Origin of the sequence: Vibrio galatheae (genome assembly GCF_000967545.1) — a bacterium.
In the GTDB taxonomy this organism is placed as follows: domain Bacteria; phylum Pseudomonadota; class Gammaproteobacteria; order Enterobacterales; family Vibrionaceae; genus Vibrio; species Vibrio galatheae.
Map to the genome: position 1 here is coordinate 57,672 of NZ_JXXV01000014.1, position 170,810 is coordinate 228,481.

A 170,810-nucleotide genomic window follows, 5' to 3' on the forward strand; every position below is an offset into this window, starting at 1 on the left:
TGAGCTTGCATGACTTCAAATAAACCATACAACTCTTTACCTTTGTGGAAAATCGGCGTTTCAGGAGAGTTGAGATATTTTGGTGTCCCGTCACCAAGCACTCGGCCACCAAAACCAATTACGCGGCCACGACGATCGCGGATTGGGAACATGACGCGACCACGGAAACGATCGTAGCGATTGCCATTGTCGTTTTCGATCAGCATGCCACCGGAGACGAGCATATCTTGAGTTTGCTTGGTTTGACCGAAGTTCTTGCGCACTAGGTCCCATTCATCGGCAACGTAGCCAATACCAAACTTTTGGACGATTTGCCCAGAAAGACCGCGATCCTTAAGGTAATCGATCGCGACTTTGCTTTTCGGTTGTTTAAGTTGATCGCGATAGAATTGGCCGATACTGGCCATTAAGTCATAGAGGTTACGTTTTTGCTCGGAGTTAGCTTTAGGTTGATTGGGTTGGAATCCACCGCCTTGACGCTGCTCTCGCGGAACATCTAAGCCAAGAAAAGACGCAAGTTCTTCTATCGCTTCGACAAACTCAAGTCGTTCATATTCCATCATAAAATCGATGGCATTGCCGTGTACACCACAGCCAAAGCAATGATAAAACTGCTTCTCTTGTGAAACACTAAAAGAGGGGGTCTTTTCGTTGTGGAAAGGACAGCACGCGCCGTAGTTTTTGCCTTTTTTCTTAAGTTTTACGCGAGCGTCAATAATGTCGACAATATCAAGTCGAGCTAGGAGATCATCAATGAAACTTCGAGGGATGTGTCCTGACATAAAACCTTAGAAAAACGCACTAACAAAATAGAGAGAGTAGATACAAACAAGCCGCGCATTCCGAAGGATAGCACGGCTTGTTGCAATTGGGTTGGGAGATTAAGCCAGTTTTGAACGAACTAAACCGCTTACTTTACCCATATCTGCACGCCCTTGAATTTGAGGCTTAAGAACGCCCATTACTTTACCCATGTCTTGCATGCCCTCAGCACCAGACTCAGCGATTGCACTTTCAATCAGCGCAGCTACTTCATCTTCAGTGAGTGGTTGAGGCATGAAATCCTCAAGTACGGTAATTTCGGCTTTCTCAGCATCCGCAAGATCTTGACGACCTGCTGATTCAAATTGAGCGACAGAATCGCGACGTTGTTTAACCATCTTAGTCAGCACAGCAAGGATGTCGTCATCGCCCAGAGTAATCTGTTCGTCAACTTCACGTTGCTTAATCGCTGCTAGAGCTAAACGAATAGTGCCAAGGCGCATTTTGTCCTTGGCTTTCATCGCTAATTTTTGCTCTTCTTTGAGTTGGTCAATAAGAGCCATAACTAGAATCCTTTTGGACTTAGTTATTAGTACAGGCGAACGCGACGAGCGTTTTCGCGAGCAAGCTTTTTAGCGTGACGCTTTTGAGCTGCTGCTTTAGCGCGTTTGCGAACTGTAGTTGGTTTTTCGTAGTGCTCACGACGACGCACTTCAGAAAGGATACCTGCTTTTTCGCAAGAGCGTTTGAAACGACGTAGTGCAACGTCGAACGGTTCGTTTTCACGTACTTTAACTACTGGCATATGCCTTTCACCTCAGGGGTTAATTCGTTAATGCTGACTTCACAGTACTTAGCGTGTTCGCTAGGTCTACAATCAGCTTGATCAAAAATGGTGCGGAATTTTAATCCGATCACACTAGCTTTGTAAAGTATTTTGTTGGGTAGAGTTTGCACAAAATTTGTTTGAGAAGCAAAGGCGCGGTAAGATTGCGCCAATTTTGAATACTAGACACAGACCTCCAAGGTAAACCATGCGCATTATTGGTATAGAAACCTCTTGTGATGAAACAGGCATTGCCATTTACGACGATGAGAAGGGATTGCTTTCTCATCAGCTCTATAGTCAGGTGAAACTGCATGCTGATTATGGCGGCGTGGTACCAGAGCTTGCGTCACGAGATCACGTTAAAAAAACCATTCCACTGATCAAAGCCGCCATGGCTGAGGCGAATTTGACGCCGAAAGACATTGATGGCGTTGCCTATACAGCAGGCCCTGGCTTAGTGGGCGCACTGCTTGTTGGCGCGACAATTGGCAGAAGTATGGCTTATGCATGGGGGGTTCCAGCGGTACCTGTTCATCATATGGAAGGCCACTTGCTTGCACCTATGCTGGAAGATAACCCGCCACCGTTTCCATTTGTTGCGGTCTTGGTCTCTGGTGGTCATTCCATGATGGTGGAAGTCAAAGGTATTGGCGAGTACAAAATTCTCGGTGAGTCAATTGATGATGCGGCGGGTGAAGCGTTTGATAAAACCGCCAAGTTAATGGGCTTGGATTATCCTGGTGGCCCTCTGTTATCTAAGTTGGCGGAAAAAGGCACCCCTGGTCGTTTTAAATTTCCACGCCCAATGACAGACCGTCCAGGTTTAGATATGAGTTTTTCGGGTCTCAAGACCTTTACTGCCAATACGATTGCGGCCAATGGCGATGATAAACAAACGCGCGCCGATATTGCGTTAGCCTTTGAGGAAGCCGTTTGTGCCACGCTGACGATTAAGTGTAAGCGCGCACTCGAACAAACTGGCTTTAAGCGTATTGTGATTGCTGGTGGTGTTAGTGCAAACCGCCGTTTACGCTCCGATCTAGAGCAACTGGCGAAGAAAATTGGTGGTGAAGTTTATTATCCACGTACTGAATTCTGTACCGATAATGGGGCGATGATCGCTTATGCTGGCATGCAACGCCTGAAAAATGGTGAAGTCGCTGATCTTTCCGTTCAAGCAACGCCGCGCTGGCCGATTGATCAACTAGAGTCGATCAAATAATCATGTCATCCAAGAAAAGGTCGTGTTGTAGCGGCCTTTTCATATCACACCGCTAACAATAATCCTGAATAGACTTATGAAAAAATTTGCTTTAGATGGCCGAGATATGGCCTATCAAGATGTGGGTACAGGACCTGTGATTGTCTTCGGTCATAGCTATCTTTGGGATAGCGCGATGTGGGCTCCGCAAGTAGAGGCACTAAGCCAGCATTATCGCTGTATTGTTCCTGAGCTTTGGGCACATGGTCAGTCTGATTTTGCGCCTAACTCAACTCGCTCGCTAACCGATTACGCAGAGCAAATCGTCGCGTTGATGGAGCATCTTGAAATTGAAACATTCTCGATTGTTGGCCTTTCAGTTGGTGGTATGTGGGGAACAGAGGTAGTGAGCCTGATTCCACAACGTGTGCAATCGTTGGTTTTGATGGATACCTTCGTAGGCCTAGAGCCGGAAGTCGCTCACGCGAAATACTTCACCATGCTCGATACGATTAGCCAATTGCAAGCCGTTCCCGAGACATTGGTTGATGCTGTGACGCCACTGTTTTTTGCCCACAATGCGGCGCAGGATAACCCAGAGTTAGTCGCTAAGTTTCGTCAGTCGCTACTAGATTTGCAAGGTGAACAAGCGGTTGAGGTTGCTCGGATTGGGCGTATGGTCTTTGGCCGCCGAGACCAGTTTGAAGCCATCGAAAAATTTGCTTTGCCAGTACTTATCGCAGCAGGACAGGAGGACAAACCACGCCCTATGCTCGAATCTTATCTAATGCACGATACGATTACAGGTTCGCAGTTGATTCAGATCCCTAACGCTGGTCATATTTCGAATTTAGAGCAAGCTGAGTTTGTGACAGAGATGCTCACGACATTCTTTGCACGAGTTTATCCATCCGCAATTTGATCTCTAGATAAAGCCTCAAGGTTATGAGGCTTTATTCAAGCCATTTTTCTTCTCGCCAATCTTAGGCTCTTTACGCTCAAACAAACGCTTAATATTTTGATGATGACGAAAAATGATCAAGCAGCACAACATGGCAACGGGGAGCGTGTATTGAGGTTTGATCAGCCAAGTATAAAAGGGCGCCAGCAGCACAGTGACAATGGCGGCCAAAGATGAATAACGAAATACCAATGCGATGCTAAGCCAAGTGGCGAGTAGCATTCCTGTCAGATCCCAACCTATTGGCGCGAATGCCCCGAGTGCAGTCGCCACGCCTTTTCCTCCCTTGAAATGAAAGAACAGCGGGTACATGTGGCCAAGGCATGCTGCTATCGCAATGACGCCAAGCAGAATTGGGTCAATACCTAAAAAATACCCTCCCCAGACTGGAATGGTTCCTTTGAGCATGTCACACAGCAGTACTGCAAAGGCGGCTTTTTTCCCACCGATGCGCATCACATTGGTGGCGCCGGGATTGTTCGAGCCGACTGCGCGAGGGTCTGGCAAACGCAGTACGCGACAAATTAATACCGCACTAGAGATCGAGCCCAACAGATAGGCAAATATGATCATAATGAGTGCTAGTGGGGTCATAGTAGGGTAACTCGTTTGAAACAGGTGTTAGCCAAGCAAGTAACTGATATTATATCGCGCTTGGTGCTATCAAACGACAAAATCAGTTCTGTATGAGCTGTAAATAGTACGACTTTTTAAGCAATTTGGGTATCCGACCTCTAAAGGAAGTAATCGATGGACACAGTATTTATTGAGCAATTGGAAGTAATCACCACTATCGGCGTGTACGATTGGGAACAAGAGATTAAGCAAAAGTTGGTGCTTGATATCGAAATGGCCCATGACAATCGTCCGGCGGGGAAAAGTGATGATGTCGTCGATGCACTCGATTATGCTCAAGTTAGTCAGGCGGTTATTTCTCATATTGAGGGCGGCCAATTTCTACTAGTAGAGCGCGTGGCAGAAGAAGTCGCTGAGCTGATCATGTCTCGTTTCAATGTCCCTTGGATTCGCATCCGTCTGACCAAACCTGGTGCCGTGCCTCAGGCTAAAGGTGTCGGTGTTGTGATTGAACGAGGCAATGCATGATTACTGCCTACATAGGTATCGGTTCCAATATCGAAAGGCGCAAACACATTGCGGCTGCAATTGATGAACTTACCAACATCGGTGCTGACATTCGTCTTTCGACGATTTATGAATGTGAATCAATAGGTTTTGACAGCAGTGCTTTCTACAACCTTGTCGTAGAGATGAAAACTTCGTTTAATTTGACAGAGTTCTCCAGCCAATTACGTAACATTGAGCGTAAACTAGGCCGCGCCGAAAATGCGAGCAAGTTTGAACCAAGAACAATTGACCTTGATATTATTTTGTTCGGTGAGCACACGTCAGAGACTAAGCCTGAGTTACCTCGACGTGATATTTTTGAGTATGCCTTTGTCCTTAAGCCTCTACTGGAACTTTGTCCTCAGCTAGTGGTGCCTCAAGATGGACGAACCATCGAAGAGATCTGGCAGCAGTCTCAATTTGATTCGTCACTAGCGCCGATTCCGGTCTGGTTTGAATAAGGTCAATAGACCCTAATAAGTAATGAGATTTTCATGAGTTATTTTGAAGCCCTTATCCTTGCCTTGGTACAAGGATTAACTGAATTTCTGCCGATTTCTAGTTCTGCGCACCTAATTCTGCCATCGGCCATTTTAGGTTGGGAAGATCAAGGATTAGCCTTTGATGTTGCTGTCCATGTCGGAACACTTGCTGCGGTCGTGATCTATTTCCGTAAAGAAGTTATTAGCTTGCTAGTGGCCTTTCTCGGATCGATTTTTAAAGGTGAACGCAGTAAGGAAGCCAAACTGGCATGGATGATAGTGTTAGCAACTATCCCAGCTTGCCTGTTTGGCTTACTGATGAAAGATATTATTGAGCTATATTTGCGTAGTGCTTGGGTGATTGCCACCACAACAATCGTGTTTGGCCTCTTGCTGTGGTATGTGGATAAAAACGCTCAGCTCACCGATGATGAGTATCAAGCGGACTGGAAAAAGTCATTGTTTATCGGTGTTTCTCAGGCGTTGGCTATGATTCCAGGTACCTCTCGCTCAGGAGCCACCATTACTGCGGCACTTTATCTCGGCTTTAGCCGTGAAGCGGCGGCACGTTTTTCATTTTTAATGTCAATTCCCATCATATTGCTTGCTGGCAGTTATTTGGGTCTCAAGCTAGTCACCAGTGGAGAGCCTATCCATTTTGGTTTCCTAATTACCGGGATTGTCACCTCGTTTGTTAGTGCTTATATCTGTATTCATTTCTTCTTGAAACTGATTACCCGTATGGGAATGACACCGTTTGTTATCTATCGTTTGCTACTTGGTGCGGGCTTATTCGCCTTCCTGATGATGAACTAACTCTTTCTATATAGAGCACAATCTTCACTAGGCCACATTGCCCAATCTCGCGCCAACAGCGACATTGTGATATATATGTGGTCTTTCTTTATCTCTCTTCTTTGATTGACGATATGCGGATTTTTGCACTGACCTTAACTTTGGTTCTTGGCTGGCTACAATTTGAGCTGTGGTTCGGCAAGAACGGCATTTCAGATTTTCAAGCGGTCACGGCAGAAACTCAAGTGCAGCACCAAGTGAATGGCAATCTCAAAGCGCGCAATGATGAAATGTTTGCTGAGATCGATGACTTGCGCCAAGGTCTCGATGCTATTGAAGAACGCGCGCGACATGAACTTGGCATGATCAAAGAGGGAGAAACCTTTTATCGTATTGTTGGAGAAGAGAACTAGATGTCTTCAGCCTCGCCACTGTCTGTTGTTGCCGTTGTTCCTGCTGCTGGGGTTGGCAGTCGAATGCAAGCGGATCGTCCTAAACAGTACCTTACCATCCAAGGCCATACGGTCTTAGAGCACACGGTTGAAAAACTTCTGCTTCATCCTGTTGTCAATAAAGTCGTGGTTGCGATTACTGACGGCGACCCATATTTCCCTGAACTTGCGATAGCTAATCACCCAGATGTCATTCGCGTATCAGGTGGTAGGGAGCGTGCTGACTCTGTGTTATCTGCCTTACAATATATCGCTCACAATCAACTTGCGGAGTGGGTTTTGGTTCATGATGCAGCGCGGCCGTGTCTTGACTTGCAAGATGTTGATCGTTTGATTGCCACGGCTGAGTTAAATCAGTTAGGCGGTATTTTGGCAACGCCAGTCAGAGACACGATGAAAAGAGCAGACAGTGCTCAAAAGATAGATCACACAGTGGAAAGGGAAGCGTTGTGGCACGCACTTACACCACAAATGTTTAAGACTCAGGCGTTAACCCATGCCTTGACGCAGGCGCTTGAAAACCATATAGCAATCACAGATGAAGCGTCGGCAATGGAATGGTTGGGACTAAAGCCAGCCTTAGTTCAAGGTCGAGCCGACAATATTAAAATTACCCAGCCAGAAGATTTAGCGTTAGCTGAGTTTTACCTCAGCAGAAACAAAGGATAACTCATGATTCGAATTGGTCACGGCTTTGATGTGCATAAATTTGGTGGCGAAGGCCCTGTCATCATAGGCGGGGTTGAAGTCCCGTACGAGCAAGGTTTGATTGCACATTCTGATGGTGACGTCGCGCTGCACGCCTTATGTGATGCGCTGTTAGGTGCGATTGCTGCAGGTGATATCGGTCGACACTTTCCAGATACTGATGATAAATGGAAAGGTGCCAATAGCCGTGATTTATTGCGTGACGTTTACCGTCGAGTGCGTGAACAAGGCTATATTCTTGGTAATGCCGATATCACCATCATGGCTCAGGCGCCTAAGATGGCGCCACATATAGATGCCATGTGTCAGGTGATAGCGCAAGATTTAGATACTGAACTTGGCAACGTCAACGTGAAAGCGACGACCACCGAGCGCTTAGGTTTTACTGGGCGCAAAGAAGGCATCGCAACCGAAGCGGTTGTATTGCTGATTAAAAAATAAATAGCTTTTGGCTGCTGCTAACAATGTCAGCGGCCAAGCGGCGGAAATTACTATGTCTGATATTTTATCTTCATTTGCTTACTTGAATGGTAAGCCAGTTGCGAAAGGCAAACTTAAAGTTAAACCTGAGCACTTTCAAGTTAATGAAAATCTGGGTTTTGACTTTACGGGAAACGGGGAGCACTTGATGGTGCGCATCCGAAAAACCGGTGAAAATACCAGCTTTGTTGCCAACGAATTAGCCAAAGCGTGCGGGGTTAAATCAAAAGACGTCAGCTGGGCTGGTTTGAAAGACCGTCATGCCGTGACAGAGCAATGGCTGAGCGTTCATCTACCCAAAGGTGATGCTCCAGACTTTAGTGCTTTTCTCGCCGAGTATCCAAGTATCGAAATTATCGCTACAGACAGACACAATAAAAAACTTCGCCCTGGTGACTTGGTTGGTAACCAATTTGTGGTGACACTGTCGGAAGTGACCGATGTCGCTGATGTTGTTGCACGTTTAGAGTCTGTGGTTAAAGCAGGGGTACCGAACTATTTTGGTAGTCAGCGTTTTGGTAATCAAGGCAACAATCTAGAAGAGGCGAGACGCTGGGGACGCGAGAATGTCCGTACACGCAATCAAAACAAACGCAGTCTTTACCTGTCTGCGGCTCGTTCTTGGATCTTCAATACTATTTTGTCGGATCGCATTGAAAAGGGTCTTTTTACTCAGCCGATCCTTGGTGATCTGATTCATCAAGCTGAGCAAAGAATTACGGTTGAGGCTGATAACTTAGCCAATGTCTCGCAGCACGTTGCTTCAGGTCAGGCGAACATTACCGCTGCTCTTGCCGGTGATAACGCCCTGCCAACGTTAGAAGACGCACTTTCACTTGAACAGCCACATTTGGATGCAGAGCCTGATTTGATGGCATTAATTCGTGGGAATCGTATGCGTCATGAGCGAAGAGACATTTGTTTGATGCCTCAGGATCTCACTTGGCATGTTGAAGATGATCAAGTGACGTTGACCTTCTCATTAGACGCGGGCTGCTTCGCCACCGCAATTATCCGCGAATTAATAGAAGAAGTTGAGGTGGAGCGCCACTATCAATGAATGAAAAAAAGTTAAAAATCCTCATCAGTAATGATGATGGTGTTCATGCGAAAGGAATCCATGCACTGGCTGACGCGCTACGAGATATGGCTGAAGTGACCATCGTCGCCCCTGATCGAAATCGTTCCGGCGCATCTAACTCTCTAACGTTAGAACAGCCATTAAGGGTAACCGAAATTGCGCCGAAGATTTTCTCAGTTCAGGGAACACCAACCGATTGTGTGCATTTTGCGTTGAACGAGTTGATGAAAGATGATTTGCCAGACTTAGTACTGGCTGGAATTAATCACGGTGCGAATTTAGGCGATGATGTTCTTTATTCCGGTACAGTGGCAGCCGCAATGGAAGGGCATTTTCTTGGAGTTCAAGCGATTGCTTTTTCGTTAGTGGGTAAGCATCATTTTGATACTGCAGCGGCAATTGCTCGACAATTAGTTTCTCAGCATGCAGGCAGTCCAATTCCTACCAATCGCCTTCTGAATGTTAACGTGCCTGACGTCGAATTTGATCAGTTAAAAGGTACGCAAGTGACTAGGCTAGGTGCGCGCCATCACGCTGAAGCCATGATCAAGCAGAAAGATCCCCGCGGTCATGATATCTATTGGTTGGGCCCTCCTGGTAAAGAGCAAGATGCGGGAGAGGGAACGGATTTTTACGCTCTTGAGCATGGCTACGTTTCAGTCACTCCACTGCAAGTGGACCTAACGGCCCATGAATCACTGGTAAGTATGGATAACTGGTTAAAGGAACAATAAGAATGGCAAACCCACATGCTGACAGATTAATCGACTTTCTTGTCGCGAGTGGCATTCAAGATCAGAACGTGCTGGATGCAATTCATCGATTACCGAGAGAGCAGTTTGTTTCTCAGGCAATGATGCATCAGGCGTATGACAATAATGCGTTGCCAATTGGACAAGGGCAGACAATTTCACAGCCCTACATCGTCGCTAAAATGACAGAAATGTTAGCGTTAACAAGACAAAGCCGTGTACTTGAAGTTGGTACGGGGTCTGGGTATCAAACCGCAGTCTTGGCTCAGTTAGTCGATCATGTTTTTTCTATTGAACGAATTAAAGCCTTGCAGTGGGAAGCTAAACGCCGTCTGAAGCAGCTCGACATTTATAATGTTTCGACTAAGCATGGTGATGGTTGGCAAGGCTGGACAGCGAAAGGACCGTTTGATGCGATTATTGTTACCGCAGCTGCCGAATCTGTCCCCTCGGCATTGTTGAACCAGTTGGATGACGGTGGGGTGATGGTCATTCCAGTCGGGCTTGAAGAGCAGCAACTGCTGAAGATCACTCGTCGTGGTGACGACTATTTTACCCAAGTGGTTGAGATGGTGCGCTTTGTGCCTTTGGTTGCTGGTGACCTCGCATAACCATGAAACGACAATCTTGTTTTCTTCAGGTGTTAATTCTGTGCAGTACGTTACTCGGGTGTACTGCATATTCACCTGCGCCAGTGACAGGATTGAAAAAAGATTATAGCTCTGTTTCTAGGGGAAGTTATCGTGGTAGCTTCTATCAAGTGGAAAAGGGCGATACGCTGTATTTTATAGCCTATGTCACAGACAAAGATGTAAAAGATATAATCAGTTACAATGGCTTAAAAGCACCTTACACCATCTTTCCCGGCCAAAAACTCAAACTGTGGCAACCTGCCTATTCTGCTCCTGCTTATGGTGGTACAGGGGCTGGAGCTGTTGTCGCGGCAGCAAGTACACCATCTACCCCAAGTATCAAGTCAAGTTCGAGCATAAACTCGAATCAAAAGGTTAGCTCAAACTCCCCACGATCTGATCAAAAAATAGCCCCAAAAGATCCTCCAAAGAAGGTTGATCAATCAAAATCAAAGGAGTATGTTGGTTCTAATGGTAAACAGGATGTTAACAAAGTTGTAAACAAACCGAATACCAATAACAATAAAATTTCCAAATGGTTATGGCCAACGAAAGGGAGAGTAATCAAAAACTTCTCTGCTGGAGATCAAGGGAATAAAGGTATTGATATCGCAGGACAGCGAGGTCAATCCATCGTATCAACAGCGGAAGGCAGCGTCGTTTATTCGGGCAATGCGCTACGTGGTTACGGTAATCTCGTGATTATAAAACATAACGACAATTACCTCAGTGCATATGCACACAACGATCGGTTGCTAGTACACGAAGGGCAAAGTGTTAAAGCAGGCCAAAAGATTGCAACAATGGGCAGCTCCGGAACAAGCAGTGTTCGTTTGCACTTTGAAATTCGCTATCAAGGTAAGTCAGTGAATCCAAATCGCTACTTACCATAATAATTTACTGTTAGGTAAAATAGCGACATTAGACGTAGTAATGTCTTGCTAGCTCGCCAGGGGGAGGCGCCATGAGTATCAGCAATGCAGCAACGAAAGTCGAAGAATTCGAAATTAGCCAAGAAGCGATGGAAACGCTTCGAGCTGAAGAATCCACAAAATCCACACAAGCCGAAGAGACTAAAGAAGAGTTTGACGCATCAACAAAAAGCCTTGATGCAACACAGCTTTATTTAGGCGAAATTGGTTTTTCTCCACTACTTACTGCTGAAGAAGAAGTATTATACGCACGCCGTGCATTGCGAGGTGACGAAGCCGCACGCAAACGTATGATCGAAAGTAACCTTCGTTTAGTGGTTAAAATCTCTCGTCGTTATAGCAACCGTGGCCTAGCCTTGCTTGACCTGATCGAAGAAGGCAACTTAGGTTTAATTCGTGCTGTTGAGAAGTTCGATCCAGAGCGTGGTTTCCGTTTTTCAACATATGCTACATGGTGGATTCGTCAAACCATCGAACGTGCATTGATGAATCAAACACGCACGATTCGATTACCTATTCACGTGGTCAAAGAGCTGAATATTTACCTGCGTACCGCGCGTGAATTGTCGCAAAAACTCGATCATGAACCAACGGCCGAAGAGATTGCCACTCAACTCGATAAGCCAGTTGATGATGTCAGTAAAATGCTTCGTTTAAATGAGCGCATTAGCTCGGTAGATACACCAATTGGTGGTGATGGCGAAAAAGCACTGCTGGATATTATTCCTGATATCAACAATTCTGATCCTGAAGTCTCAACTCAAGATGACGATATCAAAGACTCTTTGATTCATTGGTTAGATGAACTTAACCCGAAACAGAAAGAAGTGTTAGCGCGTCGTTTTGGTTTGCTAGGCTATGAACCATCAACCCTTGAAGAAGTGGGACGAGAAATTAATCTGACTCGCGAGAGAGTACGTCAGATTCAGGTTGAAGGCTTACGTCGCTTAAGAGAAATACTGATTAAACAAGGGCTAAATATGGAAAACCTATTTAGTGTGACGGAAGACTAAACTGAACGTGAGTAAAAAAGCCTTGGAATATCCAAGGCTTTTTTGATCGTGTTGCACAAGTAGCAACTATTTGGTTTTTAACCGTGGGAATACTTTAACCAGTTTGATGCGGTTTTCTTCTAGCTCAACAATTTCCATTGGATGGCCAGAGACTTGGACGCTCAAGTGACTTTCTGGAATATCTTCTAAATGCTCTAGAATCAATCCATTTAGCGTCCTTGGTCCATCTGTGGGGAGTGTCCATTTGAGCCCTTTGTTGATGTCGCGAATATTGGCACTTCCTTCTATTAGGAAACTACCATCTCCTTGGGGCGAAATTTCATCAGATAAACTTGGCGCGATCGAGGTCGTAAATTCACCGACGATCTCTTCGAGAATATCCTCAAGTGTAATCAGACCAATGATATCGCCATATTCATCAACAATAAGCCCGATACGCTCTTTATTACGTTGAAACTTAAGCAGTTGAACGTTTAGCGGCGTGCTCTCGGGAATGAAGTAAACTTCATCTGCGGCACGCAGTAAGGTTTCTTTTGTGGATTCGTTCTTTTCTAGCATCAATCGGTAAGACTCACGCAAACGCAGCATGCCGACAACTTCATCGATCTGATCGCGATACAACACAACTCGGCCATGAGGAGAGTGAGTCAACTGTCGAACAATCGACTTCCAATCATCATTAATATCAATACCTGTAATTTCATTGCGTGGCACCATGATGTCGTTGACGGTGACATGCTCTAGATCGAGGATGGAAATCAGCATATCTTGGTGGCGACGAGGGATCAGGCTGCCCGCTTCATTTACCACGGTACGCAGTTCTTCAGAACTCAGGTGATCCTCACCGTTATGATCAGCTTTGATCCCTAAAAGGCGAATGAAACCATTGGTGATAAAGTTCACTAACAGAACGAGTGGTGACAGTACCTTCATTAATATGCTTAGTAGGATACTGCTGGTGTAAGATACCTTCTCTGGATAAAGCGCTGCGAGTGTCTTGGGTGTCACTTCGGCAAAGACGAGAATGACTAAGGTGAGCACACCAGTTGCAATTGCGACACCTAAATCGCCGAACAAACGCATACCAAGAATGGTGGCGATAGCCGAGGCCAGAATGTTAACGAGGTTGTTGCCAATTAAGATCAGACCAATTAGGCGATCCGGGCGGTCAAGTAGTTTCTCGACACGTTTTGCACCCTTGTGACCTGTGTTGGCTAAGTGCTTTAGGCGGTAGCGGTTCAGAGCCATCATCCCTGTCTCGGAACCTGAGAAATATCCTGAAATAACAATAAGACACGCGAGTAGCGCAAATAAGATACCCGTTGATATGTCGTCCAAAGCTTATCTTTTCCTTGTTATGTTTGATTAATTTATGACCTAAATTTACAGCTAAGTCAATTTTCAAAAAAGAGAACTGAGTATTGTAAAAGAAAGGCGTCTACTATGCACTTAACTCAAACGTTCGTGACTAACGGAGAATTATTTCTCGTACAAATCGACTGCCGAAATAAGCTAAAGTGAGCAATGAAGCTCCTGCTACCGCAAACCAAGTAACTTTTCGGCCACGCCATCCTTTCTGATAGTGGCCCCACAGCAGAACCGAGTAGGCAATCCACGCGATAAATGACAAAATAGCTTTATGTGCTTTGCCCTGAGCAAACATATCTTGCACGAAGACAAAACCAGTCAATAGTGTACCGGTTAGCAATAAATTACCGATCAAAATGATATTGAACAGCTGTCGTTCAACCATTAATAGCGGAGGCAAATTCGGGTTAATCGCCAACGCCTTTTTCGCTTTCAATTTGTGGTCGAGCCATGCCAATTGCAGAGCGTATAAAGCGCCAATAGTCAGTGTTGAGTATGAGAACAGCGCCAGGGAAATATGGATTAATAGCTTAGGATCTTGCTCAAGGTGGGTGATAAAAGTACTGGGTAAGAAAGCAGCAGCGACGAGATTCAAAGCAGAAAAACTGTAGACCACAGGCAATAAGAACCATAGGCGAGTTTTCAGCATCGCAGCACTCATCACCAGCGATATAATAAAACCAATTAATGAAGCGACATTAAGAATACTGAGGTTTTGCCCTGAGCTACCTAAGATTAGATCGCTAAGTAGCCACGCATGGAAAGCCAACGCAAGAAGCGCACTAATAAAGACAGTTTTTACGCGGATCCCTGTCTGATGCACAAGTCCCGGAACTATGGTGGCAATCGCTAATAGATACAGGATTGCGGCAACAACGGCGATTAGGTTATCCATTATTTTCTATGAGCTGGTGAATTTTTAGCAAATTATACCTTGCATCAACGGCTTGAGCTATGACTTATCACTTTCATTTACATGACTTGAGAGATCAAAAGTAATCTAGACAGTGTCAAGCTTGGGTTGGCTAAGGTATACTCACAGTAATTTTTCGCCAATATTGACGGGCGAGCCTTCTTGCAAACCGTCTGGGTAAAGAGACTAAGATGTTTGAGAATTTAACGGATCGTTTATCCAAAACGCTGAAAAACATCAGCGGTAAAGGTCGACTGACTGAAGAGAATATTAAAGAGACGTTACGTGAAGTGCGTATGGCACTTCTTGAAGCGGACGTAGCCCTGCCTGTTGTACGCGAGTTTATCAAGCGTATTAAAGAGAGCGCTGTAGGAGTCGAGGTATCCAAATCACTGACTCCAGGACAGGAGTTCATCAAGATCGTTCAAGCAGAACTTGAAGCGGTCATGGGGGAATCCAACGAAGCGCTTAACCTAGCGGCTCAGCCACCTGCGGTTGTTTTAATGGCAGGTTTGCAGGGGGCAGGTAAAACTACCTCGGTAGGTAAACTCTCTAAGCTGTTAAAAGAGCGTGAGAAGAAGAAAGTTCTGGTTGTCTCTGCCGACGTATACCGACCAGCAGCGATTAAACAGTTAGAAACGCTGGCCTCTGATGTTGGGGTTGATTTCTTCCCGTCGTCTGCAGACCAGAAGCCTCTCGACATTGCTAACGCTGCCATCGATCATGCGAAGAAGAAGTTCTACGACGTGTTACTTGTCGATACCGCGGGACGTTTAGCGGTTGATGAGCAGATGATGGCAGAGATTCAAGAGCTACATACCGCAATTAATCCTGTCGAGACTCTGTTTGTTGTTGATGCCATGACAGGTCAGGATGCGGCAAATACAGCCAAAGCGTTTGGCGATGCTCTACCTCTTACTGGTGTGGTACTAACTAAAGTCGATGGTGATGCGCGTGGCGGTGCGGCCTTGTCGGTTCGTCATATTACGGGTAAGCCAATTAAATTCTTGGGTGTTGGTGAGAAAACAGATGCTCTAGAACCTTTCCACCCTGACCGTGTTGCTTCACGCATTCTGGGTATGGGTGATGTTCTGTCGCTTATCGAAGACCTGCAACGTAATGTTGATACCGAGAAAGCAGAGAAACTAGCGAAAAAATTCAAGGAGAAGAAAGGTTTCGACCTTGAAGATTTCCGTGAACAGCTAGGTCAGATGCAAAACATGGGTGGCATGATGGGTATGATGGATAAGCTACCTGGCATGAGCAATCTACCTGATAACGTCAAAGATAAAGTTGACGATAAAATGTTTAAACAGATGGAAGCGATCATTAACTCAATGACGATGAAAGAGCGTCAACGCCCTGAGTTGATTAAAGGATCACGCAAAAAGCGTATTGCTGCAGGTTCGGGGACTCAGGTTCAAGATGTAAACCGCTTGCTTAAACAGTTCACTCAGATGCAGAAAATGATGAAGAAGATGCAGAAAGGTGGCATGAAAGGCATGATGCGCAACATGCAAGGCATGATGGGTGGTATGGGCGGAATGGGTGGAATGGGTGGAATGGGTGGCGGTGGCTTCAATCCGTTTGGCCGTTAAGCGTTTCTAGATGAGAGTTCCTAGTCTCTAGAGTGTTCGATAGAACTATGAAATATCTAGGAGCTAGGGACTAGGTTCTATTCTACTCCAATATTTCAAGGTGTTAGCTAGGTCACAAACTTAACTTGCGTTTTATGTTGGTGAAAAAGTAGCTAAATCCCTTGCATTGCTTCGGAATAAGAGTAAAATTCCGGAGCTTTATTTTGGCACGAGCCCCAAACTATTTAGTGATAAATGGTTCTTGGGGTTAATTTTATTTTTGAGAAAGCAAAAGAGGACGACATGGTAACCATTCGTTTGGCACGTCACGGCGCTAAAAAGCGTCCATTTTATCAAATCGTAGTAGCGGACAGCCGCAATGCAGCAACTGGCCGTTTCATCGAGAAAGTTGGTTTCTTTAACCCAACTGCTCAAGGTCAAGAAGAAGGTCTACGTCTAGACCTAGATCGCGTTAACCACTGGGTTGGTCAAGGCGCATCTGTATCTGACCGCGTAGCTAAGCTAGTTAAAGACGCTCAAAAAGCGGCTTAATTCTTTTTAAGAAGTAGAAATTAGCTTATGTCGATGAAAGGTAGAGAAACAATGAGCAACGAAATGATTGTTGTAGGTAAGTTTGGTGCTACTTACGGCATTCGTGGTTGGCTTAAGGTTTTTTCCTACACAGACAATACTGAAAGCATATTTGATTACAGCCCTTGGTTTGTTAACCAAAATGGCTCGTGGGTAGAATACAAAGTAGAAAGCTGGAAGCGCCATAACAAAGGTATGGTGGTGAAACTTGAAGGTCTTGATGTGCGCGAAGAAGCGCAGTTGATGACTAACTTTGAAATTTCAATTGACCCTGCGGTATTACCGGAATTGCCAGAAGATGAGTTCTACTGGCGTGATTTGATTGGTATGAACGTTGTAACTTCTAACGGTTACGATCTAGGTGTCGTTTCTGACATGCTAGAAACGGGCTCCAACGATGTTCTTGTAATTAAAGCAAATCTAAAAGACGCTTTCGGACAAAAGGAACGATTAATTCCGTTCCTTGAAGAGCAGGTGATCAAGAATATTGATCGCGAAGCTCAACGGATCGAAGTTGACTGGGATCCTGGATTCTAAACTCCAAATTACCAGAGCGAGATAAACATGTGGGTTGGCGTAATAAGCCTATTTCCAGAAATGTTCCGTTCTGTTACTGATTATGGAGTAACAGGTCAAGCGGTAAAAAAAGGTCTCTTGTCGATTGAGACATGGAATCCTCGCGATTTCACGCACGACAAGCATCGCACTGTTGATGACAGACCTTACGGTGGTGGCCCAGGTATGCTAATGATGGTTCAGCCTTTGCGCGATGCCATTCATGCTGCTAAACAAGCCTCACCAGGTAAGACGAAAGTCATTTATCTCTCTCCTCAAGGTCGAAAACTCGATCAGCAAGGAGTAGAAGAGCTGGCAACCAATGAGAACTTGCTTCTGATTTGTGGCCGCTACGAAGGGGTAGATGAGCGTATCATCCAATCTGAAGTTGATGAAGAATGGTCAATTGGAGATTTTGTGATGACGGGTGGTGAAATACCAGCCATGACGTTGATAGATTCTGTTGCTCGGTTTGTACCGGGAGTATTAGGAGATTTCGCGTCAGCAGAAGAAGACTCTTTTGCTAATGGCTTGTTAGATTGCCCTCACTATACGCGCCCTGAGGTGTTAGGTGGTAAAGAAGTACCTGCGGTACTCAAGTCTGGCAACCATAAGGACATTCGTCGCTGGCGACTAAAACAGTCGTTAGGCCGTACTTGGCTAAGAAGACCAGAACTCCTGGAAAACCTAGCTCTGACTGACGAACAGGAACAATTACTAGCCGAATTCATCAAAGAGAGTCGAGCTAAGTAACCTATTAAATTTAGTATCAGTTTATTCTAGGAATTTATTAAAATGAGTAACATCATCAAGGCTCTTGAAGAAGAGCAACTAAAATCAGACCTACCTAAATTTGCACCAGGTGACACTGTTGTAGTTCAAGTTAAGGTAAAAGAAGGTGACCGTGAGCGTCTACAGGCTTTCGAAGGCGTTGTAATCGCAATCCGTAACCGTGGTCTACACTCTGCATTCACTGTACGTAAGATTTCTAACGGTGAAGGTGTTGAGCGTACGTTCCAAACTCATTCTCCAATGGTTGATAGCATCGAAGTTAAACGCCGTGGTGCAGTACGTCGTGCCAAGTTGTACTACCTACGTGAGCGTTCTGGTAAGTCTGCTCGTATTAAAGAGAAACTTGCTAAGAAGTAATGCTATAACTAGCGTTCTCATAGTATTAGCGGAGGCCAATTGGCCTCCGCTTTTTTATTTTAGGTGTTATGCTGGTGAGATTTCACGATAGCGGCGTCGTCGGTACTTAATTACTGGCGTAAACCCCGTTCTTCCTTCTTCCTTCTTCCTTCTTCCTTTCGCAAAATACTCCTGCGCATATCGCTCTAAAATGTCGCTGGTTAGTGAATAAAAAAGCCGATGTTTTCACATCAGCTTTCTCTTTCTCGCATCTCAAAGTGTAGTGTTCTTGTTTCTCGATTCTATCAGTACTGATCTTCTGACCAACCGTCTGCATCTGACATATCAGGCGCGCCGGGAATCGAATTTTCTTCATCGGCCCATTCACCAAAATCGATCATCTGGCATTGCTTGCTGCAAAAAGGGCGGTAAGGGCTTTGTTCACCCCAAACAACGTCTTCGCCACATTGAGGGCAAGGAACTACGGTAACTTTGGACATGGTGTTTCTCTGAACTAAAAGAATGGTATGAGGGTTAGTATAGCGTGATTTGCACGTGCAATTCTAATTGCACACCGCAAGCTTAAATTCGATATTGGCGACAGAGGCCTGACCGGATTCGAACTCAATAAACTTGATAGCAAAACGGTTCTTGTGCCCAGAGATCATCGGATAGACGCCATACTTCATGGGAATTTCGAGACGCAGGATATTCGCGTCGTCAGCATCACTTTGATAGAAACCTGAGCTAGCCTGGATAGTACGAAAATGACCCGTCTCGCGGGTGAGCTTTAGCCACAGTTTGAGTGCCTGAGAAAGCGGTTGAAGAGTAGATTGCCATTTTTTTGCATCGGCTTGCTTGTTTTCAAGTGGCAAGTGCAGCCAATGATGAAGGGCGGGAAGGTCAAAACAGCAAGAACCACCAGGGAGGTTGAAGCGTTGGCGAATAGCACTCAAGAAACGATCTTCTTTCAGGCTTTGACCAAAACGCTCAGCTCCCATTAGATCACTGTGCACCGCATCTATTTCGTACAGCACATGCTGTAACATGTCTTGGTTGACCCCTTCAAAGTTAAGCCAAGAACGATAGGCCAGTCGCTGCTTTTCGATATCTTTTGCCAACTCACTCTTGAGCTGAATTTGCTCGAAGATCTCAAGCAGATCAAACAGGGAACGGTAAAAGAGTAAATGCTGCATATCATCACTAAACTTCGCCGCTACATCCAGTTGATTAAGCAGAGCTTCAACGCGGAGGTAGATGCGGGTTTTCTCATTTAGTGGATGTTCAAAATAATGCGTGGTCATTAATATGCAGCTCTATAGTCTTCAACCTTTATTCTCACCGATTTTCCCTACTGATTTCTAGGAACTTTTTATGTAATTCTGTGATTTGAGGCAAAAGTTTTTGGTTTTCCGTATCATTTTTAATCACATAATCGGCGATCGCTAATCTTTGTTCACGCGTTGCCTGAGACGAAAGAATCGCTTTGACTTGCGTCGCATCGACTGCGTCACGTTCAACCGTTCGCTGAATCTGAGTTTGTTCATCGACATCAACAACAAGGACTTTGTCTGCTAGTGATTGTAAGTTGTTTTCGACCATCAATGGGATGACCAACAAAGCATATTCAGACTTAACTTCGCCAAGTTCATCCAGCATTCGTTGGCGAATCATAGGGTGAAGCAAATTATTCAGCCAAGCTTTATGTTCAGGTTGGCTAAAAATGATCTCTCTTAGCTTAGCACGATCGAGTGTGCCATCTGGTTGAATCACGCTGTGGCCAAAATAGCCTTCAATTGATTTCAGTCCGACACTATTTGGTTCAACCACTTGGCGTGCAACAACATCGGCATCAACAATCTCAATGCCAAACTCTTGCTGAAACAGGTTAGCGACCGTCGTTTTACCGCTGGCAATACCACCAGTCACTCCCACAACAAATGTCATATTAAATTCCTAAATAGTGGCTTAAGTACCAAGTGAGAATGTCTTCTCCCCATAGCATGCTTACCCAGCCAGCAATCGCCAAATAAGGACCAAATGGAAACGCTTTGTCTATTCCCTGACGTTTAAGTTTGAGTTGCACTAAACCAAACACTAGGCCAACGAGTGATGAGAGTAAAATGATAATCGGCAAGTGTTGCCAACCGAGCCATGCGCCCAAAGCGGCAAGCAGTTTAAAATCACCATAGCCCATTCCTTCTTTACCTGTCACGATTTTGAATAGCCAGTAGACCGACCACAGTGAAAGGTAACCAGCCATCGCGCCGATGATAGAGTCTTGCAGAGATACCGGGCTAATGTGCAGCAGAGCTAGGGCAATACCAGCCCATGTGAGTGGAAGTGTGAGTTGATCAGGGAGCAGCATGGTATCGAGGTCGATAAAGGTGACTGCGATAAGAGTAAAAGTGTAAAACAAGAGCGCAACTGCGAAATAGCTAAACCCCATTTGCTCGGCGACCAAAAAGCATAGCCCTGCGCTCAGAAGCTCAATGAGCGGGTAGCGAGCGCTTATCTTACTACCACATTGGCGGCATTTCCCCTTGAGCATCAACCAACTGAGCACAGGAATATTGTCGATCATTTTGATTGGCATAGCACACTTCGGGCAGGAAGACCTGGGCACACTGAGATTATATGTTCCTTGGGGGGGCGCTATTTTGTATTCAGGGAAGCTCTCGGCGCATTCTGTCCGCCATTCGCGCTCCATGATCGCAGGCAAGCGGTGAATAACCACATTCAAAAAGCTGCCCACGATAAGGCCAAATAGCGTCGCCAAGGCAGGAAAAAGCCAAGGGTAATAGTAAAAAGCATCCATAAAATAGGTAAATTCAACCAGATAAGTTGTGTATCTTATCCTAAGACACTCATTAAATTAAAGATAGGTAAATACATCGCCACGACTAATCCACCAACCATTAGACCCAAAAAAATGATAATCGCGGGTTCAAGAATTTTGCCTAAGTTGTCTACAGTAGTGTCCACTTCTACTTCATAGAGGTCAGCGATCTTATTCAGCATCTCGTCCAAGTGCCCTGATTCTTCACCAACCATCACCATTTGCACAACCATGTCGGGAAAGGCTTGACCATTGCGCATTGCGATGTAAAACGGAGTGCCTGCGCTAATCCCGACAAGAACGCTCTCGATAGCAGTTTGATAATACAAGTTGTGAGCTGTTTTGGCGGATGCTTTAAGGCCTGCGAGGATCGGTACGCCTGCATTGACACTGGTAGCTAGAGTTCGCGAGAACCTAGCTATTGACGCTTTAGCGATAATTTCGCCGACAACGGGTAACTTGATCGCTAAGCGACTTAACAGTAGCGCCGCTGGGTGAGACTTGCGGCGAATCAATCCTAGCGTAATGACAACAATTGCGATGGCCGCAATCGATTGACCAGCATAAGTTTGAGTGTAAGCAGATAGCGTTAATACTTGCTGGGTGAACCAAGGCAGTTGCGCACCAAAACCGTGGAACATGGTTTCAAACTGCGGGATAACGAAATTTAACATCAGATAACTTACCAGCGCGGCGGCCATAACAACGATGCTTGGATAGATCAGTGCCTTAATCACTTTCGCATTGAGCAGTTGAGATTTTTCGCGGTAGTCAGCGATACGTGTGAATACTTGGGCAAGATTGCCTGATTGTTCGCCCGTTGCAATTAAGTCAACATAGAGAGAGTCGAAAAGGGGACTCGCATTGGCCAAGGTCTTAGCGATAGGACTGCCTGCTTCTACACCTTTAATGATATGGCGAAGGATAGATTTCATCTCGGCTTTCGGATGGTTGTTCTGAATAAGCTTCAGCGCATGGCAGATAGGGAGCCCCGTTGCGAGCATGGTACTCATTTGCCTAGTGAATAGGGTGATGTCTTTTTTCGTCACGCTTTGGGTCAGTTGAGTGAATAGCGAAACCGGGCGCTTTTTTAGCTTGATAATCTGAATGGATTGCTCAGTCAATCGCTCATTGACTTCCTGTTCGTTTAGAGCGAGCAACCTCCCTGATAGTCTCTGTCCGCTGCGGTTAACGCCTTTCCAGTAGTAACGTCTAAGTGGGTGACGTGTGTAAATTATCATGACATCGTTAACTTATAGGTAGAGTACACGTTGTAACTCCTGGTAACTGGTGAGTCCGTCCAGCAGTTTTTCAATGCCTGAATCTCTGAGGGTTTGCATGCCTTGTTTTATCGCCACTTGTTCTATGTCCCTCACATCGTTGCTGTGATTAATGACTTGTACTAGGGTTGGATCTAAGCTCATCACTTCGTAGAGGCCAATTCGGCCGAAATAGCCTTGGTTACAATCTGGGCAGCCAGTTGGATTGGCTCGATAAATTGATTGAAGCTCCGTTATGCCAAGTTGTTGTTCTAACTCGGCAGAGATTGGCTCTTCCACCTTACACTGTTCACATAGCTTGCGGGCGAGCCGCTGAGCAATGACTAAGCTCAATGAAGACGAGATATCGGCTGGAGAAATACCGAGGTGTTGCAGACGTAAGATACTTTCTGCCGCCGAATTGGTGTGCAGCGTAGATAAGACTAAATGCCCGGTTTGCGCGGCCTTCACTGCGATCTCTGCGGTTTCGAGGTCGCGTATTTCGCCCACCATCACAATATCCGGATCTTGACGTAGAAATGCTCTGAGCGCTTGAGCAAAGTCTAAGCCGATTTGAGGGTTAATTTGTACTTGATTAATGCCAGGCAGGTTAATTTCAACCGGATCTTCAGCACTGGCAATGTTGACTTGTGGCGTATTGAGGAAATTCAAACCTGCGTAGAGCGAGACGGTTTTGCCACTACCTGTTGGCCCTGTCATCAGGATCATCCCTTGTGGCTGAGCGAGAGCTTTTTGATATATAGCTTGCTGTAAATCGTTGTAGCCTAACGCTTGGATATTGAGTTCGGTATTATTGCTATCCAACAGCCTTAAGACGATTTTTTCTCCCCATAAGGTCGGCAGTGTCGAAATACGCATGTCGATCGCGGTGTCGGGAGTGAGCTGCAGTTTTATTCGTCCATCTTGAGGAAGACGGCGCTGGGCGATGTCGAGCTTAGCGATAATTTTTAATCTTGCTGACAAACGTCGGCTGAGTGTGTGGCTTGGCTGCTGGGTTTCAATTAACAATCCATCACAGCGGAAACGCACTCGATAAGAGGATTCATACGGTTCGAAGTGAATGTCTGACGCCCGCTTGCGAATCGCATCAAGCAGGATTTGGTTTATGTAACGACTTACTGGAGCATTGTCTGCGCTCAAGTCTTCAAGATCGTCGAGTTCATCATCGGAGATGTGTACTAAGTTAGCAAGATCTTGTCCGCTCAACTCTTTGTTATGCGTCCATGTCTCGCTATCAAGGGCAGTGCCATACATTTGGCGAATCACCCCTTTAATTTGCTTACTATCAGCCAGTACGAGTTCAATTTGCTTGCCTGTCGCAAAGCGAAACTCTTCTTCAATGTTTAAGTCGCTTGGGTCTGCGATCGCAATCAATAATTGATGGTCACTTTGCCGGATTGGAATAGCCTCATATTGGCGAATGAGATCAACTAAGCCGAGTGAGCGACACACACTTTGATAATCGTAGTTTGAAAAATCAATCACAGGCAGCGCGAATATTCGTGAAAGATGTGAGAGAAGCTCTGCTGGGGAAAACCAATCGAGTTTAAGTAGCGCTTCTACGACGGAGAGATTGGCGGCCTTGCTAGACTCAAGCAATTGCGCTTCTTGTTTACTATCCAGCAGCTTAGCTTGGCGCAAGATGGTTGGCAGATTCGTCATATCAACTAGCAGCCTTTGGGTTTAAGAGCCGTATCGATATCAGAATCACATCTCCACGTTCCGTTACTGTCTCTTTGTAACGCAACTTTCTTACTGACAATATTTGGACTAACGCCAGAGCTGCTGAACGTAAATAGGATGTCACCTGATGCAGATGAGACATTGTCGTAGCTGATGGTGCCTAACGGAGAGGTAGGAATTGCTAGTGCAGATGACGTTGCGGGGAAACTACCTTGGGTTAATACGTAAGTTTCAACACTGGTGCGGTGTCCAGTTATCGATGCTAAAGCTGCGGAGGCTTCACTCTTAGCGATATAAGTTTGATATTGAGGCACTGAGATTGCTGCTAATATTCCAATGACCGCAACCACGATCATTAATTCAATTAGGGTAAAGCCTTGAGGTTTGTTGCTTAGACTGGCTCGCATAGTGGCTCCCCGAAAATGAAAAACAGCACCCTAGGAGAGGGTAGTGAGGAGGCGCCAAAGCGGAAATATTGATTCGACCTGTTTCCGAGTCGTATAGAGGAAAATAATCCTTAGTTTCATATCAAATACAAAATGGCATGAACTGACACAAAAGCGTAGATAAAAAAATAGAGGCATGACGCCTCTATTGAACGGTAACTTAATGAGATATGCCGCTATTTAAAGCGCATCGATAAATCCATAGCTTTTAGATGCTTAGTCAATGCACCAACTGAGATATAGTCCACGCCTGTTTCTGCATATTCACGAATCGTTTCAAGAGTGATATTGCCTGAGTTTTCTAATGCCGCGCGCCCTGCGTTAATTTTTACCGCTTCACGCATCATCTCGGTAGTAAAGTTATCGAGCATGATAATATCGGCTCCTGCATCGATCGCTTCTTGAAGCTCAGCAAGGCTTTCTGTTTCTACTTCAACAGGTTTACCAGGGTTGAGTTGTTTCGCTGTTTTGATCGTTTGGCTAATACCACCATTGGCAATAATATGGTTTTCTTTGATTAGATAAGCGTCGAATACACCGATACGATGGTTATACCCGCCGCCACAAGCAACGGCATATTTAAGGGCACTACGTAAACCAGGAATGGTTTTACGTGTGTCGAGCAGTCGGCAACCCGTCCCTTCAATTTTTTCAGCATACTCGGCCACTACCGTTGCACAGCCAGATAAGGTTTGGATAAAGTTCATCGCATTGCGCTCACCAGTAAGCAGTGCGCGTGCTGGGCCAGAAAGTGTACAAAGCACTTGGTTTGGCTCAACTTTATCGCCATCTTCTACGTTCCACACTATGGTAACTTCACCACCTAGCTGTTTAAATACCTCGTCGGCCCATGCTTTGCCACAAAAAACACCATGTTCGCGAGTGATAATGGTCGCTTCGTTGCGAGCATCGGCGGGAATTAGACTTGCCGTAATATCCGCAGCAGGATCGAGCGTGCCGCCGAGATCCTCTTTAATCGTATCCGCGACTGCGCGCGAAATCTCTAAAGGAAGTTGCTGTTTCAAATATTCGAGACGTTCTTGGCTATTGTGTGTGTTTTTCATCGCAAATCTAATACGCAGTTGGACAAGAGGTGGGCATGATACGCTGACTGACAGTGAAATTCAGCCATTAATCTCGCATTTCATCGCCAAAGGGATAAAATCATCAGGATAAGTTTACCTCACGAGCGATATTATGATTGATGACCAAGGTTGGTATGGCAAAGCAAGGCGGGTCGAATCGCCATTTTTTGATCAAAGAATGGATAACAGTGATATCTCTTTGCTGGTGGTACACAACATCAGTTTGCCCCCAGGGCAATTTGGTGGGCCTTATATCGAGCAGTTTTTTACCGGTCAATTGAACCCAGATGAGCACCCGTTTTTTAAAGTGATTCATAACATGGGGGTCTCTGCTCACTGCTTGATTCGTCGTGATGGTGAGGTGGTTCAGTTTGTTCCGTTTAGTGCTAGAGCTTGGCATGCCGGTGCATCAAGTTTTGCTGGGCGAGAAAAGTGCAATGACTACTCTATCGGTATTGAGTTAGAAGGCAGCGATTACGTTGCTTACACTGATAGGCAGTATCAGGCGTTAATTGAGCTAACCAAGCAGATCCAAGCGCGTTATCCGCAGATCACGCTACCGCGCATTACTGGTCATCAATATATTGCCCCGCTGCGTAAAACCGATCCGGGGCTGGTGTTTGACTGGGCTAGATATCGTCTTGCGCTGTGCTCGTAATGAGCGACAAGATTAAAGCGTCTCTTGGTATTCCAGTAAAATCTGTTCAACCCAAGTGGCGATACGTTCATCACTGAGTTCATATTGAGAGTCTTCATCTAGCGCTAGACCGACAAACTGGCTGCCATCTTCGGTGAGGGCTTTTGATGCTTCAAATTGGTAGTTGTCATCGTTTGGCCAATAGCCAACAAAATTAGCGCCCGTTTTCTTCAGCTCGTCGTGGAGCAGGCCCATCGCATCCAGGTACCATTCGCCATAGCCTTCTTGATCGCCTAAGCCGAATAGTGCGACGGTTTTGCCACTTAGCGGTACGCCATCGATTTGATCCCATAGCTCATTCCAGTCCTCTTGGATTTCACCAAAGTCCCAGGTCGAAATGCCAATAATCAGAAAATCATAATCTGTCATCAAAGAGAGCGGAGACCCTTTAACATTGTGAATATCAACAAGGTCTTCACCAATGATAGCGCGGATCTTCTCTGCTGCCATCTCGGTATAACAAGTTGTTGAGCCGTAAAATAGACCGATTTTCATAGCATTCATTTTAGTTTTGCGAATTGATGGTGAATTCTAACCATAAATTGGCGTGCTTTGCAGCGAATATCCGCTTTCAATGGTATTTTTGATGGCTTTATTGTTGTGAGACACTTACATTTGAGCGCATAAACAACATAAGAGGTGAGCGGTGTCAGAATATATGTCTGCGGATCAAGGGCTTGTTGAACAGTTTTTAGATGCGATGTGGATGGAGCGAGGCTTATCTGAAAATACGCTTGCATCTTATCGCAATGATTTACTGAAACTATTGCAATGGATGGCAGAAAATAACTACCGGCTCGATTTTATTAGCTTGTCTGGACTACATGACTATCAGAGTTGGTTAATGGATCAAGGCTATAAACAGACTTCTCGGGCTCGGATGTTGTCCGCGATTCGTCGCCTGTTTCAGTACCTACATCGTGAAAAGGTGCGTAGCGATGATCCCAGTGCACTCTTGGTCAGTCCTAAACTGCCAAAGCGCCTACCTAAAGATCTTAGTGAAGAACAAGTTGACGCTTTGCTTAATGCGCCAGATCCAAACGATCCGATAGAGTTGCGTGATAAGGCCATGTTAGAGTTGCTTTACGCAACAGGATTACGTGTCACTGAATTGGTGAGTTTAACCATGGAAAACGTTAGCCTGAGACAAGGTGTGGTCAGGGTCACAGGTAAAGGCGGAAAAGAGCGCTTGGTTCCAATGGGAGAAAATGCTGTCGATTGGATTGAAACTTTTCTCCATCAAGGTAGGTCTGAGTTACTTGGAGAGACAACCTCTGATGTCGTGTTTCCGAGCAAGCGCGCAAGACAAATGACCCGTCAGACATTTTGGCATCGTATAAAGCATTATGCGGTGCTGGCGGGAATTGATACCGAGTTGCTTTCTCCTCACGTGCTAAGGCATGCGTTTGCCACTCATCTTCTCAACTACGGCGCAGATTTACGAGTTGTGCAGATGTTGTTGGGGCACAGTGACTTGTCTACCACACAAATTTATACTCATGTAGCGACCGAACGTTTGAAACAGTTACATAGTGAGCATCATCCAAGGGCTTAACTGCTCATGGCCATAACACAATCGATTTAAGGTGAATTGAATGAGCGTATTACGCCGACTCCCTCTTATTGCACTCCCCGTGCTACTTGCTGCTTGTGGCGCAGAGAATGCCGCTTCTACAGAAACTGCGAGACAAGATCAACAAGATGACCAAGTTGTCGTAAGCGAGGCTGGTGCTCTGACTGGTGAGGCTAAGATGTATGCTGAGAAATTTAGCAAACTAGGGGTAAAAGTCATCAGCGTTAAGCCTTCTGATATTGATGGTTTAATGGAAGTGCAGACATCGGGCGGTGTATTATTCGTCTCTCCTAAAGGTGACTACTTTTTAGCGGGCACCTTGTATCACCTCAAAGACGATGGCAGCTATGAAGATGTGTTGGCTAAGCGCCAGGCTCCGTTGAATGCGGCGAAAATTGAAGCGTTTAGCGACAGTATGATCGAGTTTAAAGCCCCTGAAGAGAAGTATGTCGTGACAGTATTTACTGACATTACTTGCAGCTACTGTGTCAAGCTCCATGGCCAAATGCAGGAGTATAACGACTTAGGTATTACAGTGCGCTATATGGCTTACCCTCGCCAAGGTGCTACTGGTATGATTGCCGATCAAATGGCCGCGATTTGGGCATCAGACGATCCTCAGACGGCGATGCACAATAGCAAACTTAAACGTGAATTACCGGAAATAGGTGACGATTTCACCAAGTTCCAAGAGATTATTAAACAACACTATATACTTGGTCGTGAGCTCGGTATTAATGGCACTCCTGCTATCTTCTTACCAAGTGGTGAGATGGTCGGCGGTTACGTGCCGCCGGAGCAATTGGCGCAACGCTTAGCTCAAGCTCAATAATCTACTTTGGGCCGCTGCTTGTAGTGAGTAGCGGCCTCATTCCTTTGCTTAATTACTCTTTGACACATGATTGAAATTCAACGCCGACCCGAACCCGATTTATCCTTACTGCCTGACAGCATTGCGCCTTTGCTAAAGCGTATTTACATCAGTCGTGGCATTTCATCACAACAACAGCTCGACACAGCAGCGCGAGCGCTGCACTCCTATCAACAATTGCATGGTATCGAAGCGGCAGTTGAACTGTTGTTCGAATCGATTCAACACAACAAACGCATTATTGTGGTTGGGGATTTCGATGCAGATGGTGCAACGAGCTCGGCACTGTCGGTACTTGCTCTGCGAATGTTAGGTTCACACAATGTTGACTATTTAGTTCCCAACCGTTTTGAAGATGGTTATGGCCTGAGTCCTGAAGTAGTGGACCAAGCGATTGAAATTGGCGCTGAAGTGATTATGACGGTGGATAATGGGGTTTCTTCGATTGAAGGGGTACGTTATGCCAAACAGCAGGGACTGAAGGTGTTAGTGACCGATCACCACTTACCTGGTCATGAGCTGCCCAATGTCGATGCCATGGTCAACCCGAATCTTGAGGAGTGTGCTTTCCCATCTAAGGCGTTAGCTGGTGTGGGCGTCGCATTCTATTTGATGATGGCGCTGTGTGTTCATATGCGTAAAAACGGTTGGTTTGCTGAGCAAGGTATGGCAGAACCAAAATTGATGGAGTTAATTGACTTAGTTGCGCTTGGCACTGTCGCTGACGTGGTACCTCTCGATGAAAACAACCGGATTTTAGTGCATCAGGGCTTGCAACGCATTCGGGCAGGAAAAGCGCGCCCCGGAATTCAAGCTCTGATTGAAGTCGCTAAACGAGATGCACGCCGTTTGGTTGCGTCTGATTTTGGTTTTGCGCTCGGGCCACGCATCAATGCGGCAGGTCGTTTGGACGACATGTCATTTGGTGTCGAACTGCTGATGGCTAACAACATCCATGCTGCGCGCCGAATGGCAAGTGAACTGGATGGGTTGAACCAAACTCGTAAAGAGATCGAAGAAGGCATGAAGCAAGAAGCGATGGCATTTTGTGAACGTTTGCAGTTTGGTGATCAAGTGATGCCACATGGTTTAGTTTTGTTCCAACGCGACTGGCACCAAGGTGTGATTGGTATTTTGGCTTCGCGCATCAAAGAGAAATTTCACCGTCCAGTGATTGCTTTTGCCGATGGTGGCGAAGGCTCGGTTAAAGGCTCCTGTCGTTCGATTCCTGGTTTGCATATGCGCGATGTGTTGGATCGTATCGACACGCAAAATCCGGGGTTAATCATTAAGTTTGGTGGTCACGCGATGGCGGCAGGTCTGACCATCCTCGAAAAGAATTTTGAGCGCTTTGCTCAGTTGTTTGACGCGGCAGTCAAACAAGAACTGGATGAAGCAGCACTCAAAGGTGTGATTTTGTCTGATGGTGAGCTTAAACCTGAAGAGTTCTCAATGCACACCGCAGAGATGTTGCGCGCAGGAGGCCCGTGGGGACAAGCCTTTCCCGAACCTCTGTTTGATGGGGAATTTAAGGTTCTACACCAAAAGCTGGTGGGGGAGAAACACCTTAAATTGATGCTTGAACCTTTACATAAAGGTCATCCAACCAACATTATGATCGACGGCATTGCATTCAATGTTGATTTGCGTCGTTGGCCTGACGCGTCGGTAAAAACGGTGCGCTTGGCCTACAAACTTGATATCAACGAATTTCGCGGCAATCAATCGTTGCAGTTGATGATAGATCACATTGAAGCCAAGTAGAGCACTCGTGACGTAAGCCAGAGATAGCTCTGGCTTTTTGAGTTTATTGCCTAGAGATAGGGTGATTCTTTTGCCCCTCAAATTTCGCGTCTGTCAATGGTGCGAAATATTCTGTTCATATTCCCTTAAAACTAACCGGCTAAACTGTGAAGCCTAGCACGGTCTATTCCCATCTGTTGACGGCTTGTAATTGGTCTGACCAATTTGATTGCTGTTTTAATCATCTATTGTTATCAAACTGTTGGCCCAAGGCTCATTCTATGATTTGGGTCAATTTTTGTCTGGAACTTGCGTTTTAATTATGTTAATTTTCTCGCCATCTTAAAATTGGTAATACCAATTGCCTGCAAAGAGTAGAAGAAAAAACAACTATGGCTTATCAAAGGATTCGTCAGCCAAAGCTTTCTGATGTGATTGAACAAGAATTAGAAAGGCTGATAGTGGAAGGAACATTGTCTCCGGGGCAGCAATTGCCACCAGAGCGCGAGCTGGCAAAACAGTTTGATGTTTCCCGTCCATCAATCCGCGAAGCAATACAGCGTTTAGAAGCTAAACGTCTTCTTACTCGTCGTCAGGGTGGTGGCACATTCGTTAGTGAGAACATTTGGACCAGCTTTTCAGATCCTCTGCTAAATTTATTGTCTAGTCACTCTGAAACTCAGCTGGATTTACTGGAAACGCGTCATGCGATGGAAGGTATTGCCGCTTACTTTGCAGCAGTTCGTGGTACTGAGGAAGACTTCGCTCGTATTCAGGCTTGTCTGAAAAATATCAGTGAAGAGCAAACGAAGAAGAACGTCGAAGCGGAAGCCGCTGCGGTTATGCAGTTTCTGATCGCTTTAACTGAAGCCGCTCATAATGTCGTGCTTTTGCATGTGATTCGTAGTCTTGCTCCTTTACTCGAGCAGAATGTCTTACAGAATTTAAAGCTCTTACATCGCCGCGATGAAGTGGTCGAAAAAGTAAGTATACATCGAGCTAACATTGTGGATGCGATTGTTTCTGGTCAGCCGGAAAAGGCGCGTGAAATGTCTCACTCACACTTAGCTTATATTGAAGAAACATTGTTGGATTTGACTCGTGAAGAGTCGCGCAGAGAACGCTCTTTGCGTCGAATTCAGCAAGGTAACGACTCGTAAGAGCGTTGCTTAAATAACTAGATCCAACCAACAGAAGGATAGATCGCCATGTCTGACATGAAGCATGACGTAGATGCACTGGAAACTCAAGATTGGCTACAAGCCCTTGAATCAGTTGTTCGTGAAGAAGGTGTAGAACGTGCACAATTTCTACTAGAGACCGTTCTAGAAAAAGCACGTCTAGACGGCGTTGATATGCCAACTGGTATCAACACAAACTACATCAACACTATTCCAGCTGCACAAGAGCCTGCTTACCCAGGTGACGTAACTCTTGAGCGTCGTATTCGTTCGATTATTCGCTGGAACGCAATCATGATCGTATTGCGTGCTTCTAAGAAAGACCTAGACCTAGGTGGTCACATGGCTTCTTACCAGTCAGCGGCCGCGTTCTACGAGGTTTGTTTCAACCACTTCTTCCGTGCTCCAAACGAGACAGACGGTGGCGATCTAGTTTACTACCAAGGTCACATCTCACCAGGCATTTATTCACGTGCGTTCGTTGAAGGTCGTCTAACTGAAGAGCAGCTAGACAACTTCCGTCAAGAAGTTGATGGTAAAGGTGTTCCTTCATACCCACACCCTAAACTGATGCCTGAGTTCTGGCAGTTCCCAACCGTATCTATGGGTCTTGGTCCTATCTCTGCTATTTACCAAGCACGTTTCCTTAAGTACCTAAATGGTCGTGGCCTGAAAGATACTTCTGCTCAACGTGTCTACGCTTTCCTTGGCGATGGTGAGATGGATGAGCCAGAATCACGTGGTGCTATTTCTTTCGCTGCGCGTGAGAAACTAGACAACCTATGTTTCCTAATCAACTGTAACCTACAGCGCCTAGACGGCCCTGTTATGGGTAACGGTAAGATCATTCAAGAGCTTGAAGGTCTGTTCAAGGGTGCTGGTTGGAACGTAGTGAAGGTTATCTGGGGTAACAACTGGGATGCACTACTCGCTAAAGATACCACTGGTAAGCTACTACAGCTTATGAACGAAACGATCGATGGCGACTACCAAACATTCAAATCTAAAGATGGCGCATACGTACGTGAGCACTTCTTTGGTAAGTATCCAGAAACAGCGGCACTTGTTGCTGATATGACTGACGACCAAATCTTCGAATTGAAGCGTGGTGGTCACGATTCTTCTAAGCTGTTTGCTGCGTTTAACAATGCAAAAGAAACCGGCGGCAAGCCAACGGTAATCCTAGCTAAGACTGTAAAAGGTTATGGCATGGGTGAAGCGGCTGAAGGTAAGAACATCGCGCACGGCGTTAAGAAGATGGACATGACTCACGTACAATACCTACGTGATCGTCTAGGTCTACAAGATCTTCTTTCTGATGATAAAGTGGCTGAGCTTCCATACCTAAAACTGGAAGAAGGTTCTGCTGAATACGAATACCTACATGCTCGTCGTAAAGCACTGAAAGGTTACACACCACAGCGTTTACCTAAGTTCACTCAAGAATTCAAAGTACCTGAACTAGAAGAGTTTGCTCCTCTACTTGGTGCTCAGAAGCGTGAAATTTCAACGACTATGGCTTACGTTCGTACGTTGAACATTCTGCTTAAAGACAAAAATATCGGTAAGAACATCGTTCCTATCATCTGTGATGAAGCGCGTACTTTCGGTATGGAAGGTCTATTCCGTCAAGTGGGTATCTACAACCCAGATGGTCAAGAATACACACCTGAAGATAAAGGCATCGTTTCTTACTACAAAGAAGCGACCTCAGGCCAAGTTCTTCAAGAAGGTATCAATGAGCTAGGTTCAATGGCATCTTGGGTTGCTGCTGCGACTTCTTACAGCACCAACGATCTGCCAATGATCCCGTTCTACATCTACTACTCGATGTTTGGTTTCCAACGTATCGGTGACATGGCATGGCTAGCTGGTGACCAACAAGCTCGTGGTTTCCTACTAGGTGCTACCGCTGGTCGTACAACACTGAACGGTGAAGGTCTACAGCACGAAGATGGTCACTCGCACATTCAAGCGAACACTATCCCGAACTGTATCTCTTACGACCCAACATTCGCTTACGAGCTAGCAGTAATCATGCAAGATGGTATCCGTCGTATGTACGGTCCTGAGCAAGAAAACATTTACTACTACCTAACAGTAATGAATGAAAACTACGCAATGCCAGCAATGCCAGAAGGCGCTGAAGAAGGCATCCGTAAAGGGATCTACAAGCTTGAGTCTCACGAAGGTGCTAAGGGTAAAGTTCAGCTAATGAGCTCTGGTACTATCATGAACGAAGTACGTAAAGCAGCGACTATCCTAAGTGAAGAGTACGGCGTAGCATCTGACGTGTTCTCTGTAACTTCATTCAACGAGCTAACTCGTGATGGTCAAAATGCAGAGCGTTACAACATGCTTCACCCAGAAGCTGAAGCGAAAGTACCTTACATCACAACTGTTCTAGGTAAAGAGCCAGCAATCGCAGCGACGGACTACATGAAGAACTACGCAGAGCAAGTACGTGCATTCATGCCGACCGAGTCTTACAAAGTTCTTGGTACTGATGGTTTCGGTCGTTCGGACAGCCGTGAAAACCTACGTCGTCACTTCGAAGTGAACGCGGGCTACGTAGTGGTTGCAGCACTAACTGAACTAGCGAAACGTGGTGATGTTGAGAAGTCTGTTGTGGTTGAAGCAATTGCTAAGTTCAACATCGATACTGAAAAAACAAACCCACTTTACGCTTAATACAGCGCTTAACTAGAAGGTAAATAAGCAATGGCAATCGAAATTAATGTACCTGACATCGGTGCGGATGAGGTTGAAGTTACTGAGATTCTTGTAAGCGTTGGCGACAAGGTTGAAGAAGAGCAGTCTCTGATCACGGTTGAAGGCGACAAAGCTTCTATGGAAGTTCCAGCGTCTCAAGCAGGTATCGTAAAAGAAATCAAAGTTGCGGAAGGCGATTCTGTTACAACGGGTTCTCTTATCATGATTTTCGAAGCTGAAGGTGCCGCTGCAGAAGCGGCTCCTACGGCAGCTCCAGCAGTTGAAGCAGCACCAGTTGCAGCTCCTGCAGCGGCAGAGCTTAAAGAAGTTCATGTGCCTGATATCGGTGGCGACGAAGTCGAAGTGACTGAAATCATGGTTAAAGTTGGCGATGCAGTAGAAGACGAGCAATCTCTTCTTACTGTAGAAGGCGACAAGGCTTCTATGGAAGTACCAGCACCATTCGCGGGTACGGTTAAAGAGATCAAGATTGCTGAAGGCGATTCAGTAACAACGGGTTCTCTTGTGATGGTATTCGAAGTGGCAGGCTCAGGTGCATCGGCTCCAGCTCCTGCAGCGGTTGAAGCGCCAGCAGCACCTGCGACGGCTCCTGCAGTAGCAGCGGACAAAGAAGTTAACGTTCCAGATATCGGTGGTGACGAAGTAGAAGTTACTGAGATCATGGTTAAAGTTGGCGATACAGTAGAAGAAGAGCAATCTCTAATTACTGTAGAAGGCGACAAAGCATCGATGGAAGTTCCTGCACCATTCGCAGGCACTGTGAAAGAGATCAAGATTGCTGAAGGCGATTCAGTAACAACGGGCTCTCTAATCATGGTATTTGAGGTGGTTGGAGCAGCTCCTGCACCAGTAGCAGCAGCTCCTGCGGCAGCACCAGTAGCAACTCCAGCACCTGCGGCGGCATCTGCTCCAGCAGCAAAAGCTGAAGCTCCTGCAGCTAACGATTTCCAAGAAAACAACGAATACGCACACGCGTCTCCAGTTGTTCGTCGTCTAGCACGTGAGTTTGGCGTAAACCTATCTAAGGTTAAAGGCAGCGGTCGTAAGAGCCGTATCCTAAAAGAAGACGTCCAAAACTATGTGAAAGAGGCACTTAAGCGTCTTGAGTCTGGCGCAGCAGCATCTGGTAAAGGCGGTGACGGTTCAGCGCTTGGTCTACTACCTTGGCCAAAAGTCGACTTCAGCAAGTTCGGTGAAACTGAAGTTCAGAAGCTTTCTAAAATCAAGAAGATTTCTGGTGCAAACCTACACCGTAACTGGGTAATGATCCCGCACGTTACACAATGGGACAACGCTGACATCACTGAGCTAGAAGCATTCCGTAAAGAGCAGAATGCAATCGAAGCGAAGAAAGACACAGGCATGAAGATCACACCTCTTGTGTTCATCATGAAAGCCGTCGCGAAAGCACTAGAAGCGTTCCCAGCGTTTAACTCTTCACTTTCTGAGGATGGCGAAAGCATCATTCTTAAGAAGTACGTCAACGTAGGTATTGCAGTAGATACACCTAACGGTCTTGTTGTTCCTGTATTCAAAGACGTGAACAAGAAAGGCATCTACGAGCTCTCTGAAGAGCTAATGGCTGTGTCTAAGAAAGCACGTGCTGGTAAGCTAACGGCTGCTGACATGCAGGGCGGTTGTTTCACAATCTCTAGCCTTGGCGGCATCGGCGGTACGGCGTTTACGCCAATCGTAAATGCGCCAGAAGTTGGTATTCTGGGTGTGTCTAAGTCAGAAATGAAGCCTGTGTGGAACGGCAAAGAGTTCGAACCACGCCTACAGCTTCCGCTATCTCTATCATACGACCACCGTGTGATTGATGGTGCTGAAGGTGCGCGTTTCATTACATTCTTGAACGCAGCACTATCAGACATTCGTCGTCTGGTTCTTTAATTAAAGATTGGATGATTTAGAGGCGGCACTACAGCCGCCTCTACTACGAATTATTACTGACAATTGGCTTGCAAACCTTAGAGTCGTTAAGGTTTTCTCAAGCGAATTGTTGTCTAGCTCACAGGCTAAATTGATTTACTTTTCACACCATTAACATCTCTGTAAACTGATGGCGGTCTGAAAATAATGTTTAAAATAAACTGACTTGAACATAGTGAATCAATACCCACTCAGCCTGTTAGGGATTATGACTACAAGAGGTCAAAATGAGCAAAGAAATTAAAGCCCAAGTAGTAGTACTTGGTGCGGGTCCTGCTGGTTACTCTGCCGCATTCCGTTGTGCAGACTTAGGTCTAGAAACTGTTCTTATCGAACGCTACAGCACTCTTGGTGGTGTGTGTCTAAACGTGGGTTGTATCCCATCAAAAGCACTACTACACGTATCTAAAGTTATCGAAGAAGCAAAAGCGCTTGCTGAGCATGGCATCGTTTTTGGTGAACCACAAACTGATATCGATAAGATCCGTAAGTGGAAAGAAAAAGTTATCAACCAGCTAACTGGCGGTCTTGGCGGAATGGCTAAGATGCGTAAAGTTAATGTGGTTAACGGTTTTGGTAAGTTCACTGGCCCTAACTCTATCGAAGTTGAAGGCGAAGAAGGCAAAACGGTTGTTAACTTTGATAACGCAATCGTAGCAGCGGGCTCTCGTCCAATCAAACTGCCATTTATCCCACATGAAGATCCGCGTATTTGGGATTCAACAGACGCTCTAGAGCTAAAAGAAGTTCCTGGAAAACTGCTTATCATGGGTGGTGGCATCATCGGTCTAGAAATGGGTACGGTATACCACTCACTAGGTTCTCAAATTGATGTTGTTGAAATGTTCGATCAAGTTATCCCAGCTGCGGATAAAGATATCGTCAAAGTTTACACTAAGCGTATCAAGAACAAGTTCAATCTAATGCTTGAAACCAAAGTAACAGCAGTTGAAGCGAAAGAAGACGGTATCTACGTTTCAATGGAAGGCAAAAAAGCACCAGCAGAAGCTGAGCGCTACGATGCTGTGCTTGTTGCTATCGGTCGTGTACCTAACGGTCAGCTAATTGATGGTGAAAAAGCGGGTCTAGAAATCGACGAGCGCGGCTTCATCAATGTTGATAAGCAAATGCGTACTAACGTGCCTCACATCTTTGCTATCGGCGACATCGTTGGTCAACCAATGCTGGCGCACAAAGGTGTGCATGAAGGCCACGTGGCTGCTGAAGTTATCTCTGGTAAGAAGCACTACTTCGACCCTAAAGTTATTCCTTCAATTGCTTACACTGAGCCAGAAGTGGCATGGGTTGGTAAGACTGAAAAAGAAGCGAAAGCGGAAGGCATTAACTACGAAACAGCAACATTCCCTTGGGCTGCTTCTGGTCGTGCAATCGCTTCTGACTGTGCAGATGGTATGACTAAGCTTATCTTTGATAAAGAGACTCACCGCGTCATTGGTGGTGCTATCGTTGGTACTAACGGTGGTGAGCTACTGGGTGAAATCGGCCTAGCTATCGAGATGGGTTGTGATGCAGAGGATATCGCACTGACTATCCACGCTCACCCGACACTACACGAATCTGTAGGTCTGGCAGCGGAAGTGTTTGAAGGCACTATCACTGACCTGCCAAATCCTAAAGCGAAGAAAAAATAATAGTCGCTGTTAGAGAAATTAAAAACCGCTGAATATTCAGCGGTTTTTTTATATTGGTACTAAAATTAAGGCTCGCTGGATGAGCGAGCCTTAATTTTTAATGCGCCAGATTTCTGCTATGCATTTTTTGCGTGTTTGTAGATGCAAAGCATATCAAGGTAGCTCTCGGTTAGCTTCTTCATGCCCGCTTCATCTTGGGTACGATTCGCTTGAATGAACAGCGAGTAGAAGATGCCGTGGAAAAGCGTCGCGAGCTGTGAAGGATCATGTTGATCACACACTTCACCACGTTCGATAGCTTTAGCAAACATGTTTTGCACCAGTAACTGATTGGTGCGGTTAGTCGTGACGAACAGAGGCCATACTTCATCACGTGTTGAAGCACTCCATTCAAACCACACTTTTAACCAATGACAATCGTTGATAACCAACTCAACCATGGCTGAAGTTAGGGTGTTTAAGTTTTCTTTCGCGTGAATATCTAAGTCGATATTGTCGGATAAGAAGTTTGAGAACTGACGAACCACATAGTTAAGTACGTCATCAACGAGATCTTCACGAGTTGGGAAGTAGTTGAATACTGTCGCAACAGAAACTTGAGCAATCTCAGCAATGTCTGCATGACCACCACGGCCAATGCCACGGCGTGCAAACACTTCTAAAGCAATCTCCATCAGTTGCTGTTTTCTTTTTTGCGGTGAAAGACGTGTACGAGGTCTTTTTGCAATCGAGTCCATAATTAATTTCCTTGCCAAATGAGTCGGTTATATTTGTTTAGGCTTTTTGCCCTATTTATTAATTTATAATTTGCTGACGCCTTATGAGTGTAATGGTGCATATAGTTGAGGTCAACGCTTTGCGGCTATTTTATAATCACTTTTATTAATATAGTGCTATAGCTCAATAAGAATTCCTCCGGTGTTTCATGAATAATTTAGGCAAACGTTTTTCCTTATCGCACGCTGATGGTAAACTACGCGCCTTAACCTTGAGTGACTATAATTACGCTCTATAGCTAACGTGATAAACGAGACGGGTATGAAACATACAGTAGAAGTAATGATTTCTGAGCAGGAAGTCAGTGAACGAGTGAAAGAGTTAGGCAAGCAAATCAGTGAGCACTACAAAGGTAGCGAAGATCTTGTCCTAGTCGGTCTGCTACGTGGCTCATTTGTATTTATGGCTGATTTAGCTCGCGCAATCGACCTCACTCACCAAGTGGATTTCATGACGGCGTCTAGCTACGGTAATACGATGGAAAGCTCTCGTGATGTGCGTATCTTGAAGGATCTGGATGATGACATCAAAGGCAAAGACGTTTTGTTGGTCGAAGATATTATCGACACTGGCAATACACTAAATAAAGTAAAAGAGATCCTTAGTTTACGTGAGCCTAAATCAATAGAAATCTGTACCTTATTGGATAAGCCATCTCGTCGTGAAGTTGCCGTAGATGTGAAATGGATTGGTTTTGAAATTCCTGATGAGTTTGTCGTTGGTGTTGGTATCGATTATGCTCAGAAATATCGTCATCTGCCTTATATTGGTAAAGTCGTTCCTCAGGAATAATCTTGCATCAGCTCGATTAAAAACGCCCGCTAATTTTAGCGGGCGTTTTTAATTAACGACACAGAAGTTTGTGCTGTGGATTGAGCACACTTTCCATTGCGGCTTTATAAGACTTTTCTACGCTATCGCGAGAGTTTGAACGCACGCCTAGATATTCCAATCTTCCATCACCAATTCCGTAAACAACACCATGTATTTCAATGTCTTGTCCACGTTCCCACGCATTTTGCATTATGGTTGAATTGGCCAGATTATACACCTGTTCAACGACATTGATTTCCCCCAGTTTGTCCGCTCGATCTTCTTCGGGCATGACTTCTAGGTAGTTGCGGTGCTTAAAGTAGAGATCGCGGATATGGAGCAGCCAGTTATTGATTAAACCAAGTTGCGGGTTATCTATCGCTGCTTTGACACCGCCACAGCCATAGTGGCCGCAAACAATTACATGCTTAACTTTTAGCACATCAACTGCGTATTGAACGACAGACAGACAGTTGAGGTCGGTATGAATAACTTGATTGGCGACGTTTCTATGCACAAATAATTCGCCAGAGTATAGACCTGTCAGGCGTTCTGCAGGGACGCGGCTATCTGAGCAGCCAATCCAAAGGAAGCCAGGATTTTGCCCTTGTTCTAACTTGGTGAAGTACTCTGGGCGTTCAGCCTTGATTGACGCAGACCATTTTGAGTTGTTCTCAAATAACTGTTTTATTTCCGGCATGTTATGCGCTTTCCATAATTAATTCTTGCTTCACTATACACAATGTTACAATTTGTTTCCTGCTAATAGTGCAGTTAAAAGCACTCATCTGACTTGTTTGAGAGGCAAAAATCATTAACTTAGCCTCTATTCTATTTTGTAGTTATAACGTTCGAGTGATGTGATGCAATAAACACCTATTTTGCTTAGGTAACATTTGCTAATGTGTCAATTTGGCTGCATTTCGCAGCAAATGCTCTATATTTCGCGCGTAATCTAACTATAAATACTAAGGCTATCGAGTTTCGATACCTACAATAACTCGAACTTAAGATTCTGTATTTGTATCCAAATAAAGCGCTTTACTCCTTCGGGAGTAAAGTAAGAGAAATTCATAGCGTATTTAACATGGAGTTAAAGTTGTGTTTGTTAGTCGTTTTGAAGATGTGAACCTCAAAGGGGATCTATTTGGTGGTGTTACCACTGCAATTATCTCGTTGCCTCTGGCATTGGCGTTTGGTGTCGCGTCGGGAGCTGGCGCGGAGGCTGGTCTCTGGGGGGCGATCATGGTTGGTTTATTCGCTGCCTTATTTGGCGGTTCGAATACGTTAATTTCTGAGCCGACCGGGCCGATGACTGTGATTATGACTGCGGTGCTAACCAGTATGATGGTTAAGTATCCAGAAACAGGGATGGCGATGACCTTCACCGTGGTCATGATGGCGGGGGCTTTTCAGATTCTGATCGGAACATTAAAGCTAGGAAAATACGTCACCTTGATGCCATATAGCGTGATTTCCGGTTTTATGTCTGGAATTGGCGTTATTTTGATTATTCTCCAAATATCACCATTACTTGGACAAGCTGCGCCGTCGGGTGGGGTAATGGGGACCTTATCGGCCATTCCTGACATTGTATCGAATATGAAGTTTAGCGAGCTGTTGTTAGGCTTGCTAACTTTAGCGATTCTGTTTTTCTTTCCCAAGAAGTATCGCCGTTATGTGCCAGCCCAGTTAGTCGCTCTGGTCGCGGTGACATTATTATCTGTAATTGTGTTCGATACAGAGTCCATTCGCCGCATTGGTGAGATTCCGGCAGGCTTACCTTCATTGGTGATTCCGCACCTCGATCCTGAGCTGTTTATGGAGATGTTCATTGACGCATTGGTGCTGGGTACATTGGGCTGTATCGATACACTGCTTACCGCCGTTATTGGTGACTCATTAACGCGTAAAGAGCATGATTCAGACAAGGAACTGCGCGGTCAGGGCATTGCCAACATGATTGCTGGTCTGTTTGGTGCGTTGCCGGGAGCCGGTGCGACCATGGGCACGGTAACCAATATTCAGGTCGGGGCGCGTTCACCACTTTCTGGGGTTATTCGTGCTTTGATGCTCGCGCTGGTTGTGCTGGTGGCTGGCGGTTTAACAGAACCTATTCCTATGGCTGTGCTGGCGGGGATTGCGGTATACGTCGGCTTCAATATTCTCGACTGGAGCTTTATTCAACGTGCCCACAAAGTGAGCTTCTCCGGCATGGCGATCATGTATGGTGTTATGCTGCTGACCGTATTTGTTGACCTTATCGTTGCGGTTGGTCTTGGCGTGTTTATCTCCAATATCATTATTATTGAACGATTAAGCCGCGAGCAAGCACGTCAGGTGAAAGCGATCAGTGATGCGGATGAAGATGATGTACCATTGACAGACAGTGAACGTGGCTTGCTGGATATGGCAAATGGCAAAGTGCTGTTTTTCTATTTGTCTGGGCCAATGATTTTTAGTGTGTCTAAAGCGATTTCGCGTCAACATACCAGCATCTCAGATTACGAAGTGATGATCTTGGATCTTACCGATGTGCCTATGATTGACGTGACGGTGGGTCTTGCCCTAGAGAACGCGATAAAAGATGCGCTCGATGCGAACTGTCAGGTGTACCTACTGTGCCCGAACGAGACAACTCGTCAGCAGCTAGAGAAATTCCACGTGTTGGATCTAGTACCGCAAGACAATACCTTTAAGTTCCGCTATGAAGCATTAAAAGCAGCAGTGAAACATGTTGATACAGATGAGCATCAATATGAAGTAGTTTAATTTCCCAGTGAGTTGTGGAGAGTAAAAACGCCATTGAAGGAGACTTCAATGGCGTTTTAGTTTGTAAGATAGATTGCCAATATATTGTGACGGTTTAATTGTAATCATCGTTATTCAACGATAAACTAATTTTCGAATATGATGTAGCAACGGCGATCGTAATAAAATGTATGCATTAGAAATAGAGCAGCTTCGCAAAACCTATGCAGGTGGGTTAGAGGCGCTAAAAGGCGTCAGCCTTAATGTCGCCAAAGGGGATTTTTATGCCTTACTTGGCCCCAATGGCGCAGGAAAATCGACCACTATTGGTGTTATCTCCTCTCTGGTGAACAAGACGTCTGGTCAAGTGAAAGTGTTTGGCTACGACATAGATAAAGATTTGGAGCTGGCAAAGCAGAATTTGGGTCTGGTTCCGCAAGAATTTAACTTTAACCAGTTCGAAACAGTCGAACAAATTGTTCTGCAACAAGCGGGTTACTATGGGGTTTCTAAATCTACAGCCAAGGAAAGAGCGAAAAAGTATCTATCTAAGCTAGATTTGTGGGAAAAACGTAGCGAACGTTCAAGAAATTTATCAGGTGGCATGAAGCGTCGTTTGATGATAGCAAGAGCGCTGATGCACGAACCTCAACTACTTATCCTTGATGAGCCGACGGCTGGCGTCGACATTGAGCTGCGTCGTTCAATGTGGGAATTTCTCAAGGAGATCAACTCCGAACTAGGGATTACCATTATTCTTACCACACATTACCTAGAAGAAGCTGAAATGCTGTGTCGTAACATCGGCATCATCAACAAAGGTGAGTTGATCGAAAATACCACCATGAAGAGCCTGCTTAGCAAACTACAAGTGGAAACCTTTATTCTCGATTTAGAAGATGGGGCGGATGAGCCGCAACTTGATGGCGTTATCAAACAGCATTTTGTCTCGGGATCGCTAGAAATCGAAATTGAAAAAACACAGGGTTTAAATGGTATTTTTGCTCAGCTTTCAGCACAGGGGATCAAAGTGTTGTCGATGCGTAATAAAGCCAACCGACTAGAAGAGTTGTTTGTCAGTATTGTTCGAGAAGGGGGCAGGTAGTATGTATCGATTGTATTGGGTTGCATTTTGTAGCCTATTGGGGAAAGAAGTCACCCGTTTTACCCGTATTTGGGTTCAGACTTTGGTGCCACCCGCGATTACCATGACGCTGTATTTCATCATCTTCGGTAACTTGATTGGCTCGAGAATCGGTCAGATGAACGGTTTTAGCTATATGGAGTACATCGTACCGGGTTTGATTATGATGTCGGTGATCACTAGCTCGTACTCGAATGTTGCGTCATCATTTTTCAGTGCTAAGTTGCAAAAAAATATCGAAGAACTCTTAGTTGCACCTGTGCCTAACTACGTGATTATCGCTGGGTATGTGATGGGGGGAGTGACACGTGGTCTGTTGGTTGGCACTATCGTTACTATTGTTTCTTTGTTGTTTGTTGATCTGCAAGTTGATCATTGGGGAATCATTATCGCCACTGTGTTTATGACTTCGGTGGTGTTTGCGCTTGGTGGATTGATCAACGCGGTTTACGCCAAAACGTTTGATGATATCTCTATTATTCCGACCTTTGTTCTCACTCCATTGACCTACTTAGGCGGTGTGTTTTATTCGATCAGCTTGTTACCTGAATTCTGGCAAGGCGTGTCAAAAATCAACCCGATTGTCTATATGGTGAATGCATTCCGTTATGGCTTCTTGGGGGTATCTGATGTCGGTATCGTTACTTCTTTTGGTGTCTTGAGTGTATTTGTTGTTGTGCTTTATGCGCTTGCACACTACTTGGTCACTAAAGGGATTGGCTTAAGGAGTTAGTTGTAGATTTCCTGGCAACAAACAAAAAGGCTTGGTGCGCAACACCAAGCCTTTGTTATTTATGCTTCTTTGTTAGTCAGCGCTTTCTGATGAGACTTCGCTGTTTACGTCATCTTTGGACTCTACTGCCATCTCAACCACCTGATTGTCGATAAGACGCGCTTTGCCTAAGAAAGCCGACATAAGTATCACTACCTGGCTGCTGTCTGCGGTAATCGCTTGTAGGGTGCGTGCATCGCGAATAAAAATCTCGTCTGGTTGCAAACCTGCGGCGCGAAGCTGATCACTGGCATCTTCTATTACAGAGGCATAGTCATCACGTCCACCACGAATGGCGCTGCTGATCCAACGCATAGTACGAGCGAGCACAGGCGCTCTTTGACGTTCATCTATGGTCAATAGTCCATTGCGTGAGCTCATGGCTAAACCGTCCATTTCACGCACGGTCGGTACGCCGATGATTTCGATATCCATCGCTAGGTCTTCGGTCATCTTGCGGATAACCGCGAGCTGCTGAAAGTCTTTCTCACCAAAGCAGGCAACATCAGGTTGAACGATGTTAAATAGTTTGCTGACGACAGTGGCTACGCCGCGAAAGTGCCCCGGGCGAGATGCGCCTTCTAAGATGGTCGACAGCACAGGGACTTCAACGGATGTTTGGCTCTCTAATCCATTTGGGTAGATGATGTCAGGCGTTGGGGTGAAGACCAACTCAACGCCTTCACCACTGAGCTTATTTAGATCATCATCAAGCGTGCGCGGGTAGTTGTTGAGATCGTCTGCGCGCTCAAATTGCATTGGGTTGACAAAAATACTAACAATGACGATGTCCGCGTGCTCGCGCGCTTTACGTACCAGAGTTAAGTGGCCTTCATGGAGATTGCCCATTGTTGGCACAAACGCTACCTTACGTCCCTCACGCTTATACTGCTTAATTTGCTCTCTGAGAGCGGCAATTTCCGCAAAAGTTTGCATGACAGTGCTCCTTACGCGATCGTGTGTGCATCGTCTGGGAATGCACCGCTTTCAACATCTTGCTTGTATTTCGCCACAGCGCTGCGCATATCACCAGCTTCAGCAAGGAAGTTTTTCGAGAACTTTGGCATGTAATTGGCAGAAATTCCGAACATATCGTGCATAACTAGGATTTGACCATCGGTGACATTTCCTGCCCCAATACCAATTACTGGCACATCGCACACTTCAGTAACGCGTGCGGCGAGTTCTTTCGGCACACATTCAAGTAGCACAACCTGTGCGCCAGCTTCTTGCAATGCAAGTGCATCGCGAACAATACGATCTGCTTTGTCTTGTTCACGGCCTTGAACTTTGAAGCCACCAAAGATATTGACCGACTGTGGTGTTAGGCCTAAATGGGCACAAACCGGCACCGCTCGTTCAGTCAGCATTTTAACGGTGTCAACTAACCAGTCACCACCTTCAATTTTGACCATATTAGCACCCGCACGCATTAGCGCCGCAGCGTTCTCGCATGCTTGCTCTGGGGTGGCGTAACTCATGAATGGCATGTCGGCCATCAACAAACAGTTTGGGCTACCTGCACGAACACAACGCGTGTGGTAGGCAACTTCGTCTACCGTCACTGGTAGTGTCGACGATTCACCTTGCAGAACCATTCCCAACGAGTCACCAACAAGTAACACAGGCATCTCTTGGCTTTCGAAAAGCTGAGCGAAGCTTGCATCGTAAGCGGTAGAAGTCGCAAATTTACGGCCTTCTTGCTTCCATTTCATTAGGTCGTTGATAGAAATTTTTTTCATGATTTTTCCTTACAGGAGTTGGCTATGATTGCCAAATACGCAGACCGTTTTTCTCAACGTCTTTGGTTAAGTCTTCCAGTCTGGTCCCACATGGGAGGGTTAAACTTGGTGCGATTTCTGCGAGCGGGTAGAGCACAAACTCACGCTGCTTCATTCCATAGTGAGGAATGACAAGGCGCTCGGAATCCATCACCTCATTGCCATAAAGAAGAATATCGAGATCGAGCGTTCTCGGCCCCCAGCGCTCTTCTTTACGGACGCGCCCTTGCTCTAGCTCAATCGCTTGCGTGCAATCGAGCAGTTCAAGTGGCGTTAATTCTGTAGTTATTTCCACGACAGCATTGATGTAATCTGGCTGGTCTTGCGGTCCCATAGGTGTACTACTGTACAAAGAAGACGCACGCACAAATTGTGATTTTGGTAGCTGCTTTAACGCATCAATAGCTGCATTAGCCTGAGTGACAGGATCGCTAAGATTACTGCCAACAGCGATAAATACCGTGATCATTATGATGCCTTCGGTTTTTTCTTACGCAAAGTTTTACGGCGTCGTGTTTTAGGTTGCCCTTCGCTTGCGTCGAGGTCAGCAACCATAGCTTGGCGCATATTGCGTCCAGCATTTTGGAAAACTTCCCACCACTTGGCGAGTTGCTGAGTGTCGCCTTGTTCAATTTCACCGCGCATTTCGAGGAAATCAAAGCCAGCACGGAACTTATTCAGTTCCATTAAGCGGAAGGCACGTTTGCCATTGCGGCGTGGCATACGTAATTGCAGTTGCCAGATTTCGCGGATGGTTGCGGTGTGGCGACGCGGAATCGCAATGGTACGAACCTGATCGTCAAGAATATAGTTACTCGCTTCCATAATGGCGTCATAGAAAGAGAGCTTGCGCGTCTCCATCAGTAACTTGGCTTTTTCTTGTAATGGATACCACAGCATGGCGGCAAACATGAAGGCAGGGTTGATTCGCTTGCCTTCTTCGATACGCTGATCGGTAGAATCAAGAACCAAATCAAGCATTTGCTCGGTTGGCGATGAATAATCTTCGGTGAAGAATTCAGCGATGGTCGGGAACAATTGCTGGAACAAGTTGTATTCGCGCATCAGGTGGTAGGTTTCAAGTCCATACCCTGACTGGAGCATCTTCAATGATTCTTCATACAGGCGTGCTGGTGGAATATCTTGCAATAAGGTCGCGAGCTCTTCTATCGGCTCAGCGGTGTCTTCTTCAATATCGAAGTCGAGCTTAATGGCAAAACGTATCGCACGCAGCATTCGTACCGGATCCTCACGATAGCGCGTATCTGGATCGCCGATCAGACGGATGAGCTTGTCTTCTAGGTCATCAATACCGCCAGCGTAGTCGTGGATCGAGTAGTCGCCGATGTTGTAGTACATTGCATTGACGGTAAAGTCTCGACGCTCTGCATCTTCATCTATTGTGCCGTATACGTTATCACGTAGCAGCATGCCTTCTTTCGATTGCTGAGAGACATTCTTACTCGGTTCTTGGTGGTGACCACGGAACGTGGCAACTTCGATGATATCGCGGCCAAACATAATGTGAGCGAGACGGAAGCGACGGCCAATCAGGCGACAGTTTTTAAATAGCTGTCTAATTTGCTCAGGTGTGGCATTGGTCGCGATGTCGAAGTCTTTTGGCGCTTGGCCAAGGAGTAAGTCTCGCACGCCACCGCCAACAAGGTAGGCGTCAAAGCCTGCACCATGAAGACGGTATAGCACCTTCAATGCATTATCACTGATTTTCTTGCGCGAGATGTTATGCTCTTGGCGAGTAATAATATTTAAAGCGAGCTCAGTAATGACTGGAGCTTCGCTTGGTGTACAGTCGTTTTTATTCATGTGCTTCTGGCAATAATTGGTTTTAACCAAGCTTGCTTGAGTTTAATTTTCTAGGCCCGCTAGGGGCGAATTTGCGGCTAATGATAGCTTACAGCGAGCGGTTTGAGAATATTGGTGTGATCTCAGTCGCTGCTGGCAACTGTTCAACATGCCAATTCTCCACGCCCCACGCAATGATTTCACTCACGCTTGCCTGATGAATTTCTTCCGTTATATCAAATCCTAAGAACTGCATCGCGTCGAGCAAGGCGGGCTTAGGATTGTCATTGTCTATCGCTTTGGCGTGGTTTTGTTTGGACAACTTGTGACCAGTTTTATCAAGCGCTAACGGCAGGTGCAAATATTTTACCTCTGTTTTCGCGAGCATATGATATAGGCTAATTTGTCTACCTGTTGGCTCGATTAAATCTGCACCGCGAACCACTTCAGTAACGCCTTGGTCTATGTCGTCCAATACTACCGCAAGGTTGTAAGCAAATAATCCATCACGACGTTTTATAATAAAATCTTCATCTGCCAGAGAGGTAGGGATAGTCAGTGTACCATGGCGTTGATCTTCAAACTGATAGATGGGGTGAGTCATACGCAAGCGAATCGCACATTGTGACTCATTGGTTAAGTGAAGATTGCGACAGGTTCCTCTATAGAAACCGCCCAATGCTTTGATCTGCTTGCGCGTACATTGGCAGTAATAAGCCTGCCCTGAAGCCAGCCAACGATCAATTTGATTCTGGTACAGCTCATGTCGCTCGCTCTGATAAACCACCTCACCATCCCAATGTAAGTGGTAGGCGTCCAGCGTTTTAAGGATCAAATCTGCAGCCCCCGGCATTTCACGTGGAGGATCTAAATCTTCAATTCGGACTAACCACTGTCCTTGATGAGCTTTAGCTTGAAAATAACTGCCTAATGCCGCCACCAAAGAACCAAAATGCAGCGGACCTGATGGAGATGGAGCGAAGCGACCAATATAACTCATGCGATATTTATGTTGTGTAACAAACCAAAAAGGGAGCGATAGCTCCCTTCAGTAGTCATTGCTAAGGTGTGTTTAACCTTGCATTTGCTTTTCTTTGATTTCTGCAAGTGTTTTACAGTCAATACAAAGATCAGCGGTTGGACGGGCTTCCAAACGACGAATGCCAATCTCCACACCACAAGACTCACAGAAGCCGAAGTCGTCTTCTTCAATCTTGTTGAGTGTCTTTTCAATTTTCTTAATCAGACGACGTTCACGGTCGCGATTACGTAGCTCTAAGCTGAATTCTTCCTCTTGCGAAGCACGGTCAACAGGATCTGGAAAGTTTGCTGCTTCGTCTTGCATGTGGTGAACAGTACGATCAACTTCTTCCCTGAGCTGGTTGCGCCATGCTGCTAGAATTTTTGTAAAATGAGCCATTTGCTCAGGTGACATGTATTCTTCACCTGGCTTCTCTTGATAAGGCTCAACCCCTGCAATGGCTAGGATGCCTAGCGCTTTTTTCTTTGAGTCTGGCATGCAGCATCTCCTACTAACACCTAGTCAACTGCGCTCGCAGTTTGTTTTAAGGCGGGTATCTATAGCAAAAAGAATCTTTGGAGGCAAATACTTGAGAGTAATCTTATTGTCATTGTGAAGGTGACATCATTTTTAGCGCTTAATGGCTAAATTCAATCGCCTTGACCAGTTTAATCTCTTCGCTTGAAAGCTCTGCTTTGTAGCACAGTACTTCCACTCCTCGTTCTTGAGCGTATTTCAGTAATTGTGAATAATTGGCGTCTATATGGAGTGCTGGAGAGACTTTTTCAATCCCTGAATGTAAAACAGTGAATAAAAGTACCGCTCTGCTTCCAGATTGCGCCATTTCTGTGAGCTCTCGCAAATGCTTCTGTCCCCTTGTGGTGACCGCATCAGGGAAATACCCTTGGCCTTCTCTTTCCTCATCTAATAAGGTAACGCTCTTTACCTCTATATAGCATTTTGGTCTATTTTCTGATTTGAGCAAGATATCAATCCGGCTGTTTTCTTTGCCATATTTTACTTCTGTCTGTAACTGTTCATACCCTTGCAACTCGCTAATAACGCCGGACTCAATTGCTTCTACGGCCAGTTGATTCGCTCGTGCCGTATTAATACAAATTTTATCACCTTGGCTGGTTTGGGTTAATTCCCAACTATTCGGGTACTTGCGCTTTGGGTTGTCAGAGGTTGAGTACCACACTTTATTTCCGGGCGTTGCGCAGCCAGTCATTGCGCCAGTGTTGGCGCAATGTATGGTTCGTTCACTGTCATCATCGAGGGTGATATCGGCAAGGAATCGCTTATAGCGTTTAATCAGAATAGCTGAGTCTAGTGGGGGAGTGAACTTCATTTGGGACTCATTACTGTTTTTATGTACAATGGTTGCCAACATTACACCACAAGGTTTCCCCATTGTCACAACTGCCTATTGAAGGCGTGATGCCAGCGCTACTTTCTGGTGTTCGCTCTTGTTCTCAATTGATCCTAAAAGCGGCACCCGGTGCGGGTAAGTCGACCTACTTCCCGCTACAGTTGCTCACTCAGCAAGTCGTTGAGGGCAAGATCATTATGCTCGAACCTAGGCGACTTGCAGCGCGTAATATAGCCCGTTATCTCGCCATGCAGTTGGGTGAAAGTGTTGGGCAAACCGTCGGCTATCGAGTCCGTGGTGAGAATAAAACCAGCGCAAAGACTCAATTGGAAATCGTCACCGAAGGGGTGCTGACCCGGATGATTCAAGCGGATCCAGAATTAACGGGTGTTGATTTGATCATCTTTGATGAGTTCCATGAGCGCAGTATTCATGCCGATACCGCGTTAGCGTTTTGCTTGGAAATTCAAGAAGCCTTGCGTGACGATCTTAAGTTGATCGTGATGTCAGCGACTCTTGAACAAGCGGCCTTATCTTGTCTGTTGCCCCAAGCAAAATTTGTCGAGTCGCGCGGGCGCAGTTTTCCGGTTGAATATCGTTATCTTGCGCCAAAGCCGAATGAAAGATTAGAAGACCAGATGGCAAAGCAAATTTGCTCGCTAATGCAACACGAGCCGGGTTCTCTGCTGGCGTTTCTTCCCGGTGTCGCGGCAATTAAGCGTGTTGCCGAGCGTTTGCAGCATCTCGCTGATGATATTCAAGTTTGTCCTTTGTATGGGCAGTTGGAGTTCTCTCAGCAGCAGAAGGCAATCCAACCAGCAACGGATGGCCAGCGCAAAGTTGTGCTGGCGACTAACATTGCCGAGACCTCGTTAACCATAGAAGGTATCCGTCTTGTCGTAGACTCCGGCTATGAAAGGGTGGCGAAATTTGATCTCAACAGTGGGGTGACTCGTCTCGAACAAACGCGCATTGCTCAATCTTCAGCAGAGCAGCGAGCAGGGCGCGCAGGTCGAATAGAGCCCGGCATCTGCGTTCGTTTGTACTCGCAAGCTCAGCTCTCTCAGCAGCCTTATACACCTCAGCCAGAAATATTGCATTGTGATTTATCGGGATTGGTACTAGAGCTTGCTCAGTGGGGAGCACATGATCCTGCGGATTTAAACTGGCTTGATGTTCCACCAAGCAGCGCGATTAATCAGGCGAAAGCATTGCTGGTGCAACTTGGTTTACTTGATAACAAAGGTCAACTTAGCGAAATAGGCCATTTAGCTGCGCGGCTAGGGTTAGGACCAAGAGCGAGTGCTATGTTGGCAAAAGCGCAAGGAGCGATAACGACAGCCGCCGTTCTCGTTTCAATGCTTGAGGAGCCAGAACGCAACACCCTAGACTTTATGCACAGTGTTCTAAGGCTAAAACAAGGCAAACATAGCCAGCAGAAAAGGGTGATAGAGCGCGCTAAGAGTATTGCCAAACGTTTGGAACGCTCATTTAATTTGTCACAACTAGATGAATCTAAAGTGTCAACCTTGATGGCGATAGCCTTCCCAGACCGAATTGCTAAGGCTCGCGTTAATCAGCATGGTCGCTTCTTACTGGCGAATGGCCACGGAGCTGAAGTGAACGACAGCGAAAGGCTCGCCACGAGCGACTATTTGGTGGTACTGGATCTAATGCGCACGCAATCTGACTCGTCACAAATATTTAGTGCATTGGAGTTAGATATCACCGATTTACAACGGCAATTTCCACACTTGTTTACTCAACAGGACAGTGTCGATTGGGATGAAAAAAAAGGACGATTGGTCGCAGAACAACAAACGCGCATCGGTCATTTGGTGATTGAAAGAAAAGCGCTCCCTGAGCCTCCTAGCGAAAAAATGACACAAGCTTTACTCAATTTCGTTCAGCGCAAAGGCCTTTCCGTATTAAATTGGACGCCAAACAGTGTTGAACTGTTACAGCGTATGCGTTGTGGTCGAGAATGGTTGCCAGAACAAGATTGGCCTAGCTTGGATGATGGTGAGTTGCTGAGCAACCTGAGTCTGTGGCTGGAGCCCTATTTGAACGGGATAAACTCAGTCAAAGGGTTAGCCAATGTCAACTTGGAAGCAGTGTTACAAGCTTATCTTGGTTGGCCTCTCAATCAAGAGATCGATAAGTGGCTACCCACGCATTACCAACTGCCGACTGGGAGTAAAAAGAAAATACGTTACGAGCAAGGGCGAGAGCCGATACTTTCTGTTCGTATGCAAGAAATGTTCGGTGAAAAGGTGTCTCCACAGATTGCATTAGGCAGGAAGTGTTTAGTGTTAGAGCTGCTTTCACCAGCGCAAAGACCACTTCAAGTGACGCGAGATCTGGCCAGCTTTTGGTCTGGCGCATACAAAGAAGTGCAAAAAGAGATGAAAGGGCGTTACCCAAAACACGTTTGGCCTGATGATCCTGCCAATCATGTAGCGACGACAAAAACTAAGCGACAATTTAACTCATGACAAAAAAATCGACCTCGACAGGCGCAAAAACAACAACGAAAAAGCCCGTCCGTAAACGCTCGACTAAACCGACAAAAAAACGCAGCCCAAACAAAAAGCCGCCACAACGTACTTGGCTCAAGAATATCTGGAGCGTTAGCTGGAAGCTCGCCTTAGCGGGATTGGCGTTATTACTAGTGGTGGGTATTTACTTAGACAGCCTAGTTAAGCAGAAGTTTGAAGGCCAGCTGTTTGACCTCCCCACTGTGGTCTATGCGCGCATTCTTAATTTGGCCCCCGGTGATTCGATAACGATTCAAGAGGTGCGCAATGAGCTGGATGTTCTCAACTACCGCAAAGTTCGCCAGCCGCAATATCCGGGTGAATATTCGTCTTCCGCGACTAAGATCGAGCTGATCCGTCGTCCATTTGAGTTTAGTGATGGCACGGAACCTGATCGCCATGTGATGCTGCATTTCTCGGCAAACAACTTAGATCGTATTCAATCGCTAGAGAAAAGCGGCGACTTAGGTTACCTGCGCATTGAGCCGAAAATGCTCGGTATGTTAGAGAAAAACCACGATGAGCAGCGACTGTTTGTTAAGCGTGAACAATTTCCAGAGGTGATGGTTGACGCACTGCTCGTTACAGAAGATCGTGATTTTTACCAACATGATGGGGTTTCTCCTTTGGCGATTGCCCGCGCTTTGGTCGCGAATGTCAAAGCCGGTCGAACAGTGCAAGGTGGCAGTACCTTAACCCAGCAGTTGGCGAAAAATATCTTCCTTTCTAGTGATCGAACTTTATGGCGTAAGGTGCGCGAAGCCTATATTGCGCTGATCCTCGATTATCGTTATAGCAAAGATCGTATTCTTGAGGCGTACCTCAATGAGGTTTATTTAGGCCAGAGTCGTGGTCAAGCGATCCACGGTTTTGGTCTCGCTTCACGTCTCTATTTTGGTCAACCAATTCAAGAGTTACGTATCGATCAACTTGCGTTACTTGTCGGTATGGTTAAAGGGCCTTCCTATTACAATCCGGTCCGTTTCCCTGAGCGAGCGAAGCAAAGACGTGACCTGGTATTACGTTTGATGATGCAGCACGATATCTTAACCGCGAGTCAATATGATACGGCAGCAAGTCGTCCGCTCGATATTCAAGATAATCCGAGCATCGCCAGCCGTCAGCCTGCCTATTTTCAGCAATTAGAGATTGAACTTAAACAAAAAGTTGGCGAGACATTTCAGGCGGATGTTGGCCTTAAAGTGTTCACTTCGCTAGATCCGGTTTCCCAGCAGCAACTTGAGTTAGCGATCGCGAAAAAGATCCCCCAGTTTGCTAGCGTCGCAGGTGATGCCCTGGAAGGAGCCGCTGTTGCCGTGGATCGTCATACTGGCGAGATTCGCGCCATGGTAGGAGGCAAGCGAACTGGGTACGATGGTTTTAACCGCGCCTTAAATGCCAGTCGGCAAATTGGTTCTCTAGCCAAACCCGCCGTATACCTCACGGCGTTAGAGCAACCTGATAAATACAATCTAGCAACGACGTTGCATGACAAGCCGATAAGCTTAAAGGGCAGCAAAGGCAATGTTTGGTCGCCACGTAATTACGATCGCACCTTCCGCGGGGATGTACCGTTATACATGGCGTTAGCCTTGTCTCTCAATGTGCCGACTGTTGCGCTTGGTATGGAGGTTGGCATACCTAACGTGGTTAAAACGCTGGAAAAGTTGGGCGTGGATAAGGGCGAAGTCCGGCCTGTTCCTTCGATGTTTCTTGGCTCTTTTAGCTTAACGCCATTTCAAGTCGCGCAGATGTATCAGACGCTAACCAACTCAGGTAAGAGAGCAACCTTGTCGGCATTACGCTCAGTTATCGATCTTGATGGTAATGTCTTGTATCAATCCCTGCCCAGTGTGACTCAAACCGTGGATCAGCAAGCGGCTTGGTTGACCACCTATGCCATGAAGCGTGGTGTCTTAGAAGGGACGGGGCGTTACCTCAATAGCCAGTTTGCTTGGGCGGCCCTAGCTGGAAAAACCGGAACCAGTAATGATACTCGCGATAGCTGGTTTGTGGGTGTCGATGGACGGGAAGTAACCACCATCTGGCTTGGACGAGATGACAATAAGCCGACTAAGCTAACGGGATCGAGTGGAGCGCTACGCGTTTATGCTGAGTACCTCAAACATCGTATTCCTGAAAAGCTTACGCTACCTTGGCCGCAAGGGGTGAACACCATAGGTTTTGCTGCTACGGCGAACGGAAGTTTAGATCTTGATTGTCGTAATGAATTTAAGTTGCCTGTTTGGGACATCAATGGCAACTTGAAAAAGCAGTGTGAAAATCGACCTGCACAGTGGATCAAAAAGCTATTTGACTGGTAGCGATCATTTTTAATAATTTTAGTACTTTACGCTGATTTAGTCTGCCAGTATAAACATTGATGGATGTTAAAAGGGAACTCAGGTCGTGAAAAAAATCATCAGCTTCCTCATATGTATTATGGGAAGTGTCTCATTCCATGCAGTGGCTCAACAGCAAGACGAGCAAGTCGTAAGGCCTAAAGTTGGTGTGGTATTGGCGGGTGGCGGTGCCAAGGGGGCGGCACACATTGGTGTTCTCAAAGCGCTTGAAGAGCTAAAAGTTCCCGTTGATATCATAGCTGGCACTAGTATGGGGTCGTATGTCGGTGGTTTATATGCCATGGGGTTGAGTGCGGATGAGATTGAGTCTTTCATTGGTACCGTAGACTGGAACAGCGGTTATCGCGATCGTGTCGATCGAAGTCAACGCCGAGTGCAAGATAAAGAGTACGAAGATAGATACCAGTTAACCACAGACCTTGGATTGCGTTGGGGAGAAATACGCGCCGCGCGTGGTATCGTTCAAGGTCAGGGAATGCTTAAAATCCTTCGCGAAACCACAGGTAATTTGCCACCGTTCACCTCTTTTGATGATTTAGCTATCCCTTATCGTTCGGTGGCTACCGATATTATTGAGCTCGAGCCTGTGGTCATCAGTGACGGTTATTTGGTCGACGCTATGATGGCCAGTATGTCAGTACCTGGCGCGCTTCCTCCCTATGAATTAGAAGGACGTTTGTTAGTTGATGGCGGCGTCACCAATAATATGCCCGTTGATGTAGCGAAAGAGCTTGGTGCTGAAGTGATTATTGCCGTCGATATTAGTACCGACTATAAAAACGAAGAAGAATTTACCACCTTCTTAACGGTTGCTGATCAGTTGTCGAATTACCTTGTTCGCAGTACCACTAGTCGACAGGCAGAAACACTCACCAATGATGATGTTTTGCTGAATCCGGATGTTGGCTCAATGGAAACGACTGAGTTCGATAAGATGCCAGTTGCGTATAACAAAGGCTATCAAATTGCGATGGAGAACCGAGAAGCGCTGTCGAGGTACAGTGTTTCTTCCGCAGAGTACCAGAGATATATTGATCGTAAGCAAGATGCGCGACGCGATCTGCGTTATGGCGATGAGATCGAAATAGAACAGATCGTTATCAATAATCGTACTCACTACAATGATCAGTTGTTAGAAAATCGCTTGGCTCTCAAGCAAGGCAATGTGTATAAAACGTCGCAGATCGAGCAAAGCGTACAAGATCTCTATGCGCTGGATCGCTTCGAATTGATCACTTATCGCTATGACACTATCGATGAACAAGATGCGTTAGTGGTGGATGTTAAAGAAAAATCTTGGGGCCCGAACTACGTAAATTTTCGATTTTTTATTGAAGATGACTTTACAACCGATAGTCAATATTCAATCGGTGTCTCCGCTAACTTTACTGATCTGAGTGATTATGGGGCTGAACTGAGAACGAATTTTGATATTGGTACGGATAAGCTGTTTGAAGTCGAGTTATATTCGCCGTTCTTTTCTAGCCAGAAAACCTATACCACGTTAAATATCAACTACAGCAATGAACAACGTAATTTGCCTGATTCGGGCTTTGACGATACCACGCTTGAGGCAACCCGAAACTATTTTCCATTGACGTACAGCCAGTGGGAAGCGGAATGGGCGATCGGTTATCAAGACACCTTGTGGCGGCGCTTTAAAATGGGGGTAAGATATGTTGATGGTGAAGGTGAATTGTCGACCCTGCCTTCATATTTGGATCTCGACTTCACCCGTTTGGGAGTATTCGCTAACTACCGTATCGACACCTTAGATAACTACAGTCTACCGCGTAATGGGTGGTATCTTGACTTAGATTATTTGGTATCCCACGATGAAAGTGTCGGAGGTACATTAGATACAGAAACGACTCAAGAAGAAGATACTGTGTATGAATTTGGCGCAAAATTGATCGCCGCACACACTTTTTCTCGCCATACTTTGGTCGCAAATGCTGACCTTGGTTTTGTCAGCAATAAAAACTCGTCAGTGCCGCTTAACCCGAAAGAGATCGGTGGATTCCTCAATCTGTCTGGTATTCCGCGCAACAGTTTAATTGGGCAAAACAAAGTCTTTGGCAGTTTGGTTTATCGCTACCGCTGGTTTGATAATGACTTTGGACTATTTACTTCGCCGTTCTATATCGGAGGGTCGCTAGAGTACGGTGGGGTATGGTCTGACCCTGATATTAGTATTGATCAAGCACCGCTTTACACCGCAGGGTCTGTGTTTGCAGGGGTCGATTCTCCGATTGGGCCAATCATGTTTGGCTATGGCCGTACCGAGAAAAACTTTGATTCCGTCTATCTAATTGTTGGCACTACCTTCAATTAACACCGACAATGCCATCTTGTCCTGTCTCATTCTCACCGGGTGGGACAGGGCGAATATAACGCGAAAAATCATAGAACTTTAGTCTTAAGTTGCTATGTTGGTCAAAATGATGAGATTTTAATTTAAGGTTAATTTTGCTATCCTACCGCCCACAGTTTGGCCTCTCTGGCACTGTTTCTCAGTCAGTATTGAATGAAAAATATGGCAAGGAGAGCCAAGTTTCCAAGGATGTTCACTCCCTTATTCTTTGAATAAATAGCATAAGAGGGAGGAACCGCAATGAGAGGAAAAAGTCGTGCTTGAAGCCTATCGTAAACACGTCGAAGAGCGTGCTGCTGAAGGAGTTGTTCCTAAACCACTAGACGCAGAGCAAGTTGCTGGTCTAGTTGAACTTCTTAAAAATCCCCCACAAGGTGAAGAAGCATTTATTCTTGACCTGCTTGAAAATCGTATCCCGCCGGGTGTAGATGAAGCTGCGTATGTAAAAGCAGGTTTCCTCACAGCAGTGACTAAAGGTGAAGTGGAATCACCACTAGTTAGCCGTGAAAAAGCGGCGCAACTGCTAGGTACGATGCAAGGTGGTTACAACATTGCTCCGTTGGTTGAACTACTTGATGACGAAGCACTAGCCCCTATCGCTGTTACAGCGCTATCTCATACGCTACTGATGTTTGATGCTTTCTACGACGTTGAAGAGAAAGCGAAAGCAGGTAATACCTACGCACAGCAGGTTCTTCAGTCTTGGGCTGATGCTGAATGGTTTACTGCGAAAGAAAAAGTAGCGGAAAAAATCACGGTTAAAGTATTTAAAGTGACCGGTGAAACCAACACCGATGACTTGTCGCCAGCACCTGATGCATGGTCTCGTCCCGATATTCCAGTTCACGCGAAAGCGATGCTGAAGATGGAACGTGAAGGTATCAACCCAGATCAACCAGGTAATGTTGGCCCTATCAAACAAATTGAAGAACTACAAAAAGACGGCATTCCATTGGCTTATGTGGGTGATGTTGTTGGTACAGGTTCTTCACGTAAGTCGGCAACTAACTCTGTGCTTTGGTTTATGGGTGAAGATATCCCATACGTACCAAACAAGCGCACAGGTGGTATCTGTCTCGGCGGTAAAATTGCGCCAATCTTCTACAACACAATGGAAGACTCAGGTGCCTTGCCGATTGAACTTAACGTTCAAGAGATGAACATGGGTGATGTGATTGATATCTACCCATATGAAGGTGTTGTGCGCAAAGGTGATGAGGTTATCTCTAACTTTGAACTAAGCAAAGTGCTGCTTGATGAAGTGCGTGCTGGTGGTCGTATTCCTCTGATCATCGGTCGTGGTCTAACAAGCCGTGCACGTACAGCGCTTGGTCTTGGTGAAACGGATTTGTTTGCTAAGCCAGTTGACCCTTCAGAATCAACTAAGGGTTACACCCTTGCGCAGAAGATGGTTGGTAAAGCATGTGGCGTTGAAGGTGTGCGTGCTGGTCAGTACTGCGAACCTAAAATGACCACTGTGGGTTCTCAGGATACAACGGGTCCTATGACGCGTGATGAGCTGAAAGACCTTGCTTGTCTTGGCTTCTCGGCAGACCTAGTGATGCAGTCTTTCTGTCACACATCTGCGTATCCAAAACCTGTCGATGTGAACACGCACCACACATTACCTGATTTCATCATGAACCGTGGCGGTGTTTCACTACGTCCGGGTGACGGTGTTATCCACTCATGGTTAAATCGTATGCTTCTACCTGATACTGTCGGTACGGGTGGTGACTCACATACTCGTTTCCCGTTAGGTATCTCATTCCCAGCAGGTTCTGGTCTGGTAGCATTCGCAGCCGCAACAGGTGTTATGCCACTGGATATGCCAGAGTCAATCTTAGTACGCTTTAAAGGTGAAATGCAGCCGGGTATCACACTGCGTGACTTAGTACATGCCATCCCTTACTACGCAATTCAACAAGGTCTACTGACGGTTGAGAAAGCAGGTAAGATCAACGAATTCTCAGGCCGCGTACTTGAAATTGAAGGTGTAGAACACCTAACCGTTGAGCAAGCGTTTGAACTGTCTGACGCGTCAGCGGAGCGCTCTGCGGCAGGTTGTACGGTTAAGTTGTCTCAAGAGTCTATCGAAGAGTACTTAAATTCGAACATCACTATGCTTAAGTGGATGATCTCCGAAGGTTACGGTGATCGCCGTACTATCGAGCGTCGTATCACGGCGATGCAAGAGTGGCTAGCTAACCCTGAATTGATGGAAGCAGATGCAGACGCAGAATATGCGCACGTTATCGAAATCGATCTTGCTGAAATTGATCAGCCAATCTTATGTGCACCAAACGATCCTGATGATGCGCGCCTACTATCTGAAGTACAAGGCACGCAAATCGATGAAGTCTTCATTGGTTCATGTATGACTAACATTGGTCACTTCCGTGCAGCAGGTAAATTACTGGAGCAGTGGGGTGGTTCACTGGATACACGTCTATGGGTGGCACCGCCAACTAAGATGGACCGCGATCAGCTAACTGAAGAAGGCTACTACGGTATTTACGGCCGTGCAGGGGTTCGTATTGAAACTCCTGGATGTTCACTATGTATGGGTAACCAGGCGCGTGTTGCGGATAAAGCAACCGTAATGTCGACATCAACACGTAACTTCCCTAACCGTCTCGGTACAGGTGCAAATGTTTATCTGGCGTCTGCAGAGTTATCAGCGGTGGGGGCTATTCTAGGTAAGATTCCAACTAAGGAAGAGTACTTAGAGTACGCGAAGCAGATTGATGCAACAGCTGCGGACACATACCGTTACTTGAACTTCCATAAAATGGATCAGTACACCAAGAAAGCGGCGGAAGTTATCTTCCAAGAGCCTGCATAAGCTTCAATCGCTACACTGGTTGTCTAACAAGCGCCCACCTATTGGTGGGCGCTTTTTTATGGCTAGTAAAACATCGCTTAGTTAGTGCAGCTAACTTGATATCCAGATTTGATGATCACAGATAATGCGTAACCCTAGTTCGCTATGGTGCTTGTGGTGACTTGGGGATAAGGTTGTTCCTAATCTCGCCTGATACTTCACCGCGATGTATACTCTCGCCCGTTAAGTTGGTTATAAGCACAGAGGCGTCCTATGGAGTTTGAATTTATTAGAAATACCTTAATGGGCGAATACTATGTTAAGTCCAGCATGGGGCACGAAATTATCGCCCGCTGGCTGCAAGAAGAAATAGGCAAAGATTGGCAAAAAATAGCTCACGTCGAGTGCCTAATTGACAACGCGCGGGCCAATCCTCAGCAAGATAACGTTTTAGAAGGCACAGAAATTTCATTGTCAATTCAAGGTGATGAAGTCACAGTTCAAGAAAATGTGCTGACTCACGGACATGAGATGGATAGTGACAGTGAGTTCGATTTTTATGACAGTGAAAGTCACGCGGTTTGTGGTATTGAAGATTTTGAAGAGCTCATCGAGCAGTGGAAAACATTTCTAACCACCAAGTAATGCACTTGATTGGTGAATAATCTTTAGCTTGCTTTAATTTTGTGAATAGGGCGCACCGCTTTGGTGCGCCTTTTTCGTCATCTTACCAATGGATTCGTCTTGTTTCTTTTAAAATCAACAGGTTAAAAAGTTGGCACGCACCTTGGATTATTAAATAACAAAAGGATGACAGCTTCAGAGAGGATGCGATGAAACTTATTAATGCGATTATTAAACCGTTTAAATTAGATGATGTTCGAGAGGCACTCGCCGATGTGGGCATTGAAGGGATGACTGTATCAGAGGTGAAAGGCTTTGGTCGCCAAAAAGGCCACACCGAGCTATATCGCGGTGCGGAATACCAAGTCGACTTTCTACCTAAAGTGAAACTTGAGATTGCGACTCAGGCAGAAAATGTTGATCGCGTCATCGAGGCGATTTCGAAAGCGGCGCACACAGGAAAAATCGGTGATGGCAAAATTTTCGTTTACGACCTAAGCCAAGCTGTACGTATTCGTACTGGTGAAATGGACGCTGAAGCGCTTTAAGAATTCAAGGACTGAGGACAACACGATGGAATTAACAACTACGGTAACAGAGCTACGTTACGCACTAGACACCTTTTTCTTTCTCATTTCAGGTGCGTTGGTTATGTGGATGGCAGCAGGTTTTGCCATGCTAGAAGCGGGTTTAGTTCGCTCGAAAAACACCACTGAAATTTTGACTAAAAACTTCTGCCTATACGCGATTGCGTGCACCATGTACCTCGTCGTTGGCTACAACATCATGTACGTAGACAACGGAGAAGGTGGCTGGCTACCTTCATTTGGTGCCTTGATTGGTACGCAGGGTGAAGGTGCGGATCACTCACTAGAGTCAGACTTCTTCTTCCAAGTTGTGTTTGTCGCAACAGCGATGTCAGTCGTCTCTGGTGCGGTTGCAGAGCGCATGAAGCTTTGGTCTTTCCTCATCTTCTCTGTGGTACTAACTGCATTTATCTACCCAATCGAGGGTTACTGGACTTGGGGTGGTGGTTTCCTATCAGAAGCAGGTTTCAGTGACTTCGCGGGTTCAGGCATTGTACACATGGCAGGTGCAGCAGCGGCACTAGCGGGTGTATTACTACTGGGTGCTCGTAAAGGTAAATATGGTAAGAATGGCGAAATCTACCCGATTCCAGGCTCAAACATGCCACTTGCGACACTGGGTACCTTCATTCTTTGGTTCGGTTGGTTCGGCTTTAACGGCGGCTCTCAGCTAATGGTGTCTGATTTTGAAAACGCGTCTGCGGTTGGTCAAATCTTCCTTAACACCAATGCAGCAGCAGCAGCGGGTTCAATCGCAGCGCTATTTGTTTGTAAAACAACATGGGGCAAAGCTGACCTAACTATGATTCTTAACGGTGCGTTGGCGGGTCTAGTCGCTATCACCGCAGATCCTCTATCACCATCACCTCTTTACGCGGTTGCTATCGGTGCGGTCTCTGGTGCGCTAGTGGTATTTAGCATCATCGGTCTAGACAAACTTAAGATTGACGATCCAGTGGGCGCAATTTCAGTACACGGTGTATGTGGCCTCTTCGGCCTAATGGTTGTGCCACTAAGCAATGGTGATGCTACGTTTGGCGCTCAGCTTCTAGGTGCTGCGGTAATCTTTGGTTGGGTATTTGGTGCAAGCTTAGTTGTCTGGGCAGTGCTAAAAGCGACAGTGGGTATCCGAGTTTCTGAGGATGAAGAGATGGAAGGTATGGACATGCATGATTGCGGTGTTGGTGCCTACCCTGAGTTTGTCACTGTAAAGTAATATGACGTAACAGCTAGTTACAAATAACAGTACCAAAAACCTGCTCTGATGAGCAGGTTTTTTGTTTTGTGTCATTGTCTTCCAAATCATGATGAATATAATAACGCAACTGATAAACGTTATCATTACCAAGTTAAGGATTAAACCCATGAAAAAACTGCTGACTCTTTCTGCATTAGTTTGCGCGACAGTCGCACCGGCTGCAGCGATCGCCGCAGAAGAAGTAAACGTATATTCTTACCGCCAACCTTTCTTAGTTGAGCCAATGTTCAACGAATTTACTAAAGAAACTGGTATTAAAGTTAACGTTAAGTTTGCTAAACAAGGTATTGCAGAGCAGTTAGTTCGTGAAGGTGAATACAGCCCAGCTGACGTTTTGCTCACGACGGATATCAGTCGTCTGGCTGAGCTGGTTAACCGTGGCTTGGTTCAAGCAGTGAATAGCGATGTTATTGAAGCGAACGTGCCTGCGCAGTACCAAGACAAAGAAAATGAGTGGTTTGCTCTAACGCTTCGTACGCGTAACGTTTATTCATCTCGTGACCGTGTTGGCAAGCTCGGCGACGATTTCGATTATGCTGATCTAGCAAAACCAGAATACAAAGGACGTATCTGTACTCGTAGTGGTAAGCACCCTTACAACATCTCTCTTGTTTCTTCGATGATTGCTCATCAAGGTGAAGCAGCAACGAAAACATGGCTAGAAGGCGTCAAAGCGAATCTAGCGCGTAAGCCTCAAGGTAACGACCGTGGTCAGGTGAAAGCGATCAAAGAAGGTCTGTGTGACGTCTCTCTGGGTAACAGCTACTACCTAGGTAAAATGGTTAACGACGCTGAACAAAAAGCGTGGGCAGATGCGGTTTACATCAACTTCCCGAACCAAAACTCTACTGGAACACATGTTAACGTATCTGGTATGGCAATGGCTAAGTACTCGCCAAACAAAGACAATGCACTTAAGTTGATGGAGTTCCTGACTGACGATAAAGCACAGCAGCTTTATGCAGAAGTCAACTTTGAATACCCAGTGAAAGAAGGTGTTAAACGTTCTGAGCTAGTTGCCTCTTGGGGTGATTTCAAAGCGGATACGATTTCTCTAGGCGAGATTGCCGATCACCACGAAGCGGCGATCAAACTACTAGACGAAGTTAAGTTCGACCTATAATAGTTTTAAGTGAGCCATTGATAGGCTCAATAAACACAACCTCAAGTCGCTCTTTTTGTTGGGTAACTTGAGGTTGTTTGTTTATAAGGGTATAAATACCCTAAACTATTAAAGGGATATGATAGGTATTTGCAAACGCATTTATGTTTTCATAATTCCTGATTGTAAGTAGGCGATGAAAGAAAAAAATTATTTATGGAAAACCAGTAGTGGGGCACTTGCTTTGCTGCTGGTTTTGCCGATCTTAGCGATATTTATGACCGCGGTTGGCGAAACCAATGAGCTGTTTACGCATTTGATGTCGACGGTGATGCCGACTTACGCATTTAATACCGTTGTGTTAGTGACGGGCACAATGGCGTTGTCTCTCTTAATCGGTATTCCTTCGGCGTGGATTATGGCGATGTGCCGAGTCCCTGGTGAGCGAGTTTTGCAATGGGCGCTTGTTCTTCCTCTTGCAATGCCTGCTTATATCGTGGGTTATATTTTTACCGATTGGTTCGATTTTGCTGGTCCAGTTCAAGTGTTCCTGCGTAGCCTCACAGGTTGGGAACCCGGGGAATACTGGTTCCCTGATATTCGTACTTTAGGTGGTGCTATCATCGTTTTGTCTTTGGTTCTCTACCCTTACGTTTATCTGCTTTGCCGAGCAGCATTTATGGAGCAGAACATCTCTTTGCTGCAATCAGCTCGTCTACTTAAATGCTCTCCTTGGGAGAGTTTTCGCCGTATCTCTCTGCCATTAGTAAGGCCTTCAATCGCGGTGGGATTGTCATTAGTCGCAATGGAAACCATCGGCGACTTTGGGACAGTGAGTTATTTTGCGGTTAGCACCTTAACCACGGCGGTCTACGATACCTGGCTAGGCTATTCAAGCTTAACCGCAGCTGCAAAAATTTCAGCGATTATGCTGGTGGTGGTCATTTTGCTGCTCAGTGCTGAGCGCTATAGTCGCCGCAAACAAAAGTTGTTCCAAAATCAGTTCAGTAGCCGAGAAGATTTTCGCTATGAACTGACAGGGTGGAAAAAATGGCTAGCCAGCTTCTGGTGCTGGGGGTTAGTGTGCATCGCTTTTGTTTTGCCTTTAGGCCAACTGATTATTTACGCCTATAAGTATTTTGCGCAAAGCTGGACGGCTGAGTTTCGTGAGTACGCAGTCAACAGCCTTTATGTCTCGCTGATGGCGGCTTTTTTTGGGGTTATGGTCGCCTTAATCGTTAACTTCTGCCAACGAGTAAGCCCAAGTCGCAATAGTTTAGTCTTTATGCGTTTATCTTCGATGGGGTATGCCGTTCCCGGTACTGTGTTGGCAATTGGTATTATGGTGCCAGTCTTGTTTATGGATCATCTGGTCAATGATATTGCCAAAGTGATGGAGTGGGGCAGGCCGGGTCTGATTTTCTCCGGCTCAATGTTTGCACTTGTATTCGCTATGGTGGTACGTTTCTCAGCTGTCGCAATTGGTAGTATTGAAAGTAGCTTAAGTAAAGTCTCTCCCTCTCTGGATATGGCATCAAGAACCATGGGTTGCAGTGCCAATAGCATGTTGTGGCGAGTTCATTTCCCACTGGTTCGTCGCGGATCTTTAATCGCCGGTTTGTTAGTCTTTATTGAGTCAATGAAAGAGCTTAATGCGGCGCTGCTGCTGCGCCCATTCAACTTTGAAACCTTAGCGACCTACGTATATAACTTTGCCTCTGACGAGAACTTGGAACTGGCTGCCCTCCCAGCAGTGCTTTTAGTCTTAGTTGGGCTGGTGCCCTTGGTCATCGTTAACCGTTCACTGGAGCATTCCCACTAATGAGCTGTGCATTATCTATCAGAGACTTAACCTGTAAGTACGACCAACAAACGACAGTATTAGAAGCGTTGTCGTTAGAAGTTGAGCAAGGTGAAATCGTTTGTCTTTTAGGCGCGAGTGGCTGCGGAAAAACCACCTTGCTGAAAGCGATCGCCGGATTGCTCCCTTTGAGCTCTGGGACGATGAGCCTTAATTGCATGACGATCGACGATGGTGACAATTGGCTTCCGCCAGAGCAGCGTAATATTGGTATGATTTTTCAGGACTATGCGTTATTTCCACACTTAACCGTGGCTGAAAACATCGCGTTTGGTTTACGTCATTTGCCAAAAGCGGAGCAAGCGACCAAAGTCGAAGCCATGCTTACCTTAGTTCATCTCGGTGGCTATGGAGAGCGTTACCCGCACCAACTATCTGGCGGTCAACAACAACGTGTGGCGATCGCTCGCTCGTTAGCCTACAAACCAGATTTACTATTGCTTGATGAGCCGTTTTCTAACATTGATACTCAAGTCCGTCATGAACTGATTGCCCAGATCCGTAAGATTTTCAAGAGTCAGGGGGTAACGGCGATTTTTGTAACGCACAGCCGCGAAGAAGCTTTTGCTTTCGCTGATAAGATGGCTGTGATGAATCATGGCGTAATTGAGCAATATGGTACTGCCAGCGAGCTCTACTATCAGCCATCAAGTAAGTTTGTCGCAGATTTCTTAGGCGGTGGCAGTTATTTAGCTGCCAAGCGTGCATCTGAATCTGAATTTGACACTGAGCTTGGCCTCATTGAAGCGACAGCCCAGCAACAAATTGAAATCGGTGCCAACTGTGAATTGTTACTGCGCCCGCAACATGTGCAGATTAGCGCGGCACAAGAGAGCAGTGTTACTGTGCTTGAGCAGCAATTTATGGGTGACCATTGCCGTTATGTTATCGAAGCGAGTGGTAAGCGTTTGCTGGCGAGTTCTGTAGAGCCGTTAAGCATTGGTCAGCAAGTATCGGTCAAGGTTGATACCCAAGGTGTGCTCGCGTTTTAGAGTGGCTATGTGTCTTATTTTGGTTAATCATTGATAAATTAACGAAATATACCACAATCCATTGGTTAGATAACAACAAGGAAGTGAAATGAAGCTCTATGAAACTGCAATGACGCCAAGCTGTAAGCGAGTCAATATCTTTCTCAAGGAAATCGGTGGTGAGGTTGACCGAATGGCGCTCAATGTCCGTGAAGGAGATAACCTGTCGGATGTGTTTAAATCAAAAAGCGTCAATGGCAAAGTGCCGGTGTTGGAGCTAAAGGATGGCACGACGATTTGCGAGAGCGTGGCGATTTGCCGCTATTTCGATGAAGTGTTTGTCAACGACCTTGCGCTGTTTGGTGCTAACCCGCTCGAACGTGCTCAAGTGGAAATGTGGCACCGCGTGGTCGAGTTCCAAGGACTGTATACCGCATTTCAAGCGTTTCGCAACATCACCGCCATCTATCAAGACCGTGAAAACTGTGTTGCAGCCTGGGGAGATGAATCGAAATCTCGGGTGAGCGAATTTCTTCCGGTTCTGGATAAACGACTGGCAGAGAGTGACTATATTGCAGCGGATAGTTTCACCATAGTTGATATAACGGGGTATATTTTTATCGGATTTGCCGTCAACGGCTTGCAGATTGAAGTATTAGAACACTACCCAAATATTGCGCGTTGGTTTGAGAAAGTCTCTCAGCGACCAGCCTTCCAGAGCTAATTGCTACCAAGCTATCAAGGTTTAAATGGCAAAAAAACGCCCGGCGACTTAGCCGGGCAAATTGTATTCACCTATAGGGAAGTGAATTCAGAATTAAAGTTGTAAGAAAGCTTTTACTTGCTCGACAACCTGTTCTGCGGTCTCTTGATCTTTCATTTCAGCAAAGATACGCAGTAAAGGTTCGGTGCCCGAGAAGCGAGCGATTACCCAGCCACCATTGCTAAAGTAGACCTTAGCACCATCTTCATAGCTGACTTTATCGATTTCAAACTCGAAGTTAGGCAATTGCTTATCGACATAAATGCGGTTGTAGAGCAGTTCTTTTTGCGCTGGTTTAAAGGTGCAGTCCCCTTCCGCCGTATAGGCATAGCCATATTTTGCATAAATCTCATCCAGCAGTTCGGACAGCTTTTTGCCAGTGACTGAGATCATTTCCACTAATAGGCTTGAAGCAAACACACCATCTTTACCTTTGATGTGACCGCGAATCGTTAAGCCGCCTGAGCTTTCGCCACCGATTAATGAGTCGTCTGCTTCCATCTGCGAGCTGATATGTTTAAAGCCGACGGGGACTTCAAACGATTTCTCGCCGTGATCAGCTGCGATCTTATCAAGGATGTGCGTAGTGGCGATGTTACGCACCACAGATCCTTTCCAGCCTTTGTATTCGAGCATGTAGTAATAGAGTAGGATCAACACTTCATTTGGGTGAATAAAGTGGCCTTTCTCGTCGATGATCCCGAGGCGATCCGCATCGCCATCGGTACCAATACCAATATCGTAACCTTCCGCGGCCACTAGGTGTTTGAGACGATACAGGGTAGCCGCACTTGGTGACGGCATCAGACCACCAAAATCTGGGTTCTTGCCATCATTGATCACATCGACGTCACAGCGGCCGTTGATCAAAACAGTTTGCAGGGCGTTCTTAGCCACACCAAACATAGGATCGATCAGGACGCGTAGATTGGCTCTTTTAATTGCTTCGATGTCAATGAAGTTAATAATTGAGTCAACAAATTCGTTCATTGGATTGATAATTTCGATCAGTTTATCTTCGACCGCTTGGTCAAAATCAACCGACTTGACTTGCTCCGCAGTTAACTGGCTGATCTGAGTTTCAATTTTTTCAGTGATGATCTCATCAGCATCGCGACCACCTTGGATAAAGACTTTGATCCCGTTGTAGTCCGCAGGGTTATGCGATGCGGTGATACAAGCCGAGTATGCGCAGCCCATCTCTTTGGCTTTAAACATCACAATTGGTGTAGGGACAAATTTGTCAATAAAACTTACCGTAATGCCGTTTGCCGCCAGTACTTCAGTAAACCAACGGCCAGCTTTGTCTGATAGAAAACGTCGGTCATAACCAATGACAAAACCTTTGTCGGCAACTTGTTCTTTGTTGATGATGTTAGCAAGGGCCTGAGCCACTAAGCGTACGTTATCTTTAGTAAACTCTTCGCCAATAAATGCACGCCAGCCACCCGTTCCAAATTTAATCATAACGATAATCCTTTAGTGATTAGAGCCTCTTACCAGAGGCTCTTTGCTCGCGTTTAACCCAGAACAACCACGACGTCGTTGATGCTGCCTTCGGCTTGAACTGGCACAGATGCACCACTTATCGCTTGGCCGTTAACCGTTATCGATTTAACGCCTTTGCTGACTGAGCTTGGGTTTTCTACCTTGATGTTGTACGTTGCGCCTAGCCATTGGCGAGTTACTTCAAAACCAGGCCAGTTAGTTGGGATACATGGGTCGATAGTGAGCCCATCGAAGCCGGTACGCACACCAAGAATAAAGTTAGTCACCGCGAAGTATGCCCAGCCAGATGTACCCGTTAACCATGGGTGGTTGGCACGGCCATGGTCTTGGTGATCACGACCCATGATGAACTGCACGTATGAATACGGTTCAGCAATACGTTTTTCGATGATGTCGTTTTGGTTGTATGGGTTGAGTGCATCGTAGAACTTCATTGCACGGTCACCACGGCCCAGTTTTGCTTCTGCTACCCAAGCCCATGGGTTTGGATGTGAGAAGATAGCGCCGTTTTCTTTTACGCCTTGGTAAACGCGAGTGACGAAGCCAATGTCATCGTTTGGTGTTGCGAATGACGGAGAGTTGAGGTGTAACCCGTACTCGGAGAATAGGTTCTCATCGACAGCATCCATCGCTTTCTCACCGCGTTCTTGCGATACCGCGCCAGACAGAACCGCGAGTGTGTTTGACTCAAGGTGGACACGACCTTCTTTTTGCTGCGCGGTACCGATCTTGTCGCCATTTTTGGTCAGGCCACGGATGTACCAGCCGCCTTCATCGTCCCAAAGGTGTGTTTCACACGCTTCACGGACGTTGGCTGCCATCTCGGTGTATTTCTCAACATCAGAGTGCTTGCCTAGATATTTTGCCAAGTTGATAAACTCTTGCAGTGCCCAGAAGTGGAGGAAAGAGACCATTGAAGACTCGCCGCCACCTAAGTTTAGACAGTCGTTCCAGTCTGCGCGTAGACCTTTACAGATACCGGTTTGACCAACGTATTCAGCCGAGAAGTCGAGCGCCGCTTTCATGTGGTCATAAACGCTAGCATTACCGCCATCAGCATAAGGGATCACTTCGTCGAAGAAGCTGTGTTCTCCAGTTTCCATCACATACTTACAGATGGTTGGGACTAGCCATAGATGGTCATCTGAACAGGTGTCTTCAATGCCGTGGATCTTATCTTCGTCTGAAGGTGTTGGTACCACTGTTGGTGATTTTGATGGTTTAACGTCGGCTTTTTCTGGATCGAACCAATCTGGATCGAATAGATGCAGACCGTAACCAGCTTTCACCTGACCACGTAGTAGATCAACGATACGCTTACGCGTCATTGCCGGGTTGGCATGAGGAACAGAAATCGCATCTTGAGCGGTATCGCGGTATCCGAGGCCAGTACGACCACCGACCTCAATGAACGAAGCAAAACGAGACCAAACTACACACGTTTCTGCTTGGTATAGAGTCCAAGCATTGATCATGGTGTCGAGACCTTCGTTTGGTGATTTAACTTGGAACTTGCCACAGCGCTCATCCCAGTGAGCTTTGATGCCAGCAAATGCATTGTCGACTTCAGCAAGATCTTGGTATTTGGCACGTAGACGTTCACCATTGCCTTTACCAATACCGAGAATGTAGGCAAAGCGAACTTCTTCACCCGGTTGAATGGTAAATTGCTTGTGCAGAGAGCCACAGTGGTTGTAACAAGTTTGCGCTGTGTTTGAGCACTTACCTTGCTCTACCGCAATTGGATTGGCTTCGTCACGGTATAGGCCCAGGAAACTGTCACGTTGACCATCGTATGAATCTGGATCAAATGTAGATGCTAGGTAGTAGAAGCCTTCGAAATCATTGGTGTTGTAGTACAGGTCGTACTCAATTACGCCATCTTTGTATGCGGTACCCGCAGAGTAGAGGGACATCTGATGGTTTTGATTATCAGACTGAATGTGGCTGAATGAAAACTCAACAAACGAGAATGCACTGATAGTACGTGGCTTGTCAGAGGTGTTCTTTATCACAACGTCCCAAATCTCTGCGTCTTCGCCTTTTGGTACGAATAGCGTTTTAGTCGCTTCGATGCCGTTGTAATCACATTTGAATTTTGAGTATGACAAGCCGTGACGAACTTCATAGCTTGCTTCATCTAAGCTTTTGGCGACTGGCTGCCATGAAATTGACCAGTAATCTCCAGTTTGGTCATCACGTAAATAAACGTAATGTCCTGGGCGATCGAATGTCGCGTTGGGACGGAATTTAGTAACACGGTTATATTCAGGAGAGTTGTAGAATGAGTAGCCCCCTGCATTGTGCGAGATGACAGTACAGAACTTCTCGGTACCTAGATAGTTCGTCCATGGCGCAGGTACGTCTGGTCGAGTGATGACGTATTCACGATTGTCGTTATCGAAATAGCCGTATTTCATGTTGATTTCCTTTTTACCAAGCTGCCACTTTAGCAGCCAAAAAATTTAAGCTAGTGAAAACCGCGAATGTTCACCATTCGCTCCAGTATTATTTCCACGGTTGACGGTAGTTGATGCCTTGTTTATCGAGCAAAGCTAGGTGTCCCTTCAAACGTGTTAAATAGTCTTGCCAATTACGTTCAGATTTCTCCGTCCAGCACGCTTCTGCCATCGCAGTGAGCCTTGGGAATATCATGTAGTCCATGCGATTCTGGTTGGTGACGATCTCGCTCCACAATGCGCACTGAATACCCAAAATGCGTTTTCTGATTGGGTCATTGTCAGGCACTTGAGCTAAGGGCTCGTAGCAGTAAGCATTTTCGAGCGGGATAACCGCAGCCCAGTCGACTCCAGGTTCTTCAGGACTGTAGTCTTGGGTCATGTCCAAGTAGGTCGATTGACCGGGTTGTAGGATCACATCGAAGCCTTGTTTGGCGCAGTTGAGCGCTGCTTCTTCGCTCAGCCAAGAGTAAATAACGGTATCTTTACTCACTTTGTTGCCATGCTGTGCTTCTTCCCAGCCAACCATGCGCTTGCCGAGTGAGCGCAGTTTCTTCTCCGCATAACGCAGAAGATGGCCTTGTAACTCTTTTGGACTTTGGTAGTTGTTTTCTTCCATCAAGGTCTGGCATGCAGGGCTTGCGAGCCAGACCCCACTTGGAACTTCATCCGCGCCGATGTGCACCCAAGGAGAAGGAAACAGCTCTGCCACTTCAGTCAGTACTTGGTCGAGAAACTGGTAAGTTCCTTCTAACGCGGGAGAAAGTACGTTGTCGCTGTAGTGTTGAATGCTGCGATACTGAGAGCGATCGCTCGGGTCTTGCAATAAATCGGGCAACGATTTGATCGCGGCTCTGCAGTGCCCTGGAATATCAATTTCGGGAATGACGTTGATGCCACGTTGCTCGGCATAAGCAATCACTTCTTTCACTTCTTGCTGGGTGTAGTAGCCACCATAAACATCGGCTAAATGACTGAATTGTGGTTCCAGCTGTGTCCCTTTACCACGATAGGCGCCCACCTTTGTGAGTTGTGGCAACGCTTTGATTTCCAAGCGCCAGCCTTCGTCATCGGTTAGGTGCCAATGGAAAGTGTTGAACTTGTAATGTGCGAGCTGATTGATTAAGCGTTTAACCATATCAACAGAATGAAAGTGGCGCGCGCAATCGAGCATCATACCGCGATACTTAAAGCGCGGAGTGTCGGTAATTCTGACATACGGCACAGTTAAATTTTGCTTTTCATCGCGTTGAATTATTTGCAGTAGTGTCGCACTAGCATGCACAAAACCAGAATGCGAACCCGCTTCGAGTCGGATACCCGAGCCCGACACAGAAAGCAGATATTGTGCTTCGTCGAGCGTTGGATTATTGCGGAAAACAATATCGCTATGGCCGATGCTTTGCGCTGTAAAATCAAACAGGGTTTCAAGTTCTAATTGCAACCAGTTTGCAGCGTGCTGAGCAATATTGCTCTGCAGTGTAATTTGGCTAGATTGCGTGAGTCGAAACTCACCATCGAAGCACTCAATTTTATTTGCCTTAGGAATGACAGCGAGTGTCGCCTGATTGACCGATGGAATTTGAGTGCGTTCGCGATAAGGTGAAGCGAGGGCTATCGGCGTCAACACGACAGAATGTGTGGTCTCACCATTATTGGCAACGATCAGCGCGTCTTTTAAACCATCGGTATAAAAACGCAGTGGCGCAGTATTGATACTAAATTCGCAGTAGTAGTGTTGGTTCGCCTCCAAGACATGGGTGTCAGGTTTGACAACACAGAAGCTGCCGACTTGCTCAATCTCCCCATGGGTAAAACTGTCAGCTAAGATGAAACGATCAAGAATAAATTGCAGTTGCCAGTTGTTAACTGCTTGGTCGGTGAGGTTGTGTAAGGTCAGACCGAAGCGGCAAAATTGTTTTTGCTCAGAGAGTACGGCAAGTTCGACACGAAAGCTCATCATCTCATCCTTGATATAGGTTATGTTGAGGTTGGCCAGCAAACATGATGGCGCCTTCGATAGCGTCAAATTGTGGTTCAACTATCCAAGACTGAACGGGGGGAGAAAGCCAAGCTTTAATACGCTGAGCAATGCTACCCATTAAGCAGATACGACGTGCGCCTTTGTTATGTAGCGCGACAAGAAACATTTCAACATCTGCCGCCGTCTGTTTGAGCATTTCAATCGCTAACTGATCGCCTTGCTCTGCGTGGTGGAAAATTGCGGGTGAAAACTGGCCATAATCTCTCGGTAAGGCTGATTTCGACCATTCAACAATCTGGTCAACATCGTGGTTAAAATGCGCCAACACTTCAGCAGCAAGTGGTGTTTGTTCGCCAATGCCATCGACGGTCAGTAGCACTTTTTGAATCAAACGCAGCCCCATCACAGCGCCGCCCCCTTGATCTGAAATTGGAAACTCACGCCCGCCAACGACATACTGCTGCCCATGGCTTAGGTAGAGACCACATGAGCCTGTACCGGCTATCATGATTGCCCCTTCATCGCCATTATGTGCGCCGAGACAAGCACCGTAGGCATCGGTGTTGAGAACTATTGAGGCAAATGGATGTGGTAAGGCCATAAAGCGTTGCCATGCCGACTTTTGCTCCGCCCCTGCCAGTGCCAAGCCTAAATGCATACAAGAGAAATCATCACAGGATAACCCCCCTTGTTCGGCGGCTGAGCAGATCGCCTGCGTAATCGATGCCATAGCAACATCAACGCCGAGTAAGATATTGGCACTGCCACTTTTTGCTTCACCAATCAGGTCGCCTTGCTCGTTTCGGATCCGTACGCGACATGATGTGCCGCCGCCGTCAACACCCACGTAGAGTTTACTCATCAGCCGCTTCCTCCACGTTGAAGTAGACGGACTGACTTAAAATTGCTAGCAAATACCACGCGCCATGAGGAATCCACTGTTCACCCCAACGCCAGTTCTGCAACATATCGTCTTTGTATTGCTCTGGGTTGAAAGCAATGTCTTGTTCATCGTCAAAGCCAGCTGTAATGCCATTACAAATACCGCCTTTAGCATTGAAAAAGCCAAGTTGAGGTAAGTAATCTGGATTGTTAACGCCATGACCATCCAACATACACATGTGGTATGGGTTAAGGCCCACAATCCAGTTAAGGCTATTTTGCGCGAAAGTGAGCAATTGCTGTTTGAGCTTAGAATCTTGAATGTGAGGTAGGGCGATGAAAGCCATACTACTCAGGGAAGCTAAGCGAGCATTCTCGCCTTGCCACCAATAACCAGATTCGTTGTTTTGTGCGACGAAAAACGCGTCTCTCTTCTCACCATCAACGGATTTGACATATTGGCGTGGGTAACCAAATGGATTGGCTACTTTTTGGGTGATGGTGAGTTCAAATTGCACTGCTTGGTTAATGGTTTCACGTAAGCGCTGTTGCGCTGGCTGTTCTGGCTCGACAGCTAAATACTCACACAAAGCGATGACGGGTAACCCTGCTTCTGCCGCGTGAAAATATGGGCGGCTTCCGTCTTGGTTAGCAGCCCAATAGTGGTTGAATTGTTCGTCGCTGAGCTGGCGAGACATTAGGCGCTGCGCCCAAATACGACACTCGTTTAGATACTCGTCATTGTTCGTGGTGCGCAATAGCTCGGTCGCAGCGAGCAACGCACAGTACTCATCAATGATGTTTTCGACACCGTCGTTGATGTATTGGTGGTTAAACTCTTTGAGGTGCCAGTAGCCTTTTTCGGCCGACGTTAGATAGTCTTGACTACTGAATTGACCACTTTCTGGCAATCGTGCGGCGCTGGCTAGGGCCGCAATAGCCACACCGCCACCTTGGCGTAAGCCTGCTTGGTAATCTTCAGATTTATGTCCTTGCTGCGTGGCGTAGGCGCAAATTTCACGTTGAGTGATATCTTTTGACCATTTATCAAACACTGTCATGTAGAAGTAACCAGCGTCATTTTGCATCCGCATCAGGAAATCTGCGCCAAACAGAGCCTCTTCCGCCAAACGTGTTTTGGAAAACGATGCTAGGTTATCTGCTTTTTCAATCAGCTCTAACCCTTTGAGCATGTTCCACACCACCATAGGTGTTTGTTGCGGGTTGAGATAGTTCGCATAGGAGAGATGGCTCAGGTATTTGCTCACATCTCCGGATGCGTCATACCAGCCGCCGTGTACGTCGACTGTATGCTCGCTGCCAAGCAGGGCAACATTGTGGTCTTGTTTGTCAAAGCGTCCGCCACAGCGCTGTGATTTGAAGTAGTGCAATACGTCGGAAAAGGTTCGGTCAAGCAATACTCCTGCATCAATCGTGAACACTTCTGAACGGAGGTTCTCCACTTTTAAATAGAAACGTCCGTGTTGTTGAAAATCCGAGAATTCAATCCGAAAAAAACTCCCTTGGTGCCAATGCGCGACTTTGGTGCCTTTTTCAATTGAAAAAGACGCCACAGTTTGATGACTGTCAGCACAAACTAACAAGGCAGTGGTAGATGAAAGTCGCGTCTTGCGAGTCATCAAAACAGCCTGCTTTGGCCCAAGGGCTTCATAACCAATATGGTTAGTAAGTAGCAGCATTAAACTCTCCGGAAAAATCTAGCTTTGTAATTAGTGAGCCAAGAGTCTTCTTGGCTCATTTAGTTTTAGTTTTCGTATAGGTAACAGCGAACAAAGTGGTTATCAGATAGCTGAGTCACTTCAGGTAATTGCTCGCGACATTTGTCACTCGCGTGTTGGCAGCGACCCGCAAATGGGCAACCAACAGAGACAGGAGTCCAAAGTGGAATTTCCCCTTTATTACCTTTGAGTTTTTCATGGATCGATTTACTAGGATCCGGAACCGCTGAAACCAAAAGCTGAGTGTATGGGTGCTGAGGGTTGTGAATGATTTCCTCAGTGTCGCCCCATTCCACCATATGGCCGACGTACATGACGGCGAGATCTTCAGCGATGTAACGTGCCGTCGCGATATCGTGGGTGATATAAAGCAGAGACATTTGTTTCTCGAACTTCATTTCTTCCATCAGATTCAACACACCAGCACGAATCGAAACATCAAGCATGGATGTTGGCTCATCGGCGAGTACTACCTCAGCGCCCACAGCGATATTACGCGCAAGGTTAACCCTTTGGCGCTGGCCACCTGATAGCTGGTGAGGGAACTTCTGGGCGGTCTCTTTTGGTGGGATGAGGCCGACTTGCTCCAGCAGGTCATACACACGCTCTTCTAACTCTTTTTTGTTGCCTGGCTTGATCTTTTTGTGGATCAGCAACGGGCGAGCGATATGGTGGAAGATGTTATGGGTTGGGTTAAGAGAACCAAACGGGTCTTGCCATACCATCTGAACGCCTTCACGGTAGGCCATCAAATCGGAGCGTGAGTCAATTGTTTGAATATCACGACCCTTGTATTCGATGGTGCCATGCGTTGGGGCATACATTTTTGCGATCATTTTTGCTGTTGTTGATTTACCTGAACCAGACTCACCAACCACAGATAAACCGCGGCTTTTGTACATTTTGAATGACACGTCGTTAATTGCACGCATCATTGGCTGCTGTAAAGAGTTGCTATTGATCGGGAAGTCTTTGACTAAGTTTTTCCCTTCAATCAGTAGCTCGCCAAATTCTTTGCTCATAATTGTCTCCAGTAATCTTTGTTGTTCTTTCTCAATGGCTCGCTAGAGTTTATTTTGAGTAATCGGCTCACCATATAGGTGACAGTTTGAGAAACGATTTGGCTCGATTTGTCTTAGTTGAGTTGGAACGCGAGTGCATGCCTCATGTACGCGGTCGCATCGCGCTTGGAAACGGCACCCTTGTGGAATCTCAAGCAGGTTTAGCGGGTTGCCTGGTATGCCAGTCAACTTAGTTTTCGGCCCAGTTAATGGAGGGAAAGAACTACCTAACCCTTTGGTATAAGGATGGTAAGGGCTTTCTAGAATTTGTTTAGACGGTGCAACTTCAATCAATTCACCGGAATACATGATGCCGATACGATCAGAGAACTCGACCATCAACGAAATATCATGGGTGATAAAGAGTATTGAAAAGCCGAATTCTTCTTTCAATGCGTAGATCTTTTGCAGGATCTCACGTTGAACCACGACATCAAGAGCGGTTGTTGGCTCATCCATGATGATCATTTTCGGATTGAGTGCCAAAGCGATCGCGATGACGAGACGCTGACGCATACCACCAGAGAACTGGTGAGGGTAATCCGTTAAACGACTCGGGTGGATATCAACAATTTCCAACAGACCTTCAGCACGTTTGCGCGCTTGCTCTCGCGTCATGCTGGTATGACGCATAATGACATCGCAGAATTGATCTTCCATGGTCAGTACTGGGTTAAGCGCATTCATCGCACTTTGGAAAACCATCGACATTTCGCTCCAACGGAACGACTGCATGCGATGGTCGCTGTACTGGAGAATATCTTCGCCATTAAAGATAACCTCACCGCCAGTGATAAACGCAGGCGGCTTGTGCAGACGCATCAATGAGAAAGCGACGGTAGACTTACCACAGCCAGACTCACCAGCCAGACCAAAAACTTCACCAGGTGCGATATCGAAGCTGACATTGTTACAGGCACGAACATCGCCAGCATCGGTAATATAGTCAACGCAAAGGTTGCGGATAGAAATAAGTGGATTAGTCATGATTATTTATCTCCGCTCCATAGTGCATTTTGAGGCGGCACATCGGGTGTGCGTTCTTTTTTGTCTTGTGCTGCCAGTTTTTTCCAACGTTTCATTCCTTTGTGCGAACGAAGCTGCGGGTTGGCAATTTCATCAACAGCAAAGTTAAGTAGCGCAAGGCCAGTGACGAGGATGGTCAGTGCAATACATGGAGCAAGAACTTCCCACCAGGCACCGATTAGCATCGCTGACGAAGTTTGTACGTTGTACAGCATGATGCCCCAACTGATGGTGCTTGGGTCACCAAGACCTAGGAATGAGATGATAGATTCCATACCAATCGCATACATAACCGAACCGATAAAGCTGGCACCGACGATTGGAATTAGGTTAGGTAAAATCTCGACAAAAATGATGCGGAATGAAGACTCACCTAACACTTCGGCTGCTTTAACAAACTCTTTCTCACGCAGAGCCAGTGTTTGCGAACGAATCACCCTTGCACCCCATGCCCAAGAGGTACAGCCGATAATGATGGCGATAGTCAGTGGACCAGCTTCACCAATAAAGGCCGCGAGCACAAACAGCAATGGATATTGAGGTATGACCAACATGATGTTCATTGCGGCCGTCAATACATCATCGACTTTGCCACCAAAATAACCCGCCGAGATACCAATAACGGTTGCGAGGAAACACACGGTGATACCTGCACCAAAGCCGACACCGAGAGAAATACGTGCACCATGAACCAACTGAGACCAGATATCACGACCCATACGGCTGGTGCCTAGCACGTGATCTGCCTTTTTAGACATAATCATAGTTCGGCGGTCAGTGGCTAAGTTCTCGGCAATAAAGCCATCAGGATTCGCTTGGGCTGACGTAACTACAAACCCCGGATATTCATGTGGGTTACCGGTGCGTTTGTCAGGCGCATGTTTTGATAGCAATGGAGCGAAGATAGCCATCAATAAAAATATAGAGACAATGGCCAGACCTATACGGGCATAAGCATTGCCCAAAATGAGTTTGAGTAATTGTTTCATAGTTATTTACCTCCCTTGCGCAGGCGAGGGTCTAGAACGACATAGAGCATGTCGGCAATTAAGTTAAATGACAGCATGAACAGCGTCATAATGATTAATTGTCCTTGAAGAACTTGGTAGTCACGAGCGTGAATTGCATTGAGCAGCACGGTACCAAGGCCTGGGTAGTTAAAGATAATTTCTACAATTAGCTGACCACCAATCGCCATACCTAAAGACATAGAAAGTGCAGTGACACTTGGTAGCAGTGCATTTCGTGCGGCGTAGTTAAATACCACACGGTTTTCACTCAGACCCTTACCCTTCGCCATTGTGATGTAGTCTTCTGCAAGCAAGTTGATCATGTTGTTACGCATGTTGACGAGGAAGCCACCAATTTGAACTACAGAGGCACAGAAAAGAGGTAGAATTGCATGGTAAGCGACATCTTTAATGAAAGCCCAGCTTGTCCAATCAGGCACGGTACCTGCGGTGTAAGCGTAACCGGTTGGGAACCACTTTAAGCCGATGGCAAAAGTAAACAGCGCTAGCATAGCAATAACGACCTGTGGAACCGCTTGAATGATAAGCATACCTGGGGTGATAAACGCATCGTATTTGCTACCCCGTTTCCATGCGGCGAAAATGCCAAGGATGGAGCCCAGCGAGAAAGAGAGCATTACTGCACTACCCGCTAGGAAAAGTGACCAGCCAAATGCACCACCTAGTAGCTTGTTGACTGATAGAGGGTAGAACTGAATCGAAGTACCTAGTTCCCAGCTCAGCACGTTTTTCATGTACGCGAAGTACTGAACAAATAGGCCACCGTCGACGAAACCTAACAGTTCTTTCATTGCAGCGATACGTTCCGGTGTTACCTGTACTGACGCGTTAGCAAACATCATGGTTACAGGATCGCCCGGCATCGCGCGAGGAATAATAAAGTTTAATGTCGCAGCAACTAATAATGCGACCAAATAGAACGACAAACGTCTTAAAAAATAACCCATAACTTACACCTTACTTACCCAGATTTTCCCTGTTTCTGGTTTCAGGTCGCTCCTAGCGAAAACAAAATTTAGAGCGAACAATCCCCTGACGACTGGCGCCACTTGACAAACTAATCAAAGATTTGGGGATTTAGCGGCATACGGAATGTATGCCGCTTAGTTAGAACAACTACTTATTTAACTGGTTTAAGGTCCAGTACGTGCAGTAGACGCTCTGGGATACCAGCCCAAATGTTTGGACGGCCTTTTGGATTTTCTTCGTTCCACCAACCAGTGAATCGAGTTGTATTGTATTGGTACATGTAAGCACCAGACATTACAGGGATTGTTACTTGGTCAGAGGCAATGATTTGCTGGATGCCGTGAGCAATATCTAGCTGCTCTTTCTTATCAGCTGTTTTGTAGAAGCTGTTTAGAAGGCCATCTAGCTTGTCATTTTTGTAGAAGTGCATTGCGAAACGAGGCATACCATCACCTGATTGCAGTGCTGAGTTGTATGCACTGTTCCAGTAAGTGTATGGATCCGCACCGTGGAAGTAGTTGGTGTACGCTACGTCGTAGGTACCTTCCAGCATTGCTTGGTTGTACACAGAGAAGTCTGGGGTACGTGCTTTAGCTTGGATGCCAACTTCTGCAAGTTGCTCAACCGCTAGTTGAACCGTGTTGTTGAAGTCAGTCCAGCCATTTGGCGATTGAATCAGCAGCTCAAAAGACTTACCAGATGGAGTATCAACAAAACCGTCGTTGTTTACATCTTTGAAGCCAGCTTTCTTAAGCAGTGCTTTCGCGCCTTCAACATTGTACGTGTTGTAACCTTTGAACTTGTCGTGAGTCTTCTCGTCAGACCAAGCTTCGAATGCGTAGCCTAGACCTGATGCGAAATCGTTCACTGTACCACCGCCGTAGAACGCGATGTCGATGATAGTTTGACGATCAAGAGCCATAGAGAACGCGCGACGGAAGTCAACGTTAGTTAGTGCTTCGTTCTTCGCTGCATCTGGGTTTTTAAAGTTAACCACAAACGCTTGAGTACCTGCTGGTGGGTACCAGTAGTGGTGACTCGGGCTCGCTGCTGCGTAAGTACGATCGATGTCAGGAATGAACGATGAAGTCCAGTCCATTTCACCGTTAACAACTTTACCTAGGAACTGGTCGTTGTTCGCGATCTGAGGAACACGTAGACAATCTACGTCCAAGTTATCTGCATCCCAGTAGTTAGGGTTAGCACATTGGATGTAAAGTTGCGCTGTGAACGTATCGATCTCAGTGAACGGACCTGAGCCTACAGGATTCTCATTGGTAAACGTTGCTGGATCTTGAACATCTTTCCATACGTGCTCAGGTACGACAGGTACTTTCGCAATTTCATAAGGAACGTTTGAGTTCGCTTCTGCTAGACGGAACTTAACTTGGTAATCGTTAAGTTTTTCTACAGACGTTACCCAAGAGTTGATACCACTTTGGTCAAGCTCTGGCTTTTCTTTTACTAGATTGAAAGAGAATACAACGTCGTTTGCATCAAATGTTTGACCATCAGACCACTTAACACCTTTACGGATGTCAAATGTCACACTCATCAGATCGTCAGCCATTTTGAAGTTTTCTGCGAGACGGAATACAGGTGTATTACCGTGCATTTCGTTGAAAACAACCAACGGCTCGTAAATGAAGTCTGTTGTTGTGTGTAGGTTAGTTGCACCTAGGTATGGGTTAAAGTTACGAACAAAAGTTGTAAATTCTTTAGGGTGTACCGTTAATTCACTGCGTTCTGCTGCAGCCGCTACCGAAGTAAATCCAGTGGTTGCTGTTGCAATAATTGCTGTTGCTAGTGCAGTTTTTTTAATGTTGGCAAGCATAGCTGTTCCTTACTATTTGCTTTCATTTCACTAATGGATGGAATGTCATCAATTGATAAACACTCACTAAGGCCCACCTCTATGTCGTGATTTATTACCGAAGGAGGAAACAAATCTAGAGTGGCCTGTAGGCCTTAGGCACACTAAGAAAACACCTTAACGTCAATTTTCGCAATCGCTATTCCCGTTAAAATCGTTAAAACAGCATCTAATGACGTTAATAGTGTTAATTTTTAACTCGGGGAGTGATTTTTGAACGTCTTTTCCACTTTGATTTTAGTCGCAAAAACCTCTAGTTCTAATGGTTGGTGTGAGTGCTTACTACTCTTAATTTATCTTTTGTTTGGTGTGTTTGTTGATTTGTTTATATCGTGAGATCTTGGTCACTCAGCACATTTGGCGTTAATTTCTGTCGATAAATAAAAACTGCCGTCTTGTTGTGATTGGCTTCGCAATATGAGGTTATTTTGTTCATTATTGACTTGTTAGCGTACGTTTAGACAGAAAAAACCGTTTGTCTTAAGTAAAAACTAACTGCGTATTTAAGTTGTTTTACGTAGCGTATTAATGCTTTGGGAGCGTGTTTAGGTTATGGATTATCGGTATAAAAAAAGCCTGCATGGGCAGGCTTCGAAAAGACGTGAAGGATAGAGCTAGCTGGTTAATAAGTGCTGCAGTTTGTCTCGTAGTCCTTCTATATGGGCTCTCTCAGGACTCTGTTCATTACAGTGCTCTAAGATGTAATCAAGCGAACTGAGTACGGTTCTCCAGCGCGGTGTTTTCGGCAGAGTTTCTGGACGTAAGTACTTATCGAGTGTACGTGTTTGCAATGTACTGCGGTCGAGATAGACTCGCCATAAACCACTTTGTTCAGCAAAGGCAAACTTGGTTTGTCCGGTTACTGATTCCCAGTAATCAAGCGCACTGGTCATGGCATCGACCAGTACTTCGCGCATAACATCTTGTTTCGACTTGTTTTCACCCGAGGCTCTATCGGCAATGCGAGTAAATTCTCCGCCAAGCTCCTTGAGTTCTTGCAACTTGGCTTTATCGCCTTCGAAAGCAAAGCTTGAGAGCGCTTCTATTGCTGTCTCTAAGTTGTTAATCCGAGTTGCGTTTACCCCACCGCCAACGTTGAAGATATACATCGAACTCAGGCCAGCCCCTTCGGGAAGCTTTAATATATCGGCAGAAAGGTGCTGCCTAACATCTTCGACATAGACATCAATGGTTCCACAATAGTGCTCTTGTGTCACATTGAGGAACTTAGGTGCGATGATTTCATCGGCGCTTGAACGTTTGAGTTGCTCAGTTGAGCGTTTAAACAACCGAGATGCGGCTTCGTTGGCAAAGCGGATCCTGTTGTCATCACGCACGCATATTATCGCTTCAGGTGCGGTTTCAAGTTGTTCCAGCAGTCTTCCTTGTGTCTCGAGTAAACTCGCTTCAACCATAGCTCTGTGTTTTAGTTCTTGCTGCAGTTGCTGGTTTTCAATCCGACGTAACTCGGCTTTACTCGCGGTTAAGTGGGCTACGATACGCGCGGCAAGCTCTTGTTTGTTGAATGGTTTAGATAAGTAGTCATTGGCTCCTGCGCTGAAACCACGCACACGATCATCCGTTTGATTCAAGGCTGTCAGCATAATGATCGGCAGCTCGGCATGGTCATAGCTTTGGCGCAGAGTTTCACACACTTGGTAACCACTCATTCCTGGCATCATGATATCCAATAACAACAGCTCAGGCTTCTCTTTGTTGACAGCATCAAGTGCTTCGTGGCCATCTTTAGCGGTACGGACTCGATATCCTTCAAGGCGTAAAAAGCTGTCTAATACGCGAAGATTAACAGGTTCATCATCAACCACAAGTAGCAATGGCCCTTCAGAATTTTCCGGTAGGGTAATTGGGTCTTCCAACTCAACCTCAGCACTGCTCGGCGCTTGGAAGTGGGCGGACTCATAATGGGTTGCTTGCTCAATTTGTTCCGCAGTGGCGATTGGCAGCGTAAAGCTAAAGGTGGTGCCGACCATAGGCTGACTGCTGACATAGAGCGTTCCGTTCATCAATTCAATTAGCTGTCGGCTGATTGACAGACCTAAGCCAGCGCCTTGGCGATAACGGCTAGCGTCATTGCCCGCTTGGATTAAGGGTTCAAAGATATGGTCAAGTTGATCAGCAGGAATACCTTGACCGGTATCGACGACTTGAACTCGAATATTGTCATCCACCACACTGGCGGAGATAACGATTTTACCTTCGCTGGTATATTTGATCGCATTGCCGATCAAATTATAAAGAACCTGCTCTAGGCGCTGAGGGTCAGCGCTCACCCAAACCGGATCATCGGCCACTTGATTGATGATCCGCAGTGGCTTAGAACCAATAAGGTGGGATGACAATTCCAATACCAAACGTGTCGATCCTGCAAGGTCTACGGCACTGGTTTCAATATCGAGGTTTCCGTAGCGCATCTTATGATAATCAAGTAAATCATCGACTAAGGTCGCCAGTCGCTGGCCACTGTTAATGATGATATCGAGCTGATATCTATGCTCTGACGTGATTGGGCCATTAGCTCCAGATGCCAAGGCCTCGGCAATCCCTACCATGCCATGCAAAGGCGTACGCAGCTCGTGAGAAGTGGTGGCTAAGAACTCATCTTTTAGCTTGTTCGCCAACTGCAACTCGTCATTCTGTTTTTGGATCAGGGTTAGGTTACTTTCGAGCTCTTCATTTTGCTGTTTTATCAGCTGTATTTTTTCTCGGATCGAGCGCTGCATACGCTCAAAACTGATGGCGAGTCGGCCGATTTCATCTTTCCGTTGGGTATGATTCATATCGGCATCAAGATCGCCAGCCGAGACTTTTTCCGCAGCCCAAGTCAGTTGCAACAGTGGCGAAGTGATAAAGTTTGATAAGTAGTGCGAAGCCATGACCACCAACAGAATAGCGGTGAGCATTGCGACGATAAACAACGTCTCCAACTGATGGACACGGGCAAAAGCAACATCCTCTGGCACTTCGACCACAATCGCCCAGTCAATGCCTTTGAATGAAATAGGGCTGTATGCCGCGATGGTCGCTTCGTTTTCTGTATTGTTATAGGTGCCAACGTCTGTGAGTCCTGCTAGCGCAAGATCAATTACTTGGTGGCTTTTCTTTATTTCATCCTGTTGATATGCCAGTGTTCTCGATTGATGATCCGCCCCAACAAGCAGGGTTTTCATTGAGCTAAGGTTGTTACTATCGGCAACCAATTTGGTGATGCCGTTATTGGGTAACCTAAACATGGCATAACTGTGCAAGTAGCCTTGTTGAATAATAGGGGCGCCAAGCCATGCGACTGTTTTGTTTTGTTCGGCTGAAAAATCGGAAATAATAAGTGGCGTATAGTCTTCATTGGTTTTCCGTTTACTGGTTACCATTTCCTTCAACTTGGCAAAGGTTTGACCTAAGTTGGCGTCTTTATATTTTCCCGTTAATAGGTTGGTGCCGTAGTTGTCATGTTTGTAGATCGAATAGGTGACATTGCCTTCTCTGTCGACAAGCAGAATGTCATCAAAATCAGAGCGCTTTAGCAATTCTAAATAGGCCCAGTGGTAGCGTTTGTGCAGTAGGCGATAACGCTCAGTACCGCTGTAAATGCTCGACTGAGGGAGTATCGAGGTCTTAATTTGATTACCAGAACCCTGAATATAACGCCGCTGTGCGTATTCACGAGCTTGGTCGATGTCTAAGCCCAAGCTTCTGAACGCATTAACCAAGCCATAGAACCTACCGCCACTGGCATAAGCGAGTTCTGAGCGAACAAAACCCATCACCTCAGACTCTTTTGCATATAAGTAGTCAATCACTTGTTGGCGTTTGCTGTCGCGGACTGAAGTTAGGTGCGAAGTACTCTGTTCCTGAAGATCTTGAGTATGGGACTGTAAGAAAAAGATCGCGATGACCGTCAAAGGAGTAATACTCAGCACTAAAAATGCCAGCATTAGGGTACTCTGAAGGCGTTTAAACTTCTGTTTTCGATAAAATCTAAACATAGCTTGAGTAAAACTTCCGTGGGGATATGGCTTAGTGAGGTGGGGAGCCCCTCTAAGCGAGATAAAAGATGGTGTTCTTAAAATGACAAAATTAACGAGTTTTTTTACTTTGACAAGTAAGTTGCAGGGAAAGCGTGGAGAGTAGCGCAAATTTGTGGGTTTTAGTCAGCAATGACGCCCAACCTTAGGGATTTGTTGGGCGGTAAACTCAAGCTTTCGCGTGATAGATAGCGAATTTATTGGTCTTATTTAGCGTCTCACAATTACTGTAGGCTTGCTCAATAATTGGTGGGTATTTTAAGAAGCTATTGGCAACGATATAAAGCTGGCCATTTTTGGCACTCTGTTTAGGGCCTTGGGCAAGAAGTGTTTCCGTCGCGCTATAACTGGTATCGAGTCCAGAATGGAAGGGAGGATTGCTGACAATAAAGTCATAATCGTCGCGGGTATCTGAATAGATGTCGGACGCAAAGACTCGCCCGGTTAAACCGTTGGCGGCAAGCGTCGCCTTACTCGATTCTACGGCTAAAGCGCTGATATCACACATCTCTAGTTCAATCTCTGGATTTAACAGCGCCATCACGCTGCCGATCACCCCGGCACCACAGCCAAAATCGAGAACTTTGCCTTTCAGTTTCGGTAAGGTGTCGAGCAGCAATTTACTGCCAATATCAAATTCACCATGACTGAATACGCCGGGCAAGCTTTTGATAGTTAGTGAGGAGTGCTGGTATTCAACCTGATAGCTTTTAAACCAGTCCTGAATATCAAATGGAGCCGGAGCCTGCGTACATTGCCCCCAATAAAATGAGCAACGACGCGCTGAATCATACTTAGTAATTAAACCGTAAGCCTTAAACATCTTCTCAATGCTTTTTACGCCTGAACGGTTTTCGCCGACAACAACAATTTCTGTATTTGCGCCCAGCTTCGCCATCAGCATCGCCAGTAGATACTCTGCTTCGGCTTTTGCTTTTGGCCAGTAGAGCAACACCATGTCTGCTTGAGTCTGCTCGCTAAATTCAGCGCCAAATAGACTGGATATTTGTTGGTAGTCTCGCAACTGGCGGTGGTAGCCATAGTTAGTGGTAAACACTGTTACAGAAAGGCAGTGCTTGGCTAATTCGACAGGAAACAGGTCTTCTGCCTCACCGGCGACCAATACATGTTTACCTTCAAAATAGGCCAATTGTCTTTGAGCAATTTGACTGGGAGCAATATAAGCAGACATAGCAAACTCATTGGGAAAAATAAGGGAGGGATTTTCGCACAATCCTCCCTTGTCTTGAAGTAGTAATCAGGCGCTATTGGTAATACTAGCTGCGATTTTGCCGATCAAGGAATTCCTTAAACTCTTCATCATAAATATTAAACAGCACCATGGTGACGGCGAAAATGATTGGGCCATATATCAGACCAATCAAGCCAAATAACTGTAGACCACCTAGTAAAGAGAAGAAAATCATTAAGGTGTTCATTCCTGCGCTGCCTTGCATCAAAAGCGGACGAAGCAAGTTATCAATAGAGCCGACGACGACGATGCTCCAAACCGTAAGGAAAATGGCCCAGCTCGTGTCACCAATCAAGAACAGATAAATGGCGGCAGGGATCCAAATTAGCGCGGTTCCCACCACGGGGATAAATGACGCAAACCCCATCATGGTGCCCCAAAAAAGACCTGGGAATCCAGCCAACCACATGCCGATGCCCCCCGCGAAGCCTTGTGCAATAGCGGTAAGAAATGAGCCCATCACTGCCGATTTGGCTACTTGCTCAACTTCATCTAGCAGTTTGTCTTCTTGACTGCGAGAGAGCGGTAAAATATGGCGAATAGCGCTAATTAGTTTGTCGTGGTCACGGAGTAAAAAGAACAGCACGAACAGCATCAGAAAGAAATCCATTAAGAAACTTGTCGCGTCGCCAAGAATTTTGGCACTAATACCGACTAGATTGCTACCAAATGAGGTGGCGAATTGGGCGACTTTCTGCGCGATTTCTTGTGGACTAATCGTATCGAATGGCAGGTAGTTGTTGATTAGCGAGAGTCCATTGACCACCCAAGGGTGAGAGAAAATGGTTTGAATGCCGCCTTGTGTCACCCACTGGTAGACATTTTGCGAAAAGGTTGAGCCTTGTTGGACTATAGCAGCAAAGACAAACAGTAACGGAAACACAATAATGAAGGTCAGTACCACACAAGAGAGCAAGGAGGCTAAGTTGGCGTGCTTTGGCATCCGTTTCTCTATCCATTCATGGATCGGGAACATCAATAGTGAAATGATAAATGCCATCACAATTGAGTTGATATAAGGTTCGACCAAAAGAAAACAGGCCAACCCAGCAGCAAGTAGGGCAACAATCAATACTCGATGACTGGAAGTTAATTTGACTTTATCTGACACAATAGTTGTCCAAAAATTTTAGGTCGTATGAGTATAATGGCGCTAATTACTTGAGTGTTCAACGCAAAATCAAAATCTTATCAGTAGAGGAGATAAAATGGGCTGCTGTGAAAAAGATAAATGTACCCTTGATACAAATAAGCGCAGACACAACATACCTTGGTTTTACTTGATCTTGGCTGGATTGGTCATTTTGGTCGCGGCTAACTGGCAATAATAAAGAGAAAGGCTGCACTAGGCAGCCTTGATCACGAACGGCATTTTTCGTTAGTGTTATTTACGCTTCTTCGGCAAGAATCGCAAAGCAACGATCCGCTGCTTCTAGCGTCGCTTCAATCTCTTTACTGCCGTGAGCTAGTGATGTAAAGCTTGCTTCAAACGCAGACGGTGCAAGGTAAACTCCGTGCTGTAGCATCAGGTGGAAGAAGCGTTTGAATCGCTCGATATCACATTTAGTCACGTCTTCGTAGCGAGTAATGCTTTCTTGGTCGGTAAAGAAGAAACCAAACATACCGCCCACTTGGTTGACCACTAATGGAATACCGTGGCTGTCAGCCAGTGTTTTGAAACCGTCTGCTAGTTGCTTAGTTGTAGACGCTAGGCGTTTTTCATTGCCTTCTTCTTTTAACAGGTTCAAACAGGCATAACCGGCTGCCATTGCCACTGGGTTACCCGATAGCGTTCCCGCTTGGTAAACTGGTCCAGTTGGTGCAATGTGCTGCATCACTTCTTTGCGTCCACCAAATGCGCCTACTGGCATGCCGCCGCCAATCACTTTGCCCAGCGTAGTGAGATCGGGTTTGATGTTGTAGTAAGCCTGTGCGCCGCCAAGCGCGACACGGAAACCTGTCATCACTTCATCAAAGATCAGTAGCGCGCCTTCTTCATCACAGATTTGACGCAAACCTTCGTGGAACCCTTCAACCGGTGGAATGCAGTTCATGTTGCCCGCGACTGGCTCAACGATGATACACGCAATTTCGCCTTTGTTCGCTGCAAATAGCTCACGTACGGATTCTAAATCGTTAAACGTCGCGGTTAGTGTGTGCTTGGCGAAGTCCGCTGGAACGCCTGGCGAACTTGGTTGACCCAATGTTAGTGCACCGGATCCCGCTTTAACCAACAGGCTATCGGCATGGCCGTGGTAACAACCTTCAAATTTGATGATTTTATCGCGCCCTGTGTAACCGCGAGCGAGACGAATTGCACTCATGGTTGCTTCAGTCCCTGAGCTTACCATGCGAATCTGTTCCATCGATGGCACGAGTTCTGACACCAATTCTGCCATGGCGATTTCCATTTCTGTTGGCGCGCCGAAGCTTAAGCCACGTTGTGCAGCATCAATTACCGCTTCTCGAATCACAGCGTGGTTGTGGCCTAAGATCATTGGGCCCCATGAACCTACGTAATCAATGTAAGCTTTACCGTCAGCATCAAAAATCAATGGGCCGTCGGCACGTTCTACAAAGATCGGAGCGCCGCCAACTCCGTTAAAAGCACGTACTGGAGAGTTAACACCGCCAGGAATGGTCTGTTGTGCTTTTTGAAATAGATCTGCTGATTTGGTCATGGGATATCCTCTTTTGATTGCTCGGACCAATTTGGCAGGCATTGTACCTGTCGAGTCCATTTCAATAAAACGCTTTACGCCACATTCTGAATACTTTGCCAGCAGATAGACCACAAATTGTGTAAAAAATGGTTCCACATGTGGTGAATACTTGAACGCTTCACTCAGGTATTAGATAATCGCGCTAATATTAAAAGATAAAGTTCCAAATGGTGAAGACCGTGTGGATGAAGAAGACTGAGAGAGGTCATCGTGAGCGAAGTAAATATCCCTTTAACATTTTCAGATGCTGCGGCCCAGCGAGTTGGTGCTTTAATTGCTGAAGAAGAAAACCCAAATTTAAAGCTCCGTGTCTACATCACGGGGGGCGGCTGTAGTGGTTTCCAATACGGCTTTACTTTCGACGAAAGCGTCAATGATGGCGATACGACCATTGTCAACAGTGGTGTGACGCTTGTCGTTGACCCAATGAGTTTGCAGTACCTAGTCGGCGGTCAAGTGGATTACACGGAAGGCCTTGAAGGTTCGCGTTTCTTTGTTAACAACCCGAACGCAACGACGACCTGCGGTTGTGGCGCTTCATTCAGTGTTTAAGCGTTAACGATTTCTAATAAGGCTGCATTTTTGCAGCCTTTTTTTTATCTGAGCGATTCCAGAAACTGAGACCTACCCTAAAATACTGTCCAAGTGTATTTTATTTTTGACTGGTTAATTTATATCCTCAATGATACGTCTTACTGATTGACAGTTGGCGCTATATCTACAGTGAACTTATTGACCATCAAATAGGTTAAAAAGTAGGTCAACTGAGTGCGATATATAATTACTAAGGATAGTTATGGCTAGTTTCTCCCCGTTGCGCTTTATCGCGACTCGACCTTACCTTGTTTCTCTTTTTTTAGTCACTTTACTTACGTTTTGGCTTGGGATTGGCATGCTCAATGCTGAAGACACACCACCACCGCACAGTGAACAGGAAATCCCGCTAGCAAAGGTGGCTTTTACCTCGTTCGTCGCTCATTCAACCCATAAAACGATTGAGCTGTATGGGCGTACGGCACCCAATAAGCAAGCTAAATTAGGTGCTGAAATTGCAGGCAAAATTATTCAACTCAAGGTGGCGAAAGGTGACAAGGTCAAGCAAGGCCAAGTCATTGCACTGATTGATAAAGGTGACCTAGAAATTCAACTTGAGCGCGCGCAAGCCTTGCTAAAAGTGAAACAAAAAGAGTTTACCGCAGCCAAGGCACTTCAGAGCAAAGGCTTACAAGGCGAAGTGGCATTTACCAATGCACAAGCGGGATTGGTTGAAGCAAAAGCGATGGTCAGCAACGCTCGAATTGCGCTAAGAAATACCTCTGTCAGCGCACCTTTTGCTGGGATTGTCGATCACTTGTTCATTGAGCAGGGCGACTTTGTTGGGATCGGAGACCCTGTCGCGAGTTTACTTGATCTGAGCAAAGTCGTGATTGAAGCAGATGTCAGCGAGCGTCATATTCAAGATCTTGTTTTAGGACAGCAGGCCAGTGTGCGCTTCATCAACGGACAGCAAGCTGAAGGTATTGTTCGGTACATATCTCGTGTTTCCTCGACAGCAACCAATACTTTTCCTATCGAAATTGAATTGCCCAATCCTGAGCAAAAAATCTCGGCGGGGATCAGTACCGAAGTGTCATTGAACCTCAAAGATCAATTGGCCGTTAAAGTGACGCCGGCAATGTTAGCGCTCGACGAAGCTGGAAATTTGGGCGTTAAAACTCTAGTCAAAGATCGGATTAAGTTTGTACCGATCCATCTGGTCAAAGCAGAGCAAGACGGGGTATGGCTGACGGGATTGGGGGAACAGGTCGATATCGTGACGACAGGTCAGGGGTTTGTCCGTGATGGTGATCAAGTGATTGCTGTTGAGCAGCAAAACTAGGAGGCGGCATTATGTTTGCGTTGATTGATGCGGCACTCTCTCGTACTCGTACCATGATGGTATTGCTGGTATTTATCTTGGTTGCTGGGGTAGGCACTTACCTAACGATACCTAAAGAATCGAGTCCGGATATTACCATTCCGATTATCTATGTTTCGGTTGGGCATCAGGGGATTTCTCCGTCCGACGCTGAGCGATTGCTGGTGCGTCCGATAGAGCAAGAGCTGAGATCGATAGAAGGAGTCAAGGAGATGACTTCTACCGCTTCTGAAGGTCATGCCTCGGTGATGCTCGAGTTCAGTGTTGGTGTTGATCTGAACAAAGCGATGGCAGATGTACGTGAAGCCGTCGATCTCGCCAAACCTAAATTGCCGAGTGACAGCGACGAACCAACGGTTAATGAGGTGACGTTTGCTTCGGAAGAGCCAGCGCTGTCTATCGTTCTCTATGGTACGGTGCCAGAGCGTACGATTGTTCATATTGCGCGTCAGTTGAGAGATAAGCTTGAAAGCTATCGTCAGATATTGGAAGTGGACATTGCCGGGGATCGCGAAGACATTGTTGAGATCATCGTAGATCCGCTATTGATGGAGAGCTACGGCCTAGATCAAGGTGATATCTACAACTTGATCGCACTCAACAACAAAGTCGTGGCGGCAGGTTTTGTCGACACCGGCTATGGCCGATTTTCTGTTAAAGTGCCGTCAGTATTTGATTCGCTTAAAGATGTTCTTGAATTACCCGTAAAAGTAGACGGTAAACAAGTGATTACATTTGGTGATGTTGCCACGGTTAGACGTGCATTTCGTGACCCAGAAAGCTATGCCAGATTGGATGGTAAAGCCGCTGTCGTCCTCGATGTGAAAAAACGTGCAGGGGAAAATATCATTGAAACGGTCGCACTGATTAAAGCGGTGTTGGCTGAAGCGCAACAACGTCCGGATTGGCCAAACAACTTGCTTATCAAGTACACGTGGGATCAATCTAAAGACGTTAAAATTATGCTTAACGATCTGCAAAATAACATTTTGTCTGCGATCATTTTGGTGGTTATCGTTATTATCGCGATCTTAGGGGTACGCACTGCGTTTTTAGTCGGTGTGTCTATTCCCGGCTCTTTCCTGACAGGCCTTCTGGTCCTGTCTGTGTTTGGATTAACGGTCAACATCGTGGTGTTGTTCTCGCTAATTATGGCTGTGGGCATGTTGGTTGATGGCGCAATCGTTGTGACTGAGTTTGCTGATCGGCGCATGCAAGAGGGAACGCCGAGACGTGAGGCGTATCGTGATGCGGCAAAACGTATGGCGTGGCCAATTACTGCGTCAACGGCGACCACATTGGCCGCCTTTGCGCCATTACTGTTCTGGCCTGACGTTACTGGTGAGTTTATGAAGTACTTGCCACTGACGCTCATCGCCACTTTGTCCGCTTCGTTGGCGATGGCATTGTTGCTGGTTCCGGTACTGGGCAGTTTGGTTGGTAGACCTCAGAATGTGACCAAGGCGCAGCGTGCCAAGATGGTCGCGCTTCATGATGGCGATTTTGCAAAGGCGACGGGTATCACCAAGCTCTATTATCACACGCTTGATATCGCTATTCGCCATCCATTAAAAATACTGTTGAGTGCTATTTTACTGTCTGTTGGTGTTGGTTTTACTTATGCCAAAGCAGGGCTGGGGGCGGAATTTTTCCCTGAGGTTGATCCCCCTTTCTTTACGGTCAAAGTGCGTTCATATGGCGATCTGTCACTGGATGAAAAAGATGTCATCATGCGCGACATTGAAGCTGTGATGATCGGCCGCGATGAATTTGAAAGTGTGTACACTAAAACCGGTGGTGATGACGAGATCGGCCAGATTCAGATCACGCCCGTCGATTGGCAATATCGTCGCAGCGTCAAAGCGATTATCGAAGAGCTCAAACAACAAACGGATCATTATGCTGGAGTCGAGATAGAGTATAAATTTCCAGATGCAGGGCCGCCGGTTGAGCACGACTTAGTGATCGAATTGTCAGCGCGCATTCCGGATGAATTGGATGGTGCTGCCAAGTTAGTTAGGCAATGGGCTGATAACTATCCGGCATTTACCAACCTCAGCGATACCTCAAGTAAAGATGGCATAGATTGGCAAATCGATATTCGTCGTGATGACGCTTCGCGTTTTGCCGCCGATGCAACCTTGGTGGGCAATACCGTCCAGTTTGTTACTAACGGATTAAAAATCGGTGATTACTTACCTGATGATGCGACGGAAGAGGTCGACATTCTGGTGCGTTACCCAGCAGATAAGCGTGATATCGGCCGGTTTGATCAGTTGCGGGTTAAAACGCCTGCAGGACTGGTGCCTATTACCAACTTTGCCACCATTGTCCCGGAGCACAAGCAAGACACGATTCGTCGTATTGATGGTCATAGGGTGACCAATATTATGGCGGATATGAAAGAGGGGTATAACCTCGCGTTAGAGTTGCCCAACATTGAGCAAGCTGTCTCACAACTCAACCTGCCTTCGAGTGTTGAGTTTAAAATTCGTGGTCAGAATGAAGAGCAAGAAAACTCCTCTGCATTTCTAAAAAATGCATTCTTGGTTGCTCTGGTGGTTATGGCGTTAATTTTGATTACCCAGTTCAACAGCTTCTACCAAGCGTTTTTGATCTTAAGTGCTGTGCTGTTTTCCACGGTCGGAGTTTTTGTGGGCCTACTGGTGTTCCAAAAACCGTTTGGCATCATTATGTCTGGTATCGGCGTGATTGCGTTAGCGGGCATCGTGGTCAACAACAATATTGTCTTGATTGATACCTATAACCAGCTTCGTCAGCGAGGTCTGGATAAACGTGAGGCGATACTACGAACCGGTGTGCAACGTTTACGACCAGTTATGTTGACCACAGTGACGACGATTTTAGGCTTACTGCCGATGGTGTTAGAGATGAACGTTGACCTGATTAACCAAAAAATTGAGTTTGGTGCACCAAGTACTCAGTGGTGGTCGCAATTGGCAACGGCCGTTGCAGGCGGTTTAGCTTTCGCAACTGTGTTGACCTTGGTTCTGACACCTTGCTTATTGATGCTGGGTCGCGAACACAAGTTAGAGCAGCAAGCCAAGCAAGTGATGGCGGGTGACTAAATTTATTGGTGAGACGCTATAATTCAAGACCCGCATGATGCGGGTCTTTATGTTTATGGTGTCGCGAGCAATTCACCGTAGCGCTCTAGCTTGGCTAGCCTGAGTTTTGCGTTGGCGATATAGGTGGTTTTTGCGCCACCCGTTAATGATTTTGACTGGGGTAGCTTCACCGTTCTTGGGTTTTTATGCACACCATTGACTAGGAACTCATAATGGAGGTGAGGGCCAGTTACGCGACCAGTACCACCAAGGGTTCCGACAGTTTGGCCTTGTTTGACTCTCTGCCCAGTTTTAACTTTGCGGCGTTGTAAGTGAAGGTACTTGGTGATGTATGTGTTGCTGTGCTTGATAAACACGTAGTTACCATTGTACTGGTTATAGCTAGATTTAATCACGGTACCATCACCTGCAGCCCAAATCGGTGTTCCGACTGGTGCGGCGTAGTCTGTACCTCGGTGGGCACGAACTTTACCCGTCACTGGGTGGCGACGTGACGGGTTAAAATTAGAGCTTACGCGACGGAAATCCAGCGGGGAACGGAGGAAGGCTTTTTTCATCGCACGTCCATTCTCATCGTAATAGTTGCCTGTTTTGTCGTCGAGAATTGCTTTGAACGTATCGCCTTGGTTTTCAAAAATCGCGGCAATGATTTTGTCTCGACCAACCACTTCACCTTCAACCACTTTCTCTTGATAGAGGATTTTAAACTTGTCGCCACTACGAATATCTAACGCAAAGTCGATATCCCAACCAAAAATACCCGCCAATTCCATGATTTGATTTGGCGTTAAGCCTGCGTTTACGCCCGCATTCCAGAAGTTCGAGCTAATATCTGCTTCGGCATAGTTATATTGATAGTGAAGCTCTTTCTTATCAATGGATGAGGTATAGCCACTCTCTGATTTGGTAATTAGAAAGGTTTCGTACGGATTGATGACGCGCTGCAGCTGAATTAACTGGTTATTTTCGTCAAATCCCAGTTGGAATGAGTCTCCTGGACGTACGCGGGTTAACTGATTTTCAATGTCTTTGCTGGTGGACGTGAGTTGATAGAGCAAGCGTGAAGATAGGCCAGCGCGTTGAAAGAGCAGCGCCATACTGTCGCCAGAACCAATGGTGTGTTTCTCCCAACGTAGGAAATTTTGTACTGGGGTAGATTCTTGAGACAGCAGCGAATCGAGGTCAATGGATAGGGGGTAGGCTTTCCCTATTTGATAATTGCTCTCCTCTTGACGGAGATCTTTAGGCGCAGGCAGAAACAATACAACGACGATCAATGCGCTAAATAAGGCGATTAGAGCTCGGTGAACCCAAGGTAGTCGAGCGAAAAGAGACAACATCTTATGTCCGTTTTAAAAAATTCAGTAAAAAAGCTTAGCTGTTTAGTCTAACTGGTTTCAAAATGCATCGCTATTCAAGTAAGATGTTCAGCTATTATATTTTTGCCAAATCTGTGGGAGTGAACAAGAATGGCGAGTATTGAAGCGGCACTAGCTGAGATTAAGCGCGGTGTTGATGAATTAATTCCAGAAGAAGAACTGATTGCTAAATTGAAAGAGGGACGCCCTCTGCGCATCAAACTTGGTGCCGATCCAACAGCACCAGATATTCACTTAGGCCATACCGTTATTTTGAACAAGTTACGCGCGTTCCAAGAGCTTGGTCATGATGTCACTTTCCTCATTGGTGACTTCACTGGCATGGTTGGTGATCCTACTGGTAAGAATACAACTCGTCCACCTCTAACTCGTGAAGACGTACTGCGTAACGCAGAGACGTATAAAGAGCAAGTGTTTAAGATTCTTGATCCAGCAAAAACTAAGATTCAATTCAACTCAGAGTGGTTATCTGAGCTAGGTGCAGAGGGTATGATCCGTCTTGCTGCCAACCAAACAGTTGCTCGTATGCTCGAACGTGACGATTTCAAGAAGCGCTACACTGGAGGTCAACCTATTGCTATTCATGAGTTTATGTATCCACTCCTACAAGGTTATGACTCAGTAGCAATGGAAACGGACGTTGAGCTTGGCGGTACTGACCAGAAGTTTAACTTGCTGATGGGGCGTGAGCTGCAAAAGGCACACGGTCAAAAACCACAAGTTGTATTGACCATGCCTCTGCTTGTTGGCCTTGATGGCGAGAAGAAGATGTCTAAATCAGCTCACAACTACATAGGTATCAGCGAAGCGCCGAGCGAAATGTTCGGTAAAATCATGTCGATCTCTGATGACCTGATGTGGAGCTACTACGAGTTGTTGTCTTTCCGTCCACTTGATGAAGTTGCTGAGCTAAAAGCGGGTGTTGAGGCAGGTAAAAACCCACGTGATGTTAAAGTCGCTCTGGCTAAAGAGATCATTGCGCGCTTCCACTCTGAGGCCGATGCTGATGCTGCCGAGCAAGAGTTTGTTAACCGTTTTGCTAAGAATCAAATTCCAGATGAAATGCCAGAATTTCATTTCGATGCAGGCTTGCCTGTGAGCAACCTGCTAAAAGAAGCGGCCCTGTGTGCGTCTACCTCAGAAGCGATGCGTATGGTTAAGCAAGGCGCAGCTAAGATTGATGGTGAGAAAGTGGCTGACTCTAAATTCGCACCACAAGCAGGCACTTACGTATTCCAAGTCGGCAAACGTAAATTTGCTCGTATCACGATCAAGTAACCGCCCAATCGTTGATGAAAGCGCCTTCTGGGCGCTTTTTTGTTTCTAAATTACTTGCTAGGTATTGCCTGACTGAAATCGACAATATCTTTATAGAACAGAGTTTCGAAGCGAGTAATAGGGGCGGTGGTTGGTTGATCATCGCTCTTTACTTTTACTGGGTGATAATCGGCGACAAACTGTACAAACAAAGTACTTGGCTGGCCTGAGTTATCTAAGCCAAAACCTGCCATATTATAACTGCCGTACACTGAACCACTTTTCGCGATCAGTTTTCCTTTAACGGGATTGTTTCTCATGCTACGGCGATATTTTAATGTGCCATCAGTTCCTGCTGTTGGCATCAAGGCAATTAACCCCAGCTGTTGGTCGTGTCGCCAAATATAACGTAAGACTGCGGCCATATTTTGGCTACTAAAACGGTTGTTGCGTGATAAACCTGAGCCATCAGCCATTGGCATATGTTCGATATCGATACCTGTGTGGCTAAACAAGATTTGTTTGATTGCTTTAACCCCATTGGCAAAGCTTCCTGGTTGAATAAAGAATTTCGCACCAAGAGTTTTGGTTAGGTTGTCTGCAATGAGGTTGTCAGACTTGGTGAGCATGGTTTTAAGTAATTGGGGTAAATTTTCCGAATGGTGGGTCGCGACGACAACGCCAGATGTTGTAGGTGAACCAAGCTTAATCGTACCCGTTAAGGTAATATTTAATTGGCTTAGCAGGGTATGAATGATCCGCTGAGTGTATAACGCTGGATCTTGTACTGCGAACTTCAGGGGCAACGGCTGAGTGCGGTGTTGTAAGCAGCCTTGGAGTTGATAGTGGTTGTCTGGAGAAGAGAGTAGCTCCAAATCGCATTGAGTACTTTCTTGCTCAATGTCAGAGACTGAGTTTGCTGTAGTTGTCACATAAATGGGCTGATGCTCAGGCACATAAACTCGGGTCTTACCATTGTCTTGAGTGTAAATGGACGCCTGAACACAGTTACCGTCTAACGAAATGGCGCTTGCTGGGGCGCTATAACACACACCCAGTATATCCCATGGCCAGCCGACAGCTCGGTCATAACCGGTAAAAGCGCTGTTATCGAGCCAGATATCTCCGTTGATTTTTGTCGTGCCTGTTTTATGTAGTTCACTCAGGAGTTGTTTGAGATCTTGTGTGGTCAATGTCGGGTCGCCACTAAAACGCACGATAACATCGTCCCCTGATTTTTCTAATTTAGTTTCAAAGTTAAACTCGTCACCTAACTCTAGTTTGGCAGCGAGTGCGGTCACTAGCTTTAAGGTGCTGGCGGGTGGAAACAATTGGTTCTGATTGTTGGATTGCTCTAAATTCGATTGGCTTTTGAGGGCCTCAATCTTAATCGCAGCGCGGCTGCCGAGTGGTAATTCATCAATCGGGGTATAGGCCAATGCCAATGTTGGAAAGACGATGAGTAAAGAGAATAGTTTCAAATGGTTGAACATAGACAGTCCGATGCACGCGCTGAGAGAAAACGTTCACCAGTATAGATAGCTCGTTCAAGGAGGGCTAGCGTAAAACGCCAAGTGGCTTGATAATTGACATAAAAAGGTCTGGCAGGAGCCAGACCTTATCAAAGTTGCTTCTATTAGGAGTTGTTAACAACCAATTAGAAAGTGTATTTTACGCCGACACGTACAGTGTCTTCGTCACCGCTGAAGTCAGCTGCTGTTGCAAGGTTATTTGTATCAATATTGTTGATTAGGTACGCAACGTAGGCATTGATGTTTTTATTAAACGCGTAATCGCCTGAGATTTCGAAGAAGTCACTCTTGTCTTTAGATTGGCCGCTTTCGTCAATTTCAGTTTTTTGGTAAGCACCCATGACAGTGAAGCCGTTGCCAAAGCCGTAGGTTACTGCTAATTCAACACCGTTGAAGTCAGAATTAGTCTTGTCATCGATTTCGCCAGTTGTGTAAGTACCAGCAACATATAGCGAATCTAGAGTGTAGTTAATACCGGCGATAGCCGCGCTACCAGTACCTTCATTCACACCATCACCGTTGTCACCTGCAGAGTAACCTAGACCGAAGCCTAGACCCATAGGTAAGGTGTAGATCGCAGAAACGCCGTAGCCATCTGTATCTTTCTCTTCGCCTGCAAGGTAACTTGCTTTGAACGTTAGGCCGTCAACAAACTCACCTGTGTATAGGATCGTGTTGTTGATCTGCTCGTTACCCGCACTAATGAAGGTTTTTTGCGCACCAGTAAAGGTTGTAACGTCAGACATTTGTGAGATTTGTACAGCAGCCGTATCTTGGCGACCAAAAGAAATAGCGCCAAAGTTACCTTTAAAACCAGCAAATAGGTAACGTTGTTTAAAGTCAGTATTCTGATCACCAGCTTCTGTTGAAGAGTTAACACCTTGCTCTGCTTCGTAGAAGCCGAAGCCACTTAGGCTATCTGTGATCTCAGTACTACCGCCAACATTTAAACGGAAACGGCTCTTATTGCTCATCGTGCCGTCGATTTTTTCACCGCTGTCTGTACCATTGAAGTCGCCACGGAACTCAGCACGACCACCTACGTTTAGTTCAGTACCGTCTTGCTTGTATACGTTGGCGGCGTTTGCGCCAGAAGCCACTGCTGTAGCTGCCACTGCTAAAGCGATTAGAGTCTTATTCATTTTATTATTCCTAATTTACTGTCCATAAATAGTCAGGTTGTGAGGAGTGTCTCCTCACTGGAGAGAATCCTCAGAGCATTGGCATATTAGCCCTAATGCATAGTTAAGGATTATAGCAAATGCTTGAACTATAAGGGTTAGGCCGCTCTGAACAGGTCAAATAGGTTTTACCCTAAAGTTCCGTGATGAGTTAGTAAAATGATATAAATCAAATCTATGAACAGCGTTTTATTGTATGTGAAAAATATCAACTATTTGTTTTTTAAAGACTAACTATTGCTGTTGATAGAGTGGGTGATATAAGAATATTTACTTTTTTTTAGATTTGGTGTGTCTAAAATGGGAATGAAGTTAAAAATTAACGTATGTTTATCAGTTGCTTGAATGTTATTTTTGTGAAATGGATCACGCAATGTGAATTAGAGTGATTTAGACGCCAAGTTTGTTTACACTAGAAGAAATCGATTAGTAACGGTAACTACCTAATCCTCTGGATTGGGTAGTTTTGTTTTGTCCAAAGATTACTTTGGAATGAGGTATACAATGGAAAAAGTCCCAATGACACTGCGTGGCGAGAAAAAGCTACGTGAAGAACTCGAAAGACTATTAAAGCTTCGCCCACAGATCTCTGAAGCAATTGCAGAAGCTCGTGAGTTGGGTGATTTAAAAGAAAACGCGGAATACCATGCTGCTCGTGAAGAACAAGGTATTTGTGAAGCGCAAATTCGTGATATCGAATACAAGTTATCTGTCGCTCAAGTTATCGACGTGACAAAAATGGACAACACTGGAAAAGTGATTTTCGGTTCAACGGTAACCTTGATTGATTGCGACACTGAAGAAGAAAAAACGTATCAGATTGTAGGTGATGACGAAGCCGACATTAAAGCAGGGCGTATTTCTGTTAGTTCGCCAATTGCACGTGGTTTGATTGGTAAAATGGAAGGCGATGAAGTCGTTATTTCTACACCTGGCGGAGATCGTGACTTCGAAATTGACAGCGTAGAGTACATCTAAACGGTTGTTCAAAGTCGAGATATCAAAAAGGTCGCTTGCGCGACCTTTTTTCATGCTCTGGCAATATAACTACTTGCGCGGCAACTCGATTTTACGCTCTTCCGATTGGCGGAATAGGACTAAGGTCTTACCGATTACTTGTACTTTTTCTGCGCGAGTTTCACGTACAATAGCTTCAATAATCAGGTTCTTAGTCTCGCGATCTTCTGACGCGACTTTGATTTTAATTAGCTCATGGTGATCAAGAGCAATTTCAATTTCCGCTAGAACAGCTTCAGTAAGTCCATTTGCGCCCATAAGCACAACAGGTTTTAGACTGTGCGCTAGGCCTTTTAGATGCTGCTTTTGTTTGGTGCTTAGGTTCATTACGCGGCCAATTTTCTTTAGTATAAGGGTTGAAAAATACCATTTTAACGCCATCTAACCCTGAAGACTATAATTTATTGGGTTAGTTGTTCCCTCTATCTATTAGGTAACAAATGAGTAAACAAAAGCATTCTGCTAGCTCTGGTCGCTGGTTGAAAGAACATTTTGATGATAAATACGCCAATGAAGCACGTAAAAAGGGCTATCGTTCGCGAGCTTATTTCAAAATGGAAGAGATCCAAACCAAGGATAAGCTACTAAAACCTGGTATGACTGTAGTCGATTTGGGGGCAGCTCCCGGAGGTTGGTCTCAATATGCTGCTAAGATAGTAGGTGAGGATGGGCAAATTATTGCTTGTGATCTATTGCCTATGGATCCAATTGCTGGTGTAAGTTTCCTGCAAGGTGACTTTCGTGAAGATGCTGTACTAGACGCATTGCTTGAACGTATCCAACCTTCGATGGTGGATGTCGTAATGTCGGACATGGCGCCAAATATTGCCGGCAACAATTCAGTTGACCAACCTCGCGCTATGTATTTAGTTGAACTGGCTTTAGATATGTGTCGACAAGTTCTAGCCCCTAATGGTAGCTTTGTTGTGAAAGTTTTCCAGGGGGAAGGTTTTGACCAGTTTGTCAAAGATGTTCGAGACGCATTTAAAGTCGTCAAAGTAAGAAAACCTGACTCATCGCGAGCTCGCTCACGGGAAGTCTTTGTTGTAGCCACTGGTTACAAAGGTTAACCATTTGCCCCTGATGGGTAAGTTAACACTATAGCTACAGGTTATAAACTGTAGTACCCTACCTTTAATTACAATTAGTTATCGAGAGGCTGACACCTTGAGTGACATGGCAAAAAATTTAATTCTGTGGCTTGTTATCGCTGTCGTATTGATGTCGGTTTTCCAGAGCTTTGGCCCTGGGGAGAGCAATGGCAGAGCGGTGGATTACACCACGTTTGTACAGGAAGTTGGCCAAGGCCAGATTCAGGAAGCAACTTTTAAAGACGGTGAGATTACTTTCACACGTCGTGGCGGCGGCTCGCGTTATGTAACTTACATGCCAGTCTACGACCAGAAGCTACTTGATGACTTAATTAATCAAAATGTGAAAGTACAAGGCACACCTCCAGAAGAGCAAAGCCTGTTAGGTACAATCTTTATCTCTTGGTTCCCGATGATCTTACTGATTGGTGTATGGATTTTCTTCATGCGTCAAATGCAAGGCGGTGGTGGCAAAGGCGCTATGTCTTTTGGTAAGAGTAAAGCTCGTATGATGAGCGAGGAACAAATCAAAACCACTTTTGCTGACGTTGCTGGCTGTGACGAAGCAAAAGAGGATGTAAAAGAACTGGTTGATTACCTGCGTGATCCAAGCCGTTTCCAAAAACTAGGTGGTAAGATCCCAACCGGTGTTCTAATGGTTGGTCCTCCTGGTACAGGTAAAACGTTACTGGCTAAAGCGATTGCTGGTGAAGCTAAGGTACCATTCTTTACAATTTCGGGTTCTGACTTTGTAGAAATGTTTGTTGGTGTTGGTGCATCTCGTGTACGTGACATGTTTGAACAAGCGAAGAAAGCGGCGCCATGTATTATCTTTATCGACGAAATCGATGCGGTTGGTCGCCAACGTGGCGCGGGTGTTGGTGGTGGTCATGATGAACGTGAGCAAACCCTTAACCAAATGCTGGTAGAGATGGATGGTTTCGAAGGTAATGAAGGCATTATCGTTATCGCAGCAACTAACCGTCCAGACGTACTTGACCCAGCACTACTTCGTCCGGGACGTTTTGACCGTCAGGTTGTCGTTGGCTTGCCGGATGTCCGCGGTCGTGAGCAGATCCTTAAAGTACACATGCGCAAAGTTCCTCTGGCGGGTGATGTCGAACCGTCACTTATCGCTCGCGGTACGCCAGGTTTCTCTGGTGCCGATCTTGCCAACCTAGTTAACGAAGCGGCACTATTTGCTGCGCGTGGTAACAAGCGCAATGTTTCTATGGTGGAGTTTGAACTGGCTAAAGACAAAATTATGATGGGTGCAGAGCGCCGCTCTATGGTGATGTCAGAAGAAACAAAAGAGTCAACTGCCTACCACGAAGCAGGTCACGCAATCGTTGGGCGTTTGGTTCCTGAGCACGATCCTGTGTACAAGGTATCGATCATTCCACGTGGTCGTGCACTAGGTGTCACTATGTACTTGCCTGAGCAAGACCGTGTAAGCATGTCTCGCCAGCATCTAGAATCAATGATTTCGAGTCTCTATGGTGGCCGTTTGGCTGAAGAGCTTATTTACGGCTCTGATAAAGTTTCAACGGGCGCTTCGAATGATATCGAACGTGCAACCGATATCGCGCGTAAGATGGTGACTCAGTGGGGCTTCTCGGAAAAATTGGGTCCTCTGCTTTATGCTGAGGATGAAGGTGAAGTTTTCCTAGGCCGAAGTGTGACTCAGACTAAACATATGTCTGATGACACGGCAAAACTGATTGATGACGAAGTTCGTCACCTCATTGATACCAACTATGCGCGAGCTAAGCAGATCCTTGAAGATAACATGGATATCATGCACGCGATGAAAGATGCGCTAATGAAGTACGAAACCATCGATGCAGGTCAGATTGATGATCTGATGGAACGCAAAGATGAAATTCGTGAACCTGCAGGCTGGGGTGATAACCCGAGCAACAAATCACAAGCTAAGCCTGAAGATAAATCCGAAGCTAAAGTGGATGAGCAAGCAGCAGAGAGCGACGCTAAAGCGGATGAACCTGCTGAGACAAATGAAAGTGCGTCTGCTGAAACGGTTGAGAAAAAAGACTCAGAATAATTGATGTAGTTAAGAGAAACCCCGAGGAAACTCGGGGTTTTTGTATTTAGTATGATTATAAAAGCCAACAACAAATCTCTCGATTTATCAAAACCTCATGTAATGGGGATTCTTAACGTTACCCCAGACTCCTTCTCTGACGGAGGCAAATTTTGTGCTCTGGAAGATGCATTGTCGCAAGCACAGCGCATGATTGACTCTGGAGTCACTATTATCGACATAGGCGGAGAATCTACCCGTCCTGGCGCGCCTGAAGTCGAATTGGAGGAAGAATTACAACGTGTGATTCCAATCATCAAAGCGATTCGAGCGCGATCTGATGTGTGGATCTCAATTGATACCAGTAAAGCAGAAGTGATGAGGCAAGCGGCGATAGCAGGAGCCGATATCATCAACGATGTTCGAGCACTGCAAGAGCCTGGTGCGCTGGAAGTTGCGGCAGCGACTGGATTACCTATCTGTTTAATGCATATGCAAGGTCAGCCAAGAACCATGCAAGCCAATCCTCATTATGATGATTTGATTAAAGAGGTTGGTGAATTCCTTAGTGAGCGAATAGCGGCGTGTGAAGCCGTCGGCATTACTCGTGACCAACTGATCTTAGATCCAGGATTTGGTTTTGGTAAGACGATTGAGCACAACTACCACATGTTGTCTCGTCTAGAATATTTCCACCAATTTGGCTTGCCAATATTGGCGGGAATGTCGAGAAAATCGATGATCTTTAAGCTGCTAGACAAAGCACCGTCTGAATGTGTGGCAGCGAGCGTAAGTTGCGCTACAATCGCAGCTATGAAAGGGGCGCAAATTATTCGCGTTCATGATTTTGAACAAACGCTTGATGCTATGAAAGTTGTCACAATGGTTTGCGATAACCATTGAGCAAAGTAATAAATATAAAAAGGAACAACCATGTCTGATAAAAGACGTTATTTTGGTACTGACGGGGTGCGTGGCAAAGTAGGCCAATACCCGATTACTCCAGACTTTGTGCTTAAACTTGGTTGGGCGGCGGGACGTGTACTCGCTAAGCAAGGTACAAAGAAAGTAATTATCGGTAAAGACACACGTATTTCTGGCTACATGCTTGAATCGGCATTAGAAGCGGGCCTTGCAGCGGCAGGTTTGAAAGCGACTTTCACAGGACCAATGCCAACCCCTGCTGTTGCCTATTTAACACAAACTTTCCGCGCGGAAGCGGGCATTGTGATTTCGGCATCGCATAACCCGTATTATGATAACGGGATCAAGTTCTTCTCTTCTGAAGGCACGAAATTGCCGGATGATATTGAGCTGGCGATAGAAGCTGAGCTTGATAAAGAGATTGAATGTGTAGAATCGGCGATGCTAGGTAAAGCAAGCCGTCTTACTGATGCGGCTGGTCGTTATATCGAGTTTTGTAAAAGTACTTTCCCGTCAGAGTTAAGTCTCGCAAAACTTAAAATAGTTGTAGATTGTGCGCATGGTGCGACTTACCACATTGCCCCAAATGTATTCACAGAGCTAGGTGCTGAAGTGATTGCTATGGGCGTTGAACCAAACGGCACTAATATCAATGCAGAGGTCGGTGCGACCGATGTCCGCGCTTTACAAAAGCGAGTTGTTGAAGAAAAAGCGGATCTGGGGCTAGCCTTTGATGGCGACGGTGACAGAATTATCATGGTTGACCATTTGGGCAACAAAGTGGATGGTGACCAAATCGCGTATATTATCGCACGCGACGCATTGCGCCGTGGAGAGCTAAAAGGTGGTGTTGTTGGAACACTAATGACCAACCTTGGTATGGAAAATGGCTTAAAGCAGTTGGGCATTCCATTTGTGCGTGCAGCGGTAGGTGATCGTTACGTAATGGAGCAACTTCAGGCCAAAGGTTGGAAAATCGGCGCAGAGAACTCCGGCCACGTTATTTTACTTGATAAAGTGACGACAGGTGATGCCATCGTTGCAGCGCTTCAGGTATTGGCATCTGTCATCGGCAGCGATATGTCACTCAACGAATTGTCACAAGGTATGACGCTATACCCTCAGGTTTTGGAGAATGTCCGTTTTTCTGGTGATTCTAACCCACTGGAGGCTGAGGCAGTTAAAGCCTCTGTAGAAGCGGTGGAAGCTGAACTCGGCGATAAGGGACGAGTGCTGCTACGTAAGTCAGGTACAGAGCCTTTAATTCGTGTCATGGTTGAAGGCGAAGATGCAGACCTAGTCCAGTCATCAGCGCTCAAGATTGCCGAGGCAGTTAAGTCGAGTTTCTAAACTCGACGGGTAACAATAGAAGCGCTGCCGAACGGTGGCGCTTTTTGCTTTTTCGCTCAGAGCGTGATTTGAAATGAATGATTCTGTCGTGTTGATTTATGATACGATTAGCGCGATTGAAACGGTAGCGATATGATATGTCACATCAAGAACAACAATATTTACAAGAGATGGGTATTCAGTGCTATGAGCTTGCTCATCCTGAACGGTTACAAGGCTATGCGACACCGCGTCTTGAATTACCTGAAACTTGTCAATTGCTGTTAGTCTCGCCTCTAATTCCTCAAGGCGGTAACGCTGAGATGTTTGAAAGGGTGCTGAAAAGTATTAATTTATCCCTCAAGCAAGCATTACATATCTATCCACAGCAACTTAGTCAGCTAGGGAACCACCAACTTGAATGGGTTTGGTTTGCAGGCTGTGAACCTGCAGAAATAGACAAGGTCAAGGCGCTGAACTCACCACTGCTCACTCACGTAGATGGTAACAATCAGCAGCGCCGCGCGTTGTGGCAGCAAATTTGTGCTTACCAATAAGATACCCACCGTTATGACTCAAACTTCGATTTTACCCATGTCAGCGCAACATCTCGATCAAGTATGGATGATTGAGCGTAATGCACATTCACACCCATGGTCAGAAACTATGATTCGCGAACTCAATAGTCGTGGAGCATGCCACCGAGTTCTACTCATAGAAGATGAAGTCATCGGATACTTCTATGCGCAGAACATTGTTGGTGAAGTGACTTTACTCAATATTGCCGTCAAGCCAAATCATCAAAGTAAAGGCTTCGGCAAGGAGTTAATGGATGCGTTTTTGGTGATGTGTGAGCACGACAAAGCGGAGAGTGCTTGGCTTGAAGTAAGAGAAAGTAACGTCTCTGCCTTTGGTCTTTATGAATCGATTGGTTTTAATGAAGTTGATCGTCGCATCAACTATTATCCAACTGCATCAGGCAAAGAAGATGCGATTATCATGAGCTACATTTTTTTCTAATAACTTATTTTTGAGCGGCTTTCACAGCGCTTGGTTCTTCAATCGAATAAAAGTTCTGAGCAAAACGTTCATTGAGTTCCGACGTTCGCAGCGGTTTATCAAAAAGGTAGCCCTGGAACTGATCACAGCCTAGTTGTTTAAGTGCATTGAGCTCATGAACATCCTCAACCCCTTCAGCAATCACTTCTAAATTAAGTCGTTGAGCCGTCATGATAATGGTATCAACGATGGCTTGGTCACTTTCATCTAAATGAAGTTGAGTTACGAAAGAGCGGTCAATTTTTAATACATCAACAGATAGGTGTTTTAAATAGCGCAGTGAAGAGTAGCCAGTGCCAAAATCATCGATCGATGTTTTTAAGTTATGCTCCTTCAGTTCGGCCATTTTTTGAATTGCCGCTTCAACATTTTCAAGCAATAAGTTTTCGGTAATCTCCAGCTCAATAAATTCACCGTCGATACCAGCTTGGGCCAACGAATCGACGATATGCTCTACAAATGAGGCTTGGGAAAATTGTAATGGGCTGATGTTTATCGCTAAGCGGCGGAATGTTTTAGGTAATACGCCTTGCTTTTTCCAGCTAGAAAACTGATAGCATGCTTGTTCAATAATCCAGTTCCCTATCTGTAAAATCTGCCCAGTCTCTTCAGCGATGGGCATAAATACGCCCGGTGGAAGCACGCCTTTTTCTGGATGGTTCCAGCGGATCAGTGCTTCCACACCGATGATATTGTGACTGCCATCTACTTGCGGTTGATAGTAAAGCTCAAGCTGACCGTGATTCAACGCTTCATGCAATCCTTTTTCTATTTCCAGGAACGACTCCACCTGAGCTTGCATTTCTGGTTCGTAGAACATGTACTTGTTTCTACCTGCTACTTTGGCGCGGTATAACGCTGTGTCCGCTTGGCGCAGCACATCGATGTTGGTACTGCCTACGGAAGGGAAAACGGCGATACCTACGCTGACGGTACAATAGAGTTGGTGGTCATCAATCGAATACGGATTAGATATCAGTGCGAGAAGCTGTTGCGCTAATTCGTGGGCTTTGTCAGCACCAACGTTTGGAAGTAGAAGGGCAAATTCGTCGCCGCCGATGCGCGCAGCGGTATAGCCTTCTCGCAACCAAGCTTCAATACGTTTTGAAATGGCCTTGATCAAGTTGTCACCGATGGTGTGACCCAGAGAGTCGTTGATAGTCTTAAATCTATCTAAATCTAAGTAAAATAAGACACCGGCTTGACTGTTTTGATTGGATTCACTAATCGCTTCTTGCAACATCTGCAGTAATAAGCTTCGGTTTGCTAATCCAGTTAGAGAGTCATAGTAAGCGAGTTGATTGAGCTGCGCTGTTGCGGATTCTCTCTCTTGCCACAGAGTATGAAATGTTTTAGCGAGTTGGCCGATCTCGTCGTCGCGGTATTGGGCTGGTGGCGGTAGTTCACTGTTAGCATTTTGCAGCGAACGCACCCAGTCGATCAAAGTACTGAGAGGCTTTGACAGCTTCTGATAAAAGAACATCAACAAGATCGAGGTCAGGAGAATGTTACGAAACAGATCGAAAAGCAGAATACGACTGGTTTTATTGATAAAGGCTTTAGCGATATTGGCTCCATTGACCGAAAAGCTTAACGTTCCGACCACAACGTGTGAGTTTGGTTGGTGTAAGTCAGTGGTGAATACCGGCGTTGAGGGGGTCAGGTATTCAGACAGGGCTTCCGTAAAGTTACCCTGTTGAGAAATGCTGCGCTCTTTCTCTGTTAGCGTGTCACCAAAGTCGTCAACAATCTCAACTTTGTAGACTGCATTATCCATCATTAGACTCGATGCTACTTGCTCTGCTAATAGCTGATTGAGGTGGTATGCTGCTTGACTGGCATTGGAGTAATTTTGTAAAAGTTTGAACTGATAATGTTCTTCAATGCGCTTTTGCTCCTGATGAAGATCCACCAAAATATGATACAAGCTAAAGCAAATCCCTAATATTACAGATACTAGGAATACCGTTTTCGCTTGGCGAAACGCTAATGAGTTAATTTTCTTGCTTTTAGGCATAGTTCAGTTCGGTTCCCTCTACTCCTTTAGTTATAGTTCAATTTCATTGATATTTTAATAGGCAGAGAAATTGCCGCTGAATTTCAGCCAATTTAGTAGAGGAAGTTGCTCCACCGTTCAATATAAGCGAAAATACCGCGCAAAATTGAATCGACCATTTACGCTAGGGTACATCTTGTCTTCTCTAGCGCTTAGACAGAAGAAGAACCTTTCATGTCAAATACTCCATTTCTTGGTGAAGTGTCAAAACGCAGGACATTCGCCATTATCTCGCACCCGGATGCGGGTAAAACCACTATTACCGAAAAAGTACTCTTGTTCGGACGCGCCATTCAAACTGCAGGTACCGTAAAAGGCCGTGGTTCGGCACAGCACGCGAAGTCTGATTGGATGGAGATGGAGAAAGAACGTGGTATCTCTGTCACTACTTCTGTAATGCAGTTTCCATACAATGAATGTTTGGTCAACCTACTTGATACCCCAGGACACGAAGACTTCTCTGAAGATACGTATCGTACCCTAACTGCCGTTGACTCGTGTCTGATGGTAATCGACGCTGCTAAAGGTGTCGAGGACCGAACGCGAAAACTGATGGAAGTAACACGTTTACGTGATACGCCTATTGTGACTTTCATGAATAAATTGGATCGTGATGTACGTGATCCAATGGAAGTGCTTGATGAAGTTGAAAGCGAACTCGGTATGATGTGTGCGCCGATTTCTTGGCCTATTGGTTGTGGTAAAGAGTTTAAGGGCGTTTATCACATCCACCGTGATGAAACCATTCTGTACGAATCTGGTCATGGTCATGAGATTCAGGAAGTGCGTACAATCAAAGGTCTAGATAACCCAGATCTTGATCAAGCGGTTGGTGCTGATTTAGCAGAAAGTGTTCGTGAAGAGCTTGAATTGGTTATGGGGGCTTGCCCTGAGTTTGATTTAGAACTGTTTTTAAAAGGCGAGTTAACACCAGTTTATTTTGGTACGGCATTAGGTAATTTCGGTGTCGACCATATGCTAGATGGTTTAACCAAGTGGGCGCCAGCACCACAAACTCGTGAGGCTAATGAGCGTTCAGTCGAGGCGACAGAAGAAAACTTCTCAGGCTTTGTATTCAAGATTCAAGCGAATATGGATCCGAAACACCGTGACCGTATTGCTTTTATGCGGATTGTCTCCGGTACCTACAAGCAAGGTATGAAGATGAACCATGTGCGTATCGGCAAACAAATCAATATTTCTGATGCGGTAACCTTTATGGCTGGTGATCGTTCTCGCGCAGAGAACGCTTACGCAGGGGACATTATTGGTTTACATAACCACGGTACGATTCAGATTGGTGATACCTTCACCCAAGGTGAAGTGCTGAAGTTCTCTGGTATTCCTAACTTTGCGCCAGAATTGTTCCGTCGTATTCGCCTAAAAGATCCTTTGAAGCAAAAGCAGCTACTAAAAGGCTTGGTTCAGCTTTCTGAAGAGGGAGCGGTTCAGGTATTCCGTCCTTTGCAAAATAATGATCTTATCGTTGGTGCGGTAGGTGTGCTTCAGTTTGATGTCGTTGTGGCGCGCCTTAAAGCAGAGTACAACGTTGAAGCAATTTACGAAGGGGTTAACGTTGCAACCGCACGTTGGGTTGAATGTGGGGATGGTAAGAAACTGGACGAGTTCCAGCGTAAGAATCAGGCTAACCTAGCACTTGATGGTGGTGATAATCTCACTTACATCGCGCCAACTATGGTTAACTTAAATCTGGCTAAAGAGCGTTTTCCAGAAGTGGAGTTCCGCGCAACTCGCGAGCACTAATCTGTCGAACTTCGGGGGAGCACTCGCGTTCGAAATGAAAAGGGTTGATACCAATAAGGTCTCAACCCTTTATTTTTTGTAGTTTTTGAATGGTCTGTGTAGCTATTGCGCCAAGTATGCGCAGCGACCTATCGACTTCTGCTCAAGCGACTTGGCAAGCAATAACTATCTAGGTCATTCGTATCCGCTCGCTTACTTCTTTTTCTTCGCGACTTTCTTTTTGCTTTTGGCCGGAGACTTTTTGTCGTCTTTCTTTTTGTTTTTCTTCTTAAACACTGGTTTTTTGTGTTTCGGGCGAAGCTCTTTGATAAAGCGTTCTTTGATCTCTTCTTTTACGTAACGAGCGACGCGGTCCATCATAGGTTGGTCGTGTGCTTCGACAAGAGAGATTGCATTGCCTTTTTTACCTGCACGAGCGGTACGGCCAATACGGTGCAAATAAACGTCTGCGCTGCGTGGCATATCGTAGTTGATCACGTGACTGACGTCTGGCAGATCGATACCGCGCGCCGCTACGTCGGTAGCGAGCAGCACGTTAACTGTTCCATCACGGAAGCGGGCAATGGCGTTATTGCGACGATCTTGTGGCATCTCTCCTTGAATCCATGCACAAGGAATTTGCGCTTTTTCCAGTTCGACGCGCAGTTCAGAAAGACGTTCACGGGTCTTTAAGAAGATGATCGAGCGTTCAGCTTGTTCGTTGATGATCTTTTTCAGCAGTTCTAGCTTATGTGTCATATCGTCAGCGCGGTGATACCACTGAGCTATTTTCTTGCGTTCACGACGTGAAGGCTCTGCATCTATTTCTGCCGGCTCTTTAAGTAGATCAGCGGTGAAGCCCTCAACCCCTTTACCTTCTAACGTGGCAGAGAAGAGCAAGGTCTGTTTACGCCAGCGACACTCAGAAGAGAGGCGATCGACGGTTGGACCAAAACCCATATCAAGCATTCGGTCTGCTTCATCGAGAATAAGCCATTCGATCGCACGGCAATCAAAACGCTCTGACTCAATGTATTCCATCAATCGGCCTGGTGTGGCAACCACGATATCTTGAGTTGTGGCCAAAATATCGGCATGTTCTTGATATTGAACGCCACCTGTAATGGTGAAGATGTTCAACTTAGTGTATTTTGCTAGCGCACGAGCTTGATCCGCTACCTGCATCGCGAGCTCACGCGTTGGGGTCAAAATGAGTACGCGCGCTGGTCCTGGTTTACGGCGCGGAAAATCTTGTAAGTACTGCAGTGCCGGTAAGACAAATGCAGCGGTTTTCCCGGTTCCTGTTGGCGCGGACGCTAAGATATCACGCCCATCTAAAGCTTGTGGGATGGCTTCAGCTTGAATTTGTGTCGGGCGGTCATAACCCATTTCTTCGATTGCGAGGAGTAGGTTAGGGTCTAACTCTAATTCAGCAAAATTTCTGATCACTATGATGTCTCCACAAGCCAGTTGGTGTGACGATAAATTTAAGGGGACGTAGTATAGAGCGTTCGGTGATTAGGATCACACCTTATTTTCTACATCTTGAGATAAAAAACCTTGGTTAGGGCGGTAAAATCGTTACTGTAGCCACCATTAGCATGAATCGTAAGGGTTTCTAATTTGATTGGCTGTGACAACTTGGTGAGTTCTATCAATAGCCTAGATACCTCTTTGTTCGGTGTCGATTTGACATGGCAAAGTCGGCTGAGACTCCACCCTTGATGCTCCGCTGCTTGGATAAATTGCTCCCCTTCGACTTTGGGTAGCACAAAGCTTGCTTTCCCGTCATAACTAAGTAGTTGCTGGCAACGACGAAGAAGTGCTTGATGGCCTAAGCTATGTGTGTGTCTTGCTAATGCGCGTGAGGCATTGTCTGCCTGCTCTCCACTATTAAAATAGGGCGGGTTACAAATAATGCACTCAAATTGGTCGGTAAAATCATAGTTCAATATGTCACCGTGGTGCAGTGTTAATTTTGCTCGCCACTGTGAGCGGCTAAAATTATTTTTCGCAGCCATAGTAGCGTGTTGATCAATATCGATCGCTTGAATCGAGAGTCGTGGGCTTCGTTGAGCACACATTAAACTTAGTAATCCAGTTCCAGTCCCTATGTCGAGTAACGATTGGGCGTTCTCAAGATCTATCCATGCACCAAGTAAAACACCATCCGTACTGACAGGCATTCCCGTATAGCCACCATCAATACTAAATTGTTTAAAATGGAAGTCTTTTGTCTTTTTCATTCTGCTTATGTTTATCGGTATCTAGTTGGCTATCAAGTTAATTAGGCTGCTGTTAACTGTTTGTTTGGTGTTTTGTTCTATTTGTGTTGCTAGTTTGGTTGAAATTATGCAGTTAATTAATTTGGTTTTGTTATTTGTTGTAGTTATATGTTCTGGTTTTTTGCCTTGATTGCGAATTATTATGGTGTTTTTAGCCTCAAGCTTGCGAGCTGATTGGGATTTCGTCATCATGCGCACCTAATTTTAAGAGTGTGCGCTATGTCTCAACACTCATGTAACACAACATCAATTTAGTACAAATCAAGGGTCGACAGTGAATCAGACTTTAAAACTAACAGATATTATTGCGGTAGGCTTTATGCTTTTCGCTTTCTTTTTGGGGGCAGGCAATATCATTTTCCCTCCTCTCGCGGGCCAACTAGCCGGAGAAAATTTGCTTCCTGCTATGACGGGATTCCTTGTGACTGCGGTGGGTCTCCCTCTTGTAACTATTATTGCAATTGCCGTGGCTGGTGGTTCTTGGCAGCACTTGACCAAGGATATGCCTAAGCGCGCCGCGACTCTGATGGCGATACTGATCTTCATTATTATCGGCCCTGCCTTTGCGGCACCACGTACTGGTCTAGTGGCTTATGAGATGGCAGTTAAACCATTTTTTGTCGATGCTGTTCAATCGCACCTTACTATTTTCTCAATCATGTTTTTTATTGTGGCGATGTTTTTTGCTTGGTCGCAAGGTAAGTTAATTGATGTGATTGGTAAGTTTCTTACTCCGGTCTTGTTTGTTGGTCTGATGGTCTTGGCTGGAGCCGTATTCCTTGACCCACAAGGTGAGATGATCGCAGCGCAAGGGGAGTATTTAACGCACCCATTGCAAAAAGGGTTCCTTGAAGGGTATAACACCATGGATACCTTTGGCTCACTAATGTTTGGGGTGTTAATCGTTGATGCACTGCGCCAAAAAGGCATTACTGAACAAAAGCCAACGGCTAAGTACCTAATCAGTGCTGCGTGTATAGCAGCAGCAGGCTTGGCGTTTGTTTATGTGTCTCTATTTTATTTAGGCGCAACGAGCGCGGCAGTCGCGTCAGGTGCCGATAATGGTGGTGTGGTTCTTAGCCTGTACGTACAGTCGTTGTTTGGCCCTTACGGTCAAATCGTGTTGTCGATCATTGTCCTGCTGGCCTGTTTGACTACCGCGATTGGTCTTATCTCTGCCTGTTCTGACTACTTTAGCTCACTCACTCCACTTTCATATAAAACGTGGGTAGTGATCAACGGCGTAGCGTGCGCGACGGTGGCTAATGTTGGTTTATCTCAGCTTATTGCTCTTTCTGTTCCGGTGCTATTTGCGCTGTATCCAGTCGCGATTGCCTTGGTTGTGCTGACTTTCCTACGCAACAAGCTGCCAAATCCGCCAGCGGCTTATCGAGTGGTTATTTTGGTGTCACTGCTATTTGCTCTAATCGATGCCGCAAAAGTCGCGGGTGTTGATGTGTCTGCGCTATCAATGCTACCACTGTTTGATATTGGTATGGGCTGGTTGCTACCAACAGCCGTTGCTATGGTTTCTATGTTCTTTATTGGCAGAGCAGAACCTCAAGCTCTTAACCAAGAAGCAGCGTAATTAATCCAGTTTTTTCAGTTTAAAATCCCCGGTCACGTAAGGCGTGACCGGGGATTTTTTGTTGGTGAGGATTTTTCTCTTCGTGCAAAAAATTCCTGTATCTTCATCACACTTTTCAGTACAATTCTGCGGTTAAATTCTACTCATAAATGTTGAGCAAACATGTTTGAAATCAATCCTATTAAAAACCGCCTAAAGGATGTGTCTGAGCGCACAAATGTCCTGAGGGGGTACCTTTGACTATGACGCAAAACAAGAGCGTCTAGAAGAAGTCAACGCAGAACTTGAACAACCCGATGTATGGAACGAACCTGAGCGTGCGCAAGCGCTAGGTAAAGAGCGTTCTGCATTGGAAGCGGTTGTAGAAACGATTGATCTTCTGGATCAAGGCGTAGAAGATGTTGATGGTCTTCTAGAGCTTGCCGTTGAAGAACAAGATCAAGAAACCTTTGATGAAATTGAACCTGAGCTGGCTGAACTGGAAGCTAAACTAGAGAAGCTTGAATTCCGCCGCATGTTCTCTGGTGACCACGATGCCTCCGACTGCTACATTGATTTGCAGTCAGGTTCTGGTGGTACAGAGGCGCAAGACTGGACATCAATGATGTTGCGCATGTATTTGCGTTGGGCTGAAGCTAAAGGCTTTAAGACTGAGGTTATTGAAGTTTCTGAAGGTGAAGTGGCTGGCCTAAAAGGCGCTACGGTTAAAATTTCTGGCGAATACGCTTACGGCTGGTTGCGCACTGAGACAGGTGTTCACCGCTTAGTCCGCAAGTCGCCATTTGATTCAAGTGGCCGTCGTCATACATCGTTTGCTTCTGCGTTTATCTACCCAGAGATTGATGACAACATTGATATCGACATTAACCCTTCTGATCTGCGTATTGACGTATACCGCGCTTCAGGTGCGGGTGGTCAGCACGTCAACACCACGGAATCTGCGGTACGTATTACTCACGTCCCGACCAACACTGTGGTTCAATGTCAGAATGATCGTTCTCAGCACAAGAACAAAGATCAAGCGATGAAGCAACTTCGCGCCAAACTGTTTGAATTAGAGATTCAAAAGCAGAACGCAGAGAAGCAAGCCAACGAAGATGCCAAATCTGACATCGGTTGGGGCAGCCAGATCCGTTCTTACGTTCTGGATGATTCTCGCATCAAAGATTTACGAACAGGCGTTGAAAACCGCAACACTCAAGCGGTACTTGATGGCGACCTAGACAAATTTATCGAAGCTAGCCTGAAATCAGGTCTTTAAGCTTTTCACCGACACTCAAAATAGAAACAGGATACATCGAAAATGACTGATGCTGTTCAAAACGATATTCAACAAGAAGAAAATAAGCTGATTGCTGAGCGCCGCGCTAAATTGGACGAGATCCGTAAAAGCTGCAAAGCTAATGGCCACCCAAACGACTTCCGTCGTGACGCACTAGCGGGCGACCTTCAAAAAGAGTTCGGTGAGAAGACTAAGGAAGAGCTAGAAGCGCTTAACCACGTTGTTGCGATCGCAGGTCGAATCATGGCGAAACGTGGTCCTTTCCTAGTTATTCAAGAGACTTCAGGTCGTATTCAAGCTTACGCTGCCAAAGACGTTCAGAAAGAGCTGAAAGAGAAGTATCAAGGTCTTGATATCGGTGACATCGTTGGTGTGAAAGGCGCTCTACACAAGTCAGGTAAGGGCGATCTTTACGTAAACATGGAAGAGTATGAGTTGCTAACCAAGGCACTTCGCCCTCTGCCAGAGAAGTTCCACGGCTTAACGGACCAAGAGATGCGTTACCGTCAGCGTTACGTTGACCTTATCGTTAACCAAGATTCTCGTGAAGCCTTCATCATTCGTTCTAAGCTAGTATCAGCGATTCGTAACTTCATGAGCTCAAAAGGCTACCTAGAAGTTGAAACGCCAATGATGCACGTGATCCCTGGTGGTGCGACGGCGCGTCCATTCATCACTCACCACAACGCACTCGACATCGACATGTACCTACGTGTTGCACCTGAGCTTTACCTAAAGCGCCTAGTCGTGGGTGGTTTTGACCGCGTATTCGAAATCAACCGTAACTTCCGTAACGAAGGTCTTTCGCCACGTCACAACCCAGAATTCACCATGATGGAATTCTACCAAGCTTATGCAGACTACAAAGATCTGATGGATCTGACGGAAGAGATGCTAAGCACTGTAGCTATGGATGTTCTTGGTTCAACTTCAATGCCTTATGGCGAAGAAACGGTTGAGTTTGGTGGCAAGTACGCGCGCATGAGCATGTTTGAAGCGATCAAGCACTACAATCCAGATCACGCAGAGATTCAAGCCCTGACTGAAGCTGATCTTACCGATCGTGACAAGATGGTTGCGATTGCGAAATCAGTGCATGTAGAAGTTGAAACATTCTGGACATGTGGTCAGCTACTGGAAGAGATCTTTGGTGAAACGGCTGAACCTCAATTGATTCAACCAACGTTTATCACGGGCTACCCAGCAGATATTTCACCATTGGCACGTCGTAGCGACGACAATCCGTTCTTTACTGACCGCTTTGAATTCTTCATCGGGGGTCGTGAAGTGGCGAATGGTTTCTCTGAGCTTAACGATGCAGAAGATCAAGATGCGCGTTTTAAAGCGCAGGTTGATGCAAAAGACGCAGGTGATGATGAAGCAATGTATTACGATGCAGATTACATCACGGCACTAGAGCACGGCCTACCGCCAACAGCGGGCCAAGGTATTGGTATTGACCGTCTAGCGATGCTATTTACCAACACGCACACAATCCGCGATGTGATTTTGTTCCCGGCGATGCGCCCACAAGCCTAGTTGGTCGAAACCTTGCACGACAGAAAGTCACCTTCGGGTGACTTTTTTGTATGCAGCGCGGCAAGCCGAATGTCTGACAAGGAAAGTGCGGAGTTCATACACTGTGAAAGGAAATGGGCAGATGGCTATTTTCCGACAAGTCTCTCAATGAGTGTGGAAAAAGGGCAATATGACCTCTAGTCTTAACTGTGAGACAGATTATTGGAGTAAGTCTCTATAATGTAACCACACATATTTCTTAGTGTGTGTTCGAGCACTCAGTATTTACATTGTCAAAAAAAGGACCAGCTTCATGGGTAATCAATTCCGAATGGATTCCGTTCCAGGTTCATTGGTTGTAGTGGGAGGAACCTATGAGCCGTGGCTGTCAGTATTAGAACAAGTGGGTTGGAGATGTACTCAGTGTGGAGATTTGCGTAAGGCGGATGCATTGTTTACCGAAACTGGCCCATGTATCGGTATCGTTGACCTTAGCCATGACGAATTCAGTCTCAATGGTATTGCTAACTTGGTAAGTAAGCATAAGCAAGTACGCTGGCTCGCGTTTATTCGTGAGTCTCAACTAAGCTCAGATACTATTTGCCAGTTTATCGTTAACTTTTGTATCGACTTCTTCACCGCGCCAATTCCAGACGCTCAACTGTTAAGTACCATAGGCCACCAATTGGGAATGCTAAAACTCGAAAAAAAGGTGTGGCCACATTATGGTAACCAAAGTGATATGGGATTGATTGGCGACTCGATTCCAGTCAAACGCTTACGTGATCAAATCAAACGTATTGGTCCAACGGATGTTAGCATCTTAATTTACGGTGAAAACGGGACGGGCAAAGAGACGGTGGCTCGTGCGGTACACCGAACTTCTGCTCGCGCAAACAAAGAATTCATATCGGTCAATTGCCGCGCCATGTCAGAGCGTCGCATTGAAAGTGATCTGTTTGGTATCAATCGCGACGATCTTAGTGAACCTTCCATTTTAGAAAAAGCTCATGGCGGGACTATCTTACTCAACGATATCCTCACTTTACCGAAATCTCAGCAGTTCAACCTTTTGCGCTTTCTACAAGAGGGAATGGTCGATACACCATCCGGACGCAAAGAAGTCGATGTTCGTGTGTTAGCTGCAAATTCTGCGGATATTGAAAAGGCGCTCATTGATGGCGATTTCAATGAGGAACTTTATCACTACATTAATGTGCTACGTATTAACGTCCCAAGCCTGAAAGAACGCGCTGGAGATATCAACATTCTGGCTCGCCACTTTTTGCAGGAGTATTCGAAAGAGTACAACGCTCAAGCGCGCAGTTTTACCGAAGAAGCGGCTCGCTCGTTAACGCGCTACCATTGGCCGGGTAATGTACGTGAACTGATGAATCAAATTAAACGCATCGTATTGATGTCTGATACGGTAATGCTTGATGAAGTTCACCTTGACCTGCCAAAACGTAGCGATAGTCGACGTAGTTTGAAGAGTATTCGTGAACGAAGTGAGAGAGATGCATTGTTATTGGTGCTGGAATCTCACTCAGGCCAAGTCTCGATGGCTGCCAAAGAATTGGGTGTTTCACGTGCAACTATGTATCGTTTATTAAACAAACACAATCTCATTTCGGACATTCCGGTTTAGTTAATTGATTTGTAAATAAAAACCGCGCGGTAAATCGCGCGGTTTTTATTTATCGGCTAACAGGATGTGTGGTGCTTAATATATTCCCTAGTCGAATATCTTATATTTAAACGAAAGAGTGGGTTACATATAGGTTAATAAATTGTTTTCGATGTTTAGCCGATAAAGTGGTTGAAATATCACCTTCGATGCATAGAATTTAACCATGAGCTCAGGCTCATACCCATCAAACTATTTTTTGGATTTTTTACATTAGCTAGGAGGCGCACAATGAAACATTTTACTGTTCAATCATTTATCTGTGCGTCTGCCGATCGTTCCATTAACGCTATGGGCGCAATTAAACGCCGTACGTTTATCGCCGATCGAAAACTAGACACATCAATGTAATTAATCCGTATCCTTTTTTTAATTGGCTGCGGAAAAGCAGCGAATTAAAACACTCTAAATCCTTAGATTCGTTGATCTTTTCCCAGCACTAAACTCAACTGGAGAAAACTCATGAGTCATTCTGTTTATCTAAAACTTGCCACTCTTTTGGTTAAAGCGGACTTACGTCAAGAAGAACGTCAATGGAAACGTAAACTTCGCCGTAGTGCTTTCGATATTCCTTGGGACAATGCACATCTGCTACGCGATATTGGTCTAGAGCAAGATGGTCGTCCTATTGGCTTTAGCGAACCAGACAGTGTCAAAGCTGAGCGTCGTATTCGTCACCTTCGTCGTGTGTTAAGTGCGCGAATACCCACGTAATTTAAAGGGGCAGGTGCTTCTCCTGCCCCGATATATTATGGACAAGGATTGGAGTAGGTCGTGCCAATCTCTTGAATACCTTGAAGCAACTCATCAGTTAACATGACATCTAAACTATCAATATTTGACTTAAGCTGTTCTAGGTTTGTCGCGCCAATAATGTTGGAGGCGACAAACGGCCTTTGGTTGACGAATGCCAATGCCATTTGTGCTGGATCCAGTCCATGTTGTTTCGCGAGATCAACATAAGCTTGGGTCGCTTGTTCACCCTGTGGTGTAAAGTAACGTACAAAGCGTTCAAATAGAGAGCAGCGAGCGCCTTCAGGGCGAGCTCCTTGTAAATACTTACCGCTCAAACAGCCGAAAGCGAGTGGAGAGTACGCCAGCAACTGGACACCTTCATAGTGACTAATTTCAGACAGTCCGACTTCAAAACTGCGGTTGAGCAAGTTATATGGATTTTGGATTGAAACGATCCGCGGTAGCTCGTGTTTTTCTGCTAGGCGAAGTAGTGTCATGACGCCCCAAGGGGTTTCGTTGGACACGCCAATATAGCGCACCTTACCAGCTTTGATCAGTTCTGCGAGAGCTTCGAGTGTTTCAATCAACGTTACCTCTTCCTGGTCATCAGGATAGGGGTAATTTAGCTGACCAAAACAGTTGGTTTGCCTTTGCGGCCAATGTAATTGGTACAAGTCAACATAATCGGTTTGCAGACGCTGTAAGCTATCATCAATCGCGAGGTGAATGTTTTTTCTGTCTAAGCTCATGTTGTCGCGAATATAGGGCACGTTTCTCGGCCCTGCTACTTTGGTCGCTAAGACCACTTTCTCACGTTTGCCCGATTTAGCTAGCCAGTTGCCAATGTATTGCTCCGTTAAACCTTGCGATTTACCGTTCGGTGGCACGGGATACATTTCCGCGGTATCAATAAAGTTCACCCCACGTTCGAGGGCGTAATCAAGCTGACTAAATGCCTGTTGCTCGGTGTTTTGTTCACCAAAAGTCATGGTGCCAAGACAGATCTTACTTACTTCCAAAGTGGAATGAGGTAACTTGTTGTATTGCATCGATCTTCCTTGTCGTCACAGTGAAATGATCCCACTATAGGGGATTTAAGCATGAGTAGAAAAGGGGCGCTGGTAACAAATTCGCAAAATTTCCCAAGTTGGCTACTATTGTCTAATGGAGGTGAAGTATGCAAAAGAGTCAGCTAGATAAATGGATTCATAGTCCTCATAAGGAGAGCTATCAGCCACCAAGAGTATTTGTGATCAGCTGTTCGGACTTATCCCAGTATCTATTAGCCGTTGAGTATAAGCACAAGTTAGAGCCGATCCGAGTGAATGACGAGCCGGTGCAATTTGATTCGCTTGAACAAGTGAAAGAAGAGTTGCAAAGGTTGGGTGTTGAACGCGCTTACTTAAGAGTTCACAACGTTTATGATGAATGTGGCGCCGGTGATGGGCCGCTTTACCATGATGCAGAGTTGCCACTCGTCACTCACTAAACAAAGTGGCGGGCAAGGATACTTTCAGTAAATTGCGTTCGTAAATAAAAGCCTCTCGGCAGTGTCTTTATCGGTTTACCACTCGCCCCGTAAGCCTCTGTCAGCACGCGACCATTTGCTGCTTTGGGGCGCAGTTGCAACACTTGGCCGTGGCGTGCTGTAATCTGCTCAATTCGACCAAGGACAATGAATTCCATCAATTCTTCCCAATCTTCTTTGAGCTGAAGTTCCTCGCTTGCAGTTGGCGACCAGATCAAGGGGGAACCGACACAGCGTTCGCCAAGGGGGATCTCTCGCTCTCCCTCGACAGGAATCCATAATACTCGTGAGAGCTTATTCCGCACGTGGCTGGTTTCCCATGTCAGACCATGTACGCCCGTCAGAGGAGCGACACAAACGAACGTCGTTTCAAGCGGCTTACCTGAATAACTGATAGGGATAGTTTTAAGCTCAATCCCAAGCTTTTCAAAGTCTTGTGTTGGTTTACTCCCCGCGATCGCCCCTAAATGCCATTCTAATAGCTGACCTACCCAACCTTTATCGCGGCGTAGATCTGGGGGAACCGCTATCCCTGCTTCTTGGGCGAGATTGGCCAAGTTGACACCTGCAATATTTTTCGCTCGTTCTAGAAGTTCTTGCTCGGAAGTAGGTTCTGGTTTCATGACATGTACGGCAGAGTGGAAAGTACATATTGTAGCGAACTAGAGAAAAAATACGACTGTCGAGAGATTGATCATTGTGAGTAAAAGATCATCAATATAATGGTTATCCACAGTTTTTGGGTGATGAATCACTAAATTTTTCTGATATGTATGAATAAACAGGGGTTTTATCGAGACAAAATGCTTGAAATTTTCGCTTAGTCTAGCATGTATTGCGATCTGATGTGGATAAGCTAGCGCATGGTTGATCTTTGACCGATCTGTTGATGTCGTGTATTGCGCGGTGTTTTAAGCAATGTCAAAAAAATAAATTAAAATTAAGTTGATGTATTTTATGTATTTTATTTTTTGTTGGTAATTCTCTGATTAACTCTCAATTGGAATTTGTACGACGATTGATCACTTTCACATTGATTTTTCACATAGTTATACACAGAAAAGGTGAATAAATGTGGCCTATGTCTCACTGTTATGTGTGTAACCTTAGTTTTGGATGAAAGTTATACATAAAGAGTAAGGAAAGTAATATTTTTCGCTTTAGTCACACTAGTAAGTTTGCTCCTGCTGGGGATATGTGGAAAAATCACTGTAATTAAGAATTTATTAGAGGTTGGCCAGTGATAGATGGCGATGGTTACCGCTTAAATGTGGGAATTGTAATCTGTAACAGCCATGGTCAGGTCTTCTGGGCTAAACGATACGGACAACACTCTTGGCAATTCCCTCAAGGCGGAATTGATGAAGGTGAAACCCCTGAACAGGCAATGTATAGGGAGTTATATGAAGAGGTTGGTCTTACAAAAAAAGATGTAAAGATCGTCGCGACAAGTCGTCATTGGTTAAGGTACAAATTACCTAAGCGTCTTGTTCGTTGGGATTCCAAACCTGTTTGTATCGGTCAGAAACAGAAATGGTTTCTGCTGCGACTCGATTGTGATGAATCACGAATTGATATGTTGCGCGGCAATTCCCCTGAGTTCGATGGTTGGCGTTGGGTAAGCTATTGGTATCCAGTCAGACAAGTGGTTTCTTTTAAGCGCGACGTTTATCGTCGGGCAATGAAAGAGTTTGCATCAATGGCGATGCCATTTAAACAGCGTAAAGTGAAAGGCAAGCGTAAAAACCGAAGAGGATAGACATGCTTTCTCAGCTAAGGGAAATAGTTGAACAAGTATCTAAGGTCGAAGAAGTTCATCAAGCCTTAGATATCTTAGTAAAACAAACATGCAGTGCGATGAGTACTGAGTGTTGCACTGTCTATCTTGCGAATGAAGAAATGCAGCGCCTTGAGTTAATGGCGACCCAAGGGCTGCGTTTTAAAGGCGACAAAATACATATCCGTTTTAGCGAAGGCTTGGTTGGTCTCGTTAAACGCAGTGCTGAGCCTCTTAACTTGGCTGAAGCGTCAAAACACCCAAACTTCAAGTATTTCTCTGAGCTAGGTGAAGAAGTTTACCAGAGCTTTCTCGGTACCCCGATCATTTATCGCAAGCAAGTACTTGGTGTACTTGTTGTCCAACAGAAAACACCACGCCAGTTTGATGAAATGGAAGAGTCATTTCTGGTCACATTGGCCGCGCAGCTGGCTGTTATTATTGCCCATGCACAAACTCAAGGTCATTGGCGATTAGAGAAAAAACAGCAAGCGATTCGAGGTGTCCCAGCTTCGTCTGGTGTTGCAATTGGTGAGTTTTGGTGGGACGACACCCAGCCCGATTTGAGTAATGTTTATCCTGCGTCGACCTTGGATATCGATCGAGAGCAGGAGTGGCTGCTTTTATCTATCGAAGAAGCCTTGAATGACTTTCGCCGCATGCGGAAGAAGCTGGATAGTGAGATCAACAAAGACGCATTGGCGATTTTTGATCTGTTCACGCACTTGCTTAACGACCCCATGCTGCGCAAGGATCTCAAAGCTCAGATCCAGAAAGGTGATCGTGCGGATTGGGCGTTACGCCAAGTGGTGGAGTCCTATTCAAATCGCTTTGCTCGTATGTCGGATGTTTACCTGCGTGAAAGAGCGCAAGATATACGTGAATTAGGCCAGCGATTACTGTTCTTTTTGCACAATACCGATCAAGAAAAACCAAGTTTTGACAAGCCAGTTATCCTAGTTGTACGCGAGTTAACGGCGACCTTACTCGCCTCTGTGCCAAAGGAACAGCTCCTAGCGGTCGTTTCTCTCGAAGGCGCTGCCAACTCACATGCCGCGATTTTATCCAGAGCGCTAGGTATTCCTGCGGTGATGGGGGTAACACTCAATCTCAAAGCGCTCAATGGTAAGCAGGGGATTGTCGATGGGTACAGTGGTAAGATTCTGGTTGAGCCCAGCCGTCAGTTACTACGCGAATACCGTGAGCTGGCTAATGAAGAGCGTGAACTGGCCAATATGGTCAACCAACGCATCGAAGAGCCAGCTTTCACCAAAGATGGTCAACGTATTGAGGTGATGCTTAACGCCGGTCTTAGTGCTGATACCAATATTGCGGTTAACCAAGGGGTTGATGGCGTAGGACTATATCGAACAGAAATTTCTTTTTTGTTGCAACACAGATTCCCCTCGGAAGAAGAGCAAACGCAGCAGTATCAAGCGGTACTGGGTAGCTACCCAAATAAACGAGTGGTCATGCGCACATTGGACGTTGGCGGGGACAAAGCGTTGCCGTATTTGCCAATCGAAGAGGACAACCCCTTTCTAGGCTGGCGAGGCATTCGTTTTACGTTAGATCATCCCGATATTTTTCTAATGCAAATTCGTGCCATGATGCGCGCAAGCTCGACACACAAGAATCTGAGCATATTGCTGCCTATGGTTTCTGGGGCACAAGAGTTAGATGATGCGATTGAGCTGATTAAACGCGCGTATACGGAAGTCTCCTCTGTCGATGAGCAAATCGTGATGCCAGAGGTTGGAGTCATGATCGAAGTGCCATCGATGATCTATCTTCTTCCCCTGATAGCAAGCAAAGTGGATTTTGTTTCGATTGGTACTAACGACTTAACTCAGTACATGCTTGCTGTTGATCGCAACAACGCACGTGTTGCAGATGTTTATGAATCAATGCATCCTGCCGTCATTATGGCTCTCAATCATATTTATCGTACGTGCGAACAATTAAATCTGCCCGTGTGTATTTGTGGTGAATTGGCGGGGGATCCGATTGGTGCATTGTTAATGGTTGGGCTTGGTTACCGTAGTTTAAGTATGAACACTTCAAACGTGGCCAAAGTGAAGTACTTACTTCGTCACACTGAAACCGCCGAATTAACAGCACTTGCTGACAAAGCTTTGATGCAACCTTATGGGCGTGACATTTATACTATGATGCAGTCATTTTTCGAAGACAAAGGCTTCGCCGGCTTCATTCGAGCCGGTAATAAATAAGGTTGAATGTGTTAATAGAATTACTTCTCAGCTGCATGCTGCTCGGTGCTTTCGTTGGTGTGATGGCTGGGTTATTGGGTATTGGTGGTGGTTTGATTGTCGTTCCGGCGCTGCTGTTTCTACTGCCTATGACTGGTATCGATGCGACTATCAGCATGCAAATTGCACTCGCGACTTCTCTGGCGAGCATTATTGTTACGTCGGGATCATCTGCGCTGAATCATTTCAAACTGGGTAATGTCGACATGTTTGTCGTCAAATGGCTGATGCCAGGCGTCGTCGTGGGAGGCTTCTTAGGTGCTAATGTGGCCGAGTGGATTCCTGCTCAATATTTACCGAAAGTCTTTGGTATCATTGTCCTTGTGCTGGCAATTCAGATGCTATTTTCTATTCGCGGTAAAGCGCAAAAACCGATGCCAGGCAGTGCTGCGACTATGGCTTATGGTACAGGAATCGGGATCGTATCAAGCTTAGCTGGTATTGGAGGTGGATCGTTGTCTGTCCCTTTTCTCAATCGTCATGGCATCGAAATGCGTAAAGCCGTGGGCTCTTCATCGGTGTGTGGCAGTATGATAGCGCTTTCCGGGATGGCTGGGTTTGTGTTGCATGGCTATCAGGTTGAGGCGTTGCCTGCATATAGTATTGGCTATGTTTACTTACCCGCTTTGTTTGCGATTGCATCGACATCTATGTTAACCACCCGCTTTGGCGCTAAGCTGGCAACTTCGCTTCCCACGCCGACACTGAAAAAAATTTTTGCGGTTTTTTTAATGTTTGTCGCTGGAACTATGTTGCTATAGTGCACTCTCATCTATACAAATTCATCATTCTCACAATTTCAAAAGAGTAATCCTCGTATGTCTCAAGGATATTTAACGTTTCCAAATATTGATCCAGTTCTTATTTCCATCGGACCACTGTCTATTCGCTGGTATGGATTAATGTATCTTGTCGGATTTGCTTTCGCGATGTGGCTGGCTAATCGACGTGCTGATAAAGCAGGCAGTGGCTGGACGCGTGAACAGGTGTCAGATCTTCTTTTCGCAGGCTTTCTCGGCGTGGTGATCGGTGGGCGAGTGGGTTATGTGATTTTCTACAACTTTGACCTGTTTATTCAAGATCCTTTGTATCTATTTAAAGTCTGGACTGGCGGTATGTCCTTCCATGGTGGTTTACTGGGTGTCATTACAGCGATGTTCTGGTACGCAAAAAAGAACGGACGAACCTTTTTCGGTGTCGCCGACTTTATTGCGCCGTTAGTACCGTTTGGCCTAGGAATGGGACGGCTCGGCAACTTTATGAATAGTGAACTTTGGGGACGTGTCACCGATGTTCCTTGGGCATTTGTCTTCCCTAACGGTGGCCCTTTGCCTCGCCACCCTTCTCAGTTGTATGAGATGTTACTCGAAGGGATTGTTCTATTCTTTATTTTGAACTGGTTTATCAAAAAGCCGCGTCCTCTGGGGGCTGTGTCAGGGCTATTTTTGGCCGGGTATGGTACATTCCGTTTCCTCGTAGAATATGTACGCGAGCCAGATGCACACTTAGGTTTATTTGGTGGCTTTATCTCGATGGGACAAATCCTATCATTGCCTATGGTGCTTATCGGTATTCTTATGATGGTTTGGGCCTATAAGCGCGGTCTTTATAAAGACGAACTACCACAACAATAGAAGTAAGGAACTGGTGTGAAACAGTATTTGGATCTCTGTCAGCGTATCGTTGACCAAGGTGAATGGATTGCCAATGAGCGAACAGGTAAGCGTTGCTTAACTGTGATCAATGCCGATCTCACTTACGATGTGGCAAATAATCAATTTCCTTTGGTGACAACGCGTAAAAGTTTTTGGAAAGCGGCGGTCGCTGAGTTACTTGGTTATATTCGTGGCTACGATAACGCCGAAGATTTCCGCAAACTCGGTACCAAGACTTGGGATGCCAATGCCAACCAAAATGACGCTTGGCTGAACAACCCTTATCGTAAAGGTGAGGACGACATGGGCCGTGTCTATGGTGTACAGGGACGCGCATGGGCAAAACCTGATGGTGGTCATATCGATCAACTACGTAAGATAGTTGATGATTTAACGCGTGGTGTCGATGACCGTGGTGAGATTTTAAACTTCTACAATCCTGGTGAATTCCACATGGGATGTTTACGTCCTTGCATGTACAGCCATCATTTTTCGCTATTGGGAGATACCTTATATCTCAACAGTACTCAGCGTTCTTGCGATGTTCCCCTAGGGCTCAACTTCAATATGGTGCAGGTGTATGTTTTTCTCGCGATCATAGCGCAGATTACTGGTAAAAAGGCAGGTCAGGCCTATCACAAAATCGTCAATGCACACATCTATGAAGATCAGCTTGAGTTAATGCGTGATGTGCAACTTAAACGTGAGCCACTCAAAGCACCTACGTTTCATATTAACCCTGAAATTAAATCGTTAGAAGATTTAGAAACTTGGGTTACTTTAGATGATTTTTGGGTTGAGGGTTATGAGTTTCATGAACCCATTCAATATCCATTCTCCGTTTGATAACAAGGCTCTTTAGGAGCCTTTTTTATTGCTGTCACTACTTAAGCGCACTGACAATATAGCGATGAATGGGGTTGGTTTGCATTGGGTTCGACAATGCAGGGCTGATAAAGCGCGGTGCTTGAAATATCCCTTTTTTGACTAGCGAGCGAATCACATCAAGATATTTCAATTCAGTTTTCCCACACAGGAGTAGAAGAAAGTCATCGCCGAGTTGATCATAGGCATTGAGGACTTCTCTAAATCCACGTAAGTAGAGATAATCTTTAGTAAAACCACCACCACGATACACGCGCGATGTGATAGTAAATGCGAGAGTATCCGATGCTTTGTACTGCTCTTTGAGTAGCATAAAGGTATGACGAAAATCGCGCTCTTTAATCATCGACTCTACAGCCAGTACGCGCAAAGCCAAAGTACGCAGACGCTTAATGCTAAAGTGGCCGGAAAGATACTCACATAATATTGCCAAACCTTCTTGGGTATTCGTATTGGCAGGGCAACCTAGGCTGAGTAGGTTGAGAGGCTGTTGATTGCCATTGAGAGTGGTGAGCAGATGAACGCCCAACTCATGGTGTGCCAGGGCATGAAGCTCGTCGGTACTGATGCATGCCGCTTGGCTGATTTTGACCCGAGAACCCGATACCAAAGCATTCGCTAACATACCATCAACCACTTGAATGTCACTGGTGTAACCATGCTGCGCAGAGAAGCGTTGCATATAGCTCGCGATGGCTTGGCTATCATGCTCTGGGTGAGACTCGTCTTCTGTGGGTAGGTGCAAGATAAAGTGAGCATTGGCAATATCTTTGACGCTGGGTTCACCATAATAGCGCAAAGAGTTGTACATAAACTCCTGGGTACCAATTGTGCTTAATTGATCGAGCTTATCTGAGTATGACTGAATGACATCGGAATACAGCTTTTGTAGATCACTGTCCTCGATTATTTCTAGTGGCAGCTGATAGAGTTGACGTTTTGCTTGGTGGGTATCGAATGACGTTTTTGCGTATTCAAATTTAGGTTCTTGTGAATACTTATTGGCGAAAAAAGTATCGCGCTCTTGAATGTAATTAAGCGGGTTCACGCTGTTGAGAATATCAATGTCTTTGACCAATTGAGTCAAGTTGTCATCAAGTGAGGCAAGACGTTGAGAGGTAGGTTCGATGTTTAGCGTCATGGCAGTCAATTCCAAATGAACATAGCTTAAATTAGCATCGGCTGTGAAATCTGACTATCAAATTTTATATTTAAAAAAGGCTCCACCTAAGTGAAGCCTTGAATGACGAGTGCCAGTGATATGATTAAGCTGTCAGTGCGAGAACCGCGCCCGGCAAAATCATAAATACCGTGAGTAGGTAAGCTGCCACAACCGTTTTGTTCTTTACTGCCATATCAGAGATATAGTCTGCGCCTTTAACTGGAATCTCACGCAGGAAAGGTACGCCGTAAATGAGCAGTGTCGCCAAAATGTTGAACACTAGGTGTACAAGGGCAATTTGCAAAGCAAAGACGGCAAACTCACCAGAGACTGCAGTTGCGGCAAGAAGTGCTGTAATACAAGTACCTATGTTAGCACCTAGGGTAAATGGGTAAACATCACGGACTTTCAACACACCAGAACCAACCAGTGGAACCATTAGGCTTGTTGTTGTTGATGACGATTGAACAAGTACAGTAACGATAGAGCCAGACATAATGCCATGGATAGGGCCACGACCAATCGCGTTCTTTAGAATTTCACGTGCACGACCCACCATTAGGCTCTTCATCAGTTTACCCATCACAGTGATGGCGACGAAGATCGTTGCGATACCTAACACGATCAGTAAGATGCCGCCGACTTGGTCACCAAATGTTGCAAGAGGTTCTTTAACCGCGCTAACAACTGGTTTCGTGATTGGTTTAATAAAGTTCAGGCCTTTAATGCTCATATCGCCAGTCGCTAAGAAAGGGGATACTAACCAATGAGAAATTTTGTCTAGAAGACCGAACATCATTTCTAGCGGTAGGAAGATAGCGACAGCAAGTAGATTAAAGAAGTCGTGAATCGTTGCACTAGCAAAAGCACGTTTGAATTCTTCTTTACAACGTACATGGCCGAGTGACACGAGAGTGTTGGTTACTGTCGTACCAATATTCGCACCCATTACCATAGGGATAGCGGTTTCTACCGGCAGTCCACCGGCCACAAGGCCCACGATAATAGAAGTCACTGTGCTTGAAGATTGGATAAGCGCTGTTGCCACTAAACCTATCATCAAACCAGCAACAGGGTGAGAGGCAAACTCAAATAAGACTTTGGCTTGATCGCCTGTTGCCCATTTGAAACCACTGCCTACCATAGATACTGCTAAAAGTAGCAAGTACAACATGAATGCCAAGTTAGCCCAGCGCAACCAGCGAGTCGTGCTCGAAATTGGCGCTGCTGTAGTAGTAGCTTGGTTCATAATTTTTTCTCCGTGGACCGTTTATACTTCGTTTTGGTCTGTTGTTGAAACTGAGGGCGATGTTAGAGATGAAATATTTCATTAATATTACAGTTATGTGTAACGGTTTTTTTTTTGTCGTTTGAAGTGTATTAACGCTGTCGTTGTAAATTTACAGTTTGATTAATTATTTGATTTTAAATGCTTATTTGTTTTTTTTGTTCTGTTTTAATCGACGTGATTTATATCGGAAAAATCGCAAAAAAATTCTCTCTAACCGTAAAGAAACACCTAGTTACTGTCATATTGAAAAGTATTGTTTCGGAAAAAACGATGGCTACTAACTATTTTGTAAGTTTTATCGAGTTATTGTTGTCACGCGCTGCATTTGCTATAACCTACAGATGCAAAACACGAGTACTTCTCTATGTCCCACTTAAACTATAACCATCTTTATTACTTTTGGATGGTGTGCAAACAAGGCTCTGTCACTAAAGCTGCGGATGCTTTATTTCTCACTCCGCAGACTGTTACGGGTCAGATTAAAGCACTTGAAGAGCGCATGGATGGTAAACTTACTAAGCGTAATGGACGCAGTGTCGAGCCAACAGAGCTGGGGCAATTGGTATTTAAATATGCCGATAGAATGTTCGGTCTTAGTTATGAAATGCTTGATATCGTCAACTATAGCCAGCGTTCTAATATCTTGTTTGACGTTGGTGTCGCCGATGCGCTTTCAAAAAGACTCGTCAGTAAAATACTTCTAACCACAGTGCCAGAAGATAACAGCATTCATTTACGCTGTTTCGAATCTACTCACGAAATGCTATTGGAGCAGCTAGCTCAGCATAAACTCGATATGATCTTATCAGACTGCCCGGTAGATTCGAGCCAAAGCCCCGGTCTTTACAGCAAGAAACTCGGTGAATCTAATATGAGTTTCTTTTGTTCAAGCAACGTGAATGAAACTAGCTTCCCGGCGATATTAGAGCAGCGCAAGTTGTTAATCCCAGGGAGTCGCACTGCGATGGGGCGTAAGGTTCTTGAGTGGTTTGATCGACAAGGATTACAGCCGAATATTTTGGGTGAATTTGATGATGTGGCATTAATGAAAGCTTTTGCTCGTTATCATCATGATGTGATTTTTCTAGCGCCTTCTATTTATATGACGGAAGTGGAAAGTGATCTGCCACTGCAACTGATTGGTCATATTGATGAGTTGAAGGAAGAATACTATGTGATCTTTGCTGAGCGAATGATCCAACACCCTGCGGTGAAGAATGTGTGTGATGCGAACTTCACAACCTTATTTAATTAGACGTTGATCTATTTGAACAAATAGATTAGTTGTTACAATTCGATTAATATTTGCAATCATTCACTGAAAATAACTCAATAGACAGTGAACTCAATGACAGGTCAACGGCGTTACTTACTTATGATGTAAGGCTGATGTTTGTAGAAGTATTGTTGTAGGAAGAGGTAGTGGCCAATGAACTTACAAGAGATGGAAAAAAATTCTTCTCAGGCTGTCGTACTACTAAAGGCGATGGCCAATGAGCGCCGCCTTCAGATCTTGTGCATTTTACACAATCAGGAACTCTCCGTTGGGGAGTTGTGTACTAAGTTAGAATTAAGTCAGTCGGCGTTGTCTCAACACTTGGCTTGGTTAAGAAGAGATGGGCTGGTCAATACGCGCAAAGAAGCGCAGACGGTGTATTACACTTTGAGCAGCGAAGAAGTCAAAGCGATGATCCAACTGTTACATGACTTTTATTGTGCTTAATTAGGGCTCGATTATCGAGGTAAGTGATTCTGCCTCGAAAAGCAGATATAAAAAAACCGGCAGATGCCGGTTTTTTCTTTCACTGAAGAATCAGAGTTCTATTAAAGAGCTTTGATTGCAGCAGAGAAGCGAGACTTATGACGTGCAGCTTTATTCTTATGAATAAGGCCTTTAGTCGCCATGCGGTCTAGGATTGGTGTAACTGCAGCAAATGCTTCAGTTGCAGCAGCTTTGTCGCCTGCTTCGATAGCAGCAACAGTTTTCTTCATGTAAGTGCGCATCATAGAACGACGGCTAGCATTGTGCTGACGACGTTTCTCAGCTTGGATAGCGCGCTTCTTAGCAGATTTACTATTTGCCAAGGGTCTAACTCCCAAAAACTTAGTTCGGTGACAATTTAAGGGCAGGGAATATCCCTCATTTGCGCCTTAATGTCAAATGATTTGTGCAAAAACCCATCGAGCCAAACAAATTTTGGATTGAAAGGTCTTCACGGTTAAGATGGCGGGGATTCTAACAGTATTTTTTTTTCAATGCTAATACTAATCTGCGCTGCAAATGACATTCCTAGTGTAAAGTAGAGCAAAATTTTTGATTCCCGAGGTAAATGTGAGTAAACGCCTACTCAAATCAGGCATGATAGTCAGTGCCATGACCTTGATCTCTCGAGTGTTAGGCTTAGTTCGAGACGTCGTGGTGGCGAATATCATGGGGGCAGGAGCCAGTGCCGATGTCTTTTTCTTCGCCAATAAAATTCCCAACTTTTTAAGACGCCTATTTGCTGAAGGAGCATTTTCACAAGCTTTTGTGCCAGTTTTGACCGAGTCCCATGCTGCAGGAGACATGGATAAAACGCGTCAGTTGATTGCTCGAGCCGCGGGTACACTCGGTGTTATTGTCTCTATCGTCACCGTACTTGGCGTTCTGGGCTCAGGGGGTGTCACCGCGCTGTTTGGTTTTGGTTGGTTTCTTGATTGGTTGAATGGTGGGCCAGCAGCCGAAAAGTTTGAGCTTGCGAGTTTGATGCTCAAAATCACTTTTCCTTACCTATGGTTTATCACTTTTGTGGCATTGTCAGGGGCGATTCTCAACACCTTAGGTAAATTTGCCGTCTCTTCTTTTACGCCTGTTTTTCTCAACGTAATGATCATTCTTTCGGCTTGGTTTATTGCTCCTCAGTTATCGCAACCAGAGATTGGTTTGGCGATTGGCGTTTTCCTTGGTGGCTTGGTGCAGTTTTTGTTCCAGATTCCGTTTTTAATCAAAGCGGGCGTCATGGTTAAACCTAAATGGGGTTGGCGCGACCCAGGCGTAGTCAAAATCCGTACTCTAATGATACCTGCGCTATTTGGTGTTTCGGTTAGTCAAATTAACCTGTTGTTTGACACCTTTATTGCCAGTTTTTTGCAAACGGGCTCCATCAGTTGGCTCTACTATTCGGACCGCTTATTGGAGTTTCCATTAGGCTTGTTTGGTATTGCTATCGCGACGGTAATCCTACCGGCACTGTCACGTAAACATGTTGATGCACACAGTGATGGTTTTGCTCAGACCATGGACTGGGGAATTCGTATGGTCACGTTACTTGGTGTTCCTGCGATGCTGGGTTTAATGGTGTTAGCCAAACCTATGCTGATGGTGCTCTTTATGCGCGGTGAATTCACGGCGCAGGATGTTGATTACGCCTCTATGTCCTTGATAGCTTATGCCTCCGGTTTGCTTAACTTTATGCTGATTAAAGTCTTAGCGCCGGGCTACTACTCACGCCAAGACACCAAGACGCCAGTGAAGTATGGAATCATTGCGATGGTCACCAATATGGTGTTCAACGCGATTTTTGCTTGGTTTTATGGTTATGTTGGATTAGCCATCGCAACTGCCTTATCGGCTTTCGTCAACATGTCTCTGCTATATAGAGGGTTGCATCGCGCGGGGGTTTATCATTTAACTTCAACAACTTTATGGTTTGTCGCTAAGCTGGCCATCGCAGGCAGCCTCATGGTTGGCGCGATTTTGTGGCAACTTGAAGAGATGAATGTGTGGTTGGCTTGGTCATTCATTGAGCGAGTTTTTTGGCTCACTGCTCTGATTGGGTTAGGCGCTAGTGTTTATCTCGTTACCTTGCTGATTCTTGGGGTGCGTTTAAAAGACCTAAAAGCAGCGACAGAGTAAGCACGATTAGTATATAATCCGTCAGTTTCACGCAACGTTAATTCTTATTTAAAGAATTTATAGCCAATAAATGAGTTTTTAGTAGTCTTCAATGGAATTGATTCGAGGTATTCACAACATCAAATCACATCATAAAGGATGTGTGTTGACGATCGGAAACTTCGACGGTGTTCATCTCGGACATCAAGAAGTGTTACGCCAAGTGTCTGAGCAAGCTGAGCTATTAGGCTTACCCTCAACGGTAATGACATTTGACCCTCAGCCATTGGAGCTATTTGCTAAAGATAAAGCGCCCGCACGTTTAACGCGCCTGAGAGATAAGTTTGTTCAACTGAGTAAGCTCAATATCGAAAGGTTGCTGTGTGTGAACTTTAATCATCAGTTTGCCAATCAAAGTGCTGACGAGTTTATTAGTGACTTGTTGGTAAAGCGTTTGGGTGTTAAGTTTCTCGTCGTAGGCGATGATTTCTGCTTTGGTCGTGGACGTACAGGCAATTTTGCGATGCTGCAACAAGCAGGGCAAAAATACGGTTTTACTGTGGTCAGCACGCAAAGTTTTTGCTTGCAACAGCTGCGAGTGAGCAGCACCGCTATCCGAGAAGCACTGGCGCAAGATAATCTTGCACTTGCCGCTGAAATGCTCGGGCGTGATTACAGCATCAGCGGTCGAGTATCTCATGGGCGAAAATTGGGTAGAACGATTGGTTTTCCAACCGCAAATATCCCATTAAAACGTTGCGTATCGCCAGTCTCTGGTGTGTATACCGTTCAAGCTTTAGGTTTGGGCGATGAGCCCGTTGGAGGCGTTGCCAATATCGGTAATCGACCAACGGTAAACGGCGTACGCCAACAGCTAGAAGTACATTTATTCGACTTTAAAGCCAATTTATATGGTAAACAGCTAGAAATTGTACTTTTAGATAAGATTCGAGATGAACACAAATTTGAGTCTTTCGAAGCTTTGAAACAACAAATAGAATTGGATGCTGAAGCAGCAAGGGTGTGGCTGCGTCAGTATAAAGTCCAAGCGGTTTAGTTCGCTGCTTGGCATAATGTCTAACTGTCACCCAACACAACGGAATTAAGAATCGATGAGTGAGTATAAAGATACCCTGAACCTTCCTGAAACAGGGTTTCCGATGCGTGGCAATCTGGCAAATCGTGAGCCAGAAATGCTTAAGCGTTGGTACAAAGAAGACCTTTACGGTGCAATCCGTGAAGCGAAGAAAGGCAAAAAATCTTTCGTTCTACACGATGGCCCTCCATACGCGAATGGTGACATTCATATTGGCCACGCACTAAACAAGATTCTTAAAGACATTATTATTAAATCCAAAACACTTTCTGGTTTTGATGCACCGTACATTCCTGGTTGGGACTGTCACGGCCTACCAATCGAACTAATGGTAGAAAAGAAAAAAGGCAAACCAGGCCAAAAAATCTCTGCGGCTGAGTTCCGTGAAGAGTGCCGTAAGTATGCGGCTGGTCAGGTTGAAGGCCAAAAAGAGAGCTTCAAACGCCTAGGTATCATGGGTGAGTGGGATAAGCCTTACCGCACAATGGATTTTGCCACTGAAGCAAATATTATCCGCGCACTGGGTAAGATTGCCGACAACGGCCATCTATTAAAAGGTTTTAAACCTGTTCACTGGTGTACAGACTGTGGTTCAGCGCTAGCTGAAGCAGAAGTTGAGTACAAAGACAAAGTATCACCTTCTATCGATGTGCGTTTCAAAGCCGCAGATGCAGCCGCGCTTCTTGCTAAGTTCTCCTTGAATGAAGGTCATGAAGGCGAAGGTGATATCTCAATCGTTATCTGGACAACCACGCCTTGGACATTACCTGCCAACCGTGCAGTGTGTCTGCGTGATGATCTCGAGTATGTACTTATCCAAGTCGAAGGTGAGACCAAAGAGCGTATTATCGTTGCTTCTGAGTTAGCGAAAGACGTAATGGATCGCGCTGGTATCGAGCATTTCCATAATCTAGGCTTTGCTAAGGGTAGTGATCTTGAACTGCTTCAGTTTAATCACCCATTCTATGATTTCACTGTTCCTGCGATCCTAGGCGACCACGTCACCACTGATTCAGGTACCGGTGTGGTTCACACGGCTCCTGGTCACGGTCAAGAAGACTTTGCGGTAGGTAACAAGTACGGTCTTGAAGTGGCAAACCCAGTTGGCTCAAATGGTGTATACCTTCCAGATACTGAGCTATTTGCTGGTCAGCACGTATTTAAAGCCAATGATTCCGTGGTTGAAACGCTAAAAGAGAAAGGCGCGCTTCTTCATCATCACGCTTACGAGCACAGTTACCCACATTGTTGGAGACACAAAACGCCAATCATCTTCCGTGCAACACCACAATGGTTTGTTTCTATGGACCAAGCTGGCCTGCGTGCAAAAGCGCTAGAGTCAATCAAAGGTGTTGAGTGGATGCCTGAGTGGGGTCAAAGCCGTATCGAAGGTATGATCGAAGGCCGCCCTGAGTGGTGTATCTCTCGTCAACGTACTTGGGGCGTGCCAATTGCGCTATTCGTTCACAAAGAAACGGCAGAGCTTCACCCTAATTCAATTGAGTTAGTTGAGAAAGTCGCTCAACTGGTTGAAGAAAAAGGCATTCAAGCTTGGTGGGATCTAGAAATCTCTGACCTACTAGGTGAAGAAGCGGATAAGTACGAAAAAGTGTTAGATACGCTAGACGTATGGTTCGATTCAGGTGTGACTCACTACTCAGTAGTTGACGCTCGTGAAGAGTACAACGGCGCATCTGCAGACCTATATTTAGAAGGTTCTGACCAACACCGTGGTTGGTTCCAATCTTCGCTAATTTCATCTATCGCGATGAAAGGTGAAGCGCCATACAAACAAGTGCTTACTCACGGTTTCGTTGTTGACGGACAAGGCCGTAAGATGTCGAAATCTATCGGTAACGTTGTTGCGCCAAAAGATGTGACTAACAAGCTCGGTGCCGACATTCTGCGTTTATGGGTTGCTTCAACGGACTACACCGGTGAAGTTGCAGTTTCTGATGAAATTCTAAAACGCAGTGCAGACGCATACCGTCGTATTCGTAACACGGCACGTTTCTTCCTAGCGAACCTGAACGGTTTCAACCCAGAGACAGACCTTGTGCCAGCAGAAGAGATGGTAGCACTGGATCGTTGGGCTGTTGGCCGCGCACTAGCTGCTCAACAAGAAATTGTTAAGGCGTACGGTGAGTACAACACTCACGCTGTTACCCAACGTCTAATGCAGTTCTGCTCGATCGAGATGGGCTCTTTCTACCTAGACGTAATCAAAGACCGTCAATACACAGCAAAACGTGGTGGTCACGCTCAACGTAGCTGTCAAACGGCACTTTACTACATCGTCGAAGCGTTAGTTCGCTGGATGGCGCCAATCATGTCGTTCACGGCAGACGAAATCTGGAACGAAATGCCAGGTCAACGTGATAAGTTCGTCTTTACTGGCGAATGGTTCGACGGTCTATTTGGCTTAGCTGAAGGTGAAGAGCTAAACAATGAGTTCTGGGCGGAAGTTCAATCAGTTCGTGGTAGTGTCAACAAGCTGCTTGAAGACGCGCGTAAAGAGAAGATCATTGGTGGTTCACTACAAGCAGAAGTGACGCTTTACGCTGATGATGCGCTAGCAGCGAAACTAAGCAAGCTTGAAGACGAGCTACGCTTTGCACTACTGACTTCAGCTGCGGCTGTTAAGCCTCTTAGCGAAAAGTCTGATGCCGCTCAAGCAACAGATGTTGAAGGTTTGTTTGTTGAAGTGAAAGCAACAGAAAACGAGAAGTGTGACCGTTGTTGGCACCACACTCCGGACGTAGGCACCATCGAAGGTCACGAGAAAATCTGTGGTCGTTGCGTGTCTAACGTGGATGGTGAAGGCGAAGTGCGTAAATTCGCTTAATGCGGTTTTATAACTGAACTTTATTCAAATAATCTAGCCCCAGTATCTACTGGGGTTATTTTTAGGGCTTAATTCTTTAGGGGATAGGATGTCAAACATTCCATTAAAGCAATCGGGTGTGCGTTGGCTTTGGTTAGCGATTGTTATCTTTATCGCTGATATCGCTATCAAGCTGGTGGTGATGGACAATATGGGTTATGGCTGGCCAAATCGTATTGAGATATTACCGTTTTTCAATCTGCTATATGTCCATAACTATGGCGCGGCATTTAGCTTTTTAAGTGATCAAGCAGGCTGGCAGCGTTGGTTGTTTACCGGGATTGCCTTTGCTGTCACGGCGATGCTGACTTATTGGATGAGCAAGTTACCTTCGTCGGATAAGTGGAACAACATTGCTTACGCGATGATTATCGGTGGTGCCGTTGGGAACGTGTTTGACCGAGTAGTACATGGCTTTGTCGTCGATTACCTTGATTTCTTTTGGGGCAATTACCATTGGCCAGCGTTCAACTTAGCGGACAGTACTATCTGTGTTGGCGCTGCGATGATTATTCTCGATGGCTTTAGTAGCAAAGAAAAAAGCAAAGCTTAATCTTTGATCGAGCGAATAACCTTAAGCGCTGTTGGTTGATTACGATGGCGCTTTTTAGTATATCCGTCATATTTGAAGCTGCAGCGTTGTTGACTGCGATAATTCCCCCTAATCACATAGCGCACTATGCTCATAGGGTTGAATTATCTTGTCGCCTAGCTGCAACTCCAACTATTTAGGATATACACCTACAAAACTAGAATGACTTTAAGGAAGCAGTAACGTGACCATAATTGCCCAAGATTCAGCAGTAACACTGCACTTTACTATTAAAATGAAAGATGGCTCAGTGGCTGACAGTACCCACAATATGGGCAAACCTGCCAAGTTGGTCATTGGTGACGGCAGCTTAAGTGACAACTTTGAACAGTGTTTACTCGGTTTAAACGCTGGTGAAAAAAAGGCGATAGAACTGAAAGCGCAAGATGCCTTTGGTATGCCAAACCCAGACAATATTCACTATATGGATCGCACTAAGTTTGTTGGTGAAGCTGAAGTTGAAGTGGGTACTATCATGGCCTTTTCTGGTCCAGATGGAATGGAAATTCCGGGTATTATTAAAGAAATTGCTGGCGACTCGGTCACTGTCGATTTTAATCACCCTTTAGCAGGGCAAGATGTGACTTTTGAAGTTGAAATTTTGTCAGTAGAATAGCCAGTCGAAGCGAAAACAGAATCATCATGAGCAATGAAATGAAAATTAAGTTAGCTAACCCTCGTGGCTTTTGTGCCGGTGTTGATCGCGCGATTAGTATCGTCGAGCGAGCTCTTGAGCTCTATCAACCGCCGATCTATGTGCGCCATGAGGTGGTACATAACCGCTTTGTGGTTGAAGGGCTAAAACAGCGTGGCGCTATCTTTGTTGAAGAGCTGCATGAAGTGCCTGATGACAACATTGTGATTTTTTCGGCTCATGGTGTGTCGCAAGCGGTACGTAAAGAAGCGAAAGAGCGTGCGTTGACCGTCTTTGATGCCACCTGTCCCCTTGTGACAAAAGTGCATATGGAAGTGGCTCGCGCTAGTCGCAAGCATATGGAAGTGGTCTTAATTGGTCACGCAGGGCACCCTGAAGTTGAAGGAACTATGGGGCAATATGCCAGTGAGCAAGGTGGTATGTACCTAGTTGAGACGCCGGCAGATGTCATCAAGCTCAAAGAGAAGGTTAAAGATCCAAGTCATCTACATTATGTAAGTCAAACCACTTTGTCTGTCGATGAAACGGCTGATGTGATCGATGAGCTACGTCGAGTATTCCCTGATATTCAAGGGCCACGCAAAGATGATATTTGTTACGCGACGCAAAATCGTCAAGACGCCGTACGTGATATGGCGGCTGATGTTGATGTGGTTATCGTGGTTGGCTCTAAGAACTCATCCAACTCAACGCGTTTAAAAGAGCTGGCCGAGAAATTAGGCACACCAGGCTATCTCACCGATTGTCCAGAAGACATCAAGCCAGAGTGGTTTGAAGGCAATGTTAAGGTCGGTGTCACTGCCGGCGCTTCTGCACCCGAAGAGCTAGTTAACCAGATTCTTGAGCGTATCAAACAACTGGTCGGAACCGAATCAGTCGAAGAGATTCAAGGCCGCGAAGAAAACATGTTTTTCGAAGTGCCTAAAGAGCTGCAAATCAAGCAAGTGGACTAATTCTCAAGACAATGAATCAAAGCCAGCGTTGAATCGCTGGCTTTTTGCTTTATGGCGAACAATAAAAAAGGCTCCCGTAGGAGCCTAATGTTGAGTAGTAGTGAGTTACGCGGCTTTTGTCACTGCTTGTGGTTGTTCTTCGTCAGCTAGCTCGGTCTCACCTTTGCCTTTCGAGCGTTTGATGACATACACGGTGACCGATAGTGAGAACAGGATGCCTGCAACAGTCGAAACGGTCATAGGTAAGCCAAAGCCAAGTGAGCTATTGTTTAGGATGAAGGTCGCACAGACTGTAGTCATAAACATGGCTGGAACTGTCGTGATCCAGTGCAGCTTATTGTGGCGCAGTAGGTAAGCTGAAGCCGTCCACAACATCATTACTGCAGTTGTTTGGTTAGCGAAGCCGAAGTAGCGCCAGATAATACCGAAGTCTACTTGAGTTAGAATGCCACCAATAACGAATAGTGGTAGTGCCATCAGTAGTCGGTTGCGCAGAGTTTTTTGTTCCATGTTGAAGTATTCAGCAAGGATCAAACGGCTTGAACGGAATGCAGTGTCACCTGATGTGATAGGTAGAATAACCACACCTAGGAAAGCGATGATGCCACCGAATACACCAAGTAGGCCAAATGAAGCGCTGTATACCACGTTACCAGGGCCACCATTCTTCACTGCTTCTGATAGTGCGTCTAGAGAGCCGAAGAAAGATAGTGCGATAGCACACCAGATTAGTGCGATAACCCCTTCACCAATCATTGCTCCGTAGAATACAAAGCGGCCATTCTTTTCATTTTCCATACAACGTGCCATCAGCGGAGACTGAGTTGCGTGGAAGCCAGAGATTGCGCCACAGGCAATGGTAATGAATAGAGCAGGCCATAGTGGCATGTCATTCGGGTTGAGATTCGACAGCATGTCAGATACTTGGAAATCGCCCATTACAGTATGTTCGCTTGAGAAAGCAATCGCGGTCATTAGCCCGACAGACATAAAGATGAGTAGCGCACCAAACAGTGGGTAGAAGCGGCCGATAATTTTATCAACAGGAACAATCGTTGCGATGATGTAGTAAGCGAAGATAGCGATAACCATGGTCGTCATACTGACGCTTAGGCTAGTTTGGTCATTGATTAGGTTTGTAATCATGCCAGCAGGAGCCGAAACGAAAACTACACCGACCAGAAGCAATAACACAATGGCAAAGACATTCATAAAATGCTTCGCGCCATTACCTAGGTAACGACCCGTGATGGTAGGAACAGATGCGCCGCCATTGCGAACCGAGAGCATGCCAGAGAAGTAGTCGTGGACGGCACCTGCAAAAATACAGCCGATGACAATCCACAGCATTGCCGCTGGACCGTACAAGGCACCCATGATTGGGCCGAAGATCGGGCCGACACCTGCGATATTCAGTAGCTGAACCAGGTAAACTTTCTTGGTCGACATTGGAACGTAATCCACACCATCCGCTTTGGTATGCGCTGGAGTTTGACGTTTTTCGTTAATGCCAAAGACTTTTTCGACAAAAGCCCCGTAAATAAAGTATCCGCCGATGAGGGCTGCCACACAGGTTAAAAACCACAACATAACAACTGTTCCTTAGTGAAATTGATTAAGCTCACTGTGCATATTATGGTGATGCTAGACCAATATCATCTGCTTCTAGAGTGAGTGGTCGTATAGTGAAATGAGTGGTTGGCTGAGAAAATAAGTGGTTTTTACCCTTGCTGAGTGGCAATAATCGAGATTTAGTGGTTTGATTAATAACAGGGTTAGCTTTTTTCGAAAATTCAAAGACTAATCTCGACTCGTCTGCATACACAAGGAAATATAATGACAAAGATAATCATCGCAGCGTTGGTATTGCTATTGGCCGCTTGTAGCAGCAGCCCTGAAAAATTGGCTCAGAAAGGGAATTGGCGTCAGATAGGTTACCAAGATGGTATTACAGGGCATACTCAGCGTTCATATAAAGAGTTAGCAAGTTTAGGTGATGTAAAACATGCAGACTATGAACAGGGGTATTTAGAGGGGGTTGACGAGTACTGCAACCCCGATTTTGCGTATCAGATAGGCTTATCTGGCCAGTACTATGAAGGGGTTTGTGAAGGTACAGAAACCGCGCAAAAATTCCGTATGGAATGGCAGCGTGGCTGGAACGAATACCAAAACTAATTTCAGCAAAAGGGAGAAGCGTGATTTCTCCCTTTTTGATATTAACTTTCGCGCCAATGTCTACTTATCTTGATGATGTTCGACGGCTTTGCGCAGGAAACCATCTTGCTTTTCGAGTTGTTTCTTCGCTTGGCCCAACTCCATGCCTGTCAGTAGGATGAGAATCGCCAGTTTTACGTCATAATCGGTGGCTTCTAAGGTTTGTGTTGCTAGGCTCTCATCACAGTCTGTCGCTTGCATAACGATTCTGGCGGCGCGAGCGACTAATTTTTTGTTGGTCGCTTTTACATCAACCATCAGGTTTTGATAGCTCTTACCAAGACGAATCATACTCGCTGTGGTCAGCATGTTGAGCACTAACTTTTGCGCGGTTCCGGATTTCAGCCGGGTTGAACCGGTCAATGCTTCAGGACCGACTACAGGGCTAATTGCTATTTGGGCGATGTCGGCTATCGTCGAGTCTGGATTACAAGAGAGCGCGACCGAGGTAGCACCAATCTCATTGGCGTAGTGCAACGCACCGATGACATAGGGAGTTCTGCCGCTTGCCGCAATACCTACCACGACATCTTTGCTGTTAAAGCCAATCGACTTAAGATCTTCAACCCCTAGCAGAGGCGAATCTTCAGCGCCCTCTTTGGCTTTTAATATTGCTTCTGGTCCGCCAGCAATCAGTCCTATAACCATCTTATCCGAGACACCAAACGTCGGTGGACACTCAGAGGCATCTAAAACCCCTAAACGGCCGCTGGTGCCAGCCCCCATATATATCAGTCGGCCACCGAGCTTAAATGCAGCCGTGATTTTATCGACCGCTTGCGCAATCTCAGGCAGCACCTTTTCGACCGCAACAGGAACGAGCTGGTCTTGCTGATTGATTCGCTGAACAATTTCAAGAGAAGAGAGCAAGTCGATATCCATGGTTTCAGGGTTACGACCTTCTGAAACGAGATGTGAAAGTGCCGCGATAAGCGCATCGTTAGTCATAGTTGTCCTTATTTATCAGCAAAGTACATCACACCGAGAGAAACCGCTTTACTGGCTCCGGTGACTTCAGGCAGATTGCTTGGCAAATTGTGCATACGGCGATAGGCGAGCCAAGCAAAGGCCATCGCTTCCATATTGTTGCTATCGACTCCTTTGGCGTCCGTTGGCATCACTTGCCAATCAGGCAGCAACTGAGCGAGACGCTGGATAAGAAGCGGGTTGTGAACCCCGCCGCCACACACCAATAGCTCTGGGGATGTGCCTAGGGAGAACTGCTTAACTTCGTTAGCGATCGTCTGCGCGCTATATTCACACAGCGTGCGCTGAACATCTTCAGCTCTCAATGTAAACTCGCTTAAAATCGTTTCTAGCCAAGGCAAGTTAAACAATTCTCGACCTGTACTTTTCGGAGCGCGCAGAGTTAGGTAAGGCTCATTCAATAACTTGGTCAGTAGGCCTTGGCTGAGATTTCCTCGCTTGGCGAACTCGGCGTCTTTATCGTAGGGTTGAGCGGTGTGTTTTACGCACCAAGCATCCATCAGCATATTACCTGGGCCAGTATCATAGCCAATCACTGTTTGCTCGGGTCTTAAGACCGAAATATTCGCGATACCACCAATATTTAGTACTACGACGCTTGAATCCGTTGAGCTGAAAATGGCTTGATGAAAAGCTGGAACAAGCGGTGCGCCTTGACCTCCAAGGGCGATATCTTTGCGCCGAAAGTCAGCAATGGTGTCTATTCCAGTTAATGCGGCAATAATATTGGCATCACCTAGCTGAGTGGTAAAAGGTGTGTCACCATTGGGTTGATGAAAGACTGTTTGACCGTGATTACCAATCGCAGTGATCTGCTCAGCAGAGTAACCACTTTTAGCCAATAGCGCGGCTACGGCTTGTGCATAGAGTTTTCCTAATAAATGGTCAAGCTCACCAATTTCAACCAAGCTGGTCGATTGACCGAGAGAAATGTCTAGCAAACGTTGTTTAAGTGAGGCGGGGATCGGGTAGTCATGACTAGCAACAAGTTGAACCTGATCGGCCTTAATGCTGACTAGGGCAGTATCAATGCCATCTAGGCTAGTGCCGGACATTACGCCGATGTAGAGTTCTTGGGTCATGATGCTCAAATTTACTTAACAGTGACAGGTAATCCATTGTAAATGGAAGATAATCCTAATAACCTCGGTATCATAGCAAAATGGCGTTAGGATGGAGAAATAATGGGACCGTTATGGTTAGACGTAGCTGGTTGTGAACTGACCGCCGAAGACAGAGAGATTCTTGAGCACCCAACCGTTGGCGGGGTAATTTTGTTTGCGCGTAACTATCATGACAGTGAGCAGCTAGTTGCGTTAAATACATCAATTCGCAAAGCGGCTAAGCGCCCAATTCTGATCGGGGTTGATCAGGAAGGTGGGCGAGTTCAACGCTTCAGAGAGGGATTCTCTCTCATCCCAGCGGCCGAGCGATATGCGAAGTTCGAGATGGGCGAACAGTTAGCCGAACAAGGTGGCTGGTTAATGGCGGCCGAGCTTATTGCTCATGACATCGATTTGAGCTTTGCTCCGGTGCTTGATAAAGGCTTTGACTGTAAAGCGATTGGCAATCGTGCGTTTGGTGATGATGTCGACACTATCGTCCGTCATAGCTTAGCCTATATGAAAGGAATGAAAGCGGTTGGTATGGCGACAACAGGTAAGCACTTTCCCGGTCATGGCGGTGTCATTGCTGATTCCCACTTAGAAACGCCTTATGACCACCGAGACGATATCTTCGAGCAAGATATGAGCGTGTTTAAAGCGCAGATTGCGTCCGGGATTTTAGATGCGATGATGCCTGCTCACGTGGTGTTCCCACACTATGATGACCAGCCAGCCAGTGGCTCTGAATTTTGGTTAAAGCAAGTTCTACGTCAACAACTCGACTTTAAAGGTATTGTTTTTTCAGACGATTTGAATATGGAAGGGGCATCTATCATGGGCGGCCCTGCCGAGCGTTCACATCAAGCGCTGGTAGCTGGTTGCGATATGCTGTTGCTGTGTAATAACCGCCATGGTCAAGTTGAGGTGTTGGATAACTTGCCGATTATGGAGACACCTGAAGCGGTTAACTTGCTTAAGAAGCAGAGTTTCACCCTATCTGAACTGCAATGTAGTGAGCAGTGGCGACAAGCGTCTGAAGCAATGAAGCGTATTCTTGGAGCCTAGTAGATACTATCGTCAGCAAGAATCTCCTTTTGACGATAGGTATCAATTTAGTGAAAGCCGAGCATCTCTTTGAGTGTTTTGAGATAACGCCTACTGACCGGAAGTGGATGCTCACTCACGGTAATGATTTCTGCTAATCCGTTTTCTAATAGTTTGATCTCTTTGATCGCTTTGATATTGACCAAGAATTGACGATGACAACGAACCAAAGGCGTCTTTTCTTCTAACACTTTTAAGGTTAGCTGTGAGGTTGCTTTTTGTTCATGGGTCTGGATATGGACGCCACTGATATCACTGTAGGCAAACTCCACATCTTGCGTGGGGATAATCACGATGCGATTCAAACCAATACACGGAACTTGATCTAAACTTTGCGGCGTAATCGCAGCGAAATGGTGACGATTGTTCTGTCGAGATTTGAGTAACCGCTTAACCGTTTTCTCTAGGCGGCAGGTATCGACAGGTTTGAGCAGGTAATCAAAGGCATTATCTTCAAAGGCTTGTACAGCAAACTCATCATAAGCGGTAACAAACACCACTTTCGGCATGGTATCTGGGTCAAGCATAGCGAGCAGCTCAATGCCGGTAATTTGCGGCATCTGAATATCAAGGAACACGACGTCAGGTTTAAGCTGATTGATCTTTTTTAACCCTTCAATCGCATTGCTTGCTTGGCCTAATACTTCAATATGTCCCGTTTCTTCAAGCAGTTCAGTCAGCTCTTCACGAGCAAAAAGTTCGTCATCTATAACTAATGCCGACAGCATGTGGATACCTTAGTTCGTGTTAGGGATGAGAAAACTCATCCGAGTATAGTGATTGGCGTCGACTTCGATATTGAGCGCTGAAGTACGGCCAAATTTATTGGTCAGCCTTTTATCGACAATTTGCATACCGAGACCCTGATGGTCATCTGCTGGTGGAGAGTAACTTCCGGCATTATCTTCCACCACCACTTGCGCGCCCGATTCACTCATTTGACTGTAGATGCGTATTTTTCCGCCTTCCAGTAAATTGGAAATACCATGCTTAATCGCATTTTCAACCAAAGGCTGAAGGGTAAACGTGGGCACTTTACGTGTTAATAGTGATTCATCAATATCAATCGTTACTTCTAAGCGGTCAGTGAAGCGTGCTTTTTCTATCGTAAGGTAGGCATTGACGTGGGCCAGCTCTTCTTTGAGTGTTACCGTCTCAATATCCTGCTTCAAATTACTGCGGAAAAATTGTGATAGATGCTGAATGAGTTCACGCGCTTTGGTTGGATCGCGCCTGATCACAGCACTGATGGTATTTAGTGCATTGAACAAAAAGTGTGGGTTGACCTGCGCATGCAACAACTTAATTTCAGCTTGTGACAGTAGGGTTTGTTTCTGCTGGTAGTCGCCAAACAAAATTTGACTCGACAGCAACTGAGCTATTCCTTTGGCCATTGACATATTGATGGTCGAAAAAAGCTTTCTTTTCGGCTCGTAAAGTTTGATGGTACCTATCACTTTCTCACCAGTACGCAGTGGAATAATTAACGCAGAACCAAGCTTACAATTGGCGGAAATCGAGCATTGATAAGGCTTCTCGGCGCCGTCGAGATAGATGATGGCATTTTGTTTTATCGCATCTAATGTGCTTTGCGACGAGATCGGGGTATTGGGCTTATGATGATCATCACCAATGCCGACAAAGGCGAGGATTTTCTCGTCATCGGTGATTGAGACCGCACCTACACTGGTTTCTTCGTAGACGATACGTGCAATCTTCTCAGCATTTTGTACATTAAATCCCGAAGCAAGAATACCAACAGAGCGCTCAGCAATGTTGAGTGCCCGGCGGGAAAACGTAGCGGAGTACTCTTCAAATATGGTTTTTCTATCTTGCAAAATACTCATGAACAGTGCGGCACCGACCGAGTTGGCGATAATCATCGGCGCTGCAATCGCCGAAACCAGAGCATAGGCTTGATCAAATGGCTTAGCGACGATCAAAATGACTAGCATCTGGACGATTTCCGCAATCAAGGTAATGGCGAACACCACGCTCGGGCTAAATAGCTGATCGGATTTGCCTTTACGTAAAAAGTAAATGTGAAACAGGCCACCAATTAATCCTTCAGCTGTGGTCGAAATTGCACAGGCGAGGTCGGTAAATCCGCCTAAGTGATAGCGGTGAAGGCCGCCGGTAAGCCCGACAAAGAATCCCACCACTGGACCGCCAAATAGTCCACCCATGACCGCACCTATGGCACGCGTATTAGCAATCGCATCACTGATTTGTAAGCCAAAGTACGTCCCCATGATGCAGAAGAGTGAAAATAGGACGTAGGTACTTAATTTGTGACTTAATCGATTGGAGACATTAAGCAGAGGCAGAAAAATCGGTGTCTTGCTCAGCATATAAGCGAGGACGAGGTAGACACACATCTGTTGGAGTAGAGAGAGAATCAGATCCATAGCGATTAAGTTAGCGGGATTTGCGCCTATTTTAGTTAACTAAGCATACGGAAAACATGCTTAACTCATGTTTTAGCAATAAAGTTCTATTAAATATTTGGTGTAAATATAAATTTACATTTATGTTTTTTATTGTTTACATCTTGAAATCTATTTTTAGGCTGTTATTTTATTGGTTATTCCAGTCTAGTAAATGTAAAGATAACTAGGTGTAAAAATAAATATACAGGTTTGAGTTATGCAAAAAAGTGAATTGAGCAATATTAACATTAGCGACGAGCAAGTCCTTATTACACCACAAGAGTTAAAAGCAAAGTTACCTTTGAGTGACAATGCGCGTCGTTTTATTCAACACTCACGCCAAACTATCGCAGACATCATTCATAAGAAAGATCATCGTTTGTTGGTTGTGTGTGGTCCATGTTCAATTCACGATATCGAAGCGGCAAAGGAATATGCTAAGCGTTTAAAGGCATTGTCAGAGCAACTGAGCGACCAATTGTACATTGTGATGCGAGTGTACTTTGAAAAGCCTCGTACGACGGTGGGGTGGAAAGGGTTAATTAACGACCCACACCTAGATGGCTCTTTCGATATCGAGCATGGCCTCCATGTTGGCCGTGAACTTCTGGTTGAACTTGCTGAAATGGAAATTCCACTTGCAACAGAAGCGCTTGATCCGATCAGCCCTCAGTACTTGGCTGATACATTTAGCTGGGCGGCAATTGGTGCGCGCACTACAGAATCGCAAACACACCGTGAAATGGCCAGTGGTCTGTCAATGCCAATCGGCTTTAAAAACGGCACTGACGGTAGCTTAGCGACCGCGATTAATGCGATGCAAGCGGCTTCTTCTAGCCACCGCTTTATGGGGATTAACACTGAAGGCCAAGTGGCGCTGTTAACCACTCAAGGTAACCCGAACGGTCATGTGATCTTACGTGGTGGTAAACAGACCAACTACGATTCGGTTTCTGTTACTGAATGTGAGCAAGATATGGCGAAACATGGTCTTGATGCATCATTGATGATCGATTGTAGCCACGCTAACTCGCGCAAAGATTTTCGTCGTCAACCTTTGGTGGCAGAAGATGTGATTCATCAAATTCGTGAAGGCAACAAATCGATTATTGGCTTGATGATCGAAAGTCATATTAACGAAGGTAATCAATCTTCAGATATTCCGTTAAGTGAGATGCAGTACGGCGTTTCAATCACTGATGCGTGTATCAATTGGGATACAACTGAGGCACTATTACGTCATGCACACGAAGAGCTAGTTCCTTTCCTAGAAAATCGTCTGAAAGGGTAATATCAAGGAATATCAATGGCAGTTGAATTGAATGCATTGCGTGATCAGATAGACGCAGTCGATAAACAGATTCTGGATTTGTTAGCCCAACGGCTCTCACTTGTTGAGAAGGTGGGTGAGGTAAAAAGTGAGCATGGTTTGCCCATCTATGCACCGGATCGTGAGGCGGCGATGCTGGCCTCTCGACGTGCCGAAGCTGAGAAAAAGGGTGTACCGCCGCAGCTGATAGAAGACATTTTGCGTCGCACTATGCGTGAGTCATACGCCAGTGAGAAAGACTCTGGTTTTAAATGTCTTAATCCCGAGCTGCGTTCGATTGTTGTTGTCGGTGGTAACGGCCAACTTGGTGGACTGTTTGGTCGCATGTTTAAGCTTTCTGGCTATGATGTCAGAGTGCTTGGCAGTAAAGATTGGCATCGTGCTGATGAGTTGCTTGCCAATGCAGGCATGGTGGTTGTGACCGTGCCGATTCATTTGACTGAAGGGGTGATTGAAAAACTGGGTAACTTACCATCAGACTGCATTTTATGTGACTTAACTTCAATTAAGTCTAAGCCATTGCAAGCGATGCTCAATGTCCATAAAGGGCCTGTTGTTGGTTTGCACCCAATGTTTGGTCCTGATGTGACAAGTTTAGCTAAGCAGGTGATTGTCTACTGTGATGGACGTGGTAGTGAACAATACCAATGGCTGCTCAAGCAATTTTCTATCTGGGGCGCAAGCTTGTGTCAGATTGACGCCAGTGACCACGACCATGGTATGACCTTGATTCAAGCTCTGCGACACTTTACGTCGTTTGCTTATGGTTTGCACCTAAGTCGTGAAAACCCAAATATTGATCAGCTACTTCAGCTAAGTTCACCGATATACCGTTTGGAACTGGCGATGGTTGGTCGTCTGTTTGGTCAAGATCCGAACCTCTATGGCGACATCATTCTTTCTTCGCAAGAGAATATTGATATGATCAAACGCTTCCACCGCTGTTTTGGTGAAGCTCTAGACATTCTTGATAGTCGAGATAAACAGGCTTTTGTACAAAGCTTTAATAAAGTCAGTGATTGGTTTGGTGATTACTCGACCCAGTTCCTCGCAGAGAGCCAAAATCTATTAAAGCAAGCTAATGACTCTATCCATCGCGGCTAGAGTGCTAAGCGAGTAGAGATAGAAAAAGAGCGACCAGATGGTCGCTCTTTGAGTATTTATGGCAAAGTAATTATTGAATGGTCACTGTCTCAACGTTTGACTCTTGGTCATTTTTTACTGTATTGACTGAGCTATCTTGGTAAGGGTTGTTGGTCAAGTTCACTTGTAACCTTACCGTGTCATCAATCAATTTCACCAAGGGGGCCCACTTTACTTTCTTTTCTTTCTCAAACAGGTAGTTAAAGTTTTCTGGTGTCCAATCAATGGTGTATTGTGGGTTAAGCGCTCGACCTAAGAATCGTACTTCGTAGTGCAAATGTGGGCCTGTTGAATTGCCTGAATTACCACAAGTCGCAATCACATCCCCCTTACTGACAAACTGTCCACTACGAACATTAAAGCGGTTGAGGTGCGCGTACGAACTCATAAACCCAAACGAGTGGCGTACGGTTAAGAAATTACCAAAGCCTTTTTTACTAGGACGAACGGTTTCTACAACGCCATCGGCAGGGGCGTAAATTTCTTCGCCGCGCTTACACGTTAAATCGATACCTGTATGGGTATGCCTTTTACCTGTGATTGGATTGGTACGTCGGCCGAATGAAGACGAAATGCGTTCATAATGCATGGGGGAGTCGTTAGGAATCATGCGAAACATAGTCGCACGTACCGCAGAGTCAACGGCCGCAGCATCGATGCGGTTCTCCAAACTAGCGTCATCAAGCAAGGTGTCATCGGCTAAACCAAGAACAGATTCCACATCGTAGACACGTTTGCCTAATACATGGATTTGGTTACGTTTTTCTTCCAACTCTTGTGAGAGAGAGTGCGTGGTATCGACTTGTTCCTCGTACAGCATTTCTAGCTCACTGAGTTTAATAGTGAGTGACGAGTACTTCTCTTGAGTCTGTTGTTTTTGCTGCCATTGATAGTAGCCGTAGCCGACCCCAGAGATAAGAGTGCCACTCAACAGCGCTATCGTAGTCAAAAGGGCTTTTCTTGAAACATCAAAACGTTGTACCCCCGATGAGTTGGGGATAGAAATGGTTATTTTATTCGACATATTTTGGTTAGATTAGGTGTATTCACCGAGATCTGAGAGGTGTTCGATATCCCTGTGTAACAGTTCATCATCACCTACGTTTAACTCAACTAATCGCTTTAAGTGCCCGATACTCTCAATATCAATATGATCAATGCTCAGACGAATCACATTGTTATTAAGCCCAACAATATTTCCTACAAGTTGGATCGTGACATCACTTCCTGCCAGCGAAAATTCAACATTTACTGGTTTATCTCTATCGAGCAAGCTTGATTGTTCGCTACTGACTAACAGTCCGTGCAGCGATAAATCCGATACTAAGGCTACTATTGAGGTGGTATCTTGTGTCAGTGTTGCTTGAGTTTGATAAACAATACGCGAAAAACGACGACGTTCGATCATAATCTTCTCTCTATATTTCAACTCGTAAGAGTAACAAAACTAAAGTGGCTGCTATGCGCGGTTGTTCTCATTCTTCGCTTTCATCAATACAGAGTTATCCGTATTGTGAGCTATATAATAAAGGCCGCTAATATTAGCGGCCTCTGCACAAAGATCAAGCGTATTTACTTAGTCATGCGCTTGTACTTGATGCGATGCGGCTCCGCAGCTTCTGGGCCAAGAGTCTTCTTCAACCACTCCATGTACTCAGTATAGTTACCTTCGTAGAAGTTAACCTGACCTTCGTCGCGGTAGTCGATGATGTGGGTTGCAATACGGTCAAGGAACCAACGGTCGTGCGAGATAACCATGGCACAACCAGGGAACTCTAGCAGAGCTTCTTCTAGCGCACGTAGCGTTTCAACATCAAGGTCGTTGGTTGGTTCGTCGAGCAACAGTACGTTGCCGCCGGCTTTCAGTAGCTTAGCTAAGTGAACACGGTTACGTTCACCACCAGACAGCTCACCGATCACCTTCTGTTGATCTGAGCCTTTGAAGTTGAAGCGCGAGCAGTAGGCACGTGCAGGAATTTCAAAGTTGTTGATCTTGATGATATCCGCACCTTCGGAAATCTCTTGATAAACGGTTTTGGAATCATCCATTGAGTCACGGAACTGATCAACTGACGCCAGTTTCACCGTTTCACCCATTTCAATCGTACCCGCATCAGGTTGCTCTGTACCGCTTAGCATCTTGAATAGTGTTGATTTACCTGCACCGTTGGCACCGATGATACCGACGATGGCACCTTTAGGAATGCTGAACGATAGATCGTCAATCAGTACGCGCCCATCAAAAGACTTGGTGAGGTTGTTCACTTCGATAACCTTGTCACCTAGACGCTCACCAGGTGGGATGAACAGTTCGTTAGTTTCGTTGCGCTTCTGACGATCACCGCTTTGCAGTTCTTCAAAACGAGCCATACGCGCTTTAGATTTTGATTGACGACCTTTCGGGTTTTGACGTACCCACTCCAGTTCTTTCTCAATCGTCTTTTGGCGTGCTTTCTCTTGTGAGGCTTCTTGTTGCAGACGTGCATCTTTTTGCTCTAGCCAAGAGGTGTAGTTACCTTGCCATGGAATACCTTCACCACGGTCAAGTTCAAGAATCCAACCCGCCGCATTGTCAAGGAAGTAGCGGTCGTGGGTAATGGCCACAACAGTACCTGTGTAATCAACGAGGAAGCGTTCTAACCAAGCAACAGACTCAGCGTCTAAGTGGTTGGTTGGTTCGTCGAGCAGTAGCATGTCTGGTTTAGACAGAAGCAAACGACAGATAGCGACACGGCGGCGCTCACCACCAGATAGATTTGCGATTTTGGCATCCCATTCAGGAAGGCGCAGTGCATCGGCAGCACGCTCTAGTGCATTCTCTAGGTTGTGGCCTTCTTTGGCTTGAATTAGAGCTTCAAGCTCACCTTGCTCTTTGGCCAGCGCATCGAAATCAGCGTCAGGTTCTGCATAGGCTGCGTATACTTCGTCAAGACGCTTCATTGCACCCGCAACGTCAGAAACCGCTTCTTCAACGATTTCACGAACGGTTTTCGATTCATCTAGAACAGGTTCTTGAGGAAGGTAGCCAACATTAAGGCCAGGTTGTGGACGTGCTTCGCCATCGATATCAGTATCGATGCCAGCCATAATGCGTAGCAGAGTAGATTTACCTGCACCGTTTAAACCCAAAACACCGATTTTGGCGCCTGGGAAGAAGCTAAGAGAGATGTCTTTAAGAATTTGTCGCTTTGGTGGCACAATCTTGCTCACGCGCGACATGGTATATACGTATTCAGCCATTGCCGATCGTTCCTAAATAGTCAGTTCACGTAAAAGGTTATTTTATACTAACCGAACTCAGTTTGTTACCACAGAAAGCGAGACACTGAAATTGATAGTGATTGCTGATGAATTACTAAGCAATAATTTGTCCAAAGCAAGCTAGATGTCACAGTTGTGTGAATTTATTATTATTTACATCTACGTGCTTTACAGTGCTGTTTACAATAAGTCTTAATAGGGAACACCATAGATTTCTAATCTCAGGATGAGACTCTTATGACGCTGACTTTTCTCAAGTCGCTGCATCGCATTCCTTCATCGGTTTTGATGGTTTCAACGATGGTTTGCAGCGCAAGCTTTGCCACATCAGCAGTGGCGACAACTCTCCAACAGCAGCGAGACTTATACGATCAAGCTCAGGCGTTACTTGATGATAAGCAAGTCGCTCAATATCACAAGATACGACCTCAAATCGCAGATTATCCACTCACGCCTTATGTCGACTATCGTAGTTTTCTGGTTGATATTGGAGACCGCTCACCAAGTGAAGTGACTCAGTTTATTAAAGACTATTACTCGCTGCCATTTTCTAACCGAATGCGTGCACCGTATATTGATGCCTTAGCAAGAAAAGAGAAATGGCACACGCTGCTCGAATTTCAAACCGTAGAGCCTAGAGGTGAAACGTACCAGTGTTATTACTACAACGCTCATGCGAAAGCGGGCGACAAGAAACTTGCTTTTACTGGGGCAAAAAAGCTTTGGTTATCTGGACATAGTATTGCCGACGCTTGTGACCCTTTGTTTGAAGAGTGGGACAGAGCTGGGCTTAAGAGTGAACAATTAATTCTAGATCGTATGTTGCTCGCGTTTGAAGCGCGCAATGGACAACTCATGCGTTATCTACAAAAGCAGCTCGATTCAACTCAAGCGAAACGTCAGGCTGAGCAGATGATTGCTCTGTTTGCAAAACCTGAATCTGTACAAGTGTTTGCGAAGAAGAACAAGGTCACTGAGTTTTATCAAACCCAAACTCAATTGGCACTAAAGAAACTCGCCCGCAAAGACGCAGAGATGGCTCAGCAGCAGTTTGACGCCGTCATCAAAGGTCAGCATTTTGATAATGTCGCTGCGCAAAAATTAGCAGACTACATCGCTTTTCGGTTGATCAACACGGAATCAGCGCAATTGGCAGCGTGGCGAGATAAGAAAATCGCCAGCTCGTCGAATGTGTCGCTAGTGGAGCGCCGCGTGCGTTTGGCGATTCAATTTGCTGACTGGCAAGATGTCGAAAAATGGATCGAAAAATTGCCACAGGATGATCAGCTCAGTTTACGTTGGCAGTACTGGTTGGGGCGCAGTGAAATCGCTCAGGGGGAGCATCTAGTTGGTCAGCAACGAATGGAAGCGATTGTCGGGCAACGTAATTTTTATAGTGTGGCTGCGGCGAAAGAGCTTAAACGTTCGATACATTATCCAACCTCGGTCATTTCACTCAATCAAGAGTTGTTGAAAGACTATCGTACGGACTTGATTCGCGTTGAAGAGCTGATTGATAGAGATAAAATTGCAGCAGCGAAAAGTGAATGGCGTTGGTTGCTAGAGCGATCGGATAAGCCACAGAAGGAGATGCTGGCGGCATTTGCATCATTTAAAGGTTGGCACCACTTAACGGTCACCGCTAGTATCGAAGCCCAAATGTGGGACAATCTAGAAATTCGTTTCCCTGTCGCTCATCGCTGGTGGTTTGATTTTTATGCAGATAAACACAGTATTGATCCTATTACCTTGATGTCGTTGGCGCGGCAAGAAAGTGCGTTGGATATTGAAGCGAGATCTTCAGTGGGGGCTCGTGGCATCATGCAAATCATGCCTTCCACCGCCAAGTACACAGCGAAGAAATACAAACTCGATTATCAGGGTTATCAAGACCTCTACCAAGTGGGGAAAAACATTGAAATAGGCAGCCACTATTTGGATGGTTTACTTAAACGTTACGATAACAATCGAATTTTTGCCTTAGCTGCGTATAATGCAGGGCCTCATCGAGTAGAATCCTGGCGGGAAAGAACCCAAGGAAAACTCGATGCTTATGCGTTTATCGAGGCCATCCCATTTAAAGAAACCCGCGGGTATGTACAGAATATCCTAATGTTTGAAACGTATTATCGAGAAGTGTTGGGTGTTGATGGACCCTTTTTAAATCCGCATGAATTGAACGCGAAATATTAGCGAGTACCCAGCAGATGTCTTTGGAACCTGAGTATAAAGATTGGCAGCAGATTTTAGATCTGATTGAACACAGTACAGAGTCACAGCAACATCAGATGCTGCTGACCATGTTGTTAACACCCGATGAGCGTGAAGCGCTTGTTGCTCGAGTCAATATTTTCCGCGAGCTTCTCAAAGGAGAGCTATCGCAAAGGCAGATAAGCCAAATGTTGGGGGTTGGCATTGCTACTATTACCCGTGGCTCGAATGAACTCAAATCAAAGAGTGATGCTGAAAAACAGCTCATTGCAACGCTATTAGAAAATAAATAAGGATGCTTCGGCATCCTTATTTTCTAATCGATACTATAAATTGTTTGGGAAATGTTCTGGATTAGCAAATGGAATTAGCGCAAGTATCAGGGCTTGATGGTAGACCGAGCTTCTGGTTAGGCGATCGTGAGTCAGTAAGCTGATTGCCCCGCCTTTTTGCTTAATATTCTCTGTCGCGAAGACCTCGTCCATCACATCGCCTAACTCGTTAGCACTTTTCAGTTTTTCTATCACAATCGGCGGTAGCATTAAACTTGCTGAGCGAGATTCACCGCGCTGAGTATGAGATTCTATCACCATCCAAGCAAAGGTCACTGAGTCTTCTATGCCAGCTTCAAGCCCAACGTAATAGTCTGCGTTGGTGTGGACGACTTTCGCATTGGCGACACGATTTAACGCACCCAAGTGGGTTTCCTGATTGGACATGGGTTGATCATTCACGCCACTGTCCACGCTAACGCCCGTAAAGGTAAATGCTTGTTGCGGGAATGTTGCTTCAAAGGCTGTTTTTACTGCATTGAATTTAGCGGGGTTAAGCGAAGCTACAATAACCGTCTTCACCGACATGGAAGTTTCCTTTTGAGCTTGTCTGTACCATACGCAATTGCGTAAGAGAAAGAGGAGGAGATAAATAGTAGCCTTGCATATAGTCACACTGGTTATCTGCCAGCCAGCGATGCATCTCTGCAGACTCAATCCCCTCAGCGGTGACCATCATAGATTGCGAATGACAAAGATCAACCAAAGGTTTCACCACTTGTTGATTGTTGGTCTTAATGATGGTTTCCAAGAATTCACGGTCAAATTTGATTTTTTGTACAGGGTATTCAACCAGCTGGGTGATTGATGTGTAGCCCGAGCCAAAATCATCTATGGTCAATCTAAAGCCGACTTGCGCCAATTCATGTAGTAGCAAGTAACTTTGAGAATCTGAAGCAAATGTTTCTGTAATCTCAAAATCTATCAGGTGAGGTTGAACCGGGTATTGCTCCATTAGTGTTTGGATATCAGCGGCCAGTTGCAACGAATCTAACTCAGCAGAAGAGAGGTTTATTGACAGTTGAATCGGGCTGTCGAAACAGTCTTGCAATTGTTGAAAGTCGATAAAGGCTTGCTTGATGACCCACCTATCGATCGTGCCAAATAAACCAATCTGTTCTGAAATCGGGATAAACTCACTTGGTGTGACTTTGCCAAGTTTAGGTGAATCCCAGCGTAGCAACGCTTCGACACCTAATATTTGTATCCCGTCACGATCAAAATAGGGTTGATATAGCAGAGTGAATTCATTCTCTAAATCGCCATTGCGCAGTGCTCGCTCGACCTGAGCTCGGCGTTGAACCAGCTTGTCTAATTCTTTCGAATAGTGCGCTATCTGGTTTTTGCCTGCACGCTTTGCTTGATACATTGCCGTATCTGCGTGGGACAACAATTTAGCGAGAGTTGTGCCATCTTCGGGGTAGGAAGCAATCCCAATACTGGCTGTAATAGGAAAGCTGCCGATCGAGGCATTCGTATGATTTTGAATTGGTTCAAGGACCGAATGTGCAATGGTATCTGCATACATGCCAGACTGATTTGCGGCAATAAAAATAGCAAATTCATCGCCGGATAACCGTGAGGCTAATGACTTAATGCCATAACGTTGCTCGTTGTCTTGGCTTATTCGTTTTATGTGCTCGGCAAAGTTGACCAGCAGTGAATCACCAACATGATGACCATATTTATCATTCACATACTTAAAGTTATCCAAGTCGATGTAGAGAATCCAAGCATAGCTATAATTAAACTTGTTGGCTAAGGTGCGCTCCACATACATCTGAAATTGATAACGATTGGCTAACTGCGTTAGGTGATCGTTCTCGGCCATGGCTTTGGTTTTTTGATAGCTCAAGTTAAGTTCTTGATACATCTCGTAGAAACGGGCAGAAAGACGGCCAATTTCATTGTTATTCTCTAGCTTTTCTATATTAGAACGTTTGCGTAGTTCAACTTCTTGCAACTGGCGGTCAAGGTGCGTGATGGGTTGGATGACATGCCGGTAGAGTAGAAAGAGTAAAATTAACACCGTCATCAGTGAGGAGATGCCAAAAGACAACATAAGGCGTTGCTCTATTTTTGCGAGCTTTTGAGTAATGAGGTATTGCGCAGGATCCAACACGGCGTATAAGCCCGACTTGAGCTCCACAGATTGGGTAAGCCCCGGTTTATGTACAGGGTTGGGTGAGAAATAGATACTGCTATCGTTATCAAATTCAAGAATATGTTTGAGTTGGTCAAACTTTTCCAGCGAGAGCGAAACCACGATAAAAAAGATCTGATCTTTGTTGTAACTTAGCGGTGACATCAAAGTACTCTCATCCAACACATCATAGCGAATTAAGATACTTTGTCCCTGGTAGCTTTGAGTGAAGCCTGTATGGCTCATTTTGCCCGTCGTTTGATAGGTGCGCTGCACGTATTGGCGAACATTCTCATCTAAGACGGAGAAAGGGTCGTTTTGGTTGTCGGCATAAAAACGAACCTGATTTTTCCCATCGACAATCGCCACTGCGAAATTATCTTGTTTGCTGGGCTGTAGATTTTCGATAGTCGATTGTAAATTTTCAATTAGCTTCATCTCTCGATAGGGATTCTCTGGTTGTCCAAAGTAGTGACGAATAATGTCGCTTTTGGTCAAGGTCAGAGAATAGCTATTGAGCAAAGCCGTTGATTGACGAAAGTGGCCGGCTAGTTTTTCCATCGAGAGCTGAAGGTAACTTTGCTCTCGCTTAATTAAAGCGTCTTTTTGATTAAAGTAGATGCTATAGCTAGAGACAGCAGCACTTAACAAAATGACTGGCGCAACGAGCAGCAAGACTCTAGTGTTTAGCTTCATGACGTTTAAGTATTTGGTTAATTATTTTTGCTCTTAGGCTTATATTTTCAGGGGAGAGTTCGCTATCAATACGCACGTTTTTCATTCTTTCCGCTGGTGGAAACAATGATGCATCATTTAAGTACCAATCGGGCAATAGTTTTAGTGCACTTAAATTAGGAGTAGCGGCTTTGATATCCATTGCATTTGTTGCAGCCACTTTGGGAGACATAAGGTATTCAAGAAAGGCGATGGCTTGCTGTTTGTTGGCGGAATGACTGGTTACGGCTAAGCAGTCGACCCAGAGAAACATTTCCCCATCAGGCACTACATAATCCCATGTGTCTTGGTTAAAAAAGCGATTCAGAGAATATTGATCACCACTGTAGGCGAGTGCCATTTGAAGCTGATTTGGTTTTTCTTGGCTGCGAATATGGCTCAGAATGTACTCATAAGTCAGTACGTTTTCGCTGAATTTAAGCATTGTTGGATAAGCTGATTGCAACTCGAGTGGATCTTTTGTCACTGGTGATAGTCCCAACCCGTACAATACAGGAAGAAAGCTTTCTACACTGTCGTTAAGCATGCCTATCTTGCCAGCCAACAACGGTGAAGGTGAGATAAATTCCTGCCAAGTCTCGGGTGGTCGAGAGCTCATGTCGGTTCGATATACAATGCCAACGGTGCCCCAAAAATAGGGAACAGCATAGCGTCCACAGGCTTTATTCCATTTTTTGTCATTGTTTGAACGGTTATTGAGTGTGGATATATCTTCAAAAGCACCCAGTCGACCATAAATTTGTGCGGAAACATTATCTAATACCACAACATCAAAAGGCAGTTGGAGGCTTTTCATCATTAACAGGCTGCGTTCATCGTCATTGTCAAAGTGCGATAAAGTGAGAGGAATGCCCGTTTGCTGTTGCCAATCCGTTTGTACTTGGACAGAGAGCGTGTCCTCCCACATGTAAACTTTGAGACTATCGTCGTCGGCCCTAGCGGATAGACTAAGAAGGGTGAATAAGAGGAGAAATGAGGCTCTCATACTGACTTGAAGGTACCTTAATGGATAAATCACAAATGTACTGCTTATCAGAGTCAGTTTGGATAGCGCTGACACGAGACTAATATGCAACTAGATATTCGCAGATAGTATGAATATTAGTGAATTGTGTCAGCAACTATATGGTAGTAATTTGAGCTATGTAGATATATTTATTACAGTTTTACCTGAGTTGGCTTTACATTTTCACTTGGGTAACAACCCAGTACCTTAAGGTGCTTGGTGATCTTCGTCAGTTCATTTAGCGCTTGCTGCATTGCTTGAGAGTCTAGGTGAGCTTCCAGATCAACATAGAACATCTCTTCCCACGGGTTACCCATAATTGGACGCGACTCAAGCTTAGTCATATTGATGCCATAACGTTGCAAGACAAGTAAGGTTTCGACTAACGAACCAGCTTGCTGAGATGTCGACATAATGAGTGTCGTTTTGGCTGGGATTTGCGCAGATACTTCGACTGGCTTACGTGCGACGACGATAAAGCGAGTGTGATTTTCGGTTTGATTAGCGATATTACTCTGAATGGGTTGCAAGCCGTAAAGTTTACCACTAGATGCATTACCAATCGCGGCGACATCAGAGCGGTTCATCTCTTTCACTTTTTGCATCGCATCCGCGGTGCTGGCGCAAGACTCCAATTTGACACCTGCGAGTTTGCTTAAAAATTCACTGCACTGAGCGTGCGGCTGAGGGTGCGAATAGAGTGTTTTTATCTCTTCTAAACGCAGTTCAGATGTCGCGACTAAGCAATGTTCAATTGGCAGAGTCAATTCACCGACAATGTAAAGGGTAGTGTGCTGTAGCAGGTCATACACTTCGTTAATTGAACCTGAGCTGGTGTTTTCAATTGGCAGAACACCAAAATCAGCATGGCCTGATTCTACGGTATGTGTCACTTCTTTAAAGTGTTCGCAGTTTAGTTCAATGAGTTCGGTGTTCTTACGGCTGAAGTATTCACGACTCGCCAAATGAGAGTATGAACCTTTAGATCCCAGAAAAGCAACGCGAGCCAGTGGCTTTCTGCTTAGTTCTGGGTTGGCTAAATTTTGCAGGTATGACTGTTGAAGGAGGACTGAATCTTCAATAATGGTGTGGAATAGTTTAGTGATGTACTGAGCATCTAAGTTGTATTTCGAGAAGCCGTTGTTGATCAGTTTAACGAGCAGTTGCTGTTCACGTTCGGCGTCACGTACAGGCTTCGATGTTTCCACCTTACTTTTGGCCACTTCAATACTCATTTGGCGACGCTCCGAAAGTAACTGAAGTAGCTGATCGTCCAGTTCGTTTAAACGCAGTCGTATTTCTTCAAGTGAGTATTTCTGGTCAGTCATCCTGGTTTCCTTATAAAAAAAGCCTCCCTTTGGGAGGCTTTCTGTTCGTTTTTGACTTATCTTTCGAAAACGAGAGAGCCTCCAAGCTTAGTGGAGAAAAAAGAAGTCAAAAAAGAACAGTGTGGTTTGGTGCATAATTATTAACTAAGTAGTGAACTCCTAAACACAATAAGCAACACGCCATAGAGCGTCAAGCAAAAAAATAGCGCCTTTCGGCGCTATTGCTGCGATCCTATAAATAAAGTTCTATTCTACTTCTTCTTCGATCTCTGGCTTATCAGTGCGGCGAGCTTCAGGTTTATGGCGCAGTTTGTTTAGCTGACGCTCTAGTTTCTGTTCTACCTCGTTAACGGCAGCGTATAAATCTTCGTGAATAGCGGAAGCAACCAGCTGTCCTTTCGGTACGGTAATCACAGCTTCAAATTTCTTCTGTTTGTTCGGCTCCTCGCTGAAGCTGGCCTGACAACCAATGATATCTACTTGCCACTTTTCTAACTTTTTAAACTTGCTCTCAATGTGAGTGCGGATTGCAGAGGTGATGTCGATGTTTTTACCAGTGATGTTTACTTTCATAGATGTTTTCCTCTGTGTCATCCCTCATGGGTTAACTCCAGATTACTCATCCAAAGCGAAAATAATGTGATCTAGATCTCTTTATGATGGGTGTTTTACGATGTTAAATTCAAACGTGATCTATCTCAAATAGTGTGTTGGTTGTGAACTGAAAAAGCTTGTGTCAGTGAAAAATCGCGTTAGATTGAAGGAAGTAACAAGCTAAAATTCAACTGTTTTTTAGGGGCTGAGTACGGCTTGATAAAAAAGCCTGCTGACAAATTGACCGTTGAAAAATGTGACCTCAATTCATGGCCTAAGGCTTTCTTTATTCTCCATCTTTTTTTAATCAACACCACTTTCAATTACGGTGCTTTTTGCGGTATTGGTCTCTCTTACTTTTTTTAACACACTGAGTTGTTTGTAAATGATAAAGTAACGGTGGATGTTCGATACGTAGTGCACGGGCTCTCGACCAATATTTCTTCGGGTAACGATTTCAACGTTGCGAAACCATTTGTTTGGGTCATAGCCATTCTTCTCGGCCAGTGCGCGCATTCTACGTATGTTGGCAGGACCAGCATTATAGGCGGCCAGCGAGAAGTACACCTGATCTTCAGGTGAGATATTTTTTTGGTCAAAGTAGCGGTCTTTGATAAAGCGCATGTATTTCACACCTGCGTGAATATTGTTGTCGACTTGATATATGTCGGGAATATTGACGTTAGGATCTTTTGCCGTGCTCGGCAGAACTTGCATCACACCGACCGCCCCTTTATGTGACACTTTGTTCTGATCTAGCCCAGACTCCTGAAAGCCTTGCGCCGAAATCATCAAGGCGTCAAAACTGTACTCACTGGAGTAAAGCTCGAATAACGGTGATAGAGAGTCAAGTTTACTGACATGGTTTGGGTTTAGTATCCGTTTCAACCATTGGGTATTGTCGAGGTACTTGCCATAAATTACATTTCCTAACAGGGTTCCGGAGCGGTAATCCTTGAGGTATTGATTGACAAATGCTGCTAGTTTAGGGCTGTTCTTACGCATTGCCCAGGCTATTTGCCCATCTTTGCGTAACGGGATGTCGGAGTGAGCACGAATATTTTCCATCACTTTCAGCCACAATTCAGTTTTGTGGCTATCCAGTACAGTCGCTGGAATATGCCCTTGGTTAATCATCTCAACCAGCTCATAATCTTGGAGCGTTTCTTCAATAAAATGTACAGTTACAGGTTGTAAAGACTGATTGTTGAGTGTTTGATTAAGTTTTTGAAGGCTTTCGAAATAACTAGAGCTGGCGCGAATCCAAACTTCCTTACCACTTAGTTGCTCAAGGGAGGTCATAGGTTCCACACTGGTGTGAGTGATGACGAGTTCTTGAACATCTCTCAGTACGGGGGCGCTAAAGTCTATTTTTTTTAGTCTGGCTTGAGTTATGGTTAGATTTGCCACAACCAAATCCCCATAACCTTTTTCAAGAGAGGGGATGAGCTCATCTCGATGAACCGGTATGACTTGCAGATTTAGGTACGATGAGTGTTGACGAAGCTCTTTTTCGAAGTGATAGAGCAGTTCGGCAAGTATCCCTTTTGGCTTGCCGCCTTCCACATAATAGAAGCCTAAGTCTGCTGCGACCAAAACTCGGATAACTCCTTTTTTTTCTAGCACCGACAGATCGCCAAAGTATGGCTGCTTGTGCAAAGGAGACAACGACAGCGCCTGAGCTGTATGAATGGTGAGAGTGAATAGTAAAATTACGAAAATTGTCCGCAGCATGATATACCTCAAAACTACCTTGATTAAATGTAGTTGCAAATATCGCTGTGCGCAAAAATCAGCAATAAAAAAGCGCCGTCAATAATGAAGGCGCTTTTCCTATCAAATTAGTAAGTTATTGAGGGTTGAGTTCAATAAGTCGCTCGGTTCTCTTCACCGCATCTTCGAGGCCAAGTTGCTGGTATGCCTCTAACTGAATCTCTAGTGATTTACGTGCAGCTTCGGTATCAGGGTAGGTTTTTTGCAGCTCTTGAACTCGTTTTATCGCGGCGACCCAGGCTTCGCGGCGTAAGTAGAAATCTGCAGTCGCAAGGTCATAATTTGCCAGTCGATTTTTAAGTGCGTACATACGCTTTTGTGAATCTTCGGCATAAGGGCTATCTGGGTATCGTTCTAGCAACTTCTTAAAGTCGGCAAAGGCGCTTTTTACTGGTTCTGGATCGCGGTCGCTTCTGTCCATGTTAAACACGTCGTGCATAAAATTACGATCTTGTGCCATGTGCGTCAGGCCGCGCATGTAAAGTACCCAGTCGAGCTTTTCATGGGTTGGGTTTAGGCGCATAAAACGTTCAATGGTCGCTAAACCTAACGCCAGATCGTCATTTTTGTAGTATGCGTAGATCAGATCGAGTTGGACTTGCTCTGAGTAAGCACCGAATGGATAGCGAGAATCTAGGGCCTCTAATCTTTCTATAGCGGTCAGCCAGTTGCCACTTTGAAGCGAAACCTGTGCTTCTGAGTAAAGCTCAGACGGTGGCACATCTGGAACAATTTCTTCGCTGCTAGAACAGCCTACCAGTACAGATAATGCCAACAAGCCAGATAAAGTATGCTTTTTCATGTCAGGATTCGATTCCTTGAGATAAATATTTCTGTTGCTTCCGTTACTTTCTATTGCGTAACAGATACAATGTCCAAATAGTATATTTTTCCACAGTAGTGACAATTAGTCTCACAGTTTTTAAAAAAGTTCGATATGGCCCAGCAGATTGAGTTAACAAACACAGTAAAAGATAGTCAACTAGGCCAACGCCTTGACCAAGCTATCGCCGAATTATTTGCCGATTTCTCTCGTTCGCGCCTCAAAGAGTGGCTGCTGAACGGTAAAGTGCAAGTTAATGGTGAAGTCGTCACTAAACCTCGCACCAAAGTGATGGGTGGCGAAGAGATCATTCTGCAAGCGGAACTTGAAGATGAAGAGCGCTGGGAAGTGCAAGATATTCCTTTGGATATCGTTTATGAAGACGACGATATCTTAGTGATCAATAAGCCGCGTGGTTTTGTTGTTCACCCAGGGGCCGGAACACCTGATGGTACCGTACTTAACGCGTTACTTTATCACTACCCGAATATTGCCGAAGTCCCTCGGGCAGGTATTGTTCATCGCCTTGATAAAGACACCACAGGTTTAATGGTGGTTGCCAAGACGGTACCCGCGCAAACACGTTTGGTTCGTGCTCTGCAGAAAAAACGTAATTTTGTTCGTGAGTATGAAGCGATAGCGATTGGTCGAATGACGGCTGGAGGGCGCGTTGAACAACCAATTGGTCGTCATTCAACCAAACGCACATTAATGGCGGTGACGCCTACAGGCAAACCTGCTGTTACTCATTATCGTGTGGCTGAGCACTTCCGTGAACATACACGTATTCGTCTGCGTCTTGAAACAGGCCGCACTCACCAGATCCGTGTTCATATGTCATACCTACAGCATCCTCTATTAGGCGATAGTGCCTATGGTGGTCGTGCTCGTATTCCAAGTGGTGCCTCAGAAGAGTTGGCGAATCATATTCGCAGTTTTGATCGCCAAGCGCTGCACGCTGTAATGCTAAAATTTGAACATCCAATCAGCGGCGAAGAAGTTGAGTTCCATGCCCCAGTACCAGACGATATGGTCGAGATGGCTGAAGCACTTCGTCAAGATGCACAAGAGCACGGACTGCAAGAAGAGTTTTAATCATGGAAATCATCATTCCCAACTGGCCAGCCCCTCAGCGTGTAAAAGCCTTTGCTTCGACGCGTTGTGACGGGTTTTCTCAAGGTGCTTACCAAGGCTTGAATTTGGGGACGCATGTTGGGGATGATATCCAAACAGTACGTAAAAACCGTTTAGCGCTTGAGGAGTATGCCAATATGCCTCAAGCCCCTATCTGGCTCAATCAAACTCATTCAACCCACGTGCTTAATGTTGATCGTGCCACTCCCACTTCAGAAATTTTTGATGCTGATGGCGCTTTTAGTAACAGTATTGGGGTAGTGTGCGCAGCGATGATGGCCGATTGCCTGCCTGTACTCTTGACTAACGCTCAAGGGACTCAGGTCGCTGCGGTTCATGCAGGATGGCGTGGTTTAGCCAATGGTATTGTTGAAAATGCTGTCGAGAAATTTGATGGTGAAGTGTTGGCTTGGATTGGCCCTGCTATTGGAGTTCAAGCGTTTGAAGTAGGTAGTGACGTTGTTGATGCTTTCACTGCCGTTATTCCTGAAGCAAAAAAAGCCTTTATGGCTAAAGCGACAGAAGGAAAATGGCTGGCCGACATGAATATGTTGGTGACTCAGCGACTTAATCGGGTAGGTGTTAGCCAGATCTATTACAGCAATCTCTGCACTTATGACGATCCACAACGTTTTTATTCTTACCGACGCGATGGTATCACTGGTAGGCAAGCGACGTTTATCTGGATAGACAATTAATCTGCTTATTTCCTCAATACACTTTTTATCCCCCTTGAAAATCTCTTTGCGCGTAGCCATCTTTCATACTGATTAGTTAATTTTTCTCAGTTGAGGTAGGAAGGTAGGTATGCGTCTTGACAGATTTACCAGTAAATTCCAAATCGCTATATCTGACGCTCAATCATTAGCTTTAGGTCGCGATCATCAATATATAGAACCAGTACACCTAATGGTGGCACTGATGGATCAAAATGGCAGCCCGATTCGACCGCTTTTGACCATGCTGAATGTTGATGTTACCCACTTACGCTCTAAGTTAAGTGAAATTCTTGACCGCTTGCCCAAGGTGAGTGGTATTGGCGGTGACGTACAGCTCTCTAGTGCTATGGGAACTATGTTCAACCTGTGCGATAAAGTCGCCCAGAAGCGCCAAGATGCCTACATCTCTTCTGAAGTTTTTCTACTTGCGGCGCTAGAAGACAAAGGCCCACTGGGCGCATTACTTAAAGAGCTAGGTTTAACGGAAGCGAAAGTTGCAGAAGCGATAGATAAAGTGCGTGGTGGACAAAAAGTCAACGACCCTAATGCTGAAGAACTACGTCAAGCGTTAGAGAAGTTTACCATCGATCTCACTGAGCGAGCTGAACAGGGAAAACTTGACCCTGTTATTGGTCGTGATGATGAAATTCGTCGCACTATTCAAGTGCTCCAACGCAGAACGAAAAACAATCCGGTGATTATCGGTGAACCAGGTGTGGGTAAAACCGCGATTGTTGAAGGTCTCGCGCAGCGGATCGTTAATAATGAAGTGCCGGAAGGGCTACGTAATCGCCGCGTCCTTTCTCTCGATATGGGAGCGCTGGTGGCAGGGGCGAAATATCGTGGCGAGTTTGAAGAGCGCTTAAAGTCTGTGCTCAATGAGTTGTCGAAAGAGGAAGGCAATATCATTCTCTTTATCGATGAAATTCATACCATGGTGGGTGCCGGTAAAGGTGAAGGTTCAATGGATGCGGGCAACATGCTAAAGCCCGCATTAGCGCGTGGTGAGCTTCACTGTGTTGGTGCGACAACGCTTGATGAATATCGTCAATATATTGAGAAAGATCCTGCGCTTGAACGTCGTTTCCAGAAAGTGATTGTCGATGAGCCAAGTGTCGAAGATACCGTCGCTATCTTGCGTGGTTTAAAAGAGCGCTATGAGCTACATCACCACGTTGAAATTACCGATCCTGCCATCGTAGCCGCGGCCAGTTTATCTCACCGCTATGTTTCTGATCGTCAATTGCCCGATAAAGCCATTGACTTGATTGATGAAGCGGCCTCGAGTATTCGAATGCAAATTGACTCTAAACCAGAGTCTTTGGATAAGCTAGAGCGTAAAATCATCCAACTTAAAATTGAGCAGCAAGCGCTCACCAATGAACATGATGAAGCGAGTGAAAAGCGTTTAACGATATTAAATGACGAACTCTCAGATAAAGAGAGAGAGTTTGCTGAGCTTGAAGAGGTATGGAATGCTGAAAAAGCAGCCTTGTCAGGTACGCAACACATCAAGTCTGAGTTAGAACAAGCGCGAATGGACATGGAGTTTGCGCGTCGCGCGGGCGATCTCAATAGAATGTCTGAACTTCAATATGGTCGTATCCCTGAATTGGAAAAGCAGCTCGATTTAGCCACTCAAGCAGAAATGCAAGAGATGACTTTGCTGAAGAACAAAGTGACAGACAATGAAATCGCTGATGTGCTTTCAAAACAAACCGGCATCCCGGTTTCTAAGATGTTAGAAGCAGAGAAAGAAAAACTGCTACGTATGGAAGATGTACTGCACAAACGCGTGATTGGTCAAACCGAAGCCGTTGAGGTTGTTTCGAATGCGATTCGTCGCAGTCGTGCTGGCCTGTCTGATCCAAATCAACCGATTGGTTCTTTCTTGTTCTTAGGCCCAACAGGGGTAGGGAAAACAGAACTGTGTAAAACGCTCGCAAGCTTCATGTTTGATAGTGAAGATGCAATGGTGCGAATCGATATGTCAGAGTTTATGGAGAAACACTCTGTTGCTCGTCTTGTCGGCGCGCCTCCGGGTTATGTCGGTTATGAAGAGGGCGGCTACCTCACGGAAGCTGTGCGTCGTAAGCCTTACTCAGTCATTTTGCTTGATGAAGTGGAAAAAGCGCATCCAGATGTCTTCAATATTCTGTTGCAGGTTCTTGATGATGGCCGCCTAACTGATGGGCAAGGTCGAACTGTCGACTTCCGCAATACCGTTGTCATCATGACATCAAACTTGGGTTCGACGCGAATTCAAGAGAGTTTCGGTTCGGTGGATTATCAGGGCATGAAAGAGCAGGTTATGAATGTGGTAAGTAAACACTTCCGCCCAGAATTTCTCAACCGAGTCGATGAAAGTGTTGTGTTCCACCCACTTGGCCAAGACCATATCAAGTCAATTGCAACGATTCAGTTAGAGCGTCTTTCGAAACGAATGGAAGAAAAAGGCTATTCATTGGAAGTTTCTGACAAAGCGTTAGATTTGATTGCTCAGGTTGGCTTTGACCCCGTCTATGGTGCACGCCCACTTAAAAGAGCCATTCAGCAAAGTGTCGAAAACCCATTAGCTAAAGCGATCCTTGCAGGTAAAGTGGTGCCAGATAAGCCAGTGAAGCTATTAGTTAATAACGATCAGATCATCGCACATCAATAATTGTGATAATTGAAACGTTGAAAGAGCCCTATTTTAGGGCTCTTTTGCTCTCTTTTTAGACGGGTTGGTTGTTTGATGAGCGAACAGTTGAGTGTGGGCGATTTTTTTTAATTTAGCTCTTGTGCTTCGAGTCGAACTCTCTATAATGCGCCTCCGTTGCCACGGGATACCGAGCTGAAAAGCAATGGCAACTAAGACGGTGAAAGTTAACAATAAACTTTCAAAGAAATAACGAAAAAAGTGTTTGACACTGAAAGTTATATCGATAAAATGGCCGTCCGTTTTGAGCAGAGCCCAAAACGAAGCTCTTTAAAAATATAGACCTATCAATCTGTGTGGGCA

The 170,810-nt window shown here is 45.6% G+C and carries 146 protein-coding genes and 1 other annotated feature (1 of these 147 only partly in view); of the genes, 81 read left to right on the plus strand and 65 right to left on the minus strand.

Annotation, left to right across the window (positions count from 1 at the left end; translation table 11 throughout):
* The 3 genes from dnaG to rpsU form a co-directional block, all read right to left on the minus strand.
* Positions 1-782 carry the beginning of a DNA primase gene (gene dnaG, locus TW81_RS07370; RefSeq protein ID WP_045955068.1) on the minus strand. The gene continues 976 nt to the left of window position 1, outside the view, so the window shows 782 of its 1,758 coding nt (coding positions 1-782); it begins with the start codon at positions 780-782; its stop codon lies off the left edge, out of view.
* Between the two features lie 99 nt (positions 783-881).
* Positions 882-1,325: a GatB/YqeY domain-containing protein gene (locus TW81_RS07375; RefSeq protein WP_045955069.1), complete on the minus strand. Its 444-nt coding sequence runs from the start codon at positions 1,323-1,325 to the stop codon at positions 882-884.
* Positions 1,326-1,351: 26 nt separating this feature from the next.
* A complete protein-coding gene (rpsU, locus tag TW81_RS07380) occupies positions 1,352-1,567 on the minus strand; it encodes a 30S ribosomal protein S21 (protein ID WP_001145625.1) in 216 nt (71 codons plus the stop codon).
* Between the two features lie 229 nt (positions 1,568-1,796).
* Between rpsU and tsaD the strand changes: the two genes are divergently transcribed.
* Together tsaD and TW81_RS07390 are read left to right on the plus strand one after the other, a co-directional pair.
* Positions 1,797-2,813 (plus strand): tRNA (adenosine(37)-N6)-threonylcarbamoyltransferase complex transferase subunit TsaD, encoded by a 1,017-nt coding sequence (gene tsaD / locus TW81_RS07385; RefSeq protein WP_045955070.1) that lies wholly within the window; start codon positions 1,797-1,799, stop codon positions 2,811-2,813.
* A 76-nt stretch (positions 2,814-2,889) separates the two neighbouring features.
* Positions 2,890-3,714 carry an alpha/beta fold hydrolase gene (locus TW81_RS07390; protein ID WP_045955071.1) on the plus strand — a complete coding sequence of 275 codons (825 nt, stop codon included), beginning with the start codon at positions 2,890-2,892 and terminating at the stop codon, positions 3,712-3,714.
* 21 nt (positions 3,715-3,735) lie between these two features.
* Here the strand turns inward: TW81_RS07390 and plsY are convergent, their stop codons facing one another.
* Entirely contained in the window at positions 3,736-4,347 is a 612-nt protein-coding gene (gene plsY / locus TW81_RS07395) for a glycerol-3-phosphate 1-O-acyltransferase PlsY (RefSeq protein WP_045955072.1), read from the minus strand.
* 156 nt (positions 4,348-4,503) lie between these two features.
* Here plsY and folB point away from each other — a divergent pair, with 156 nt between their 5' ends.
* From folB to rpoS, 11 genes are all read left to right on the plus strand, one after another.
* Positions 4,504-4,857, plus strand: coding sequence for a bifunctional dihydroneopterin aldolase/7,8-dihydroneopterin epimerase (folB, locus tag TW81_RS07400; RefSeq protein ID WP_045955073.1), 354 nt, complete (start codon positions 4,504-4,506; stop codon positions 4,855-4,857).
* Positions 4,854-5,339 carry a 2-amino-4-hydroxy-6-hydroxymethyldihydropteridine diphosphokinase gene (folK, locus tag TW81_RS07405; protein WP_045955074.1) on the plus strand — a complete coding sequence of 162 codons (486 nt, stop codon included), beginning with the start codon at positions 4,854-4,856 and terminating at the stop codon, positions 5,337-5,339. The genes folB and folK (TW81_RS07405) overlap by 4 nt, the downstream gene beginning before the upstream one ends.
* Before the next feature lie 33 nt (positions 5,340-5,372).
* Positions 5,373-6,176: an undecaprenyl-diphosphate phosphatase gene (locus TW81_RS07410; protein ID WP_045955075.1), complete on the plus strand. Its 804-nt coding sequence runs from the start codon at positions 5,373-5,375 to the stop codon at positions 6,174-6,176.
* A gap of 113 nt (positions 6,177-6,289) precedes the next feature.
* The gene (ftsB, locus tag TW81_RS07415; protein WP_045955076.1) at positions 6,290-6,568 is read left to right on the plus strand and encodes a cell division protein FtsB; all 279 of its coding nucleotides are present in this window, start codon (positions 6,290-6,292) and stop codon (positions 6,566-6,568) included.
* Complete coding sequence (ispD, locus tag TW81_RS07420) at positions 6,569-7,276, plus strand: 2-C-methyl-D-erythritol 4-phosphate cytidylyltransferase (RefSeq protein ID WP_045955077.1); 708 nt, start codon at positions 6,569-6,571, stop codon at positions 7,274-7,276. It begins immediately after the preceding gene.
* 3 nt (positions 7,277-7,279) lie between these two features.
* A complete protein-coding gene (gene ispF, locus TW81_RS07425; protein ID WP_045955078.1) occupies positions 7,280-7,756 on the plus strand; it encodes a 2-C-methyl-D-erythritol 2,4-cyclodiphosphate synthase in 477 nt (158 codons plus the stop codon).
* Positions 7,757-7,808: 52 nt separating this feature from the next.
* Positions 7,809-8,855, plus strand: coding sequence for a tRNA pseudouridine(13) synthase TruD (gene truD, locus TW81_RS07430; protein ID WP_045955079.1), 1,047 nt, complete (start codon positions 7,809-7,811; stop codon positions 8,853-8,855).
* The gene (surE, locus tag TW81_RS07435; RefSeq protein WP_045955080.1) at positions 8,852-9,610 is read left to right on the plus strand and encodes a 5'/3'-nucleotidase SurE; all 759 of its coding nucleotides are present in this window, start codon (positions 8,852-8,854) and stop codon (positions 9,608-9,610) included. Before truD ends, surE begins: the two co-directional genes overlap by 4 nt.
* 2 nt (positions 9,611-9,612) lie before the next feature.
* The gene (locus tag TW81_RS07440) at positions 9,613-10,239 is read left to right on the plus strand and encodes a protein-L-isoaspartate(D-aspartate) O-methyltransferase (protein WP_045955081.1); all 627 of its coding nucleotides are present in this window, start codon (positions 9,613-9,615) and stop codon (positions 10,237-10,239) included.
* A gap of 2 nt (positions 10,240-10,241) precedes the next feature.
* The gene (nlpD, locus tag TW81_RS07445) at positions 10,242-11,153 is read left to right on the plus strand and encodes a murein hydrolase activator NlpD (protein ID WP_045955082.1); all 912 of its coding nucleotides are present in this window, start codon (positions 10,242-10,244) and stop codon (positions 11,151-11,153) included.
* 71 nt (positions 11,154-11,224) lie between these two features.
* Entirely contained in the window at positions 11,225-12,205 is a 981-nt protein-coding gene (gene rpoS / locus TW81_RS07450) for an RNA polymerase sigma factor RpoS (RefSeq protein WP_045955083.1), read from the plus strand.
* 66 nt (positions 12,206-12,271) lie between these two features.
* Here rpoS and TW81_RS07455 read toward each other — a convergent pair whose 3' ends face one another.
* Positions 12,272-13,543 (minus strand): HlyC/CorC family transporter, encoded by a 1,272-nt coding sequence (locus TW81_RS07455; RefSeq protein ID WP_045955084.1) that lies wholly within the window; start codon positions 13,541-13,543, stop codon positions 12,272-12,274.
* Positions 13,544-13,673: 130 nt separating this feature from the next.
* Positions 13,674-14,468 carry a cytochrome C assembly family protein gene (locus tag TW81_RS07460; RefSeq protein WP_045955085.1) on the minus strand — a complete coding sequence of 265 codons (795 nt, stop codon included), beginning with the start codon at positions 14,466-14,468 and terminating at the stop codon, positions 13,674-13,676.
* A 209-nt stretch (positions 14,469-14,677) separates the two neighbouring features.
* Here TW81_RS07460 and ffh point away from each other — a divergent pair, with 209 nt between their 5' ends.
* From ffh to rplS, 5 genes are all read left to right on the plus strand, one after another.
* Entirely contained in the window at positions 14,678-16,084 is a 1,407-nt protein-coding gene (ffh, locus tag TW81_RS07465) for a signal recognition particle protein (protein WP_045955086.1), read from the plus strand.
* 282 nt (positions 16,085-16,366) lie between these two features.
* Positions 16,367-16,615, plus strand: coding sequence for a 30S ribosomal protein S16 (gene rpsP / locus TW81_RS07470; RefSeq protein ID WP_004742593.1), 249 nt, complete (start codon positions 16,367-16,369; stop codon positions 16,613-16,615).
* A 27-nt stretch (positions 16,616-16,642) separates the two neighbouring features.
* Entirely contained in the window at positions 16,643-17,191 is a 549-nt protein-coding gene (rimM, locus tag TW81_RS07475) for a ribosome maturation factor RimM (protein ID WP_045955087.1), read from the plus strand.
* A 27-nt stretch (positions 17,192-17,218) separates the two neighbouring features.
* Positions 17,219-17,962, plus strand: a complete 744-nt coding sequence (gene trmD / locus TW81_RS07480; RefSeq protein WP_045955088.1) for a tRNA (guanosine(37)-N1)-methyltransferase TrmD — start codon at positions 17,219-17,221, stop codon at positions 17,960-17,962.
* A gap of 42 nt (positions 17,963-18,004) precedes the next feature.
* Positions 18,005-18,358: a 50S ribosomal protein L19 gene (gene rplS, locus TW81_RS07485; protein ID WP_032549758.1), complete on the plus strand. Its 354-nt coding sequence runs from the start codon at positions 18,005-18,007 to the stop codon at positions 18,356-18,358.
* 284 nt (positions 18,359-18,642) lie between these two features.
* Here rplS and yacG read toward each other — a convergent pair whose 3' ends face one another.
* The 8 genes from yacG to nadC form a co-directional block, all read right to left on the minus strand.
* Positions 18,643-18,837, minus strand: coding sequence for a DNA gyrase inhibitor YacG (gene yacG, locus TW81_RS07490; RefSeq protein ID WP_045955089.1), 195 nt, complete (start codon positions 18,835-18,837; stop codon positions 18,643-18,645).
* Positions 18,838-18,900: 63 nt separating this feature from the next.
* The gene (zapD, locus tag TW81_RS07495) at positions 18,901-19,641 is read right to left on the minus strand and encodes a cell division protein ZapD (protein WP_045955090.1); all 741 of its coding nucleotides are present in this window, start codon (positions 19,639-19,641) and stop codon (positions 18,901-18,903) included.
* Between the two features lie 34 nt (positions 19,642-19,675).
* Positions 19,676-20,284, minus strand: coding sequence for a dephospho-CoA kinase (gene coaE, locus TW81_RS07500; RefSeq protein ID WP_045955091.1), 609 nt, complete (start codon positions 20,282-20,284; stop codon positions 19,676-19,678).
* 1 nt (position 20,285) lies between these two features.
* Entirely contained in the window at positions 20,286-21,155 is an 870-nt protein-coding gene (locus tag TW81_RS07505) for a prepilin peptidase (protein WP_045955092.1), read from the minus strand.
* A 35-nt stretch (positions 21,156-21,190) separates the two neighbouring features.
* The gene (locus TW81_RS07510) at positions 21,191-22,417 is read right to left on the minus strand and encodes a type II secretion system F family protein (protein ID WP_045955093.1); all 1,227 of its coding nucleotides are present in this window, start codon (positions 22,415-22,417) and stop codon (positions 21,191-21,193) included.
* Between the two features lie 12 nt (positions 22,418-22,429).
* Complete coding sequence (gene pilB / locus TW81_RS07515; protein ID WP_045955094.1) at positions 22,430-24,118, minus strand: type IV-A pilus assembly ATPase PilB; 1,689 nt, start codon at positions 24,116-24,118, stop codon at positions 22,430-22,432.
* Positions 24,119-24,123: 5 nt separating this feature from the next.
* Positions 24,124-24,546 (minus strand): pilin, encoded by a 423-nt coding sequence (locus TW81_RS07520; RefSeq protein WP_045955095.1) that lies wholly within the window; start codon positions 24,544-24,546, stop codon positions 24,124-24,126.
* 215 nt (positions 24,547-24,761) lie between these two features.
* The gene (gene nadC / locus TW81_RS07525) at positions 24,762-25,649 is read right to left on the minus strand and encodes a carboxylating nicotinate-nucleotide diphosphorylase (RefSeq protein ID WP_045955096.1); all 888 of its coding nucleotides are present in this window, start codon (positions 25,647-25,649) and stop codon (positions 24,762-24,764) included.
* A gap of 133 nt (positions 25,650-25,782) precedes the next feature.
* On the opposite strand from nadC, the gene ampD reads away from it, so the two are divergent.
* On the plus strand, positions 25,783-26,328 hold the full coding sequence (ampD, locus tag TW81_RS07530; RefSeq protein ID WP_045955097.1) for a 1,6-anhydro-N-acetylmuramyl-L-alanine amidase AmpD: 546 nt from the start codon (positions 25,783-25,785) through the stop codon (positions 26,326-26,328).
* 12 nt (positions 26,329-26,340) lie between these two features.
* Here the strand turns inward: ampD and fldB are convergent, their stop codons facing one another.
* Positions 26,341-26,862 (minus strand): flavodoxin FldB, encoded by a 522-nt coding sequence (fldB, locus tag TW81_RS07535; protein WP_045955098.1) that lies wholly within the window; start codon positions 26,860-26,862, stop codon positions 26,341-26,343.
* Positions 26,863-27,025: 163 nt separating this feature from the next.
* Here fldB and xerD point away from each other — a divergent pair, with 163 nt between their 5' ends.
* From xerD to lpdA, 7 genes are all read left to right on the plus strand, one after another.
* Positions 27,026-27,922 carry a site-specific tyrosine recombinase XerD gene (gene xerD / locus TW81_RS07540; RefSeq protein WP_045955099.1) on the plus strand — a complete coding sequence of 299 codons (897 nt, stop codon included), beginning with the start codon at positions 27,026-27,028 and terminating at the stop codon, positions 27,920-27,922.
* 40 nt (positions 27,923-27,962) lie between these two features.
* Positions 27,963-28,772 (plus strand): thioredoxin fold domain-containing protein, encoded by an 810-nt coding sequence (locus TW81_RS07545; protein ID WP_045955100.1) that lies wholly within the window; start codon positions 27,963-27,965, stop codon positions 28,770-28,772.
* Positions 28,773-28,838: 66 nt separating this feature from the next.
* The gene (recJ, locus tag TW81_RS07550) at positions 28,839-30,575 is read left to right on the plus strand and encodes a single-stranded-DNA-specific exonuclease RecJ (protein WP_045955101.1); all 1,737 of its coding nucleotides are present in this window, start codon (positions 28,839-28,841) and stop codon (positions 30,573-30,575) included.
* A gap of 371 nt (positions 30,576-30,946) precedes the next feature.
* The gene (gene pdhR / locus TW81_RS07555) at positions 30,947-31,714 is read left to right on the plus strand and encodes a pyruvate dehydrogenase complex transcriptional repressor PdhR (RefSeq protein ID WP_045955102.1); all 768 of its coding nucleotides are present in this window, start codon (positions 30,947-30,949) and stop codon (positions 31,712-31,714) included.
* Between the two features lie 48 nt (positions 31,715-31,762).
* Complete coding sequence (gene aceE / locus TW81_RS07560) at positions 31,763-34,426, plus strand: pyruvate dehydrogenase (acetyl-transferring), homodimeric type (protein ID WP_045955103.1); 2,664 nt, start codon at positions 31,763-31,765, stop codon at positions 34,424-34,426.
* A gap of 30 nt (positions 34,427-34,456) precedes the next feature.
* Positions 34,457-36,361 (plus strand): pyruvate dehydrogenase complex dihydrolipoyllysine-residue acetyltransferase, encoded by a 1,905-nt coding sequence (gene aceF / locus TW81_RS07565; protein ID WP_045955104.1) that lies wholly within the window; start codon positions 34,457-34,459, stop codon positions 36,359-36,361.
* Between the two features lie 266 nt (positions 36,362-36,627).
* Positions 36,628-38,052, plus strand: a complete 1,425-nt coding sequence (lpdA, locus tag TW81_RS07570) for a dihydrolipoyl dehydrogenase (RefSeq protein WP_045955105.1) — start codon at positions 36,628-36,630, stop codon at positions 38,050-38,052.
* Between the two features lie 116 nt (positions 38,053-38,168).
* On the opposite strand, the gene TW81_RS07575 is transcribed toward lpdA, so the two are convergent.
* Positions 38,169-38,789, minus strand: coding sequence for a LuxR/HapR/OpaR family quorum-sensing transcriptional regulator (locus tag TW81_RS07575; RefSeq protein WP_045955106.1), 621 nt, complete (start codon positions 38,787-38,789; stop codon positions 38,169-38,171).
* Positions 38,790-39,090: 301 nt separating this feature from the next.
* On the opposite strand from TW81_RS07575, the gene hpt reads away from it, so the two are divergent.
* A complete protein-coding gene (gene hpt, locus TW81_RS07580; RefSeq protein ID WP_045955107.1) occupies positions 39,091-39,621 on the plus strand; it encodes a hypoxanthine phosphoribosyltransferase in 531 nt (176 codons plus the stop codon).
* 52 nt (positions 39,622-39,673) lie between these two features.
* Here hpt and can read toward each other — a convergent pair whose 3' ends face one another.
* The gene (gene can, locus TW81_RS07585; RefSeq protein WP_045955108.1) at positions 39,674-40,342 is read right to left on the minus strand and encodes a carbonate dehydratase; all 669 of its coding nucleotides are present in this window, start codon (positions 40,340-40,342) and stop codon (positions 39,674-39,676) included.
* A gap of 401 nt (positions 40,343-40,743) precedes the next feature.
* Here can and TW81_RS07590 point away from each other — a divergent pair, with 401 nt between their 5' ends.
* The 3 genes from TW81_RS07590 (at position 40,744) to TW81_RS07600 (ending at position 44,270) form a co-directional block, all read left to right on the plus strand.
* On the plus strand, positions 40,744-42,414 hold the full coding sequence (locus tag TW81_RS07590; protein WP_045955109.1) for a SulP family inorganic anion transporter: 1,671 nt from the start codon (positions 40,744-40,746) through the stop codon (positions 42,412-42,414).
* Between the two features lie 166 nt (positions 42,415-42,580).
* On the plus strand, positions 42,581-43,498 hold the full coding sequence (locus TW81_RS07595) for an ABC transporter ATP-binding protein (RefSeq protein WP_045955110.1): 918 nt from the start codon (positions 42,581-42,583) through the stop codon (positions 43,496-43,498).
* 1 nt (position 43,499) lies between these two features.
* Complete coding sequence (locus tag TW81_RS07600; RefSeq protein WP_045955111.1) at positions 43,500-44,270, plus strand: ABC transporter permease; 771 nt, start codon at positions 43,500-43,502, stop codon at positions 44,268-44,270.
* Positions 44,271-44,342: 72 nt separating this feature from the next.
* Here the strand turns inward: TW81_RS07600 and panC are convergent, their stop codons facing one another.
* The 7 genes from panC to sfsA form a co-directional block, all read right to left on the minus strand.
* On the minus strand, positions 44,343-45,245 hold the full coding sequence (gene panC / locus TW81_RS07605; protein WP_045955112.1) for a pantoate--beta-alanine ligase: 903 nt from the start codon (positions 45,243-45,245) through the stop codon (positions 44,343-44,345).
* An 11-nt stretch (positions 45,246-45,256) separates the two neighbouring features.
* The gene (panB, locus tag TW81_RS07610) at positions 45,257-46,051 is read right to left on the minus strand and encodes a 3-methyl-2-oxobutanoate hydroxymethyltransferase (protein ID WP_045955113.1); all 795 of its coding nucleotides are present in this window, start codon (positions 46,049-46,051) and stop codon (positions 45,257-45,259) included.
* Positions 46,052-46,073: 22 nt separating this feature from the next.
* Positions 46,074-46,559 carry a 2-amino-4-hydroxy-6-hydroxymethyldihydropteridine diphosphokinase gene (folK, locus tag TW81_RS07615; protein WP_045955114.1) on the minus strand — a complete coding sequence of 162 codons (486 nt, stop codon included), beginning with the start codon at positions 46,557-46,559 and terminating at the stop codon, positions 46,074-46,076.
* Complete coding sequence (pcnB, locus tag TW81_RS07620; protein WP_045955115.1) at positions 46,559-47,914, minus strand: polynucleotide adenylyltransferase PcnB; 1,356 nt, start codon at positions 47,912-47,914, stop codon at positions 46,559-46,561. Before pcnB ends, folK (TW81_RS07615) begins: the two co-directional genes overlap by 1 nt.
* A gap of 88 nt (positions 47,915-48,002) precedes the next feature.
* On the minus strand, positions 48,003-48,893 hold the full coding sequence (gluQRS, locus tag TW81_RS07625) for a tRNA glutamyl-Q(34) synthetase GluQRS (protein ID WP_045955116.1): 891 nt from the start codon (positions 48,891-48,893) through the stop codon (positions 48,003-48,005).
* A gap of 72 nt (positions 48,894-48,965) precedes the next feature.
* Positions 48,966-49,412: an RNA polymerase-binding protein DksA gene (gene dksA, locus TW81_RS07630; RefSeq protein WP_045955117.1), complete on the minus strand. Its 447-nt coding sequence runs from the start codon at positions 49,410-49,412 to the stop codon at positions 48,966-48,968.
* Positions 49,413-49,551: 139 nt separating this feature from the next.
* Positions 49,552-50,265 carry a DNA/RNA nuclease SfsA gene (gene sfsA, locus TW81_RS07635; protein WP_045955210.1) on the minus strand — a complete coding sequence of 238 codons (714 nt, stop codon included), beginning with the start codon at positions 50,263-50,265 and terminating at the stop codon, positions 49,552-49,554.
* 62 nt (positions 50,266-50,327) lie between these two features.
* On the opposite strand from sfsA, the gene hrpB reads away from it, so the two are divergent.
* From hrpB to TW81_RS07690, 11 genes are all read left to right on the plus strand, one after another.
* Positions 50,328-52,781: an ATP-dependent helicase HrpB gene (hrpB, locus tag TW81_RS07640; RefSeq protein WP_045955118.1), complete on the plus strand. Its 2,454-nt coding sequence runs from the start codon at positions 50,328-50,330 to the stop codon at positions 52,779-52,781.
* Positions 52,778-55,147 (plus strand): penicillin-binding protein 1B, encoded by a 2,370-nt coding sequence (gene mrcB / locus TW81_RS07645; protein ID WP_045955119.1) that lies wholly within the window; start codon positions 52,778-52,780, stop codon positions 55,145-55,147. The genes hrpB and mrcB overlap by 4 nt, the downstream gene beginning before the upstream one ends.
* Before the next feature lie 85 nt (positions 55,148-55,232).
* The gene (locus TW81_RS07650; protein ID WP_045955120.1) at positions 55,233-57,521 is read left to right on the plus strand and encodes a patatin-like phospholipase family protein; all 2,289 of its coding nucleotides are present in this window, start codon (positions 55,233-55,235) and stop codon (positions 57,519-57,521) included.
* A gap of 295 nt (positions 57,522-57,816) precedes the next feature.
* Entirely contained in the window at positions 57,817-60,405 is a 2,589-nt protein-coding gene (gene acnB / locus TW81_RS07655) for a bifunctional aconitate hydratase 2/2-methylisocitrate dehydratase (protein ID WP_045955121.1), read from the plus strand.
* 252 nt (positions 60,406-60,657) lie between these two features.
* A complete protein-coding gene (locus TW81_RS07660; protein WP_045955122.1) occupies positions 60,658-61,029 on the plus strand; it encodes a YacL family protein in 372 nt (123 codons plus the stop codon).
* Positions 61,030-61,217: 188 nt separating this feature from the next.
* Positions 61,218-61,556, plus strand: a complete 339-nt coding sequence (gene glnK / locus TW81_RS07665; protein WP_038137591.1) for a P-II family nitrogen regulator — start codon at positions 61,218-61,220, stop codon at positions 61,554-61,556.
* A gap of 25 nt (positions 61,557-61,581) precedes the next feature.
* Entirely contained in the window at positions 61,582-62,811 is a 1,230-nt protein-coding gene (locus tag TW81_RS07670) for an ammonium transporter (protein WP_045955123.1), read from the plus strand.
* Between the two features lie 148 nt (positions 62,812-62,959).
* A complete protein-coding gene (locus TW81_RS07675) occupies positions 62,960-63,976 on the plus strand; it encodes a Fe(3+) ABC transporter substrate-binding protein (RefSeq protein ID WP_045955124.1) in 1,017 nt (338 codons plus the stop codon).
* A 175-nt stretch (positions 63,977-64,151) separates the two neighbouring features.
* Positions 64,152-65,777 carry an ABC transporter permease gene (locus tag TW81_RS07680; RefSeq protein ID WP_045955125.1) on the plus strand — a complete coding sequence of 542 codons (1,626 nt, stop codon included), beginning with the start codon at positions 64,152-64,154 and terminating at the stop codon, positions 65,775-65,777.
* Complete coding sequence (locus TW81_RS07685) at positions 65,777-66,808, plus strand: ABC transporter ATP-binding protein (RefSeq protein ID WP_045955126.1); 1,032 nt, start codon at positions 65,777-65,779, stop codon at positions 66,806-66,808. Before TW81_RS07680 ends, TW81_RS07685 begins: the two co-directional genes overlap by 1 nt.
* An 88-nt stretch (positions 66,809-66,896) precedes the next feature.
* Positions 66,897-67,511 carry a glutathione S-transferase gene (locus TW81_RS07690; protein ID WP_045955127.1) on the plus strand — a complete coding sequence of 205 codons (615 nt, stop codon included), beginning with the start codon at positions 66,897-66,899 and terminating at the stop codon, positions 67,509-67,511.
* Between the two features lie 93 nt (positions 67,512-67,604).
* On the opposite strand, the gene TW81_RS07695 is transcribed toward TW81_RS07690, so the two are convergent.
* The 14 genes from TW81_RS07695 to hemL form a co-directional block, all read right to left on the minus strand.
* Entirely contained in the window at positions 67,605-69,017 is a 1,413-nt protein-coding gene (locus TW81_RS07695) for a phosphoglucomutase/phosphomannomutase family protein (RefSeq protein ID WP_045955128.1), read from the minus strand.
* A 53-nt stretch (positions 69,018-69,070) separates the two neighbouring features.
* On the minus strand, positions 69,071-71,479 hold the full coding sequence (locus tag TW81_RS07700; RefSeq protein ID WP_045955129.1) for a glycoside hydrolase family 94 protein: 2,409 nt from the start codon (positions 71,477-71,479) through the stop codon (positions 69,071-69,073).
* Positions 71,480-71,567: 88 nt separating this feature from the next.
* Positions 71,568-73,478, minus strand: a complete 1,911-nt coding sequence (locus TW81_RS07705; protein WP_045955130.1) for a beta-N-acetylhexosaminidase — start codon at positions 73,476-73,478, stop codon at positions 71,568-71,570.
* 4 nt (positions 73,479-73,482) lie between these two features.
* A complete protein-coding gene (locus TW81_RS07710) occupies positions 73,483-74,364 on the minus strand; it encodes a glucosamine kinase nucleotide-binding domain-containing protein (protein ID WP_045955131.1) in 882 nt (293 codons plus the stop codon).
* Positions 74,357-76,084 carry a glycoside hydrolase family 9 protein gene (locus tag TW81_RS07715; protein WP_045955132.1) on the minus strand — a complete coding sequence of 576 codons (1,728 nt, stop codon included), beginning with the start codon at positions 76,082-76,084 and terminating at the stop codon, positions 74,357-74,359. Before TW81_RS07715 ends, TW81_RS07710 begins: the two co-directional genes overlap by 8 nt.
* A 65-nt stretch (positions 76,085-76,149) precedes the next feature.
* Complete coding sequence (locus tag TW81_RS07720; protein WP_045955133.1) at positions 76,150-77,145, minus strand: ABC transporter ATP-binding protein; 996 nt, start codon at positions 77,143-77,145, stop codon at positions 76,150-76,152.
* 42 nt (positions 77,146-77,187) lie between these two features.
* Positions 77,188-78,171, minus strand: a complete 984-nt coding sequence (locus TW81_RS07725; RefSeq protein ID WP_045955134.1) for an ABC transporter ATP-binding protein — start codon at positions 78,169-78,171, stop codon at positions 77,188-77,190.
* Between the two features lie 2 nt (positions 78,172-78,173).
* Complete coding sequence (locus TW81_RS07730) at positions 78,174-79,199, minus strand: ABC transporter permease (RefSeq protein WP_045955135.1); 1,026 nt, start codon at positions 79,197-79,199, stop codon at positions 78,174-78,176.
* Between the two features lie 2 nt (positions 79,200-79,201).
* On the minus strand, positions 79,202-80,188 hold the full coding sequence (locus TW81_RS07735) for an ABC transporter permease (protein ID WP_045955136.1): 987 nt from the start codon (positions 80,186-80,188) through the stop codon (positions 79,202-79,204).
* A 173-nt stretch (positions 80,189-80,361) separates the two neighbouring features.
* Entirely contained in the window at positions 80,362-82,044 is a 1,683-nt protein-coding gene (locus tag TW81_RS07740) for an ABC transporter substrate-binding protein (RefSeq protein ID WP_045955137.1), read from the minus strand.
* Positions 82,045-82,697: 653 nt separating this feature from the next.
* Positions 82,698-86,084, minus strand: a complete 3,387-nt coding sequence (locus tag TW81_RS07745) for a response regulator (protein ID WP_045955138.1) — start codon at positions 86,082-86,084, stop codon at positions 82,698-82,700.
* 208 nt (positions 86,085-86,292) lie between these two features.
* Positions 86,293-87,315, minus strand: coding sequence for a 16S rRNA (guanine(1207)-N(2))-methyltransferase RsmC (gene rsmC, locus TW81_RS07750; RefSeq protein ID WP_045955139.1), 1,023 nt, complete (start codon positions 87,313-87,315; stop codon positions 86,293-86,295).
* Between the two features lie 85 nt (positions 87,316-87,400).
* On the minus strand, positions 87,401-88,486 hold the full coding sequence (locus tag TW81_RS07755) for an AI-2E family transporter (RefSeq protein ID WP_045955140.1): 1,086 nt from the start codon (positions 88,484-88,486) through the stop codon (positions 87,401-87,403).
* A gap of 277 nt (positions 88,487-88,763) precedes the next feature.
* Positions 88,764-90,056, minus strand: a complete 1,293-nt coding sequence (gene hemL, locus TW81_RS07760; protein ID WP_045955141.1) for a glutamate-1-semialdehyde 2,1-aminomutase — start codon at positions 90,054-90,056, stop codon at positions 88,764-88,766.
* A gap of 252 nt (positions 90,057-90,308) precedes the next feature.
* On the opposite strand from hemL, the gene erpA reads away from it, so the two are divergent.
* The 3 genes from erpA to TW81_RS07775 all read left to right on the plus strand — a co-directional run bounded on the left by erpA (position 90,309) and on the right by TW81_RS07775 (position 95,105).
* Positions 90,309-90,650 (plus strand): iron-sulfur cluster insertion protein ErpA, encoded by a 342-nt coding sequence (gene erpA / locus TW81_RS07765; RefSeq protein WP_045955142.1) that lies wholly within the window; start codon positions 90,309-90,311, stop codon positions 90,648-90,650.
* A gap of 244 nt (positions 90,651-90,894) precedes the next feature.
* On the plus strand, positions 90,895-91,977 hold the full coding sequence (locus TW81_RS07770; RefSeq protein WP_045955143.1) for an efflux RND transporter periplasmic adaptor subunit: 1,083 nt from the start codon (positions 90,895-90,897) through the stop codon (positions 91,975-91,977).
* A gap of 11 nt (positions 91,978-91,988) precedes the next feature.
* On the plus strand, positions 91,989-95,105 hold the full coding sequence (locus TW81_RS07775; protein WP_045955144.1) for an efflux RND transporter permease subunit: 3,117 nt from the start codon (positions 91,989-91,991) through the stop codon (positions 95,103-95,105).
* Between the two features lie 53 nt (positions 95,106-95,158).
* Here the strand turns inward: TW81_RS07775 and TW81_RS07780 are convergent, their stop codons facing one another.
* Positions 95,159-96,445, minus strand: a complete 1,287-nt coding sequence (locus TW81_RS07780; RefSeq protein WP_045955145.1) for a peptidoglycan DD-metalloendopeptidase family protein — start codon at positions 96,443-96,445, stop codon at positions 95,159-95,161.
* Between the two features lie 129 nt (positions 96,446-96,574).
* Here TW81_RS07780 and tyrS point away from each other — a divergent pair, with 129 nt between their 5' ends.
* A complete protein-coding gene (gene tyrS, locus TW81_RS07785) occupies positions 96,575-97,762 on the plus strand; it encodes a tyrosine--tRNA ligase (protein ID WP_045955146.1) in 1,188 nt (395 codons plus the stop codon).
* A 50-nt stretch (positions 97,763-97,812) separates the two neighbouring features.
* Here the strand turns inward: tyrS and dacB are convergent, their stop codons facing one another.
* Together dacB and TW81_RS07795 are read right to left on the minus strand one after the other, a co-directional pair.
* Positions 97,813-99,234, minus strand: coding sequence for a serine-type D-Ala-D-Ala carboxypeptidase (dacB, locus tag TW81_RS07790; RefSeq protein WP_045955147.1), 1,422 nt, complete (start codon positions 99,232-99,234; stop codon positions 97,813-97,815).
* Between the two features lie 164 nt (positions 99,235-99,398).
* Entirely contained in the window at positions 99,399-100,415 is a 1,017-nt protein-coding gene (locus tag TW81_RS07795; RefSeq protein WP_045955148.1) for a porin, read from the minus strand.
* Positions 100,416-100,958: 543 nt separating this feature from the next.
* Between TW81_RS07795 and greA the strand changes: the two genes are divergently transcribed.
* Positions 100,959-101,432, plus strand: coding sequence for a transcription elongation factor GreA (gene greA, locus TW81_RS07800; RefSeq protein ID WP_045955149.1), 474 nt, complete (start codon positions 100,959-100,961; stop codon positions 101,430-101,432).
* A 69-nt stretch (positions 101,433-101,501) separates the two neighbouring features.
* On the opposite strand, the gene yhbY is transcribed toward greA, so the two are convergent.
* Positions 101,502-101,798, minus strand: coding sequence for a ribosome assembly RNA-binding protein YhbY (gene yhbY / locus TW81_RS07805; protein ID WP_045955150.1), 297 nt, complete (start codon positions 101,796-101,798; stop codon positions 101,502-101,504).
* Positions 101,799-101,911: 113 nt separating this feature from the next.
* On the opposite strand from yhbY, the gene rlmE reads away from it, so the two are divergent.
* From rlmE to rimI, 6 genes are all read left to right on the plus strand, one after another.
* Entirely contained in the window at positions 101,912-102,541 is a 630-nt protein-coding gene (rlmE, locus tag TW81_RS07810; protein ID WP_045955151.1) for a 23S rRNA (uridine(2552)-2'-O)-methyltransferase RlmE, read from the plus strand.
* 106 nt (positions 102,542-102,647) lie between these two features.
* Positions 102,648-104,624, plus strand: coding sequence for an ATP-dependent zinc metalloprotease FtsH (ftsH, locus tag TW81_RS07815; RefSeq protein ID WP_045955152.1), 1,977 nt, complete (start codon positions 102,648-102,650; stop codon positions 104,622-104,624).
* Positions 104,625-104,675: 51 nt separating this feature from the next.
* Complete coding sequence (gene folP, locus TW81_RS07820) at positions 104,676-105,506, plus strand: dihydropteroate synthase (protein ID WP_045955153.1); 831 nt, start codon at positions 104,676-104,678, stop codon at positions 105,504-105,506.
* Positions 105,507-105,536: 30 nt separating this feature from the next.
* A complete protein-coding gene (gene glmM, locus TW81_RS07825; RefSeq protein ID WP_045955154.1) occupies positions 105,537-106,877 on the plus strand; it encodes a phosphoglucosamine mutase in 1,341 nt (446 codons plus the stop codon).
* Positions 106,878-107,014: 137 nt separating this feature from the next.
* Positions 107,015-107,413, plus strand: a complete 399-nt coding sequence (locus tag TW81_RS07830) for a DNA polymerase III subunit psi (RefSeq protein WP_045955155.1) — start codon at positions 107,015-107,017, stop codon at positions 107,411-107,413.
* 13 nt (positions 107,414-107,426) lie between these two features.
* Complete coding sequence (gene rimI / locus TW81_RS07835) at positions 107,427-107,876, plus strand: ribosomal protein S18-alanine N-acetyltransferase (RefSeq protein WP_045955156.1); 450 nt, start codon at positions 107,427-107,429, stop codon at positions 107,874-107,876.
* Positions 107,877-107,880: 4 nt separating this feature from the next.
* On the opposite strand, the gene TW81_RS07840 is transcribed toward rimI, so the two are convergent.
* A complete protein-coding gene (locus TW81_RS07840) occupies positions 107,881-109,932 on the minus strand; it encodes a putative bifunctional diguanylate cyclase/phosphodiesterase (RefSeq protein ID WP_045955157.1) in 2,052 nt (683 codons plus the stop codon).
* Between the two features lie 213 nt (positions 109,933-110,145).
* Here TW81_RS07840 and prfC point away from each other — a divergent pair, with 213 nt between their 5' ends.
* Positions 110,146-111,735, plus strand: coding sequence for a peptide chain release factor 3 (gene prfC / locus TW81_RS07845; RefSeq protein WP_045955158.1), 1,590 nt, complete (start codon positions 110,146-110,148; stop codon positions 111,733-111,735).
* Between the two features lie 192 nt (positions 111,736-111,927).
* On the opposite strand, the gene srmB is transcribed toward prfC, so the two are convergent.
* Together srmB and TW81_RS07855 are read right to left on the minus strand one after the other, a co-directional pair.
* Entirely contained in the window at positions 111,928-113,163 is a 1,236-nt protein-coding gene (srmB, locus tag TW81_RS07850; RefSeq protein WP_045955159.1) for an ATP-dependent RNA helicase SrmB, read from the minus strand.
* Positions 113,164-113,252: 89 nt separating this feature from the next.
* Positions 113,253-113,960 carry a tRNA1(Val) (adenine(37)-N6)-methyltransferase gene (locus tag TW81_RS07855; protein ID WP_045955160.1) on the minus strand — a complete coding sequence of 236 codons (708 nt, stop codon included), beginning with the start codon at positions 113,958-113,960 and terminating at the stop codon, positions 113,253-113,255.
* Between the two features lie 313 nt (positions 113,961-114,273).
* Between TW81_RS07855 and brnQ the strand changes: the two genes are divergently transcribed.
* The 5 genes from brnQ (at position 114,274) to TW81_RS07885 (ending at position 120,788) form a co-directional block, all read left to right on the plus strand.
* Positions 114,274-115,587, plus strand: a complete 1,314-nt coding sequence (gene brnQ / locus TW81_RS07865) for a branched-chain amino acid transport system II carrier protein (RefSeq protein ID WP_045955162.1) — start codon at positions 114,274-114,276, stop codon at positions 115,585-115,587.
* Between the two features lie 162 nt (positions 115,588-115,749).
* Positions 115,750-116,848 (plus strand): peptide chain release factor 2 gene (gene prfB / locus TW81_RS07870; protein WP_156980925.1). Its coding sequence is split into 2 segments (ribosomal slippage): positions 115,750-115,824 and positions 115,826-116,848, totalling 1,098 coding nucleotides; the frame shifts between segments, so codons are not numbered across the junction.
* A 42-nt stretch (positions 116,849-116,890) separates the two neighbouring features.
* Positions 116,891-118,408, plus strand: a complete 1,518-nt coding sequence (gene lysS / locus TW81_RS07875; protein WP_045955164.1) for a lysine--tRNA ligase — start codon at positions 116,891-116,893, stop codon at positions 118,406-118,408.
* 292 nt (positions 118,409-118,700) lie between these two features.
* Positions 118,701-120,035 (plus strand): cyclic-di-GMP-binding transcriptional regulator VpsR, encoded by a 1,335-nt coding sequence (gene vpsR, locus TW81_RS07880; RefSeq protein ID WP_045955165.1) that lies wholly within the window; start codon positions 118,701-118,703, stop codon positions 120,033-120,035.
* Between the two features lie 501 nt (positions 120,036-120,536).
* Positions 120,537-120,788, plus strand: a complete 252-nt coding sequence (locus TW81_RS07885; RefSeq protein ID WP_045955166.1) for a hypothetical protein — start codon at positions 120,537-120,539, stop codon at positions 120,786-120,788.
* Positions 120,789-120,823: 35 nt separating this feature from the next.
* Here the strand turns inward: TW81_RS07885 and TW81_RS07890 are convergent, their stop codons facing one another.
* Positions 120,824-121,858, minus strand: a complete 1,035-nt coding sequence (locus TW81_RS07890) for an NADP(H)-dependent aldo-keto reductase (RefSeq protein ID WP_045955167.1) — start codon at positions 121,856-121,858, stop codon at positions 120,824-120,826.
* A gap of 128 nt (positions 121,859-121,986) precedes the next feature.
* On the opposite strand from TW81_RS07890, the gene TW81_RS07895 reads away from it, so the two are divergent.
* Entirely contained in the window at positions 121,987-122,298 is a 312-nt protein-coding gene (locus TW81_RS07895; protein WP_045955168.1) for a DUF6482 family protein, read from the plus strand.
* Here the strand turns inward: TW81_RS07895 and mutH are convergent.
* Positions 122,295-122,960 (minus strand): DNA mismatch repair endonuclease MutH, encoded by a 666-nt coding sequence (gene mutH / locus TW81_RS07900; RefSeq protein WP_045955169.1) that lies wholly within the window; start codon positions 122,958-122,960, stop codon positions 122,295-122,297. The genes TW81_RS07895 and mutH overlap by 4 nt on opposite strands.
* Positions 122,961-123,577: 617 nt before the next feature.
* On the opposite strand from mutH, the gene rppH reads away from it, so the two are divergent.
* From rppH to TW81_RS07925, 5 genes are read left to right on the plus strand one after another with little or no spacing between them, the layout of a single operon-like run.
* Positions 123,578-124,096 carry an RNA pyrophosphohydrolase gene (gene rppH, locus TW81_RS07905; protein ID WP_045955170.1) on the plus strand — a complete coding sequence of 173 codons (519 nt, stop codon included), beginning with the start codon at positions 123,578-123,580 and terminating at the stop codon, positions 124,094-124,096.
* A 2-nt stretch (positions 124,097-124,098) separates the two neighbouring features.
* Positions 124,099-126,345, plus strand: coding sequence for a phosphoenolpyruvate--protein phosphotransferase (gene ptsP, locus TW81_RS07910; protein WP_045955171.1), 2,247 nt, complete (start codon positions 124,099-124,101; stop codon positions 126,343-126,345).
* A 35-nt stretch (positions 126,346-126,380) separates the two neighbouring features.
* Positions 126,381-127,145, plus strand: coding sequence for a sulfite exporter TauE/SafE family protein (locus TW81_RS07915; RefSeq protein ID WP_156980928.1), 765 nt, complete (start codon positions 126,381-126,383; stop codon positions 127,143-127,145).
* Between the two features lie 57 nt (positions 127,146-127,202).
* Positions 127,203-128,018: a prolipoprotein diacylglyceryl transferase gene (gene lgt / locus TW81_RS07920; protein ID WP_045955173.1), complete on the plus strand. Its 816-nt coding sequence runs from the start codon at positions 127,203-127,205 to the stop codon at positions 128,016-128,018.
* A gap of 15 nt (positions 128,019-128,033) precedes the next feature.
* A complete protein-coding gene (locus tag TW81_RS07925) occupies positions 128,034-128,885 on the plus strand; it encodes a thymidylate synthase (RefSeq protein ID WP_045955174.1) in 852 nt (283 codons plus the stop codon).
* A 37-nt stretch (positions 128,886-128,922) separates the two neighbouring features.
* Here the strand turns inward: TW81_RS07925 and TW81_RS07930 are convergent, their stop codons facing one another.
* A complete protein-coding gene (locus TW81_RS07930; protein WP_045955175.1) occupies positions 128,923-130,065 on the minus strand; it encodes a flavohemoglobin expression-modulating QEGLA motif protein in 1,143 nt (380 codons plus the stop codon).
* Positions 130,066-130,189: 124 nt separating this feature from the next.
* Positions 130,190-131,335, minus strand: a complete 1,146-nt coding sequence (locus tag TW81_RS07935) for a Na/Pi symporter (protein ID WP_045955176.1) — start codon at positions 131,333-131,335, stop codon at positions 130,190-130,192.
* A 406-nt stretch (positions 131,336-131,741) separates the two neighbouring features.
* Here TW81_RS07935 and nhaR point away from each other — a divergent pair, with 406 nt between their 5' ends.
* Both nhaR and TW81_RS07945 read left to right on the plus strand, forming a co-directional pair.
* A complete protein-coding gene (gene nhaR / locus TW81_RS07940) occupies positions 131,742-132,632 on the plus strand; it encodes a transcriptional activator NhaR (RefSeq protein ID WP_045955177.1) in 891 nt (296 codons plus the stop codon).
* 174 nt (positions 132,633-132,806) lie between these two features.
* The gene (locus TW81_RS07945) at positions 132,807-133,100 is read left to right on the plus strand and encodes an ArsR/SmtB family transcription factor (protein WP_045955178.1); all 294 of its coding nucleotides are present in this window, start codon (positions 132,807-132,809) and stop codon (positions 133,098-133,100) included.
* Between the two features lie 101 nt (positions 133,101-133,201).
* Here the strand turns inward: TW81_RS07945 and rpsT are convergent, their stop codons facing one another.
* Positions 133,202-133,462, minus strand: a complete 261-nt coding sequence (gene rpsT, locus TW81_RS07950) for a 30S ribosomal protein S20 (protein WP_021705632.1) — start codon at positions 133,460-133,462, stop codon at positions 133,202-133,204.
* Positions 133,463-133,709: 247 nt separating this feature from the next.
* On the opposite strand from rpsT, the gene murJ reads away from it, so the two are divergent.
* From murJ to ispH, 6 genes are all read left to right on the plus strand, one after another.
* On the plus strand, positions 133,710-135,272 hold the full coding sequence (gene murJ, locus TW81_RS07955; RefSeq protein ID WP_045955179.1) for a murein biosynthesis integral membrane protein MurJ: 1,563 nt from the start codon (positions 133,710-133,712) through the stop codon (positions 135,270-135,272).
* Positions 135,273-135,363: 91 nt separating this feature from the next.
* Entirely contained in the window at positions 135,364-136,308 is a 945-nt protein-coding gene (gene ribF / locus TW81_RS07960) for a bifunctional riboflavin kinase/FAD synthetase (protein WP_045955180.1), read from the plus strand.
* Positions 136,309-136,363: 55 nt separating this feature from the next.
* Complete coding sequence (gene ileS, locus TW81_RS07965) at positions 136,364-139,192, plus strand: isoleucine--tRNA ligase (RefSeq protein ID WP_045955181.1); 2,829 nt, start codon at positions 136,364-136,366, stop codon at positions 139,190-139,192.
* 88 nt (positions 139,193-139,280) lie between these two features.
* Positions 139,281-139,784 (plus strand): signal peptidase II, encoded by a 504-nt coding sequence (gene lspA, locus TW81_RS07970; protein ID WP_045955182.1) that lies wholly within the window; start codon positions 139,281-139,283, stop codon positions 139,782-139,784.
* A gap of 223 nt (positions 139,785-140,007) precedes the next feature.
* A complete protein-coding gene (fkpB, locus tag TW81_RS07975) occupies positions 140,008-140,439 on the plus strand; it encodes an FKBP-type peptidyl-prolyl cis-trans isomerase (protein ID WP_045955183.1) in 432 nt (143 codons plus the stop codon).
* 26 nt (positions 140,440-140,465) lie between these two features.
* Positions 140,466-141,431 carry a 4-hydroxy-3-methylbut-2-enyl diphosphate reductase gene (gene ispH / locus TW81_RS07980; RefSeq protein WP_045955184.1) on the plus strand — a complete coding sequence of 322 codons (966 nt, stop codon included), beginning with the start codon at positions 140,466-140,468 and terminating at the stop codon, positions 141,429-141,431.
* Positions 141,432-141,536: 105 nt separating this feature from the next.
* Here ispH and TW81_RS07985 read toward each other — a convergent pair whose 3' ends face one another.
* Positions 141,537-143,021 (minus strand): carbon starvation CstA family protein, encoded by a 1,485-nt coding sequence (locus TW81_RS07985; RefSeq protein ID WP_045955185.1) that lies wholly within the window; start codon positions 143,019-143,021, stop codon positions 141,537-141,539.
* 246 nt (positions 143,022-143,267) lie between these two features.
* On the opposite strand from TW81_RS07985, the gene TW81_RS07990 reads away from it, so the two are divergent.
* Positions 143,268-143,609 (plus strand): DUF2799 domain-containing protein, encoded by a 342-nt coding sequence (locus tag TW81_RS07990; protein WP_045955186.1) that lies wholly within the window; start codon positions 143,268-143,270, stop codon positions 143,607-143,609.
* Between the two features lie 60 nt (positions 143,610-143,669).
* Here the strand turns inward: TW81_RS07990 and murQ are convergent, their stop codons facing one another.
* Together murQ and TW81_RS08000 are read right to left on the minus strand one after the other, a co-directional pair.
* Complete coding sequence (gene murQ, locus TW81_RS07995; protein WP_045955187.1) at positions 143,670-144,596, minus strand: N-acetylmuramic acid 6-phosphate etherase; 927 nt, start codon at positions 144,594-144,596, stop codon at positions 143,670-143,672.
* Positions 144,597-144,604: 8 nt separating this feature from the next.
* A complete protein-coding gene (locus TW81_RS08000; RefSeq protein WP_045955188.1) occupies positions 144,605-145,717 on the minus strand; it encodes an anhydro-N-acetylmuramic acid kinase in 1,113 nt (370 codons plus the stop codon).
* A 102-nt stretch (positions 145,718-145,819) separates the two neighbouring features.
* Between TW81_RS08000 and nagZ the strand changes: the two genes are divergently transcribed.
* Entirely contained in the window at positions 145,820-146,806 is a 987-nt protein-coding gene (gene nagZ, locus TW81_RS08005) for a beta-N-acetylhexosaminidase (protein ID WP_045955189.1), read from the plus strand.
* 47 nt (positions 146,807-146,853) lie between these two features.
* On the opposite strand, the gene btsR is transcribed toward nagZ, so the two are convergent.
* Both btsR and TW81_RS08015 read right to left on the minus strand, forming a co-directional pair.
* Positions 146,854-147,573 (minus strand): two-component system response regulator BtsR, encoded by a 720-nt coding sequence (btsR, locus tag TW81_RS08010; protein WP_045955190.1) that lies wholly within the window; start codon positions 147,571-147,573, stop codon positions 146,854-146,856.
* Between the two features lie 9 nt (positions 147,574-147,582).
* Positions 147,583-149,253, minus strand: a complete 1,671-nt coding sequence (locus TW81_RS08015) for a sensor histidine kinase (RefSeq protein WP_045955191.1) — start codon at positions 149,251-149,253, stop codon at positions 147,583-147,585.
* A 238-nt stretch (positions 149,254-149,491) separates the two neighbouring features.
* Between TW81_RS08015 and TW81_RS08020 the strand changes: the two genes are divergently transcribed.
* Both TW81_RS08020 and tyrA read left to right on the plus strand, forming a co-directional pair.
* A complete protein-coding gene (locus TW81_RS08020; protein WP_045955192.1) occupies positions 149,492-150,565 on the plus strand; it encodes a 3-deoxy-7-phosphoheptulonate synthase in 1,074 nt (357 codons plus the stop codon).
* A gap of 15 nt (positions 150,566-150,580) precedes the next feature.
* The gene (gene tyrA, locus TW81_RS08025) at positions 150,581-151,708 is read left to right on the plus strand and encodes a bifunctional chorismate mutase/prephenate dehydrogenase (protein ID WP_045955193.1); all 1,128 of its coding nucleotides are present in this window, start codon (positions 150,581-150,583) and stop codon (positions 151,706-151,708) included.
* Positions 151,709-151,778: 70 nt separating this feature from the next.
* On the opposite strand, the gene TW81_RS08030 is transcribed toward tyrA, so the two are convergent.
* The 3 genes from TW81_RS08030 to ettA form a co-directional block, all read right to left on the minus strand.
* Positions 151,779-152,771, minus strand: a complete 993-nt coding sequence (locus tag TW81_RS08030) for a M23 family metallopeptidase (protein ID WP_045955194.1) — start codon at positions 152,769-152,771, stop codon at positions 151,779-151,781.
* Between the two features lie 12 nt (positions 152,772-152,783).
* Positions 152,784-153,155 (minus strand): PilZ domain-containing protein, encoded by a 372-nt coding sequence (locus TW81_RS08035; RefSeq protein WP_045955195.1) that lies wholly within the window; start codon positions 153,153-153,155, stop codon positions 152,784-152,786.
* 164 nt (positions 153,156-153,319) lie between these two features.
* Positions 153,320-154,987 (minus strand): energy-dependent translational throttle protein EttA, encoded by a 1,668-nt coding sequence (gene ettA, locus TW81_RS08040; RefSeq protein ID WP_045955196.1) that lies wholly within the window; start codon positions 154,985-154,987, stop codon positions 153,320-153,322.
* 258 nt (positions 154,988-155,245) lie between these two features.
* Between ettA and sltY the strand changes: the two genes are divergently transcribed.
* A complete protein-coding gene (sltY, locus tag TW81_RS08045) occupies positions 155,246-157,201 on the plus strand; it encodes a murein transglycosylase (protein WP_045955197.1) in 1,956 nt (651 codons plus the stop codon).
* A gap of 14 nt (positions 157,202-157,215) precedes the next feature.
* Positions 157,216-157,512, plus strand: coding sequence for a trp operon repressor (gene trpR, locus TW81_RS08050; RefSeq protein WP_045955198.1), 297 nt, complete (start codon positions 157,216-157,218; stop codon positions 157,510-157,512).
* A 33-nt stretch (positions 157,513-157,545) separates the two neighbouring features.
* Here the strand turns inward: trpR and yjjX are convergent, their stop codons facing one another.
* The 7 genes from yjjX to bamD all read right to left on the minus strand — a co-directional run bounded on the left by yjjX (position 157,546) and on the right by bamD (position 165,932).
* Positions 157,546-158,079 (minus strand): inosine/xanthosine triphosphatase, encoded by a 534-nt coding sequence (gene yjjX, locus TW81_RS08055; RefSeq protein ID WP_045955199.1) that lies wholly within the window; start codon positions 158,077-158,079, stop codon positions 157,546-157,548.
* Positions 158,045-160,390, minus strand: coding sequence for a putative bifunctional diguanylate cyclase/phosphodiesterase (locus TW81_RS08060; protein ID WP_045955200.1), 2,346 nt, complete (start codon positions 160,388-160,390; stop codon positions 158,045-158,047). Before TW81_RS08060 ends, yjjX begins: the two co-directional genes overlap by 35 nt.
* Positions 160,374-161,414, minus strand: coding sequence for a polyamine ABC transporter substrate-binding protein (locus TW81_RS08065; protein ID WP_045955201.1), 1,041 nt, complete (start codon positions 161,412-161,414; stop codon positions 160,374-160,376). Before TW81_RS08065 ends, TW81_RS08060 begins: the two co-directional genes overlap by 17 nt.
* 173 nt (positions 161,415-161,587) lie before the next feature.
* Positions 161,588-162,763 (minus strand): prephenate dehydratase, encoded by a 1,176-nt coding sequence (gene pheA / locus TW81_RS08070; RefSeq protein WP_045955202.1) that lies wholly within the window; start codon positions 162,761-162,763, stop codon positions 161,588-161,590.
* 12 nt (positions 162,764-162,775) lie between these two features.
* Positions 162,776-162,896 (minus strand) — a sequence feature (Phe leader region).
* 113 nt (positions 162,897-163,009) lie between these two features.
* Positions 163,010-163,336 carry a ribosome hibernation-promoting factor, HPF/YfiA family gene (hpf, locus tag TW81_RS08075; protein ID WP_045955203.1) on the minus strand — a complete coding sequence of 109 codons (327 nt, stop codon included), beginning with the start codon at positions 163,334-163,336 and terminating at the stop codon, positions 163,010-163,012.
* Between the two features lie 324 nt (positions 163,337-163,660).
* The gene (locus TW81_RS08080; protein WP_045955204.1) at positions 163,661-165,091 is read right to left on the minus strand and encodes an MltF family protein; all 1,431 of its coding nucleotides are present in this window, start codon (positions 165,089-165,091) and stop codon (positions 163,661-163,663) included.
* A gap of 115 nt (positions 165,092-165,206) precedes the next feature.
* Positions 165,207-165,932: an outer membrane protein assembly factor BamD gene (gene bamD / locus TW81_RS08085; RefSeq protein ID WP_045955205.1), complete on the minus strand. Its 726-nt coding sequence runs from the start codon at positions 165,930-165,932 to the stop codon at positions 165,207-165,209.
* 135 nt (positions 165,933-166,067) lie between these two features.
* On the opposite strand from bamD, the gene rluD reads away from it, so the two are divergent.
* From rluD to clpB, 3 genes are all read left to right on the plus strand, one after another.
* On the plus strand, positions 166,068-167,048 hold the full coding sequence (rluD, locus tag TW81_RS08090; protein ID WP_045955206.1) for a 23S rRNA pseudouridine(1911/1915/1917) synthase RluD: 981 nt from the start codon (positions 166,068-166,070) through the stop codon (positions 167,046-167,048).
* 2 nt (positions 167,049-167,050) lie between these two features.
* Positions 167,051-167,785 (plus strand): peptidoglycan editing factor PgeF, encoded by a 735-nt coding sequence (gene pgeF, locus TW81_RS08095; protein ID WP_045955207.1) that lies wholly within the window; start codon positions 167,051-167,053, stop codon positions 167,783-167,785.
* 109 nt (positions 167,786-167,894) lie between these two features.
* Entirely contained in the window at positions 167,895-170,468 is a 2,574-nt protein-coding gene (gene clpB / locus TW81_RS08100) for an ATP-dependent chaperone ClpB (protein ID WP_045955208.1), read from the plus strand.
* The last annotated feature ends 342 nt before the right edge of the window (positions 170,469-170,810 follow it).

Coding starts and splice junctions, on each gene's coding strand:
- TW81_RS07375 (WP_045955069.1), bottom strand. CDS start 1,325: ATGGCTCTTATTGACCAACTCAAAGAAGAGCAAAAATTAGCGATGAAA.
- rpsU (WP_001145625.1), bottom strand. CDS start 1,567: ATGCCAGTAGTTAAAGTACGTGAAAACGAACCGTTCGACGTTGCACTA.
- tsaD (WP_045955070.1), top strand. CDS start 1,797: ATGCGCATTATTGGTATAGAAACCTCTTGTGATGAAACAGGCATTGCC.
- TW81_RS07390 (WP_045955071.1), top strand. CDS start 2,890: ATGAAAAAATTTGCTTTAGATGGCCGAGATATGGCCTATCAAGATGTG.
- plsY (WP_045955072.1), bottom strand. CDS start 4,347: ATGACCCCACTAGCACTCATTATGATCATATTTGCCTATCTGTTGGGC.
- folB (WP_045955073.1), top strand. CDS start 4,504: ATGGACACAGTATTTATTGAGCAATTGGAAGTAATCACCACTATCGGC.
- folK (WP_045955074.1), top strand. CDS start 4,854: ATGATTACTGCCTACATAGGTATCGGTTCCAATATCGAAAGGCGCAAA.
- TW81_RS07410 (WP_045955075.1), top strand. CDS start 5,373: ATGAGTTATTTTGAAGCCCTTATCCTTGCCTTGGTACAAGGATTAACT.
- ftsB (WP_045955076.1), top strand. CDS start 6,290: ATGCGGATTTTTGCACTGACCTTAACTTTGGTTCTTGGCTGGCTACAA.
- ispD (WP_045955077.1), top strand. CDS start 6,569: ATGTCTTCAGCCTCGCCACTGTCTGTTGTTGCCGTTGTTCCTGCTGCT.
- ispF (WP_045955078.1), top strand. CDS start 7,280: ATGATTCGAATTGGTCACGGCTTTGATGTGCATAAATTTGGTGGCGAA.
- truD (WP_045955079.1), top strand. CDS start 7,809: ATGTCTGATATTTTATCTTCATTTGCTTACTTGAATGGTAAGCCAGTT.
- surE (WP_045955080.1), top strand. CDS start 8,852: ATGAATGAAAAAAAGTTAAAAATCCTCATCAGTAATGATGATGGTGTT.
- TW81_RS07440 (WP_045955081.1), top strand. CDS start 9,613: ATGGCAAACCCACATGCTGACAGATTAATCGACTTTCTTGTCGCGAGT.
- nlpD (WP_045955082.1), top strand. CDS start 10,242: ATGAAACGACAATCTTGTTTTCTTCAGGTGTTAATTCTGTGCAGTACG.
- rpoS (WP_045955083.1), top strand. CDS start 11,225: ATGAGTATCAGCAATGCAGCAACGAAAGTCGAAGAATTCGAAATTAGC.
- TW81_RS07460 (WP_045955085.1), bottom strand. CDS start 14,468: ATGGATAACCTAATCGCCGTTGTTGCCGCAATCCTGTATCTATTAGCG.
- ffh (WP_045955086.1), top strand. CDS start 14,678: ATGTTTGAGAATTTAACGGATCGTTTATCCAAAACGCTGAAAAACATC.
- rpsP (WP_004742593.1), top strand. CDS start 16,367: ATGGTAACCATTCGTTTGGCACGTCACGGCGCTAAAAAGCGTCCATTT.
- rimM (WP_045955087.1), top strand. CDS start 16,643: ATGTCGATGAAAGGTAGAGAAACAATGAGCAACGAAATGATTGTTGTA.
- trmD (WP_045955088.1), top strand. CDS start 17,219: ATGTGGGTTGGCGTAATAAGCCTATTTCCAGAAATGTTCCGTTCTGTT.
- rplS (WP_032549758.1), top strand. CDS start 18,005: ATGAGTAACATCATCAAGGCTCTTGAAGAAGAGCAACTAAAATCAGAC.
- yacG (WP_045955089.1), bottom strand. CDS start 18,837: ATGTCCAAAGTTACCGTAGTTCCTTGCCCTCAATGTGGCGAAGACGTT.
- zapD (WP_045955090.1), bottom strand. CDS start 19,641: ATGACCACGCATTATTTTGAACATCCACTAAATGAGAAAACCCGCATC.
- coaE (WP_045955091.1), bottom strand. CDS start 20,284: ATGACATTTGTTGTGGGAGTGACTGGTGGTATTGCCAGCGGTAAAACG.
- TW81_RS07505 (WP_045955092.1), bottom strand. CDS start 21,155: ATGGATGCTTTTTACTATTACCCTTGGCTTTTTCCTGCCTTGGCGACG.
- TW81_RS07510 (WP_045955093.1), bottom strand. CDS start 22,417: ATGATAATTTACACACGTCACCCACTTAGACGTTACTACTGGAAAGGC.
- pilB (WP_045955094.1), bottom strand. CDS start 24,118: ATGACGAATCTGCCAACCATCTTGCGCCAAGCTAAGCTGCTGGATAGT.
- TW81_RS07520 (WP_045955095.1), bottom strand. CDS start 24,546: ATGCGAGCCAGTCTAAGCAACAAACCTCAAGGCTTTACCCTAATTGAA.
- nadC (WP_045955096.1), bottom strand. CDS start 25,649: ATGAAAAACACACACAATAGCCAAGAACGTCTCGAATATTTGAAACAG.
- ampD (WP_045955097.1), top strand. CDS start 25,783: ATGATTGATGACCAAGGTTGGTATGGCAAAGCAAGGCGGGTCGAATCG.
- fldB (WP_045955098.1), bottom strand. CDS start 26,862: ATGAAAATCGGTCTATTTTACGGCTCAACAACTTGTTATACCGAGATG.
- xerD (WP_045955099.1), top strand. CDS start 27,026: ATGTCTGCGGATCAAGGGCTTGTTGAACAGTTTTTAGATGCGATGTGG.
- TW81_RS07545 (WP_045955100.1), top strand. CDS start 27,963: ATGAGCGTATTACGCCGACTCCCTCTTATTGCACTCCCCGTGCTACTT.
- recJ (WP_045955101.1), top strand. CDS start 28,839: ATGATTGAAATTCAACGCCGACCCGAACCCGATTTATCCTTACTGCCT.
- pdhR (WP_045955102.1), top strand. CDS start 30,947: ATGGCTTATCAAAGGATTCGTCAGCCAAAGCTTTCTGATGTGATTGAA.
- aceE (WP_045955103.1), top strand. CDS start 31,763: ATGTCTGACATGAAGCATGACGTAGATGCACTGGAAACTCAAGATTGG.
- aceF (WP_045955104.1), top strand. CDS start 34,457: ATGGCAATCGAAATTAATGTACCTGACATCGGTGCGGATGAGGTTGAA.
- lpdA (WP_045955105.1), top strand. CDS start 36,628: ATGAGCAAAGAAATTAAAGCCCAAGTAGTAGTACTTGGTGCGGGTCCT.
- TW81_RS07575 (WP_045955106.1), bottom strand. CDS start 38,789: ATGGACTCGATTGCAAAAAGACCTCGTACACGTCTTTCACCGCAAAAA.
- hpt (WP_045955107.1), top strand. CDS start 39,091: ATGAAACATACAGTAGAAGTAATGATTTCTGAGCAGGAAGTCAGTGAA.
- can (WP_045955108.1), bottom strand. CDS start 40,342: ATGCCGGAAATAAAACAGTTATTTGAGAACAACTCAAAATGGTCTGCG.
- TW81_RS07595 (WP_045955110.1), top strand. CDS start 42,581: ATGTATGCATTAGAAATAGAGCAGCTTCGCAAAACCTATGCAGGTGGG.
- TW81_RS07600 (WP_045955111.1), top strand. CDS start 43,500: ATGTATCGATTGTATTGGGTTGCATTTTGTAGCCTATTGGGGAAAGAA.
- panC (WP_045955112.1), bottom strand. CDS start 45,245: ATGCAAACTTTTGCGGAAATTGCCGCTCTCAGAGAGCAAATTAAGCAG.
- panB (WP_045955113.1), bottom strand. CDS start 46,051: ATGAAAAAAATTTCTATCAACGACCTAATGAAATGGAAGCAAGAAGGC.
- folK (WP_045955114.1), bottom strand. CDS start 46,559: ATGATCACGGTATTTATCGCTGTTGGCAGTAATCTTAGCGATCCTGTC.
- pcnB (WP_045955115.1), bottom strand. CDS start 47,914: ATGAATAAAAACGACTGTACACCAAGCGAAGCTCCAGTCATTACTGAG.
- gluQRS (WP_045955116.1), bottom strand. CDS start 48,893: ATGAGTTATATTGGTCGCTTCGCTCCATCTCCATCAGGTCCGCTGCAT.
- dksA (WP_045955117.1), bottom strand. CDS start 49,412: ATGCCAGACTCAAAGAAAAAAGCGCTAGGCATCCTAGCCATTGCAGGG.
- sfsA (WP_045955210.1), bottom strand. CDS start 50,265: ATGAAGTTCACTCCCCCACTAGACTCAGCTATTCTGATTAAACGCTAT.
- mrcB (WP_045955119.1), top strand. CDS start 52,778: ATGACAAAAAAATCGACCTCGACAGGCGCAAAAACAACAACGAAAAAG.
- TW81_RS07660 (WP_045955122.1), top strand. CDS start 60,658: ATGGAGTTTGAATTTATTAGAAATACCTTAATGGGCGAATACTATGTT.
- glnK (WP_038137591.1), top strand. CDS start 61,218: ATGAAACTTATTAATGCGATTATTAAACCGTTTAAATTAGATGATGTT.
- TW81_RS07670 (WP_045955123.1), top strand. CDS start 61,582: ATGGAATTAACAACTACGGTAACAGAGCTACGTTACGCACTAGACACC.
- TW81_RS07675 (WP_045955124.1), top strand. CDS start 62,960: ATGAAAAAACTGCTGACTCTTTCTGCATTAGTTTGCGCGACAGTCGCA.
- TW81_RS07680 (WP_045955125.1), top strand. CDS start 64,152: ATGAAAGAAAAAAATTATTTATGGAAAACCAGTAGTGGGGCACTTGCT.
- TW81_RS07685 (WP_045955126.1), top strand. CDS start 65,777: ATGAGCTGTGCATTATCTATCAGAGACTTAACCTGTAAGTACGACCAA.
- TW81_RS07690 (WP_045955127.1), top strand. CDS start 66,897: ATGAAGCTCTATGAAACTGCAATGACGCCAAGCTGTAAGCGAGTCAAT.
- TW81_RS07695 (WP_045955128.1), bottom strand. CDS start 69,017: ATGATTAAATTTGGAACGGGTGGCTGGCGTGCATTTATTGGCGAAGAG.
- TW81_RS07700 (WP_045955129.1), bottom strand. CDS start 71,479: ATGAAATACGGCTATTTCGATAACGACAATCGTGAATACGTCATCACT.
- TW81_RS07705 (WP_045955130.1), bottom strand. CDS start 73,478: ATGAGCTTTCGTGTCGAACTTGCCGTACTCTCTGAGCAAAAACAATTT.
- TW81_RS07710 (WP_045955131.1), bottom strand. CDS start 74,364: ATGAGTAAACTCTACGTGGGTGTTGACGGCGGCGGCACATCATGTCGC.
- TW81_RS07715 (WP_045955132.1), bottom strand. CDS start 76,084: ATGCTGCTACTTACTAACCATATTGGTTATGAAGCCCTTGGGCCAAAG.
- TW81_RS07720 (WP_045955133.1), bottom strand. CDS start 77,145: ATGAGCAAAGAATTTGGCGAGCTACTGATTGAAGGGAAAAACTTAGTC.
- TW81_RS07725 (WP_045955134.1), bottom strand. CDS start 78,171: ATGACTAATCCACTTATTTCTATCCGCAACCTTTGCGTTGACTATATT.
- TW81_RS07730 (WP_045955135.1), bottom strand. CDS start 79,199: ATGAAACAATTACTCAAACTCATTTTGGGCAATGCTTATGCCCGTATA.
- TW81_RS07735 (WP_045955136.1), bottom strand. CDS start 80,188: ATGGGTTATTTTTTAAGACGTTTGTCGTTCTATTTGGTCGCATTATTA.
- TW81_RS07740 (WP_045955137.1), bottom strand. CDS start 82,044: ATGCTTGCCAACATTAAAAAAACTGCACTAGCAACAGCAATTATTGCA.
- TW81_RS07745 (WP_045955138.1), bottom strand. CDS start 86,084: ATGTTTAGATTTTATCGAAAACAGAAGTTTAAACGCCTTCAGAGTACC.
- rsmC (WP_045955139.1), bottom strand. CDS start 87,315: ATGTCTGCTTATATTGCTCCCAGTCAAATTGCTCAAAGACAATTGGCC.
- hemL (WP_045955141.1), bottom strand. CDS start 90,056: ATGACCAAATCAGCAGATCTATTTCAAAAAGCACAACAGACCATTCCT.
- TW81_RS07770 (WP_045955143.1), top strand. CDS start 90,895: ATGGCTAGTTTCTCCCCGTTGCGCTTTATCGCGACTCGACCTTACCTT.
- TW81_RS07775 (WP_045955144.1), top strand. CDS start 91,989: ATGTTTGCGTTGATTGATGCGGCACTCTCTCGTACTCGTACCATGATG.
- TW81_RS07780 (WP_045955145.1), bottom strand. CDS start 96,445: ATGTTGTCTCTTTTCGCTCGACTACCTTGGGTTCACCGAGCTCTAATC.
- tyrS (WP_045955146.1), top strand. CDS start 96,575: ATGGCGAGTATTGAAGCGGCACTAGCTGAGATTAAGCGCGGTGTTGAT.
- dacB (WP_045955147.1), bottom strand. CDS start 99,234: ATGTTCAACCATTTGAAACTATTCTCTTTACTCATCGTCTTTCCAACA.
- TW81_RS07795 (WP_045955148.1), bottom strand. CDS start 100,415: ATGAATAAGACTCTAATCGCTTTAGCAGTGGCAGCTACAGCAGTGGCT.
- greA (WP_045955149.1), top strand. CDS start 100,959: ATGGAAAAAGTCCCAATGACACTGCGTGGCGAGAAAAAGCTACGTGAA.
- yhbY (WP_045955150.1), bottom strand. CDS start 101,798: ATGAACCTAAGCACCAAACAAAAGCAGCATCTAAAAGGCCTAGCGCAC.
- rlmE (WP_045955151.1), top strand. CDS start 101,912: ATGAGTAAACAAAAGCATTCTGCTAGCTCTGGTCGCTGGTTGAAAGAA.
- ftsH (WP_045955152.1), top strand. CDS start 102,648: ATGGCAAAAAATTTAATTCTGTGGCTTGTTATCGCTGTCGTATTGATG.
- folP (WP_045955153.1), top strand. CDS start 104,676: ATGATTATAAAAGCCAACAACAAATCTCTCGATTTATCAAAACCTCAT.
- glmM (WP_045955154.1), top strand. CDS start 105,537: ATGTCTGATAAAAGACGTTATTTTGGTACTGACGGGGTGCGTGGCAAA.
- TW81_RS07830 (WP_045955155.1), top strand. CDS start 107,015: ATGTCACATCAAGAACAACAATATTTACAAGAGATGGGTATTCAGTGC.
- rimI (WP_045955156.1), top strand. CDS start 107,427: ATGACTCAAACTTCGATTTTACCCATGTCAGCGCAACATCTCGATCAA.
- TW81_RS07840 (WP_045955157.1), bottom strand. CDS start 109,932: ATGCCTAAAAGCAAGAAAATTAACTCATTAGCGTTTCGCCAAGCGAAA.
- prfC (WP_045955158.1), top strand. CDS start 110,146: ATGTCAAATACTCCATTTCTTGGTGAAGTGTCAAAACGCAGGACATTC.
- TW81_RS07855 (WP_045955160.1), bottom strand. CDS start 113,960: ATGAAAAAGACAAAAGACTTCCATTTTAAACAATTTAGTATTGATGGT.
- lysS (WP_045955164.1), top strand. CDS start 116,891: ATGACTGATGCTGTTCAAAACGATATTCAACAAGAAGAAAATAAGCTG.
- vpsR (WP_045955165.1), top strand. CDS start 118,701: ATGGGTAATCAATTCCGAATGGATTCCGTTCCAGGTTCATTGGTTGTA.
- TW81_RS07885 (WP_045955166.1), top strand. CDS start 120,537: ATGAGTCATTCTGTTTATCTAAAACTTGCCACTCTTTTGGTTAAAGCG.
- TW81_RS07890 (WP_045955167.1), bottom strand. CDS start 121,858: ATGCAATACAACAAGTTACCTCATTCCACTTTGGAAGTAAGTAAGATC.
- TW81_RS07895 (WP_045955168.1), top strand. CDS start 121,987: ATGCAAAAGAGTCAGCTAGATAAATGGATTCATAGTCCTCATAAGGAG.
- mutH (WP_045955169.1), bottom strand. CDS start 122,960: ATGAAACCAGAACCTACTTCCGAGCAAGAACTTCTAGAACGAGCGAAA.
- ptsP (WP_045955171.1), top strand. CDS start 124,099: ATGCTTTCTCAGCTAAGGGAAATAGTTGAACAAGTATCTAAGGTCGAA.
- TW81_RS07915 (WP_156980928.1), top strand. CDS start 126,381: ATGCTGCTCGGTGCTTTCGTTGGTGTGATGGCTGGGTTATTGGGTATT.
- lgt (WP_045955173.1), top strand. CDS start 127,203: ATGTCTCAAGGATATTTAACGTTTCCAAATATTGATCCAGTTCTTATT.
- TW81_RS07930 (WP_045955175.1), bottom strand. CDS start 130,065: ATGACGCTAAACATCGAACCTACCTCTCAACGTCTTGCCTCACTTGAT.
- TW81_RS07935 (WP_045955176.1), bottom strand. CDS start 131,335: ATGAACCAAGCTACTACTACAGCAGCGCCAATTTCGAGCACGACTCGC.
- nhaR (WP_045955177.1), top strand. CDS start 131,742: ATGTCCCACTTAAACTATAACCATCTTTATTACTTTTGGATGGTGTGC.
- TW81_RS07945 (WP_045955178.1), top strand. CDS start 132,807: ATGAACTTACAAGAGATGGAAAAAAATTCTTCTCAGGCTGTCGTACTA.
- ribF (WP_045955180.1), top strand. CDS start 135,364: ATGGAATTGATTCGAGGTATTCACAACATCAAATCACATCATAAAGGA.
- ileS (WP_045955181.1), top strand. CDS start 136,364: ATGAGTGAGTATAAAGATACCCTGAACCTTCCTGAAACAGGGTTTCCG.
- lspA (WP_045955182.1), top strand. CDS start 139,281: ATGTCAAACATTCCATTAAAGCAATCGGGTGTGCGTTGGCTTTGGTTA.
- ispH (WP_045955184.1), top strand. CDS start 140,466: ATGAGCAATGAAATGAAAATTAAGTTAGCTAACCCTCGTGGCTTTTGT.
- TW81_RS07985 (WP_045955185.1), bottom strand. CDS start 143,021: ATGTTGTGGTTTTTAACCTGTGTGGCAGCCCTCATCGGCGGATACTTT.
- TW81_RS07990 (WP_045955186.1), top strand. CDS start 143,268: ATGACAAAGATAATCATCGCAGCGTTGGTATTGCTATTGGCCGCTTGT.
- murQ (WP_045955187.1), bottom strand. CDS start 144,596: ATGACTAACGATGCGCTTATCGCGGCACTTTCACATCTCGTTTCAGAA.
- TW81_RS08000 (WP_045955188.1), bottom strand. CDS start 145,717: ATGACCCAAGAACTCTACATCGGCGTAATGTCCGGCACTAGCCTAGAT.
- nagZ (WP_045955189.1), top strand. CDS start 145,820: ATGGGACCGTTATGGTTAGACGTAGCTGGTTGTGAACTGACCGCCGAA.
- btsR (WP_045955190.1), bottom strand. CDS start 147,573: ATGCTGTCGGCATTAGTTATAGATGACGAACTTTTTGCTCGTGAAGAG.
- TW81_RS08015 (WP_045955191.1), bottom strand. CDS start 149,253: ATGGATCTGATTCTCTCTCTACTCCAACAGATGTGTGTCTACCTCGTC.
- TW81_RS08020 (WP_045955192.1), top strand. CDS start 149,492: ATGCAAAAAAGTGAATTGAGCAATATTAACATTAGCGACGAGCAAGTC.
- tyrA (WP_045955193.1), top strand. CDS start 150,581: ATGGCAGTTGAATTGAATGCATTGCGTGATCAGATAGACGCAGTCGAT.
- TW81_RS08030 (WP_045955194.1), bottom strand. CDS start 152,771: ATGTCGAATAAAATAACCATTTCTATCCCCAACTCATCGGGGGTACAA.
- TW81_RS08035 (WP_045955195.1), bottom strand. CDS start 153,155: ATGATCGAACGTCGTCGTTTTTCGCGTATTGTTTATCAAACTCAAGCA.
- ettA (WP_045955196.1), bottom strand. CDS start 154,987: ATGGCTGAATACGTATATACCATGTCGCGCGTGAGCAAGATTGTGCCA.
- sltY (WP_045955197.1), top strand. CDS start 155,246: ATGACGCTGACTTTTCTCAAGTCGCTGCATCGCATTCCTTCATCGGTT.
- trpR (WP_045955198.1), top strand. CDS start 157,216: ATGTCTTTGGAACCTGAGTATAAAGATTGGCAGCAGATTTTAGATCTG.
- yjjX (WP_045955199.1), bottom strand. CDS start 158,079: ATGTCGGTGAAGACGGTTATTGTAGCTTCGCTTAACCCCGCTAAATTC.
- TW81_RS08060 (WP_045955200.1), bottom strand. CDS start 160,390: ATGAAGCTAAACACTAGAGTCTTGCTGCTCGTTGCGCCAGTCATTTTG.
- TW81_RS08065 (WP_045955201.1), bottom strand. CDS start 161,414: ATGAGAGCCTCATTTCTCCTCTTATTCACCCTTCTTAGTCTATCCGCT.
- pheA (WP_045955202.1), bottom strand. CDS start 162,763: ATGACTGACCAGAAATACTCACTTGAAGAAATACGACTGCGTTTAAAC.
- hpf (WP_045955203.1), bottom strand. CDS start 163,336: ATGAAAGTAAACATCACTGGTAAAAACATCGACATCACCTCTGCAATC.
- TW81_RS08080 (WP_045955204.1), bottom strand. CDS start 165,091: ATGCTGCGGACAATTTTCGTAATTTTACTATTCACTCTCACCATTCAT.
- bamD (WP_045955205.1), bottom strand. CDS start 165,932: ATGAAAAAGCATACTTTATCTGGCTTGTTGGCATTATCTGTACTGGTA.
- rluD (WP_045955206.1), top strand. CDS start 166,068: ATGGCCCAGCAGATTGAGTTAACAAACACAGTAAAAGATAGTCAACTA.
- pgeF (WP_045955207.1), top strand. CDS start 167,051: ATGGAAATCATCATTCCCAACTGGCCAGCCCCTCAGCGTGTAAAAGCC.
- clpB (WP_045955208.1), top strand. CDS start 167,895: ATGCGTCTTGACAGATTTACCAGTAAATTCCAAATCGCTATATCTGAC.